Genomic DNA, 179,930 nt, shown 5'->3' with positions numbered 1-179,930 from the left:
GGCGCGAGAGGCCTCGCCGCCGGCTCCGGCGACGTTGTCGAGCTTGTCCTTCAGCTCTCCGACCAGCGCGCGCATCGTCTCGGCATTGCGCGCGAACTCGGCTGAGCCCGGATCGATCTTGGAATGAAGGGACATGGCGTTTCCGGCGGTTGAGGCTCGCCTCTGAAGGGAAGCGTTCCGCGTATGGTGTCATCGCTCCGGCGCGGGAAGCAACCCTAACCTGCCTATATCCGACCAAGGCGTTAGCGGATAAAGGCCAGGAGCGTCGCCGGCTTGCGCGGAGAGGTTGTGGTTGCGATCGGACAGCGTCCGGGCCGCTGCTGAATCCAGCCGATCGGTCGGAATGCGTCCGGTTAGTGGATCCGGGCAGTGCGTCCGGTCAGTGCGTCCAGGGCTCGCCGCGACGGAAGGCGAAATTGTCGGCATAGGCCGCTCGCCGACGCACCGGGGTTTTCGGCTCCAGCACCTGATACGGGATGCCTTCGCGCTCGCAATAGGCGATCGCTTCCTCGCGAGTTTCAAAGCGCAGGCTGACCTGTTGCTGCATGTCGCCGGACGAGGTCCAGCCCATCAGCGGTTCAATCATGCGCGGCTGCTCGGGCTCGTAGTCGAGCTGCCAGTCCCGCGTCTTGGCGATCCCGGATTGCATGGCGTTCTTGGCGGGCTTGAAAATCCGTGCGGTCATCGAAGGTTCGGGCCTGTCAGGTGCGGCATTGCTGCGGTTTGGTGAAAGCGGTGGCCATAGTGTAACGTTTCGAGGCCGGCCGTTTCGAAGCGTCACGTTTCGCTTCGCGAAACTGGGTGATTCGTGATCGTTTCCCGGCCACTTGTGATTCCGTCGCTTGGCGGTTTGGTTTCCTGATTGGGTATATTCGGTCCCCGGCGTCGTGACAATCGAGCAGGCCCGGGGGCGGCAGCGGTTTCCAGAAACGATACGGACGAACGCCTCCATGCAAATTCAGGCCATTCTCCCCGGCAAGGGCCGCGATCTCCGGCTGGACCTGTTCCGCGGCTTGGCTAACTGGGCGATCTACCTCGATCACATCCCCGACAATGTGGTGAACTGGATCACCACCCGAAACTACGGCTTCAGCGACGCCGCCGACCTGTTCGTCTTCATCTCCGGTTACACCGCCTCGTTCGTCTACGCCAAGATGATGCTGGAGCGCGGCTTCATCGTCGGCGGCACAAGGCTGACCAAGCGGGTGTGGCAGCTCTATGTCGCCCACATTGTGCTGTTCGTGATCTACATCGTGGCGATCGGCTATGTCGCGCTGCGTTTCAGCGATCCCGACATCATCAACGAGTTCAACGTCGCCGGTCTCGTCGACAACCCGATCGAAACGTTGCGGCAGGGCCTGCTACTGAAATTCAAGCCGGTGAATCTCGACGTGCTGCCGCTCTACATCGTACTGATGGGCCTGTTTCCGCCGGTGCTGTGGCTGATGCTGCGACGACCCGATATGGTGATGATCGCGTCTTTCGCATTGTATTTCACGGCGCGTTATTTCGACTGGAATCTGCAGTCCTATCCGGCCGGCACCTGGTACTTCAACCCGTTCTGCTGGCAGCTGCTGTTCGTGTTCGGCGCTTGGTGCGCGCTCGGCGGCTCCACGCGCTCGCGCTCCATCATCAACTCGCGCTATATGCTGTGGTTCTGCATCACCTACCTGGTGTTCGCGCTGGTGATGACGATGGCGGGCCGGTTTCCTGGGTTCGGCGAGATGTTCCCGGAATGGCTGTTCGACGCCTTCAATCCCAACGACAAGACCAATCTCGCACCCTACCGCTTCCTGCACTTTGCGGTGCTCGTGGTGCTGGTGATCAGGTTCATTCCGAAGGACTGGAAGGGGCTGGAATCGCCGATCTTCGACCCGCTAATCAAATGCGGCCAGCAATCGCTCGCGGTGTTCTGCGTCGGCGTGTTCCTGTCCTTCGTCGGGCATTTCGCCCTGATGCTGAGCTGGGGCACGCTGCTGGCGCAGATCGTGGTCAGCGTCACGGGCATCGCGCTGATGACGATGGTGGCCTATTACATCACCTGGTCGAAGAAGCAGGACAAGCCGCTGAAGCCGGCGCTCGCGAAAGCCGCGCCCGACCAGCCCGCCGGCATCGCAGCGGCCGCCTCCGTCGCTGCGACCGGCATCGAGCCCGAAGCGCGGACCACGACTCAGGCCGCAGGCGGCCCAGCCGGGCCGGCCCCATCCGGGACGCAGTCGGTGCCCTCGGCGGGTACGGGCCAGAATTAAGACGGGAAAGCTGAAGCCGGATCAAAGCAAGCAGCGAAATCTGCCCGCCGCTTGGGGAATGGTCGGGGCAGCTGGATTCGAACCAACGACCTGCAGTACCCAAAACTGCCGCGCTACCAGGCTGCGCTATACCCCGATGCCGGTTGGTTCGCCGTCGATACACGCTTACGCCGGGACCGGCAAGCGGCCGGTTCAGCGGCCCTTGAACAACGGGTGCCCGACCCGGTCGCCGGCCGCGATGCCGAGCTTTTTCGCGGTGCCGCCGATCACTTCCAGAACGCCGGTCACAGGCCCGCCTGACGAGATGATCCGGGTCGACATCGGCTCGGTGTTCTCGGCGATCCGCAGGATCCGGCCGTCGGCGCGGATGAAAATCATATCGAGCGGGATGTAGGTGTTCTTCATCCACATCGACACCTGCTGCTCCGGCCGGAAGTCGAACAGCATCCCCTGCCCTTCGGGCAGTTGCTTGCGATACATCAGGCCGGTTTCCCGCTCCTGCTCGGAGGTCGCGATCTCGACGCTGAAGACGTGTACGCCGGTCCTGGTCACGATCTCGAGCGTTTCCATCTTCGCCGCCTGCGCGCCGCGTACCGCGAAGGCGCACAGCGTGAGCGCGATGGTGAGCGCCGTCAGCGCCCGCGCGGCGTATCCCATTCGAAAGCTCGTCATCGACGCAACCTGTCCGTCCGCCTCATTCAAAACCGGCGCAACCCTAGCGCATGATCCCGGAACGTGGACACCGGTTTTCGGACGGGATCATGCTCAAACGATGGAAAGCCGGAGTCTGATCCTGCAAAGATGCATCGGATTTCGGCTCGGCCATCTCTCGCGTGGCGATCATGGCCAGTCGCCTGACGAAATGGCGGACCGGCCGGGCACGCGCTCCGAGTGTGATTCACGACCTGGATATCGGATGCCGCGTCGAAGCGACTGAAACGCCGCGACTGGACTCGCCGGCGGCAGGATTCGCCGGCGGCAGTCCTCGCTAGTGCGAGGACAATCCGGGAGCGCCGCTCTCCGGCTGGATTTCGGCAGCCATCATGCCCTTGGAGCCCGGCCCGAACCGCACCAGCACATACTGGCCGGGTCGCAGTTCGGTCATGCCGTAGCGGCGCAGCGTCTCCATGTGCACGAAGATGTCCGGCGTGCCCTCGCCGCAGGTCAGGAAGCCGAAGCCGCGCAGCCGGTTGAACCATTTCACCTGTGCGCGTTCGAGCCCGCTGGTCGGCGTGACGCTGACATGGGTGCGCGGCGGCAGCATCTGCGCCGGATGAATCGCAGTCGACTCGTCCATCGAGACGACGCGGAAGGCCTGGTAGCCCTTGGCGCGTTGCACACATTCGACGACGATGCGGGCGCCTTCGTAAGCCGTCTGGTAGCCGTCCCGACGTAGCACGGTGACGTGCAGCAGAACGTCCGCCGCGCCGTTGTCCGGGACGATGAAGCCATAGCCCTTGGAGGCGTCGAACCATTTGATGACGCCGCCGATCTCGACCAGGTTGGTCGATTCGCCGATCCCGGCGAAGGCGCTGCCGACGCTATCGCGCTGCGCGAAGTCGCGCTGCGCGAACTCCACGGCGACGGACGCCGCAGCGCCGCCTGCTGGCATGCCTGGCTTCTTGGACTCAAAACCGTCCGACCCCATGACCCCGGACCCCGTACGTCAAAAAATGCTGACTGCCCCGCTTCAGCGACGACAGCAATTCGCGAGCCCCAGTTCCATGACTAATCAGGTCGTGACTGATCAGGATTGCGCCGCCGCGAATCTGTTGATTCGAAGATAACACCCCGATGCCCGTCGCAAAGACAAAAAAGCGCGTGATGCGACAGCTATGAACAGCCTTGAATACCTGCGAATCATACGGGGATTCAGTTGCCGACGAACGGTCCGAGCGTTTCGCCGATGTCGTAACGGATCACCAAATCCGCGATCTCGTCCTGGTCGGTCGGCTCGTTGTTGATGATCACAAGCTTCGCGCCGGACTCCTTGGCGAGGATCGGAAATCCCGCCGCGGGCCACACCACCAACGACGATCCGATCGCGAGAAACAGATCGCAATGTTGCGCCAGTTCGCTGGCGCGGCGCATCTCGCCGGTGGGCATCGCCTGGCCGAACGAGATCGTCGCGGTCTTCACCGGCTCGTCGCATGAGGTGCAATGCGGCGCATAGCCGGTCCGTTCGAACCAGTGACGCACCCAATCGAGTTCATGGCGTTTGCCGCAACCGATGCAGCGCGCATAGGTGGTGTTGCCGTGCAGCTCGACCACATCGTTAGCGACGATGCCCGATGTCTGGTGCAGATTGTCGATGTTCTGAGTGATCACCGCGGGGACCTTGCCGGCCTTGTACAACGCGGCGAGCGCGCGATGGCCGCGCCCGGGCCGGGCGGCCGCGAAAGTGTCCTGCATCGCGAAGCGCCGCCGCCAGGCCTCGTCGCGCGCATCCTGTCGCGCGACGAATTCGTCGAACGGAATGGGCCGGTTTCGGGTCCACAGACCGTTGGGGGACCGAAAATCCGGAATGCCGGACTCGGTGGAGATCCCGGCGCCGGTAAACGGCACGATCACCGATGCGTTGGCGATCATGTCGCCGAGCTGTTCCACCCCGCTGCGGAGGTTGGGTGCAATCATGGCTGCAACAATCCGAAAAACGTCCGACGCATCGCAATTTGCCGCTTGCGACGCAAGGCCGCCCCGCGCGCGCCGGATATGCCCTGGACGAACGTCGCGCGCCAAACTGCGCGAGTTCACGATGCAGCGATTCCAACGCACATTTTTTTGAATTGCAACAGGGGCAAGCCGCGTCGATAGTCGAAGCACTCTACGGATGACCTCCCCCCGGAAAGAGCCCCGCGACCTCCAAGGCGGGGCTCTTTTTCGTCAGCGGGTCGCTCCACGAATTTCGTCACGTTCGCCGCTCCCCTGCATGCGATCATCGACAAGCAAGAGGCCCCGGAGCATCGCTCCGGGGCCTCTATGGTTTCATAGCCGATGTTTTGATTGCCTGTGTTTGCGGTCTGTGCCGTTGCGAGGCATGACGCGTTCGACGAGGCTCGCCCGACCTTCGTCAGCGCAATCGCAAGCGCCGGTCGCGCCTGCAAGCGCCGCGCTTTTCAAGCCCGCACTTTCAACGCAAGATCGCCGCCACCCGCCTCACGGAGACTCCAGAATCATGCGTTATCTGCACACCATGCTGCGCGTCCGCAATCTCGACGCCGCGCTGCAATTCTTCAGCGGCGCGCTCGGCCTCAAGGAGGTTCGCCGCATCGACAACGACAAGGGCAAATTCACGCTGTTGTTTCTGTGCGCGCCCGAGGACGAAGATTTGGTCAGGCAGTCGAAGGGACGCGGCGCGCCGCTGGTCGAGCTGACCTACAATTGGGACGAAGAGAGCTACGGCGAGGACCGCTTCTTCGGCCATCTCGCCTATGAGGTCGACGACATCTACGCCACTTGCGAGAAGCTGATGAAGCTCGGCGTCACCATCAATCGCCCGCCGCGCGACGGCCAGATGGCGTTCGTGCGTTCGCCCGATCTGCATTCGGTCGAGCTGTTGCAGAAGGGCGATGCGCTCCCGCCGCAAGAGCCGTGGGCCTCGATGCCGAACACCGGCCATTGGTAGTCGCCGCGCGGCCTTGATAACGAGGTGATCGCGCGAACCACGACCAGCGTTTTGTTCCAGCGAAAACGCCGCTGAAAACTCATCCGCCTCCCGGAACCGGCGCCAATGCGTGGCGTTGTTGGTGCAAATTAACGGAGGCTGAAAATGGGACGAGGACTACTTCTCTGGCTGATCGGCGTGCCGATTCCGGTCATCATCCTGCTTTGGCTGTTCTTCGGCCGATGATCAGGACTTGATTCGAACAGCAACAGGTCTCGCCTTGCGGGGCCTGTTTGCTTTTGATTGCTTTTGAGATCCGCTCGTTCGAGGCGCATACGCCCCGACAGGGTTGCAGGGTTGAAGACACCGATTCGTCGAAGACGGGACCCCGCTTCAACAGACGAATCTGACGCCGACGGTCGCGCCGCGTCGCCAGACCACTTCGCAATTGCGCCCCGTCCGGGCGTCGCGCGAAAAGGCCAGCCGGAGCTTGGGCCCCAGCGAGGCCGCTTCGGCCACGGTCAGCTTCGCGCCCGTGGTCGACAGATCAATGACCTCGCAAGGCCGTGCCGCGAACCCGCCGTCCAGCGTGATCCAGCCGCTCTGCCGCACCGATTTTCGCGGGTTCCGCTTGTCTCGTTCTCTGGCCATGGCTTACTCCGTTCGTCTCGGTCTAGGCCTTCCGGCGTTGAAAAAACGTTGCAAACTTGATCGAAATTTCGAGGTGTTCGCGCTTCTTCGCGAAGCGGACTTGCCGCGCCCGGAAAACGCCACTATACGTTCGCCCGCCGCTGCCGCCCGGGACACTTTGGACCGTTGGCCAGCGGCCTCGCCAATCAACGCAATGTGTTGATCTGGTTAGGGAATACGACGTACGACTGTGCGTTTCCGCAGGCCCGCGCCCCGATCCGGTTCGCGAGCCAGGCGGCTTCGCTCCCTTCGTCTATCGGTTAGGACGCCACCCTTTCACGGTGGAGAGAGCGGTTCGATTCCGCTAGGGAGCGCCATTTCGTCACCATTCAGAACAAAACCGCGAATATTGCACCTGAGCCTTTATCGGCGAACATTTTGGTGCGGTGCGAAAACCAGCTGACCCGTTCGCGAAAACTTCTGCGCCACATGAAGACCGAATGACGTCAGCTCAGAGTGTCAGGTCGCCAACGGGCCAAGGGGCACTGGCAGACGTCCATCCGAGCCCGCAATGGCGGTACCCAGCCTCACTGCGAGACGACGATCATTCGGCGTTTCCGCTAGGCGGATGGCGTCAAGGCGCAGCGCGATGTCTTCGGGCCTGCCAACCTCGATCGATTGCCCGCGTATACACGCGCCCTCTGCCGGACGACTTCAGAGTCGTCCACGCCAATTTTGCGAACAATCTGTCGATCATCGTGCGGTGGGATTTGGAAGCCGTTGTCGAAGCTCCCGAACGAGGCGATCGAGGCCAGCGTCCTGCGAAAAGGCGGCGGCCAAACGCTCGGCGTAGTCGAGCGCTGTGTCGATGTCTCCCGCGTCTCGGCTGAAGGCGATGACCGCCATCATCGTGTCGCGGTCGTGCGGATGCCGGGCGGCGATCTGTTTCAGAATGGAGATGGCGTCGGCCATGCGGCCCGCGGAGTGTAGAGCGACGGCGTAGACATACGCAAACCGTGCCCGGTCGGGCTCAAGCTCGGTAGCTTGGCGCAATTCGGCAATCGCTTCGTCATACCGTTTCAACCGCACCAAGGTCAGCCCGAGAACATGGTGCAATTCGGCGTCCCGCGGTGCGGCTATCAGGGCTGTGCGCAACACACTTTCACCTTCGGGCTCGCGGCCGCCCTGGCGGTACAGATCGGCCAGATTGACCGCGGCAGGAGCATAGGCTGGGCTGAAGCGCAGGGCCGCTTTGTATTCCGTCTCGGCCTCAGTCATCTGCCCGCGGTGCAGCAGGAAGCGTCCCAGCGCCGATCGCGCCTCGGGCCGATCCGCGTTGAGACGCTGCGCAGCGACGAACTCCTCGGCGGCGCTCTGGAACCGCGGGCGGTCAGCAACAGGCTGCTGCGCAGCGGGCACCAAAGCGAGCAGCGAGGCCGCTCGAATGCGAACGCCGCGAATGGGATCAGACAGCAGCGGCGAAGCGATCGCCCACAATTGCAGCGGCGGCCCGCCTTCGAGCAGATCGAGCGCTCCGATCCGCACCATCGGATCGGGGTTCGACAAACCGGCCTTCGCCTGCTCCATCGTTTCCGCGGATACGTACGCATTGAGCTCGGTCAGAACCGTGGCGCGGACGATGTCGGGGGTGGCGTGATCGGCCGCCACCGCAGCCAGCAATTTGGATGAATCGGCGCGGCCTGCCCAGCTCGCGGCCAATGCCGGCGCGAAGGTCTGGAACCCCTTGCGGCTTGGTCCGTGCCAGCTATCGATTGCCGCGGCGGCCCATTGCGGCGTCCGATCGGCGTGGCAATCGTTGCAGGCATTCGGGGTATTCAACTGCGCGGACAGATCGGGACGCGGGACGCGGAAACCGTGATCATGCCGCCGATCGACGCCCATATAGGTCCGGACCGGCATGTGGCAAGACGCGCAGCCGAGCGGCGGATCCACCGCCGCGTGGCGATGGTGCGACGCGATGGCGAATTTGTCCGCTGAATGACATTGCAGGCAGAGATTGTCTCCACTGTGCCGCGGCTTGCCGCTGTGCGGATCGTGGCAGTCGCTGCACGTGACGCCGGCAGCATACATCTTGCTCTGCTTGAACGAGCCGTAGTTGTAGACCTCGTCGCGCATCTGCCCATCGGCGTGATAGAGCCCACGGCCGAGAGGCGAGACGACGTGGCTGTCGGACAGCCAGTGTCCCGGCACCCAATCCTCAAACAACTGGCCGCGCCGAGCGTGACATCGTCCACAAGCCTCGACTTCGGTGCGGAGCATCGCGGGCGGCGCGCTCCGCGCGGAGTTTCCGGTGTTCGGATCGAGCGTCCAGCCGATGTTGCTGCGCTCGGCATAGCGCACCAGCAGGCCCATCGTATCGTCGAGCGACTTTTCCGACGGCCACCCGCTCTGCCGGGCGTGCGCCCATGCGACGTGATTTGAGCCCTGGCCATGACAGGCTTCGCAGCCGACGCTGATCTCGGCCCATTTCGTCGCGAAGCGATCAGCCTTCGCATCGTAGTTCTTCCGAATGCCGGTGGAATGGCACTCGGCGCACATGAAATTCCAGTTCTGGTTCAGCCTGGTCCAGTGCAGCACGTCGTCGTGCCCGATGCGTTCGTCCGGATAGAGATGAAACCAGCGCTGCCCGCCTTTGTCCTTCGGCCGTGCGTCCCAGGCAATCGTCAGCGCCTGCAGGCGACCGTCGGGGAATTCGATCAGATATTGCTGCAGCGGATCGATGCCAAAAGTGTACTTCGCCTCGAACGTCGTCAGCTTGCCGTCCGGCCCGTCCGTTTCCACCATGAACTTGCCATCCCGACGAAAGAACCGCGATGGCACGCCGAAATGCTCGAAACGCGCATCGTTGAAATCACCGAGCACTGTCGTCTCGGTCGCATGCGCCATGGCGTGGCTGTGCTGGGATTTGCGCCAAAGCGCCGCCTGGCCCGGGTGGCAACCGGCGCAGCTTTCGCTGCCGACGAAGTTCGGTGGCGCGGGTCGGGTTACGGGCTCAGCGAAAAGCCGTTCGGAAATTCCGGCCAGCACGATGGCCAGGGCGAGTCCGGCGATCAGCCCGATCGATCGCGATCGTGAATGGCCCGACATGACGCGGCACTATTCCTGTTTCTGTGGCGCCACGGCTTCGAGACTCTCGCCAAACGTCAGGGTCGGCTCTCCCCGATTGACCGCTGCGAACCGATCGAGCGGCAACGAGGTTGTCACCGTCGAAACACGGGCATCGACCACCTTCAGCGTGATCTCGCGCCCAGATTTCATCCGGCGGATGAATGCCGCATCCACGGCATGGGCCGCAACACAGGTGTTGGAGAAGCACCAGGCAAACGGGAGACGAACCGCGGCTTCTCCATCGATCGCAATCCTCACGCCGGCTTCCAGAAACAGCATCGGAGGGAGATATATCTGCAGACGCGCCCCGCCCTGCGGATCGCCCTCGATCAAGTCGATCCGCAACATCTCCTGGCCGGTCTCCGAGACACCTGCGATCGTCGTCCGACAGATCGCCGCCGCCGGAGACGGCCGGAAACAAAGCTTGCGCCAACCGGAATAGGTGAGATGCCTGAGTTGGCGTTCGCCTCGGGCCTCGACGAGGGAAACGGGCGATTCGGTTGCCGCAGGGGTGCTCGGCCGCTTGTCTTCCGCTATTGCCGGGAGAACGAACTCGGCCAGGAAGAACAGCGACAAGGCGATACGCCGCGAGGTGTGATTCCGCATAATGGTCTCCCGCCGGCGGTTAGGGATGCAGATCGAGGAAGCGGCTGACAATCGGCGACCAGATCGGGATCGCATCGGCTGAATGCAGGAAGAAGTGGCCTTCATTGCCGAACGCCGGCAGCAAATGATATTCGGCATCCCCTCCGGCGGCTCGATAGGCATCGAGCATCTGCTTCGAGAGGACCGGCCCAAAGAAGGAATCATTCTGCACGTAGATCGACAGCATCGGAATTTTCGCGGTGCTGCCGAACTGTCCGGTCGCAGCCACCAGGCGATCCGGCGCGCAATTGTTGTTGGGCTTGCCGTCGAGATGCCCGCCGCGGCCGGCCGCGAAGGTGATGATGGCTCGGATGGAGGTCGACTTCAGACTCGACAGCGCCATCGCGCCCCAGCCGCCGCCGGACTGTCCGACCACCACGACACCCTTCGGCAACACCTCCTTCTGGGCAATCATGTGATCGATCACCCACTGGTTGATTGTTGCGATCGCAATGCCGGGATCACGAAAATTGGGGCTCGAGCAATCGCCGACCTCTCCGAAATACAACCCGAACAGACCGCGCTCGGGCAGTTCGATCGCGGTGCGCGAGAACCCAGGCCGGATCGGCACCACGACCATGTTGCCACGCTGTGCGAACCACAGCGCCGCGGCACGAAACTCGACCAGCGGAAAAAAGCTGCGCTCGGTCGCATCGAGCGACTCACCATGATTCATCACCACGAGCGGCAGCGGGCCCGCGATTTGAGGTCGGAAAACGTAGGCAAGCACGGGAAGCGGCGACGATAGCAGGATCAGCTTTTCATCAACCTGAATCCGATCGATGACGTCGGCCGCATTCGCAGCGGCGACGTTGGTGAGGAATATCCCCAAGATCAGCAACAGGATGCGACGAACCATTTTGACTCCAGTTTCATCAGCATCACCACGGAACGGTTTGCGACCGTCAGCCAGGCTGGCGGTCGCTTCAGTCGTGAGGAAATGCTCGTTGCTTTCAGCTTGGGACTGTCGCCGCTCAGCGGCAGTAGTCCCAGTATCCGCCCGTCATCGCGGGGTCGGTCCAATACCAGCACAGCGTCGACGACGGCGCCGCTGGCGGCGTGCCCGCAGCCGCGACATAGATGACCGTTCCTAGGGCAACGCCTGCGACGATCGTCCCATAGTACGGACGAGGCGCCCAGACGCGCACGGGCCGACGCACGTTGACATTGACGTTGGTGTTCTTCCGCACATTGACATTGGCATTGCGGTTCACGTTCCGGTTGATGTTGGTATTTCGGTTGACGTTTCGATTGACGTTGACGTTCCGGTTCTTTCCTCCCGCACGTACGACAATAACGCCATCAGAACGATCCTGGGTCAGAACCGCGCCGTTGGTGACGGCCGGCAACGCAGCGCTTGGATCGGCCGCCCCCGTCAGCAGCGCTGCTCCAAACGCAAATCCGACCAATATCCTATATCGCTTCGGCATCGTTCTTCCTCCACTGTGCAAACGACCAGCTGAACATTTTGCCGGTACGGCTCGAAATGTCTCCGCCCCACCCTTCAAGGTCCGACGGTTCGCTGCTACTTCTTCAAATAGGTGACCTTCGTCGTTCCGATCGTGCCGTTGAAGGCAAACGGTGCCTTGTCGAAATAGTCGAGCGACACCGGCGAATCGAGATCGCTACCGATGTCGAAGGTGGCATTCGACGTGAAGTGAAGTGACATCGCCGCTGGCACTTGGCCCTGCGCTACCGCCTTCCCGTTGACCTTCAGCGTGACGTTCATCGCCCCGCCGATTTTGTCGACGAGTTTCGACTCGACCTCGATCTTCGCCTTGCCGGCGGCCAGCTTTTCCTTCGCCCTGATCTTGGTGCGCGTGATCTCGAACAGGTTGAACTCGTAGCTGAGAATGCCGTCTTTGACGTAGCATGTGACGCCGCCGGAGAATCCGGCCAGCGCATAGAGCACGCCGTTCGGGTTCGCTGGCAGGTCCACCTCCATGCTGACAAGGCTGTCCACCTTGCCGAGTTTGGGCGCGGCGGATTCCGGCATCCGCATCATCGGACCATCGAACGTCCATTCGGTGAGATTTGAGGCCGGAGCATCTTCCGGATGGTACAGCGCCGTGGACCACAGACCGCCACCAATCGGCAGGTTCTTGTTCTTGGTGGATTCGATCAGAAACAACGACTTCATCTCCGCCAGTTTTTGCGGTTCGGCGGCAGCAAGATCGTTGGCCTGGCTCCAGTCTTTGTCGAGATTGTAAAGCTCCCATTTGTCGGTCAGAGGCGACCATTCCCGAATGCCCTTGGGTATCCCGCCTACCCAAGGCTCGCGCGGTCCGGGGGCGCTTGCGAACCAGCCGTCATGATAGATTCCGCGGCTCGCCATGATGTCGAAGAACTGCGTCTTCCGTCGCCCCGGCGCCGTGGCGTCGGCGAGCGTATAGCTCATGCTCACGCCGTGGATCGGATCTTGCTCGAATCCATTGACCACGCGGGGCGGAGTGATCTTGAGCTGATCGTAGATAGTTGGGACGATGTCGATCACATGATGGAATTGGGGTCGAGGGGTCGGGTCCGGCTTGATGCCCTTCGGCCATGCAACCGCCATCGGTTGGCGTGTGCCTCCGAAATGTGCTCCGACGAGTTTGGTCGACTTATAGGGCGTGCTTCCGGCCCAGGCCCACGCCGCGTGGTACATATTGTCGGTCTTTGGACCACCCAGTGCTTCAAGCCCGCCAAGCTCCTTCAACGCCTCGAGGTGTTGCGAAATCTTGGTAGGAATGCCGTTCTGTGCCAGTTGCTCGCTGATGGTGCCGTTGAGACCCTCTGCCGAGGAGCCGTTGTCGCCCCAGATGTAGAAGATCAACGTATTGTCGAGTCTGCCCTGCCGCTGGATCTCATCGATCACACGGCCTGCGTTGTAGTCAGCGTGCTCGGTAAAACCGGCGAAGACTTCCATGAGGCGGCGCTGGAACGGCTTTTCATCCTCGGGGATCGAGTCCCAGGAGGCCATCGATTCCGGGCGCGGCGTCAATTGAGCATTTTGCGGGATCCAGCCCTTCTCCCTGGCGCGCTTGAACACGCGCTCGCGGTAAGCGTCCCAGCCGTCGTCGAACTTGCCTTTATACTTATCGGCCCACTCCTTCATGATCTGATGCGGGCCGTGCGAAGCACCTGGCGCCCAGTACATGAAGAACGGCTTGTCCGGTGCGTAAGCCTTCTGTTCGCGCAGCCATTTGATTGCGTCAGCCGCGATATCGTCAGTCAGGTGGTAGCCTTTTCGCGGCTCTTCGGTGACCTGAGTAGTGTTTCGCACCAAGGTCGGTTCATATTGCGAAGCTTCGCCGGCGAGAAAGCCGTAGAAATATTCGAAGCCATAACCGGTCGGCCAATATTCAAAGGGACCTTTTGAAGTGATCTGCTCCTCGGGAGTGTTGTGCCACTTGCCCCAAGCCCCGGTATTGTAGCCGTAGTTCTTCAGCACCTCTGCAACCGTCGCGGATGATTTTGGGATAGTCCCGCTGAACCCGTCGAAATCATTGGCAATCGCGGCGATCTGGCCATTTCCGACGAAGGTGTGGTTGCGTCCGGTGAGCAGTGACGCACGCGTCGGCGAGCACATCGCCGTGGAGTGGAAGCGGTTGTAAGAAACACCCATGTTGGCGACGCGATCAAGCGTGGGCGTATTGATTTCGCCGCCATAGGTCGACGGCGTCGCCGGGCCGACATCGTCCATCAGGATGATCAGAATGTTCGGTGCACCATCGGCGAGCCGTTTTGGTTCGACGCGTTTGCTGTAAACCGAGTCCTGGATCGTCAGGCCGGCAACGGAGCCCGACGGCGCCGGAGGAAACGGCAGGATTTCCTGGGCATTGACGATCGGCGAGAACATTACCGCCAGCGATAGGCTGACGGCGCCTGCTAGCGTCTTTCGCAAGAACTCCATGTCGCAGCTCCCTCGCTTCATCTTTGATCGCGCTTCTCGACACCTGTCAGTTCACGCGTGCGCGTCAAAAGACACGGGTCGGCCACCGACTAGCTTTAGCAAATTCACTTGCCTGAGATTGTTCACGGGCGGCCTATTGGCCTACCAAGCGATCCAGACCTGGTTGGCCAGACTCTGTCCCGCGACTGGCCGACGCCATATCTAGTCCCGTTGCTTGAGGAGGAGATCGATGGCGTGAATGACTTTTTCGGTGGGATGCTGCTTGCAATACAGGATCACCTGATGCTCGCCAGGCTTCACCCGCTCGATATGGGCGAAATGCTTCTTCGCAAGCCCATTGTACCAACCGCTGTACCAAGCCGCGAGCATGTCGGCGTCTTCTTGAAAAGTCGCGGCAAGCTGCGCACAGGTCAACGCCTGCACGTCGATATATCCTTTGGCGTCCGTATAGGCTGACAGAGGCACTTGAGCCCTAAGTTCGGAAATAGCCGCGAAAAGCGTCGCGGAGCCAAGACCCAGCCCAATTACAAACGTCGTTATCTTCATGCCCGTCCTCCCGAGACCACCGATTACAGGTCGATCTTTGCTATCACAGTGGCTTCCCTCACATTGTTCACCGGCGGACAATTGCGTCTGCAAACGAGTGATAGAAACAGCTTTCGTTTCCACGATGCGGTTCAGATCGCCACAGGCTCGCGACGGCATTTTATTACCGGACCCATCGACACCCGATCATTCAAATCAGCAAAACGAAAGCGATTCTGAGATGACGACTTTCCGGCGCGCAAGCAGACGAAGGCTTTCGACGTTAACGGGTCTCGCCGCGCTCGCCGTTTGTTTGCAGTCGCCAGCGTGCGCTGCGGCAGACGCGCCCAGGGTGATAGGACTGCCGAGTGTTGCAGCCTGGCCCGGCGATTTCGACCAGATGCTGAAGCGGCGCGTGGTCAGGATTCTAGTGCCTTTCAGCAGGACGTCGTTCTTTCTCGACAAGGGCGTGGCGTTGGGTTTCGAAGCCGAACTCGGGCAGGCATTCGAGACCTGGCTGAACAAGCGTTATGGCAAGAAGCCCTATCGCATTCACGTCGCCTTCATACCGACGCCGCGCGAAAAGCTGTTCTCTGAATTGCGCGATGGCAAGGGTGACATTGCCGCCGGCAATCTCACGGTGACCGCGGAACGCGAGACCATCGTTGATTTCGCCGCTCCGTGGGTGACAGGCATCAAGGAAGTGCTGGTGACGGGACCAACCGCACCCGAAATTCATTCGGTCGATGATTTGGGCGGTCAAACCGTTACGGTTCGACGCTCCAGCAGTTACTTCTCACATCTGCAAACGTTGAACGAGGAGCGAAAACAAGCCGGGCGCCCGCTGATCGACCTGGTGCCGGCGGACGAGAATTTGCAGGACGAAGACCTTCTCGAAATGGTTGGCGGCGGCCTGCTGCCTTGGACCATTGTCGATCGATATACCGCCCGCGCCTGGAGCGGACTCCTCAATGGAATCACAATCAGGGACGAAGCCACCGTAGCCGAAGGCGGGCAAATGGCTTGGGCCGTCCGCAAAAACAGCCCTCTGCTGCAAAAGGAACTGGCGGCCTTCGTATCCGAACACAAGATTGGCACGGCGTTCGGAAACGACCTGCGGCTCCGTTACATACGCAGTGCGAAGACCATCAAGAACGCGCTGGCTGACGCAGAGGCCAAGAAATTGAAAGGTCTTCTGCTCGCCTTCCGCGAATTTGGTACGCGATACAACATCGATCCGATGTTACTGGCGGGCCAGGGCTATCAGGAATCCGGGTTCGATCAGAAGATGAGGAACGCATCCGGCGCGGTTGGCGTGATGCAAATCAAGCCCAGCACCGCGCGGGAAAAACAGATCGCCATCACCGACGTCGTCAGTCGCGCGGAAGACAACATCCACGCTGGCTCCAAATACCTGCGGTTTCTTGCTGATACCTACATCAAGGACCCCGGTGTCGCGCCACGCGAGCAGGTGTTGATGGCGCTCGCAGCTTACAATGCCGGCCCCGGAAATCTTCGCAAATTCCGCGACTACGCGACCAAGCACGGCCTCGACCCGAACAGATGGTTTGGGAACGTCGAAACCGGGGCGGCAGCAATCGTCGGCCAAGAGACCGTCGGTTATATCGGGAACATCTATAAGTACTATGTGGTCTATTCGGCCGGCGAGAAGGCCGCAAAAGAATAAATGACGCTTCCGTCAATTCCGAGCGGCCAAAACGTGAAGCCCGCATCGAGCGGGACTGAACAAATCAATTGTCATCGACCCGCGAGCAACACTCCAAAACTCACGGCCGGGTTGACGTGGCAACCTGAAACGGGACCAATTCCGTAAGCCATCGCGACGATGGCGAGCCCGAACGCAAACGCAATTCCCAGCACATCAATAGAAGTTGACCCTGCTCCCATCCCGGCAATGACCGCGGCACCGCATCCGAAGAAGACGAGTGCAAATGTCCCGAAGAATTCGGCAACCGGCTTTTTCACTATCGATCCTTTGCTTTGAGCAGTTCTCTAGTCACAGAACGCAATACCCTTGAGCCGGTGCAGACGCGCCTGCGATCATAGTTTCACACTATGTCTCTCGTCCTTCCACCACGGCTGGGCCGCGGCGTTGCTGATCTCGTCAAGAGGTGAAGTAGAGATAGTTCGTCCAGCTGGTCATTCGCATTAGCGCCATCCGTATGACGCCAGCGATTTGAACGCTGCCGCTGTAGATCGCTGCGTCGCCTTGCATGCCCGCCGGCAATCTCCGACCTTCTGCGTCGTCGAGCCGGATACGGACGGCAAACCGCGTATTGCCAGGGCTGCCGATGCCCGGAAATAGCCCGGTGGCCGTCAATTGTCCTTCGCTGGCGATGTCGATAGTGCTGACCACTTTCCCGGGAAAAACACGGCCGGGATACATCGGAAATATCACCTCGGCATATTCGCCGGGCCTGATCTGAAGGTACGGTCCCTGCATGAAGGATGCGACCACCATGCCCAGATTGGCCTGGTCGCGGTCGCATACGAACGGCAGCACCGACGCGGCGGCGCTGACAATGGCGCCCGGCACAAGCTGCAAATTGACCGCATAGCCGTCGCATGGCGCGCGAACGATCGACTCGTCGAGATTATATGTTGCAGCCGCGAGTTGTTGGCGTGCCTGCGCCACCGCCGTATTGTCGCTGCCGATGTTGGACTGATAGGCGAGCCGGGCCCGATTTTCGGCTGCGCTGGCTTCGGCCACGACCTGTTCTGCAGTTTCGGCATTGCGCTGGGCGCGATCGAGGGCCGCCTGCGCGACCACCTGCTTGCTGAACAAGTCCTGCTGCCGCTGCAGATCCGCCTTCGCCAGATTGTACTGCGCGGTCGCCTTTTCGACTCCCGCGGAGGCCTGATCGAACGAAGATTTAAGTTGCGGGACGTTCTGCTGCGCCGCCGCCAGCGCCGCTTGCAGCCGGTCGATCTCGAATTGAAATGGTTGCGGATCGATTCTGAATATCACGTCTCCCTTCTTCAACGGCGCATTCGGCTGCGCGACGATTTCCGCGACCCGCCCCGGCGTCGTGATGTGCGGGACGATCTGAACAATGCGCTGGAACACCCGGGCGTCGGCTGACGATGGGTGATAGTTGTTCATCGACAGCAGAATGAAGAATGCGAAGGCAGGGCCAACTGCTGCCAGAACGAGTGCGATAGGAAGGCTGAGTCGAATAAGTTTCAGCTTGGCGAATATCAGCCAGATCAGCAGCATGTAGACGCCGAAGATGGCCATCATCATGGCGCAATCCTCCGCGTCTTCCCCATGGCCTCCAGGACATCGATGCGGCTGTTGATTTTGTCCAGCTCGATATCGATGGCGTTTTCAGGAGCCGCAACTTCTGCGGGCGCCGCGTTAAGTTTGCGGTAGAGGTAGATCACGAAGGCGGAGCTTGCGATGGCCCAGAGCACGACTAGCCTCCCCGCGCTGTGGTTGTTCTGGTCAACTCCGCCTCGATCGCCGCAAGCCGCTGCGAGACCTGTTGCAGCTTGCCGACGACGGACCGGGAGCTGTCGGATGATGGGCTGCCTCTTGTCGGTGCTCGATCCAGGTGCGCCCAGACCATCGCAACCGGCCACAGCACCAGCGTGACAAGTCCCATCCAGCCGCAGATATTGATTGCAGCCGCCTCCGGATGCCCCCGCGCCGCAGCGATCGAACCCGGCAGGCCGCCAAGCTTGTACAGCACGACACCAATTGCGACGGGCAACACGCAGAGAATGACGAGCGTGAGCCAGTGAAGGAACGGCCCGAAGCCCTGTAGGGTGAATGACATCGTCGCCTCCGAAGGCTGGCCGTTTGAAGTTTACTGCAAGTTGACCTCGACCTTCTCGATCTTGCCGTCGAAGCGGAACGGCCGCCGGTCGAAATAGTCGGTCGACACCGTCGAGCCGAGATCGACGCCGACATCGAAGGTCTCGCTGGCGGAGAAGGCGGCGGGCACCGTGCGTTTCACCGTGGTGCGCCCCACTTCCTGGCCGTCGACCTTCACAACGACGTCCGCTCCCGAAAGCGGTTTGGCGCTTTCGAGCCTGGTCGTCACCTCGATGCGGTGCTTGCCGGGCGTGATCTTGGTCGCGGAGCGTGCGATGTAGCGCTCGATGATCATCATGTTGTATTCGTAGACCAGATCTCCCTGGTCCATGTAGAGCGTGACTCCGCCGCCCGCGCCACCGAGCGCATAGAGCACGCCCGACGCGTTGTCGCCGATCTCCGCGTCGATGATGACGGTGTTGTTGTCGTGGCCGATGCCGGGCGCGGTGAATTCCGGCATCCGCGTGGTGGTCGCATCGAACCGCCAGCGCGTATACGGCGTCTTGATCCGGTCCTCCGGATGCAGGCGAAGCCAGATGCCGGCGCCGAGCGGATAGACCTTGTTGGCCTTGGCCTGTTGGTCGAATGCCTTCTGCAACTTCGCTAAGCGCTGCGGCTCTCTCGCGGCGAGATCGTTGGCTTCGGAAAAGTCCTTGTCAATTCGGTACAATTCCCACTTGTCCTTGGCGGAGTCCCATCCGGCGAGGCCGGGCGCGCCGGGCAACCACGGCACCAGCGGACCGAAGGTCGCCGCGATCCATCCGTCCTGATACATCGCCCGGCTGCCATTGTTGTCGAAGTACTGCGAGGTCTTGCGCGGCGACGCCTTCGGATCGTTGAATGTATAGGCGAGGCTCACGCCATCGATCGGATCCTGCGCGACGCCATCGACGATTTTCGGCGGCTTGATCCCGACGAGTTCGTAGATCGTCGGCGCGATGTCGTTGACATGGTGGAACTGCGGCCGCGGCGTCTTGTCCGGCTTGATGCCCTTCGGCCAGGAGATCACCATCGGATTTCGCGTACCGCCGAAATGCGAGGCGACCAGCTTGGTGTGCTGGAACGGCGTGTTGCCGGCCCAGGCCCAGCCGGCGTGATACATGCTGTCAGTCTTCGGACCACCGAGCGCTTCGAGCCCGCCCAACCGGTCCAGCGCGGCAAGCTGTTGCTCGACCGTGTTCGGAATGCCGTTCTGCGCCAGCAATTCGCTGATCGTGCCGTTCTGTCCCTCGGCGCTGGCGCCGTTGTCGCCGAATATGTAGATGATGATGGTGTTGTCGCGAATGCCGAGACGCTCCAGCTCGTCCACCACCCTGCCCGCCTGCACGTCGACATGCTCGACGAAACCGGCGAAGATTTCCATCAGCCGCCGCTGGAACGGCCGCTGCGCTTCCGGAATGCTGTCCCAGGACGGCATCGAGGCGGTGCGCGGCGTCAGCTGGGTGTCGGCAGGAATCCAGCCGAGCTGTTTCTGCCGCGCGAACACGCGGTCGCGATAGGCATCCCAGCCGTTGTCGAACTTGCCTTTGTACTTGTCGGCCCATTCCTTGAATATCTGATGCGGCCCGTGGCCGGCGCCGGGCGCCCAATACAGCAGGAACGGCTTGTCGGGAGCGAATGCCTGGTGGCGACGCAGCCAATCGATGCCGCGCTGCGCGAGGTCCTCGCTGAAGTGATACGTCTCACTGTGCGGCGGCTCGATCTGGTTGGTGTTCTCGACCAACCGCGGCTCCCACTGCGAGGTCTCGCCGGCGAGGAAGCCATAGAAGTAGTCGAAGCCGTGTCCGGTCGGCCAGCGATCGAACGGGCCCATCGAGGTGGTCTGGTCGGCGGGAGTGTTGTGCCACTTACCGATCGCCGCCGTCTTGTAACCATAGTGCCGCATCACCTCAGCCATGGTGGCGGAGCTTTTCGGGATCACGCCAGTGTAGCCGTCCCAATCGACCGCGCGCTCGGCGATGGTGCCGTTGCCGACGCGCTGATGGTTGCGGCCGGTCAACAGCGCCGCGCGGGTCGGCGAGCAGATCGCCGTGGTGTGGAAGGCGTTGTAGCTCACGCCCTGCTCGGCGAGCTTGCTCAGCGTCGGCGTGTTGACCTCGCCGCCGAAGGTCGCCGCCTGACCGAAGCCGACGTCATCCAGCAGGATGATCAGGACATTCGGCGCATCCTTGCGCAGATGGCTCGGCTCGACCCGCCGCACGTGTTTGGAATCCTGCAAACGGGGAGCCGCGATGCTGGCCGACGGCGAGCCCGGAAATGGCAACACGGAGCCATCGGCGGCGGCAGCGGTGGTAATGCGTTGCGCGAGGGCCGGCCCCATCAGCGCAAGTAGCGCCACGCTGGCGACGAGGCTGCATGTCGTTTTGCGCCGCTGTCTCATCTTGGCGTTCCGTCCATGTGCTGGCGGTCTTTTCGCCGCTCGGTTTGAGCCCGATCAATCGGCTCGCTGGGAGGATGGAACAAAAATTCGGCTGAGATTGATCACCGGCGACCTTTTGAGGTGAAAAATGCTGGCCCGTGACGCTGCCTATGAGGTCGTCAGCACCCGGGGCTGGCTCAGCCTGACACCGGCCGCGTTTCGAGGCGCGGTGCTCGAGCGCTGCCAGCTGCAGGAATTTGGTGCCGGCGTGCCGGTCTATGTGATCGGCGATGAGGCGGGCGGCCTCTATGGGCTGGTCAAAGGGGCGCTCGGCATCGCAATCGCTCCTCGGGAAAATGGTCCCTACACAGGGCATTTGGCGATGCCCGGCAGCTGGTTTGGCCAGATATCAGCCTTTACCCGTCAGCCCAGGCGGGTCGGCCTCACTACGACCCGGCCGACAGTCCTGCTGCATCTGCCTTTGCATGGGCTGGACGAAATCGTCAGGTGCGATCCCGCCGCTTGGCGGTTATTTGGCCTCATAACCATCGAACATCTCGATCTCTCGATGGGGAGCTCCAACGACCTGATGATCCGCGATCATTTCAAGCGCTTCGTGGCCGTCCTGCTTCGCCTTGGCGACTGTCGCGTCGCCGATCCGCCGAGCGGGCAAGCGATCGAGATCGATATCGTTCATGAAGAGATCGCCTATATGGCCAACGTCGCACGGACCACGGCAGGCGCCATCCTGCGCAAGCTCGAGGCGGAGGGGCACCTGGCGCTGTCCTATCGCCGTGTCAGCATTCTTGCCCCGGCTGCACTGAGAAAGATGTTGCAAAACTAAGCTTGCAAGGGGCTAGCCTGGAAGGACGCCATGCTCACCCTCATCCAGGAGGCGTTGAAGTCCGGTACTGCGCTCGGTTTCCCGCTGACTCGCATGATCGGCCACGCCGAGACGGCGGTCGACGACTGGAAATAGGCTCCGGATGCGCCAACCGACGGGATCTATAACCCCGAACTGGATTCCAAGCTTGGGCACTGCAAGATGGACGGATAATTTATATCGCCATTTCAATGACATATGTGTTCGCAGCTCTATTCTGACCGGCGCGCCATTCTGCCATCATTGCGAGCAAAATTGCGAACCGGGAGCCGGGCGCGCTCAAGCGTGATGACGATTCAACCCAAATATTATCGCGATTTAGGCTTGCGATCCTGAGCGGGCGTCCTCGAACCCCTGGGTCTGAAGATCGAGAACCGGCAGTTCGCGTGACTTGCGATTTCGCCGGGTCGTTCTATGGACATTTGGGCAAGGAGCCGATCTTTACCGGAACACCTAAAGAGTGCCACAAGAGGCGGCCTTCGATTCGATGAAGGCTGGCTAAATTGATCATGGCAGAGCGGCGCCCATCGGTCCTCCTTGTGGAGGATGAACCTTTTGTCCAGACGCTTCTGGCGGCGTATCTGGAGAAGGAGAGCGTCTCGGTGACGGTAGCATCTACTGCGGCCGAAATGCGCGCGGCGTTGCGATTGCCAGGTCAGCCGATCGACGCCATCGCGCTCGATCTTGGTCTTCCCGACGAAGAAGGGCTCGCCCTCCTCCGGCAGTTGCGGACTCGGCTGAATATACCGATCTGCATCACCACGCGGGACAACTCCGCGGCCAGCCGGACCGTCGCGGCTGAGCTGGGGGTCGACGACTATCTTGTGAAGCCGTTCCACCCGCGACAACTCGTTGCCAGCCTGATGCTATTGCTGGGCAGGAAGAGTGAGAAGAGCTCGCCGCTTCGATTTGAAGGATGGTCGTTTGATAACGGTGCTCGCGTCCTGACGAATCCGCAAGGGCAGCCCATTCCTCTGACACCCGCTGAATTCGATGTGCTGGCGGCGCTGCTGATCGCCGAAGGGCGTACGATATCGCGTGCGCATCTGCTGGATGCGATTGGGTCCGACAGCAGCAGTGCGTCGTCGCGCATGGTGGATGTGATTGTCAGCAGCCTGCGGCGCAAGCTAGGCGATCCATCGCGTATGCCCCGTTTGATCGTCACCGTACCCAGCGTCGGCTACCGCTTGTGCGCCAGTCCGGGATGAATGCCCCGGAGATCTGCGGCAGCGCGCTCCGCCAACGCAAGCGTAGTACGGATGTCCGTGTCCTCCACTGTCGACGATTGAGCTAGCCGATTTTCCAGCGCTGCAGCGGCCGCGCTCAAGGGTATCAGTCCGGCAAGCCCCGCCGCGCCGGCCAGCTGATGTGCAGCACGGCGGGCGGCCTGCCGGTCCCCGCGCTGTATGGAAGCCTCGATCGTTGCCGTGCTCCGTTCCACCGCCGCCAGGGCTTGCCCGACGAGTCGATCAACGGTCTCAGCTCCAAGCTCCTGCTGCAAGGATGGAAGGAAATCGTCCCGCTGCATTTGCGAGTCGGACTGAGCGGGCGGTCGTCCTGCACAGACCGCATCGATCGTGCGTTGCAGCTCCTCGGGCATGATCGGCTTGGACAGGTAGCCATCCATCCCCGCCTGTACGCAACGCTCGACCACGCCCGCCGTGACATTGGCGGTAATGGCAACGATTGGAACAGTCGCACCTTTTCCTCCCAGGGCACGAATGTACCGAACCAGTTCTATTCCGCTCAGGCCCGGCATTTCGAGATCGACGAGTACCACGTCCACCGGCTGCTCGATTAGTAGCGCCAGCGCCTGTACACCGTCCGCGGCTTCCCGGACACGATGCCCCTTCACATCGAGCAAGCCGGAGAGAACGAACCGATTGTTCTCGTCGTCGTCGACGACGAGAACGCTGAGGGTTTTGCGTATGGCATCGCCCTGTTGTGCAGCAGCCTGGATGTCGATCTCGGCTGCATCCGTCGGCGGTAATGGCAATCGGACCTGAAACCTGCTGCCCTGCCCCGGTTGGCTATCCGCCGTGATGCAGCCTCCCATGGCTTCGGTCAGCCGCCGGCAGATCGCCAGGCCGAGGCCGGTCCCCCCGAATCGTCGGGCGATCGAGGAATCGGCTTGTACGAAGGGCTCGAACGACCGGTCCAGCCTGTCCCGAGGAATACCGATGCCAGTGTCTTCGACCTCCAGCCGGATCCAGTCGACATGGATCGAATCGGGCGTAGCGGACACGCAGACCTCGCCCGTTTCCGTAAATTTCAGGGCGTTACCAACAAGGTTGAGCAAAATCTGACGGAGGAGATCGGCATCTCCCATCACGGTCGCCGGCAAAACCTGATCGACGACAAGTTTCAGCGATATATTCTTCTGCTCCGCGCGCAGGCTCATGATCGCCACAACATCAGCAAGCAGCGTGTGAAGGTCGAACGCGGCGTAGCTGGGTTCCGGCTTGCTGTCGGAGATTTTCGCGAAGTCGAGAATGCCGCCGATGGTCGCGAGCATTGCGGCGCCGGTGCGTTCGGCGACGTTCACGGCGGTGCGCACCTTGCCTTGCAGCGGCATCGATTTGAGCAGATGGATGGCGCCGAGCATTCCGTTCATCGGCGTGCGGATCTCGTGACTCATCACTGCAAGAAACTCCGACTTGGCGCGATTGGCCTCGCCTGCTGCGACGAGCGCAGTCTGAAGTTCACGGGTACGTTCATCGACCGCGCGCTGCAAACGCTCGCGTTCGTGTTCCTGAAAGGCCACCAGATCCTGCTGTGCCTTGTCTCTGGCGCTCTCGATTTCGCGGAGGCGCCCGATGGCAATGAAAAGGAGCAGAAGCATGATGGACAGATTGTTCCAGGTAATCTCTGATCCCACGGACCAGGAAGCTGGCCAGATGCCTAGAATATGTCCCAGATACAGGAAGAACCTGACGACTGCGGGGCCGCTTGCAAGCAGAACCAGTCGGGAATTGCCGAAGCCGCGGCGCCAGCTGTCCAGCACTGCGATGATCCATAGGGCTTCGTAGACCACTTGTAGCACCGTCGTGATAGAAACTGTGGTTCTGTAGTCGCCAAACGCGGCGAACAAAGAGCCTGCCAGCAGGATGGCACTGAAGGTGCAGAGCGTTCTCCACCAAATGGCGATACGATCGATTCCGATGAACATCGCTGCCATCGTGCACAGAAGCACATGGGCAATCAGGCCGAGGACGCCCGGGGCACGCAAGACAACATCGCCGCCACCGGTCAGGATGAAACGATACAGAAACCCCTGGAAGGCCAAGTCGTAAATGACTTCGGCGATAGCTCCGGCCGCGAGTGCCAGGAACACGCGATCACGCCGGGCCAGGCCCAGCACCAGACTAAAGAGCGCCATGGTGCCCATCGATCCGACGAGCAGCATCTCGATGAGCAGATCGGGTGCGTCTGCCTCCTGAAAGCTGGCGGGGCTCCACAGGCTGGCCTCGATACTGACAGAAGAACGGCTTTGCACACGGAGGGCGACGATCGTCCGCTCGCCTGGCGCGAGCGTGATGGGAAACACGGATCGTGCCGCTTTGACCGGACGGCTGTCGAGAGGCGTTCGATTGCCCGCGAGCAGTGTTTCGGAGGGCTTGTCCTCGCCGGGGGCGAAGCGGAAATAACGCACATCCTCCAGCCGCACGACACCCACGGACAGCCACCGCGTAACCGGTTGATCGCTGCCGTTATAAAATGCGCCGCGCAGCCAGAAGACAGAGCTTGTGAATCCCTGGGTCAGCGTTCGCAGTGACGCTGCAACCCATCCCGAATGCCTGAGCGCTTCTCCGGCGGAGAGATATCCGTCGCGATCTTCGAGAATAGACAGCGACTGTTCCAGCGCCAGATGATCTGTGACGCGCGCCAGATCGACGCCGTCTTCGACAGCGGCTGCGAGACTGCAAGACGACGATCCTGCGATGAGTGTGACGAACACCAGCAAATGAATGGCCGCACTGCGCAGACGCGCGGCGAAAGCAGGTAGCGAGCCAGTCATCATACGCACTTGCCAGGGCGACAGGCGTTCAGGCCGCAGAAAATGCGTCCCCTGTTTGTCTCCTGCGCGAACGTATTCCGAAATGATCGACATCGCATGGAGGTCAGACAGGGCTTTGCCAATAGCGGCCTTTGACATGCGCGCTGTATTCGAGAAGAGGACGCAAGTCGCTGTGAAACACGCAGCCGCCCGCGGCACAAGTGCCGGCATGCAATCGCATTCACAATGATGGGGATGACGGGCAGAGACGAGCGGCGTCTTTACATCCATTTACAACGCGCGACCAGATGGCCGGACAAATCTGACATGACGGGAGGTAAGCAGAGTTCAATCGAGTCGGAATCAAGAATTCGACTCTCAAGGAGACGCTCGCGGATGCGGGGCGCACCAGCGTGATTGGGGTAGAGCATGGGGATTTCCGAACTGCGGGTGATAGCTCTGGACGCTGACAAAGTCATTCATCGGACCCTTCGCATCAGTGGCTTTGCCGCCGCTCTCCTTTTCAGCACGGCGCTCACAGCGCCAGCATTCGCCGGGGGCGGCGCATCGGGACACTATGCCCACTGGGTCGCAAGGGGTGGCGATGATCAGTTGACGGACCCGGGATCGCCCGGCGAGGATGGCTCAGGATGTTGCGGCGGCGGCGGCGGCGGCGCTGGAACGACCGGCGGCCAAGGCGGTACAAGCCTATACGATGCGGGGGGAGCAGGAGGCTCCACTCCCGGCGCTGACGGTGCTGCCGGTTCCATGGACTTTTGGGGGTTTGGAAGCGGTGGCGGCGGTGGTGCCCACGGCTATGTCGGAGCCGCCCTGCCGACATCGGGTGTCAGAGGTGGTGCCGGCGGCAAGGGAGGCTTGGGTGATACAAGTCCAATAGATCACGATGCTGCCGAGGCTGGCGGCGGCGGAGCCGGTGGCTATGGTGCTGTAGTTACGGGATCCGGCCTCCTCGGCACGCTGACCACCTCTGTCTATGGCGGCTCCGGTGGCGCCGGAGGCGACGCTCTCAATGACGCCGCTGCTGGCAGCGGCGGTAGCGGTGGCGTAGGTCTGCGGTTCACGAACACTGCAAACAAGCAGGTGATCATCGGCAACAGCGTCTCCGGCGGCAACGGCGGTGCTACGGGCGCGAATGGCGGCCTCAATGGTCTCCGCACCGCTGGTCTCGGCGGGGTCGGCCTGGAGGGCGCGTCGATGGACGTCACGATGCTCGCCGGCGGCAGCATCGCCGGCGGCATGAGCGGCGATTCCGTGACGCAGGCGAACGCCATCAACTTCACGGATGGCCGGAGTGCTTTGCGCTTTACCGGCCCGACGTCGCAATTGTCCGGCAACATCAACCTCGGATCCAATGCAGCATTGTGGCTGTATGGTGTACCCGGCCTACCGGGCGGTACGGTGATCGACAATGTCATCACCGGCGGCGGAACGATCACAAAGGACTGGTCAGGCACGATCACATTCTCTGCCGCCAATACATATTCCGGCGGCACGGTCATCAACGACGGCACGCTGAAGCTTTCAGGTGCCGGTACGTTGGGAAATGCAACCAGTACGACGACCGTCCATAGCGGCACGCTCGATCTTGGCACCACCACCCAGACGCAATCCAGGGTGAATCTCTACAGCGGCATGCTTCAGAACGGCAATCTGAATGCGTCCGTGTTTTCGAACGGCGGCACCATCAAGGATCTCGGCGGCACCGCCAGCCTGACCACGGAGGACGGCACGACGACGCTGCAGGGCATCAACAGATATAGCGGCGCCACCGTTGTGAATGGCGGCACACTCGATGTGCGGGGCACGATCACGGGGACCTCGTCGGTGGGCGTGTATGATGGCGCCACGCTGACGGGAGCCGGCATCATCGTTGCGCCTTCAGTCACCATTTACAGCGGCGGCACGTTCAAGCCCGGTGATGGCACGCCGGGAAGCTCTACCATCGTCGAGGGCTCGCTCGCCTTCCAGTCCGGCGCCTTCTACAGTGTGACGATCGATCCATTGACGGCATCCTTTTCCAAGGTGGTCACCGGATTGAATTCGCCCGGCATGGTGACGATCGACAGCGGCGCGACGGTGAATGCCGTGTTCGCCAATGGCAGCTATATCAGCAAGACCTACACCATTCTGACCACGACAGACGGCCGGATCGGCACCTTCGACCCGACGGTGAAGACCACCAACCTGCCGACGAACTTCCATACCTCTCTCGGCTACGACGCCAACAACGTGTATCTCAACCTGGCGCTGAACTATACGCCGGAGCCGAAGCCGGAGCCGACAAATCCGACGGCTCCGGTCTTTACGCCGCTGAATCAGAACCAGCGCAATGTCGGCAACGCCGTGATCAATGCCTTCAACGCCGGCGGCGCAATCCCGATCGTGTTCGGCGCGCTGACGCCGGCCGGTCTTTCGCAGGCGTCAGGCGAGACCAGCGTCGGATCGCAGCAGACGACTTTCGATGCGATGAACCTGTTCATGGGCGCGATGATCGATCCGTTCGCGGCAGGCCGAAGCGAGAGCGTCTCGCCGTCGGCGCGCGTCTCATCCTATGTCGAAGAGCATTCGCCGCGCAGCGCCTACGCAATGTTCAGTAAGGCGATGCCGGTGAAAGCCGATCCGTTCGCGCAGCGCTGGAACGTGTGGGCGACCGGCTTCGGCGGTTCGCAGACCACCGATGGCAATACTGCGACGGGATCGAACACCTCCACCAGCCGCATCTATGGCGCGGCGGTCGGCGCTGATTATCGCATCTCACCGAACACGCTGGCGGGCTTCGCCATGTCTGGCGGCGGCACCACCTTCTCGGTCGCCAACAGCGGCAACGGCCGGTCGGATCTGTTCCAGGTCGGTGGCTTCGTGCGCCACACCATCGGGACCAGCTATCTGACCGCTGCGCTGAGCTATGCGTGGCAGGATGTGACGACGGACCGCAACGTCGCCGGCATCGACCAGTTGCAGGCGCGCTTCAACGTCAATGCCTATTCCGGACGGCTGGAGGCGGGTAACCGCTATGTCACGCCATGGATGGAGATCGGCGCGACGCCTTACGCCGCGGTGCAGGCCACCGCGTTCGACCTGCCGGGCTATCGCGAGCAGGTCTTGTCCGGTCCCGGCATCTTCGCGCTGAACTACGACGCGAAGGGTATCACTTCGACACGCAGCGAGCTTGGTGTCCGCACCGACAAGGCCTATGCGCTGACGGATTCCATCCTGACCCTGCGCGGTCGCTTCGCCTGGGCGCATGAGTTCAATCCCGACCGCAGCGTCGCCGCCACGTTCCAGTCCGTGCCCGGCGCGTCGTTCGTCGTCAACGGCGCACGGCAGGCCAGCGACGCCGCATTGACCACGGCCTCCGCCGAGGTGAAGTGGCGCAGCGGCTTCTCGCTCGCGGCGATCTTCGAAGGCGAGTTCTCCGACGTCACCCGCAGCTATGCGGGCAAGGGCGTCGCGCGCTATCAGTGGTAAATAACCAGCGCTACAACTGACTGCTCCAAGACGGACTGCTCCAAGACAAGCCGCTCCGGCCATTGCTGGGTCGGCTAGCAGTGGTGATATCTGGTGCTTTTATGCTGATGGCCGAGAATGGAGCCAGTGCGGCACTGCGCGAACGCACTTCAGCGCCCGAAGCGCTTCTTCGGTGCCGCGTGCAACATCGATCAGGGCGGAAAAGATTTGGGCTGCCCGTTCTCGAGAGAAATTGCGCCGAAGTTATCCAGTGAGGCTCCTGGATCATAGTATCGGGCAATCATACTCCCTCCTGGGGCCCGGGGTAATACGAGTCCCTCCGGCGCCCCGAACCTCCGACAAACGCACGCGACGGAAGAGGATTTTTTTCGCACCGGAGCCTTCGGTGATATCTAGAATTATATTGCAATTATGGCCGCGCGAATGACGCATCTCGTATGGCGGAATAGCTGGTCAACTTCCGCTTCAAACTCCCCGACAGTCCTCGTCCTCGCGCATGGCCCGCGATCCCAACGGGATGGTCGACAAACCGCTCGGCTAGTTGAAGAGAGATCTGGAAGGCTCTGAGGCTGTCCAAGAAGGATGAGCTGATGCCCAAACGGATCGTCAGAACCAAAAAGGTGGCCGGAACCGCGGGGGCTCAGAATCCAGAGCAGGATGACGATTCGAAGAGACGTCATCCTGCTCTAATCGTGACAAGGGAGATCGGCGGTTCGTCCAAGCTCTGCGACGGTTGTCGCGTGCAGGTCCAGCCAACTTTGTCCGATCAGCCATCCGCGATGGGTCAACTTTCCCCAGCGCCGGAGGACCTTGCGTCGCAGCCAACTCAATTTCGGTAGAGCCTCATATGTGCGGAACTGAGCTGCTGCCTGTTCGAAGGTAACCCAACGTCTTCGAGGCAATTCACGCCCAAAGGGACCGCTCATCTTGCCGTGGAACGTGATCGGAACATAACGCCCCTCTCGCGCCGGCTTGGGCGATCGGTAAAGCGAAAGGTGCGCCTGATTTACGATCTGAAATCGATCATACCCAGCGGCTCGAAGCTTTTCCGGAACTTCCAGACTGTCGATTTCCACTGAGACGAAGGGAGGGAGCCGTCCATCCCCGACCAGTTGGGAGGCGAAAATAGTATCCGCGCCCTCAATATCGCACTTGACGTAGTATGGCACCCCGTACGCTTCGAATAACTCCGAGAGGGTCGTCGTCTTCACGCGTACGGTAGTGCTCGACCGACCATCACGCTCGGCGACACCCTGGAACACGCTACTCCAGCCATCGGAGTCGTCACGAACATAAAAAGTGACTTCGCTATTTGCTTCGGAATACAAAGCTCGCTCAACGACAACGCAGTCCTTGTTCGCGAACGATGCCCGTCCCATTTCGCAGAAACGAGGGTTGGCATCCAGGGCGACAACCCGGAACCCCTTATCCAGATAGTACCGAGTGTCGTGTCCTTCGTGAAGCCCAAGGTCGTAGATCAGCCTCCGGTCGACAGATAACGCCATCTCTCATCCGCCCATACGTCCTTACGCCATGCGTGAATGCATACAAGGAACCTGGTCGCGCCTCAATTGCAATCCTTCTTTGAGTCATCATTCGGCTGTCGCAACGTTCCGAATGTCGGCCGAAGGGACGGTAGTCGCGCGTGATTTCGGGGACAATGTTGCTGGTATCAGCGCAATCCGGGACACTGAGAAACGCGCCGACGAGTGCCGCCGATCAGGTTTCGCTCGAAAACAGCCGCACCATCGCGTCTGTGATGGTGTGTTCATCGTAGGGCTTCGAGAAGAATCTGCTTCCGGTCGGCAGGCTGCTCTCCTCGAGGATGGCGTCGCCTGACGCCACGATCAGCTTAACCGGCGGCCACCCACCGATCGCGGATGTAGTGCGACAGCTTGATGCCGTTCATGGTGCCAGGCATCTGAACGTCGGTGAAAACCAGGTCGACGTCGTCGCGCGTTTCAAGCACGCGAATTGCCTCGTCCGCATTGCGCGCTTCCAGCGCTTCGTAGCCGGCAGCCAGCACCAGATCCAGGGCGCCCATTCAAATCATGGCGCCGTCTTCGACCACGAGGACAACTGCCTTGCCATTCTTCATAAGTCCCTCGGATATACGGGCGGCGCGTAGTCGGTGCAGCAGCCTGAAGGACGAACTCGTTACACGCGGCGTCTCGGCAAGGAACCGCCATGCATACGAAGCTGGTTCGCCGCGATCCACGGGAACGACGGGAAATGCGAGGACGTACATGTAGAGCGGTGCTGCTCCATCGGGCCCGGGTTGGACCCTAAGGACTTGGGCGATTTTAGCTTTCCGATACGCTTTACATCACCTGGCGTTTCCACTGCAGCCGGCGTCCAACGCCTCAGACTCCACCGGATTGCTCAGATCGCGCAACAGCACCCAATAGGATCGCGGGTCGGCCTTGACGGCGTAGCGGTCGACCTGGCCGCAGCGCACGCATTCGAAGGTGCGCAGTTCGTGAATGCTCTCGATTGGGGAAATCCGCGCCAGCGCAGTCCGCTCTCCGCATCCCGTGCACGCCGGCCGTCGTTGCTGGCCCATGAAGCCCTCGCCCACTTAAAAAGAAAGCGACCGGCGGCAAGCCGATCGTATGTCGCTCATCATGCCATCGATCGCATCGACGAAGGTTGACACAGAGCAAGCCATCCGCTGCCGAGCCGATCAATCGCGAGGCGTCCGACAGCAACGCGCCCAGCGGCGGCGCTGCGCGTCGTCCTGAACGCGTGGCTCACGCCGAAGCGTCTTCCGGCTTAGGCAAAAACGAACACCGTGATCGCAAAGCCGAGCGCGACCAGCTGCAACAAGGATGGGATCATCGCATCTGCTCCGGTCGGAGAAAAACCAACCTGTCCGCCAACAACTAACTGATTCCCGGGCGTCCATCGACGGGCAGCATGCCCGGTCGAATCACCAGGCCGCGCCAGATGCGCCCTGCCCGCATTGCGCCCCGAGGGTCCGTCAAGGCGTGTCTCGTTTACCCGACAATAACGACAGTGCCAGGTATGGCTGGCGCGGCCTTGGCGGCAGGGCCGACGGGGCAAAATACCGCCGAACATTTTGCGCCGCGATACGTTGCGCAGGGTATGGTTCCGCCGTGTTCACGGCACAGGAGATTCCCATGACGCTCTCAGACGACCCGAACCGGCTGCAGGCCACGGTCGACGCCACCATCCGCAAGCATTGGAAGGCCTATCTGATCGAAGGCATCCTGCTGTTGATCCTCGGATTTGCCGCGATCGTGCTGCCGCTGCTGGCGAGCCTCGCGATCGCCATCGTGCTCGGCTGGATGTTCCTGGTCAGCGGCGTGGCCGGCATCGTCCTCAGCTTCTGGGCGCGGCAGGCGCCGGGTTTCTGGTGGTCGCTGGCTTCCGCCATTCTTGCGGTGATCGCCGGCATCATTCTGATCGCGATGCCGGTGCAAGGCATCGTGACGCTGACCTTCGTCGTTGGGATCTACTTCCTCGCCGAAGGCGTCGCCACCATCATGTACGCGCTGCAGCATCGCGGACGATTGTCCGAGCGCTGGGGCTGGATGCTCGCCGCCGGCGTCATCGACATCCTTGTGGCGTTCATCATTATTTCCGGATGGCCCGGCACCGCAGCCTGGGTGATCGGCCTTCTGGTCGGCATCAATCTGGTGTTCGGCGGATCGTCGCTGATCGCGCTGGCACTCGCCGCCCGCAACAAGACCTGACGACCGAAGCGTCGAGAACGGCCGCGGCTCAGCAGCCGCGGCAGATGCTCTTGATCTTGCGGTCGAGCGCTGCGTCGGCCGGATCGACCTGGCCGATATCGCTGCCTGCGCTACCTGGATCGGAGCGGCGCGGCTGGCGATGACCGATCGGCGCCTGGCCGGTGACGCGCTGGTCGGGCGTCAACGCCGGCGGCACCGTGGGATTGGCTGGACCGCCGAGACCGCCGGCGCCGCCGCTCATCCCGCCCGAACCAGCACCGCCCGTGCCGCCGGACCCGGTCTGCGCAACCGCGAACACGCCGTTGGCCAAGGTGAAAATCGTGGTCGCGATGATGAGTCTTTTCATGGAACGCCTCCTTCAGAGAGAGGCGTCTATCGGCTGCGTTCCGGCAGCGCGATCGCCTCGAAGTTACGGCGGCCCTGCCCGGCACAGTCCTGCACCTTGCGCACCTCCGCCATCGTCGTCAGCAGCCAGGTTCCTGCCGCGACCAGCACGGCGGGAATCCCAGCTACAACGCGTTCTCGACGTTGCAGTTGCCGTCCTCCGCTTGCGGCTCTCGGTCGCTCAAGCCGGCTTGGGCGGATACAGATGGACGTCGCCGCAATAGTCGGAGACACGATAGCGCGAATCCGCTGCCGTTCCATCATCCGCGGCCAAATAGTTGGGGCCAACCGGTGCTTTGCCGTAGCCGCCCGGAATGTCGAGCACGTATTCGGGCTGGCACAGACCGGAGACGCGGCCGCGCAGCGCTCGCATCAGCGCCTGCCCTTCCGCGAGGCTGGTGCGCAGATGCGCGGTGCCCGGCGCGAGATCGCCATGATGCAGGTAATACGGCTTGATCCGGCATTCGACGAAGGTGCGCATCAGCGCTTCCAGCGTGGCTGCGTCGTCATTGACGCCGGCCAGCAACACCGATTGGCTGACCATCGGGATGCCGGCGTCGATGATGCGCGCGCACGCCGCCCGCGCAGCCGCGGTGAGCTCGCGCGGATGATTGGCATGGAGCGCCACCCACACCGTCTTGCCCTCGACCCGCAAGGCCCGCACCAGCTCCGCACTGATCCGCGCCGGCTCGGCCACAGGCAGCCGCGTATGGAAGCGGATGATCCTGACATGATCGATCGTCGCCAGCTCGGCCATGATGTCGGCGAGCCTGCGCGGCGACAGCATCAAGGGATCGCCGCCGGTCAGGATCACTTCCCAGATTTCCGGATGCGCGCGGATGTAGCCGAGCGCCGCTGCGGTCGCGTCGCCCGACAGCGAATTGTCCTTGCCCGGCCCGACCATCTCGCGGCGGAAACAGAACCGGCAATACACCGCGCAGACATGCACCAGCTTGAGCAGCACGCGGTCGCGATGGCGATGCACGATACCTTCAACCGGCGAATGGGCGCCATCGCCGATCGGATCGTCGCGCTCGATCGGAAGCGTCGCCAGCTCCTCGGCGCGCGGGATGTACTGCCGCGCGATCGGATCGTCCGGGTCGTCCGGATCGATCAGCGCTGCGATGTCGGGCGTCACCGCGATCGCGTAGCGCTGCGCGATCTGCTCGAGATCGTCCTGCGCGTCGGCCGGCACCAAGCCCTGCGCGATCAGTTCGGCGGGTTGGCGCAGCGTCGCCGCCGCAGGCGTTTGCAGTCGGGTGACCTTGCTCATGAAGCCTCGCCTGCCGGCGGCGTCCACACCACCTGATCGATACGCATCGCACCCGCGGCCAACATCACCAGCCGGTCGAAGCCGAGCGCGACGCCGCTCGCCTCGGGCATCCGATCGACCGCCGCGAGGAAATCCTCATCGAGCGGATAGCGCTCGCCGTAGCGGCGCTCCTTCTCGTCCATCGACGCCGTGAACCGCAGGCGCTGCTCGGCTGCGTCGGTCAGTTCGCCGAAGCCGTTGGCGAGTTCGACGCCGCAGGCATAGACCTCGAAGCGTTCGGCCACCCGCGGATCGTCCGCCTTGGTGCGCGCCAGCGCCGCCTCCGGCGCGGGATATTCGCATAGCACCGTCAGCCGCCCCTCGCCGAGCCGCGGCTCGATATGGTCGACCAGAACCTTGCTGAAGATGTCCGACCAGTTGTCGTCGTCCGCGACACGCACCTTCGCGGCGGCCGCGCACGCCAGGGCATCGCGATCGCCTTCCCCGCCGATGATGGTCGCCAGCAGATCGATCCCGGCGAAGCGCGCGAACGCGGCGGCGACCGTCAGCATCTCCGGCTCCGCCTGCGGGTCGGCGGTCCGGCCACGGAACGAGAACTGCCCGATGCCGGTGGTCCGCGCCGCCAGCGCGATCAACGCGACGCAATCGGCGATCACCGTCTGATAGCCCGCGCCGGCGCGGTACCATTCCAGCATGGTGAACTCCGGCAGATGCAGCCGGCCGCGCTCGCGGTCGCGAAACACCCGGGCGAACTCGAAGATCCGCTCCTCGCCGGCCGCGAGCAGTTTCTTGCAGGCGAATTCCGGCGAGGTTCGCAGGAAGCGCGTCCGGAGCTCGCCGTCGGGTCCTTTGATCTCGGTGCGGGGCGCGTGCAAATGTGTCTCGTTGCCCGGCGAAAGCTGCAGGATGGCGGTTTCGACCTCGGCAAACTCAGCGGCGGCGAACCAGTCGCGCGCGGCCCGGGTCACCGCGCTGCGCGCGCGCAGAAACGGCTTCCGGTCCAGATACCTGGCCGGGTCCCACCATGGCGACGCGAAAGTACCTCCCTGCATCTCAAGTAGCCCCCGCGTGGAAGCGCAAAACGCTGGCATAAGCGGGCCAAATGGGTATGTTGCGCCCCGAAACCGTTTCGCAGGCCTCGGGATGCCAACGCCCGGATCGGGCCCGGACCTGAACCACAGGAAATATTCCTTTGAGAGTCATCGCCAGTTCTATTCGCAAGGGCAACGTCCTCGAGCAAGATGGGAAGCTGTACGTCGTCCTGTCTGCCGAAAACATCCATCCCGGCAAGGGAACTCCGGTCAGCCAGATCGAAATGCGCCGAATCAGCGACGGCGTGAAGGTCTCGGAGCGCTACAAGACCACCGACCAGGTCGAGAAGGCGACGATCGAAGAACGCAACTACACCTTCCTGTACGAAGACGGCGAAGGTTTCCACTTCATGGAGCCGGAATCCTTCGACCAGGTCCAGGTAACGAAGGATGTGGTCGGCAACTCCGCGCCGTATCTGGCCGAGAACATGGTGGTGAAGCTGTCGATGCACGACACCACCGCGGTCGCGATCACGCTGCCGCAGCGCGCCACCCTCGAAGTGGTCGAGACCGAGCCGGTCACCAAGGGCCAGACCGCCTCCTCCTCCTACAAGCCGGCGATCCTGTCGAACGGCGTCCGCACCGCAGTGCCGCCCCATGTCGGCGTCGGCACCCGGGTCGTGGTGCTGACCGAGGACGGCTCCTACGTCGAGCGCGCCAAGGACTGAGACGCCCGACGATCATCTGAATTCGACAAAAGCCCGCCGCATCCCGGCGGGCTTTTTTCGTGGGTGGACCGCCAGCACAGCCCCCCGTAAGGCCCGGGCTTGGCCCCAAGGCTGAAACACCGATAGATTTGCCTTCGGATCGTGAGGAGGCGCGTCACGTTGAACCAGGGGTGGATCGGCCAGATCATTCTGCGGATGCTGCGCGGACTGCCACTGCTGTTGATGTTCGGATTCGCGGCCGCTGCCCTGCCTGCCGCGGTCGCCGATGAGTTCCGGACCCCGACCGTCACCACCTTGCGGGTCGACTGGCGCGCGGCGCTGAACCAGTTTCGCTCCGAATTGAACGCCTACCCGGTTGTCGCCGCCGAATTCAGCTTCAGCGGCCGCCGCGGATTGTCGCCCTCCGATCCGCGCCAGATCCCGGCGCTGATCCGGCTCAACGCCATCGCCGCCCGGTTCTTCCCCGGCATCGGCCAGAGCGCCGTGCCGGTGCTGCTGCCGTTCGACGCCGCGGCGCTGCTCGACGCCGACCCGAATGCCACGCCGGCGCGCGATCAGCTGGCGCGCGTGCAGTCCGGCTTCCGCCCGGTCGAGATGTTCGACGCCGGTCCCGCCGGCTACGACGCCTTGTTCGCGCTCGAGCCCGGCGCCGGCGACGACCTGCCGCCGCGCGTCTTCGCGAAGCCGGTCGAGGTGCAGATCACCGGCTCGAACCTGATCTACGACATCGCCGATCCGCTCGGCGGCAAAGGCGAACCGGTCAAGGCGCTGGCCGCGCAATATCCCGACCTGCGCCGCTTCATCCGCGAAGGCCATGTGCGCTACGCCTTCACCCGGTTCGGCGTGGCCTATGTGGTGTCGATCCAGTGCCTCGACTCGATAGCGAAGGCGCAGCGCCTCGCTTGCCGCGAAAGCTACCCGGTGGCCGAGCGCTTCCTGAAGGCGCTGCGCATCGCCGGCGGCCGGCCCTATCGCCCGCGCAGCGATATCGACGCGGCGGTGGCCGAACGGCCGAATGCGCTGGCGCCGGATTTCACCTATCGGCCGAGCGGCGACATCATCGCCAATTCGGGCTTCCGCAAGCAGCAGGGCCGGCCCGACCTCACGGTCTATGCGCAGATCAGGTTTCCGATCGAGAAGCAGCCGGCCTATGCGCGCTCGCAATCCTACGTGCCGCATCGCCCTGCTAACGGCGGCAGCGCCTTTGCCTATCCGTGGCGGGACAATTTCTGCGAAAGCCGCAGTTTCGGCGTCGGCCAGTGCGCCACCGGCCTCGGCCATCAGGGCCAGGACATCAGTCCCGGCGCCTGCCTGCCAGGACAATCCGATTGCGATGTGAGGCGGCAGAGCGTGGTCGCGGTGCGCGACGGCGTGCTGATCCGCTCGCCGAAACAGCAGGCGGTGACGCTGCAGGTCAACACCGGCCGCGAGCACATCCGCTTTCGCTACATGCACATGAATCCGTGGGAGCTCGATGCCGACGGCGTTCTCAGCGGCCGCCGTGTCGCCGAAGGCGAGCGCTTCGGCGTCGTCGGCAATTATCTCGACTTCCCGAACGGCACGACGCGGCATCTGCATTTCGACGTCCAGGTGTTCACGCCGGACGGCTGGCTCTGGGTCAATCCCTACACCACGCTGATCGCCGCCTATGAGCGGCTGCTCGGCGGTCGCGGGCGGGAGATCCTGCCGGACGGGCAGCCGGTCGCGATCGAGGTCCACGCCAATCCGGAGGGCGCGGCCCGCGCCGCCGAAGAGCGCGAGGGCGGCGAGCAGTTTGAAGCCCCCTGATCGGCCCGGCGGACCCGCTTCTGGAACTCCCCTCCGCTGGCGGCAATTTCACGGCGGCCTTTGCCCGCCGCCGGTCCCAGGCGCTACACTGCTCGCCATGACCCAGTTCGATTCCCGCTTCACGCCGACCCGCCGCCGCCTGCTGCAGACCGCGCTTGGCGCGGCCGTGATGCTACCTGCGGCGGCGCGCGCAGCCCCGGCCGGCTTCGACGACTGGCGCGACAAGTTCCGCAGCCGCGCCCTCGCCAAGGGCATCTCGCCGCAGACCTGGGATCGCGCGATGGCCCGGCTCGAGCCGGACATGAGCGTCTTCAAGAACTTCCAGAAGCAGCCGGAATTCAACGAGCAGCTCTGGCAATACATCAACCGCCGCGTCTCCGACTGGCGGATCACCAATGGCCGCGAGGCGCTCAAGAAGAACGAGCCGCTGTTCGCGCGGATCGAGCGCGACTTCGGCGTCGAGCGCGGCACGCTGCTGGCGCTGTGGGGCGTCGAGAGCGCCTATGGCGATCCGCTGGTGCAGCAGAACCACATGCGCCCGGTGTTTCCCTCGCTGGCCGCGCTGGCCTGGAACGAGCCGCGCCGCCGCGCCTATTGGGAAACCGAGCTGATCAACGCGCTGAAGATCGTCGACCGCGGCTGGTCGACGCCCGATGAGATGCGCGGCTCCTGGGCCGGCGCGATGGGGCATACCCAATGGATGCCGGAGGTCTGGCTCAATGTCGGGATCGACTACGACCGCGACGGCCGGGTCTCGCCGTTCGGCCGCCCCGACGACGCGCTCGGCTCCAGCGCGAAATTCCTGGTCAATCGCGGCAAGTATCACCGCGGCGAACATTGGGGCTACGAGGTGCGCGGCCCGGGCGGCGCGATCAGCGGCAGCCGCTCTTTTCTGGCCTGGTCGCGCTCCGGCGTCACCCGCGTCGACGGCGAACCGTTTCCCGATCCGCAGGCGAGCGCGCAGATGTGGGCGCCGGTCGAGGGCGGCCCGCAATTCCTGCTGGGACCGAATTTCTACGCGGTGAGAAGTTACAACCCGTCGATGAACTACGCTCTGGCGATCTGCCATCTCGGCGATCGCATTCTCGGCGGCGGCCCGTTCGCCCAGCCGTTCCCGGGCTCGGAGCGCACGATGACGCTGGCCGAGGTGCAGGAGATGCAGACCCGGCTGACCCGCGCCGGCTTCGACACCGGCGGCACCGACGGCCGCGTCGGCAACGATACGATGAAGGCGGTGCGCGACTATCAGACCCGCGCCGGGATGCAACCGGCCGACGGCTATGGCGGGCTCAAGCTGCTGGCGCGGCTGCGGCAGGGTCCGTAGGCCGCCTGCGATGCGGCATCACTGGACCTGGCACAGGGTGAAGGCGCTGGCGCGCGAAGAGTGGCGCGCGCTGGTCACCATCAATCCGAGCGACCGGCCTTGGCAGATGCCGGCCTCCGTCGCGCTGGCCGCGGGCGCGCCGATGCTGATCGGCGCCTATTTCGATCACCTCGACTACGGCCTGATCTCCTCGCTCGGCGGCATGGCGTTTCTGTATCTGCCGCGCACGCCGCTGCATCATCGCATGGTGTGGATGATGGCGGCGTCGTTCGGCTTCCTCGCCTGCTACACGGTCGGCCTGATCGTGCATCTGCTGCCGTGGCTGCTGGTGCCGGCGATCACCCTCACCGCGATCATGGTGACGATGGTGTGCCGGTTCTACCGTGTCGGTCCGCCCGGCAGCCTGTTCTTCGTGATGGCGGCCTCGATCGCCGCCTATACGCCGGGAAACCTGATGCAGGTGCCGCTGAAGGTCGGGCTATTCGGGATGGGCAGCCTGCTCGCGACGCTGATCGCCTTCGTCTACACTCTGTTCGTCTTGCGCATCCGCGAGCCGCTGCCGATCGAGCCGCTGGCGCCGGCGGATTTCGAGATCGTCGTGCTCGACTCGGTGCTGATCGGCTGTGCGGTCGGCGTCTCGCTGGCTCTGGCGCAGGCGCTGCAACTGGAACGCCCCTATTGGGTGCCGGTGAGCTGCCTCGCGGTGATCCAGGGCCTGTCGGTGCGTGCGATCTGGAACAGGCAGCTGCATCGTATCCTCGGCACCGTGCTCGGGCTGGTGCTCGCCGCGGCCTTGCTGGCGCTGCCGCTGGAGAAATGGAGCATCGCGCTGATGGTGCTCGGGCTCAGCTTCGTGATCGAAACCGCGGTGATCCGGCACTACGGCTTCGCGGTGATCTTCATCACGCCGCTGACGATCTTCCTCGCCGATGCCGCCACGCTTGGCCAGGAAGCCCCGAGCGCCATCATCGAGGCGCGGCTGATCGACACCCTGCTCGGCTGTCTGGTCGGCTTCATCGGCGGCATCCTGCTGCACAACGCCGCCTTCCGCCGGCTGGTGCGGCCGGCGATCCGCAAACTGACGCCGCTCCGGCTGGTGCCGGATCGCGCGCCGCGGCAGCCGTGAGCAAATCCACCGAAAGTCCGGGTGCGGATCGCCGCGCGGCGTGGGATAATACCCGCCATCGCCCCCACCTTCGGATGTGTTGCTGGATCGCGCCGTGACAGACGTTCCCCCGCAGGCCGAGACCTTCCAGGCTCCGCTCGATGAGATCGTCTGGAACAGCGCCTTCCGCCGCGGCTTCGCCGAGGCGCGCTCCGGACGGCTGCCGAAATTCGACGACGAAACGATGTTCCAGGACGGCCTCGCCTGGGTCTACGAATGGGGCCGCCAATTCGCCATCCTCGCCCCGCCCGATCTGCCGCTGGTGCTGCCCGACGAAGGCGCACTGAATCCCAAGGCCGTCGAGCTGTTCCGCGAGATGGTGATACAGGGCGAGATCTGTACGTAGCGGAGCAGTCATTCCGGGGCGTGAGCGAAGCTCACGAACCCGGAATCCGAAACGCATTCCACGTCCGCGAGATTCCGGGTCTGCGCGCAGAGCGCGCATCCCGGAATGACTCTGTCACCTGATCATCGTCACCTGATCATCGCAGGTCCGGGATCAGGCACCGCGACGTCGATCACGCGTAGCTGGACGCGCTCGGCGCCCTGCCAGCGGTCGATCGAAAGCGAGCCGGCGACGTGCAGCGACTGGCCGCGATTTTCCGTGAGCGCCTGCCCGAGCTTCTGGCCGACGCTGCGGAACGCGATGCCGTTGACGATGGCGCCGTCGCCGGATTTGAAGCGCAGCCGCAGATGCGCCTGCCCGACCTCGTCCGCATAGATCAGCTGATGCGCCGGGAGCGCGATCACCGGCTCCGGATTGCCGGCGCCGAACGGGCCGGCGCGATTGAGCGTCGCCGCGAACTCCGTCGTCACCCCGCGCGCCGACACCGCGCCGTCGATCAACAGCTCGTTGATATGGCGGGATTTCGCGACGTCGGCGGCGAGCGCGGTTTCGAGCCAGCCGCGGAATTCGGCGAGTCGCTCCTTGCGCAGCGTCACGCCCGCGGCCATCGCGTGGCCGCCGCCTTTCATCAGCAGGCCTTCGCTCACCGCGCGGCGCACCGCACGGCCGAGATCGACGCCACCGATCGATCGGCCCGAACCGGTGCCGATGCCGCCGGGCTCGAGCGCGATCGCGAAGGCCGGCCGGCCGAACTTCTCCTTCAGTCGCGACGCCACCAGCCCGACCACGCCGGGGTGCCAGCCCTCGGACGCGGTGACGATCACCGCGCCCTTGTCTTCCAGCCCGAGCGAGGCCATCGCCTCGGCTTCGGCCTGCGCTTCCGCCATCTGCTCGATCACGCGTCGCTCGGTATTGAGGCGATCGAGTTCGGCGGCGATCCGCGCCGCCTCCGAGACGTCGCCTTCGAGCAATAGCCGCACCCCGAGATCGGCGCGGCCGATCCGCCCGCCGGCATTGATCCGCGGCCCGAGCATGAAGCCGAGATGAAACACGTCCGGCGGCCCGTTGAGCCGCGCCACGTCCATCAGCGCGGTGTGGCCGACATGGTCGCGCCGGCGCAGCGCGATCAGACCCTTGGCGACGAAAGCGCGGTTGAGCCCGATCAGCGGCGCGACGTCGGCGACGGTGCCGAGCGCGACGTGATGCAGCATGTCGAGCAGATTGGGCTCCGGCCGCTCGACGGTCCAGAAGCCGCGATGGCGCAGCTCGCGATTGACCGCCACCAGCGTCATCATCACCAGCCCGACCGCGGCGAGATGGCCGAGGCCGGACAGATCGTCGGGCCGGTTTGGATTGATCAGCGCCTCGACCTCGGGCAGTTCGTCGCCGCATTGGTGATGATCGATCACCACCACCGACATGCCGAGCCTGCGCGCCTCGGCCAAGGGCTCGAGGCTGGTGGTGCCGCAATCGACCGTGATCAGCAGCGTCGCGCCCTTCTCCGAAAGCCCGCGGATGGCGTCGACATTGGGGCCGTAGCCTTCGAAGATGCGGTCGGGAATGTGGATCAGCGGATCGAGCCCGCAATGCCGCAGGTGCCAGGTGAGCAGCGCCGCCGAGGTCGCGCCGTCGACGTCGTAATCGCCGAAGATCGCCACCGTCTCGCGCTTCATCGCGGCGTCGGAGATGCGCTGCGCGCCCGCCTCCATCTGCGTCACCGACGACGGGTCGGGCATCAGCTTGCGAATGGTCGGATCGAGGAAATCCGGGACCGCGTCGATCTCGACGCCGCGGCCGGCGATCACCCGCGCCAGCATCTCCGGCAATTGATAGCGCTGCGCGATCGCCTGCGCCTTCGCCGTGCCGCGCGGATCGAGCCGATCGCGCCACAGCTTGCCGGTGGCGGAACGGGTCACGCCGAGAAACGCCGACACCGGTTCGGGCGGCAATGCGGATGCGGGCAACGTCATGGTCTGAGCAGATAAGCATGAAGTCGGCGCAGGGCAAACCGGCCGCGTCGATCCACACATGGACACATCACGAGCGCCGGCAACCTGCACCAAGTCGTCATCCTGAGGCGCTCGCCCGCAGGGCGAGCCTCGAAGGATGGGGCGACGCGCGCCGTGCCCGCGGTCCATCCTTCGAGGCGCGCAACGGCGCGCACCTTACGATGACGGGGTTCTTCGTGACGAATGAGGGATCAGCACCCCAACCGGTCGGCGATCCCGCCAAAATCCGCAGCGACGATGTCCCAGTCGCCGGTGGCCTCGAGGTCGTGTTTCTGCAGCGGCCCGTATTCGGCGACCCGCGGCACGAAGGCTGTTTTCAGGCCGAGCTTCTGCGCTGCGCCGAGGTCGTTATTGTGTGCGGCGACCATCATCACCTGCTCGGGCGGCAGATTCAGCAGACGCGCGGCGCCCAGATAGGTCTCGGGATCGGGCTTGTAGTGCCCGAACACATCGCCGCCCAGGATCAGATCCCATGGCAGACCGGCGTTCTTGGCCATCCGCGTGAGCAGTCCCACATTGCCGTTCGACAACGGGCTGATGATGTAGTTCGTCTTCAGCCGGGTCAGGCCCGCGACCACGTCCGGCCACGGCTTCAGCCGGTGCCACCCCTCCGTCATGTAGCGGAGATCGTCATCGGTGAGTCCCTCGATGCCGAACTCGGCCACCAGCTTTTCCACCGAGCGCCGGTGAAGATCATCGAGGATGATGAAGCCGCGCGCAGGATTTCGGCGGACCGCGTCCATTGACGGCACATAGGCCTGCCGCCACGCGTCCACCAGCCCGGCCCAGTCGCCTTCGACGCCGCGCGTCGCCGACCAGGTGGTGAAGTCTTCGATCAGGCTGGACCGCCAGTCGACCACGGTGCCGAAGATATCGAAGATCAGGGCTTTGACGGCTGTCGGTGCGGCGCTTTCGGCCATCGTTTTTCTCCCTTGTTGTTGTCGCGGTCGTTTCGGGGCGCGCGTGAAAAGCACGAGCCCGGACTCTCGCGTGCCGGTTTCAGATTCGGGCTCGCCCACAGCGTCGCTGCGCGCGCCCCGGATGACGAGCCTAAAACAGCTTCCGATACTGCATGAAGCCTGAATCGTCGGCGATGCGGTCGTACAGCAGTCGGGCGGTCGCGTTGCTCGTCTGCGTCAGCCAATGCACGCGGCTGCAGCCGTCGGCCTTGGCGCGATCGTATACCGCCTCGATCAACTTCCGCCCGAGCCCGAGCCCGCGCGCGCTGTCGGCGACGAACAGATCCTGCAGATAGCAGTAGTCGCCCGCCGTCCAGCACGATCGGTGATACAGGAACTGCACGATGCCGGTGAGTTTGCCGTCGACATAGCCGCCGAGCAGATACATCGGCTCGGCGGGATCGTGAAACCGTCCCCAGGTCACGTCGCTCGTGCCGGGGGTCAGGGTCGCCTGGTAGAAGTCGAGATAGCCGTTCCACAACGGCTCCCAGGCGTCGCGCTCGTCGGGGCCGACGGGACGGATCTCGACGGCCATCGGGCGTTCTCCTCACAATGCGTTTCGAGCGAAGTGGGCGCCGGTTCGCGTGACGAAACGCGTCAAACAGACAATCGAAAACTCGGGCTCCGATCAAGTCGGAGCCCGGGGTTTCAGTCGAGGTGGAACTTCTCGAACTGGCGATGATCGGCCTTGATGTAGCGGACAGTGCCGGTGACCGAGCGCATCACCACGGTCTCCGTCTGGATCACGTTCTTGCGGAACTTGACGCCGGACAGCAGCGAACCGTCGGTGACGCCGGTGGCGGCGAACAGGCAGTCGCCCTTCACCATGTCCTCGATCTGGTAGACGAAGTTCGGATCCTCGATCCCCATCGACTCGGCGCGATTACGCTTCGAATAGGTGTCGAGCAGCAGCCGGCACTGCATCTGGCCGCCGATGCAGCGCAGCGCCGCCGCGGCCAGCACGCCTTCCGGCGCGCCGCCGGTGCCGATGTAGATGTCGACGCCGGTGTTCTCCGGATCGGCGCAATGGATCACGCCCGCGACGTCGCCGTCGGTGATCAGCTGAACGCCGGCGCCGGTGGCGCGGATCTTGGAAATGAGTTCGGCATGGCGCGGACGGTCGAGCACCAGCGCGGTGATGCCGTGGATCGGCACGTCCTTGGCTTGCGCGAGACGTCGGATGTTCTCCTCCGGAGGCGCGTCGATGTCGATCACGCCCTTGTCGTAGCCCGGGCCGATCGCGATCTTCTGCATGTAGACGTCGGGCGCGTGCAGCAGCGTGCCGCCTTCGGCCATCGCCATGGTGGCGATCGAACCCGGCATGTTCTTGGCGCACAGCGTGGTGCCTTCGAGCGGATCGACCGCGATGTCGACCTTCGGCCCGGCGTCGATGCCGGCGCCGACCTTCTCGCCGATGAACAGCATCGGCGCCTCGTCGCGCTCGCCCTCGCCGATCACCACGGTGCCTTCGATCGGCATCTTGTTGAGCTCGCGCCGCATCGCGTCCACCGCGGCCTGGTCGGCGCCCTTTTCGTCGCCGTGGCCGCGCAGCCTCGCCGCCGACACCGCAGCACGCTCCGTCACGCGCACGATCTCGAGCGTCAGGATGCGCTCCAGCAACAATTGCGGCGGAACGGAAATGGTGGTCGACATCGGCCCTCTCCTCAAACACTCCGCCCGCACCCCATCGGCGCGCGCGCACTTTCGCTGACGCGTTCTAGTTCTTTTCGATCCGGATGACCTGCGGCCGGCCGCTGATCACCTTGTCGCGCTGCACCGCCTGCAGCGCGCGGCGCACCGCGTCCTCGCTGGTCGCATAGGTGATCAGGATCACCGGCACCGGCGCGGATTTGACCGGCTTGCCGTTGCCGTCGGCAGCGCGGTCGGGCTGGCGCTGCACGATCGATTCGATCGAGATGTCCTGCTCGGCGAGCCGCGTCGCGATGGTCGCCGCGGTTCCGGCGTGGTCGCGCGCCATCAGGCGCAGATAATAGCCGCCCTCGTGGCGCTGCATCGGCGCCTTGCTGATCGCGGCGAGCTTCGCCACCGGCCGGCCGAACGGCTCGGCGCGGATGCCGCGCGCGACGTCGGCGATGTCGGCGACCACGGCCGAGGCCGTCGCCGCGGCGCCGGCGCCGGCGCCGACCAGCGTGATCGGCGGAATGCCGTCGCCGTCGATGGTCACAGCATTGGTGACGCCCATCACCTGGGCGATCGACGAGGACCGCGGCACCATGGTCGGATGAACGCGCTGCTCGATGCCCTGGGGCGTGCGCACCGCGACGCCGAGCAACTTGAGGCGATAACCAAGATCGGCGGCGGCGCGCAGGTCCTCCGGCGTGATCGAGGTGATGCCTTCCACATAGACCGCGCTCTGCGCGACCTTGGTGCCGAAGGCGAGGCTGGCGAGAATCGACAATTTTTGTGCGGTGTCGTGGCCATCGACGTCGAACGCCGGATTGGCCTCGGCATAGCCGAGCCGCTGCGCGTCCTTGAGACACTCGTCGAATGACAGCCCCTCCTGCTCCATCCGCGTCAGGATGTAATTGCAGGTGCCGTTGAGGATGCCGTAGATGCGGTCGATATCGGTGCCGGCGAGGCCTTCGCGCAGCGTCTTGATCACCGGGATCGCAGCGCCGACCGCGGCTTCATAATTCAAAGCGACGCCGTGCTTCTCCGCGAGCGCCGCGAGCTTGAGGCCGTGCTTGGCAATCAGCGCCTTGTTGGCGGTGACAACCGATTTGCCGGCGGCGAGCGCCGCCTCGATCGCCGGCCCCGCCGGTTCGTCGACGCCGCCGATCAACTCGACGAAACAGTCGACCTCGGGATCGGTGGCGATCGCCAGCGGGTTCTTCGCCCATTTGATGCCGCGCAGGTCGAGGCCACGCTTCTTGGCCTTCGATCGCGCAGTGACGGCGACGACACGCACGGGCCGGCCGCAGCGCGCCGCCAGCGTCCGCTCCTGCCGTTCGATGACACGGACCACTTCGGCGCCGACGGTGCCGAGACCCGCAATACCCACTCTGAGCGCGTCCATCTGGCGCCGAACCTGCCGAGTCAAAAGCTGATGTGAGATCGGAGGCCGGCGAAAGCGGCCTCCGGGAACCTGGCCCTATCGCCGTGTGGCGAGAGGAACCACGTTGTGCAATGTTTCGACGCCGCTTTCAAGGAAGCGCCGCACGCCGCGCGCCGCCTGACGGATGCGCTGCTCGTTTTCCACCATTGCGATGCGGACATAGCCCTCGCCATGCTCGCCGAAGGCGACGCCGGGCGAGACCACCACGCCGGATTTCTCCACCATCAGGGTCGCGAACTGCATACTGCCGAGTTCGCGGAACGCCGGGGGCAGCGGCGCCCAGGCGAACATCGACGCCGACGGCGGCGGGATCTCCCAGCCGGCGCGGCCGAAACTCTCGACCAGCGCGTCGCGGCGCTTCTTGTAGGTTTCGCGCATCTCGCGGATGCAATCGTCGGGGCCGTTCAGCGCCGCAGTGGCGGCGACCTGCACCGGCGTGAAGGCGCCGTAGTCGAGATAGGATTTCACCCGGGCCAGCGCCGCGATGATCCGCTCATTGCCGACCGCAAAGCCCATCCGCCAGCCGGCCATCGAGAACGTCTTCGACATCGAGGTGAACTCGACGGTGACGTCCATCGCGCCCGGAACCTGCAGCACCGAGGGCGGCGGGTTGGCGTCGTCGAAATAGACTTCGGCGTAAGCGAGGTCGGACAGGATGTAGATCTCGTGCTTCTTCGCGAACGCGACCAGATCCTTGTAGAAATCAAGGCTCGCCACATAGGCGGTCGGATTTGAGGGATAGCAGGCGATCAGGGCGATCGGCTTCGGAATCGAATGGATGATCGCGCGCTCCGCGGCGGCGAAGAAATCCGGGGTCGGCTCGGACGGCACCGAGCGGATCACGCCGCCCGCCATCAGGAAGCCGAAAGCATGGATCGGATAACTCGGATTCGGACACAGCACGACGTCGCCCGGCGAGGTGATCGCCTGGGCCACGTTGGCGAAGCCTTCCTTGGAGCCGAGCGTGGCCACCACCTGGGTGTCGGGGTTCAGCTTGACCCCGAAGCGGCGGTCGTAATAGGCCGCCTGCGCCTTGCGCAGCCCGGTAATGCCGCGCGAGGCGGAATAGCGGTCGGTGCGCGGCTTGCCGAGCGTGTCCTTGAGCTTCTCGAGCACATGCGGCGGCGCCGGCAGGTCGGGATTGCCCATGCCCAGATCGATGATATCGGCGCCGGCGTTCCGCGCGGCCGCCTTGGCCCGGTTGACCTGCTCGAACACGTAAGGCGGCAAACGGCGGATGCGGTAAAATTCTTCCATGGTCCTCGACTCCGGGTAACGACTGGATCGTTACCGCGTTCTTGATCGGAGGGGAATCCGATTCGCGTTTAGAAGCGCTTCCTATCGCACGAATTTACGGCGGATTTCGATAGAACGCGCATTCCGAAGGGCCGCAGCGGCGAGAGGTGGCCCGCCACCGGTTGCAGCGACGGCGAGCCGCGCGGCTATTTCGCGGCTGACGACGGGGTCGCGCCTGGCTTGGCCGCGGCGGAGCCATTGGCGTTCGCCTGACGTTCGCGGGCCGCGATCAATTCCTGCTCGATCTTGTTGCGCTCGGCGGGCGCCAGCACAGCCTCGCCGCGGTTGGCCGGCAGATCGTTGACCGCCGGAAAGGCCTCGGTCTCCTTCGGCTTCTCGACCTTTTCGCTGCTGCCCATCAGCGGCATGTCGGAGAGCGAGATCGAGCAGCCGCCGAGCCCCGGTCCGGCCACAAGCCCGGCGAGCAACGCGATCACGACCCCGCGCGGGCGTCGTCGATCTCGGCTGCTGTTCCGTCCGGGCATCCGCCCCGCCTTCCGCATCACCCGCAAACTGTCATCCTTCACTTGCGACCGCAGTCGCGACCGCATTTACAACCGCGGCCGGGCGCGCCGGCGCACCAAATCGTCGCACCCTCGAACCCGAACGACCGCAAAACCTTGCCTCTTTTGTTCGATCCGCACCGCCCACGGCGAGTCAGTGGGGTGGCAATGTGGCTAAATCAAGCGCGATCTATCGCAGTGCAGCACATCGAGTTCAGCGACATTTACCGAACTATGTCATCATCAGCCCGACAACGACAAAATCGTATAAGATATTCGAACAGGGTAAAACGTCCGCCGATGACCGACATGCTACCAGAAACAGCGTCTGCGAAAAAGTTCGATCCAGAGGCTTTCGCGCGTAATCTGGCGCAGGCGATGGAGGCCGGCGGCCAAGCGCTGGCGACCATGCTGAAGCCGCGCGAAACGATGGACGGCAACAATCAGCCGACCGAACTCACCGAAATCGTGAAGACGCTCACCAGCGTCGCCGACTATTGGATGTCGGATCAGGCCCGGGCCGCCGAGCTGCAAAACCGTCTCGGCAAGTCGTATCTCGACCTGTGGGGCAGCGCCTCGCGCCGACTGTCCGGCGACCAGGTCGAGCCGACGATCGAGCCGCCGCCACGGGACAAGCGCTTCGCCGATCCGGAATGGCGCTCCAACCAGTTCTATGACTTCGTCATGCAGGCCTATCTGCTGACGTCGCAATGGGCCAGCGAACTGGTCGAGAAGGCCGATGGCCTCGACCCGCACACCAAGAAGAAGGCGGCGTTCTACGTCCAGCAGATCACCAACGCGCTGGCGCCCTCCAACTTCGTACCGACCAGCCCGGAGCTGACGCGGAGCACGCTGGAGAGCAGCGGCGACAATCTGGTGCGCGGCATGAAGATGCTGGCCGAGGACATCCAGGCCGGCCGCGGCCATCTCAAGATCCGCCAGTCGGACCCGTCCAATCTCGAGGTCGGCGTCAACATGGCGACGACGCCCGGCAAGGTGATCTTCCAGAACGAGATCATGCAGCTGATCCAGTATCAGCCTGCGACCGAGACGGTGCTGCGCACGCCGCTGCTGATCGTTCCGCCGTGGATCAACAAGTTCTACATCCTCGATCTCAAGCCGGAAAAATCCTTCATCAAATACTGCGTCGACCAGGGCGTTTCGGTGTTCGTGATCTCCTGGGTCAATCCCGACCGCAGCCTCGCCGACAAGAGCTTCGCCGACTACATGAAGCTCGGGCCACTGACCGCGATGGACGTGATCGAGAAGATCACCGGCGAGATGAAGGTGCACACCATCGGCTATTGCGTCGGCGGCACCCTGCTCGCCTCGACGCTGGCGTGGCTGGCCGATCGCCGCCGCCAGCGCGTCACCTCGGCGACCTTCCTGACCACCCAGGTCGATTTCACCCATGCCGGCGACCTGATGGTGTTCGTCGACGAGGGCCAGATCTCGGCGCTGGAGCGCGACATGCGCGCCACCGGCGTGCTCGAAGGCGCGCGGATGGCGATGGCCTTCAACATGCTGCGGTCGAACGATCTGATCTGGTCCTACGTCGTCAGCAACTATCTCAAGGGCAAGCCGCCGTCGGCGTTCGACCTGCTGCACTGGAATTCCGACGCGACGCGGATGCCCGCGGCCAACCACTCTTACTATCTGCGCAACTGCTATCTCGACAACAAGCTGTCGGCGGGCACCATGGTGCTCGACGGAACCGCGCTCGATCTCGCCAAGGTGAAAGTGCCGATCTACAACCTCGCCACCCGCGAGGACCATATCGCACCGGCGGAATCCGTGCTGTACGGCTCGCAGTTCTTCGGTGGCCCGGTGAAATATGTGTTGTCAGGCTCCGGCCATATCGCCGGCGTGATCAATCCGCCGGCGGCGAACAAATATCAGTACTGGACCAACGACAACATCCAGGTCGGTTCGGTCGCCGAATGGCTGAAGGGCGCGCAGGAGCACAAGGGCTCGTGGTGGCCGGATTGGCGGCAATGGGTCGAGCAATTCGACCCCGAGCAGGTCCCTGCCCGCGCCATCGGCAACGACGCCTATCCGCCGATCGAGGACGCGCCTGGGAGCTACGTCCGGGTCCGCTCCTGAGCCGTCCGGCTCAGGTCCCGGAAATCCACGCCAGCACCAGCGCGAAGCCGGCGAGCCCGACGGTGACGTGGGTGCCGAGCAGGACGTTGGCGGCCACCGGCGATTTCCGCGCCAGCGCCGCGATGAAGCCGGAGAACGCCGACACGGCGAACAGACCGGCAGCGATCTTGCCGAACGAGATGTTTCCCGACGCCGCCGCGCCGTCCGGCGTGCCGTGCAGCAGCATCACCAGCGTCTCCAGCCCGCCGAAGCCGAGCAGCAGATGCAGCGCAACCAGCCCCTGTCTGCGCTCGCCGCGCAGATACAACAGACCGAGATACAGGCCGAGCGCCGTCGCGGCGCTCAGGATCACCAGCACAGGGGTCGCCGTCATTCCACCTCCGAACAAACATCTGCTTTCGGCGGCGATCTAAGCACGGCGCAGCGCAGGTGGTAAGAGCCACATGAGACGCAGTCGCGACGGCATCATGGTAGGGGATCACCTGCCCGCATCCGAGGAGCCGCGTATCGCGCACGCGGCAAGCATCTGCGGCTCGCGAGGCACGCCAGCCGACGGAGTTTCGGAAACATCATCGATGCCCAGCCCACCGCCATCGGCGGGCTACGCCACCGACTTCACCGTGGTGAGCTGCTTGATCTTGCGGATGTGTTCGACCGCGTCCTGCGCCGCCTGGCTGTGGGTGAACAGCTCCAGTTCTTCCACGTCATGGGCGTCGACCGGCGTGATCGCGGTGTCGGTGTAGCTCAACCGGTTCGGATCGTCGCGGACCTTTCGGCGTAGGCCGTCGATCCAGAACCAGTGCCGGACGTTCTGCGCCAGCTTGCGCGCGTTCTCGGCCACCAGCCGCGGATAGAACAGCAACGGCGATTCCAACTGCAGCGTCGGGCGGCGGTCGGCGCGATATTTCAGCCGGACGATGCCGCCCTGCAGCGGATGCACCTTCTCGATCTTCACCATCGAGGAGAACAGATAGATCATCGCCGCCAGCCGCGAGACGCCCGAATTGGTGGCGCCGGCGCGGCGGAGCAGCCGCTCGATGTGCTCGGCCGAGTAGTACAGGTCCCAGGCGTTGAAGTAAGCGTCCTGCCATTGCGCGCGGGTCATCTTCGGATGGGCGGTGACGGCGTGCTCGATGTCGAAGCGGTTGAGATCGGAATCCATCGCGACGCCCTCCCGGAACAGCCGCTGATGGTCTTCCGAGCCCGGCAGCGGCGTCAGGCAGAAGAACTCCAGAATGTCGAGCGGCAGCTCCTTCTGGATGATCGCGATGTCCTCGGCGATGCTCTCCGGCGTGTCGTGCGGGAAGCCGAGAATGTAGCCGGCGTAAGTAATCACCCCGGCCCGCTTCCAGGCCTGCAGCATCTGCCGATATTCGGTGATCTTGTTCTGCCGCTTGTTGGCGGCGGCGAGGTTCTGCGGGTTGATGCTTTCGAGTCCGAGGAAGGTGCGCACCACCCCGGCTGCCCGCGCCTTCTCGATGAAGCCGTCGATCTTGTGACACAGCGTGTCGACCTGGATCACCAGCTTGATGTCCTTCTGGCCGGCGGCGGCGAATTCGCGGCGCAGCGCGGCCAGGCGGTCGAGGATCACCTCCCAGTCCTTGTTGCGGGCGAAATTGTCGTCGGTCATGAAGAACCAGTTGACGCCCTGCGCCATGTTGGCGCGCACCAGCCGCTCGATGTCGTCGGCGCTGCGGCCGCGCGACTTGCGGCCCTGGACGTTGATGATGGTGCAGAACGAGCACTGATACGGACAGCCGCGGCCGGCGTCGAACGAGGTCTGCAGGCTGAAGGTGCCCTTCAGATAATGCCGCGGCAGGATCGGCGTCGGCGCGCCTTCGAGCGCCGGCAGTTCGTTCAGATAGTTGTACATCGGCTTCAGCGCGCCGCTGGCGGCGTCGCGCAGCAGGTCGTCGCAGCGACCTTCGAGTTCGCCGGCAAACAGCGTGACGCCGAGGTCGAGCGCCTGCTGCAGGTCCGGCTGGATGCCCGGCAGCATCGCGATGCAGCCCGAGACGTGGAAGCCACCGATCGCCACCGGCACGCCAGCGGCGCGCAGCGGCCGGGCGATGTCGAGCGCGCGCGGAAACTGGTTCGACTGCACGCCGACAATGAACACCAGCCCGAAGAAGTCGTGGGCGCGGAAGCGCTCGATGATCTTGGGAATGCGCGTTCGGGTGTTGATCTCGTCGGCCGCGGTGATGTCGATCTCGATCCCGTCGCCGAGCGCTTTGCGCTGACGGGAGTCTTCGACCAGGCTGTACACTACCGCCAGCGAATTCGACGGAATGAACGAGCGGAACCACTGGATGACGTAGCCGTCATCGTCGTAATGCGACGGCTTGATCAGCGCGATCTGGAAACGCTTTGCGGCACGCGGCTCGCTACGCGCCGGCGTCGCCTGCTGTGAACTGATCATGGCCTTGCCCTCGAACTGCGACGGATCGCGACACGAGGCTCCCCGGCCCCGCTCGCATCGGCGCAGCTTGGCTCAGGCGTCGGGCGAATTGCAAGCTGATCGCCCCCGAACTAAGTGGACGATCTCTGCAAACTAATCGCAGGCTGGCGGAATGCTACCTAAGAGTGCGCTATCTGGACGATCAGCAGACAATTGAGACAGGCTGACTGTCATATCACAGGACTATTTCCGTACCGCAGGGGCAAAATACCGGCGGCCCGTCACTCCGGCTTGCGCGCCGTGACGTGCAGGAAATGCGCCTGCTCCTGGTCGAAGCCCTTGCCCGAGGAGGTATCGACGGCGATCGACGCCCACGGACCGGCCTCGGCGTAGCATTGCCGCAGCCAGGGTTCCGACGGATAGTTGTAGTAGCGCGCCAGCCGGTCGCGGCCCTCGTCTTCGCCGGATTTGAAGCTCGCATAGAACAGCCCGCCCGGCTTCAGCGCGCGCCGGATCCGCGCCAGCACGCCGGCGAGTTCGTCACGCGGCACATGCAGCAAGCAGGCATAGGCCCACACCCCATCATAGGCTTCGACCGCGTCGAGCTGGTGGAACAGCAGGGTGGCGACCGGGCGGCCGAGCCTCCGCGAAGCGGTCGCCGCCATTTCCGCCGAACCGTCGGTCGGATGCACGTCGAAACCGGCGGCGAGCATCGCCTCGGCCTGATAGCCGGCGCCGCAGCCGAGTTCGAGAATCGCCGCGCCGCGCGGCAGCTCGGCGAGGAACCGGGTCAGCGGACCGTCGAGCGGCGGTTTGCGCTCGGCATAGGCGTCGGCATTGCCGCGGTAGAACCGCAGCGTCGCAGCGTCGAAGGCGTCGGTCATGGGGTCACAATCCAGATCGCGCGGGTCCCCGGTCGGCGGACCGGACAACCGCTTCAAGGGGGTTGGCTGCAGCAGTGCTCTGGCGCGAAGCGAGAACCGTCCGAACGCTCTATTCGAGGCCCGGCGCGTCCGGCAAGCCCAGCATCAGTCGCATGTTCTGCACCGCGGCGCCCGACGCGCCCTTGCCGAGATTGTCGAGCCGCGCCACCAGCACCGCCTGGCGATGCGCATCGCTGCCGAACACGCAGAGTTCGAGCTTGTTGGTCTCGTTCAACGCCTCCGGCTCGATCCGGCCGTCGGTGATCGGCGCGCTGCCCTGCGGCAGCACCGACACATAGGCGCTGCCGGCGTAGCGCTGCTCCAGCGCCGCCTGCAGATCGGCGACCGCCGGTCTGCCCGGCAGCGTGTCGAGATGTAGCGGCACCGACACCAGCATTCCCTGCCGGAAATTGCCGACCGAGGGCACGAAGATCGGCCGCCGCGTCAGCCGTGCGTAGAGCTGGGTCTCCGGCAGATGCTTGTGCGCAAAGCCGAGGCCGTAGAGTTCGAACGCAGGCGCGGTGCCGGCCTCATAGGCCGCGATCATCGCCTTGCCGCCGCCGGAATAGCCGCTGACGGCGTTGATCGTCACCGGATAGTCGGCCGGCAGCAGCGCCGCGTCGACCAGCGGCCGCAGCAGCGCGACTCCGCCGGTCGGATAGCAACCGGGATTGGAGACTTTTCGCGCGACGCTGATCTTGTCCGCCTGATCGGGCGCCAGCTCCGGAAAGCCGTAGGTCCAGTCGGGCGCCACCCGGAACGCGGTCGAGGCGTCGAGCACTTTGGGCGCATCGCCGCCCATGACGTCGATCAGCGCCACGGTTTCTTTCGCGGCGTCGTCCGGCAGGCACAGGATCACGAGATCGACCTCGGCCATCAGCGCGCGCTTGGCCGCCACGTCCTTGCGCTTGTCGTCGGCGATGTCCTTCACCACGACCTCGCCGTTGCGGCCGAGCCGCTCGCGAATGCCGAGGCCGGTGGTGCCGGCGGCGCCGTCGATGAACACGACCGGCTTGGCGCGTTGGCTCGCAGCCGCTTGGTTCGTCGTGGTGTCAGTCAGGGTCATCTCGGATTCCTTCACGATGCGGGCTCGAGGACGGCCGCGGCTTCTATGTAGTCCAACTGCGGCCGCAGCGCGATCATCTGCGCGGCGATCGCCTGCGCGGCCGGATCGGCCTGCCGCGCCAGCGCATTGGCCACCGCGACGTGATCGGCGTCGGATTTGTGCTGGTTCAGCTTGAAGCTGCCTTCGACCACGTCCACCCGCATCATCACGCCGACGATCGCCTTCTTCATCGCACTGCGCCGTCCGGCGGTCATCTTCGCCGGCGTCCATGGCAGCTCGCGCGCCAGCGAGCTTTCGAAGACTGCGCTGACCTCGTCAAGATGGCCGTCGAGTTCGCCCTCCGACATCACCGCCGCGGGCCCGGTCAGATGCACGCTCTGATACAGCCAGGTCGGCACCTGATCCGGCGACGCATACCAATCGGCGGAGACATAGGCGCCCGGACCGGTCACTGCCATCAGCCATGGCGTGCGGCTGTCGGCGAGCCCTGCCAGCGGATTGCCGCGCGCGACGTGGAACGACAGCAGCGGTGTGCCGTCGCTCGCGTAGTCGATCGAAAACGGCAGCGGCGACGCCGCCGGCTTGCGGCCGTCATGGGCGCAGACCAGGCCGAAACCGCGCGCCGCCGCGAAAGCGAGGCAGGTGGAGCGATCGGGCTTGAAAGGCGGCGGCACATACATCGGCTGACTCCTGGTTGAAGACGGAGCCGCCGGGATCAGTTCGCTTGGGTGGGGGATCATCAACCTGCCGCGGACCGAAACCGGCGGCAGGGGCAACGCTGTCAGACGCGAACAGCCGCTCCTACCGCGAAAATGCGGCGGCGGGCTTTGGCGTTGGCGGCGGCGTTGATCATGCGGGACTTGATAGTTGCAGAATGAGATACCGTCAAGACGTGATCGTGACGTGGAGCTTCGGTTCTGATTCAATCAGAACCGAAGCGCCAGGACTGCGCTCAGGCTCCAAGGCGGCGCTGCGCACGCCGCCCTGCTCGTTCGCTCGACCCGAGACGTCTCAGATCACCGGACTCCACGGCGCCGGCACCAGCCGATAGCCGTTGCCGTCCTTCTGCACATAGCCGTTGGCCGGGAACGGATAGTGGAAGCCCTGCACCCGCATCCTTTCGGCGACCAGCATGTCATAGACCTTGCGGCGGGTGGCTTCGGCCTGCGCCGGGTCCTGGTCGAACATCAGGTGCCAGCCGGGATTGGCGACGAACAGCGCCGGATGGTTGGTGATGTCGGACTGGATGAACACCTTGTCGGAGCCGGACGACAGCACGAACGAGGTGTGGCCCGGCGTGTGGCCGGCTGCCTCCACCGCCAGCAGGCCCGGCGCGACGTCCTTGCCCCACTCATAGGGCGTCACCTTCTTCTTCAGCCCGGCCTCGAACACCCGGCGGGCATTCTTGAACACGCTTTGCAGCCGCTCGCCGGACGCGCGGCTCATCTCGCCCTCGTCCATGAAGTATTTCCACTCCGCGGCCGGCACCAGCACCTCGGCATTCGGGAACATCGGCTGGTTGTCGGCGGTGAGCAGGCCGTTGATGTGGTCGCCGTGGAAGTGCGAGATCACCACGATGTCGACCGCCTTGGGGTCGAAGCCGGCCGCGGCCATGTTGGCGGCGAACTGACCGACATTGCCCTTGCTGGAGGCGAAGGCGGCCTCGCCGTTGCCGGTGTCGACCACCACCAGCCTGCCCCCGGTGTTGATCACCAGCGGGGTGAAGTTGATGGTCATCTTGTCCTTCGGCATGAAGGCCTGCTCGAGCGCGGCGTTGATCTCGTCCTTCTTGACGTTGACGACGAAGCCGTCGGTCAGCGGAAAGGTGTTGGCGCCGTCGGCGATCGCGTTCACCTGGGCGTCGCCGACCTTGTAGCGATAGAAGCTGGGAGCCTGCTTGTCGGCGACCGGCGCGGCAGCCTCCGCGGGGGCGCTTCGCAGCAGCGGTGCGGCGGCGAGCGCGCCAGCGGCAGCGGTCAGGGCGTGACGTCGGGTCAGGTCCATGGCGTATCCTCGATGGGTTGGTTTTTGAGGCGGGGGGCGAGTTCTAACAACGGTTTGATCGCGCGATCGGGCGCATCGCACGCCCAATTGACGCCAACACCGGGGGCCGCGCCATATTCCGCAGCCGCTGGTGTCAAATCGATCGGAGTATCCAGTTCGCCGCGATCGACAGCCCGTCGCCGAACAGCAGCAGCACCGCCGACCACACCAGCGCCGACAGCACATTGGCGATCTGGAAGCTCCAGAACGGCATCTCGAAAATGCCGGCGGCCAGCGGCACCGAGGCGCGCAGCGGCCCGAAGAAGCGGCCGATGAAGATGCTCGGCACGCCCCATTTCTGCACGAAGGCCTCGCCGCGCAGCAGCAGCCCGGGAAACTTCGACAGCGGCCAGATCTGGGCGACGTTGTCCTTGTAGCGATAGCCGAACCAGTACGACAGCCAGTCGCCCAGCGCCGCGCCGGCCGCACCGGCGAGCCACACCGGCCAGAAACTGATGCCGGAGACGCCAATCAGCGCGCCGATCGCGACCAGCGCGCCCCAGGCTGGAACCACCAGCGAAATGAAAGCGAGCGATTCCCCGAACGCCAGCGCCATCACCACCGGCGCGGCCCAGGCCTGGTGCTCGCGCACGAAATCGATAATGCCGCGAAAAGATTCTTCCATTGTCCCTTCAGACCTGCCGGCGCGCCCGCCGGCGGTTCACACCGCTGTCGCATAGCACGGCCCCCCGCCTGGTCGACAAGCGCTATGCACCGTGACGGATTGCCCGGGCCGGCCGGAAGAGCAGATCGAAATGGCCTGAATGCGGCGGCCTGCGTGAGAACCGGACGGATTCTGCGCCGCTCGCCGGCAAGTTGCACGTCACACAACCGCGACCGCGCGCCACGGCCCGATGTCGGACTGGCAGCTCGGCGTCGCCCTTTCCATCCCACCGGCTCCGCCTTATATGCCCGTTCCGGCGGTGACCTCGCGCAGCGCCCGGGGGGCGGCGCGCCGGGCCGCCGCCGCCAGGAGCCGCAGCCGGCGTCACATCCGCAGCCTTCCATGGCATAGTCAGGCACACCGATTCGCACAGCGCGCCACCCTGGCGCCACCCAGTTAGACCTCAGGACCTAATCCAGGACTCATGGCCAAGGCATTGAAGCCGAGCAGCAAATCGAAATCCGCGGGTGACCTGTTCGGGGCCGCGCCGAAATCCGCCGCGCCGCGCCCGGCCGCCAAGCCGACCGGCGGTGCCGAGGCCGGCTACACCGCCGCCGACATCGAGGTGCTGGAAGGGCTGGAGCCGGTTCGCCGCCGCCCCGGCATGTATATCGGCGGCACCGACGAAAAGGCGCTGCACCACCTGTTCGCCGAAGTGATCGACAACTCGATGGACGAGGCGCTGGCCGGCCACGCCACCTTCATCGAGGTCGAGCTGACAACCGACGGCTTCCTCACTGTCTCTGACAACGGCCGCGGCATTCCCGTTGATCCGCATCCGAAATTTCCGAAAAAATCCGCGCTCGAAGTGATCATGTGCACGCTGCATGCCGGCGGCAAATTCGACAGCAAGGTGTACGAGACCTCGGGCGGTCTGCACGGCGTCGGCGTCAGCGTCGTCAATGCGTTGTCGTCGCTGCTTGAAGTGGAGGTCGCGCGCGGCCAGCAGCTCTACCGCATGGTGTTCGCGCGCGGCATCCCGCAGGGCAAGCTCGAGAGCCTCGGCAAGATCAACAACCGCCGCGGTACCCGCGTCCGCTTCAAGCCCGACGCCGACATTTTCGGCGCCAAGGCGGCGTTCAAGCCGCAGCGTCTGTTCAAGATGGCGCGCTCGAAGGCCTATCTGTTCGGCGGCGTCGAGATCCGCTGGAAGTGCGATCCCGAATTGCTGAAGGGCCTCGAGGACGTCCCCGCCGAGGACACGTTCCACTTCCCCGGCGGCCTCAAGGACTATCTCGGCGCGGCGATCCACGCCGACACGCTGGTGCATCCCGACATCTTCTCCGGCAAGTCCGGCCGCAACGGCGCCCATGGCGCGTGCGAATGGGCCGTCGCCTGGACCGCGGACGCCGACGGCTTCCTGTCGTCCTATTGCAACACCGTGCCGACGCCCGATGGCGGCACCCACGAATCCGGGATGCGCAGCGCCCTGCTCCGCGGCCTGAAGGACCACGCCGAGCGTGTCGGCCAGGGCAAGCGCGCCTCGTCGATCACCTCCGAAGACGTCATGGTCGGCGCCGCGGTGATGCTCTCGGTGTTCGTGCGCGAGCCGGAATTCCAGGGCCAGACCAAGGACCGCCTCGCCACCGCCGAAGCCCAGCGCATCGTCGAACAGGCGATCAAGGACCCGTTCGACCATTGGCTGTCCGGCAATCCGGTGCAGGCCAACAAGCTGCTCGACTTCGTCGTCGAACGCGCCGAGGAGCGGCTGCGCCGCCGCCAGGAAAAGGAAATCTCGCGAAAGACCGCGGTCAAGAAGCTGCGTCTGCCGGGCAAGCTCGCCGACTGCACCAATACCGCCGCCGAAGGCTCCGAACTGTTCATCGTCGAGGGCGACTCGGCCGGCGGCAGCGCCAAGCAGGCGCGCGACCGCAAGACGCAAGCGGTGCTGCCCCTGCGCGGAAAAATCCTCAACGTCGCCTCGGCGACCAAGGACAAGGTGGTGGCGAACGCCCAGCTCTCCGACCTGATGCAGGCGATCGGCTGCGGCACCGGCGTGAACTACCGCGAGGAAGATTTGCGCTACGCGCGCATCATCATCATGACCGACGCCGACGTCGACGGCGCGCATATCGCCTCATTGCTGATCACGTTCTTCTACCGGCAGATGCCGAAGCTGATCGACGAGGGCCACCTCTATCTCGCGGTGCCGCCGCTGTATCGGCTGACCCACGGCGCCAAGACCGTCTACGCCCGCGACGACGCCCACAAGGCGGAGCTGCTGAAGAAGGAATTCAACGCCAACGCCAAGGTCGATGTCGGCCGCTTCAAGGGCCTCGGCGAAATGATGCCGGCGCAGCTCAAGGAAACCACCATGGACCCGGCGAAGCGCACGCTGCTCCGCGTGGTCCTGCTGCCCGACGACCGCGAAGGCACCGCGGATTCCGTCGAGCGCCTGATGGGCACCAAAGCCGAAGCAAGGTTCGCCTTCATCAGCGACAAGGCCGAGTTCGCGAGCGAGGATCTGCTGGACGTGTGAGGAAGCTGTTGAGCAGCCTGCGTTGCCCCCACACACACGAACAGCGGCATTTCGTCTGTCATTGCACCTGGCAGATTGGTCCCTTCAACCACTCGTTGGTGCAAGATCGGAATTCAGCGCGGATTTAGTGCAACCACGGTTGGCGACGCGGCGGCCGGCTGTGGTACGTCGCCATTGACGCGCCGCTTGAATACTTGGAGCAAGGGCGCGTCGAGAGCAGAACCGGCAAGTTTTTCCGTTGTGACCTCGCCGGGAATATCCGCGAAAACGAAGCGATACTTCGGACCACGGCCCCGCCCCTCGAAAAAGTCGAACAGCCGACCGCGGCGTTCCCGGCCAAAATAGACCACGAACTTCCCCTTATAGTTAAGGTCGAGATTTCCCACGCCAGACGACAGCCGCCACCGGGCGGCGGCGTGCAGCTGCCGTCGGTGAGGCCCCCGCCGCCAGCGGGGGCCCTTGGTTGATCGGCCGATCTCAGAATGTCGCCTTCATGGCCACGTAGTAGGTTCGCCCGGCTTCGGGATAGCCCCAGGCGAGCGAGTATTCCTGATCGAAGATGTTTCTCACCCCGCCGGACCAGGTGAGGTTCTCCCGCATCCGGTAATCCGCCGTGAAATTGGCCAGCATATAGGAGCCGGTCTTGACGTAGCTGGAAACCGATTTCTGGGCGATCACTTGGTTCTTCTGCGACCAGCGATCGTCGGCGAACAACAGGTTCGGCGTCAGGGTCACCGATTCGATCGGGCTGTAGCTCGCATAGAGCATTCCCTTGACGGTCGGAATCCCGGTCTGCTGGATCGTCGGATCGGTGGGGTGGGTCAGGACGTTGTGGATGTAGGAGGCGTTTCCGCCCAGAACGAGCGTGGCGCCGACCGCATAGTCGACCGCGAAATCGACGCCATAGCGATAGCCATTGCCGACATTCTGGTTCTGCGTGATCGTGGAAGCCCTCCCGGAAACCGGGTCGACGAAGGTGCGGCCGGTCGCGACCGACTGGATCATGTCCCTGACGTCGGCATAATAGACGAGCACCGACACCTGACTTTTCGGGGCAAAGGCATTGGTCCACCCAAGCTGATAGTTGACCGCGCGTTCGGGAAGCAATTGCGGGTTCGACGCGCCCGTTCCGAAGCGCGAGCTGTAGCGTTCGAACAATGTCGGAAACCGGGTGCGGTCCGAGATGTTCATGAACAGCTTCGCCGTGTCCGAGTAACGCCAGATCGCCGCCGACTGCCAGTTGAAGGCCGAATCGTCGAACAGCTTGTAGTTGATCCAGGACGGCTCGTAATAGGCGCCCTTGCTGTACTGTCCGAGCACGTAGTCGTTGGCCTTGCTGAGATGCCGCCAGTCATAGCTGGCGCCCTGCACCCAGTCGAAGCTCGGCGTAATGTGCACCGTATTTTCCGTCGCCACCGAATAGGTGTCTTCGACGGAGGTCTGGGTCGGCTCGTTGAAGCAGACCCCGCTCGAGGTGACGCTGGTGTTGCAGGAGGAGCTTTTCGGCGTCGTGGTCGCATTCAGGCCGAAGCGGTCGGTGAACAGCTCGTTCCATTCGGAATGGCTGTCACGCCGCACATGCGTGGCCACCTTGAGGGTGTCGAAGCTGCCGAATTCCTTGCCGACCTCGACCGTATTGCCGACCGCCCAATCCTGATAGATCGACCGCGCCGCGCTGGTGGAGTATCGCTGCGTCTGCGCCGCGTTGTCCCACATGTCGATCGCGTTGTCGAAGGTCTCCCAGAACGTCCGCGTCTTGACGTAGGCGTCGTCGCCGATCTCGGTCTTGGTCGCCGCCGACAAGATCTGCACATTCCAAGACGGCCACGACCAGTATCTTGGCGACGCCGTCGGTTCGACATTGTACGGCGCGTTCTTCTTGCCGTTCTGCTTGATAAAATTGATCGAGTACTCATCGGTCGGATTGGGCGTCCAGCCGGCCTTCAGATTGACGCTCCAATCGTTGGAGTCCGAAAAGTTGCGCCGACCGCCGTCCTCGACCGCGGTCGGCGTGAAGCTCGACGGCAGCTCCCAACCCTCGACCTTGCGCCACGTGCCGCTGGCCTGGAAGTAGTATTGGTCCTGCTTGCTGCCGACGCGGCCGTAATTCTTGAATCCGTCGAACACGCCGGTGTTGCCGAATTCGGCCTGGCTGCGCCATTCGCCCTCCAGCGCCTTGACCGGCTTCTTGGAGACCAGATTGATCGCCCCGCCCAGAGCGCCCGGCCCGTCGAGCACGGATGCGTAGCCCTTGGCGATCTGGATCTGCGCGATGTCGTCGGTCAGAAAGCGCGAGAAGTCGAGGCGATTATCGGCCGGAAGGTAGATGCGCACGCCGTCGATCGACAGCGGCACCTGCAGACGGTCGAAGCCGTGGACGTAGATGTTGGTTTCGTTGCGCTGGCTGCCGGTATTGCCGGCATTGACGCCGGGCACGAGGTCGATCGCCTTGTCGAGCGTCGGCTTGTTGTAGGTCTCGGTCTGCGTGTTGGAGATCGTGCTGCCGCCGTAGTCGCCGAACTCGGAACCTTCATCCACCGGCGCAGTCACTTGGATCATTCCGAGCTCATAGGCCCCCTTGCCTTCGTTGCCGGCGTACCCCGCACCGGACGTGACCGTCGCAGCGCTCGCCAGCAGAATGGTAACACCCTTCATCCGTTTCATTTTGCCCCCAGTCCAGGATTGCGCGCGTCGAAAGAAAGCACCGCAGCTCGCGCCGTCGACTGTCAGTGCGAAATCGGAAGGTGGTCAGCGATGTCGGCGCGATCCGCGGGATCCCGCGCGGCTGCGTCCCTCGGACTGCGCCGCGCGATCGGCCGGCCGCCGACATGAAGATGGCCCGACTGGGCCGACGAACCCGGAAAACGAGAGGACGCGCCTCATCACAATTTAGGTAACCGAAATACATATAATGATCTTTGGGGATTGGGGACGACTTGCCAACCGTCCAACAGCGATCAATCCCTCAAAATACACTTTAAACGTGTATTTACGGTGTTTGGATGCGATTTCGCCCCGATTTACCGCTTGAACGAGCCAGTTTTCGGCCAAAATGCGACCAAAAAGACACATAATCGACTCATTCCCGCGATCGGGCAGCGCCCGGCATTCCATTGACCGGGAGTTCCGTTAATGTAGAAAATGTACATATATTGTTTCATGCCGGTCCGGCTGAACGCCCAATGCTCTCGAGCTTGGCTGTGGCCGGCGCCGCGAACGGATTGGACGACGACATGAAAGCGGACAACGAAATCAGAATGGGAGAAGTGGCGACGGACTGGCGGGGCGGCACAGACGCCAGCCTGGTGTTCATCGGCCGAATCCACACGCCCTGGACGGACCTCGGCGCCTGCCCGCGCCGTGGCCGACCGGACGGACCGCTCTGCCGGATCGAACTGTTCGAGACCTGGGTGCCGGCGCTGGCCGGCATCAGCGACGACGCACTGATCGAAGTGTTCTACTGGCTGCATCGCTCGCGGCGCGATCTGCTGCTGCAGTGCCCCCGAGATGACGGCGACGCACGCGGCACGTTTTCGCTCCGCTCACCTATTCGTCCAAACCCGATCGGAACGTCGGTCGTGCGCCTCGAAGGTCGCGACGGCGCCAATCTTCTCGTCCGTGGCCTCGATTGCCTGGACGGCACGCCCCTGGTGGATCTGAAGCCCGATCGATCGACCTTCATCCCACAGGCGCCGGAGAAGCCCGGCGATTTCCACGTGGGAGAGCAGTGACCATGATCGGCGTCGCATGGCGCAAGATCCTGCTGATCGTTCCGGTCCTGTCAGCCCTGAGCCTCGGCGCTGCATCTCACTCCGAAGCCCGCAGCATCGTCGACTCCGCCGGCCGCCGCGTCGAAGTCCCCGACACCATCACACGCGTCTTCGCGTCGGGGCCGCCGGCGGGCGTGCTGCTCTATGTCGTCGCGCCGGACAAGATGATCGGCTGGGGGCGCGCGCCCCGCGACATCGACAAGCCGTTCCTGTTGCCGGCCACGCATGAGCTCCCCGAACTCGGACGGCTCACCGGACGCGGCGACACCATCAGCACCGAGCGCCTGATGGCGAGCCGGCCCGACGTCATCATCGATTTCGGCGCGACAAATGAAACCTACCGATCGATCGCCGAGCGCATCCAGGCGCAGACCGGGATTCCCTATCTGCTGATCGACGGGCGCTTCGAGAACACGCCGGCGGCGCTGCGGCTGCTCGCCGACATTCTGGGCGTGAGCGAACGCGGCGAAGCCCTCGCCCGCGCCAGCGAAACGATCTTCGCCGAGGTCGACCGCGTCGTCGCGACCGTGCCGCCGGCGGCGCGGCCGCGCATCTATCTCGCCCGCGGCCTCGACGGATTCGAAACCGGATCACGTGGATCGATCAACACCGAGATCATCGAGCGGGTCGGCGCCGTCAATGTGGTCGACGGCGTCCGCGAGGCCGGCGGCCTTGCGCGCGTCTCGCCCGAGCAGGTCATCGCATGGGCTCCGGACACGATCGTGACCATCGATCCCGCCGTCCACCGCATGATCCTGGAACGCCCCGAATGGCAGGTCGTCCCGGCGGTGAAGATGAAGCGGGTGTTTCTGCTTCCGAACCAGCCGTTCGGCAGCATCGATCTGCCGCCCTCCGTCAATCGCCTGATCGGCTTGCCGCTCCTCCTCCACACGCTCTATCCCGACCGCACCAAGACGGCGCGGGAGGCCGAACTACGCAGCTTCTATCGGCTGTTCTATCAAGTCGACGTTTCGGATGCGGAGATTGAAAACCTTCTCAAAGGCTCTGGTCACTGACGTGGCAAGCCAGAGGATCACGCCGGTCGTGATCGGTCTCGCCGCTGTTCTGGCTTTCGTCGTGGTGATCGCCGCGGGAACCGGGCCTTACCCGATTGCACCGGGCGAGGTCATCGCCGCGATGCTGGATCGGCTCGCCGGCGGTCGCGACGATGGGCAGGCCGCGATCGTGCTGTTCCAGGTTCGTCTGCCGCGCATCGCCGCCGCGATCTGCGTCGGCGCTGCGCTGGCCGCGGCCGGCGCGGCGTATCAGTGTCTGTTCCGCAATCCGCTGGTGTCGCCCGACATTCTCGGCGTCTCGCACGGCGCCGGGTTCGGCGCGGTGATCGGCATCCTGTTCGGCTTTCCGATCGCGGTGATCGAACTGATGGGCTTCGTCACCGGTTCGTTGACCGTCGTCCTGGTCTCCGCCCTCGCCTGGTCGCTGCGCGAACGCGGCGACATTCTGATGCTGGTCCTCGCCGGCATCGTCGTCGGCGCCATCGCGGCGGCGGCGATCTCCCTGGTCAAGATCGTCGCCGACCCCTACTCGCAACTGCCGATGATCACCTATTGGTTGCTCGGCAGCCTCGCCAGCATCCGTCCCGAAGACCTTGCGGTGGTGATCCCGACCGTGGCGATCGGGCTGGTCCCGTTATTCCTGCTGCGCTGGCGGATCGCCGTGCTGTCGCTCGGCGATGACGACGCCCGCGCGCTCGGCGTCGACGCACGCCGCACCCGGCAGGTGGTGATCGCCGCCGCAACCCTGATCACCGCCAGCGTCGTCGCGGTGTCGGGCGTGATCGGCTGGGTCGGCCTGATGGTGCCGCATCTGGCGCGCCTGCTGGTCGGGCCGCGCTTCGACCGCCTGCTGCCGGTGTCGATCCTGCTCGGCGCGGCGTTCATGGTCGTGGTCGACACCCTGGCGCGAACCGTTGCGCGGATCGAAATTCCGATCGGCGTGTTGACGGCGCTGGTCGGCGGCGGCCTGTTCGTCTGGCTGATCACCCGACATGGTACGCGCGCGCTGTGGAGGCGCGAATGACGGCTTGCCTCTCCCTGCGGAACGTGGCGATCGGTTACGACGGCGTGACGCTGTTCGACGGCATCGACCTCGATCTGACAGGCGGCAGCACCACCTGTCTGATGGGACCCAACGGCGTCGGCAAGACGACGCTGTTCAAGACCATCCTCGGCCTGCTGCCGCCGCTGCGCGGCCAGATCCTGATCGGCGGCCGCGACATCACGACGATGCGCCGCGAGCAGATCGCCCGCCACATCGCGCTGGTGCCGCAGGCCTACCAGGGCGATCCGAGCCACACCGTGATCGACATCGTGGTGATGGGCCGCACCGCTCGGCTCGGCCTGTTCGAGACGCCGGGCCGCAACGATATGGCCGCCGCCCGACGCGCGCTGGACGCGCTCGGCATCGCCGGCCTCGCCGACCGGACCGCCGATCGGATTTCGGGCGGTCAGAGGCAGCTGATGTTGATCGCGCGCGCGCTCGCCCAGGACACCGACATCATCGTGATGGACGAGCCGACCGCCAGCCTTGATATCGGCAATCGCCTCGCTCTGCTCGATCAGGTCCGCGCGCTGGCGGCGCGGGGACTATCCTTGCTGGTGTCGACCCACGAGCCGGAGCAGGCCTTCGCGATCGCCGACCGCGTCGCCGTCCTCGGCCGGATGCAGCGCTTCGAAGTCGGCGCTGTCGACGACATCCTGACCGCCCCTCGTCTGCGCAGCCTCTATGGCGTCGAGCTTTGCCTCGAATCGACCCCCTCAGGGCGTCGTGTAGTGACGCGCTCACCCGCTCCCCCACAGGCCGTTTCCGAGGTGTAAGAGATGTCGTGCAACAAACCAGACCAAAGCCACGATCGCGCCGATGACGCTGACCGCGCCGCGACCAACGCCGACGCATCCGAACGACCCGGCGGGGTGTTTCCTCTCGCCGTCGTGGTCTATCGCGCCGGCGATCCCCTCGAAACAATGCTCGCCGCCGTCCGGGACCGCCTGCTCGCCCGGCCCGGCGCCCGGATCGCCGGCGTCGTCCCCCGCAATGGCGCGCCGCATTCAAACGGCCGCGCCTCGCTGTGGCTCGACGACGTCACGCGCGGCGATTCCATCGCTCTGTCGCAGGATCTCGGCCCGGGATCGACCTCGTGCATCCTCAGCGCCGATGGCCTCGCACAGGCGCGGGTGCGGCTCGCCGCGGCGATCGCCACGCAGCCCGACCTTGTTCTGTTCGGACGCTTCGCCAAGGAAGAACTCGCCGGACGCGGCATTCGCGAGGAAGTCGGTCTCGCCGTCGCCGACCAGACGCCCGCGCTCGTTGCAGTCGAGCAATCGATGCTGCCGGGCTGGATCGCATTCGCGGGCGCGGACTGGACGGAGTTGAGCTGCGATCAGGACGCCATCGTCGCCTGGTTCGACGCCCTCGCCGCGCAACGCCGGGCGAGCAACGGCTGAACCTGTCAGCGGACGGCCAAGTCAGACCGCGCCTCAGCCGATGCGGCATTGCGGAGCCTTCGCTGTTGCTGCATCTCGCTTCCCCCCCGCGCCGGGATCGCCTAGGGTTGCGGCCCTCCGGCATGATCCCGAAACTGCGACCGCTTCCTGCAAAGGATCATGCTCCATCAACAATCTGAATCACGCGACCCGACGCGATGGCGGAAGACAAGATCGACGCATATCTGGTGCTGCGGAGCGGCGGACGTGTTCTGGTCGGCCGTGATCGCATCCGCCTGCTGGAGGCGGTCGCCGAACACGGCAGCATCAGCAAGGCCGCGAAGGCGACGGGGATCAGCTACAAGACCGCGTGGGAGGCCGTCGACGCGATCAACAATCTGTTGCCGACGCCTGCATTCGTGACCCGGACCAGCGGCCGCGTCGGCGGCGCCGCCGAGATCACCGACGAAGGCCGGCGGCTGATTTCCGTGTTCCATCGCCTGGAAGATCAGCTCACGAAGATATCGTCGCTGATCGCCGAAGAAGGCCTCGAAGACATCGGCGACGCGCTGATGTGGGGCACCGGATTCAAAATATCGGCGCGAAACATCTTCCATGCCGAGGTGGTCAACATCCGGCGCTGGCCGGTCGACGTCGAAGTCATCCTCAAAGTCTCGGACGACCACGCGATTCACGCGATCATCACCAATGCCGCGACCGAGCAGCTCGGCCTCGTGCCCGGCCGCAAGGCGCTGGCGATTGTGAAAGCTCCCTTCGTGCGCCTGGTATCTCCGGACGACGCAGCGAAACTGCGGCGCAACCTGTTCCGCGGCTCGGTGATTCAGCGCATCGATGCGGAAGTTCACTCCGAGGTGCATCTCGACCTCGGCAACGGCAAGACGCTCGTCGCAGTGGTCCAGCGTCACCAGATCGAGGATCTCGGTATCGTCGAAGGCTCGGAAGCCGCGGCGACGTTCGATCCGGATCACGTCATCATCGCCGTCGACTGAATTTTGACGCCGCCCGCGCGCGGCGCGCTGATGCTGATCTTGATCTCGCGGAAGGCAAAAACAGCAGGTCGCCGCGAAGCTGCCGGGCGCGGCGCAAGCGCGCCGTCGCCACACCTTCCACTTTCGGCAATCACACAGTTACGCCATTGCGCTGGGCTGTGACGCTGTCGTCGCGGTTACTTCGCCTTGACCAGCGGACACTGGCTTTCGGACAGCGGCCGGAAGGATTCGTCTCCGGACATTTCGGCCAGCACCTTGTAGTAATCGCCGCGATACTTCGATTCGGCGGGCTTCTTGACCTCCATCAGAAAGGTCTTGTGCATGACCCGACCATCGACGCGGATTGCGACATCCTTGTTGTAGAAATCGTTCACCGGCATGTCCCGCATCTTGGCCGCGACCGCCGTGCCCTCGTCCGTCCCCGCAGCCTGCACCGCCTTGAGATAGTGCATCACCGAAGCGTAGGTGCCTGCGGTAATGAAATTGGGAATGAACCCGCCCGACCGCTCCATGTACCGCTTGGCCCATGACCGGGTCTCGTCGTTCATATCCCAATAGAACGAGGTGGTCAGCGTCAGGCCCTGCGCCGTTTTCAGCCCCAGTCCCTCGACATCGTTGATGTAGATCGCGAGGCCGGCGAGGCTCTGGCCGGACTGGACGATCCCGAATTCGCCCGCCTGCTTGATCGCCGAAATGAGGTCGGCGCCGGACATCGCCAGTCCGATCACCTTCGCCTTCGAGGCCTGACCTTGCAGCAGGAACGACGAGAAGTCCGACGACCCGAATGGAAAACGCACCGCGCCGACCACCTTGCCGCCATTCGCCTCGACGAAACGGCTGGCTTCATTCTGCAGCGAATGGCCGAATGCGTAGTCGCTGGTCAGAAAGAACCACGACGCTCCATTGCCCTGCTTGGTCACCTGGGCCGCCGTGCCCTTCGCCAGCGCGTAAGTATCATAGCTCCACTGCGTGGTCGTCGCCGAGCAGGCCTTGCCGGTCAGTTCGGTGGTCGCGGCGCCCGACACCAGGACGATCTTGTTGCGGGACCGGGCGATTTCCTGAGTGGCCAACGCCACTGCGGAGCCGGCCACGTCGGTGATGGCGTCGACGCCTTCCGTCTCGAACCATTTCCGGCTGAGCGCGGAGGCGATGTCCGCCTTGTTCTGATGATCCGCCGTGATCACCGAGATCGGTTTGCCGAGCACCGTGCCGCCGAAATCATCGACCGCCATCTGCGCGGCGTCCACCGAGCGCTTGCCCACGAGGTGGGCGAACCCGCCGGAGTGATCCGTCAGCACGCCGATCCTGACTGCATCATCAGAGACCTGAGCGCGCGCCGCCGTCGTTACAGACATCGTCATTGCAGCAGCGGCAAGCAGCGTTCTGGTCTTCACAATTTCTCTCCCTTTGATTGAATTGGTTCGGCCACAACGATCAGACCCCGATGGCGAGGCCGTCATGTCCCGGATCGGCGCCACCGTCCAGCCTGTCACCGTCGATACGAATGCCATGCACGGCGGCGATGCCGAATGTGTAGGGGCTGCGAATGACCTCGTAGCCGTCGGCTTTGAGCTGACGCGCGACGCCGTGGGTGATCCGGTTCGTGACGTCGATGCTGTTGCTGGTCGCCGAGAAGCGCGGCGCACTCACGGCTTCCGTCATGGTCATGTCGAAATCGATCACGTTGAGGATCGCCTGCAGCACGCCCATCGCGATCTGTGTCGCGCCCGGCGCGCCGATCACCAGATAGGGCTTCGCATCGCGGAAGACGATCGACGGACAAACCGACGTGAACCGCGCCTTGCCGGGCGCGATGCTGCCGGCTCGTCCGGGCCTCGGATCGAACACGGCCATGCAGCCATTGTAGAAGAAGCCGAGCCCCTCGGTGATGACGCCCGACGGCATCCCGAGCGAATGCGTCATCGTCACACAGTTGCCGTCGCGATCGACCACCGACACGTGCGTGGTATCTTTCGACGGAAACCCCGAATTGAACCGGGGAACCTCGATCTTGCCGCCCGCCACGATGTTCCGGGCGACCTCCGCCGCATAGTCCTTCGAAGCCAGTTGCGCGACCGGAACGTCGACAAATGACGGATCGCCGATGGCGTTGTCCTTGTCGACCGTCGCGCGCTTCATCGCTTCGCAGACGATGCGAATGTACTCGGCGCTGTTGTGTCCGATGCCGGCGAGATCGAACTGCTCGAGGATGTTGAGCATCTCGATCAGCATCAGCCCGCCGCCGGGTGGATTGTTTGTGGTGACGTCGTGGCCGCGATAGCTGCCACGCAACGGATCGAACCATTTGGGTTCATACGCCGCAAGATCTTCGGCGGTGATGAGTCCGCCGTTCTGACGCATGTCGCTGACGATGCGACGGCCGAGCTCCCCCTTGTAGAAGACGTCCGAGCCGCCGTCGGCAATCATGCGCAGCGTATTGGCGTAGTCGGGATTGTGAACGAGATCGCCGACGCGCTTCGGCGTGCCGTCGTCGCGGCAGTACAGCCTGCGGCCAGAGGCCGAGAACGTCAGCCGGTCGACGACCGCGGCGCGTCCCATCGTGCCGGGATCGGACCAGAACAGTTCGACGTGTGGACGCACCATCCAGCCACGCTCGGCCCAGTCGATCGCGGGCGCCACGACGTCACGCCACGGCAGCGCGCCGAACCTGACATGCGCCGCGTGGAGCGCTTTCAGCGAGGCCGGGACGCAGACCGACTGATAGCCGATGTCGTTGACCTTGCCCTTGAGGATGAAGCCGTAACCGTCGCGCGCTTCGCCTTCGATCAGATGCTCCCACATCTCCGGGCGCGCGGCCGCGGGCGCAGGCGCATGGAAATCCAGGTATTTGTGAAATTGTTGTCCGGGAAGATAGAAGCTGGCGCTGCCGAAGCCGGCGATGCCGGCCATCAATGGATCGACGACGCCCTGGACCAGGGCGCAGGCGACTGCGGCGTCGACGGCGTTGCCGCCGGCCTGCAGGATCGAGGCCCCCGCTTCGGCGGCTTCCGCCTGCGCCGCGACAATCATCGCCGTTGGTTTTGCCATGCGTTCCTCGTGGTCTGATTGCGGCCGCCACGGCCGATATGCGAGCCGCGCCTCTCGGCGGGCGACCCTGCAGGCCCGCATTTGACAGGCCGCATTAATGTCCGTCCAATACCAATGAGACGCTCTTTGATACCCTATCGGCATCAATCTGACGGGCCTGCGATGATCCACCCCTCCGTTCAATCAAGAATCCCGTACTTCCTGGCGGTCGCCGAGACGCTCAGTTTTCGCAAGGCGGCGCAGGCGCTGCACATTGCGCAACCTGCCCTGAGCCGCAGCATTCGCCAGCTCGAGCAGCAGCTCGGCTTCCAGCTGTTTCAACGGTCGACCCGGCATGTGGCGCTGACCCCGGCCGGCGAGGTGCTTTATCGCGACGGCGCCGATGCGGTGCGGCGTCTGGCTCGGGCCTGCGCCCGCGCCGGCCAGGTGGCGCAGGGTCTCAGCGGGACCGTCGTGGTCGGCTATTCGACATTCGCCGCGATGAGTCCGATGTCGAACATCATCATCGATTTTCGCAGAAAATATCCGGACGCCACCGTCGCGCTCCGCCTTCTGGCATCCTCCGAGCAAGTCACCGGATTGGACCAGGGCGCGATCGACGTCGGCTTCATGATGTCGAACCTGGCGGCCGCGCCGCTGCGCAACGTGGCTGTTTCGAAGGAGCGTCTGATCGCGCTGGTGCCCAGCAATCACGCCTGGGCGGCAGATCATGCGATATCGCTGCAGCGGCTGACGACGGTTCCGATCGTGATCGGAACGGCCAATCGATGGCGCGGTTTCCGCAAGCTCGTCGACGACATGTTCGGGGCGCAAGGTCTGACGCCGAATGTGGTCGAGGAAGCCGACGACGTCCCGGTGCTGCTGCAGCTCGTCAGATCGGGCTTCGGCTGCACCATCCTCGATGCCTCGTTCATCCCGACGCTGCCGCCCGGAATCAGATCACTGGAAATCGAGGACGCCTCGGTGACGCTCGACATCGTGCTGGCGTGGCATGACGACAATCTGTCGCCGCTCGCTGCTCATTTCGTCGATGTCGCAACAGCGTCGATCGCAAGCCAGGAAACGCGGTCCCAACCCTCTCCGCGCGTGTCGAAGAGCCGCGTGGCGCATCAAGCAGCGTCAGCACGACCAAAGACGCGACGACGCTGACACTCGCGCAAGCACGCCCCCGCCTGCCCTGCGGACGAACGACCGATTGACTTCGCCACGCCGAGCGCCATGCTGAAATCCATCCGCGGACCGGAGACACGATCATGCGCACGCTGTTTCTCACCATCGGAATCATCGCCGTCTTGATGGGGCTGGTCTGGACCGGCCAGGGCCTCGGCTACATCAACTGGCCGGAGTCGAGCTTCATGTTGAAGCAGACGCAGTGGGCGTATTACGGCGCCACCACCGCGATCGGCGGGCTGGTGCTGATCTTGATCTCGCGGAAGGCGTGAACCGCCGATCGGGTGCAATGTTTCTCGATGCCGTCGGCCTGCGGGCTGACTGGGGCGTCACCTGGTCGTCTGCGCCGATCAAGGACGCGTCAGTCGGCGGTCGAGAAATTCGAACAGCCGCCGCTCGGAATCGTCGACCACAGTTTGCTGGTACGTGAAAGCGACCTCGTTGCCGCGGACATCGATCTTGCGGAAGCCGTCGAGGTGCTGGCAATCCCAGCAATGCGTCGCATACGGGTAGCTGTGCCACTCGACCGGCGCACCCGCCGCCTTGATCGGATCGAGATTCCTGACGCAGTCGGCGGCCGGTGTTTCGGTATCTGCCTCTCCCATCAACACCAGCAGCGGCTGGGCGATATCGGAATTCACCAATTCGAACGGTTGTCCGTTGGGCGGCGTGATTCGAAAACACCCTGGATAGAAGCTGACGACAGCTGCAAATCCGGGCCCGGATTCCAATGCGCCGACATAATGCCGGCTCGACGCCAGCAGTCCGATCATGCCGCCCCAGGAGAAGCCGACGAGGGCAACGCGCTCGCCATCCACGAATGACTGCTTCCGCAAGAACTGCGCCGCCTGCAGCACGTCCCTGGTGCCCCGGATCAGATTGACGCCGGCTTTCGGGCCATGACAGAGGCTCGTGACGCCGCGTGCGGTAAGGCTGTCGAGCAGCAGCACCGCGTAGTCCCGGCTGATCGCGCGCCGTACCCACGCCAACACCGCTGGGTTGAGCCCGCTACACTGATGGACCAGCACAATGGCGGGGAACGGTCCATCCCCGGCAGGCTTCAGCAACGCCATACGCGGCGGATCGACGTCGGCGGACGTTTCCGGATGATTGGGAAATGTCAGATCGGTCGCATAGGTTGCAGCCCGGCGGACGATCTCGGAGGGCAGTCTATCACGATGCACCGGCTGCTGCTCGGCATTCAGAGCGCCTGTCAGGCCGTACATCGTCAACGCCATCATGATTAGTCGCCATTTCATCACAGCTACCTCCCGGGCTCACTGATAGAATATGCGGGACGGAACCGAAAACGACACTCCAGCGGACATGGTGAGAGATAGCCGCTCCGCGAGAGCACCAGGCTAGAGCTTTTCCGGTTCTGATCGAATCAGAACCGGAGCTCTAGCTGTTTGTTCTGGCGCGTTTTCTCCACGCGAACCGGTACCCACTTCGCTCGAAAACGCTATAACAGGATGGCAGAGCGGACAGCGCTTGGCGCTATCAGGGACACGATATTGAGAGCGCTTGGCGGCCGTCATTGTCCGACGACGCCTTTCAATCCTGCATAGATCGATCCGACTGCCGTTGCGGCAACACCGGCCAGAGGCCCCGCCGTCTGCATCATGTTCTGGATCAGCCGCGCCCGCCGGCGGAGTTGATCCTCGCCGACATGCCGGCCGAGCAGAAGCGCAACCTTGAACGCGGCCGGGTTCGGTCGCCCGCCACCCGCCAGCGTACCCGGCAATATCTTGAAGATCAGTGCGCTCAGGATGTTGCCGGTGACGAACGCCAGACAAACGCTGGCGATGTATTCCGTGACCTCCCGCCACTCCCCGCGCGTCGTCGGGATGATCGGCACAGCATCGTTGACGCCGGTGATGACGAGCATCAGCGCGACCGCGATGGTCGCCGTCGAAAGCCCTATCGCGAAGGCGCCGCGCAAACCGAGCCGGCTGACCACGAAAGCGAGGAAGCCGAAGGGAAACGGAATCAGGACCGAAGCGATGCGCAGATAGAGCGGCGAGATATTGAATGCGATGGTGATCAGGACGTGCGCGATGACGAGCAGCACGACCGGGATCGCAACGTAGAGAACTGCGTAGGATAGAAAGGTGCGCCACGGATGCTTGAGGCGTTCAAGCCGCGCCCGCTCCCGGTCGAGCTCCTGCCTGACCTTGTCGAGTTCGAGCACTGTCTCCTGAATCTCGAGCAGCACCGGGCGAATGACCCGAAGGTCGCGCGAGCAATGCATGCAGGCGAGAGCCTCGTCCTTGATTGTTTCGACGCAGAACGGGCACTCCATCAGCCTTCGCCACCCTCGCCGCGCCGCGTCAGAGCTTTGATCTCTTCCTTTGTCCTCAACAGCTCTTCGCGCGCGCTGGCGAGTTTCCGCACGAGGTCATCGCGTTCCGCGATCACCGACGCCGGCGCGACGATATCACGCGAGCAGGCGCTGCAGACCAGCACCCCCGTTTCGGTTTCGAACGCGCAGAAATAACACTTCAAATTCTGAACCTCGATGCAGATCCGACCGAAATGTCAGGGAGCAACCTTGAGCTTGAAAACCTTGGTGACGGCCCTGCCGTCCGAATCCTTGATAAGGATCTGAATGAAATGCTCGCCGGGCGGCAATTGCGCATCGGGAATATCGATGCCTGTTTGCTGGGCGAACGGCTTCAGCCGCGTCGTCAGATCGACGGCCGGCTCCTTGATGTAAGTCGCCTGAAGGGCGCCGAGATCGATCGCTGAGCCGCCGTAGGTTTTGAATTTCAGCTTCAAATGCAGCGGCGCGCGCAGGACGACCTTGTCGTCGGCGTCGAGCTCGATCTTTGGACCGCGGGTAATACCGCGGTCGGAAGGCGCCGGCATTTCCCTCGGAGGCGGGAGTTTCCCCTCCTCCTCGGTGATAATGACGTTGGCGGCGAAGCCGGGGTCTACCGAACTAACGAGCAGGCAACCGGCAATCGAAGCGGCAAACAACAAGCGAAGCGTCCGACCGTGCATTCCCATGCCCTCATTTTAAATGTGGCAAGAATTGCTATTTATCACGCTGACCAAGGCGATGTCGCGGTATTGACAAACCTTAAAATCGGGCGATCATAGTTGAGATCTCTCGGCTCGCTGGTACATTTATAAAGTTACTTGGCAAGTTTATTTAATGGGAGATTTTATGTGGGCGCGCAGCAATTGCTATAGCAAAGTTCTTTCGCGTTCGATTTCAACTCTCGCAGCAATCGCCTCGGTCCTGCTGCTTGCCAATCCGGCCTTCTCGCAAGGCCAGGCGCTGGAACGCTGTCGCGAAACCGTAGGCAGGCCGATCGTCATGCCTTGCATGAAGGCAGGCGGAACGCTGGAGTCCTGCCGTGCGCTGGCAACGCCGAAGGTCAGGGCCTGCGTCCAGGCCGCCATGGGCGGTGGCCCCGGCGGCGCAGGCAGGCAGGGCCCCGGTGGCTTGAACCAGCCGCGTTCGGTCGCGGGGCCGGCGGTCGGCAAAGCGCGATCGCTGATCGAACAGGGCAAATATGCCGGAGCGATCGTCGAACTCGATCGGGCCGTGAAGCAGGATCCGAAATTTCCCTTTGCCTACGCTTGGCGCGGTGTCGCCAAAATGCGGATTGGAAAATTCGACGAAGCCATGTCTGACTTCAACGAGGCGTTGAAGCTGGATCCGCGCAATGCGTTCGCGCTGGGTCAACGCGGGAACGCGTTCTTTGCGTTGCGTGACAACGGCAAGGGATTGGCGGATGTCAATGCGGCCCTCGAGATCGACAATACCGCAGCCGCCCCCTACGCCTTCAGGGGAATGATCTATTCGGACATGGGCGACCAAGACAAGGCATTGGCCGACCTGACCCGAGCCGTAAAGCTGAATCCGAACCTGCCCCCCGCTCATGGAGGATTAGGATCAGTTTACAGCAAGCTGCAGGAGTTTGAAAAATCGCTGGCGGCTTACAACAGGGCGCTCGAGCTGGCGCCAAACACCGCTGCTTATCTCAGCGGCAGAGGCTATGTCCAGTTTAGTCTCGGCGAGTATGACCGCGCGATCACCGATATTTCGCAGGCCATCGCGATCAACTCCAGATTTGCCCGCCCCTACATCAACCGCGGCCGCGCCTATATCGCGACCAATAATCTGTCGGCGGCAATCAAGGATTTCGACGAGGCACTCAAGATCGAGCCGAAGAACATAACCGCTCTGCTCCAGCGCGCGCAGGCGTTCGAACGGTCGCGCGATTTCGCGAAGGCGCAAGCCGACCTTCAGGACGCGTTGAAACTGGTTCCTTCGCACCCCGTCGCAGCCGCGGGCATCGAGCGGATCGACGCCAAAATGGGCGCCACCCGTCCGGGCACGGAGCGAACCGGTGGGCGTATCGCTCTGGTGATCGGCAATTCGAAATATGAGGCATTCGACACGCTTGCAAATCCCAAACGGGATGCTGCTGCCATTGCCGACGCGCTCGGAAGATCCGGTTTCCAGAACGTCAAGCTGCTGACAGACGTGAACCGGGACTCGCTTTTGGCTGCACTTAAAACCTTCACCGACGAGAGTAAAAACGCCAACTGGTCGGTTGTTTATTTTGCCGGTCACGGCATTGAACTCGACGGCAGCAATTATCTCGTTCCGGTCGACGCGAAATTCGAGAACGATGCCAATATTCCGAACGAAGGCGTTGCCCTCGATCAGGTCCTCAACGCAGTCGGCGCCGCCGACAAGATGCGTCTCGTGATCCTGGACGCCTGCCGCGAGAATCCCTTCGCCGCAGAGAAGAAATCACTCTCGGTCGGCAGAGGCCTCGCGCGTATCGAACCCGAAAGCGGCACGCTGGTGGCGTTTGCCACCAAGCACGGCCACTACGCGACCGACGGCTCCGGCGACAACAGCCCGTTCGCGACGTCGCTGGTCCGGCTCATGGACGCGCCGGGTCTCGAGATCAACCAGCTATTCCGGATGGTGCATGACGACGTCTACGCCAGCACCGCGAAGAAGCAAGAGCCGTTCACCTACGGGCAGTTGTCGGCTCAGGGTTTCTATTTCAAGGCAAGATAGGGTTGAGGTGGTCCCGATCGAGGCGTGAACCGCGGATCGTCGCGCGGCAGGCCGGCTCGCGCGGCGCGCGCCAACCGCTGTGCCGAACTGGCGGCGTGACGATGGCGGGCGCGGCGCCACCGCGCCGTCGCCTCACCTTACGCATGTCACGCTTGCGCACTCACGCAGTGGCGCACGACGCCACCGCGCTCCGCGGTGGCGCCACTCCCGCGGTTACTTCGGCTTGACGCCTTCGACCACGCCGGTCGGCTGCGGGCTGAGGAAGCGATAGATCACGCCGCCGAGCACGCCGCCGATCAGCGGCGCAACCCAGAACAGCCAGAGCTGGCCGATCGCCCAGCCGCCGACGAACAGCGCCGGTCCGGTGCTGCGCGCCGGATTGACCGACGTGTTGGTGACCGGAATGCTGACCAGATGGATCATCACCAGCGCAAGTCCGATCGCCAGCGGCGCGAAGCCGGCCGGCGCCTTGCCATGGGTGGCGCCCATGATGACGATCAGAAACATCATGGTCATCACGACTTCCATCACGAAGCACGCGACGAGATTGTACTGGCCGGGCGAATGCGCGGCGTAGCCGTTGGAGGCGAAGCCCTTGGCGAGGTCGAAGCCGGGCGCGCCGCTGGCGATCAGGTAGAGCAAGGCCGAGGCGGCGATCGCGCCGAGCACCTGCGCGATGATGTAGGGCGCGATCTGCCCGAGCGGGAAACGTCCCCCGGCGGCGAGGCCCAGCGTCACCGCGGGGTTGAGGTGGCAACCCGAGATATGGCCGATCGCATAGGCCATCGTGACGACGCTGAGGCCGAACGCCAGCGACACGCCGACCAGGCCGATCCCGACCTCGGGAAATCCCGCGGCGATCACCGCGCTGCCACAACCGGCAAAGGTCAGCCAGAAGGTGCCGATCAACTCAGCGACGTACTTATTCAGACTCATCTCTATCTCCTCGATGGTCACGACCGAACTGCCGGCGTGAAAGTACGGTCCTGTGTGGACCTAAAGGTGGGGGTAGAAAGCGGCCGCGCGACGGCAGCCAACAGGGTGCGCGTCAACGCCGAAAACTCTTGATCTCCGACACCGAGCCGTCGCGATAGGTCAATTCCACCGACACCGATTTCACGTTCGGCGACAGCTTCAGATACGGCGTCGCCTCGTGCGGGATCGCGACGGGATCGCGTAGGTCGCAGGCCGGCATTTTCAGCACCTTGTCGGGAACCGCGCTGTCGATCCCGATCCGCGCCTCGCGGATCGCGCAACGATAAGACATCAGATGTGTGTAGTAGACCAATAGCCCATTGAACTCGCGGAACGACAGCCAGCTCGTCGCGGTCATGTCAAGTATCTTGCGCTGGTCGCGCAGCAGCGCGGCCTCCGGCTCGAAGCGGATCGGAAACGGCCCCTGCAGCTCGCCCTGCGCATCGACATAGCGCACCTCGAGGGTCGCGGCCGCCGCGTCTGTCGGCAACTGGATCGAAGGGTTCGGCATCCGCTTGCGGGTGCGCGGATCGAGCACGTCCATGAAACCCGTCTCGCGGAATTCTCCGCTGTCGCCGAGCCGCCAGGAGATCCCGAGAGTCGGATCGGCGATCGAGAACGACACCGTCCAGCCGCCATTGTGGCGCGAGAAGCTGGCGATCGGCGCGTTGAGGCTCTCCGAGGTCGGCGGCTTCAACGGCGCCACCGGCGGCAGCGCCGCGACCTTCTGCGGCGGCTCGGCCGGCGCGGCCGCGCCCGGCTTCGGCGCGCCGCTCAGAAACACGTCGTCGACCATCTGGTCGAAATACACCGGCACCTGCTTGTGACCGACAGTCTCGGCCATTTCGCTCACCGTGCGCCGCGTCCGCTGCGCCACCTGCACGAGATTGTCGCCGGGATCGAGCAACTGCTTGGCGAACACCCGCGTGAACACCGAGTTCGGATTGGCGTCGGTGTCCGACAGCCGATCCAATGCAGTCTGCCGCGGCCCCGCCGAGAAGATCGAGAACACGCCCTCGGGCAGCGTCGTCATCGGCGCGAGCCCACCGCGGCCGGCGAGCGCGCGGGTGCCGCGGCGCTCGAACGGGTTGTTGCGGCAGGCGTCGAGCACCAGGATCGCGGTGCGCGCGCCGCGGTTCTGCAGCCGCTCGACGATGCGGTCGGCGAGGATCGAGGCGTCGCGCAACAGTTCTTCCTGGCCTTCGGTCGCCGCCGGCACGTCGGTCGGCAGCAGGAAGTTCTGGCCGGAAATCTCGAAGCCATGCCCGGCATAGAAGAAGAACGCGGTGTCGCCGGGCTCGATCGCGTTGTCGAACGCCAGCAGGCTCTGGCTGAAGCCGATACGGCTCTGGTTCTCCGCGGCCATCACCTGGAAACCGAGCGTGCGGAGCGCGTCGCCCATGGTGCGGGCGTCGTTCACCGCCTTCTGCAGCTTCGGCACGTTGCGATAATCGTTGTTGCCGATCACCAGCGCGACGCGCTTGGCCGCCGCGGCGGGCGCCGCAAGCGCCAGCACAATGGCGCCGGCGCCGATCGCCGACAGCGCCCGGAGCCAGTTCGATCGCATCAATCAGTCCCTCGACACCCTGCGGCCGGATCCGACCGCCTGGGCGATAGTCGGCCAGAACCTGTGCATGGTTCAATCAAATATGCATCGAGGGGTCGGCGGCGATCCGGCCGGGGTGCTGACAACCCGGCGGGTCCGTGCACGGGGCGGGAGACGGTGATGCAGAGTCCGGCGTGAGACCGGACTCTGCTATCGCGGGGATTGCGCGTAGTCCGGGAGCACCGCTCGCGGAATACGCTTTGTCACGCTCTACGCGGCGCGGACGGTCTCGAGGAACTTGCCGACTTCGAGCTTGAGACGGTTGCTGTCATTGGCCAAAGACTGCGCCGCCGACAGCACCTGGCTCGACGCCGAGCCGGTCTCGCTGGCGCCGCGCTGAACGTCGATCACGCTGGACGACACCTGCTGCGTGCCCTGCGCAGCCTGCTGGACGTTACGCGAGATCTCCTGCGTGGCGGCGCCCTGCTCTTCCACCGCGGAGGCGATCGTCGAGGCGATTTCCGACATCTTCGAAATCGTCGCGCCGATCTCCCGGATCGCCGACACCGACTGATCGGTCGCGGCCTGGATGCCGCTGATCTGCTGGCTGATCTCGCCGGTGGCCTTGGCGGTCTGCTCGGCCAGCGCCTTCACTTCGCTGGCGACCACCGCGAATCCGCGTCCGGCATCGCCCGCGCGCGCCGCCTCGATGGTGGCGTTGAGCGCCAGCAGGTTGGTCTGGCCGGCGATGGTGTTGATCAGGTCGACCACATCGCCGATCCGCGCCGCCGCAGCCGACAATTCGCCGACTCGCTCGTTGGTCGTCTGCGCCTGCCCCACGGCTTCTTGGGCGATGCGCGCGGACTCCTGCACCTGCCGGCTGATCTCCGTGACCGAGGACGCCATTTCCTCAGTGGCCGACGCCACTGACTGCACGTTGGCCGATGCCTGCTCTGAGGCCGCGGCGACCGACGTCGTCACTTCCTGCGCGTGCTGTGCGTTCGAGGTCAGCGTCGTCGCCGACGCTTCGAGTTCGGTCGAGGCCGACGACACCGCCTGGATCACCTCGCCGACCGCGGCTTCGAAATCGTGCGCGAGCTTCGCCAAGTCCTGCTTGCGCTGCGCCGCGAGCCGGCGATCCTGCTCGGCCTTCTCCCCGGCTTCCAGTCTCGCCTTGTCGTCGAGCATCAGCTTGATTCCTTCGACCGCATTGGCGGTCTGTCCGATCTCGTCGCCGCGCTCGGTGCCGGACACCTCGACGCTCTCGCCGCGCGCCATCTTCTGCAGATCGCCGACCAATCGCCCGATCGGACGCGCAATGCCGAACTGCACGATCGCGAAGGCGATCGCCAGGACCGCCACGAAGGCGCCGCCGATCGTCAGCACAGTGAGGCGGACGGTGTTCGAGACGTCTGCGGAAATGGCTTCCCTGCGCTCGGCGAGGTCCTTGTCGACTCGGGTCGTGATCGCGCTCTGCGCCTCACGCAATGCCTGATTGTCTTCGCCCATGCTCTTCGCCAGTCGGACGGCCTCGTCCTTCTGGTTGGCAATCGCAGCCTTTTCGACGAGCGCGTATTTCCTCGTCACGACGTCCTCGAACTGTCGGACAATCCGGTCGAAATCATCTGCGTAGGCCGGAAGCCCCTTCTTGGCCTGCGCGATGTATTCAATGAATTCCTTGCGGTTCGCCGCTGCCTCTTGGCGGACGTTCTGAAACTCGGCCTGATCGGTCTCGGCGATGACACGCCATGACAGACGGCCTATATTGTAGAGGCGCGTATTGGCACGGATGTTAGCCTTCATGCCCTGCAAGTCGTTGTCGAGCATGTCGGAATACAGTCGGTCGATTTCGCTCATCTTCGCAGCGGCGTGCCAGATACCAACTCCGACCACGACGCTGAGCAGCAGGAAGCACGCGGCGATTTTGTAGATTATCTTCATGTTGGAGATATTCATTCCATTACCTCGATAGCCGTGCCTACATGTCGCACTCCGCAAGGCGCATGCTTGCGTGTATTGTTCGCACCGGAAAACCGTCCCGCAGCAGGACTCCGCGCGCGGCGAACGCCGCCTGTTCGGGGCGCCGAGCTCGGACCCGACGTCCCGAGCCGCAGTCATTTTGCAGATCAGCTCACCGCTACATGCACAACACGTCGTTATCTATCTTAAGACTGCTAAACGGCGGTAAGTACAAATTCAGTCATTCAGGACAGAACGAAAAAGAACCTGTCGCATTCGGTCCACGAGTAGGCATGCGCGCAGGTTCGGCGTAGTTGGTCACGCATGAACGTCGAGTTGTTGGATGACGAGCCGGAGCTGCTGCAGGATTTTTCAATTCTGCGAAGCCATGACCCAATCGAAGCGCGTGACGTGATGCGGCGTCACGGCGTCGAAGTGATCGCCGGCACCGGCGAAGGCTTCTTCATGCGGACAAATCTCGTCGAGCTCCCGCATGTGGGGCTGTATTTCACCGGCAACGCGGCACCTACTAAAGTCTTGATTCCCGAACGCGCGATCGCGCTGGTGCACGTCTGTCTGCACGGCCACGCGCGCCTGACCAGTGGTGCGCATCGCATCGAATTCACGAAAGGCACCGCCTTCGTGTGCCCGCCGCGTCGCCGCGTGCAACTCGATCTGGGACAGGACTTCCGACAGCTCGTTCTCCGGGTTCCCGAGCAGGTCCTCGAACGCACGTTGACGTCGCTGATCGGCTTTTCACCGCAGCAACAGATTGCCTTCGATCCCCCGATCGCGAACAACACTCCCCGCTATCTGGGCTTTCGGGATCTGCTGAGACTGCTCGCCAACCGGCTCGATCCTGCTTTTTCGGCTTGGCCCTCGAAAGTCCTGGTGCAGCTCGAGCAGGCCTGCATCACCTCGCTGCTGTGCTGCAGCCGACACAATCTCGGTCACTTGCTGGACGCCACCACTCGCCAGTCGGCGCCGTCCTATGTCCTGCAGGCAGAGCACTACGCCGAGTCCCGCTGCGAGGCCGACCTCACCGCCGAGAACCTCGCGCGCGCCGCGGGGGTCAGCGTCTCGACGTTGACGCGCGCCTTCATCAAACATCGTGGCTGCTCGCCGGCCGCGCTGATCAAGCGCGTGCGCCTGTCCCGCGCGAAGGATCTGCTGGAGAGCGGATCGGCCACCACGCTGGTCGGCGTCGCCCTGCGCTGCGGCTTTGCCAATCCGAGCCGCTTTGCCAAGGACTATCGCGAGGCGTTCGGCGAGCCGCCCACCGAGACGCTGCGGCGGCAGCGCCCGAAAGCCTGACGGCGAGTTTCAGGACCGCGGTCGCCCCGGTTTCGCCCAACCTCCCCGCGCGGCCAGGCCGGGTTGCCCAAAAAGCCGCCAAGACCGCTGATTCATTATGTTTTGAGCGGTTTCATGCGCTGCCGCATTGACTTTGGCCGATTCAGGCCTATGTTCCGCGCTTGAAGCGGCCCGGTATCGAAGCGCGATGCCCGTTGTGCCGTCTGTCTGCGATCAGACTTCCCCGTGCAACTATGCATGCCGCTCCGGGGTTGGGCGCGACAGCCTGTTTCCAGATTCCAGGCGGCGGTTTCGACCAATGGCGTGATCCCGAACTCCGATATTTCGATCCGGGTCAGGTTGCGCCCATAACAGAGGCTCAATGTCCTTTTCCAATCTCGGCCTTTCAGACAAGGTCCTCGCCGCTGTCGCGGCCAGCGGTTACACGACCCCCACCCCGATTCAGGAACAGGCGATCCCTCACGTGCTCGCCCGGCGAGACGTGCTCGGCATCGCCCAGACCGGCACCGGCAAGACGGCTGCGTTCGTGCTGCCGATGCTGACGATGCTGGAAAAGGGCCGCGCCCGGGCGCGGATGCCGCGAACCCTGATCCTGGAGCCGACGCGCGAGCTCGCCGCCCAGGTCAAGGAGCAGTTCGACAAATACGGCGCCGGCCAGAAGCTCACCGTGGCGCTGCTGATCGGCGGCGTCTCGTTCGGCGACCAGGACGTCAAGCTGACCCGCGGCGTCGATGTGCTGATCGCCACGCCGGGCCGTCTGCTCGACCACACCGAACGCGGCGGCCTGCTGCTCACCGGCGTCGAGCTGCTGGTGATCGACGAAGCCGACCGGATGCTCGACATGGGCTTCATCCCGGACATCGAGCGGGTCTGCAAGCTGGTGCCGTTCACCCGCCAGACGCTGTTCTTCACCGCGACGATGCCGCCGGAAATCCGCCGCATCACCGAGACCTTCCTGCACAATCCCGAAAAGATCGAAGTCTCCAAGCCGGCCTCCACCGCCGTCACCGTGACGCAATCGCAGGTGCCCTGCGGGCGCGAGCCGCACGAGAAGCGCGAGACGCTGCGCCGCCTGATCCGCGCCGCCACCGATCTCAAGAACGCGATCATCTTCTGCAACCGCAAGCGCGAAGTCGCGCTGCTGGCGAAGTCGCTGCAGAAGCACGGCTTCAGCGTCGGCGCGCTGCACGGCGACATGGACCAGTCGGCCCGCACCGCGGCGCTTGATCAATTCCGTAAAGGCGAGCTGCCGATCCTGGTCGCCTCCGACGTCGCGGCCCGCGGCCTCGACATTCCGGAAGTCAGCCACGTCTTCAATTTCGATGTCCCGCATCACCCCGATGACTACGTCCACCGCGTCGGCCGCACCGGCCGCGCCGGTCGTCTCGGAACCGCGATCTCGATCGTCGCCCCCTCCGACCAGAAGTCGATCGCTGCGATCGAGAAGCTGATCGGCAAGGAAATTCCTCACGCGGACGCCGGCCCGGCCGGCGACGCCGAGGAAGAGACCGAGCGGCCCGCACGTTCGTCGCGGCGCCCGTCCGAGTCGCGCAGTCGCGCGCCGCGGGGCGAAGATGGCCCGCGCGAAGCACGCGAACCGCGACGCCCGCGACGCGGCGAGCCGCGCAAAGCCCCCGAGCCGAGCGAAGCCCGCGAGACTGTCGAGGTCCAGGAGCCGCGGCGTGAACCGCGCGAGCCCCGCAAGCCGCGGCGCGAGCCGCGCCCGGCGTCGGTTCCCGCCCCGGCCGCCCACGCCTCGTTCGGATCGGCGCCGCCGTCGCGTGAACGCGAATCGGCCTCGGAGCCCGCAGATCACTCACATCTGCCCGCCTTCCTGCTGCGTCCGGTGCGTGCTCGCGGCTGACGCCAGGTTCCATTTCCCCTCGGCTATTTACCGGGGATTCACTGTCACCCCGTAGCCTTGCGACCTTCGATGGAGGGTTGGGGGCTGGTCCCCCGGGGGGACACGGTGGGTTCTATTCAAGAAGAACACGAGCGCACCATGGCGTTTGCCGAGGTTGCGCTGAACCAGATTCGTGCGTTGCGGCAAGGTGCGATGCCGCGCAATTACGAGATCTGGTACGTTTACGCCACCGGCTATAATGCCGACCTCAACAAGGCGATCAACCAGGCGCTGGCGCTCCACGGAACGCTGACGGACGCCGACCTCGAGCAGTTGCACGACTGCTATCTCTCCCACGGCCGCACTCACGAACGCATCGACCGGATCGGCGCGCGCGTCGTCAGCGAGATCGACGACATGATGTCGCTGCTCGCCGATGCGCTCGGGACCACCGCGAGCTTCGGCGACAATCTGAAGGGCGCCAGTCATAAGCTGTCGCTCACCACCGACCGCGAACAGATCACCGCGATCGTCGAGCGGCTGGTCGCATCGACCCGCGAGATGCAGGATGCCAACAACGCGCTCGAACAGCGGCTGTCGACCTCCAAGCAGGAAATCACCAATCTGCAGGCCAATCTCGAGGAGATCCGCGCCGAGAGCCTGACCGATCCGCTGACCGGTCTCGGCAACCGCAAGCATTTCGACCGCGTCGTCACCGAGGCGGTGCGCAGCGCCGCCGCGACCCGGCTGCCGCTGTCGCTGCTGATGATGGACATCGATCACTTCAAGTCGTTCAACGACAATTACGGCCACCTCACCGGCGATCAGGTGCTGCGGCTGGTCGGGATGACCCTGAAGCAGACCATCAAGAACAAGGACATTCCCTCGCGCTACGGCGGCGAGGAATTCGCCGTGGTGCTGCCGAACACCCCGCTGCGACAGGCGCTGGTGATCGCCGACGATATCCGCCGCACGGTGATGTCGAAGGAATTGAAGAAGAAGTCGACCGGCGAGATCCTCGGCCGGGTGACGCTGTCGGCCGGCGTGTCGACGCTGAAGCCCGACGACGACGCCGACGCGCTGATCGAACGCGCCGACGCCTGCCTGTATTCCGCAAAGCGCAATGGCCGCAACCGGGTGATCTGCGAAACCGACCCGGAATATCGCGGCGTGGAGCCAGCCAAGGTCGCGTAACGCCGTGCTACGCGCGGCGCGTCCGAAACGTCAGCCGTCGATCTTCGCCGGCACCAGTTCGACCGACTCGCCGCAGCCGCAGGCCGAGATCTGGTTCGGATTGTTGAACACGAACTGCGCCTGCATCTTCTCGGACTTGTAGTCCATTTCAGTTCCCAGCAGGAACATCACGGCCTTGGGGTCGATCAGGATCTTGACGCCCTTGTCCTCGATCGTCTCGTCGTTCGACTTGATGTCGTGGGCGTATTCCACCGTGTAGGACTGACCGGCGCAGCCGCCGTTCTTGATGCCGACGCGCAGGCCGACGATCTCGCTGTCGGCGCGCGACATCAGATCCTTGACGCGCGTCGCGGCGGCCTCGGTCAGCCGCATTACTTGCGGGCGCGGCCGGCGCGCGGGCTTGTCGGGCGTGGAAAGCGGTGTCGTCTCCGTCATCGGTTCACATCCTCGTGGCGGTTCAAGGCCGCCCGTTTGTGACTTATTCGTTCTACGCAGGCCCCGTCATTTCGTCACGCTGCTGCTCGCAATGACGGACTCACCACATATTCAGGACGAGGCGCGCCTCGTCGCTCATCCGCTCCGGCGTCCACGCCGGCTCCCAGACGATGCTGACATTGACCACGCCGACGCCGGGCACGGTGGCGACCGCATTCTCGACCATGGTCGGCAGTTCGCCCGCCGCCGGGCAGTTTGGCGTCGTCAGCGTCATCTCGACGTCGACGGTGCGATCGTCCTTGATCTCGACCTTGTAGATCAGGCCGAGCTCGTAGATGTCGGCCGGAATTTCCGGGTCGAACACCGTCTTCAGCGCCGAGACGATCTCGGTGCCGAGCCGCTCGGTCTCCTCGGGCGGCAGCGCCGAGACGGTCTGCATATTGGCCTTGGCTTCGATCGTGTCGGTCATGCGAACAGATCCCGCGCCTTGATCAGCGCCTGTGCGAGTAGGTCGACTTCCTCACGGGTATTATACATGCCGAACGAGGCGCGGCACGTCGCCGTGACCTGGAACCGCTCCAGCAACGGCATCACGCAATGGGTTCCGGCGCGCACCGCAATCCCCTGGCGGTCGATCACGGTGGCGATGTCGTGCGGGTGAGCGCCCTTCATTTCGAAGGAAATCACCGGTCCCTTGCCCTTGGCGGTGCCGATCAGCCGCAGCGAATTGATCTCGCGCAGCCGATCCTGGGCGTAGGTCAAAAGATCGTGTTCGTGCGCCGCGATCCGCTCCTTGCCGATCGAATTGACGTAGTCGATCGCAGCACCCAGCCCGACCGCCTCGACGATCGCCGGCGTGCCGGCCTCGAACCGGTGCGGCGGGTCGCCATAGGTCACCCAGTCCTGCGCGACTTCGCGGATCATCTCGCCGCCGCCGTTGAACGGCCGCATCTTGGCGAGGACATCGTACTTGCCGTACAGCACGCCGATTCCGGTCGGGCCGTACAGCTTGTGCCCGGTCATGATGTAGAAGTCGCAATCGATGTCCTGGACGTCGATCGTGAGATGCACCGCGCCCTGGCTGCCGTCGACCAGCACCGGAATGCCGCGGTCGTGCGCGAGCTTCACCACGTCCTTGACCGGCACGATGGTGCCGAGCGCATTCGACATCTGGGTGATCGCGACCAGCTTGGTCTTCGACGACAGCAGCTTCTCGAATTCGTCGATCAGGAAATTGCCGTCGTCGTCGATCGGCGCCCATTTGATCACCGCGCCCTGCCGCTCACGCAGGAAGTGCCATGGCACGATGTTGGAATGGTGCTCCATGATCGACAGCACGATCTCGTCGCCCTCGCCGATATTCGGCGCGCCGAACGACGACGCGACCAGATTGATCGCCTCGGTGGCGTTGCGGGTGAAGATGATCTCTTCCGGCCGCTTGGCGTTGAGAAACTTCTGCACCCGGTGGCGGCCGCCCTCATAGGCTTCGGTCGCGGCGTTGGCGAGATAATGCAGCCCGCGATGCACGTTGGCGTATTCGCTCTCATACGCCTTGGTCATCCGCTCCAGCACGGCGCGCGGCTTCTGCGCCGAGGCGGCGTTATCGAGATAGACCAGATCCTTGCCGTAGACCTTGAGCGCCAGCGCGGGGAAATCCTCGCGCACCCGCGCGACATCGTAGCTGCCGTTGCTGACCGCCGGGTGCGTCGTCATCGCCGCGCCTCCAGCCAGCGCGTCGCGGCGGCGATCGCCAGTTCACGCAGATTGTCGTCGGCGATCGCCTCGATCGCCTCGCCGACGAACGCCTGGATCAGCAGCGCCTCGGCTTCCTTCTCGGCCAGGCCGCGGGCGCGCAGATAGAACAGCAGCTGATCGTCGAGCGCGCCGATCGCGGCGCCGTGGCCGCAAGTGACGTCGTCCGCGAAGATCTCCAGCTCCGGCTTGTTGTCGGCCTCGGCCTCGTCGGACAGCAGCAGCGCCCGGGTCATCATCTTGGCGTCGGTCTGCTGCGCCGGCTGGCGCACATTGATGCGGCCCTGAAACACCGAATGGCCGCGATCGTCGACCACGGCGCGAAAGCCCTCGCGGCTGACGCAATGCGGCACGTCGTGATTCATCACCAGCGTGGTGTCGGCGTGCTGCTTGCCGTTGAGCAGATTGACGCCGTTGGTCTCGACCCGCGCATATTCGCCGGCGATGTTGACGACCAGCTGATAACGGCTGACCAATGCGCCGGTGGTGACGCCGGCGACGCTGTAATGCGCATGCGCGCCGACGCGCACCTCGGCCGAGGCGATGTTGAACGCGTCGCGCGAATCCTCGATCAGCCGGACGTGGTCGAGCCGCGCGCGGTCGCCGACCGTCATCACGGCCGTGTCGTGGACTTGATAGACGCCGGCGCCCTCGCCTGCGACGAAGCTCTCGACCACTGTCGCGGCCGACTCCTTGCCGAGGCTGACCAGCGAGCGGGTGAACATCGCCGATGGCGCGCCGCCGGAAGCGATGTGAACGATGTACAGCGGCTTCGCCAGTTTGGCGCCGTCCGCGACGTCGATCACCACGCCATCGGTCATCAGCGCGGTGTTCAGCGCCGTCATCGGATTGCCGGTGTCGAGCGACAACAGCCGGTCGTCGCCGGCGTCGAGCGCCTCGCGCAGGCTGCGGATCGACAGCCCGGCCTCCGGCGCCGACAGATCGGACAGCGCCACAGCCAGCGCGCCGTCGACCAGCACGAGCCGGCGGACGCCTTCGATCGCATGCAGTTTCAGCGCCGCCTCGGCGCGCGCCAGCGCCGCCGCGTCGGGCGTCGGCGCGACCGGCAGCACCTCGCGCATCAGCGCGCGCAGATCGGTGTACTTCCAATCCTCGATCCGACGATGCGGCAGACCGATGCGCTGAAATTCGTCGAACGCCTCACGGCGGGCGTCCGCAACCTTGCCCGCGCCCGGCTGGCGCGCGACGATGCTGGCGAAATTCGCGCCCGCCACGTCCGCCTTCTCTGTCTTCGCCACTGCGATACTCATCATGACCCGTCCGATCGGCTCTAAGCCGCCGCTTCCTGATATTGCGCGTAGCCGTTGGCCTCGAGCTCGAGCGCGAGCTCCTTGCCGCCGCTCTTCACCACCTTGCCCTTCGACATCACGTGGACGTGGTCGGGGACGATGTAGTCGAGCAGTCGCTGATAGTGGGTGATCACCACCATCGCCCGATCCGGCGTACGCAGCGCGTTGACGCCTTCGGACGCGACCCGCAGCGCGTCGATGTCGAGGCCGGAATCCATTTCGTCGAGGATGCACAGGCTCGGCTGGAACAGCGCCATCTGCAGCACTTCGTTGCGCTTCTTCTCGCCGCCCGAGAAGCCGACATTGACGCCGCGCTTCAGCATTTCCTGCGGAATGTTCAGCGAGGCCGCGACCTCGCGCACCCGCTTGAGGAAATCCGGAGTCGAGAATTCGGCTTCGCCGCGCGCCTTGCGCTGGGCGTTCAGCGCGGTGCGCAGGAAGGTCATGGTGGCGACGCCGGGAATTTCCACCGGATACTGGAACGCCAGAAACACGCCCTTGGCGGCGCGCACATCCGGCGCCATCTCCAGCAGGTCCTCGCCCTTGAACAGGATCTGCCCGCCGGTGACGTCATAACCCGGCTTGCCGGCGATGACGTGGCTGAGCGTCGACTTGCCGGAGCCGTTCGGCCCCATGATCGCGTGCACCTCGCCGGGATTCACGCTGAGCGTCAGCCCGTGAAGGATCTCACGATCGCCGACGCTGACTTGCAGATTCTTGACTTCGAGCAGTGCGGACATTGCCAGCCTTCCTGTGTCGTCGTCCTGAGGAAGCGCGCGTTGCGCGCGTCTCGAAGGACGAGCTGGTTCACTTTGTCATCTCCGTCCTCGAGACCGCGGTTTCGCGGCCTCCTCAGGACGAGGGCTTTGGTGTTAGCCGACCGAGCCTTCGAGCGAGATCGAGATCAGCTTCTGCGCTTCCACCGCGAATTCCATCGGCAGTTGCTGCAGCACGTCCTTGACGAAGCCGTTGACCACGAGGCCGACCGCCTCTTCCTGGCTGAGGCCTCGCTGGACGCAATAGAACAGCACGTCCTCGGAGATCTTCGACGTGGTGGCTTCGTGCTCGAACAGCGCCGACGTGTTCTTCGCCTCGATATAGGGCACGGTATGCGCGCCGCACTGGTCGCCGATCAGCAGCGAGTCGCAGGCGGTGAAGTTGCGCGCGCCCTTGGCCTTGCGGTGCGCGGTGACGAGACCGCGATAGGTGTTCTGCGATCGGCCGGCCGCGATGCCCTTGGAGATGATCCGGCTGGTGGTGTTGTTGCCGAGATGGATCATCTTGGTGCCGCTATCGACCTGCTGATAGCCGTTCGAGATCGCGATCGAGTAGAATTCTCCGCGGGAGTTATCGCCGCGCAAAATGCAGCTCGGATATTTCCAGGTGATCGCCGAACCGGTCTCGACCTGAGTCCAGGAAATCTTCGAGTTGGCGCCGCGGCAGTCGCCGCGCTTGGTGACGAAATTGTAGATGCCGCCCTTGCCCTCGGAGTTTCCGGGGTACCAGTTCTGCACCGTCGAATATTTGATTTCGGCGTCGTCATGCGTGACCAGCTCGACGACCGCGGCGTGAAGCTGATTCTCGTCGCGCTGCGGAGCGGTGCAGCCTTCGAGATAGCTGACGTAGGAGCCCTTGTCGGCGATGATCAGCGTGCGCTCGAACTGGCCGGTGTTGCGCTCGTTGATGCGGAAATAAGTCGACAGCTCCATCGGGCAGCGCACGCCCGGCGGCACATAGACGAACGAACCGTCGGAGAACACCGCGGAGTTCAGCGTCGCATAGTAATTGTCAGTCGTCGGCACCACGGTGCCGAGATATTTCTGCACCAGTTCGGGGTGCTGCTTGATCGCTTCCGAGATCGGCATGAAGATCACGCCGGCCTTCTTCAGCTCGGCCTGGAAGGTGGTGGCCACCGACACCGAGTCGAACACCGCATCGACCGCGATGCGCCGCTCGCCCTCGGGACGAACCACGCCTTCGAGCACCTCGACTTCACGCAGCGGAATGCCGAGCTTCTTGTAGGTCTCGAGAATCTCCGGATCGATCTCGTCCAGCGAACCGATGGTCTTCTTCGGCTTGGGGGCCGAATAATAATACAGGTCCTGGAAGTCGATCTTGGGGTAGTTGACCCGCGCCCAAGTGGGCTCCGTCATGGTCAGCCAGCGGCGATAGGCTTCAAGCCGCCACTGCAGCATCCAGTCCGGTTCGTTCTTTTTTGCGGAGATAAATCGGACGATGTCTTCCGACAGCCCCTTGGGAGCCTTGTCGGATTCGATCAGCGTCTCGAATCCATAGCGATATTGATCGACGTCGATCTGGCGAACCCGATCGACGGTTTCTTGTACGGCAGCCATTTAAACCTCCGCTCGCGGTTTCAAGGACCGCGGTGGATCTACTAAAACATGCTTACACGATCCGGCGCGGGATGAAACCCTCTTAGAACCGTTCAAGCTCTGTTTCATGATCCCTCTTAGTTAGGTTGCCCGCAAGCTTTCTCCAAGCCTGAAGGCAGCGATCAATGTCGGTTTCGCTACTCGACCAGCCGAGACTGATCCGTATCGCCGACTGTGCAAGTTCCGGACCGAACCCCATCGCCTCGAGCACATGCGACGACCGGACCTTGCCCGACGAGCAGGCCGACCCGGACGACACCGCGATTCCGGCGAGGTCGAATCCGATCACCGCGGTCTCGGCGCGCAATCCCGGCACCGCGAACAGCGTCGTGTTCGCCAGCCGCGGCGCGGATTCGGCGATCACAATTCCGCCTTCGCTGCCTTGGGTTTGCCTCAGGCCTGTTTCGAGCCGATTTCGCAGTTTTTCGATCCGGCTCATGTCCGCAGCCATGGCGGGAATCGCCGCCGCAACCGCCGCGCCAAAGCCAGCGATCCCGGCGACGTTCTCCGTCCCGGCCCGCCGGCCCAGCTCCTGACCGCCACCGCGCAGCAACGGCGCGAGGCCGGCCAGATTGGACCCGAGAACCAGCGCACCGACGCCCTTAGGACCACCGATCTTGTGCGCAGAAAGCGATACAAGATCGGCGCCCAGATCATTGATATTGAATGTTATTTTTCCGAACGCCTGCACTGCGTCGACGTGCAGGACGCCGCCAGCTGCATGGACGATACCGCCGATATCGGTCACCGGCTGGAGGGCGCCGGTCTCATTATTGGCGAGCATCACCGACACCAGCGCCGGTGGCCGGCCCGCCAGCAGGCTGCGCAGATGATCCAGATCGACGACGCCATCTCGCGTCACCCGAACGGTATCGATATGCTCTGGCGCAAACCGCCCGCCGGCCAGCACCGAGGCGTGCTCGATCGCCGAATTGACAAGCTGTTCAGACGGTTGGGAACCGATCCGGAGTCCGGGCATGAGCGCCAGCGTGTTGGCTTCGGTGCCTCCCGATGTGAACACGACGCTCCGCGCCTCGGCCCCGATCGCCGCGGCCACCGCCGCGCGGGCCTGTTCGACCATCCCGCGCGCCGCCCGGCCCTCGGCATGGATCGAGGATGGATTGCCGACCAGATCCAGCGCCGCCGCGATCGCCGCCCGCGCTTCCGCCCGCAACGGCGTTGTCGCATTCCAATCAAGATAGACCCGGTCAGCCATAACGAACTCACACCCTCCGCAACTGACTGGAACAGTTCCATTGCCGGAACCAGCGGCGCAGTCTCGGTTCTGAAACGCAATGGCGCTCAATATGCTTGCAATTGGCCCTGCGCTCCATGCTAGAACGCAGCTCCCCGTTCATCCCGCCGTCTTGCCTGATCTGCGGACGGCGACCGACGGCCGTGATTGGCAGAGCCCGCGCGCGCCCGGCCAAATCCAAATCTACCAAGGATCGCTGATGCCTGAAGTCATTTTCACCGGTCCCGCAGGCCGCCTCGAAGGCCGCTACCATCCCGCGAAACAGAAGAACGCGCCGATCGCGATGGTGTTGCACCCGCATCCGCAGTTCCGCGGCAGCATGAACCACCCGATCGTCTATCAGGTTTATTACGCCTTCGTGGCGCGTGGTTTTTCGGTGCTGCGCTTCAATTTCCGCGGCGTCGGCCGCAGCCAGGGTTCGTTCGATCACGGCACCGGCGAATTGTCCGACGCGGCGTCGGCGCTCGACTGGGCGCAGACCATCAACCCCGAAGCGCGCGCCTGCTGGGTCGCCGGTTTCTCGTTCGGGGCCTGGATCGGCATGCAGCTCTTGATGCGACGGCCCGAGGTCGAGGGCTTCATCTCGATCGCGCCGGAGCCGAACCGCTATGACTTCTCGTTCCTCGCGCCCTGCCCGTCGTCCGGCCTGATCGTGCACGGCGAAAAGGACATCGTCGCGCCCGCCAAGGACGTCAACACTCTGGTCGAAAAGCTGAAGACCCAGAAGGGCATCATCATCGACCAGCAGACCATCCCCGGCGCCAACCATTTCTTCGAAGACAAGATGGAGCCGTTGATGGAGACGGTGACGTCCTATCTCGACATGCGGCTGGCCAACGTCCGCTGATCTGATCGGTCCTCGCGAGCCCAGCGAAGCAATCCAGCGCGCGAGCGCCTGATTCTGGATTGCTTCGTCGCTTCGCTCCTCGCCACGAAAACCCCAATCAATCAGGGCCTTGCGATCAGCCCGCCGGTCATCGGAAACGCCACGCCGGTGGTCGCGGGATAGCTGAGCGGCAGGCCCTTCAGCCCCCGCGCGGCGAGGAAGCCGAACGCCTGGGCTTCCATCGCATCCGCCGACCAGCCGAGCGCATCGGCGCTCTCGACCTGCGCCGGCGCCAGTTGTTCGCGCAGCATCCGCATCATCGTCAGATTGCGAGCGCCGCCGCCGGTGACCACGACGCTGTGCGCAGGATTCGGCAATAACGGCACGATCTTCGCAATCGACCTTGCGGTGAATGCCGTCAGCGTCGCAGCACCATCGGCCGGCGACCAGTCGCCCAGCGCCAGTGCCGCGAAATCGTTGCGGTCGAGCGATTTCGGCGGCGGCTTGGCGAAAAACGGATGCTGAAGCGCATCCGCCAACCAGCCCTCATCCGGAACGCCCTGCGCCGCCAGTCGCCCCTCGCAATCGAACGGCTTGCCGATGGTGCGAAACATGAAGTCATCGAGCAACGCGTTGCCGGGACCGGTGTCGCAGGCGATCAGCGTTTCGTTGCCGTCGATGAAGGTGATGTTCGAGACGCCGCCGATATTGACCACCACGATCGGACCGTCGCGGCCGAGCGATTGCGCCAACGCACGGTGATAGACCGGGACGAACGGCGCGCCCTGCCCGCCGGCGGCGACGTCGGCGGCGCGGAAATCATACACGACAGGGATGTGGATCGCCTTCGCCAGCGCCTGCGCATCCCCGATCTGCACCGTCAACTTCGCGGCCGGACGGTGCAGCACGGTCTGTCCGTGAAATCCGACGATGTCGACGGCGTCCGCGGAAATCCGGTTCTGCGCAGTGAAGGCCGCCACCGCCTCCGCATGGGCGATCGTCACCGCGCGTTCGGCCTCGGCGAGGATGCCCGGCCGTGCGTCGCGCCGGTCGAGGCCGGCTGCCTCCGCCAGCGCCTGCCGCAGCAGGTCGCGTTCGCTCTCGGTATAGGGCCGGTAGCCCGAAGGCCCGAGCGCCGCCACCCGCCGACCGTCGGTCTTGATCAAGGCGACGTCGACCCCGTCGAGCGAGGTCCCGCTCATCAGTCCGATCGCCGTCAGCATCATTGAAGGCCGTCTTTCTCGTGCGGAACGTCAAACTTGTGTCAAACGCCCAGTTCTTATAATGCCACACGGCAACGCAATCGAAAGCCCTCTTGGGCTTACCGCGCAGCCGATTTGCGCGGAGCGTGAAATAACAGTGATAAGAGATCCACAAAGATGACCGCTTTTAAGTCTGATTTTATGAATGTGCTCCAGCAGCGGGGCTTCATCCATCAGATTTCCGACCCCGAGTCGCTGGACGCGCTGGCGTCGCGCCGCGAGGTCGTGGCCTATGTCGGTTACGACTGCACCGCGTCGTCGCTGCATGTCGGTCATCTGCTGTCGATCATGATGCTGCACTGGCTGCAGGCGACCGGCAACAAGCCGGTCGCGCTGATGGGCGGCGGCACCACCCGGGTCGGCGACCCTTCCGGCCGCGACGAGACCCGCAAGATCCTCAGCCTGGAGCAGATCGAAGCCAACAAGGTCTCGATCAAGCGGGTGTTCGCCAATTTCATCACCTTCGGCGACGACGGCAACAAGGCGCTGATGGTCGACAACGCCGATTGGCTGACCAAGCTCAACTACATCGAGATGCTGCGCGACCTCGGCCGCCACTTCTCGGTCAACCGCATGTTGACGATGGACTCGGTGAGGATGCGGCTCGAGCGCGAGCAGGAGCTGTCGTTCATCGAATTCAACTACATGATCCTGCAGTCCTACGATTACGTCGAACTGTCGCGGCGCCACGGCTGCAATCTGCAGATGGGCGGCTCCGATCAGTGGGGCAACATCGTCACCGGCGTCGACCTCGGTCGCCGCATGGGCACGCCGCAGCTCCACGCCCTCACCTGTCCGCTGCTGACGACTTCTTCCGGCGCCAAGATGGGCAAGACCGCGGCCGGCGCGGTCTGGCTGAACGGCGACATGCTGCCGGCCTATGACTACTGGCAGTACTGGCGCAACACCGAGGACGCCGACGTCGGCCGTTTCCTCAAGCTGTTCACGCTGCTTCCGATCGACGAAATCGAGCGGTTGTCCAAGCTGCAGGGCGCCGAGATCAACGAGGCGAAGAAGATCCTGGCCACCGAAGCGACCGCGCTGGTGCACGGCCGCGACGCCGCCGACAAGGCCGAGGCGACCGCACGAACCACCTTCGAACAGGGCGGCACTGCGCAGGATCTGCCGAGCGTCGACGTCGCGCGGGCGGAGCTCGATGCCGGCCTCAGCGTGCTGGCGGCGTTCGCGGAGAAATCCGGGCTCGTCGCCTCGAACGGCGAAGCGCGGCGGCAGATCAAGGCCGGCGGGCTGAAGGTCAACGACGTTCCGGTCACCGACGAGAAGATGGCGCTGACCGCGGCGGATCTGACCGCCGACGGCGTAATCAAGCTGTCGATGGGCAAGAAGAAGCACGTGCTACTGCGGCCTGCATAGCCCCATTCGTCGCAGGCGCTGTTCTTTCCCGCGGAAACGCGCTCCATGGAGCCAACGTCTCCCGGGAAGGATCGCCCCTTGGATCAGCGCATTTCGCAGCGGACCGGCCTCGTCGTGCTCGGCCTGTGCTTTGTGCTGGCGATGCTCGGACGCGGTCTCGGCGAGAGCTTCACTGTCTTTCTGCTGCCGATCTCGCAATCCTTCGGCTGGGACCGCGCCGAGGTCGTGTCGATCTATTCGCTGTCTGCACTGTGCAGCGGCCTCGCCTCGCCGCTGGTCGGCCGGCTGTTCGACCGCTCCGGGCCACGCGCGGTCTACACCCTCGGCATGGTTCTGCTCGGCGGCGCCTTTCTGGCGGCGGCGTTCGCGCAGCAGCTCTGGCAATTGCAGATCGCGATCGGCCTGTGCGTCGGGCTCGGCATCACCTTCACCGGCAATGTGCCGAATTCCATTCTGCTCGGGCGCTGGTTCGGTCCACGGCTGCCCACCGCGATGGCCGTGGTGTATTCGGCGACCGGCGCAGGCGTACTGGTGATGTTGCCGATCGCGCAGCTTCTGATCGACCAGATCGGCTGGCGCGGCGCCTATCAAAGCTTCGGCGCCGCGATGCTGGTCCTGCTGCTGCCGCTGCTGGTGCTGCCGTGGCGCCGCTATGCCGGCGGCTCGGAGGTGCTGGCGCAGTCGGCGCTGGCCGATCCTGCGGACGACGGCTGGACGCTGCGCAATGCGATTCGTCACCACGCGTTCTGGGCGCTGTTCGCGACGTTTTTCTTCACCGCGATCGGAATGTACGCGATCGCACCGCAGGTCGTCGCCTATCTGGTCGACGCCGGCTTTCCGCCGCTGCAGGCGGCCACCGCCTGGGGCTTCTCCGGCGTCGTGCTGGTGGTCGGCATGCTCGGCGTGAGCTGGCTCGACGGCGTGATCGGGCGCCGGCCGTCGATCCTGTTCAGCTACGCAATCTCGATCACCGGAATCGTGATGCTGTGGCTGGTGAAGTGGTACCCCAATTACTTCCTGCTGACGGGTTTTGTGCTGTGCTTCGGCAGCATGATCGGCTCGCGCGGTCCGCTGATCACCGCGACCGCAATGAAGGTGTTTCGCGGCAAGCAGGTCGGCCTGATTTACGGCACCATCGCAATCGGCAGCGGGCTCGGATCGGCGTTCGGCTCATGGTGCGGCGGCCTGATCCACGATCTCAGCAACAGCTATGACCCGGTGATCGGCTTCGCGCTGGTCAGCGTGCTGATCGGCATGATTCCCTTTCTGGTGGTGCCGGCGCTGCGCGAACGCCATTGAGCGCCTGCCGTTGCCGCCCCTGTTGCTACTCGCTTGCAAATTCCCGTCATGAATTCGCAATCGCTGCGTGGCATAGACCTCGCGCTGGCGGCACGCACGCTCCTGCGATCAGCAAAATGTGTTCGGCGGATTTGCGCTCGATCACATCGCCCAGGCCACGAAGCCGGGCACCATCGCCCGGCGAGCTGCTCACCCTAGGCTGCTCGCGCCGCGCTTTCGTTTCGGAGACATCATGACCACGACAACCCTCGATTCTGCCGACAAAAGTCCCAGTGAATACGGCGCCCTCGCCGTCACCATTCACTGGGTGATCTTCTTCGCCGTGATCGCGCTATTCGCCTCAATGAACTACGCGCAAGAACTGGACAAGGCCGACCCGCTCCGTCGCACGTTTTACGACTGGCACAAGGCGATCGGTACTTTGGTACTGGGTTTGGCGGTGCTGCGCGTTCTGTGGATCAAGATCCACGGTGCACCGGATTTGGTTCCGTCGCCGCGCTTCAGCAAGGTGATCGCCCGGATCAGCCACGGCCTGTTATATCTGCTGCTGCTCGCCCTGCCGGCGACCGGTCTGGGAATGACGCTGTTTTCCGGTCGCGGAGTCGATCTGCTCGGCATCCCGCCACTGCTCGAAGCAGACAAGGCAGTGGCCTGCGCGCTGCACGCGGCACATGGACCGCTGTTCCTGGCGACGGTCATCGTGGTCTTCATCCACGTCGTCGGGGCGCTGTGGCATCAGTACGTTCGGCACGACTCCACGCTCGGCCGCATGGTGCCGTGGCTGCGCGCCAAGGACTAAGCGCTACGGCGCGAAATTCGAAATCAGTTCGGCGGCGTCGGGAAATCGACGCCGTTGTTCTGTCGGCCGGTGTTGAACTCGAAGATCTTGCGCAGCACGCCCGGCGCCATCGCGGAGATCGGGTTGACGCGCAACACCGGTTGGCCGGGGGTTCCGACCACCTCATAGGTCACGCCGATCAGACCCTCGTTGCTGCCGCCGCCGAGGAACAGGCCGACGATCGGGATCTGCCCGAACATGTTGTTCAACCCGTACATCGGCACGAAGGTGCCGCTCATCCGGACCTGATTGGCGGGATAGTCGATCGAGCCCTCGATCGTCGCGCCGATGGTCGGCCCCTTCACGACGCCGTCGCGGACGGTAAGCTGGCCGTTTTGCCGAGTGAATTCGGCGCGCAGCCGCGAGAATGCAAGTCCCGCCGATGTGCCTCCGGGAGCGCCGGCGGCAGCGCGCTCGAGCGCCGCCTCGCCCTTCACCGTGAAGTCCCGAACATTGATCAGCCCTTCCTTCTCGCGGGGCTCGACGGTCGGCGGCTCGACCGCCAGCGCGAGCTGGCCGCCGTATATCTTGGAATAGGTGTCGGAAAAGCGGAAGAAAGAGCCGGCGTCGTTGGTCTCGAGATAGATCACTTCGCGGCCGCGGTTCTTGCCTCGCAGCTCGGCGGTGATCGGGGTGTCGCGGCCGAGCTTGCCGGCGAGGTTGAAGGTGCGGAACGCACCGTTCCTGCGGACCAGCTTGACGTCGACACTGCGTAGCGCCTCGCCGTAAAAACCGGCGACCGCGCCGAGCTTGAGGTCGAGGTCGAAATCGATGCCCTTGGTCTTGCTCTTCGGATCCGACTGCGTTCCCGACAATGCCGACTTGATGACGCCGCGGCCGTCGAACACGTCGCCGCGCATCACCACCTTGAGCACGCCGTCCTGGCCGCGATCGGCCTTCAGCGTGGTCTTGTCACCCTCCGACGGCGAATACACCGGGAAGGTGGCGTTGATCAGGTCGCCGTCCTGATCGACTTCGAGCGCGCCCTTGATCAAGGTCCCGCTGCCTTCGACCTGGATGTCCTCGAACCGCGTCGATTGGCCTTTCTGCAGCACGTTGAAGGAGGCGCGGGCCGCCTTTCCGGGCGGCTTGGTCCAGCCGGGAAGCACATTGTCGAGTTTGACCGCCGTGAGATCGGCGTCGATGCCGAGCTTGGTCTCCTGATCGCCATCGCCGATCTTGCCGGCCAGCTTGACCGGCACCGGGCCGGTGACGGCGCTCCCGAGATCAAGCCCGAGCTTGGCGCGGCTTGCATCATCGAGCGTCGATTGCAGCCGGACGTCGGCTTCGCCCTCCGCCGGCTTGCGATAGTCGAGCGTCGCCGGCTGGCCGTTGATTTTGACGTCGCCTTTGACCTGATAGCCCTGGTTGTTGGCGATCACCTTCAGCGTGTTCGCTTCGAGCTTCTGGCCCATCACGAGCTTGTCGGCGGAGAAGCCGTTCACGTCGGCGTTGATCGAATAGACGGTGTCGGCCTTGGTCAGCTGGCGCTGGATTGGCATTCCCAGCATGATCTGGGCGCTGACCGCCCCCTTGCTCGAATTCGGGTCCATCGGCACGTTGCTGACATCGCTGAGGCGGCCCGAAGACAGCACTTCAGCGACGGCCTGAACCGGCCCGTCGAGTTTGAACTTGATCCGCGACGGCGACGGCTTCGGCGCCATGTCCGGCACTTCGAACAGAATGTCCGACAATGCGATCTTGCGTCCACTCGGGCTCTCGGCATTGGCCTGCGCCACCGCGACCGTTGCGGTGCGGCCGGTGACACGAACCCGCATGTCGGCGTCGCGCACCGACGGCATACCGTCGACCGGATGGATCGTCGCGCCGCTGCCGATGATGTTGACGAGCAGCCCTTCGTCAGGGATCGGTGGGCCACGGCGCGACAGGTTCTTGACCGGCGAGTTCACCGCAATGTCGATGCTCTGGATCGAGCCCTTGTCGATCCGCTCATTGACCCATTCCCGCACTTCCGGGACAATCAGGACCGGCCACATCCGCTTCAGTGCGGAAATCGACATCGGCGTGCCGGCAAAGCCGAGCTTGAGCCGCGGCTCAGCGCCGTAGTCGATGCTGCCGGAGCCTGCGACGCCGATCTCGCCGTTGCTGATATCGGCCTGTGTCAGGAGCACCCGACGATTGTCGGTGTCGAAGCGAACCCGGACGGCGATGCGATTGAAGATCAGCGGCGCCTCGTCCGCTGCGCCTGGCAGCACGATGGTCCCGCCGGACAGGTTGAGTCGCCAATCAGCCGCGTTGCCGTTCGGCGGCTCGACCGACGCAAGCAGCGTGACGCGGTTGGCGCCGGCGATCACCTTCAACGGCGCCACCAGCACGCGGCGGTTGGCGTCCCACTCGAAATTGAACTCCGCCTGATCGATCGCCATCGGATAGTCGGGCGTGTCGTAGTCGATCACGGTGCCCGCGCCGGCGACCAGCTTGCCGCGGAAATAGGTCGGCAGGCCGTCGCGGCCGAGTTCGCCCTTGAGATCGCCGGTCAGCGGGAAATCCGCGCCATAGGTCAAATTCTTCACCCGCAACGCCAGCAGAATGTTGCGGGTCGGCACCTGATTGGCATGCAGCTCCACCGAGCGCACGCCGTCCTGCGCCGGGCCGACCAGGACTCGCAGCGACCAGGCCTTGGCGCCCTCCTCGCCGACGCTGAGCGCGACGCCGCCGCGGGTCGGCCTTCGCAGGCTGAGGCTGATATTCTCGAAATTCCAGCGATTGCCGCGCTGCTGGTCGTCGACGACCAGGTTGCCGTTCTTCAGGCCGATCTCGTTGAGGTTCTGGCCGTCGAGTCCGGTGAGGCTCAGGCTGTCGAGCCAGTCGAGCCCGGCGAGCAAGCTCTTCATGCCGTCGTCGCCATCGGTGGTCGCCGGTTTGCCGAGCGGCGCTGGCAATGCCGCGTCACCTTGGCCTGAAGGCGCCGCGGCGGTCGGCGCCTGGCCCGGCAGTGTAAATTCCGGCGGCCTGCGGGCCGATGCGACGCCGGTGGCGAGCGGCCGCGCGGTGTCGCCGGTCGACACCGTGACCTGACCGTCGGGAGTGATCCGGATCGCCAGTTCGGCATCGACCAGCCGCAGGCTTTCGGCCCGCAGCTTGCCCATCAGCAGCGCCCAGCCGGACAACCGAACTTCCGCCTTCGGCGCAGTCGCGACGATGACGTGGTCGCGATCGCGCACCACGATGTCGCGGATCCGCACTGCGATGCGAATTCGGCCCTCCCGTTCGATCTGAGTGCCGCCGACCTCGACGGTGTTGCCGTGGCCAATATTCTCCTCGATGGCGTTGGCCAGCCATGGAGTCGCCATATCGAGATTGATCGGCCCGGCGCCGAGCCGCAGCCATAGGCCGCCGAAGCCTGCCGTCAGCACCAAGACGACGACGACGGCGGCGATCGCAACCCTCTTCAGCCACGGCTCATCGGTCAGCCAATGGCGCCAGCGGCGCATCGATTCATCGACACGATGAAACCCGAGATTGCTGCGCGACAGCAGTTTGCGGGCACGGTGGCGGCCGGCTTCCTCGGGCTCGGGGTCCCAGCCGCCGTCCTGCCAATTCCTGGCTACATGTTCATCTGATTGCGAATCTTGCCCGGAATCGCGGGGCGACGGGTAGCTGGCCATAGCCTCTCGATGTACGTGCTCGGTCGCAGCTTGATCGCCGAGGGAGGATTGCGCGCCGACGCGCAGGATACGCTCCTGTGGCGGCATTTCTGCCTATCCTCGGTTGAACTGTTGACTCGCCGCCGGGCTGGCCGGCCTTCTCACAATCGAGTGGCCCGGGCACCGAATCCTTGCAACCATATCCCGAGGCCGGCGGATTTGCCCAGCAGCAGCGGTGCCGCAGCAATTTCCGCGAACCCTTGTTTGACCCGCCGAAAGCGACGAAAGGAAGGCGTATGTCCAAGCAATCGCGCGACAAATCCCCGAAATCGGCGACCGCGAAAAAGCCGGCGGCGAAATCTCCGGCCCCGGCCAAGAAGTCCGCCGCGACATCCGCGAGCAAGACTGCCGCTGCAAAGGCGAAGCCATTGGCTGCGGCCAAGGCCAAAGCCCCCGGCAAAGCGACTGCGGCGAAGCTCGCAACCCCGACCGTCGCCGGTCTCGCCGAGGGCGCCAAGGCGCCGGCCTTCACCCTGCCCCGCGACGGCGGCGATTCCGTAACGCTCTCAAGCTTCTCCGGCAGAAAGCTCGTGATCTTCTTCTACCCGCGCGCGAACACGCCGGGCTGCACCAAGGAGGCGATCGACTTCACCCGCCTCAAGCAGTCGTTCGAGGCCTGCGGGACCGCAGTGGTCGGCGTGTCCGCGGATTCGGTGAAGGCGCAGGATTCGTTTCGCGACAAGCACGACCTTGCGACGCCGCTGCTCTCCGACCCCACCCATGAGATGCTCCAAGCGTATGGCGCCTGGGGCGAGAAATCGTTGTATGGCCGCAAGTTCGAAGGGGTTATTCGCAGCACGGTTCTGATCGGCGGCGACGGAAAGGTCGCCCGTGTATGGCGAAATGTGAAGGTCGACGGCCATGCCGACCAGGTCCTCGCAGCAGCGCAATTGTTGTGAATCCATTCTCCGAAAATTAACCATGAGGGGGTCAAATCTGCCCGCGCGTTGAGCCGACTGACTGTTTCCGTCAGGCGCGGGAGTATCGATGTCCTACCGTTCCGGTCACCCTTCCGAACACCATCCCAACCACGCCCCGAACTACGGCCGGCCGCAGCCGCACCGGGCGCAGCGCCCGCATCCGGGGCAAAGGCCTTCTCCTGAAGTCCCCGCCGAGGCCTCCAGCTACACCATCGCCCATGCCGGCAAGCAGGTCCGGATCGGGCCGGTGGTGTTCTGGATCGTGGTCGGCACCATCGTTGCGCTGGGCTGCTGGTCGGCGGCCACCGCCACTTACTTCGCATTCCGCGACGATGTGCTGACGAGGCTGATCGCCCGCCAGGCGGAGATGCAATACGCCTATGAGGATCGCATCGCCGAGCTGCGCGCCAAGGTCGATCGCACTACCAGCCGGCAGCTGCTCGATCAGGAGCAATTCGACCAGAAGCTCGATCAGGTGATGCGACGCCAGACCATGCTGGAGTCGCGCGCCAGTGCGCTGAACACCCTGCCCGACGTCGTGGTCACCGGCAGCATCAAGAGCTCGCGGACGCCGTCGACCGACACTGCGCCGGCCGGGCCGCTGAAGCCTTCGCCGATCAACGACACCGTGATCTTCGTCGCGCCGCCGGACCGCGAGGCGCGGCTGGAGTCGCGTTCTCCCGCAGCCGCGCCGGCGCTGCCGACCACGCAATACGCCAAGGCGCAGGGCCTCGACACCGCGCTCTCCAAGCTCGAGCAGTCGCTCGATCAGGTCGAGAAGCGGCAGATCGCGGCGCTCGGCTCCGTCGAAGAATCCTACGAAACCCGCGCCCGCCGGATGCGCGGCGTCTTCACCGATCTCGGCCTCGACACCCGCGGGCTGGAAGCCGCTGCACCGCGCGCCGGCATCGGCGGTCCGTTCGTGCCGTTGAAGGCGCCGTCGACCAATGCCAGCTCGTTCGACCGCCAGCTCTATCGGATCAACCTCGGCCGCGCCCAGCTCGACCGCCTCAACCGGGCCCTGTCGCTGGTGCCGTATCGCAAGCCGGTGATCGGCAACGTCGAATTCTCGTCCGGCTTCGGCGTCCGCAGCGATCCGTTTCTCGGCCGCCCGGCGATGCACACCGGCCTCGATTTCCGCGCCTCATCCGGCGACCCGGTCCGCGCCACCGCGATCGGCAAGGTAGTGAATGCCGGCTGGCAGGGCGGCTACGGCCAGATGGTCGAGATCGACCACGGCAACGGCCTGTCGACCCGCTACGGCCACCTGTCGAAGATCATCGCCAAGGTCGGCCAGAGCATCCAGATCGGCCAGGTGATCGGCGAAGTCGGCTCCACCGGCCGGTCCACCGGCCCGCATTTGCACTACGAAACCCGCATCGACGGCGAAGCCGTCGACCCGCAGAAGTTTTTGCGCGCGGGGGTGAGGCTGGCTGGGGCGGGTTAGTAGCAATGGAATTGACTGAGAGGCACTTTTGGAAAATGGTGGGTTAGTTGACAACCAACCAAGTGCAGAAGCATGGATATTGACAGCGTCCTACCTGATTTCAGAAACTCGAATTCATTCGACGAAATCCGCGATCGTTTCTACAGCGCGGCACAAACGCTCATTCTTGACTATCAAATCGAGCGGGGCACAAGGCAGTGGCCGATCGAAGCGATTGAGCTGTATTTGTACCATCCCACCCTTTGGCGTGACTGCACTACTCACGGCGTTCGATATTGGGCCGAGCAGCAGCTCGAACGTGGGACGTGGTATGTCCACAGGAAGGGAAAGCCCTCGCCAAATCGATCCGGCATTGACATCACGTCGGGATCAAAAGCCGACGGCATATTCTGCGGACTACTGATCGCCGGAATTGGAGAAAAGAAAGGCTCATCGACCGCGCTGAAAACCATTGTCAGACCCATGGATGAAACTTTCGATGCGCCCAGGTGGTCAGACGATGAGAAAATTCTAATGAATCAAATCGATGGGACGCGAATTGAGGGAGGTGAGCTGAGACTAACCAAGTCACCCTTCCCCCGATCCATTCCATTGTACGTTGATACCAGACGTCTGGCTGGCGACCACATTCCAGCTAGATTTAAGGATGCGCTCCTTCGAATTGCAGCGCAGCGATGGCGTTGCGGTCCAAACGCCCAACCGCTGAACTAATAGTCGCAGAGGCCGTTACTCCACATCCTCGACACTGCCCGGCCCGGTCCCGAATGCGCGCTGCGCCAGGGTCGCGGCCATGAATTCGTCGAGGTCGCCGTCGAGCACGCCGGCGGTGTCGGAGGTCTGCACGCCGGTGCGCAGGTCCTTGACCATCTGATAGGGCTGCAGCACGTAGGACCGGATCTGGTGGCCCCAGCCGATCTCGGTCTTGGCGGCCTGATCGGCGGCGGCCTGCTCCTCGCGCTTCTTCAGTTCGATCTCGTACAATCGCGCGCGCAGCATGTCCCACGCCTGGGCGCGGTTCTTGTGCTGCGAGCGGCCGGCCTGACAGACCACCGCGACGCCGGTGGGAATATGCGTCAACCGCACCGCGGATTCGGTCTTGTTGACGTGCTGGCCGCCTGCGCCGCCGGAGCGCATCGTATCGACGCGGACGTCGGATTCCGCGATGTCGATCTTGATCGAATTGTCGATCACCGGGAAGATCTGCACCGACGAGAACGAGGTGTGCCGCCGGGCATTGGAATCGAACGGCGAGATGCGAACCAAGCGATGCACGCCGGCCTCGGTTTTCAGCCAGCCATAGGCGTTGTGGCCCGAGATCTGAATCGTCGCCGATTTGATGCCGGCCTCTTCGCCCTCGGACTCTTCGAGATATTCAATCTTGAAGCCGTGCTTCTCTGCCCAGCGCGTGTACATCCGCAACAGCATCGAGGCCCAGTCCTGGCTCTCGGTGCCGCCGGCGCCAGCGTGGACTTCGAGATAGCTGTCGAAGCGGTCGGCCTCGCCCGACAGCAGCGCCTCGAGCTCGCGCCGCGCCACTTCCTTCTTCAGCGCCTTGAGCGCCGCCTCGGCCTCGCTGACGACGCCGTCGTCGCCCTCGGCCTCGCCGAGTTCGATCATCTCGACATTGTCGGTGAGATCACGCTCGACCTTGCCGATGCCGGTCAGCGCATCCTCCAGCGAGGTGCGCTCCTGCATCAGCTTCTGGGCCTTCTGCGGATCGTTCCAGAGGTCGGGATCCTCGGCGAGCTTGTTCAGCTCCGCGAGGCGGACGGTCGACTGGTCGACGTCAAAGATGCCTCCTCAGCAGCCCGACTGACTGCTTGATCTCTTCAACGAGGCGTTCGATTTCTGCGCGCATGGAATCTCTGATGGGCAGCGCGACCGCAAGGGTGGCCGCAAAGGTGTGAGACGCGATTTAGCGGGCGGCGCGGCAAAGCGCAATCGCCCCGATCAAGCGGCCCGTCAGTAGAGGCCGCCTGTCCCCGGTCGCATGAAGCCGCGATCGTCGGGCGGCGCCATCTGCTGCTGGCGGCCATCTGCGTCGGCGACGCCGATCACCGAATAATTGTCCGGCGGCGCGGTGCCCGGCTTGAACGCCTCGAGGATGGTGCGGCCGCCGTCGCCCGGGCCGGCGCGCATTCCGCTCTTGGCGTCGACGCGGATCAGCTTGATGCCGGCCGGCACGCGGAACGGCACCGCCGGCTTGTCGGCCAGCGCGAGCTTGAAGAAGTCCTTGGCGACTGGAGCCGCGAGATGGCCGCCGGTGGCGCCGCGGCCGAGATTGCGCGGCTTGTCGTAGCCGAAATAGATGCCGACCACGAGATCCGGCGAGAAGCCGATGAACCAGGCGTCCTTCTCGTCATTGGTGGTGCCGGTCTTGCCTGCGATCGGCTTGCCGACCTCACGCAGGACCGTCGCGGTGCCAGCCTGCACCACGCCCTCCATCATCGACGTGATCTGGTAGGCCGTCATCGGATCGAGCACCTGTTCGCGGCGATCGATGAGCTGTGGCTCGGCCTGGTTCTTCCACCCTTCCGGCGCGTCGCAGCCGCGGCATTCGCGGGCGTCGTGCTTGAAGATGGTGCGGCCGTAGCGGTCCTGGATACGGTCGATCAGCGTCGCCTTCACCCGCCGCCCGCCATTGGCGAACATCGAATAGGCGGTGACCATCCGCATCACCGTGGTCTCACCGGCGCCGAGCGCATAGGATAGATAGTTCGGCAGTTCGTCATAGACGCCGAACCGCTTGGCGTATTCGCCGATCAGCGGCATTCCGACATCCTGGGCCAATCGAACCGTCACGGTGTTGAGCGACTTCTGCAGCGCGTTGCGCAGGGTCTGCGGGCCGTAATACTTGCCGGTCGAATAGTTCTCCGGTCGCCACACGGCGGCGCCCTGGCCCTGATCGATCTCGATCGGGGCGTCCACCACCACGGTCGACGGCGTATAGCCATTGTCCATCGCCGCCGAATACACCAGCGGCTTGAACGACGAGCCGGGCTGCCGATAAGCCTGGGTGGCGCGATTGAACTGGCTCTGGTCGAACGAGAAGCCGCCGACCATCGCCACCACGCGGCCGGTCCACGGGTCCATCGCCACCATCGCGCCCGAGACTTCGGGGATCTGGCGCAGCCGGTATTGTCCTTCGACCGGCTTGCCTTCCTTGTCGAGCAGCGGATCGGCATAGATGATGTCGCCGGCCGCCAGCACCTGCGAGACCGATCCGGGGGTCCGGCCGCGCTGCGGGCCGGCCGCCGGTTTCGCCCATTTCACGCCGTCGAGCGTGATCAGCCCGGTCTCGCGCTGCTTCGATACGGCGCCGCCGAGTTCACGGCCCGGCTGGAAGCCGATCCGCGCCGACTGATCGGAGGTGTCCAGCACCACGGCCATCCGCCAGGGCGAGATGTCGGACAGTGATTTGACGTCGGCGAGTTTCACGCCCCAGTCGCCGCTGATGTCGAGCTTCGACGCCGACCCGCGCCAGCCCTGCGCCTCGTCGAATTTGACGAGGCCGGCGGTCATGGTCTTGCGCGCCTCGACCTGCAGCTTGGGATCGAGCGTGGTGCGCACCGACAGCCCGCCTTCATAAAGCTTCTTCTCGCCGTAGCGTTCGAAGATGTCGCGGCGAACCTCCTCGGCGAAGTATTCGCCGGCGAAGGTGTGCGCGCCGGTGCTGCGGCTGGTGACGGTCAGCGGCTCCTTGCGCGCCTTGTCGGCGTCGGCCTGCTTGACCCAGCCGTTCTCGAGCAAGCGGTCGATCACGTAGTTGCGACGCTCGACCGCGCGGTCGTGGTTGCGGATCGGGTGCAGCACCGCGGGCGCCTTCGGCAGAGCGGCCAGATAGGCCGCCTCCGACACCGTCAGTTCGTTCACCGACTTGTCGAAATACACCAGCGAGGCGGCGGCGATTCCGTAGGCACCGAGACCGAGATAGATCTCGTTGAGATACAGTTCGAGGATGCGGTCCTTCGAATAGGCGCGCTCGATCCGCATCGCCAGCAAGGCTTCCTTGATCTTACGGGTAAAGGACACCTCGTTGGTGAGCAGGAAGTTCTTGGCGACCTGCTGAGTGATCGTCGAAGCGCCCTGCGGACGGCGGTTGGAGCCGATGTTCTGGGCGTACAGGATCGCGGCGCGCGCCATGCCCGAATAGTCGATGCCGCCGTGCTCGTAGAAGTTCTTGTCTTCGGCGGCGAGGAAGGCGTTGATCACCGGCTTCGGCACGGCCTGAATCGGCAGATACAGCCGCCGCTCCTTGGAGTATTCGCCGAGCAGCGATCCGTCCGACGCGTGGACGCGTGTCATCACCGGCGGCTCATAATCCTGGAGCTGAGAGTAGTCGGGCAAGTCCTTGGAGAAGTGCCAGATCATCCCGGCCGCGCCGGCGACGCCGACCAGAAACACGATCGTCCCGGCTGCGAACAGAAAGCCGAAAAACCGCAGCAGCAATCGCATCAGTTGTGTTCCGTTTCACCGAGGACCGCGTGACGCGGCGAAATGTCCCTTGAACGAGATTGGCTCCGTCCGCAACCCGGCGATCATCGCCGCCGGGCCGGCCTCAATTCCAACCGAAATCGCGAACTGCAGAGCGGGTCTTATAGTGCTTCCGCTGTGGCCAAACTAGGGCTTGGGCCGATATCCGACGCTGTTTGAACCCGGAAAGCTTCAGTCCGGCTTACCTGCCGAGACCAGCCGCTTGGCGAAAAACGAATCGATCGCCAGGGCGACCGCGCCCACGGTCTTGGTCCGCCACTGCTCCGAAACCAGCTGTTTGAGATCGCCCTTGTTCGAGACATAGCCGAGCTCGAGCAGCACCGACGGCACGTCTGGGGCCTTCAGCACCCGGAACCCGGCGGATTTCAGCGGCTGCTTATGCAGCCGGGTCGCACTCCTCATCTCACGCATCAAGGTCTGGGCGAACCGATTCGAGAACGTCTTGGTTTCCCGCTGCGCCAGGTCGATCAGGATGTCGGCGACCTCGGTCGGCTCCTCGGTCAGGTTGACGCCGCCGATCGCGTCGGCCTTGTTTTCCGCATCGGCCAGGCGCTGCGCCTCGGCGTCGGACGCCTTGTCGGACAGCGTGTAGATCGTCGCGCCCTGGGCGTCGCCCTCGCCGCGCGGCAACGCGTCGGCATGAATCGAAACGAACAGCGCTGCGGAATGCGCGCGCGCGATCTTCACCCGGTCGTTGAGCGGAATGAACGTATCATCCGTGCGGGTGAGCACCACGCGGTACTTGCCGCCCTTCTCCATCTGGTCGCGCAGCGCCAGCGCGAACTCGAGCACCAGCGCCTTCTCGGAGACGCCACTCTGCGATTGGGTGCCGTTGTCGATCCCGCCATGGCCCGGATCGAGCACGATCACCGGACGCAAATCGTCCTTTGCCGCATCCAGCTTCGGCGATTCGATGCGATGAGGCACCGAGGACGTCGCGTCGGCCGCGCCGATCGCCGGCCTCAGCTCCGGCCCTTTCTCGACGCCCAACGACTCGACGAAGGCCGTGCGGTCGACCGAACCAAGTTCGATCACCATCCGCGCCGGCTGACCGTTGGCGGCCTCGAGCATGTCGGCCTTGGTGATCTTGGCAGGACCGGACAATTCCAGCACGACGCGCGAGCCGCCCGGCATCACCAGCCCGTAGCGATAAGCCTTGATCAGGCCCCTGCCGGTGCCGCCGGACGCCGCCGGCAACCGGAAATTGACCTGCGGCAGATCGATCACCACGCGATACGGATCCGCCAGCGCGAAAGCCCGCATCGGAACCGTCCGATCGAGATCGATAACGAAACGGGTCTGTGTATCGTCGCCCGCCAATCGAACTTCAGCGGCGATCGGAAAGCTGGTGGGCGCCGGAGCGGACGTTGCCACAGCCTCCCCCGCCACGCCTGCGGTCGGCGCCGCGCACAGCAATGCTGCAGCGCACGCTAGGATTGCGCGGAACAAAACAAAATGATTTGCGCGCACTGACAACGAATCCCGACCCCTCTTCATAGTTGCTTTACCGCAATAGAACTGCGTGGTTAATCGCGCCTTAAGGGGCGCGATTCGAATAAATTCCGGTGTTGCCGGACAGCGACGCTCTCCTTGCAAGCGCGACCCAATCCACGTATGTATCGAGTGCTGACGGTCTAATCTTCCGGTTGTGTCGCGTTCAGCCATTCGGCGCAGCGCCAAATCCCTCAACACCTGAGCAGCGGGATTTTGCGTTTTTCCGTCCCCTCCGAGCCAGCGCAGTGCGCGGCCAGGCAGGAGCGTCGGTTCAGCCCGAGCGGCGTCCCCGGGCCTTCTTGTACCAGGGACGGTTCAGACTCTTCATGACCGACCAATTCGGCCTCCAGGTCGGATGATTATTGCCGGTGAGCGCTTCGGCGCGGCGCCGGTCCTTCAGCAAGATGACAAGGCGGACACTTTGCCGCCACTCGTTCAGACGGGCCGACGCTTGATGCGCCATATTGCGATGCCGAACCGGACCCACGCAAAGGCCGCGCCGCCGCGAAGCGACAGCTTCGCCACGCGCACCGCCTCGGGTTCGAAACCGGCACGCCGCGGTGAAGTGCGTTTCGGCCTTCCCCTCACCCCCGAATCAGGTGGACCGTCGCGTACCCCGACCGCGCCCCTAGCGCCGGCCGTCACGCGCGTATTCCGCCGCCAAGAGTTGAAAAATGCCCAACAAGATGCTGATCGACGCCACCCACCCGGAAGAGACCCGGGTGGTCGTGGTCCGCGGCAACCGCGTCGAAGAGTTTGATTTCGAGACTGCCCAGCGCAAACAACTGCGCGGCAACATCTACCTCGCCAAAGTCACCCGGGTCGAGCCGTCGCTGCAGGCCGCCTTCATCGAGTACGGCGGCAATCGTCACGGCTTCCTCGCCTTCAGCGAAATCCATCCCGATTACTATCAGATCCCGGTTGCAGACCGTCAGGCTCTGATCGAGGCGGACGAGCGCGCCCATCGCGAGGCCGAGGAAGAGAGCGAGCAGCGCTCCACCCGACGCCGTTCAAGGCATCGCAGCCACCGCCGCCGCGGCAATGGCGAGCGGGTGCAGAGCGAGATCGTCGACGCGTCGGCCGATCAGCCGCACGTCGATTCCGCTGACCATCACCACGACGGACAAGCGCATCCCGACCACGAACGGCCGATGCACGAGCTGGTGGAGCACGAGTCCGGCTACGCGCCTCAGGCCTCGTCGTCCGACGCAGAGGGCGATCACGCCCACGGCGGTCCCGACCACCAGGAAAACCATGCCGACGCGGGCGATCACGGGCACGATGAGCCGGCGGCTGCGCCGAGCATCGTCGCCGAGGCCGCGCCCGACGCTCCGCCGCTGACCTCCTCCGCTCCGATCGCGCCGGAAACCGATTCCGATGAGCGCGGCTCCGAAGACCAGGGCGGCTACGCCGAGGATGCGCCGTTCCCGATCGCGGAGACCGTCAGCGCCGAGCATCACGACGACGAGCACGACCATGACGCCGGTGACGATCTGATCGACAGCGACGCCGACTCCGAAGGCGACGACGAAGCGGACGACGAGGACGACGACGAGGCCGAAGAAGACATCGTCGAATCCGTTGGTGGCGACGACGTGCTGGAAGAAGTTCCGGAGCGCGCTTTCCGGCCCCGCCGCCAGTACAAAATTCAGGAAGTCATCAAGCGCCGCCAGGTGATGCTGGTGCAGGTGGTCAAGGAAGAGCGCGGCAACAAGGGCGCGGCGCTGACCACCTATCTGTCGCTGGCCGGACGCTACGCCGTGCTGATGCCGAACACCGCGCGCGGCGGCGGCATCAGCCGCAAGATCACCTCGGCGCAGGATCGCTCGCGCCTGAAGGAAGTGGTGCAGGACCTCGACGTGCCGGAAGGCATGGGCATCATCCTGCGCACCGCTGGCGCCGCGCGCACCAAGCCGGAGATCAAGCGCGACTTCGAATATCTGATCCGGATGTGGGAGACGGTCCGCGACGTCACCCTGAAATCGCAGGCGCCGACGCTGGTCTACGAGGAAGGCTCGTTGATCAAGCGCTCGCTGCGCGACCTCTACAACAAGGAAATCGACGAAATCCAGGTGGCGGGCGAGCCCGGCTATCAGGAAGCGCGCGACTTCATGCACATGCTGATGCCCTCCAACGTCCGCGCGGTGAAGCTGTATCGCGACGGCCAGCCGCTGTTCTCGCGGATGGGGGTGGAGAGTCAGCTCGACGCGATGTTCTCGCCGACCGTGCAACTGCGCTCCGGCGGCTACATTGTCCTCAACCAGACCGAAGCGCTGGTCTCGATCGACGTCAATTCCGGCCGCTCGACCCGCGAGCACCATATCGAGGATACCGCGCTCAAGACCAACATGGAGGCCGCCGAAGAAGTCGCGCGGCAGCTCCGGTTGCGTGACCTCGCCGGCCTGATCGTCATCGACTTCATCGACATGGACGAGAAGCGCAACAACCGCGCAGTCGAGCGCAAGCTCAGCGACTGCCTGCGGCAGGATCGCGCCCGCATCCAGGTCGGACGCATCTCGCATTTCGGCCTGCTCGAAATGTCGCGCCAGCGGATTCGCGCAAGCGTGCTCGAGAGTTCAACCGAGCCCTGCGCGCATTGCGGCGGAAGCGGCCACGTTCGCTCAGTCTCCTCGGTGGCGCTGCAATTGCTGCGCGGCCTTGAAGAGATCCTGATGAAGGGCGCGACCCACAATCTGATCGTGCGCACCCGCAACGACGTCGCGCTCTACGTCCTCAACCAGAAGCGCGGCCACCTTCGCGACCTCGAGACCGGCTTCAAGGTGACGCTGTCGGTGATGGCTGACTCCACCGTGACCGGACAGCAGTCGTTCGTGATCGATCGCGGCGAGCAGGTCCACACGCTGGAAGCCGCCAAGGCGCTGCTCGCGGCGCAGGTTGCGGCTGCTCCGGCGCAGCCTGAAGAATTGCCGTATGAGGACGACGAGAGCTACGAGTTCGAAGCCGAGATCGAGACCGACGAAACCGTCGGCCTGACCGGCGAGTCGGCCGGCGACAGCATCGAAGCCGAAGGCGAAGGCGACGCCCGCAAGCGCAAGCGCCGCCGCCGCCGCCGGCCGCGCACCGGCGAGGCCCGTGACGCGGGCGCGCCGCGCGAGGATGGCGAAGCTGCGCTCGTTGCCGAGGGCGCGGAAGCCGCTGCCGAGGACGATAGCGAAGACGGCGAAGACAGCGCCGAGGGCGAAGGCGAAGCACGCGCCGATCAGGCCGGCGAACGTCGTCCGCGTCGCCGTGGCCGCCGCGGCGGTCGCCGCCGGCGCGGCGCTGCGGAAGGCGGCCTCGAGGACGGCGCATCCGGCTCGATTTCCGACGAACTCGGCGAGTTGGAGACCTCGGAGGCTGCCGACGCCGTCGCCGATATGGACGGCGCATCGTCAGGCGAGCAGTTGCTGGGCAAGCGGCACGAGCCTGATGCAGACGATGATGATGATCATTCGGTTGCCGAGTCGGTCGCAGCTGCGCCCGTCACCGTGAGCGAACCGGAAAAGGCCGAGCCTGCGGCTCCGCAGAGTGCGGCTCCGCAGAGCGAGCCGGTTTCGTCCGCTCAGGCCCAGGACGATGCTGCGGCCGAAAGGGCCGCACGTCGCCGCTCCACCGTCCGCGAGAAGGTGAATTTCGGTTCGACCGAGCCGAAGCCGGAAGTCTCGATGCCGCCGGCGGCCGAATCGGCCCCGCAGCCCGAGCCTGCGGCCCCTGCCCCGGTGCCACAGGCGGCGGACGAGTCCACGCAGGAAGCGCCGCGCCGCGCTGGCTGGTGGTCCCGCCGCTTCGGTGGCGGAAGCTAACCGCTCCAATCACCCCCAAAAAAAAGAACCGCCCGGCCATCAAGCCGGGCGGTTTCTTTTTGGTCGGTCGGCAGTTCAGCCGGTGGTGATTGCGGTCTCGACGTCGGACGGATCGATCGTCCGGTTGAGATTGGCCTGCAGCCGGTCGTGGTCGAGTTCACCCTCCCACCACGACACGAACACCGTGGCGACGCCGTTGCCGGTGATGTTGGTGAGCGCGCGCACCTCGCTCATGAACTTGTCGATCGAAAACACGATTGCCATCCCCGGCACCAGCGCCGGGTTCACCGCCGCGAGCGTTCCGGCGAGGGTGACGAAGCCCGCCCCGGTGACGCCGCTCGCACCCTTCGAAGTCAGCATCGCCACCAGCAGGATGGTGACCTGTTCGGTGAAGGTGAGCTCGATCCCGAGCGCCTGGGCGATGAACAAGGTCGCCAGCGTCATGTAGATGTTGGTGCCGTCGAGGTTGAACGAATAGCCGGTCGGCACCACCAGACCGACCACCGATTTCGAGCAGCCGAGCCGTTCGAGCTTTTCCATCAGTTGCGGCAGCGCGCTTTCGGACGACGAGGTGCCGAGCACGATCAGCAGCTCGTCCTTGATGTAGCCGACGAACCTGAAAATGTTGAAGCCGACGAATTTCGCGATCAGCCCCAGCACCACGAACACGAACAGCGCCGCGGTCGCGTAGAACAACGCGACCAGGCCGATCAGATTGCCCAGCGCGGCGGGGCCGTATTTGCCGATGGTGAAGGCCATCGCGCCGAATGCACCGACCGGGGCGGCCTTCATCACGATCGCGATCACGCCGAACACCGCGTGGGCGGTGTCGTCGATCACGTCGCGCAGTCGGTGGCCGCGCTCGCCGAGCGCCATCAGTGCGAAGCCGAACAGGATCGCGAACAGCAGCACCTGCAGGATGTCGCCTTTCGCGAACGCGCCGACGACACTCTCCGGAATGATGTTCAGGAAGAAATCGACCGAGCTCATGTGGCTGGCCTGGTCGACGTATTTCGCCACCGCGCCGGCGTCCGGCTTGGCCGCAAGCCCGTGCCCGACCGGCACCAGATTGCCGACGATGAGGCCGAGGATCAGCGCGAAGGACGACACCACTTCGAAATACAGCAGCGCCTTGACGCCGACCCGCCCGACCTTTCGCGCGTCCTGGATATGCGCGATGCCGGAGACGACGGTGCAGAAGATGATCGGCGCGATCACCATCTTGATCAGCTTGACGAAACCATCGCCGAGCGCCTTGATCCACGGGTTGGTCGCCAAATGCGGCGACACCCAGCCGAGCAGCACGCCGAGCACGATCGCGATCAGAACCTGGACATAGAGCACCTTGTACCAGGGCTTGGATCTGGTGCGATGCAACGCTACGGAAGCACCGATATCGGTCATCGTCGACATGACCATCACTCCACTGATCTTGATGTGCCTGTCGTTGTTGATGACGTCAGGACGACCACAGGCAGACCGGTCGGCCAAGTCGATCCAGATCTGGACGCAGCGCCTGCGCTTACCCTCGCCGGCCGTCTTGCACGCGTCGAACCGTCGGCAGCATCATCGCGCCGAGCGCGATCTTGATCAGCGATCCGGCAGGACCGACGCCACACCAGCCGACCGCGCTTTCACAACGCCGGGTTGCATGACAAAGGCGAGCCTGACGACGATGAAGGCGACGACGACGAGGCCGGCATGTTAACCGGCAGCCGGCCCCGCAGCGGCGCGAGCCGCCCACCGGGCCGGCGAATACAAGGCAGGCCGACAGCGCCCGCGACGAGATCAGCGAGCAACGTCGCACTGCCTCATTTCACGCCATCAACGAACCGATCGGCAGCGAAATTCTTCCGGAAGGAATTCTTCGCAGGTGCCTATAGCGACGAAATGCCGCTGAGATCAAGCTTCGATTCGGAAAGTCCGTCATCTCACCGCGATATTTGGCCCAGCCAGGCCGTGATGCGGCGCACCGCCTCGCGCATGTCGTCGGCCGAGCGGGCGTAGGAGAACCGGACAAAGTGCTTGCCGCGCGCGGGGTCAAAATCGGTTCCCGGAGTCGCGGCGACATGGGCTTCTGCCAGCATCCGCTTGGTGAAGTCGAAGCTGTCCGCGGTGAATTTCGAGACGTCGGCGTAGAGATAGAACGCGCCGTCGGCCGGCAGGAAATCGACCAGCCCGGCCCGCGGCAGGCCCTCGATCAGGATCCTGCGGTTCTCCTCGTAACCTCGCTTCACCGCCTCCATCTCGTCGCGGCCGTCAAATGCCGCCTCGGCCGCGATCTGAGACAGCGTCGGCACCGAGATCGCGAGGTTCTGCTGCAGCCGTTCGACCGGCCGCACCAGCGGCTCGGGCAACACCATCCAGCCGACCCGCCAGCCGGTCATGCAGAAGTACTTCGAAAACGAGTTGATGACGACGGCGTTCGGCGACAGCTCGGCCGCGGTCACCGCAGGAAACGCGTAGTCGAGGCCGTGATAGATCTCGTCCGAAATGAATCGGATGCCTTCGCTCTCGGCGACCGCAATCAGTTCGGTCAACGCCTCGCGGGTCATCATCGTGCCGGTCGGATTCGCCGGACTGCCGACCAGCACACCCTTCAACGGCGCCTTGCGATGCGCGGCCAGCAAAGCCTCGCCGGTCAATGCGTGCCGCGTCTCGCTATGGGTCTCGATCAACACGGGTTCGCAACCCAGCGCATTGAGGATGTGGCGATACGGCGGATAGCCGGGCACCGTCACCGCGACGCGATCGCCCGGTTCGAACAAGGCCAGGAACGACAGAATGAACGCACCGGACGAGCCGGTGGTGACGACAATGCGATCCGGATCGACCTCGCAGCGATAGGTCTCGCGATAATGCCGGGCGATCCGCGCGCGCAGCGACGGAATGCCGAGCGCCGAGGTGTAATCGATGCGGCCCTGCTCCAGCGCGGCGTGTGCGGCGGCGAGCGCCGTGCGCGGCGCCGATGCGGCCGGCTGACCTACCTCCATATGGATGACGTGACCGCCGGCGGCTTCGATCCGCTCGGCTGCCGCCATCACATCCATCACCATGAAAGGCGGTACGTCGCTCCGGGTGGAGGCGGTCAACAATTTGCGCGCCGCCGCTGTCTTGGTCGCATCGAGCATCGAAATCTGTTATCTCCCGCGCGATTCCGGCGAAGCCCGGCAGGCGTCGCGCTGCTGCCGCAATGCTGGGCTGATCAGGGGAATATCCGGTATTCGAACCTCGGCCAATGCCCAAAGTGATGGTTGAAGACCTGCCCGGCCGCTTGCGCCGGATCGCCCGCGTGATGGTGATGCGGCTGGTGGCGATCGTGAGCGCCGCAGCGCTGGCGCTCGCCCCGGTCCCGAGCCTGGCGCAGGCGCCGCAGCAGAAGGGCCCGCCGCTGCTGCGTGACACCGAGATCGAGAATCTGCTGCGCGACTATACCCGGCCGATCCTGCGCGCCGCGGGCCTCGAAAAGCAGAATATCCAGATCGCCATCATCAACGATCCGAATTTCAACGCCTTTGTCGCCGATGGCCGCCGCATCTTCGTCAATTACGGCGCGCTGATGCAGTCGCAGACGCCGAACCAGCTGATCGGCGTGCTGGCGCACGAGACCGGCCACCTCGCCGGCGGCCATTTGTCCAAACTCCGGACCCAGCTTGCGCAGGCGCAGACGCAGATGATCGTCGCGATGCTGCTCGGCGTCGGCGCGATGGTCGCGGGCTCCCAGGCCGGTCCGAACAGCGGCGCCGCCAATATCGGCGCAGCCGCGATCTCGGCTCCGCAAGAGCTGATCCGGCGCAATCTGCTGTCCTATCAGCGTCAGCAGGAAGAGAACGCCGACCGCGCCGCGGTGAAATTCCTCGACGCCACCGGCCAATCGGCGAAGGGCATGTACGAGACCTTCCGGCGCTTCACCGACGAGAGCCTGTTCGCTGCGCGAGGTGCCGACCCTTACGCGCAGTCGCATCCGATGCCGGCCGAACGCGTCCGCGCACTCGAGGAGCTGGCCCGTTCAAGTCCGAATTGGGACAAGAAGGACGACGCCGCGCTGCAGCTTCGCCACGACATGATGCGGGCGAAGACCTCCGGCTTCATGGAGCGGCCCGACACCGTGTACCGGCGCTATCCGCTGTCCAACACCAGCCTGCCCGCGCGCTACGCCCGCGCGATCTCCACCTATCTTCGCGGCGATCCGCGATCGGCGTTGGCGCAGATCGATGGCCTGATCCAGGCCGAGCCGAACAATCCCTATTTTTACGAATTGCGCGGCCAGGCGCTGCTGGAAGGCGGCCGGCCGCAGGAAGCCATCGCGCCGCTGCGCAAGGCGTTGTCGCTGACGCGCGGCGCGCCGCTGATCGAGATGCTGCTCGGCCAAGCGCTGGTGGCCAGCAACAACAACGCCACTACCGAAGAAGCGATCCGGATTCTGCGCGCCGCGTTGTCGCGCGAGGGCGAGGCGCCGCTCGGCTACAGCCAGCTCGCGATGGCCTATGGCCGCAAGGGCGACTACGCAGAAGCCGATCTCGCCTCGGCGCAGGCGGCCTTCCTGCGCGGCGACAACAAGACCGCGCGCGAACTCGCATCACGCGCCAAAACCCGTTTTCCGGTCGGCTCGCCGGGCTGGGTGAAGGCCGACGACATCGTCGCAGCGAAGCCGCCGGCCAAATAACGTACGCCGGAATCGCAGGTTCGGCGCCGGATTCGCCCCACGTCGGCATCGTTTGACGCAGGTCAAATCCGCTATGGCCGCGCGGGGTGTCCCATGATTGCCTCGCCGTGCCCATGCACCTAGAGTCGCGCGGCGACAGGCGACAGGAGAACATCCATGATGAAATCCAGACTGCAAGGCAGCGGCACTGCGCGCAAGATGATCACCCGTGCATTGGCGAGCGGCGTGTTGCTGGCGATGTACGGCCTCGGCATGATCACAACGACCGGATTGGCGATGACGGCGAGCGTTACGCCCGCTCACGCCCAGCGTGGACGCGGGCGTGGCCGTGGTTGGGGCGGCGGCGATGCCGGCGCCGCAATCGGACTGGGCATCGGCGCCGCGATCATCGGCGGGGCGATCGCCGCGAGCGCCGCGGAAGATGCACGCCGCCGTGATGCGGTCGGCTATTGCGCGCAGCGCTATCGCTCTTTCAATCCGGAGACGATGACCTATATCGGCAAGGACGGTCGGGCGCGTTCGTGCCCGTAAGCGATCCGTCACAACTTGAACGATCAAGTTCGAACTAGACTGAACTGAACCGGAGCGTTGTGCGATCGATCATCTCGACAACCGGCGATCGCACACCGCTCTCGCCTTCTCTGCCTTGACACGGCTCAAGCCGCTGTCGATACGCTCCCCCTACAGAGAGCCTCTCCCGCCGCCCGGCGAGTCCTTGCCGCGGCGAGCATTCTCTATTTCACAGCACAACAGGAGTACGAATGTCCCTTCATATCGGCGATACCGCCCCCGATTTCACCGTCGACACGACCAACGGCGCGATCTCGCTGCATGAGTGGGCCGGTGCGTCGTGGGTCTTCTTCTTCAGCCATCCCGCCGATTTCACGCCGGTCTGCACCACCGAAATGGGCAGAACCTCGAAGCTCGCGGAGCAGTTCGCCGCGCGCAATGTCAAGCCGCTCGGGCTGTCGACCGATACTGTCGCCGAGCATCTGAAGTGGATCGCCGACGTCAACGACACCCAGAATACTGATCTGCAGTTTCCGATCGTTGCCGACCCCTCGCTGACGGTGGCGCGGATGTACGACATGATCCATCCCAACCAGAGCAGCACGGCCGCGGTACGTTCGATCTTCATCATCGACCCGAACAAGAAGATCCGCCTGACCATGACCTACCCGATGAATGTGGGTCGGAACTTCGACGAGATCCTGCGGGTGATCGACGCCCTGCAACTCGCAGACAAGTACAGCGTCGCGACCCCCGCGGACTGGCGCGCCGGCGACAAGGTGATCATCCCGCTGTCGATCACCGGCGACGCTGCCGTCAAGGCGTTCCCGCAGGGGTGGGACGCGCCGCGTCCCTATCTCCGCCTGACCACCGTCAAGTAGTGCGCTGCGGCGTCACGCCGCGCTGCAAGACAAAGTGCCGGCGCTCCATGCGAGCGTCGGCACAACAAGCTTCGACACAGGCTGCCCTCCTCGCACCGCGCCCGACTGCGCGGCTGACCGAAACGTGTTCACAAATTGCGCGTAATTGGGCTGGAAAAGCGCTATGAAGCCTGCGAATCCGCGCGCCATCGACCGTTTGTCTGCTTGAAGGGATTGCCCATGCCGTCGTTCCGTCCGTTTGCTGCCGCCCTCCTCGCGCTCACTTTGATCAGCGCGCCGGGAGCCGCGTCGGCGCAGAAGTTCTCCGACGAACAGCGCGGCGAGATCGAACGCATCATCAAGGAGTATCTGGTCTCCCACCCCGAAGTGCTGGAAGAGGCGTCCGACGAGCTGAGCAAGCGGCAGGCGAAAACCACCGCGGAGAAACATCAGGCCGCGATCAGCGACAACGCCGAGGCGATCTTCAATTCGCCGCGGGGTGTGGCGATCGGCAACAAGAACGGCGACGTCACCCTCGTCGAGTTCTTCGATTACAATTGCGGCTACTGCAAGCGCGCGATGACCGACATGCTCGAGTTGCTCAAGGAGGACTCGAAGCTGAAGGTCGTGCTGAAGGAATTCCCGGTTCTTGGGCCGCCTTCGGTCGAGGCCGCGCAGGTCGCGATCGCCGTGCGGATGCAGGATCCGGGCAGCAAGAAATATCTCGACTTCCACCAGAAGCTGATGGGCGGCCGCGGCCAGGCCGACAAGGCGCGTGCGATCGCCGCCGCCAAGGACGCCGGCTTCGACATGGCGCGGCTCGAGAAGGATATGGCGAGCCCGGAAGTGCGCGCCACCATCGAGGAAAGCTTCAAGCTCGCGGAATCGATGGGCATGAACGGCACGCCGAGCTACGTGATCGGCAAGCAGGTGGTGGTCGGCGCGGTCGGCCTCGACATCTTGCGCCAGAAAGTGGCGATCGCCCGCTGCGGCAAGGAGAAGTGCTGAGCACTGCCGCTCCTCCCGAACCGTTTATCGGGAGAAGCTCACTCCTGCGATCGCCGAAGCGGCGATCGCACTGCATGCTCGAAAGCGCTTTCGAGGGAAGTGGGCACTGACCCAATCGGAACCGCAGCTCTAGGACCGACAATCGGTCTCGGCGACGTGGACGCGGTCGGCGTGCAGCGACCATTCCTTCAATCGTTCTTTCTCGCAGAACTTCTGCTTGGCGAGTTCCGTCGCGTCGCGGCTGTTCGCCGCCTCGACTTCCAGCGCGCTCTGGCAGACCTCGGCCTGCCGACCATTGTCGCCGAGGATGTCCTTCATAAATCGCACGATGTATCGAGCCATAGCACCCCCCGGTTGAGCGATTTCGCGATGCAAGCGGCATGCCTGCCCAAGCGGCACGCCTGACAAAGGGCGCGTCGGACGCAGATCCTGGTCGGGCAGACCTAAGCTTAAGCGCCGCGCCGCATCATTGGTTCCAAGGATCGCTGCGGATCGAGCACCTCCGAGTCGCCAAAACAAAACCGCGGGAACTCCATCACCGGCGGAACGGCGCTGTGCGGGTCTTGTTGTCGCCCCGGGCAGAGTTAACGGGAGGAAACACCAATGACCAATCGCTTGTTCGTTTCTGTGGCCACAGCCGCCCTGATTGCCAGTGGCGTTGTGGCGAATGCGCAGGGAACCGGCGGCGCAACCGGTGGTTCTGGCGGCGCCTCGCCATCGGCGGGCTCATCCGCTCCTGCCGAGCGCGGCTCCGCACCGCAGATGGATCGCTCTGAAGGCCAGGGCTCCGGCATGAACCAGGGCTCTGGCATGAAATCGGGCCAGAGCGACGACAAAATGGCTCCGGGCGGGGCCAGGGACCAGCGCGCGCAGGACGGCACGCCGAAGGGCGGCGCGAGTTCCGACAGCGGCAAGGCCGGCAAGGACGACGATCGCAATATCGATCGCAAGGCCGGCAACGATCGCGATCAGATGAACCGCAATGCGGACAAGGATCGCGATCCGGCGAACCGCAACGCGGGGAACGACCGCGACCGCGCCACCACCGGTCAGGCCGGCGCTGGCGGCAAACTCTCCACCGAGCAGCGAACCAAGATCACCACCGTGATCAAGAACCAGCGCATCGAGCCGCAGACCAACATCAACTTCTCAATCTCTGTCGGCACCCGGGTTCCGCGCGACGTCCGGTTCCATCCGCTGCCGACTGAGATCGTGACGATCTATCCGGATTGGCGAGGCTACGAGTTCTTCCTGGTCCGGGACGAGATCATCGTGGTCAACCCGCGCACGCTCGAGATCGTCGCGGTTCTCGACGCCTAGGTCCGGCGCGCAGCGACACAAGAAGGGCGGCCTTCGCGACGGGCCGCCCTTTCTTTTTCGTGCGGTGAACGGCGCGACATGGCCGGACGGGCGCCCAATGCGAACGGATCGCAAACCATTGCGGAGTTTTGCTCCGGGATGCTCGCCCAAAGCAGCAGCCGATTCATGCGGTATTGGAACGTGTTCAGGCTTCCCCTCAGCCGCGAGGTTACCTATAACGCGCGCAATCAAGTGAATTTCGCCCGAAACGCCGGCTTTCTGCAGAGCTGGATTTTTGGCCCGGACGGCGCGTCCGCCGGAGACCTTCGCTGACATTGCCGGAATTTCGGATGCCTCAAACGATTTACGTGCTCAATGGTCCGAACCTGAATCTGCTCGGGACCCGGGAGCCGGAAATTTATGGCCACGCCACATTGGCTGATGTCGAACGGCTGTGCGCCGAGACCGCGGCGAGCCTCGGCCTCACCGCGGTTTGCCGGCAGTCCAACCACGAGGGCGAGCTGATCGACTGGATCCACCAGGCCCGCGCCGAACAGGCGGTTGGGATTGTGCTCAATGCCGGCGGCTACACTCATACGTCAGTCGCGCTGCACGACGCCCTGGTCGGGGTGCAGATCCCGACGGTTGAAGTTCACGTTTCGAATATCTTCGCGCGCGACAGCTTCCGCCATCATTCCTTCATCGCGAAGGCATCTTTTGCCAGCCTGTGCGGCTTCGGCATCGACGGTTATCGGCTGGCCATCACCGGCCTGGCCGCAAGACTCAGCGCCGGCGCCAAGGCCTGACCAGCGCCCCGTTCACTCAAGACATCTGGATCGACACATGGCCCGCCAGCCTGACAACAAGACCGCCGCCAAGCCGAAGGACGCCGAGACGACTGACAATAAGGCAACCGGCGACAGCGCGCTGATCCGCGAACTCGCGCTGCTGCTCGACGAGACCAATCTTACCGAGATCGAGATCGAGCGCGCCGGCCTCCGCGTGCGGGTCGCCCGCAATGTCAGCATCGCCGCCTCGATTCCGGCCGGCTATGCAGCAGCCCCGGTTGGCGCCGCGATTGCGGCGCCGGCCGATAGTGCGGCGATCGACGTCGCCAAGCACCCCGGCGTCGTGCCCTCTCCGATGGTCGGTACGGTTTATTTGGCGTCGGAGCCCGGCGCCAAGCCGTTCATTGAGGTCGGCTCGCGGGTGTCAGCCGGCGAGACGCTCTTCATCATCGAGGCGATGAAGACGATGAACCAGATCCCGTCGCCGCGCGCAGGCACCGTCACGCAGATCCTCGTCGAAGACGGCCAGCCGGTCGAGTTCGGCGAGCCGATGGTGGTGATCGAGTAAGAGCGATGAGAGAGTAGCGAGTAGGAAAACGCGGCGATTGCGGCCTTCCTCCATTCGCCATTTGCTATTCGCCATTCGCCCCCTTGGCCCTCACAATTCGGTAGCCCGATGTTCGACAAGATCCTGATAGCCAATCGCGGCGAGATCGCCTTGCGGGTGCTGCGCGCGTGCAAGGAACTCGGCATCGCCACCGTTGCCGTGCATTCCACCGCCGACGCTGACGCGATGCATGTCCGCCTCGCCGACGAAAGCGTCTGCATCGGCCCGCCGCCGTCGAAGGACAGCTATCTCAATATCCCCTCTCTGCTCGCGGCCTGCGAGATCACCGGCGCCGACGCGGTGCATCCCGGCTACGGTTTCCTGTCGGAGAACGCGCGTTTCGCCGAGATTCTTGCCGATCACAATCTGCAATTCATCGGCCCCAAGGCCGAGCACATCCGCCTGATGGGCGACAAGATCGAGGCCAAGAAGACCGCCAAGCGGCTCGGCATTCCCGTGGTGCCGGGCTCCGACGGCGCGGTCGGCCCGGACGACGACGCGATGTCGATCGCGAAGGAAATAGGCTTCCCGGTGCTGGTCAAGGCGGCGGCCGGCGGCGGTGGCCGCGGCATGAAGGTCGCGCACACCGCCGAAGATCTGTCGATGGCGATCTCCACCGCCGGCAACGAGGCCAAGGCTGCATTCGGCGACGCCTCGGTCTATCTGGAGAAGTATCTGCAGAAGCCGCGCCACATCGAAATCCAGATACTGGGTGACGGCCGCGGTGGCGCAATCCATCTCGGCGAACGCGACTGCTCGCTGCAGCGCCGGCATCAGAAGGTGTGGGAGGAAAGCCCCTCCCCGGTGATCAGCGCGGAAGCCCGCGCCCGAATCGGCGGCATCTGCGCCAAGGCGATGCAGGACATGAACTATGTCGGCGTCGGCACGATCGAATTCCTCTACGAGGACGGCGAGTTCTATTTCATCGAGATGAACACCCGCATTCAGGTCGAGCATCCGGTCACCGAGATGATCACCGGCATCGATCTCGTGCTGGAGCAGATCCGGATCGCGGCTGGCGGCGACCTGCCGGTCTCGCAAGACGAAATCGTGCTCAACGGCCACGCCATCGAGTGCCGCATTAACGCCGAGAACCCGGTCAACTTCCGACCGTCGCCCGGCAAAATCGCCCGCTACCACCCACCCGGCGGGCTCGGCATCCGGATCGATTCCGCCGTGTTCCAAGGCTACACCATCCCACCCTATTACGACTCTCTGGTCGGCAAGCTGATCGTCCACGGCAAGACCCGCGGCGAATGCCTGATGCGGCTGCGTCGGGCGCTGGACGAGATGGTGGTCGATGGCATCGAGACCACCTTGCCGCTGTTCCGCGCGCTGGTGCGGGAACCGGCGATCATCGACGGGGACTATCACATCCATTGGCTGGAGCAGTATCTGGCCGGCGGAGCGCTGGACGCCCGCTAAAAGAGTTCTGGCCGGACGGAACCGGTTCCATGCTCGCGCGTTCAGTCGGTTCACATTCGAACGTCTTGCGGGGGATGTTCTTGTTTCGTTCAGATCTGTCCGAGGGCGCGCGGTGACGCCGGAATCGACGCGCCGACGCGCATTCATCCAGATCACTCTGCTCTCACTCTCTTTCGTCGTCCTGGTCGTGATCAGCTTGGCGTCGGTGTTCTTGTTGCAGAAGGCGCGCGACGACAGCGCCTGGGTTGCGCATACGCTGGAAGTCGAGAACCAGATTTCGCTCTCACAACTGCAAATGCGCCGCTCGGAAAGCGCCGAGCGAGGCTTTCTGTTGACCGGTCAGCCGGAATTCGTGTCGGAATTCCAGAACTCCTCGGCGCAGGTGCCTCTGATGCTGGGGCGGTTGCAGCAACTCGTCGCCGACAACCCGGTGCAGCGCCCGCTGGTCGATAAGGCGATCGTGATCGCCGATGCCCGAATTGCAAGATTCAGAGAGCTGATCGCGTTGGCGCAGTCCAACCGCGCCGAAGAAGCCCGGCGGATCGTCCGCGATGAGACCGACCGCGAGTCGATGAACCAGTTCGCCAGCCATATGGCGGCGATGCGAGCTGAGGAAAACAAACTGTTCGCAATGCGCACGGCTGCCGCCGATCGTAGCCAGTCGCTGGCGTCAATCGTCACGACGACCGGCACGGGCCTGGTGTTGGTGCTTGCCGGCTTGTCGATCTTCCTGGTGCGACGTTCGGCGCGCGCCCGCGATGAAGCCGAAGCGCTGCTGCGCGACAACAACGTCAATCTCGAAACCACGGTTTCGGAACGGACGGCGGATCTGCGCGAGGCCAACGAGGAAATCCAGCGTTTCGCCTATATCGTCAGTCACGACCTGCGCTCGCCGCTGGTCAACATCATGGGTTTCACCAGCGAGCTCGAGGAATTGCGCGGCGACATCTTCCGTCGCATTGCAACGCTCAGCCGCGAGGTCGCCGACAAACAGATGCCGGAGAAGGCCGACAGCGACGGCGAACCGGAGCTGGAGGCTCCCGACAAGCAACTCTCGGAGGACTTCACCGAAGCGCTCGGCTTCATCAAGTCATCGATCGGAAAGATGGACCGGCTGATCAGCGCGATCCTCAACCTCACCCGTGAGGGACGCCGCCAATTCCAGCCGGTGCCGATCGACACGAGGGAATTGATCGAGAACATCGTTTCCACCGTGGCGCATCAGGCTGCCGAGGCCAACGCCGAAATCCGGATCGAGCCGCTGCCGGAGATCGTCAGCGACCGCCTTGCACTCGAACAGATCTTTTCCAACCTGATCGACAATGCTCTGAAATATCTCCGGAGCGGAGTTCCGGGCGACATCCGCATCCGTGCCCGGCAGAAACTTGGCTTCGTGATCTTCGAGATCGCCGACAATGGCCGGGGGATCGACCCGAAGGACCATCAGAGAATCTTTGATCTTTTCCGCCGGGCCGGTACACAGGACAGGCCCGGTCAAGGCATCGGGCTCGCCCATGTCCGTGCGCTCGTCAGGCGGCTGGGCGGAACCATGTCGGTGTCCTCGGCGCTCGGCGAGGGGTCGACCTTCACTATCACGTTGCCAGCGAAATGGACCGCAGCGACAAATCGGGAACCGCGCTCATGAGCAATCCAGTCACCATCATCATGATCGAGGACGATGAGGGCCACGCGCGCCTGATCGAACGCAACATTCGCCGGTCCGGCGTCAACAACGAGATCATCCCGTTCACCTCCGGTACAACGGCGCTGAACTACCTGTTCGGGCCTGACGGCTCCGGTGTCGAACACCAGAACCGCGCGCTGCTGGTGCTGCTCGACCTCAACCTGCCCGACGCCAGCGGCATCGATATTCTCCGCCGTATCAAGGAGAATGATCATCTCAAATGTACGCCCGTCGTGGTGCTGACCACCACCGACGACGCACAGGAAATCAAGCGTTGCTATGAACTCGGGTGCAACGTCTACATCACCAAGCCGGTGAACTACGAAAGCTTCGCGAACGCGATCCGCCAGCTCGGCTTGTTCTTCTCCGTGATCCAGGTTCCTCAAACCGAGGCGACATGACCGCTGCGACGCCGACCCTCTTGTACATCGACGACGACGAGGCGCTCGGGCGCCTGGTCTCGCGCGGCTTGAAGCGGCAGGGGTTCTGCGTCGAACATGTGCTGAGCGGCGAAGTCGGACTGGAACGCTTGCGCAAGGGCGGCATCGACGTCGTTGCGCTCGATCAGTACATGCCGGGTCTCGACGGGCTCGAGACGTTGGAGCAGATCCAGAATATCCCCGATGCTCCGCCCGTGGTTTTCGTCACCGCCTCGCAGGATTCCAGCATTGCGGTGACCGCGCTCAAGGCCGGCGCCGCGGACTACTTGGTCAAAGACACCCAGGGCGACTTCGTCCTTCTTCTGCAGGTCGCGGCCGATCAGGCGCTGCGTCAGGCAGTCATCCGCAAGGCGCGCGACGACGCCGAGGCCGAAGTCCGAGCCTCGCGCGACCGCTATGCCGCGCTCGCCGCCGAGCGCGAGATGCTGCTGCGCGAGGTCAACCACCGCGTCGGCAATTCCTTGCAGATCATCGCCTCCTTGCTGCATCTGCAGGCCTCCTCCAGCAAGGAGAGCGAGGTCAAGGCAGCACTCACCAATGCGATGGGCCGCGTCGCCGCGGTCGCGCAAGTCCACCGCCGGCTGTACACCTCGCACGACCTCAAGAGCGTGATGCTGAACCAGTATCTGGAAGCACTGCTCGAGGATCTGCGGCGATCGGCCGAGGGCAACCGGATGTCGCGACTGACGCTCAGCTCGGAGGCCGTCGAAATCGATCCGGATCGCGCGGTGGCGATCGGAATCGTCGTCAACGAGCTGGTGATGAACGCGGTGAAATACGCCTATCCGGAAGGCCAGGGTCCGATCCATGTCGTGCTCAAGGCCAAGGGGGACGATCTCGAGCTGGCGATCTCCGACGATGGCGTGGGCCTCGCGGTGAAGGCCAACCCGCAATCGACCGGGATGGGCCAGCGGATCGTCAATGCGATGGCGACCAAGCTCGACGCCAGCGTCGAGCGCGACCCAACGCATTCGGGGACCCGTATGATCCTGCGCTTCCGCCGCACCAACGCGCCCGCGCCGACCCCGGCGGCGGCCTGAGAGTCATCCGCCATGCTCCCCTGGACCAAGCTGGCCACCGCGCCGATCCCCGGCGGCGACGAATTGCGGCTGATGCGGCGCGGCGACGAGTTCTCGATCAGGCTCGGCGCCAACGAGCTGATGAACAGCCGGCTCGGCGGCTCCGAGGAGGCGCTGGCCACCCTCGCCTGCAAGAAGCTCGACGGACGCAGCCGGCCGCGCGTGCTGATCGGCGGGCTTGGCATGGGCTTCACGCTGCGCGCCGCGCTCGCTGTGTTCGGCGCCGACGCCGCCATCGAGGTGGCGGAGCTGGTCCCCGAAGTGATCGACTGGGGCCGGGGTGAAATGGCCGGCCTGTTCGGCGACAGTCTCAGCGATCCGCGCGTCAGCCTCGTCGCACGCGACGTCGGCGAACTGATCCGGGACGGAGCTGGACGCTACGACGCCATTCTGCTCGACGTCGACAACGGCCCTGAGGGACTTTCCCGAAAAGCCAACGACCGCTTGTACGATGTCGCCGGCCTCGCCGCGACCCGCGCCTCGTTGCGCGACGGCGGCGTTCTGGCGCTGTGGTCTTCGGGGCCGGACGACGACTTCACCCGGCGATTGCGGCGGAGCGGCTTCGCCGTCAACGAAGTGCCGGTGCGCGCCGTCGGCAAGCGCGGCGGGTCCCGGCACTGGATCTGGCTCGCCGTGCGGAGCTGACCGCCGAAAGACTTATCGCCCCGCGCCTGCCCCGACCTTGCCATTTTGTCGCAGGTCGGGCAGCTTCCGCGCGCACTGATCGGCGCCTCAGGGGGAGCGCGGCGGTCGCTTTCAATTGCATCGGGGATCATCGCCTTGGGGATCGGCATGAGCGGCGCTGCCGCGTCGCCGCCGGGCCTGAGCTGAACAGCTCTCCGGTCGCGTGCTCGCGCGAAGGGGCTAAGGGCTCGTGAATACTCCTGTGGTGGTTCTGGGAATTCCGCTCGATTTCGTCCTGTTCGCGCTAACACTACTCGGGGTGGCGATCTTCCATCGCCAAACGCTGGGGATCGCGCTCGCCGGCCTCGCCTCCATCACTCTGTACAAGCTGATCTTCGCGGGCTTCAAAACCGGCCCCGGCCTGCTCGGGCTGACGCTGCATCTCGAGCACGAATGGGTGACGCTGGCGAACCTGTTCCTGCTGCTGATGGGTTTTGCGCTGCTCTCGGCGCATTTCGAAAAGAGCGGCATTCCCGACGAGATGCCAGCGCTGCTGCCCGACGACTGGAAGGGCCCGGTGGTGTTGCTGGTCCTCGTCTTTGCGCTGTCGAGCTTTCTCGACAACATTGCCGCCGCGCTGATCGGCGGCATGGTGGCGCGGCATGTGTTTCGCGGCAAGGTTCACATCGGCTATCTCGCGGCGATCGTCGCGGCCTCGAATGCCGGAGGCTCCGGGAGCGTGGTCGGCGACACCACAACCACGATGATGTGGATCGCCGGCGTCGGTCCGCTCAGCGTTGTAGAGGCCTATGTCGCGGCCGGCACCGCATTGCTGCTGTTCGCCGTTCCGGCGTCGATCCAGCAGCAGAACTTCTCGCCGATCATGAAGGACCCGCCGCGTGGTCTGAAGATCGAATGGGTCCGCGTCGGCATCGTCGCCGCGATCCTGATCGCGGCGCTGGCCGCCAACATCACGGCCAACACCAACTATCCCGCCTTGCTCGACAAACTGCCGCTGCTCGGCCTCACCGTCTGGGCGGTGCTGCTGCTGACCGCGCCGATCCGCCAGCCGGATTGGGGGCTGATGCCCTCGACCCTCAAGGGCACCGTCTTCCTGCTGGCGCTGGTCACCGCCGCCTCGATGATGCCGGTCGAGCAACTGCCCGCGGCGAGCTGGCAGACCGCGCTCGGCCTCGGCTTCGTCTCTGCGGGATTTGACAACATTCCGCTGACCGCGCTGGCGCTGAAACAAGGCGGCTACGATTGGGGCTTTCTCGCTTATGCGGTCGGCTTCGGTGGCTCGATGATGTGGTTCGGCTCGTCCGCCGGCGTCGCCCTCACCAACATGTTTCCCGAGGGCAAATCGGTCTATTTGTGGTTGCGCTTCGGCTGGCACGTCGGCATCGCCTACTTCCTCGGATTCTTCGTGATGCTGGCGCTGATCGGCTGGCATCCCGATCCGATCCGCTGAAGCTGCGCACCGCGGCGATCGGGCGGCCGAACGTCGCTTCGCAGGTCGCGAGCAGCACCGCGGCCTGCTATGCTCGGGCATGGCTTCCCGCGACTCCGCCAATGCCGACATCACGCCCGAAGTGCTGCTGCGTGCTTACGCGTGCGGCATCTTTCCGATGGCCGAGAGCATCGACGACCCGACGCTGTTCTGGGTCGAGCCGGAGCTGCGCGGCATCATCCCGCTCGGCGGCTTCCGCGTCGCCTCACGTCTCGCCCGCACCGTGCGCTCGGACGTCTTCACCGTCACCGTCAACCGCGACTTCAGGGGCGTGATCGACGGCTGCGCCTCGCCGCAGCCTGGCCGCGACGACACCTGGATCAACCGCCGCATCCGCGAGCTCTATATCGGCCTGCACGGCATCGGGCATTGTCATAGCGTCGAGGTCTGGCAGGACGACGACCTCGTCGGCGGCCTGTACGGCGTCAGCCTCGGCCGCGCCTTCTTCGGCGAGAGCATGTTTCACCGCGCCCGCGACGCCTCGAAGGTGGCGCTGGTGCATCTCGTCGCCCGCCTGCTCGCGGGCGGCTACGAGCTGCTCGACACCCAGTTCGTGACGGAGCATCTGCGCAGCTTCGGTGCAATCGAAGTGCCGCGGCAACGCTATCGCGCGCTGCTCGACGACGCCCTCCACGGCGTCGCCGACTTCGGCGCGCTGCCAGTGGATCAGCCGGTCTCGGGCGCGCAAGCACTGGAGATCATCGCGAAGAACTAGCTGCACATCCAGGCTCCCACAGCCTCTGACGACGACAACGCGCAGCACTCGCATTACGGTCATTACTTGACCGGCGCAACTTCGTTTTCTACTAATCGAGGCAGGGCATCTGGGGGCATTCATGCTGAATTTCAAACTCGATCGAAAGTCGTTGCGCTTCTCACCAGCCTTGTTGGCTGCGGCGTTCGCTATCTCGCTGATCTCCTTCCCGACTCGTTCCGTTGCACGGGATGGTGCTGCCGTATTCGGTGCGATTGCCGGCGTCGCCGCCGCCGCGATCATCGCGAACGGCATCGCGCAACAGCAGCAGCCGCGAGCCTATCGGAGCGCGCGTCCTCGGCGGCACGTTTCGCATCGCTCGCGCCCGGCCGCCTCGCAGGCGTCGATGGCGGATCCCTTCGCTGGCGTCGCCGCCTCGAAGACCCGCCCGGCGAGGGATTGATCGTCGCGCGGTCGAGCAGCCAAGCCGAACGCGCCAGCAGCACGCAATTTGCCTATCGAGACCGATGATGCAGAAGCCGTTTGCGTCCCGATTTGTCTGCCGACTCTCCGCAGCAGTCCGGCGGACCGCAGGGCGGTCGTGGTCGATGGGAGCTCTGATCGCCGTCCTCTCACTTGCATTGATGCCGGCGGCTCGCTCCGAAGACGGTCTGAACATCGACAAATCATTCGGATCGGTCTCGGGTTGGGACGTGGGGTTCAGCAAGAACGTCGGCGGCTGTCTGGCCGCAGCGACCTATCGCGACCGGACGACGGTGTGGTTCGGCTTTGCCGGAGACAAGCCGAGCGCCTACATCGCCTTCACCAACCCGCGCTGGGCGTCCGTCGAGGTCGATGGCCAGTACGATCTGCAACTGGTCATGCGCCGCACGCGGTGGAACGGTCAGTTCGTCGGCTTCACGCGCGGTAACGAGAGGGGCGTTTTCTCTGCCGGTCTCAAGACCGAGTTCATGGTCGAGCTGGCCGAGTCCGGCGGTGTCGGTGTGTTCCTGAATCGAAATCGCATCGCGGCGCTTTCCCTCGACGGCTCCCGCCGCGCCCTCGAAGCCGTGCTGTCTTGCCAGAAGGCATTCATGACGGCCCAGAGCGACACACGCGACGAAGGTTCGACCGGGGCCAAGCCAAAGCGCAACGCCAGGAGTTCAGGCACGGGATTCTACGTCTCCGGGAACGGGCACATCGTGACCAACAACCACGTCATCGCCGAATGCTCGGCGATCAATGTGATTCCCCCCGGCGGGGCGCCGTTGCGCGCGACTCTCGTGGCGAAGGACAAGACCAACGATCTCGCGATTCTGAAGACGTCGTCGTCGCCGCCGGCGGTTCCTGGACTCAGAACCCAGATGCGGTTGGGCGAAGCCGTGTACGTGTTCGGCTTTCCCCTGGCTGGCATCCTGTCGACATCAGGAAACTTCACGGCCGGCGCGATCACCGCGACCACCGGCATGGAAGACGACACCCGCCTCGCCCAGATCTCCGCTCCGGTTCAACCGGGCAACAGCGGCGGTCCGTTGCTCGACAAATACGGCAACGTTGTCGGCGTGATCGTATCGAAGCTCAACGCCTTGAACATCGCCGCCGCGACCAAAGACATTCCGCAGAACGTCAATTTCGCGATCAAATCCGGCATCGCGACGAACTTCCTCGACAGCAGCGGCGTGCTGCCCAGCGGCACGGTGAGCACGCGCGAACTCCCGCCGGAAGCGATTGCCGATCTGGCCAAATCCTTCACGGTCCAGGTGCTCTGTAATTAGCTCGCCGACTTGATCGCCGCAGCGGACGGCCCCCGTCGCAGCTATGGGAGCCGGACCACGGCTTCCTCAGCCATGCTCACGGAACGGCGAGCGAGCACAGCACGCTCAGACTCGGGACCCGCTACCTGAACTGCGGAAACTGCGGTGGAGGCGGCGCCGGGGCTGGCTGGCGCGGCTGTGGCGGCGGCTGCCGGCGACGCTGCGGCGGCGCGGCGGCCGGCTTCGGCGCTTCGGGCTGGGCGTTGACCACAGTCGTTTCGGGGTTCTTACAGTCGGTCAGCCAGATATCGTAGATCGGGTGCTCGACCGCGTGCAGACCCGGGCTCGCGGCGAACATCCAGCCTGAATAGATCCGCTTCACTTCGCCCTGCAGCGTGATCTCGTCGACCTCGACGAAGGCGTCGGTGTTGGCGGCCTCGGTCGAGGGGCGCGTATAGCAGGCGTCGGTCTTCACCCGCAGCGCGCCGAATTGCACGGTTTCGCCGATATCGGCATCGAAGCTGATGGTGCGGCCGGTGATCTTGTCGAGGCCGGTGAAGCTGGCCTTCTTGTTGACGATCTTCTGCGCCGGCGGCTCGGTGACGATTTCGTCGCCGGGCTGCAGCGTCGCGGGCGCGGGCGGCGCGCCGCGGGGCTGACGCTGGCCGGGAGCCAGTCCCGGCAGCGGATTGCCGCCCGGTGGCGCGGCGGCGACGCCGTTGTTGGGCTGGGCCGGCGCACCCGGCTGCGGAGCGGCGGCCGGCGGCATATTGGCGGTCGCTGGCGGGTTCTGCGGAATGATGGTGGTGCCCGGCGGCGGCGGCAATGGCTGCGATTGGACCGGACCGGGCAACGCCGAGCCTTGCGGCGGGCGAGTCGGCGCGGGAAGCACGCGGCCCTGCGGCGGCAGGTCCGGCACCTCTTCCTCATCTTCCATCGGCAGCCCGCCACGCGGGATCGCTCCGGGCGGACGCGGCGCCGGGTCGGAAAAAATATTGCCGATCTGCGCCTGCGCGGGCAGCGCGAGCGTGATCAACGGAGCGGCGATCAGCGCCGCAAGACCGACAAAACAGAGGCTTCGGGACATTCCGCGCGGCTTCAATGACGAATCAGGCTTGCGACATTCTACAGCTTCGGGCCGCTTGCATTGGGTCCCGGTTAACACGCCGAATACGGCGGGGGAAGGGCGACCACCCCGGCCCTGCCCGCTGGCCATCCGCCGTCACACCTGAAATAATCGGCGAAGGCGCAAGCGCGGGACGAACCCGACGCCGCCGTACCATTCCGGATTGAACCGGAAGGAACCGGGGAAACGACAGGCATGACCGACCGAATTCGGCTGGACGGCAGGGTGGCGCTCGTCACCGGCGCCGCGGGCGTCATCGGCGCCGCGACCATCCAACTCCTCGCCGAACGCGGCGCCCGCATCGTCGCGATCGACCGCGATCGGCGAGCGCTCGATCAGGTGGTTGCAGCCCTGCCCGCCTCGACGCAGCCGCTGGCGCTGACCGCCGACGTCACCCAGGAAGATCAGGTCGCAGGCTATGTCCGGACCGCGGTCGAACGTTGTGGCCGAATCGACGTGTTCTACAACAATGCCGGAATCGAGGGCGACATCACCCCGATCGTCAGCACCTCGCTCGACGGCTTCCGCCGCGTGCTCGACGTCAACGTCATCGGCGTGTTTCTTGGAATGAAGCATGTGTTGCCGGTGATGCACCAGCAGAACTCCGGCAGCATCATCAACACCGCATCGATCGCCGGACTGATCGGCTCCAACGACATCATCGCCTACACCGCCAGCAAGCACGCGGTGATCGGCATGACAAAGACCGCGGCGCTGGAATGCAGCGGCACCAAGGTGCGCGTCAACTGCGTCTGCCCGGGGATGATCGACAGCCGGATGCTCAGTGCGATCGTCGAAGGCCGCAATCCCGGCCCCACACCGGTGCCGACCGAAAGGATCGTCGAGCGGATACCAGTACGCCGGCTCGGCCATGCCGCCGAGGTGGCGTCGGTTGTGGCGTTCCTCGCTTCCGACGAAGCGAGCTACGTGTCCGGCTCAGCCTACACCGTCGACGGTGGACGCACTGCAAGCTGATTACTCTTCCGATCAAAGGCCGATCGGCCAATTCAACAGGTTCAGTCAACCATGCCAGCACAACTCGATCCAGATGCCGCAGCCGTCTACAAGGCGTTTCAGGACGCCGGTCGCCCCGCCTATGAAGACCTCTCGGCGGACGAAGCGCGCGCGTACTACCTCGCCGCCCGCGTCGTCAGCAATCCGGATCCGCGCGAACTCGCCTCGGTGCAGTCGATCGCGATCCCGGGGCCCGCGGGCGATATCCCTGCCCGCGTCTACACGCCGAAGACGCTGCGACAGGACGACGGGCTGTCGCCGGCGCTGGTGTTCTTTCATGGCGGCGGTTGGGTGATCGGCAATCTCGACACCCACGACGTGGTGTGCCGCGCGATCGCCGACGAAGGCCAGCTCATCGTCGTTTCGGTCGACTATCGTCTGGCGCCCGAGCACAAATTTCCCGCCGCAGTGGAGGATGCGATCGCCGCGACCCAATGGATCGCCGACAACGCCCGCACGCTCGGGATCGATGCCGAACAGCTCAGCGTCGGCGGCGACAGCGCCGGCGGCAATCTGTCGGCGGTGGTGACGATCCATGCCCGCGACCATGGCGGTCCGATGCTGGCGGGCCAGGTGCTGATCTATCCCGCGACCGACTTCGCGATGAACCATCCGTCGCATCACGAGCCGGAGACCAGCGTGTTGCTGACGCATTCGGTCATCCGCTGGTTTCGCGACCACTATCTCACCGGCGCACATGACGAAAAGGATTGGCGCGCCTCGCCGGCCCGGGTCGAAACGCTCGCAGGCCTGCCGCCGGCCTTCGTCATGACCGCCGGCGCGGATCCGCTGCGCGACGAAGGCGATGAATACGCGCGACGCCTGGCGGATGCCGGCGTGCCGGTGACGCATCGCACCTATCCCGGCCAATTTCATGGTTTCTTCACCATGGGCAAAGTGCTGCAGCAGGCGAACGTCGCAGTCGCCGAGATCGGCGGCTGGCTGAAGGCGCTGTAGCCGCCGAGCATTGACCGGCGTCAACGTGATCGCGCGACGAAACGGCGAGGCTTCTCTTCCGCAATGAGAGGAGCGCGCCGGGGCGCGACGACGTTCGATGACCGAGATTTCAAGAACCCGCTGGGGCGGCCTCGCCGATCGCAAGGCCAAAGCCACCGGCTTCTTCCGCGTCGAACCGATCGACGGCGTGTGGTGGTTCGTCGATCCCGACGGCGGTCGCTTTCTGTCGAAGGGCGTCACCGCAGTCAACTTCGATCACGACAACATCAAGGACACCGAGCGGCATCCCTATCGCGAAGCCTGCCTGCGCAAATACGGCAGCCGCGACGCATGGCGCGGCGCGGCCGCCCGGCGCCTTGCGTCGTGGGGCTTCAACACGCTCGGCGCATGGTCGGAGCCCGAGATCGCGCATGCCGGCCCGACGCCGCTCGCGTCTGCCGCCGGCGTGGTCTATCTCGCCACCGCCTACAGCGACGGCCGCGGCTGGCCTCAATCCGATCTGTTCGATTCCGCCTTCGAGACCTTTGCGCAGCAACGCGCCCGCGAGATCTGCGCGCCGCGGCGCGACGACCCGACCGTGCTCGGCTGGTTCATCGACAACGAGCTGCAATGGGGACCGGACTGGCGCGGCGAGAACGAACTGCTGCCGGTGATCCTGCGCGACGGCGCGGCGCCCTGTTCGCGCAGGGTGGCGGTCGAGCTGCTGCGTGGTCGCTACAGCAGCGTCGATGAATTCAATGCGGTGTGGGGAAACACCGCATCGTCATGGGACGCGCTGGAGACCGAGCCCGTCACCCCGCCGCCCTTCACCCGCAATTTCTTCACGAACGATCGCGCCCAGGAACGCCACCCGCTACGCGCCCGTTACTTCGCCGATTGCGACGCCTTCGCCGGGCTGCTCGCCGAGCGCTACATGGCGGTGAGCGCCGCGGCGATCCGCGCCGCCGCGCCGTATCATCTCGTGCTCGGTAGCCGCTTCGCCTACGTGCCGCAACCGGACGTGGTCGCCGCGACCGCCCGCCACGTCGACGTCATCAGCATCAATTGCTACGACGCCCTGCCCGATGCGGTGATCGACGCCTACGCCGCTGCCGGCCGGCCGTGCCTGATCGGCGAATTCTCGTTCCGCAGCGACGATGCCGGAATGCCGAATACGCAAGGCGCTGGTCCGCGCGTGGCCACACAAGCCGAGCGCGCCGCGGGCTTCTCGCGCTACGCGACCGCGGCGCTGCGCTGTCCGAACCTGATCGGCTATCACTGGTTTCTGCACGCCGACCAGCCCGCCGAAGGCCGCTGGGACGGCGAGAACTCGAATTACGGCGTCGTCACCATCGCTGACGAGGTCTATGCCGAACTGACGCAGGCGATGACGGCGCTCAACGCCGACGCCGAGCGTCTGCACGACAACGCCACGATGGTTGCAAGGATCGAACGCCACGCCGTCGGGTAGATCGACAACCCTAACGAGCCAGTCAGAGCGTTTTCGAGCGAAGTGGAAACCGGTTCGCGTGAAGAAAACGCGTCAGACTAAAAAGTTAGAGCTCCGGTTCTGATTCTATCACAACCGGAAAAGCTCTATTTGCCGCTGCGCCGCTTTTCCGGTCGTCTCAGCTTCCTGGAGTCCAGGGCTGATAGTCGCCGGTCGCCTTGGGCCTGCGGCCGACCGACAGAGTCGAGCCCGCCGGACGATACGCCAGAGGCGTGCCCGTCAAATTCGGTTGATGCGGCTTTTGCCATTCGCGCGGCTGATAGTTTTCCTCGGTCGGCGGCACGTCGACGATGTGGTGCAGCCAGCCGTGCCAGTCGGGCGGAACTCGCGTCGCTTCGGCATAGCCGTTGTAGAGCACCCAGCGCCGCTCGAAGCCGAGCGTCGGATCAATCTTGCCGCCCTTGGTCCGGAAATAGCGGTTTCCGGTCTCGTCGGTGCCGACAAGCTCGCCGAACCGCCATGTCCAAAATTGGGTGCCGAACGTGTAACCCGACCACCAGGTGAAAATCCGTAGCAGAAACAGTTTCATGGGCGCATCCATCGGCGACGACAGCGTTCCGTGATGCCACCCGCGGGCCCGAATGTCCAGCCGTTGCGAATGGTTTCGAACATCGACGCAAGCCGGTTCCGCAAATTGGACGCAATTCATTCAGGCCAGATACACTGGCGGCTTGCCAAACTTCCGGCGGTTGGGTGGAACAAATCGGAACGACCATCCGTCGAGCGGGTTGGGGTAGCGGAACGGTTTCAAACAATTTCCCTTTGATGGAGTTCATGATGTTGAATCTCAAAACGTTGACCGCCGTGGCTGCGCTGGCGATAGCGCTGCCGCTGGCCACCACCAGCTTAAGCTTCGCACAAGGCAGCATCGGTGGCGGTGGCGGTGGAGCCGCTGGTGGGGGTGGCGGTGGCGGTGGCGGTGGTGGCGGTGGTGGCGGTGGCAGCATCGGTGGCGGTAGCATCGGCCGTGGCGGTGGCGGTGGCCCTGCAATGGGCGGCGGCGGCGGTGGTGGCATCATCAGCGGCGGTAGCATCGGCCGGGGCGGCGGTGGCGCCGTGATCGGCGGCGGCGGTCCGCGCATGGGTGGTGGCGGCATGATCGGAGCCGGCCCCCGTAATCCGGGATATGCTGGCGGCGGCTACCGCGGCCCGGGCTATGCGAGCGGCGGTTACCATCGCGGTCACCGTGGCGGATGGCATGGTGGCGGTCGGCAATGGCGCGGCGGCGGCTACTGGCCGGGCGCGTATGCGGGAGCAGTGGTTGGCGGAGCGCTGGCGTCGCAATACTACTATAATGACCCCTATTACTATGGCAACTACGACGAGCCGATGATTGCAGTCGTGCCGGGCGGCGGTCGCGATGATGCTTACTGCGCACGGCGCTTCAAGTCGTACGACCCGGGTTCAGGAACGTATCTTGGCTATGACGGCCGCCGTCATGCCTGCCCGTAAGGCATCAAGCTAGCTCTGAAAACGAACGGCGCCCGCGTGGCGCCGTTTTGCTGTTGGCATTCAGGACCGCAATGCCAATGCCACGCTCGCCAGCGTCACCGTCAGCGCGATCACTTCGGTCAGCCCTAACGGTTCCTGTAACATCGCTGCCGAGGCCAGCACGCCGACCACCGGCACCAGCAGCGTGCCGATCGACGCTGTCGCGGCGGGCAAGCGCTCGAGTGCGGCGAACCAGCAGACGTAGCAGACGCAGAACTGCACCAGCGTCATATAGATCATCGACGCCCAACCGATCGCCGACAAAGCTGCGACATGCGGATCCTCGAACGCCAGTCCCGCCACCGCAACCGGAATGCAGCCGAGTCCGATCTGCCACGTGGCAAGCGACAGCGGCGGCAACGCCAGCGGAAAGTGCTTGGTCAACACCGTGCCGAACGCGACGCAGACCGCGCCCGCCAAGGCGCAGAGAATGCCCGGCAACTTGTCGAGGCTGGCGTCGAAGCCGCTGCCGCCGATCAGCACAGCGATCCCGGCGAGCGCGATCAGCAGCGCGATCGCGCGCACCGGCGACACCCGCTCGCCCAGCACAGGCCACGCCACCAATGCCACCCAGAGCGGGATGGAAATGCCGAGCACGGCCGCGTCACTCGCACGCAGCCACAACAACGCCAGCCCCATGAAAGCCACCCAGCCGCCGATCGTCAGCATCGACACCAGGATCAGTCGCGACCACATCGCGCGCGGCACCCTGAGTGTCTCTCCGCGCGATGTCGCGATCAGCGCCAGTGCCAGCGCGCCGATGATCCCGGACAACCCGCGCGCCGACAGCGGCGGCCATTCGGTCATCAGGTTCTTCATGATCGGGAAGTTCAGGCCCCAGCCGATCGACGCGACGCCGAGAAAAAACAGCCCGAGCGGCGAAATCCGGCCGCGCGCAGCCGCATCGTGAAACGTCGTCATTCTGGCGTTGCCCCCGGGCATTCTCGTTGAATCCAGGATGACGGAAATTCAACACCGCGGCCATCCGGAAACTGTTCGCCAACGACCGGGCGATTTCGTCGCAGCGCAGCAGAGTCGCGCCGACTTGCCTGAATTGCGGGTTTTTAGCCGCATTTTGCTGCAAGATGCCCGCGGCGTACGTTCCGTGACGCCCCGACGTCTTCACTTACGCTACCGTTGCTGACAGAATCGGCCGAATCATCCGCTCACCGGGGACCTCCGCGATTGCGTGACATCCGACCCATTACCCCCGTGACCGCCTTCGCATCGGTGCTGCGCGCCTCGACGGCGACGCTGGCGCTGAGCATCGGACTCAGCGGGTTCGCAATCGAGGCCATGGCGGCGCCGAAGAACGTTCCACTGCCGAAACCTCGACCGATCTCGCGCAGCATCGTGCCGAAGACGACACCGGCCGTGACCGCGTCGATTCCCAAACCATCCGCCCAACTCGCCACCGCGGCGCCGACCGCGCCCGTCATCGAACCCACGCGTCCGCATTCGGCGCCGGCGATGGTCACGCGCAAGCAGGCCACGCGCTCGGCTGTCGCAACCACGACGCAGACATCGCAGGCCGACGCCGAGGCGCTGGAGGGCGTCATCGAGCAGGTTCGCAAGCGCAAGGCAGCCGACGCGATCCAGATCGCGGATACGATTTCAGATCCGCTGGCGCGAAAGCTCGCCGAATGGATCATTTTGCGTGGTGAGAACAACGGCGTCAGCGTCGAACGCTACCGCGCTTTCGTCCGCGCCAATCCGAGTTGGCCGTCGCAGACCTTTCTCCGACGCAGGGCCGAAGCGGCGCTGTGGGACGACAATCGCGACGATTCCGCCGTCCTCGCTTATTTCAACAGTGAGACGCCGCTGTCGGCGAAGGGCAAGCTGGCGCTGGCGCGCGCGACCTTGGCGCGTGGCGACCGACGAACCGCAGAGCAGCTCGTCCGCGACGCCTGGCGCAGCGATACGATGTCGGCGGCGACCGAGACGACCGCGATCGAGATGTTCGGCGCGCTGATCGCCCCCGGTGATCACAAGGCGCGGATGGACGCGTTTCTTTACGGCAACGACAACGAGCCCGGGCTTCGCGCCGCAAGGCGGCTCGGCGCTGCGCAGCTTGCGCTGGCGAAAGCCCGGCTCGCGGTGGACAACAAATCCGCGCAGGGCAAATCGCTGCTCGATGACGTGCCGGACGAGCTGCAAAGCGACCCCGGCTACATGTTCAGCAAGATCCAGTTGCTGCGCCGTGAAGAGAAGATCGCCGAGGCCGGGCGGCTGATGCTGACGGTGCCGCGCGATCCGAACCGGCTCTACAATCTCGACGAATGGTGGATCGAGCGGCGGCTGCTCGCGCGCAAGCTGATCGATATCGGCGACTATCGCCTCGCCTATCTGGTCGCACGCAACGCTGCGACGCCGACCCGCGAGGTCTACAAGACCGAGCAGGAATTCACCGCCGGCTGGATCGCGCTTCGCTTCTTGAAGGACCCGGCGACCGCCGCGCAACACTTCGCGCGGATTGGCAACGACACGACCAACCCGACGGCGCGTGCGCGCGGCGGTTACTGGCAGGGCCGCGCCGCAGAAGCGGTCGGCCGCACGCAGGACGCCCGCGCCGCCTATTCGGCCGCCGCCGCGCAATCGACCAGCTATTATGGTCAGTTGGCGCGCGCCAAACTCGGCCTGCCGCAGCTCGATCTGAACGGTGCGCCATCGAGCCAGGGCCGCGGCGTCGAGCGGCTCGAAGTCGTGCGCGCGGTGCAGTTGCTTTACGCCATCGGAGAGGGCGAAGTCGCGATCCCGATGTTCGCCGATGTCGGCGAAAACGGCGATGTCGACGCCCTGCTCGGCCTGTCCGAACTCGCCGCCCGCAACAATGATGCACGTGCCATGCTGCTGGTCGGCAAGGCGGCGCTCAATCGCGGCCTGCCGTTCGATCACTACGCGTATCCCATCGTGGGCATTCCGCAGTTCAAGCAGATCGGCCCGGAAGTCGAGCGCAGCATCGTTTATGCGATCGCCCGGCAGGAGAGCGGATTCAATCCCGCGGTGGTGTCGCCGGCGCAGGCTTACGGATTGATGCAGGTGACGCCCGATGCAGCGAAGTATGTCTGTCGCCGGCACGGCTGCACTTACGACGTCCAGCGGCTGAAAAACGATTCGGTCTACAACGCAACGCTCGGCGCCGCCGAGCTCGGCGGGCTGATCGAGGACTACCGCGGTTCTTATATTATGACCTTCGCCGGTTACAACGCCGGTCGCGGCAGCGTGCGCAAGTGGGTCGAGCGCTACGGCGACCCGCGCGATCCGAAGGTCGATGCGGTGGATTGGGTCGAACTCATCCCGTTCTCCGAGACCCGAAATTACGTGCAGCGGATCATCGAGAATCTGCAGGTCTATCGCGCGCGATTCGGCGGCGGCACCCGGCTGCAGATCGACGCCGACCTGCGCCGCGGCGCGGCGACCGAGTAGTCGACCAGTCCAAAAGCAACTTCGATCCCGATCGAATCAGACTGGACCGAAGAGTGTCGTGGCGGCGGGTTTTGTTTTCACGCAGACCGAAACCTTATCGCTCGAAGACGCTTCGGATCATCCCTGCGCGCCTCGCTTGCCGAAGCACGCACAGTTACTCATCTGACGCCCCCGAATCGGCAGCGTACGCCGATCGCCCGCTGCAGCACGTGCATACGGACCATCCACAATGAAAAACCCCGGCGATTGCCCGCCGGGGTTTCCGAGACCGCTCCTTGCGGAACGATCAGGATCAGAAGGTGCGCTGAACGCGGAGGCTGCCGCTCCAGACGCCCTGGTCCTTGAGTTCGTAGACCGCCGCCGGCTTGGCAACTGCGGTGACCGCCGGAAGGGAAATGTTGCCGGCGTGGCTCTGGTCGAGATAGGTGTACATCACTTCGCCCGAGAAGGTCAGGTTCTTGACCGGAGTCCAGCGGGTGACGGTGCCGATCTGAGCGATGCGGAAGTCCGGATTACAAGTGAATCCGACAGCCGTTGCGCAGATCTGGGCAGTGGCAGTGCCCTTGTAGTCGAGCGCGGTGTACGAACCGAACAGCGAGGTCGACCAGAAGGGGTTCCAATTGTGGTTGAACGCGCCACGGACGCCCCAGGCAGTGGTCTTCGTGATGCCGCTGCCGTTGATGTTGTTGGTGCCGGCGAAGACGCCGTCAGCCGAACCGGCCAGAGCAAGGCTCTGATAGGCGCCGCCCGAGTTGCCGTAGATCGCGAACGAGTTGCCCGTCACGCCGCCCAGCACGTAACGGGTCGCACCGTCCGAGTAGGTCGCCGTGATGTTGAAGCTGTCGCCGGGGCCGGTCGGCAGGTTCTTAAGCGACAAGGCGCCCTGCACCGCATAGCCCCAAGTATCGCTCGGATGACCCGAGGTCTCGAGAGCGGTGTTGTAGTAGCTGGCGCGCACCTGGTGAGCGGCGGCCGACAACTGGAACAGGCCCCAGGCCTGGTCGACGCGCAACTGACCGACGATGTCCGGAATCTGGGTGCCGGCATAGGAGTTCGTGCCGTAGACGCCCGTAGCGAAGCCCGCGTCGGTCAGGTTCGACGTGTTGTACAGAGCCGACTGCAGATAGGACGACTGGTCTTCGAGCGAGATCGCCGCCGACACGCCGTTGCCGAACTGCGCGGTGTAAGCCACCTGGTTGATGCCGGTGACGTTGTCGTAGCCGCCGATCAGGAACGAGGTGTTGTTGCCCGGATAGCCGGTCCAGGGAGTGTCGAATTGCGACACGGCCTTACCGAAGGTGAACCCGGCGAACTGGATGAAGGCATAGTAGACGCCGAGCGTGCCGCCGGCGATAGCGTCGCCCGAGGTCCAGCTGAAGGTCGCATCGAAGTAGGTGCGGACAACGCCGTATTCGGTGGCGGTGCGGGTGTCGATGTTGATGTCCTGACGCGAACGGAAGATGGTGTTGTTCGCGAGGCGGCTCTTGGCGCCAGCAGCGCCGTTCCAGGCCGGCGCGTTATAGGCGCCAGCACCGAACATCGTCACGTCGGCGCGCAGGTAGCCGCCGAGCTTGATGCAGGTGTCCGTACCCGGGATGTAATAGAAGCCGGCGCCGTAGATCGAGCAGACCTTCACGTATTCGACCGCTTTGGCCTTCAACGGGAGATCAGCCGCCTGGGCTCCGCTCATGGCGACGAGAGCCGCCGCCGAGCCTAGGAAAAGGCTCTTAACCATGTTCATGTAAACCTCCAAGTTTGCTCTCTAGGGAAGGTTCCGGACCGCAGGATGCACATGGCACCAGCAGGGTGGTTCCTTAGTCCCATTCAAACCCGCCTAGCCGCTTCGCGCCTTCGGACACACCCGCTGAACGCGAGGGACTTAAGCGAACCACCTATAACGGGACGACCTCGGGATGCCCCCCTCCGTCGCAGTCACGAGAATTACCTAAGCGTGATGCACACGCAACAAAGGAACGCCTCAGAAGCGCTTGAGTCTCGCCGTTTTCGGGGTGGTGTTGCAGAAATGGCACTCGAAGGTCACCGAGGGAACACTCACAACTCTCTGAAATATAAGATTTTTTTTCAAACGCGCACGCGCGCTTGTGTCGCAATGCACAATGTCGGTGCAATGGCGCGAGATGGGAGTTCCACGCAGGTTTTCCGCCGAGATCCCCGCATTCAGCCGAGATTCGAATCTCTGCCCGGGCGAATCCGAGGACGAACCGGCAGGCGTCGGCTCAGAGCATGATCCCGAAAAGTGCGCGTCGGTGTCAGATAAAGATACGGAGTCGGAGCGGAATGACGATCCGAAGATAGGTCATTCCGCTCCGGCTGAACGCCCTATCCGCGTCGCTCCCCTGCGACTATTGCGAGCGGTCGGCGCCCAGGCCGGAAGTCGCGGTCGTCATGCATGCAATCGTGCTTGCAGCTTGCTGCCGCGTCGGGCATATCGGGCGTAGCCGGAGACGTGGCCGAGTGGCTGAAGGCGGCGGTTTGCTAAACCGTTATAGGGTTGTAAAGCCCTATCGAGGGTTCGAATCCCTCCGTCTCCGCCAGGCCCACCTCTGTCCTGCCCGAAGACATCTGTCCTGCCCAAAGATTGGGGGGGCGGTTCGCACCTAAGACATGATCGCATGTAAGACATGGGTGACAATCTCGTGCCGAACGGATTGTCGATGGTCTGCAAGCTTCTCCCCTCCAGCATCTGAACCGCAGCCTTGCGGTACGGGATTCACCGGTTGGGGCGCCGCCTGTCAGAAGGCCCCGGCCAGCGTCAGCCGCAGGGCCAAGGGTTCGGCGGGATGGACGTGACGATCGCCGACGCCGCCGAGCGGTTCGCCTGGTAGCCGGGACAGATAATAATACTCGATCTGGTTGGTTTTGGCATTGAACAGGTTCAGCGCGTCGAGCTGGAGGCGTAGGCCGTTGTCAAAACGATAGCCGGCGCGGGCATTGAAGATCAGCGACGCCAGCGAGCGCTCGCTGCCGTCCTCGACCAGTGGTCGCACGCCGAAATAACGACCCTTGAGTGCGCCAAACCAGCCGGTCTCGCGCCCGAATGTGAGACCGGCGCTAGCAACCCATGCCGGCGCGCCGGGGATCATGTTGCCGGCCGGATCGACATCGGTGAAGCGCGCACGCGTGTACGCAAGGTCGAGATCGACGCCCAGCCACGGAAGCGGCCTGTACTGATTAGTCCACTCGACACCGACGCGCCGGCTCGGGCGGCTCGGCTCGGTGGTGCCGGCGTCACCGACGAACAGCAACTCGGAATCGAAGTCGAGTACGAACACCGCGAGCGCGGTGGTGAGCCCGGTGATCGACCGGTTGCGCACGCCGAGTTCGGCCCCCTTCGACCGCACCAGCAGCGGCACCCGGTCCAGCGGCGTGGTCTTGTCGGTCGGATCGACGGTGATGGTGGCGCCGCGGATATCGTTGCTGTGCAGGCCGGTGCCGGCATTGCCGTAGAACTCGGTCGAGACCCACGGGCCGAGTACGATTCCGACTTTGGGGCTGGTCATCGACGCGGAGGCCGAGCCTGAATTCGCCGGCGTATCGCTGCTGACGCGACCGTTGAAGAAATCTTCGCGCACGCCGGCGCTGGTGCGCAGCCAGTCGGTCCAGCGCACCGTCGTGTCGGTCCATAATCCCAGCGACTGTTCCTGCACGTCGTCGGCGCGCACCGTCGACAGCCAGTCGCGCTGCAACGTCTTGGTAAGTCCGAGACTGATGGCGTCGGCGCGGCTCTGCAGGCCGACGCGGGTTTCCACCGGCAACCCGGCAAAGCGATAGTCGAAGCGCTGGGCGCCGGACAGCCCGACCACCGTTCGACGGTCGTACTGATTGAACTGATCGCCATTGATCGGATCATCGAGAAAGTAGGTGAAATTGTTGTAGAGCTGCAGCGACGAGCGGATCACATAGGCATTGATGTCGGTCTGGCCGATGTCGCTCGAGCGCGCGAACCGGCCGGACAGGCTGAAGCGGTTGGCAATGCCGCCATCGGTCGGATCGAGCGAGCCGTAGCGACCGATGATGCCTTGATCAAGCGCGCGCTGCGCCACCTGGTCGGTCGAGGTCCAACGGTTTGCATAGGCCATACCGGTCAGCGAGAAGCCATCCGTCGGCGTGCCCTGGCTGTAGCGCAGCACGCCGTTGAGCTTGCGGATTTTGTCCGGCACATCCCATGGCCCGTTGTAGCTGTTCGCCTCAAAGGCAGCGAGCAACGTCCCCTCGCCTGCTTTGGTCGAGCCCGCGCCGAGCAGCCGGCGATAGCCGAAACTGCCGAGCGTGACCTCGGCGAGAGTCTTCGGCATCGCACGTAAGTAATCGATGCTGACCGCCCCGGCCGAGCCGAAGTCACCGATATCGGCGAAATATGGCCCCTTGCGCAGCGTCATCGCGCTGATCAGCTCGGGGATCATGAAATTGATGTCGGCGTAGCCCTGGCCATGGCCGTGCGTCGGCATGTTGACCGGCATCCCGTCGACAGTAATCGCCAGATCCGTGCCGTGATCGAGATTGAAGCCGCGCAGGAAATACTGGTTGGCCTTACCCTCTCCCGAGTGCTGGGTGACGACCAGCCCGGGCACGGCTTCCAACACCTCGCCGACGCGCGAGAACGGCACCGCGTTCAGCTCAGCGCCACTGATGATGCGCGCACTTGCTGCCTGATCTTGAGGCGCGCTCATCGGCGTCGACGCTGCGCCGGCGGAAGTCGACGCCGCAGCAGCGGTGGGAGCCGACGCCGGCAAGCGCGCCTGTTGCGAGGCGGTCCGCCGAGATGAGTGACTCACGCCGCCACGCGTCCCGCGGGACGGTGCATCAATCGCGATTTCCGGCAGCGACTGCACCTGCGTCTGCTGCGTCGGCGCCTGCGCCGCTGCCGACATGGCACCGAGGCCGAACATCACACAGCCGGCTGCGCCGCATCTTACTACCACTCGCCGAGATACGTGACTTACCACATCGCCACCACCGCGCCTCGCTTTGCAAGACGCGCCCGCCCTGATCTGCTATCGCTGGCGGTCCCGGCAGAACGCCCCTACGCTTAGCGTGCCACGCGTAGTATGACGATGTCAACAAAACTGCATACCACCAAGAGGCCAAGCGATGCACCGCGTGACGATCACTTTGGACGACGACCTGATGGAGAGACTCGACGCCATCATCGCGGTGCGTGGCTACCAGAATCGTTCCGAGGCCATCCGGGATCTGGCGCGGATTGGGATCCAGCAGACGTCCGCGCACGACAGCGGCGAACGTTGCGTCGGTGCGATGGTCTACACCTACGATCATTCCAAGCGCGATTTGCCGCGCAAGCTGACGCAGAGCTTCCACAATCATCACGACCTGTCGCGCGCGACCATGCATGTGCATCTCGACCACGATCAGTGTCTCGAGGTCACAATCCTCGACGGCAAGGCTAGCGAGCTGCAGCACTTTGCCGACCATATCTTTTCCGAACGCGGCGTGCGCTATGGCCGGCTGGTGACCATCCCCACCATGGATGACGAGCAGCACACCCACGACTGACGCGTCAGCGCGCGACGGCTGCACCGCAGCGTCGGCCTGCGGTGTCATCACTTCGCCGGAGTCCGGGCAGGCAAATTCCCGGATGTTATCGCCCGCGACGACTGGCCGCCACGGACGATGATTCTCGCGCTCAGCAGCCGAACGGAGGAGTTGGCTCCACCGTCGCGGCATCAAGGAGCCCTCGCCCGCCGCCTGTAAGCCCTGCCGAGGCCGTTTTCAGCTCCGGTCACAATCGATTGGCCCCGGCGCGAAGCCCCACTTCGCTGCGTCGGCGAAAGTGTTTCTTTCGGCTTAATCGCGCCCACATCCGACCGGTTCAGCAATTAGCAAAGATGTAAACTGAAGGTGGTAGACCGCCGGGATTGAACGTATTTGAGGACGATATGACAGATAATCTTCAAGGATTTTATCGAGCCGAGTTTGAGACCGCGCGCAAGAAGGCCCACGGTGTCGTTGTGCTGCATGACGGACAGATCCGCGGCGGCGATTCCGCCTTCGCCTATTTCGGCTCCTACACCCAGAACGGCTTCGCCGTGTCGGGCACCCTGCGCGGCGTCCGCCACGCCAACGCCGATGATCCCGATCACTCCTCGGTGTTCGGTATCGACCCGACCGAGGTCAGCTTCGACGGCTTCGCCAAGAACGGCTATGTCTCGATCGAAGGCGCCGCACGGGAGACGCCAAGCTTGGCGCTTCGCGCCATTCTGACACGGATCGGGGATTGAGCCGCCCTTCGACCGCTCCAAGCGGCCACGTCGGCCGCCCGATCGAATGCAGATCAGCAATGGGATCAGCATGGCCATTCCGGAAAAGCGCAAATTCCCGCGGGTCGGTTTCGAACGCGGCGTCGATGCTTGGATCATGTCAATCGACGGCACCTGGCGCCTCAGATGCAAGATGCGCGACGCATCCGCGCAAGGCGCGCGGCTAAAGCCCGCGTCAATGGAGAAGCTCAAAGAGAAGGAGTTCTTCCTCCTACTCTCCTCGACCGGGCTTGCCTATCGGCGCTGCGAGCTGGCGTGGATCAATGGCGACGAGATCGGCGTCAAATTTCTTCAAATGAAACGCTGAGCAGCGCGCGTTCTTCTCCAAGTGTTATAGCAACCAATCTAGCGCGCAGGCATCGTCCACGCGATCGCGGACCTGATCGTTCAGCTCGGCGGCTTCAGTTCCGGCGACGACAACCATCCTTCGATGTTCGCCGCAGTGTCGAGCTGACGCGCAAGCTTGATCAGCCGTTCACGCTCGGCATCCGGCGCGGCTTCGGCCCGATCACGAAATACGCCCGCTTCTTCGGTCAGACGTTGATTGAGAGGCTTCGGACTACAAGGCGGACGGGGGCGCATGAACTCCTCCGTATCATTCGAGTTGGCGGAGCGCGGTGAGCGTTCGCAGCCCGTGAATGCCGGGACGGCGCGAAGACGCATCCAGTATGGCAAAGCCAGCACAAAATGCCAATGACAATAATGTGCAGAACGCTTCATCAATCCGCGTGATCGATGTTTCACAAACATCATCTGCCGCGTAGCAGTGCATTGAACGCAACTGAACCGCGCAAACGCGATCGGACGCAGCGAACGTTGTAATTATCTACGCCACCGTAACGACTGAACGCATCTCCTTCAGCCTCCACTAACGATGTCGTAAGCGAAGCCACTGGCCAAGCCGATCTCCAACTACTTTTTAAGGCTCCTGGGCGAGGCTGCAGTCAGCGAGGGCGAACAACGTCCCTTGCGGATAGATTCAACAGGCAGGAAGGCAGTCATGGCATCGCTCGCACACGTGTCGGCTGAACTCGACAATCACAGCGCCCTTTATCGCGGCATGTACAATTTCCTCGTGCAGTTCATCGAACTGCTCGAGATCGATCGCCGCTAAAGCAGGATGAATTACCGTCAAGTCATTCCGCTTAAGCTTGCTGTTTGAGCACGATCCTCTCCAAGAGCCGGCATCCCCTTTTTGGGATCATGCTCTGAACAGTATAAGCGGTCGATCGAGCAGCCGTTCGATCAAATGAGACGGACAGTGAAGGCCTCGCGCGATGCGAGGCCTTTGCTGTTTCAGGCGCTGCGGCCAAGCGTCGACAATGCGAGCAGACGCGGCGCCTGCTCGCGCACCGCAGCGGCGATGCTGCGGTCGAGGCGGTCGAGCCAACGCTTCGGGATTGCCGCAAGGCCATAGGTCGCACCCGCGAGCATCGCCGCAAGCGCGCCGGTGGTGTCGGCGTCGCCACCGTGGTTGACGGTAGCGATCACGCAGTCGGCGAACGATTCCGTTCTGAAGTAATGATACAGAACGGTCTGCATGGTATCGACCACATAGGCCGACGATTGCCCGCGATACGGCGCAAACTTGAAGCTGCGGTGGGTCTCGACCAACTCGTCCGCGACCGCGCGGGCGGCATCACGCCCCTCGCCGGCGAGCAGCGCCTGCAGCATCCGCACCAGCGCCAATGCTGCGGCGTCCGACAACGGATGATGATGCGTGATGTGGCCTTGCGCCACCGTCCAGGCCTCGGCTTCCGCCGGCCGGCCGAACGTCGCGAGCGCCAGCGGCAGGATCCGCATCGCGGCGCCGTTGCCGGCGTCGCCTTCGAAATACGGCCCTTCGATACTGCCATTGGTGATGTAACGGCGGATGCCGCGCCGGCAGGTGCTGCCGACATCGACCGGGCCGGTCTTCAGCCAGGCGGCGAACTCCTCGCAGACATCGCGCACATCCATGCCACCGCAGCGGATCAGCGAGCGGCCGAGCGCCAGCGCCATGTCGGTATCGTCGGTCACCTGCCCCGGCTTCAGCCGCAGCCAGCCGCCGCCGATGATGTCCTTGTGGACCCCGTGACGCTCGATGATCTCCGACGGCGTCATGAATTCGACGGTGGCGCCGAGCGCGTCCCCGATGGCGAAGCCGAGATAGGCCGCCAGCGCCCGATCCTCGATGTGGGGTATCGTCATCGCGCCCTCAAAAATAGCTCGCGGTGACGCGATAGGCGCCGCCGATCACCAGATACTCGCCCTCGCCCTTCAACGGATGCGCTGAGAGCAGCCGGTTGAAGAACAGGATCTTCGGCACCGGGACCCGCACTGTCAGAATGGTGTCGCCGAAACAGTCGGCGATGCTGCGGTCCGACGAAAACGAAGTCAGATTGTTGAGCCGCATCACGACGTGCCGCCTGTCGAACCGCTGCACGATCTGGTGTTCGTCGAACGCGTTGACGCCGCGATACAGAGTGACATGGGTGCTGCCGGCCGCGGCGAAATGCGCCAGCGCCCATTGGCAGAACTCGAACAGCAGATCGAGCTGCACGTAGATCGCGTTGTTGTGGAAGCGGCTGGACATCTTCTCTTCGACATAGGTCGTCCACGCCGGGCTCGCGATCCGCCGGATCGCCTCCTTGTGAAAGGTCGGGAAGATCCCGAACCGGCTTTCGACCCAGCCCTTCAGAACGGCGCCTTCTGCGCCGTTGCTGTCGAAGCCCCAGCCCTTGATCAGATCGAGAAACGACGAACGGAAGCGGCCGCGGCCGTTGACGTTGCGCAGGCGCTGTTCCGGATCGATGCCGAACAACGCAGCCATGTAGCAGGAGAACGCTTCGCCTGCGTCGGCGAGGTCGCGGGCCTGGTCCAGCATCTCGAACAGGCTCGGATTCATCTCGCGCACCCCGGCGATGTGCAGCGGCACCGGCTGGTCGTTGAACGCGACGTCGGTGAGAAACTCCATCGGCACGCCGAGGAGATTCGTGGAATGACCGATGCCCCCTGCTGAGGTCAATTGCGCCGGCCCTGCCGCTTGCGCCCGCAGGCGCTTCAACGAAGTCACGGCCCCTCGTCTAGCGGAGGCCGCCGCGACTGCCTATGCTCAACTCGGCTAACCGGCGCGCGGAACTGCGGCCGCGGCGGAGCGGTCAGCGCGCCCGCGCCAGCGTCTCAGACGGCAACTCGCCGTGCTTCTGGCGATAATCATGGGCGAAATGGCCGAGATTGCTGAAACCGCATGCGAAAGCCACTGAGGTCACCGAGCGCGACGGGTCGCCTTGCATCAGCATCTCGCGAGCCTTGTTTAGCCGCACCGCCTTGGCGAACGCCATCGGCGAGTAGCCGCGATGTTTCTGAAACGCCTTGAACAGGCTGCGCACGCCGACATTGGTCACGGCGGCGAGGTCGGTGATCGTGATCGACCTGTTCCAGCTCGCCGCGACGTATTCCTCGGCGACACGAACATAGTCCGGCGCGGTGTCCGGCGCATCGCGATCGAGTTGATTGCTGAAATTGTGCCGCACCACACTCAAGAACGACACCATCAGCGCATGCTCCAACTCACGCAGCATCAACGGCGGCAGCGGCGCCTGCTCCTGATCGACGTTCTGGGCGAGGAACATACCGAAATCGCGCAGCGCGCGCGCGCCATGATGGTCGAGCCGCGTCGACGGCACAAACACCAGCGTGCCCCGCGGCCTGACGCCCAGCATCGCTTCGAGCGTGGCCATCAGCTTCGCGTTGGAAAAACGGATCACCATCTGCTCGTAGCCGGCGCCGAACTCGAGCCGCGACGGCATCCCGGCCGTCGAAACGCCCATGCAGTCCTGGTCGACGTCGACGGCTGAAGCGCCGGACGATGTCCGCGCCGATCCGCCGAGCGCGATCTGCAGCCGCGCGAAATCCGTCTCGGGAAAGCTCGCGACGGCGGGAGCCGCATAGCGGCAGAAACCGAATCCCGTCGCATCGAGATTCACGAAGCTGCCGAACCCCTCGAATCCCTCGGCCGCGGCGGAAAACGCCTGCGCACCGTAGAAATTGATCATCGCGTGGCGCATCTCTTCGGTGTTCCGGGTGTGGACAACCGGTGACCGGTTGAGCGGGTAGCTCAACTCAATGGCGCTCGAGGAGACATCTGACATGCAGTGAAAACTCCGTCGTGATGGCCAGCCCGCCAGGAGCTCCGTCGGGAACCTAGTATTTAGACGCAGTTTCGACCGCTCAATTCCGGACACAGTCGCCCAAAGACTGCTCTTCTGAGGAATTTACGGAAAACTGATGCAAAAATGCCGCAATTGCGAAGCGGAGCGGTGCTGCTCGAGCAACTCGCGCGGACCGTCCCCGGGCGCACGGATCAAGCGGGGAATCTCAGAATGGCGGTTCGGAGACCAGCCTCGTCGCGGGTAAACCACCATGGCCCTTTCCCCGATGGTTGGGCTTTGCTAAGCCGCTGTCATTCCAACGCGGAAGGGTGGCCGAGTGGTTTAAGGCACCGGTCTTGAAATTCGCTAACGGCCGTCCGTTCCCGTCTCGTTCTTTCCCATAAAGTCCCAATTCATAAGGGAAAACGCATAGGGCGGGACCTGTTGATCCCGCCCTATGTCGTCGTCTGTTACGGAGTTGGGTTGCAGAATGGTAGCAATCTGTTCGCCGGCTGTTCTCTCAGTCGCACCTTGCCGCCGCGGCCTTGGCCTCCACGATCGCCGTTGCTCGGATTGCCGGGTCAGGCGAACATGCCCGCCTCAAGAGGTCGAGCACCTGCGCTTGCGTCTGCGGATCAGCTTCGCGCCATGCGGTGATGATTTCTCTGGCAAGATCGTCATTCATGCCGCGCGCCCCTCATACACCAGCCCGCGCTGCAGGCACTCCACCTTGGTCCGCGCCAGCGCCGTGGATGCCTTCACCCACCGCCAGCGCGCCGCTAGTACCCGCTCTCGTTCTGCGTTGGTCTGGCGCCGCTCAGGGTACTGCTCGTAATAAATCGTCCTGCCGTCGCGCTGGATCACATACGGCTGGTGGCCCGCGGCGATCAGCGCGTCGAGATATTCGCCCGGGTCGAAGGCGGCGTTACCCGCTTCCTCGTTCTCCCAGCCAGCCGCGGGCGCCAGGAGGTCGCCAAGCGCGGTCGCGGCATAACCGACCACTCGCCCGAGCAATCTGGATTGGAGCCCCTGCGCCTCAAAGGGGCCGTCTGACAAGCCGCTGTAAACGGGAATCCCGCCTGAGCCGCCAGCGATCTGGCGCCAACCCCGGAGTTCTCCGGTCCACCAGACCAGTTGCTCCGGCCCGGTCTCGGTGATCTGGCAATGGCCGCTCCGGACCTGGACGATTTCCCGTCGACGGTTGCCGGTTTCGTGCTGGACCACGAACAATTCGCCGTGCTGAACGTCGCAGTCGGTCGTGTCCACCACCGCGAACTCGCGCTCGTTCAGATGTGGCGCCGACGAATCATCGGGGACGCGCAGGGTCTTGTGACCGGGTGGTAATTTTGAAAATTGTGTCAGGGCGCGGAATGACGCCTCGGCGTTCTTTCGTGCTGGGGTTTTCATGGTGATGGTCCAGGGTTTGGCTTCTGACAGCCGTTACCGCCATCGGGGCGGCAGCCGGGGGGTCAGAACCAGCCTGGACGACTGGTCGGCAGCGCTTTTAAGCCGCTAAGCTCTGGACATAGCGCACCGCCCCCGGCATATTAGCCGAGTTGGTGCGCCGCCAAGCGCTACCGATGAGCGCCTGAGGAAACCCGCCAAGGTCTCCTACGCGCATTCGGGCAGGCCCCGCCAAGGGCCGCCTTAGTCCAAGTCCGGGTTCTGACACCCACGGACACGATAAGCCGATTTGCTAAACGAAATCCACCCCTTCTCGGGGCGCTTCGGCGCGTCTTATGGCTGCCTCTTTCCAAGGTTCAGATCCCTGCGCGGTGTTAAATTTGAAGCCGCGCAACGGCATTCTCACACAAGGAATAGGCTTATGACTTTTCTGGAACTTCCCGAACTGATCCGCGACCGAACTCGTACGCACTTCGATTCGAACGACCACTTCATTCGCGGCGAGATGCAAGCATATCGCGACGCTCGTCATGTTGTGGCGCTGCTGGATGAGCGCGTTCGCGAATTTTGCGTAGCCCACCGCGCCGGACGTGTGACGAGCTGACGAAACGTTACGTCCACCGTTACGGTGACCGTTACGGTGACCGTTACGGTCGGATGCGCTTTTTCAATCGTCGCAACCTGCGAAGAATGAAAGCCGATCCGACCTTAACCCGAGGGTTAACCTCACCAATTGGTTTCCGCACAAGTTGTGCAGAAACCCGTGACGGCAGCGAGGCCGGAATCCCGACCACGCAAAGGTGTTGCAACTTGCAACACCTTGCCCTTGCCGCCAGAAACGTGGGCAAGTTGCCCACCTTTCGCGACAACTTGTCGCGAAACCTCGCGGCGGCAAGGTGTTCCAGACTCGAACACCCTTTGCTGCGGAAAGTGGGGCAAGTTGCCCCAGTTTCGCACCACCTACCCGATTTGGTCGAAGCTCAGCAGCACCACCGCCGCGGCGCACTGGTAATGCACCGCCTCGGATTCCATGCCTGGCGGCACCATGTCGGCCCCGCGGCCGATTGGGATGACGTTGGCCGCGTGGCAGGACACGCCGGCACCACCGCGCCGAAAGTCGATTGCCGCGCCCCTTGCGCGCCCGCTCTGGTTGCGGAAACTATGCCGTGCCATTGGGGGACATCGGATGTCCGAAGTTACGGACTTCATCGCGCTGGACGTCGAGACGGCGAATGCCGACTTCGGCAGCATATGCTCTATCGGACTCGTGCATTTCCGAGCCGGAGAGGTCTTCAAATCGCTTACGATCCTGGTCGACCCGGAAGACGATTTCGATCCGGTCAATATCGGCATCCATGGAATCCGCCCTGAAGACGTCGCGGGAAAGCCGACGATGGCGCGGGTTTTTCCCGTCATTAGCACCGCGCTCCAGGACACGGCCATTGTCCATCACAGCCCGTTCGATCGGACTGCACTTGCCCGCGCAGCTGGCAAATACGGCACGGGCGGTTTGCCATGTACGTGGCTCGACAGCCTACAGGTTGCTCGCCGAACGTGGACCGGGCTTCGAGACGACGGCGGCTATGGGTTAGCCAATCTGGCCCGCGCATTCGGCATCCACTTCAAACACCACGACGCCGCGGAGGATGCCCGGGCCGCAGGCCTGGTGTTGCTTAGGGCGATTAGCGAGGGTGGTGTCACACTGCAGCAATGGGTTGATGAGCTCGGCTATGAATCGACCGCAACCAGCAAACCGTTGCGACGGACGAGGCCGAGCTATGCGACGAAGTGCGCTCAATCAGGCGCGGCTACCGGACCGCTGGCGGGCGAAACCATACTTTTCACGGGCGCGCTGCAGATTCCCCGGGCTGAGGCCGCCCGCGCTGCCGCTGGGGCCGGTTGCGACGTGGTGGACAGCATATCGAGAAAGGTCACGATTCTCGTCGTCGGCGATCAGGATCTCCGCTTCACCCGCGGGCAAGAGAAAAGCTCGAAGCACCGTAAGGCGGAGGAGATGATCACCAGGGGACATGCAATGAAGATCGTCGGAGAAACCGACTTCATGGCGATGGTCAGTGGTTAGCAGTATCCAAACCCATATATAGTAATTCATCCTCAAGGATAAGTGAGTCCCGACATGGTTGGCATCGACCGTAACACCGGAAAAGTCATAGATCGCACCCAGCACATTATCCAATCGATCGAGGTTCTTTTGACAACGCCGCTGGGAACAAGAGTTATGCGGAGAGACGTCGGATTTGAGATCTTGGACGAATCCGGAAAACCTCGTCACGGCTATGATTCCGACGCCATCGAGGCCGCCGCAAAAAAGGCGCTCTCGATCTATGAGCCACGCATTGACGTTGATTCAATACAGTCGGTGTTTTCCGATGGCCTCTTATCAGCAATCACGGTCAATTACCGCGACCGTGAAGATGGCAAATCTGGAATTGTTACGGTCCGCTACTGACCGCCGACAACAGGCGGCGGCCTTTGGCGCTCTTTCGCGAGCACTCGAAAGGCAACTGGAACAAATGACCGACGAAGAGGAGAAGGTGTTCCTCGCGGAAACTGCGCTCGACGCTCACGAATGGCGTGGTGTAGGCCAACTCGCCAATGCAATCGATATCTTTGAACCCCTGGCGAAACGCGGCAACCTTGGCGAGGTTGTGGCCGATAGACTCGTGTCACTTGGGTTGGCCGAAAAGGGTCGGTCTTCTGATCGGTACTTCGCCATCGGCATGAAAGTCGGTTATCGCCTGAGCCCGCTTGGATGGAAGATTTTGGATCGGGGCCGATTTCCGCGACGTCGGCGCTCCACATAGGGAGTCGTGTAGGATGGCAATCACCTTCTGGGATTTGACAGTGCCGGAGCGTCGCTGCCTCGATAGACTTTCCATGGACGAACCACTCAGCAATATGCCCGGGGTCGGACAACCGTCCGTCGATAGACTGATACAGTTTGGCCTTGTCGAAAAGTCACCGAACACTCCTTTCGTAGCCGACATGCACTATCGCAGAACAGTGGAAGGCGATCAGGTTTACGAGAAGATGTGGCGGGCAAACCGCATTCCGCGATAGCCCGATCTCCGTTACAGCGAATCGCGCACTTGGCAGGGGTGCTGCCATCTCGTTTCTATTCAAAAGCTCGCCATATCCTCGGTGAAGGCATCGGAATCATAGAACGACCGCGTCTCCGAAGCCGCAGCGCGCGACACCGCCATCCACGTCGCCACCGCGCCATCCACTCTATCCCGCGACTTGCCCTTGTGCATGGTGCGGTTGCCGGCGCTGTCGGTGTGGATGGCGACGTTGTCGAAGCACCACCGTAAGACCGGGTGACCACCGTGCAGCAGCTTTCCGGCCAGGATGACGCGCTCCAGTTCGTTGAGCGCCGGCGACTGCGTCACCCAGCCTTGACGAATCGTCGCGGTCGGCAGCCCGTCATCGGTCAGCGGCCCCATCACCGCCTGCGCATACGCCGGATCGAAACCGATCTCCCGCACGTCGAACCGCTCATTGAGACCACGAATGCAGGCCTCAACGGCGCTGTAATCGATCACGTTGCCCGGCGTGGGAGCCAGGTGGCCGGCCGCAGCCCAAGCGGGGTACGGGACACCGTCGCGATCGGCGCGCGCGCGCAAATTGTCGCCGGGGCAGAAGAAATGCGGCAACACCACAAAATCGTCGTCCTTGCGGATGCAGGCCACCACCGCGGTCAGGTCGGTCGTGGTCGACATATCCACCCCGATCCAACACGGCAGACCGTCTAGGCCGTCCGGCAACGCGCCGCCGCCCCGGTCATAAATCTGCATGTCCACAAACGGGTCGGTCGAGTGATCGAGCCAAACATTCAAATTGTATTGGCGAAACGTCTCGCGAGCCGTGATGCTGGTTTCGCCCTCACGCGCAAGCTGGCGCAGGCCTTCGATATCCTGGTATCCGAGAGCCAAACCGGGATTTGCGGCGTACCACAGCGCCTCATCCTTCCAGTCGGCATCCGCCGCCGTCTCGAACAGGATCGGCAGCATGGTTGGGTCAATAATCTCGCCGCTTGCGACTTTGCGCGCGCGATCGACGATCTCGAAGGCGATATTCTCTTGGCCGCGGCCACTGGTCGTCGCCACCACCAACAGCGAACCCTGCGACTTCACCATCGCCGACTTCAATGCTTTCCAGAGTTCGGCGTTTCTCCAGATGTGCAATTCGTCGGCAAACACGAAGGCTGGGGTCCGGCCGTGCTGCGTCCCGGCGTCGCCGCTGATCGCCTCGAGGAAAGACCCGTCCCGAATGAAGTGGATGGTTTTCACCGAATTGTGCGCGTCGTAAATCCGCGTCGCCGCGACCAGGCGCTTGTCTTCCCGCACGATGCCGGCGGCCTCGCGGAAGCCATAGCCGGCCTGTTTGCGATCGGATGCCGCGAGGATGTTTTCGCCGCCCGGCACCCGCTCCGGGCCGATGGTGTGCAGCAGCGACAGCGCGCCGGCCAATGACGTCTTGCGATTACCGCGAGCAATTACCAATACAACTGTCTTGACGACACGGGTGCCGTCCTCATTGCGGGGTCCATAAATGCGGCGGATGATGCGCTCCTGCCATTCATCCAGCCGAAAGGCTCGCTTTGGCAACGTACTCTTGGGATGACGTAGCGCGCGCAAGAACTGCACGGCTCTTTCACCGTGGCCTAGCGGATCAGCGATTTCGCTGCCGTCAAAAATCCAGTGGGGATACGTCTTCGTCATCATCATCTTTCCGCACTGCCGGCCGCGATCGGCTTACAGGTGTGAGACCGAGCTCCGAGGCAAGGCGCAGCGCGCGCGTCATAGCATCTGATTGGATGGCAACAGCCGGGTGCCGCTTCGGACCGGAGTCGCCGGAGAACACGTGGCCTTCGGCTTGCAGCGTCCGTTCCATTTCCCGCACGGTGCCGAGCGCGATGCAGTAATTTTCCAGTGAGCCCAGATCGGCCGTGGTTAGGATGCGCCGCTTGCGGACGATCGGGAATACGCGCCGCCATTCGGCCTTGGCGTCCTTCGACATCCACGACGGCGCCTTGATGTCCCGCAGCACCGTGCCGTTGTCGACCACCAGCGTCGGTTTCGTGCCGCGCATCAGGCCACCTGCCCTTGCGAAATCGTCCTGATCTCCAGGCCTCGCGCGCGGCCGATCTCCTTGGTCTCCTTGATGTCGTAGACGACGCCGTCATAGACCACGCGATCGATGTTGGTGACGCCCTCCAGGTAGCGCGTGCGAAACACGATAACGGTGTCCTGGCTGGTGGCGTAGTTGCGGATGAACTCCTCGGTCCCGGCCTGAATCAGTTGAGCGCGAAGCGTGGCGAGCGGCGCCCATTCCTGGATTTCATTTCCCATGCCGTCATCACCCGTGACGGTGAAACGCTGGATCTCAATCAGACTGTCGAGGTTGCCGGAACGCATGGCTCAGCCCGCCCAGCTCCAGTTCCGAAATTCGTTCACGATGTCGGCCACACCGATCGGCAGCGACTGCGCATTGACACCCACCAGCACCGCCTCGCGGTTTTCGTACCAATGCGCTGCCAGCTGGCAGACGCATTCCTTCAACGGCGCCGGAATCTTGGTCGGCGTGTACTGATCGGAGATCTTGAAGCCGAGCAGCTGTTCGATATGGCACTGCGCGGCACAGATCTTGCGCTCGATCAGTTCGTCGTCGACGTCCAGCGTCTGATTCAGCTGGGCCTTGACCTCTTCCAACGTGACGATCGCCATCTAAAAAACCTCAATTCGGGGATCTCTTGCGGGACTGAGAACCACTGGTCCCCACGCGATTTCGTGAAGACGTCGACTACCCCCGGGTAGCCTTACCGAAGCCGCCCTCACAGCGAATGTTCTGACGCAGGTTGCAGGGCGTGCAGGATGGCTTCCAATTGCTCCGATCCAGCCTGCGGCCTGGTGCCTGTCTGATGCTGACGATGTGACCGACAAGCGTGGCTGGCGCTCCACATGCACAGAGTTGGTGACCAGGCTCTGCGAGATAGGCCTTGCGCAGGGTCCGCCATTCGGCGTCATAGCCACGCCGTGAGGCCGATGGCCGCCCAGCATCATAAGCCTTGTCGGCTTCCCGCTTCCTGGCCTGCTGGCACGGGCACATGACCTCCTTGGGCAGCCGACGCCCGCAGCAACCACGGATGGATGGTGCGCGCATCGGCATGGCCGTTCCTCGATCAGGCCACCGGGCGGTTGCGGGCGTTGCCCAGCACGAACACCGCGCCGAGCGCGACGGACGTTCCGCTGTTCTTGGTCACCACCACCCGGACATAGCGCTTATGTCCGATGTAGCTTTGCTTGACCGTGGCATCGGCCGCCAGCGCCGCCGGCAACACACCGACCAACAGATCGGCCGGAACGTCGGTGAAGTCGCCGTCCGCGGTAGTCTCGGCCTCCTGCAGTTTGGCGGCAAAGCTTCCGGCTCCGACGACGGCACCGCTGTTGAGGATCAGGGCCGCGCCTTCATAGTCCTGCAGATCGACCGCGTTGCCCTTGATGGTCGCGGCCTGCACCGCGGGAGACAGCGCCAGGACGACGCCGATGTTTGAAGCAAGATCGCGCATGGTGCTGTTCCTTCTTAGCTGACGGCGCAGGTGATCTTCTTGAGCGCCGCGGGCCGAATGACCGCGCCGCCGACGCGCCGGGTGGCGTGAATACGGGTGATGCCGTTGGTGGCGAGCAGGTAGGGGTTGACCAAGATGCTGAGCGCCAGTCGGTCGATGATCCGATACGCGGTCGCGATGTCACCGAAGGCGATCGGCGTTGCCCCGGCGCCGATGGCGTCCATGTCGGGTACTTCGACCACCGGGCGGCCCAAGATGCTTTCCGGTTGCCCAAGCTGCAGCGAGGGCTGCCACAGGAAATTGCCCTGGCCATCCTTCAGCTTGCGGATCGCGGCGAGCGTCGATCCCGCCATCAACCAGGTGCCGCGCTGCCGATATGCCGCCTGCAGCGAGTAGAACACGCTGATCAGCAGGTCGGCGGGCGCGGTGCCGAGCGTCGCCGCGTTGCCTGTCGGGACCGAGACGACGTCGCCGTTGGTCAGCAGGCCCTCGGGCATCAGCGGTCCGGAGCCCTTGACGAAGGCGGCGCCTTCCTTCTGTCCGAAGTCTTCGGCGAGCGCCATGCGAACTTCGGCCTCGGCAACGCCCGCGCTGTCGGCGAGCAGCTGGTTCGAGATGTCGACGAAGGTGTTGATCTCGCGAACCGGGATCTCGACCTGGCCGAAGCTCGGCTCCGAACCTTCCTGCGCCTGGAGCTCGCCCTTCCACTTGCCGTTCGTGGTGCCGATGCGCTTCGGATACGCCACAGCCGGCGACGTGGTGCTGCGCACCGTGGCGAGGCCGCGGATCGGCGAATATTCGACCAGGTCGCGGATGAACTCGGTCGACAATTCGGTCGGCGCCAGATAGCCGCCCTGCGGATCGCTGGAGACGATCAGGGTCTTGAGTTCGACCGGGTCGGCCCGATCGCCCTGGCGCAAATACGAATGGAAGGCCTTCTTTTCGGATTCGGCCTGTTCGTCCTTGGTCTTGTCCGTGGCGCCGGGGCGGTTGACCTTGGCCTCGATCTTGTCCAGCCGCTCGGTCAGCTTCGGATCGGTGGCCGGCGCCTTGGCCTCCAACGCCTTGAACCGATCGTCGAACTTCCTTTCGAACTCGGTCGAAAAGTCGCCGAGCGCCTTGGTGATGATCGAGGCCGGATCGGATTCATCACCTTCCTTGATGGTGAGATCGAGAGCAACGCTGCCAAGCAGCGCGTTCTTAGCAACGTTCTTCATTTCGATGTTCCTGCCGTGAGCGCCGCCGTGGCGCGGTTGATGGCCTGGGCGATTGCCAGCGCCTCGATGACCGACTTTGCGCTGGTAAGGCGCGCGCCGGGATGCATTCCCACCGGGACCATGCTGCACTCGATCAGCTCGGCTTCGCTGATGGTACGGCCACCGCCCTTGCGGGGTTTCGCTTTCTTGGTGATGAAGCCGACGGAGACGGCGCGGATGCCACCGGACATGACCAGCTCATGGCATTCGGTTGCCATGGCGACCTTTCCAACGAGGATCTTGCCGGAGAGATGCAGGCCGTCCGCCTTGTCGATCGCCTGGCTCCACGCGCCGATCGGGCTTTTCATGTCGTGGAAGGCCAGCATGGGCAGCGGCAGATCGATGTCTCCGAACGCGCCCTTCTCGATCACGTCGCCGACACGGTCAGGCTTGCCGTAGGGCCACGCAAGACAGGAGACCACGCCGGCATCGTCGGCAATGATCTTGGTCGTGAAATAAGCCCGATCCAGAGCGTTGCTCATGCTGCCGCCTGCAGTTTCTGTTTCGGCGGGGTGCTGCCCGCGCGCGGGTTCGAACCGTCCGCCGCCGGGGTGTCGGTGCTGATGTTCGTATTTTCGTAAACGTCACCGCCTTCATAGGGCTGCAGCCCGATCCATGACCGGCCCTCGTTGGCGTTGAGCACCTTCGACGCCCGCAAGCTGTTGATCGCCGCGGCGCGCTCGGTCAGGCTGGCGCGGGTCAGGTCGTCGCGATCGAAGACGACGCGATAGGATGCCCGTTCGTCGGTGGAGAACAGCGCCCGGCGGAAACAGTTTTCCAGCGCGTGCAGCCACGGCTCGAGGCTGTAGCTCAGGAACTCTTGGCCCTGCTGTTCGCCGTTGTTGTAGGTGACGCGGTCCAGCTCATAGGCCATGCCCGGCGGGATGCGGAAAGCCCGGCAGATCTCCAGGATTTGGAATTTCCTGTTCTCCAAAAATTGGCTGTCGGTGCTGTTGAGCGTGAGTTGTTGAAAATCGGCGTCGTCCCACAGAACGGCCGTCTCGCCGGAATTGTCCGAACCGGAGAACGCCGCGCGCCAGCCGGCCTTCATCTTCTTCAGCCCCTCGTCGCCAAGGGTTTTCTTGAACTTGATCACACCGCCCGGCCGGGCGCCCTTCTTGAACAGGTTGAGCGCGTGATTCTCCAAATGCCACGCCACCGAGATTGCGCGCATCGCCATCGTCAGCGGGCAGCGGCTGAACGGCGACCGCAAATGGATCACGTCGGCAGCGTCCAGCAGACGGCTATCGATGCGATAGCTCGGCTCGCCAGTGTCGGCATAGGAAACAGAAATCTTGCCCGGCTGGTAGATGATGATTTCGTGCGGCCTGCCGTCGACGCGGTTGATCCAAGCAATGCCGCCCGCGTCGCAGGTCAGCGCCTGCACCACCAGGTCGCGGACCAGTTCGAAGGCGCTGGTCCAGTCGTTGACCTGATCCTGCAGCAACTTGGCGACGGGATGCTTGGCGTCGTCGGTTTCGGTGCCGTCATCGTTGATGCGGACAACCTTGATACTGAGCGTCGCCGCGGCTTCGCTGAGCGTTCGGATCGCGGTGCTGACCACCGGAACGTCAAGGGCCTGAGCGCGCGTAATCGCGCCCGGCAAACCTGCCCCGAAGATGCTGAGCAACTCGGGATCCGGATTTGCCAGCGACGCCTTGATCTCGACTGCTCGCCTTGGCCATAGCCGCATCATCAGTCTATGCGGCCGAACCACCGGCACGGTCTACCCCGCATGATCGTGAGTTATCTGGCACATTCTCGCAAGACCTTGCAGCCTTGCTCAACATCCACCGCGACAAGGCCGTGCGGAGCGCGAAGTAACGCCCGCCTGGCTTGCTGACCGGACAGTCCGGCAACTGCTCCCAGCGATACACAGTATCAACGCTGACCTCGGCAAAATCTGCAATGGCTTTGGCCCCCCAAAGCTTCTGATCGCGCCACGATTTGTCGGTGACCATAACCGTTGGGTTAACCCATCCGTTTTCCCCGTTCATGCCGACACCTTGCGCTTGAGCTTGTTCGACTTCTTCGCTTTCTTTGCAACCTCGCGCTGCGCCTTCTTCTGCGCCGCGGCCACCCGCTCCTCTTTCTCGATTTCGATCAGGTCGATCTGCGTCATGTCGGGCCAAAGGCTCTTTGGCCCGAGCGACATCCAGAACGGCGTGAGGTGGTCGACCTCATGGAAGCGCCGCCGGATTACGCCGTTGCCATCGATCCAGACGCATTCGGCAATGTCGTTCGAAATATCAACGACCTTCATCGGGGCGCTGCCGCCTGCCCGCACCATCTGGCCAACGTAGCTCATATCGCGTCCTCAAAAGACCAGTGGTCGGCCTTCACCATGTCCAGCACCGTTGTCGAGCTTCCGCCGTCTCTGGCGATCGGCCGGTCAAGGGAATCGGTACCTTTGTTGAACCGGCTGACGCGCGCCCAGCCGAGCTTGACGCCTTTGGTACTGATCTCTTCTCGTTTCAATTCGCCCTGCAGAACCGCCAGCACCACCTCGGAAATCATGTCGTCACGATCCGGTAGACCACGGTGAAACAACGTGCTCGCCTCCCTGTACAGGTCATCGAGCAACAACCCGGAGCGCAGAACGCCGTCCTGGTAGACAGGCTTGTTCGCCTTGTCGGTTCTGGCATGGGCCTTCGCGGCGCGGCGCTTCAGTCTGGCGTCACCGAAAATCGCGGCAACGGCGGGATCGGTCTTGGCGCGCGAAACGATTGCGTTGAAGCTGGGAAGCCTTCCCTTCGCGCGTTTGATGATGAGGCGCGCTTTCGCCGGGTCCGATCGCAATATAGCCAGCGCCTCGTCGTAGGCCTCCTCGCTGAAATGGAAAATGCCACGCGTCGCGGTGATGCTCTCCGCGTACTGTTTCGCCAGATCTGCGTCGCGATAGCGCCGGACATAGATCGTTCCCAGCGCCGGCAAGTTCTCGCGCCGCAAGTCGGCGTCGATTTCTGTCATGTTCCGCGACCGGTCAGCTTTGAGTTTTTCAATTGCCGCCGAATAGTCCGCCGGGCTGAACCGCGCCTTTCGCAGTCCTAGCGCTTGGCGCCGTTCAAACGCCGCCTTCAGCCGCGCAGCGAAGCCGGGATCGCGGTCGGCGCGCCGACGAAGATCGTCAATATGGGGCTGGCCTGGAACGCGCAGCGATGTCAGCGCCCCCTCATAGGTCGCGACGGCCTGCAGTCCCGCCTCCCATGCTTCCGGTGGAATCCTTGACGGCGCCCGCGTGGTGCCGCCTGCAGCCATCCGCGCCGCCCTCAATTGCTCGGCTGCATCCGCGTTGTTGCGCACCCACCGCCGAACCGCGTTGAGGTTTGGCCCGTGCGGCACCGCCCCGCACGCCGCGGCCAATGTTGACCCCGCCTCGCACAAGGCAACGATCGTGGCGAAGTGGTCAGCCACCGGTGGCTGACGAACCTTCGGACGCTGCGGCGTTCCTTTGCGCGGCGGCATCAGCGCGGCCTCCCACCGGCCCTTTTGAATTTTCCGTCCCTGGACCGCGCCTTGCTGCTATTCGCCCGCCGGATCTGGCCTGCGATGTCCCAGAGCGCCGCGTGCGAGTTGTGGAAAATCGAACGCGGAACGGCGACGCACACCTTCTGCTCGATCGGGTGCTCGGCACCGGCCAGGAAAACCAGCCGGCGGAAAACGGTTTGGTAGTGGTCAACGCGCCCGCTGGCGTATTGCCAGGGGAATGCCCGCACCCAATCATTGCTGGTGGGATACAAGTTCGCGAGCTGGTCCGGAAGCTGGCGGGTGCTGCTCATTGCGTAGCGTCTCCGGCAGTGCGGTCGATGATCGGAAGGTTGCCCCAGTCTCGACTGATCTCACGCGCCGCGACCACCGCCTCCGTATGAGTCGCTCCATTCCAGAGAATGGCGTCACCACCGTCTGGGCCTTCCTCGATCAGGTCGACGAAATAGCGGAACGGCCATTGCTCGAATGGCAGGTGTCTTTCGACGATGTGCCCCGCGGTGATCACCACGCGATCGACGGGACCGAGGCAAATTTCGATGAGGCTGGTCTCGATTTCGCTAGTCATGCTTCACCTTTCGCGCTGGGATCATTCGGAAGTGGCGGCGCCATCCGCCAGGTGCCGGCGGTCATGCCGCTGGCGTTGCAACGGCGATCGCCGGTTGCCCTGATCTCTCCGAGCCGGCGCAATTCTGAAACGCGAGGGCGGACCGTCAGCACGGACAGGCCCAGAGCCGCGGCGATCTCATCGGCGGTGACGCCGGCCGGATGCTTGGCGATCTCGTCGAGAACCGTGTTGCGAATCCGCGGCGCGCGCGGTGCCATCTTCGCGGCTGCATCTTCCGATGGGCCGTGCGCCTTGAATCCCGGGCTGTCCGGGTAGGTTATGCCGTCAGTCATGCGCTTCTGCTCCCTCGCGTGCTGCCGCAGTGATGGCGGCGCACAACGCCGCGCAATTCTTGGGGTCGACCATGATGCGGATGAACGTCTCGCCATCGGGCTGAGTGATCTCCTGCAACAAGACCACGTCGCCATTGCCGCCGATGAATGCCTCGACAGGCATGTGAATGGTTGGTTGCCCCTTCATCGGACACCCCCGGTGACGACGTTGACGCGGACGATGTTGGGGTCCACCGCCTGCCAGACCGATTGCAGCAACTGGTCATGGTCGCTGATGATCCGGTCTCGTATGAAGCTGGTCGGCGCCGACAGGGTGACGATGCCGTCTACCACCGAGACGAGGCTGACCTTGCCGAACCACGATCGGAATACGTCGTCGCCCAGGCGCTGCCGCAGAAGCGCGCCTGCGAGGCCAAGCCCGTCAGGGCTGCTTGGCCCGCGCGCGCGCGAAGGGATTTCAAGGGAATTAAAGGGTAAGATTGGTGCGAATGGCGCTTCGCCTTTTTCATCGTTTTGCTTCGCCTTTTTTGGCGATCTCGTTCGCCTTTTTTCGGCACAAGGCGAAGCTGGGTTCGCCTTTGTGTTTTCGGAAGGCGAAACCTCGTTCGCCTTTACGAGGACCATCTGATAGCCTTTGGTGTAGCTGCCGCCGTCCTTCGTGATGATGGTGATGTACTGAAACTCGCTCAGGCGTTCGGCGCTTATCTGCACCGCGCGGGGCGTCACGCCGAGCGCGTCGGCAATGATCCGTTGTTTTCTCCGCGCGACCTGGGTGAGCCGGTCGGCGGCGCTGGCCAGATAGTAGTAGTGCCGGAAATCAAGGTGCGTTAGCCGCGGGTCGATGGCAGCCTGATCAAGCGCGGCCAACTTCAGCGCGGTGAAGTCCCTCGCGAGATCGCGCTTGCGGCGCGCATCATCCATGTCGACGACGGGGGCCATGGCTCTAGGGCGTCACCGTCACTGCGCGCCAACGTCGATGCCGAGCATTTTTCGGAGCGGGGCCGTCGGAACGACGATCCGGCCTCCAATGCGGACCGAGGGAATTTGAAGATTGGCGCACGCTGCGTAAGCCGCGTTTCTACCGATCCCGAACGCCTTGCCCGCAGTTTCCACCGACACCGTGAGGTCTTTAATCAGCGCATCCCGCACCGCCGAATCCATGCCGCTCTCCATTTCCGTTATTGAAACGTAACGAGAACCTAGATATGGCGGTTTATACCTCTTGTAAAGAATTTTTGTTATGATAAAGTAACACAAATTACCACCGATTGGGATAACGATGGAAAACAAACCTGCGCCGAAGAAAAAAGCTGGACGACCGAGCAGCGGGTTGAAGCGGCCTGTGCTTGCGCTGCGGATCCACGATCACCTTTACGAAAAGCTGCAGGCGTCGGCCGCTGAGAAAAGACTTACACTGTCGGAGGATGCAGCCGAGCGCTTGGCGGGGTCGTTCCGGCGAGAAAGCGACAAACTTATCAGCGCGCTCGTCATGCACACGATCGGCAAGGAGCCCCGCTACGAGCCGCCCGAACATGGTAGGTACTTCGCGATCTCACCATCGGTGAAGGCGCAGATGATCTCACGTCTCACGGCCTTCATCGATTCGATCCCGACCGCGGAGGAGTCGACGCTGACGGATGAAGAATTTAACGAGCTCTCCGAGATGGTCGATCGGGCCAACCGAGAGATCGCGCAGCAGAGGAAGGGCAAGTAATGGCCACTATCCACACGCGCACCCTGCCATCGGGTCTTGCTACCCCATGCCAGTTCTAGATTGGGGAGGACAACATGAAAGGCTCGATTCGCGAGCGCTCGCCCGGCCATTGGGCCATCATTCTTGACACACCGGATCCAGCGTCTGGTAAGCGTCGCCGCAAATGGCATAGCTTCACCGGCACCAAACGGCAGGCACAAGTCGAGTGCGCGCGCCTGATCTCGGCGATGAAGGGCGGCACCTACCTAGAGCCGGACAAGACGACGCTTGCGGCGTTCCTGGATCGCTGGATCCACCACATCAAGGCGCACGTCTCTCCCCGGTCCCATGAACGCTACGCCGACCTGGCACGCAAGAACATCGCGCCGCTGCTCGGTGGTATCGTCTTGAGCAAACTGCGGCCTGCGCAGATCGCAGCATCCTACACAACCGCCCTCGCCAGCGGGCGCCGGGACGGCAAGGGCGGTCTTTCGCCTCGCACCGTGCATCACATGCACCGGGTTCTTAAACAGGCTCTTGGGCAGGCTGTGAAATGGGAACTGCTCAATCGGAATCCCTGCGATGCCGTCGACCCTCCCAAGGTCGAGCGGGTCTCGATGCATACGTTTGATTTGCCGCAGACGGCAGAGCTCATAGACGCCCTGCGCAACACGCGGATGTTGGTGCCCGCCCTGCTGGCGGTGCTATGCGGACTGCGCCGCGGCGAAATAGCCGCCCTGCGTTGGCGCAACGTCGATGTCACAGCCGGTCAGATCGCGGTTGTCGAGAGTGCCGAGGAAACCAAAGACGGCGTCCGCTACAAGGAACCCAAGAGCGGCAGGGCGCGCACCGTGGCGCTGTCGTCAACAATGATCGATGAATTGAAGGCGCACCGTGCACGGCAGGCGCAAGAGCTTTTAAGGCTCGGCGTCCGCCTATCCGATGATTCCTTTGTGGTTGCACAAGCGGACGCCCACCCATTGAAGCCGACGAGCATCACCCATGAATGGGTACGCCTGCTCGGCCAAACTGCCCTGCCCCGCATCAGATTCCACGACCTGCGGCACGCTCACGCCACCCATATGCTGGCAAGCGGCGTTCATCCGAAGATCGCCAGCGAGCGCCTGGGTCACTCCAAGGTGGGAATCACGCTGGACCTGTATTCCCATGTTCTGCCCGGAATGCAGGCCGACGCTGTGGTGCGGGTTGACGATGCGCTGCGTGACGCCATAAACAAGCGCACCAAAAGCATTGGGTAGCAAAGCGGTAGCAAACGGCCATTTTTGCCATTCTGCTCCGCAACAATAGCTAAACAATTTCAATTGGATGGAAGGGTGGCCGAGTGGTTTAAGGCACCGGTCTTGAAAACCGGCGTGGGTGCAAGCCCACCGTGGGTTCGAATCCCACCCCTTCCGCCATAAACCGTTGATTGTATTTTACAAAATATGTTGACGGGCGACGTGGGTTTTACAACCTTACGGCGGAAGTGATGTCAGCTATTTGCCAAGCTCGATGCCGCCCACTGATCGGGAGCGGTCGGATCGACCACGACCTTCACCGCCCTCCTAAAGCACGAAAGCACGTTGCGCACGGCTCCGGATTTCGAAGCCGCCACCATCGTAGCCGCCTATGTCGATGGCTTGATAAGGGCCCCGTCCGGACAACGCCGAAGGATCTCGTGCTTTCCATCGGCGCGGGCCATGGCGCAGCTTCGATGCCGTCGAGTCGCCACCCTGGAATGGGACGACTGGTTCAACAACCGACGGCTCCTGGAGCCGATCGGCAACATCCCCCGGCCGAAGCCGAGCGACGCTACTGCGCCATGCTGGAACAGCAAGCCATGGCCGCGTAACTTAAACCAAACAGCCTCCGGCAGCCCCGGGGCGGTTCAAGAGGCCTGCCACCAGTGCCATTTTTTTCAACAGCATGCTAGCCAAAAACGGTCCAGTTTTTGCGGTCTCAGGTCAGCGGGTCAAAGACAACACGGTTTCTCAATCAGAGATGATTTGATCGAGTGTCGAGGAGTGGTGCAAGTACTACTCGCCTACAGTGGAACACGTGCGAACAGCGCTGTTCCTTTCTCGGGATGAGACTCCAATTCCACCGAGCCGTTGACGAGAGCCATGCGCTCGCGCATGCCGAGCAGGCCGAGACGACGGGAGGCATTTTCCGTGGACCCGGCTTTTGTCTCCGGCACGCCGCAACCGTCGTCTTCGACGATACATATCAGATCGCTGCCCCTCTTCTCCAGGATCACCCCTACGCGCGTCGCGTTGGCGTGCCGCACCACGTTGGTGATGCCTTCTTGAATGATGCGATACAAAGCGCTTTCGACATCCGGCGGCAGCCGAAGGTCGCCGATGCCGAGATGAAGGTCGAAAGTCAGGCTGCAATGCGGCTCCCAGTCCGCGACGAGCTGACCGACCGCATCCTCCAGACCGAGCGCATCCAGCGCCGTCGGACGAACCTCCCAGGCGATGCGGTGCAGGCTCTTGCTCATGTCGTGCGTAATGCGCTTCAACGACGTAGCTTTGTCGGCGATGTCACTTTGGGCGGGCGCATTGCGTGCGATTGAGTCGAGCCCGAGCTGCACCAGCGTCACCGACTGGCCGAGATTGTCGTGCATCTCCCGCGCGATGCGCTGGCGCTCGGCTTCCTGATCCACCATCGTCTGCCGGAGAACCTGGAGAACGTCGGCCTCCGCGGCCGCGCGGCGTTTGGTCTGTGCGCTGAGCTCACGCGCATTCGCCTTGCTTTCGGCAAGGCGGCGATCCAGTTCGGCGAGCGCCTCGGCATTGCGAGCGGCGTAGCGCATCGAGCGCTCCAGCAAAACGGCGTCGAATTCGCCTTTGACCAGATAGTCGTTGGCGCCGACCTCGGTCGCCGCCTGATCGACCGCCGCATTGCCGTGACCGGTCAGGACGATGATCGGCTTCGTCATGCCGCGGGACCTTGCGTGGCGCACGAGGTCGAGACCGTTGTCCGGACCGAGCCGGAAATCGACGAAATACAGGTCGTGCTGGTCTTGCTCGAGGGCCGCGCGCGCGTCCGAATAGGTCGAGATCCAGTCGAGCGTCGGCCGATAGTCGGGAATTTTATGCAGGATCCGCTCGAAGGCGAGAAATTCGATCCGCGCATCATCGATAAGCAGAATCCGTGTCGCCAGCCTGCTCATGACCGAATGCTCTCGGTCATCGGGAGAGACGCGGTCTTCATCCAGAACTGCCAGAGCGATTCAATCGCGGACACATAGTCGGGAATGCTGGCCGGCTTGACGAGATAGGCGTTGATCCCGATCGAATAGGCCTCAGTGATATGCTTCGGGCTTTCCGACGTCGACAGCGCGATCACCGGAAGGTGCCGGATCGCCTCGTCGGCGCGCAGGATGCGGATCACCTTACGGCCGTCCAGCCGGGGCATGTTGAGGTCGAGAAGAATCAGAGCCGGCGTCGGCGCCGAGCCGTCGTCGGCATAGCGATGGCGGCGCTTGAGGTAGTCGAGCATCTGCTCGCCATCGCCGACAAATCGAATATCAGCCTCGATCCGGGCGCGCGCGAAGACCTCCGTCAGAATCAGCTTGTCGTAGTCGTGATCCTCGGCCACCAAAATGGTCGGTGGCGCCTGATCGCGGTTCATGACGTCTGCTCCACATCGTCGGCGCCGCGCAGTGAAAGGGTGAAGCTGAAGGCCGATCCGCTTCCGGGCTTGCTCGTCGCAGTGATCGAGCCGCCGTGGCGGCTCACGATCTTGCGGCAGATCGCCAGCCCGATGCCGGTGCCTTCGTATTCATCCGGGCCGTGCAGCCTCTGAAAGGGCTCGAAGATCTGCTCGGCATATTTTGGGTCGAAGCCGATTCCATTATCCGAGATCGTGACTCTCACGCGTGGATGACGATCGTGACTATCCTTGGTCTCAGTATCCACCGCAGAACTGATCTCGATCTGCGGCGGACGAAACGCATCGCGATATTTGAGCGCGTTGGAAATCAGGTTCTGCAACAATTGCCTGATCTGGCTGGCATCACACAGCACCACTGGGAGATCGTCCGCCGACACCGCCGCGCGGGTATCCTGCAAATTCGGCTTCAAGTCCGCGAGGACTTCGGACAAAACCTCGTTCAACGATATCGGAGCGAGCGGCCGCGCCTGTCGTCCGACGCGCGAATACTCCGCGAGATCGTTGATCAGGGCGCGCAGGCGCCGGGACGACGCTTCAATTCCGTTGACCATGACATTCAGCCGGGTCTTGGCCTCGGGCGCGAGGAGATCGCTCAGCAGGCCGGCGAATGCTTCGATGTGGCGGAGCGGCTCCTTGAGGTCATGAGCGGCGACGTAGGCGAAAGATTCCAGCTCGTCGTTGCTCCGGGATAGTTCGCGGTTCGCCCTCTCCAATTGCTCCGCCTTGCCGAGAATGACGTCCACGACCAAATCGCGAATCTCGATGGCAGCGGCGATCTCGTGGCTGCGCCATGGAATCGCGCGGCCACGCACCTCTTCGCGCCACGCATCGAACGACGCGCGGGTTTGCAGACGTCGGCCGCGCGGACCGATCTGCACCGGCTTGTGCGGATCGCCGCCCCAGGTGACGGTCTGGGCGACCTCGGGTCGAAACCACAACAACAGACTCGTCGATGCCCGGCCCAGCGGGATCGCAAGCACGCCGCTGGCGATCTCCCGATAGCTTGAGGCATCGGCGTAGAGCGTCGAGAGCCGGTCCGTCTCGAACGCTCCGCTCGGCTGATTCCGGGCGATCCAGTTCGCGAGGTCCTGCAACTGGGCCGGCGACGGCGTTCGTCCGAAAGACGTGATGCCGTCGAATCCGCAAAGAGCGAATCCGAACGCGCTCATCAGCGCGAGCATCTCATCGCCGATGCGGGTCAGCCCTTCATGCAGGTTCTGCTCGTCGCCGAATTGGTGCAGCAGCTTGTTCTGGATGGCGCGCACCTGCACGCTGTGCTGAACGATCTCGGCTTCTTCCAGCACGCTGATCTGCCAGGTCAGGACCTGGGCGATCAGTTCGCAAGCCTGCCGGATTTCGAAGGGGACGAACCGGGGCAAGGTATTGTGGCACGAGATCATTCCCCAAAGGCGGCCCTCACGGACGATCGACACCGACATCGCGCCGTACACCGCCATGTTGACCATGTACTCGACATGGACCGGCGAGACGCTGCGCAGCACCGCGTAGCTCAGATCGATCGGCCCGCCCGTCACCGGATTGCGATCCGGGAGCAGCGGAGACGGGCGATAGGCGACGTCGGGGATGATCCGGATGGTGTTGCTGGTGTAGAGCGCGCGCGACTGCGCCGGGATATCAGAGGCGGGGAAGTGGAAATCCAGCAGCGACGGGATACTGTCGACGCGGTCCTCGGCGATGACCTGGCCGCTCCAGTCCGCTGCAAATCGATAGATCTTGATGCGGTCGAACCCGGTGATCCGCCGCACCTCGCGCGCTGCGATGTCGCAGGCCATCAGGACGCTGGACGCCTTCTGCAACCGTCGGATCGCCGCGCGAACGCTGCGGAAGAACTCGCTCGAGGATTCGGTCGCGCCTCGCGGCTCTAGTTCCAGAATGCAGAGGCCATCATGTCGATGGAGAATGCCGTTGAAAGCGATCGGGGCAGATTTCGTCAAAAACTCCAGGCGGATCGGGTTGGTCGAGGCGACGTCGTCGTCGGACAGCGCGGCGCGTAGCAGCGCGAAACTCTCCGCGGTCATATAGGCGGACAACGGCTCTGCCAGCGCGGTCTCCGGGGGAATTCCGATCATCGCCTGAATGTTGGCGCTCACCGAGACGGGACGTAACTCGGGTTCGGCAAGCGCGATCAGCATGCCATGAGGCTGGATCGAGCCCGGGATGTGAATCGGCTCGCGATCACATTCGGTGAGGTCGGCCGCCAGAACGTCGTCGCCCGGGATAAAGGCGGTGGGATCGGACGCCGCTGGCGTTCTCCGCTCGTTCATCACGATCCCCTGTTCGGTTCGGCGGATGGATCGGCCGCGATCGGCAGGGTGAACCAGAACGTCGACCCCGAGCCCGGAATGGTGTCGACGCCCACCCGGCCACCGTGCCGCTGCACGATCTTGCGGCAGATCGCGAGCCCGATGCCGCTGCCTTCATATTCGTCGGGGCCGTGCAGCCGCTGAAACGGTTCGAAGATCTGCTCGGCATATTTGGGATCGAAGCCGATGCCGTTGTCGCTGACACAGACTCGGGTACTGATCGTTGAATCCCCCACCTCCCCTCGCGGCCTCGGCTCGGTCCGCGATTCTGCGAACACGCGGATTCGGCAAGGGCGACCGGGTCGTCGGTACTTCAAGGCGTTCGACACAAGGTTCTGCAGCACCTGGCGCATCTGGTTGCGATCGCAACGCGCGACTGGCAGATCACCGATCTCGACGATCGCTGATGCCTCGTCGATCCGCTGATGAAGATCGGTCACGACTTCCTGCGCGACTTCCAAGAGCGAGGTTTGCGTGAGCGGTTTGGAGCGGCGCCCGAGCTGTGAGAATTCGGCGAGATCGTTGATCAGAATTCGCAGCCGCTGAGATGATTTCTCGATTCCGCTGACCATCAGGCCGAGCCGTTCGTCGCCCATCTCGCGGATCGACTCGCCGAGCAGGCCGGCGAAGGCTTCGATATGGCGCAACGGCTCCTTGATGTCGTGCGAGGCGACATTGGCGAAGGCCTCGAGTTCCTCATTACTGCGCGCGAGCTTGGTATTCACACGTTCGAGCTTCTCGGTGTTGCGCAGGATGACGTCGATGACGAGGTCCCTTATTTCAACGGCCGCGGCGATCTCGTGCGGCTGCCAAGGGAGTGCGCGGCCACTGGTTTCCTCGGTCCACGCGGCGAACGACGTGCGTGGCCGCAGCCGGCCAGCCTCGGTTGTGACCGATTTGTCGGGGTTGCCGGCCCAATGCACCGTCTGCGCGACTTCTGGCCGAAACCACAACATCACGCGACGCGGCGTCGTCCGCGACAGCGGCACCGCCAGCACCCCGCTCGCGACGTCGGCGAAAGCTTTGGCCTCCGGAAACAGGGTCGACAGTTGATCGGTTTCGAACAACTCGGTGCTGTCGTTGCGCCCGACCAGGCCGGCAACCTTCTCGATCGCCGATTCAGGCGGGGTGCTGCCGATCGCGGTGATGCCTTCGCGCCCGAACAGACACAGGCCCGACGCGCCCATCATGTCGAGCAGTGCCTCGCTGTTCCGGATCAGGCCGGCACGATGGTCGTGCAATTGCTCGATGTCGCTGATCAGGCTGCGTTGGATCGCCTTGCCCTTCAAGGTTTGGCGAGTCGCCGCCTGCTCCTCCATCACGCCGACCTGCCAGGCCAGCACCTGCGCCACCATCTCACAGGCCTGCCGGGCGTCGTGCCCAACATATCTCGGCTGCCGGTTGTGACAGGCGATCAGTCCCCACAGCCTGTCGCCGCGGAGGATCGAGACCGACATCGTGCCCCGCATTCCAATATTGCGCATGTATTCGAGATGAACCGGCGACACGCTGCGCAGAACCGAAAAGGTCAGATCGATGGCCTGCCCGGTCGACGGATCGGTGCCGGGCACGATCGGCACCGGGATGTAGTCGATATCGGGAATGATACGAATCGGATTGATCGTGTAGAGCCGGCGCGCCTGCACTGGAATATCCGACGGCGGAAAACGCAGACCGAGGAACGACTCGACCCCTTCGGTGCGGTCCTCCGCGATGACCTCGCCGCTGTAGTCGGAAGCGAAGCGATAAATTTTGACGCGATCGAATTCGGTGATCTCCCGCACTTCGCGAGCCGCCGCGGCGCAGGCGCCCTGCAGGGTCTGCGCCGCCTGCAGTCGCTTGATTGCGCCGCTGGTCCGGCAGAAGAACGCGTGCGACTCGGCCGCCTCGTGCAGCGGGACTTCGAGTTCCAGGAAAGCTAGTCCCCCGTGGCGGTGCCAAAGGCCGGTGAATTCTGCGTCGTGACCATGCAGGCGGATGGCGATCGGTGATCCGCTCGCATCAACGGGCTCTCGCATCGCTTTGCGCAAGCGCATATGGCTGTCGGAGTCGAGCGCCTTGTCGAGCGATTGGCCCAGCAACTCGTCTGGTTCGAGGTCGACGAAGTTTCCAATGTTCGAACTGACGGCGACAACCTTCAATTCGTCGTTGAACGCGATCAGCAATCCGTGAGGCTGGATGCAGCCCGGAATGTGGATCGGCTCCCGGTCGCAGTTCGTCAGATCGACGTCACCGGCAGCCGCATGCATCGCCACCTTACGCACCTCATGAAAGTGTTATTGTTGGATGCCGCCGGCCTTGAAGATCAGCGATCCACCAGCCGCACAGCGATATTGCCCCAGTGCCGTCGATACGACTGAAGAGAACCTTGCGCTGACCGCCGCAACCGATGTTGCGATAGATCAAATCGGCCGTATCGAAGTAACGAGCAAGGTTTGTCAACGAGGCTTCTGATCGAACAATAACGGGTCGAGGCCGGTCACGGCTCGGCGCTTTCCAGCCAGCCCATGCTCAGAGCGAAGCGGATCAACTCGACTCGGTTGGTGAAGCCGAGCTTGTCCATGGCACGGGCTTTGTAGGTTTCGACGCTTTTGGACCCGACCTGCAGCTTGGCCGAGATCACCTTGTTGCTGTGGCCGACCGAAGCCAGGCGCAGGACTTCGAGCTCCCGTGTGCTGAGCTCGGAGATCGGACTCGTTTCGCTGTCGATGGAGACCTTCTGCACGCCGCGGCCGATCGCGCGACCCGCGATCGCGGGATCGAGATACAAGCCGCCGCTTGCAACGGCGTGGATACCCCGGATCAATTCGTCAGTTGCAGAACGCTTGAGGATATAACCGCCGACGCCGAGTTTGAGGAGCCGCCGCAAATAGGCGCCATCCTCATGCACCGATAAGACCAGAACGCGCGCCTTCGGAATTGCATCGAGGTATTTCTCGGTGACGTCAATTCCGTTCATGCCCGGCATCGACAAATCGAACACCGCAACGTCGGGCCTGAGTTCGATGGCGCGCCGCAGCGCCTTCGGTCCGTCATTAGCCTCGCCGACCAATTCGAGTTCTGGAGCCTCGGCGACCAGCATTTTCATCCCGCTCAACACGATCGGATGATCGTCCGCGAGGAAAACGCGCAGACGCGGTCCGAGTGGATGTTTAGTCAGCACCTGATCCATGCGTCACCTGCATTCGAGGTCGACATCGCGACGAGCGTCCCGGTCGATAGCGCGTGTTGCGCCAAGAGGCGGCGAGCCGTGATGTGTGTCGACATCAGGATTCAATAATCCATCGGCCCAACGTGAGACTTGGCTCAAATCAATTATTTCCGTCAGGATTTCCTGACCAGAAAACATCCATCTCCAGCGTTACACGGACGCTCCACTTCTGTCAGCCCAAATTGACATAAACGTGTGTCAGCCTAGGTTGACGATCACTCGTTCGTGAAGACGCCCCGTAAGGGACCAACGCGCGATCGGGTGAGAACTTCGCATCTGGCGCGCTCCACCCATTGTTGGTGGTCCGATCATCCAGGCGAAGTAATCACAACGGCAAAAGCTGAGATCTGGCGAACGACTGTTCGGCGTCCCAGCGAGACTACCTGCGTGCAGGTTCAGCACGACAATATCGAAAGTCTCTTAGGAGGTTTTTACTATGGCAGACGATCCCAACAAGGTCTGGCCGACTGGCCTGACGATCGCGGAGTCGGAAGAACTCCACAAGCACGTCATCGACGGTACGCGCATTTTCGGCGCGATCGCGATCGTTGCGCACTTCCTGGCGTATGTTTACTCGCCCTGGCTGCACTAAGGAGTATCGAAGATGAATCAAGGTCGCATTTGGACTGTCGTGAAGCCCACCGTTGGTCTCCCGCTGCTGCTCGGCAGCGTCGCCGTGATGGTCGTTCTCGTTCACTTCGCCGTTCTCACCCACACCACCTGGGTCGCGAAGTTCATGAACGGCAAGACCGCGGCGATCGAGAGCTCGGTCAAGCTCGGCTAATTCAGCTTCGTTGAAGCTGTCGCGGTTGGAGCGGGATCCAAGGGTCCCGACCCAGTTGCTTGGCGGACCGAAGGGAGCGGGAGATCATCCGAGTACGAATTCCCGTCGTTTGTCTCTCTTCGGCCGCTAGGTGACAATTTCAATCTGAACTCTACTCATCCGTTCGCTCGTCGTCATTGGGCCGCCACGATGAACACAGTCAGTCAGAAAGTGATGAAGGCCTGGGCCTCGCTCGGGTCTCGCTTTCTGCCTTTCGCGGATGCGGCGACGCCGGATCTGCCTCTGTCCCGGTTGCTGCGCCTGTCGCTGTTTCAAG

The 179,930-nt window shown here is 63.8% G+C and carries 163 protein-coding genes, 4 tRNA genes and 2 pseudogenes; 72 read left to right on the top strand and 97 right to left on the bottom strand.

The features are described 5' to 3' along the window. Positions 1 to 379: 379 nt before the first annotated feature. Entirely contained in the window at positions 380 to 685 is a 306-nt protein-coding gene (locus BMY71_RS18980) for an ETC complex I subunit (RefSeq protein ID WP_092685761.1), read from the bottom strand. A 265-nt stretch (positions 686 to 950) separates the two neighbouring features. Between BMY71_RS18980 and BMY71_RS18975 the strand changes: the two genes are divergently transcribed. Next, positions 951 to 2,249, top strand: coding sequence for an OpgC domain-containing protein (locus BMY71_RS18975; RefSeq protein ID WP_092685760.1), 1,299 nt, complete (start codon positions 951 to 953; stop codon positions 2,247 to 2,249). A 59-nt stretch (positions 2,250 to 2,308) separates the two neighbouring features. Here the strand turns inward: BMY71_RS18975 and BMY71_RS18970 are convergent. The 4 genes from BMY71_RS18970 to BMY71_RS18955 all read right to left on the bottom strand — a co-directional run bounded on the left by BMY71_RS18970 (position 2,309) and on the right by BMY71_RS18955 (position 4,883). Further along, positions 2,309 to 2,385: transfer RNA gene (locus tag BMY71_RS18970), tRNA-Pro, on the bottom strand. A 56-nt stretch (positions 2,386 to 2,441) separates the two neighbouring features. Next, the gene (locus BMY71_RS18965; protein ID WP_092685777.1) at positions 2,442 to 2,921 is read right to left on the bottom strand and encodes a DUF192 domain-containing protein; all 480 of its coding nucleotides are present in this window, start codon (positions 2,919 to 2,921) and stop codon (positions 2,442 to 2,444) included. 316 nt (positions 2,922 to 3,237) lie between these two features. Continuing rightward, positions 3,238 to 3,897: a cold-shock protein gene (locus BMY71_RS18960; protein WP_092685759.1), complete on the bottom strand. Its 660-nt coding sequence runs from the start codon at positions 3,895 to 3,897 to the stop codon at positions 3,238 to 3,240. Between the two features lie 224 nt (positions 3,898 to 4,121). Beyond that, on the bottom strand, positions 4,122 to 4,883 hold the full coding sequence (locus BMY71_RS18955; RefSeq protein ID WP_092685758.1) for an SIR2 family NAD-dependent protein deacylase: 762 nt from the start codon (positions 4,881 to 4,883) through the stop codon (positions 4,122 to 4,124). Positions 4,884 to 5,424: 541 nt separating this feature from the next. On the opposite strand from BMY71_RS18955, the gene BMY71_RS18950 reads away from it, so the two are divergent. Next, on the top strand, positions 5,425 to 5,874 hold the full coding sequence (locus BMY71_RS18950) for a VOC family protein (protein WP_011502938.1): 450 nt from the start codon (positions 5,425 to 5,427) through the stop codon (positions 5,872 to 5,874). Between the two features lie 372 nt (positions 5,875 to 6,246). Here the strand turns inward: BMY71_RS18950 and BMY71_RS18945 are convergent, their stop codons facing one another. Continuing rightward, complete coding sequence (locus BMY71_RS18945; protein ID WP_011502937.1) at positions 6,247 to 6,504, bottom strand: PilZ domain-containing protein; 258 nt, start codon at positions 6,502 to 6,504, stop codon at positions 6,247 to 6,249. 281 nt (positions 6,505 to 6,785) lie between these two features. Here BMY71_RS18945 and BMY71_RS18940 point away from each other — a divergent pair. Next, positions 6,786 to 6,860: transfer RNA gene (locus BMY71_RS18940), tRNA-Glu, on the top strand. Positions 6,861 to 7,236: 376 nt separating this feature from the next. Here the strand turns inward: BMY71_RS18940 and BMY71_RS18935 are convergent. From BMY71_RS18935 to BMY71_RS18910, 6 genes are all read right to left on the bottom strand, one after another. Then, complete coding sequence (locus BMY71_RS18935; RefSeq protein WP_092685757.1) at positions 7,237 to 9,591, bottom strand: tetratricopeptide repeat protein; 2,355 nt, start codon at positions 9,589 to 9,591, stop codon at positions 7,237 to 7,239. 9 nt (positions 9,592 to 9,600) lie between these two features. Continuing rightward, complete coding sequence (locus tag BMY71_RS18930) at positions 9,601 to 10,188, bottom strand: invasion associated locus B family protein (RefSeq protein WP_175557719.1); 588 nt, start codon at positions 10,186 to 10,188, stop codon at positions 9,601 to 9,603. 49 nt (positions 10,189 to 10,237) lie between these two features. Then, positions 10,238 to 11,116: an alpha/beta hydrolase family protein gene (locus tag BMY71_RS18925; RefSeq protein WP_092685755.1), complete on the bottom strand. Its 879-nt coding sequence runs from the start codon at positions 11,114 to 11,116 to the stop codon at positions 10,238 to 10,240. Between the two features lie 115 nt (positions 11,117 to 11,231). Continuing rightward, positions 11,232 to 11,687: a hypothetical protein gene (locus BMY71_RS18920; RefSeq protein WP_011502933.1), complete on the bottom strand. Its 456-nt coding sequence runs from the start codon at positions 11,685 to 11,687 to the stop codon at positions 11,232 to 11,234. Positions 11,688 to 11,782: 95 nt separating this feature from the next. Continuing rightward, the gene (locus BMY71_RS18915; protein WP_092685753.1) at positions 11,783 to 14,152 is read right to left on the bottom strand and encodes an arylsulfatase; all 2,370 of its coding nucleotides are present in this window, start codon (positions 14,150 to 14,152) and stop codon (positions 11,783 to 11,785) included. Positions 14,153 to 14,353: 201 nt separating this feature from the next. Beyond that, positions 14,354 to 14,698, bottom strand: coding sequence for an HdeA/HdeB family chaperone (locus tag BMY71_RS18910; protein ID WP_011502931.1), 345 nt, complete (start codon positions 14,696 to 14,698; stop codon positions 14,354 to 14,356). A gap of 220 nt (positions 14,699 to 14,918) precedes the next feature. Here BMY71_RS18910 and BMY71_RS18905 point away from each other — a divergent pair, with 220 nt between their 5' ends. Next, the gene (locus BMY71_RS18905; RefSeq protein WP_092685752.1) at positions 14,919 to 16,364 is read left to right on the top strand and encodes an MltF family protein; all 1,446 of its coding nucleotides are present in this window, start codon (positions 14,919 to 14,921) and stop codon (positions 16,362 to 16,364) included. 71 nt (positions 16,365 to 16,435) lie between these two features. Here the strand turns inward: BMY71_RS18905 and BMY71_RS18900 are convergent, their stop codons facing one another. The 5 genes from BMY71_RS18900 to BMY71_RS18885 all read right to left on the bottom strand — a co-directional run bounded on the left by BMY71_RS18900 (position 16,436) and on the right by BMY71_RS18885 (position 20,895). Continuing rightward, on the bottom strand, positions 16,436 to 16,663 hold the full coding sequence (locus BMY71_RS18900; protein WP_210185066.1) for an aquaporin: 228 nt from the start codon (positions 16,661 to 16,663) through the stop codon (positions 16,436 to 16,438). A gap of 139 nt (positions 16,664 to 16,802) precedes the next feature. After that, entirely contained in the window at positions 16,803 to 17,942 is a 1,140-nt protein-coding gene (locus BMY71_RS18895) for an HlyD family secretion protein (RefSeq protein ID WP_092685751.1), read from the bottom strand. Continuing rightward, complete coding sequence (locus tag BMY71_RS25000; RefSeq protein ID WP_175557718.1) at positions 17,939 to 18,112, bottom strand: hypothetical protein; 174 nt, start codon at positions 18,110 to 18,112, stop codon at positions 17,939 to 17,941. Before BMY71_RS25000 ends, BMY71_RS18895 begins: the two co-directional genes overlap by 4 nt. A 2-nt stretch (positions 18,113 to 18,114) precedes the next feature. Next, the gene (locus BMY71_RS18890) at positions 18,115 to 18,477 is read right to left on the bottom strand and encodes a DUF3302 domain-containing protein (RefSeq protein ID WP_092685750.1); all 363 of its coding nucleotides are present in this window, start codon (positions 18,475 to 18,477) and stop codon (positions 18,115 to 18,117) included. A gap of 30 nt (positions 18,478 to 18,507) precedes the next feature. Continuing rightward, the gene (locus tag BMY71_RS18885) at positions 18,508 to 20,895 is read right to left on the bottom strand and encodes an arylsulfatase (protein ID WP_092685749.1); all 2,388 of its coding nucleotides are present in this window, start codon (positions 20,893 to 20,895) and stop codon (positions 18,508 to 18,510) included. 127 nt (positions 20,896 to 21,022) lie between these two features. Between BMY71_RS18885 and BMY71_RS18880 the strand changes: the two genes are divergently transcribed. Beyond that, on the top strand, positions 21,023 to 21,718 hold the full coding sequence (locus BMY71_RS18880; protein WP_011502925.1) for a Crp/Fnr family transcriptional regulator: 696 nt from the start codon (positions 21,023 to 21,025) through the stop codon (positions 21,716 to 21,718). A 548-nt stretch (positions 21,719 to 22,266) separates the two neighbouring features. Further along, on the top strand, positions 22,267 to 22,965 hold the full coding sequence (locus BMY71_RS18875) for a response regulator transcription factor (protein ID WP_092685748.1): 699 nt from the start codon (positions 22,267 to 22,269) through the stop codon (positions 22,963 to 22,965). Here BMY71_RS18875 and BMY71_RS18870 read toward each other — a convergent pair. Next, positions 22,938 to 25,913: a hybrid sensor histidine kinase/response regulator gene (locus BMY71_RS18870; protein WP_175557717.1), complete on the bottom strand. Its 2,976-nt coding sequence runs from the start codon at positions 25,911 to 25,913 to the stop codon at positions 22,938 to 22,940. The two genes, BMY71_RS18875 and BMY71_RS18870, sit on opposite strands and share 28 nt — an antisense overlap. A 270-nt stretch (positions 25,914 to 26,183) precedes the next feature. On the opposite strand from BMY71_RS18870, the gene BMY71_RS18860 reads away from it, so the two are divergent. Next, on the top strand, positions 26,184 to 29,243 hold the full coding sequence (locus BMY71_RS18860; RefSeq protein WP_139202683.1) for an autotransporter domain-containing protein: 3,060 nt from the start codon (positions 26,184 to 26,186) through the stop codon (positions 29,241 to 29,243). A 686-nt stretch (positions 29,244 to 29,929) separates the two neighbouring features. Here BMY71_RS18860 and BMY71_RS18855 read toward each other — a convergent pair. The 3 genes and pseudogenes from BMY71_RS18855 to BMY71_RS18845 all read right to left on the bottom strand — a co-directional run bounded on the left by BMY71_RS18855 (position 29,930) and on the right by BMY71_RS18845 (position 31,806). Then, complete coding sequence (locus tag BMY71_RS18855; RefSeq protein WP_092685744.1) at positions 29,930 to 30,748, bottom strand: FkbM family methyltransferase; 819 nt, start codon at positions 30,746 to 30,748, stop codon at positions 29,930 to 29,932. A 214-nt stretch (positions 30,749 to 30,962) separates the two neighbouring features. Beyond that, positions 30,963 to 31,287: pseudogene (locus tag BMY71_RS18850) on the bottom strand (response regulator). Between the two features lie 282 nt (positions 31,288 to 31,569). Continuing rightward, entirely contained in the window at positions 31,570 to 31,806 is a 237-nt protein-coding gene (locus BMY71_RS18845; RefSeq protein WP_092685776.1) for a hypothetical protein, read from the bottom strand. A gap of 86 nt (positions 31,807 to 31,892) precedes the next feature. Here BMY71_RS18845 and BMY71_RS18840 point away from each other — a divergent pair, with 86 nt between their 5' ends. After that, positions 31,893 to 32,129 carry a hypothetical protein gene (locus tag BMY71_RS18840; protein WP_092685743.1) on the top strand — a complete coding sequence of 79 codons (237 nt, stop codon included), beginning with the start codon at positions 31,893 to 31,895 and terminating at the stop codon, positions 32,127 to 32,129. A gap of 254 nt (positions 32,130 to 32,383) precedes the next feature. After that, positions 32,384 to 32,959 carry an HdeD family acid-resistance protein gene (locus BMY71_RS18835; protein WP_011502918.1) on the top strand — a complete coding sequence of 192 codons (576 nt, stop codon included), beginning with the start codon at positions 32,384 to 32,386 and terminating at the stop codon, positions 32,957 to 32,959. A gap of 28 nt (positions 32,960 to 32,987) precedes the next feature. On the opposite strand, the gene BMY71_RS18830 is transcribed toward BMY71_RS18835, so the two are convergent. The 4 genes from BMY71_RS18830 to epmA form a co-directional block, all read right to left on the bottom strand. Beyond that, a complete protein-coding gene (locus BMY71_RS18830; protein ID WP_092685742.1) occupies positions 32,988 to 33,305 on the bottom strand; it encodes a hypothetical protein in 318 nt (105 codons plus the stop codon). Positions 33,306 to 33,331: 26 nt separating this feature from the next. Further along, positions 33,332 to 33,454: a hypothetical protein gene (locus BMY71_RS25475; RefSeq protein ID WP_283804821.1), complete on the bottom strand. Its 123-nt coding sequence runs from the start codon at positions 33,452 to 33,454 to the stop codon at positions 33,332 to 33,334. Between the two features lie 70 nt (positions 33,455 to 33,524). Continuing rightward, on the bottom strand, positions 33,525 to 34,616 hold the full coding sequence (locus tag BMY71_RS18825) for a lysine-2,3-aminomutase-like protein (RefSeq protein ID WP_092685741.1): 1,092 nt from the start codon (positions 34,614 to 34,616) through the stop codon (positions 33,525 to 33,527). Further along, positions 34,613 to 35,668, bottom strand: coding sequence for an EF-P lysine aminoacylase EpmA (gene epmA / locus BMY71_RS18820; RefSeq protein WP_092685740.1), 1,056 nt, complete (start codon positions 35,666 to 35,668; stop codon positions 34,613 to 34,615). The genes BMY71_RS18825 and epmA overlap by 4 nt, the downstream gene beginning before the upstream one ends. A gap of 140 nt (positions 35,669 to 35,808) precedes the next feature. Here epmA and efp point away from each other — a divergent pair, with 140 nt between their 5' ends. The 5 genes from efp to BMY71_RS18795 all read left to right on the top strand — a co-directional run bounded on the left by efp (position 35,809) and on the right by BMY71_RS18795 (position 40,998). Further along, positions 35,809 to 36,375: an elongation factor P gene (gene efp / locus BMY71_RS18815; protein WP_011502914.1), complete on the top strand. Its 567-nt coding sequence runs from the start codon at positions 35,809 to 35,811 to the stop codon at positions 36,373 to 36,375. A 195-nt stretch (positions 36,376 to 36,570) separates the two neighbouring features. After that, complete coding sequence (locus tag BMY71_RS18810; protein WP_244526112.1) at positions 36,571 to 38,163, top strand: M23 family metallopeptidase; 1,593 nt, start codon at positions 36,571 to 36,573, stop codon at positions 38,161 to 38,163. A gap of 97 nt (positions 38,164 to 38,260) precedes the next feature. Continuing rightward, positions 38,261 to 39,487 carry a lytic murein transglycosylase gene (locus tag BMY71_RS18805; protein WP_092685738.1) on the top strand — a complete coding sequence of 409 codons (1,227 nt, stop codon included), beginning with the start codon at positions 38,261 to 38,263 and terminating at the stop codon, positions 39,485 to 39,487. 10 nt (positions 39,488 to 39,497) lie between these two features. Continuing rightward, entirely contained in the window at positions 39,498 to 40,613 is a 1,116-nt protein-coding gene (locus BMY71_RS18800; RefSeq protein ID WP_092685737.1) for an FUSC family protein, read from the top strand. A 94-nt stretch (positions 40,614 to 40,707) separates the two neighbouring features. Then, on the top strand, positions 40,708 to 40,998 hold the full coding sequence (locus BMY71_RS18795) for a hypothetical protein (RefSeq protein WP_092685775.1): 291 nt from the start codon (positions 40,708 to 40,710) through the stop codon (positions 40,996 to 40,998). 128 nt (positions 40,999 to 41,126) lie between these two features. On the opposite strand, the gene recJ is transcribed toward BMY71_RS18795, so the two are convergent. The 7 genes from recJ to BMY71_RS18760 form a co-directional block, all read right to left on the bottom strand. Further along, the gene (recJ, locus tag BMY71_RS18790) at positions 41,127 to 42,968 is read right to left on the bottom strand and encodes a single-stranded-DNA-specific exonuclease RecJ (RefSeq protein WP_092685736.1); all 1,842 of its coding nucleotides are present in this window, start codon (positions 42,966 to 42,968) and stop codon (positions 41,127 to 41,129) included. 230 nt (positions 42,969 to 43,198) lie between these two features. Beyond that, positions 43,199 to 43,927, bottom strand: coding sequence for a haloacid dehalogenase type II (locus BMY71_RS18785; RefSeq protein WP_092685735.1), 729 nt, complete (start codon positions 43,925 to 43,927; stop codon positions 43,199 to 43,201). Positions 43,928 to 44,057: 130 nt separating this feature from the next. Further along, entirely contained in the window at positions 44,058 to 44,501 is a 444-nt protein-coding gene (locus BMY71_RS18780) for a GNAT family N-acetyltransferase (protein WP_092685734.1), read from the bottom strand. A gap of 113 nt (positions 44,502 to 44,614) precedes the next feature. Then, entirely contained in the window at positions 44,615 to 45,619 is a 1,005-nt protein-coding gene (gene glpX, locus BMY71_RS18775; RefSeq protein ID WP_011502906.1) for a class II fructose-bisphosphatase, read from the bottom strand. Positions 45,620 to 45,683: 64 nt separating this feature from the next. Next, entirely contained in the window at positions 45,684 to 47,003 is a 1,320-nt protein-coding gene (locus tag BMY71_RS18770; RefSeq protein WP_011502905.1) for a homoserine dehydrogenase, read from the bottom strand. A 75-nt stretch (positions 47,004 to 47,078) separates the two neighbouring features. Then, a complete protein-coding gene (locus BMY71_RS18765; RefSeq protein WP_011502904.1) occupies positions 47,079 to 48,299 on the bottom strand; it encodes an LL-diaminopimelate aminotransferase in 1,221 nt (406 codons plus the stop codon). A 185-nt stretch (positions 48,300 to 48,484) separates the two neighbouring features. Next, positions 48,485 to 48,775 (bottom strand): hypothetical protein, encoded by a 291-nt coding sequence (locus tag BMY71_RS18760; protein WP_041805307.1) that lies wholly within the window; start codon positions 48,773 to 48,775, stop codon positions 48,485 to 48,487. 366 nt (positions 48,776 to 49,141) lie between these two features. Between BMY71_RS18760 and phaC the strand changes: the two genes are divergently transcribed. Next, entirely contained in the window at positions 49,142 to 50,944 is a 1,803-nt protein-coding gene (gene phaC / locus BMY71_RS18755; RefSeq protein ID WP_092685733.1) for a class I poly(R)-hydroxyalkanoic acid synthase, read from the top strand. Between the two features lie 10 nt (positions 50,945 to 50,954). On the opposite strand, the gene BMY71_RS18750 is transcribed toward phaC, so the two are convergent. The 7 genes from BMY71_RS18750 to BMY71_RS18720 all read right to left on the bottom strand — a co-directional run bounded on the left by BMY71_RS18750 (position 50,955) and on the right by BMY71_RS18720 (position 57,999). Continuing rightward, complete coding sequence (locus BMY71_RS18750) at positions 50,955 to 51,317, bottom strand: hypothetical protein (RefSeq protein ID WP_092685732.1); 363 nt, start codon at positions 51,315 to 51,317, stop codon at positions 50,955 to 50,957. 228 nt (positions 51,318 to 51,545) lie between these two features. Continuing rightward, positions 51,546 to 53,363: a B12-binding domain-containing radical SAM protein gene (locus tag BMY71_RS18745; protein ID WP_092685731.1), complete on the bottom strand. Its 1,818-nt coding sequence runs from the start codon at positions 53,361 to 53,363 to the stop codon at positions 51,546 to 51,548. Between the two features lie 260 nt (positions 53,364 to 53,623). Then, a complete protein-coding gene (locus tag BMY71_RS18740; protein WP_092685730.1) occupies positions 53,624 to 54,226 on the bottom strand; it encodes a class I SAM-dependent methyltransferase in 603 nt (200 codons plus the stop codon). Positions 54,227 to 54,335: 109 nt separating this feature from the next. Then, positions 54,336 to 55,331, bottom strand: a complete 996-nt coding sequence (argC, locus tag BMY71_RS18735; protein WP_092685729.1) for an N-acetyl-gamma-glutamyl-phosphate reductase — start codon at positions 55,329 to 55,331, stop codon at positions 54,336 to 54,338. Positions 55,332 to 55,342: 11 nt separating this feature from the next. Beyond that, positions 55,343 to 56,011 (bottom strand): FMN-binding negative transcriptional regulator, encoded by a 669-nt coding sequence (locus tag BMY71_RS18730; RefSeq protein ID WP_092685728.1) that lies wholly within the window; start codon positions 56,009 to 56,011, stop codon positions 55,343 to 55,345. A 331-nt stretch (positions 56,012 to 56,342) separates the two neighbouring features. Next, complete coding sequence (locus BMY71_RS18725; protein WP_092685727.1) at positions 56,343 to 57,335, bottom strand: MBL fold metallo-hydrolase; 993 nt, start codon at positions 57,333 to 57,335, stop codon at positions 56,343 to 56,345. Between the two features lie 133 nt (positions 57,336 to 57,468). After that, positions 57,469 to 57,999: a DedA family protein gene (locus BMY71_RS18720; RefSeq protein WP_092685726.1), complete on the bottom strand. Its 531-nt coding sequence runs from the start codon at positions 57,997 to 57,999 to the stop codon at positions 57,469 to 57,471. A 463-nt stretch (positions 58,000 to 58,462) separates the two neighbouring features. On the opposite strand from BMY71_RS18720, the gene parE reads away from it, so the two are divergent. Further along, entirely contained in the window at positions 58,463 to 60,517 is a 2,055-nt protein-coding gene (gene parE, locus BMY71_RS18715) for a DNA topoisomerase IV subunit B (RefSeq protein WP_011502894.1), read from the top strand. Positions 60,518 to 60,630: 113 nt separating this feature from the next. On the opposite strand, the gene BMY71_RS24505 is transcribed toward parE, so the two are convergent. Then, positions 60,631 to 60,903, bottom strand: a complete 273-nt coding sequence (locus BMY71_RS24505; protein WP_011502893.1) for a hypothetical protein — start codon at positions 60,901 to 60,903, stop codon at positions 60,631 to 60,633. A gap of 91 nt (positions 60,904 to 60,994) precedes the next feature. Continuing rightward, positions 60,995 to 63,181 (bottom strand): TonB-dependent receptor plug domain-containing protein, encoded by a 2,187-nt coding sequence (locus BMY71_RS18710; RefSeq protein WP_092685725.1) that lies wholly within the window; start codon positions 63,179 to 63,181, stop codon positions 60,995 to 60,997. Positions 63,182 to 63,750: 569 nt separating this feature from the next. Here BMY71_RS18710 and BMY71_RS18705 point away from each other — a divergent pair. The 6 genes from BMY71_RS18705 to BMY71_RS18680 all read left to right on the top strand — a co-directional run bounded on the left by BMY71_RS18705 (position 63,751) and on the right by BMY71_RS18680 (position 68,740). Next, entirely contained in the window at positions 63,751 to 64,248 is a 498-nt protein-coding gene (locus BMY71_RS18705) for an SAM-dependent methyltransferase (RefSeq protein WP_092685773.1), read from the top strand. 2 nt (positions 64,249 to 64,250) lie between these two features. Further along, positions 64,251 to 65,303 (top strand): iron ABC transporter substrate-binding protein, encoded by a 1,053-nt coding sequence (locus BMY71_RS18700; protein ID WP_092685724.1) that lies wholly within the window; start codon positions 64,251 to 64,253, stop codon positions 65,301 to 65,303. A gap of 1 nt (position 65,304) precedes the next feature. Beyond that, entirely contained in the window at positions 65,305 to 66,327 is a 1,023-nt protein-coding gene (locus BMY71_RS18695; protein ID WP_092685723.1) for a FecCD family ABC transporter permease, read from the top strand. After that, positions 66,324 to 67,124: an ABC transporter ATP-binding protein gene (locus BMY71_RS18690; RefSeq protein ID WP_092685722.1), complete on the top strand. Its 801-nt coding sequence runs from the start codon at positions 66,324 to 66,326 to the stop codon at positions 67,122 to 67,124. The genes BMY71_RS18695 and BMY71_RS18690 overlap by 4 nt, the downstream gene beginning before the upstream one ends. A 3-nt stretch (positions 67,125 to 67,127) precedes the next feature. Further along, on the top strand, positions 67,128 to 67,751 hold the full coding sequence (locus tag BMY71_RS18685) for a DUF2478 domain-containing protein (protein ID WP_092685721.1): 624 nt from the start codon (positions 67,128 to 67,130) through the stop codon (positions 67,749 to 67,751). 197 nt (positions 67,752 to 67,948) lie between these two features. Further along, entirely contained in the window at positions 67,949 to 68,740 is a 792-nt protein-coding gene (locus BMY71_RS18680) for a TOBE domain-containing protein (RefSeq protein ID WP_092685720.1), read from the top strand. Between the two features lie 176 nt (positions 68,741 to 68,916). On the opposite strand, the gene BMY71_RS18675 is transcribed toward BMY71_RS18680, so the two are convergent. Continuing rightward, complete coding sequence (locus tag BMY71_RS18675) at positions 68,917 to 70,095, bottom strand: ABC transporter substrate-binding protein (RefSeq protein ID WP_210185067.1); 1,179 nt, start codon at positions 70,093 to 70,095, stop codon at positions 68,917 to 68,919. A gap of 79 nt (positions 70,096 to 70,174) precedes the next feature. Next, positions 70,175 to 71,788: a gamma-glutamyltransferase gene (ggt, locus tag BMY71_RS18670; protein WP_092685718.1), complete on the bottom strand. Its 1,614-nt coding sequence runs from the start codon at positions 71,786 to 71,788 to the stop codon at positions 70,175 to 70,177. Positions 71,789 to 71,950: 162 nt separating this feature from the next. On the opposite strand from ggt, the gene BMY71_RS18665 reads away from it, so the two are divergent. Together BMY71_RS18665 and BMY71_RS18660 are read left to right on the top strand one after the other, a co-directional pair. After that, positions 71,951 to 72,937, top strand: a complete 987-nt coding sequence (locus tag BMY71_RS18665) for a LysR family transcriptional regulator (protein WP_244526110.1) — start codon at positions 71,951 to 71,953, stop codon at positions 72,935 to 72,937. A gap of 104 nt (positions 72,938 to 73,041) precedes the next feature. After that, positions 73,042 to 73,230 carry a hypothetical protein gene (locus tag BMY71_RS18660; protein WP_011502882.1) on the top strand — a complete coding sequence of 63 codons (189 nt, stop codon included), beginning with the start codon at positions 73,042 to 73,044 and terminating at the stop codon, positions 73,228 to 73,230. Positions 73,231 to 73,308: 78 nt separating this feature from the next. Here the strand turns inward: BMY71_RS18660 and BMY71_RS18655 are convergent, their stop codons facing one another. The 3 genes from BMY71_RS18655 to BMY71_RS18640 all read right to left on the bottom strand — a co-directional run bounded on the left by BMY71_RS18655 (position 73,309) and on the right by BMY71_RS18640 (position 75,940). Continuing rightward, positions 73,309 to 74,031 (bottom strand): dienelactone hydrolase family protein, encoded by a 723-nt coding sequence (locus tag BMY71_RS18655; protein WP_244526109.1) that lies wholly within the window; start codon positions 74,029 to 74,031, stop codon positions 73,309 to 73,311. Positions 74,032 to 74,492: 461 nt separating this feature from the next. Beyond that, complete coding sequence (locus BMY71_RS18650; protein ID WP_092685715.1) at positions 74,493 to 75,260, bottom strand: hypothetical protein; 768 nt, start codon at positions 75,258 to 75,260, stop codon at positions 74,493 to 74,495. Positions 75,261 to 75,496: 236 nt separating this feature from the next. Beyond that, positions 75,497 to 75,940, bottom strand: a complete 444-nt coding sequence (locus tag BMY71_RS18640) for a hypothetical protein (RefSeq protein ID WP_244526108.1) — start codon at positions 75,938 to 75,940, stop codon at positions 75,497 to 75,499. Positions 75,941 to 76,127: 187 nt separating this feature from the next. Here BMY71_RS18640 and BMY71_RS18635 point away from each other — a divergent pair, with 187 nt between their 5' ends. After that, positions 76,128 to 78,005: a tetratricopeptide repeat protein gene (locus BMY71_RS18635; protein WP_175557716.1), complete on the top strand. Its 1,878-nt coding sequence runs from the start codon at positions 76,128 to 76,130 to the stop codon at positions 78,003 to 78,005. Positions 78,006 to 78,218: 213 nt separating this feature from the next. Here BMY71_RS18635 and aqpZ read toward each other — a convergent pair whose 3' ends face one another. The 3 genes from aqpZ to BMY71_RS18620 form a co-directional block, all read right to left on the bottom strand. Continuing rightward, entirely contained in the window at positions 78,219 to 78,941 is a 723-nt protein-coding gene (gene aqpZ, locus BMY71_RS18630) for an aquaporin Z (protein WP_092685711.1), read from the bottom strand. Between the two features lie 112 nt (positions 78,942 to 79,053). Beyond that, positions 79,054 to 80,547, bottom strand: coding sequence for a caspase family protein (locus BMY71_RS18625; protein ID WP_092685710.1), 1,494 nt, complete (start codon positions 80,545 to 80,547; stop codon positions 79,054 to 79,056). A 249-nt stretch (positions 80,548 to 80,796) separates the two neighbouring features. Next, a complete protein-coding gene (locus BMY71_RS18620) occupies positions 80,797 to 82,482 on the bottom strand; it encodes a methyl-accepting chemotaxis protein (protein WP_092685709.1) in 1,686 nt (561 codons plus the stop codon). A 327-nt stretch (positions 82,483 to 82,809) separates the two neighbouring features. On the opposite strand from BMY71_RS18620, the gene BMY71_RS18615 reads away from it, so the two are divergent. The 3 genes from BMY71_RS18615 to BMY71_RS18605 all read left to right on the top strand — a co-directional run bounded on the left by BMY71_RS18615 (position 82,810) and on the right by BMY71_RS18605 (position 86,836). Then, entirely contained in the window at positions 82,810 to 83,799 is a 990-nt protein-coding gene (locus tag BMY71_RS18615) for an AraC family transcriptional regulator (protein ID WP_011502874.1), read from the top strand. Positions 83,800 to 84,160: 361 nt separating this feature from the next. Then, positions 84,161 to 85,663 carry a DEAD/DEAH box helicase gene (locus BMY71_RS18610; protein WP_092685708.1) on the top strand — a complete coding sequence of 501 codons (1,503 nt, stop codon included), beginning with the start codon at positions 84,161 to 84,163 and terminating at the stop codon, positions 85,661 to 85,663. Positions 85,664 to 85,768: 105 nt separating this feature from the next. Continuing rightward, positions 85,769 to 86,836, top strand: coding sequence for a GGDEF domain-containing protein (locus BMY71_RS18605; RefSeq protein ID WP_092685707.1), 1,068 nt, complete (start codon positions 85,769 to 85,771; stop codon positions 86,834 to 86,836). A gap of 30 nt (positions 86,837 to 86,866) precedes the next feature. On the opposite strand, the gene sufA is transcribed toward BMY71_RS18605, so the two are convergent. From sufA to BMY71_RS18570, 7 genes are all read right to left on the bottom strand, one after another. Next, positions 86,867 to 87,271: a Fe-S cluster assembly scaffold SufA gene (sufA, locus tag BMY71_RS18600; protein WP_092685706.1), complete on the bottom strand. Its 405-nt coding sequence runs from the start codon at positions 87,269 to 87,271 to the stop codon at positions 86,867 to 86,869. A 100-nt stretch (positions 87,272 to 87,371) separates the two neighbouring features. Next, positions 87,372 to 87,740, bottom strand: coding sequence for an SUF system Fe-S cluster assembly protein (locus BMY71_RS18595; RefSeq protein WP_011502870.1), 369 nt, complete (start codon positions 87,738 to 87,740; stop codon positions 87,372 to 87,374). After that, positions 87,737 to 88,984, bottom strand: coding sequence for a cysteine desulfurase (locus tag BMY71_RS18590; RefSeq protein WP_092685705.1), 1,248 nt, complete (start codon positions 88,982 to 88,984; stop codon positions 87,737 to 87,739). The genes BMY71_RS18595 and BMY71_RS18590 overlap by 4 nt, the downstream gene beginning before the upstream one ends. Next, on the bottom strand, positions 88,981 to 90,294 hold the full coding sequence (gene sufD, locus BMY71_RS18585) for a Fe-S cluster assembly protein SufD (RefSeq protein ID WP_092685772.1): 1,314 nt from the start codon (positions 90,292 to 90,294) through the stop codon (positions 88,981 to 88,983). The genes BMY71_RS18590 and sufD overlap by 4 nt, the downstream gene beginning before the upstream one ends. Positions 90,295 to 90,314: 20 nt before the next feature. Further along, the gene (gene sufC / locus BMY71_RS18580) at positions 90,315 to 91,073 is read right to left on the bottom strand and encodes a Fe-S cluster assembly ATPase SufC (protein ID WP_011502867.1); all 759 of its coding nucleotides are present in this window, start codon (positions 91,071 to 91,073) and stop codon (positions 90,315 to 90,317) included. 132 nt (positions 91,074 to 91,205) lie between these two features. Then, on the bottom strand, positions 91,206 to 92,687 hold the full coding sequence (gene sufB, locus BMY71_RS18575) for a Fe-S cluster assembly protein SufB (RefSeq protein WP_011502866.1): 1,482 nt from the start codon (positions 92,685 to 92,687) through the stop codon (positions 91,206 to 91,208). An 82-nt stretch (positions 92,688 to 92,769) separates the two neighbouring features. Next, the gene (locus tag BMY71_RS18570; protein ID WP_092685704.1) at positions 92,770 to 93,942 is read right to left on the bottom strand and encodes a cysteine desulfurase family protein; all 1,173 of its coding nucleotides are present in this window, start codon (positions 93,940 to 93,942) and stop codon (positions 92,770 to 92,772) included. A 238-nt stretch (positions 93,943 to 94,180) separates the two neighbouring features. Between BMY71_RS18570 and BMY71_RS18565 the strand changes: the two genes are divergently transcribed. Then, positions 94,181 to 94,828 carry an alpha/beta hydrolase gene (locus BMY71_RS18565; protein ID WP_011441882.1) on the top strand — a complete coding sequence of 216 codons (648 nt, stop codon included), beginning with the start codon at positions 94,181 to 94,183 and terminating at the stop codon, positions 94,826 to 94,828. 101 nt (positions 94,829 to 94,929) lie between these two features. Here BMY71_RS18565 and BMY71_RS18560 read toward each other — a convergent pair whose 3' ends face one another. Further along, a complete protein-coding gene (locus BMY71_RS18560; RefSeq protein WP_092685703.1) occupies positions 94,930 to 96,033 on the bottom strand; it encodes an anhydro-N-acetylmuramic acid kinase in 1,104 nt (367 codons plus the stop codon). Between the two features lie 153 nt (positions 96,034 to 96,186). Between BMY71_RS18560 and tyrS the strand changes: the two genes are divergently transcribed. The 3 genes from tyrS to BMY71_RS18545 all read left to right on the top strand — a co-directional run bounded on the left by tyrS (position 96,187) and on the right by BMY71_RS18545 (position 99,541). After that, entirely contained in the window at positions 96,187 to 97,443 is a 1,257-nt protein-coding gene (tyrS, locus tag BMY71_RS18555; protein WP_092685702.1) for a tyrosine--tRNA ligase, read from the top strand. A 78-nt stretch (positions 97,444 to 97,521) separates the two neighbouring features. Beyond that, the gene (locus tag BMY71_RS18550; protein WP_092685701.1) at positions 97,522 to 98,742 is read left to right on the top strand and encodes an MFS transporter; all 1,221 of its coding nucleotides are present in this window, start codon (positions 97,522 to 97,524) and stop codon (positions 98,740 to 98,742) included. A 232-nt stretch (positions 98,743 to 98,974) separates the two neighbouring features. Beyond that, positions 98,975 to 99,541, top strand: a complete 567-nt coding sequence (locus tag BMY71_RS18545) for a cytochrome b (RefSeq protein WP_092685771.1) — start codon at positions 98,975 to 98,977, stop codon at positions 99,539 to 99,541. Between the two features lie 23 nt (positions 99,542 to 99,564). On the opposite strand, the gene BMY71_RS18540 is transcribed toward BMY71_RS18545, so the two are convergent. Further along, a complete protein-coding gene (locus BMY71_RS18540; RefSeq protein ID WP_092685700.1) occupies positions 99,565 to 103,296 on the bottom strand; it encodes a YhdP family protein in 3,732 nt (1,243 codons plus the stop codon). A gap of 188 nt (positions 103,297 to 103,484) precedes the next feature. Here BMY71_RS18540 and BMY71_RS18535 point away from each other — a divergent pair, with 188 nt between their 5' ends. The 3 genes from BMY71_RS18535 to BMY71_RS24500 all read left to right on the top strand — a co-directional run bounded on the left by BMY71_RS18535 (position 103,485) and on the right by BMY71_RS24500 (position 106,326). Beyond that, positions 103,485 to 104,147: a peroxiredoxin gene (locus tag BMY71_RS18535; RefSeq protein WP_092685699.1), complete on the top strand. Its 663-nt coding sequence runs from the start codon at positions 103,485 to 103,487 to the stop codon at positions 104,145 to 104,147. 88 nt (positions 104,148 to 104,235) lie between these two features. Beyond that, entirely contained in the window at positions 104,236 to 105,615 is a 1,380-nt protein-coding gene (locus tag BMY71_RS18530; protein WP_092685698.1) for a M23 family metallopeptidase, read from the top strand. 72 nt (positions 105,616 to 105,687) lie between these two features. Further along, positions 105,688 to 106,326 carry a hypothetical protein gene (locus BMY71_RS24500; RefSeq protein WP_139202680.1) on the top strand — a complete coding sequence of 213 codons (639 nt, stop codon included), beginning with the start codon at positions 105,688 to 105,690 and terminating at the stop codon, positions 106,324 to 106,326. A gap of 15 nt (positions 106,327 to 106,341) precedes the next feature. On the opposite strand, the gene prfB is transcribed toward BMY71_RS24500, so the two are convergent. The 3 genes from prfB to BMY71_RS18515 form a co-directional block, all read right to left on the bottom strand. Further along, a protein-coding gene (prfB, locus tag BMY71_RS18525; RefSeq protein WP_139202679.1) for a peptide chain release factor 2 occupies positions 106,342 to 107,473 on the bottom strand; the annotation gives its coding sequence in 2 pieces (ribosomal slippage) (positions 106,342 to 107,403 and positions 107,405 to 107,473; 1,131 coding nt in all). A gap of 104 nt (positions 107,474 to 107,577) precedes the next feature. Beyond that, positions 107,578 to 110,070 (bottom strand): penicillin-binding protein 1A, encoded by a 2,493-nt coding sequence (locus BMY71_RS18520; RefSeq protein ID WP_092685696.1) that lies wholly within the window; start codon positions 110,068 to 110,070, stop codon positions 107,578 to 107,580. 210 nt (positions 110,071 to 110,280) lie between these two features. Then, positions 110,281 to 111,585 carry an N-acetylmuramoyl-L-alanine amidase gene (locus tag BMY71_RS18515; RefSeq protein WP_175557721.1) on the bottom strand — a complete coding sequence of 435 codons (1,305 nt, stop codon included), beginning with the start codon at positions 111,583 to 111,585 and terminating at the stop codon, positions 110,281 to 110,283. 692 nt (positions 111,586 to 112,277) lie between these two features. Here BMY71_RS18515 and BMY71_RS18505 point away from each other — a divergent pair. Further along, a complete protein-coding gene (locus BMY71_RS18505) occupies positions 112,278 to 115,406 on the top strand; it encodes an Rne/Rng family ribonuclease (protein ID WP_092685694.1) in 3,129 nt (1,042 codons plus the stop codon). 75 nt (positions 115,407 to 115,481) lie between these two features. Here the strand turns inward: BMY71_RS18505 and BMY71_RS18500 are convergent, their stop codons facing one another. Next, positions 115,482 to 116,819 carry a dicarboxylate/amino acid:cation symporter gene (locus BMY71_RS18500; protein ID WP_092685770.1) on the bottom strand — a complete coding sequence of 446 codons (1,338 nt, stop codon included), beginning with the start codon at positions 116,817 to 116,819 and terminating at the stop codon, positions 115,482 to 115,484. Here BMY71_RS18500 and BMY71_RS18495 point away from each other — a divergent pair. Continuing rightward, complete coding sequence (locus BMY71_RS18495; protein ID WP_092685692.1) at positions 116,818 to 117,114, top strand: hypothetical protein; 297 nt, start codon at positions 116,818 to 116,820, stop codon at positions 117,112 to 117,114. The two genes, BMY71_RS18500 and BMY71_RS18495, sit on opposite strands and share 2 nt — an antisense overlap. Before the next feature lie 223 nt (positions 117,115 to 117,337). On the opposite strand, the gene BMY71_RS18490 is transcribed toward BMY71_RS18495, so the two are convergent. Next, positions 117,338 to 118,537 carry a pyridoxal phosphate-dependent aminotransferase gene (locus tag BMY71_RS18490; RefSeq protein ID WP_092685690.1) on the bottom strand — a complete coding sequence of 400 codons (1,200 nt, stop codon included), beginning with the start codon at positions 118,535 to 118,537 and terminating at the stop codon, positions 117,338 to 117,340. Between the two features lie 164 nt (positions 118,538 to 118,701). On the opposite strand from BMY71_RS18490, the gene BMY71_RS18485 reads away from it, so the two are divergent. From BMY71_RS18485 to BMY71_RS18470, 4 genes are all read left to right on the top strand, one after another. Next, on the top strand, positions 118,702 to 120,072 hold the full coding sequence (locus tag BMY71_RS18485; protein ID WP_430715344.1) for a M48 family metalloprotease: 1,371 nt from the start codon (positions 118,702 to 118,704) through the stop codon (positions 120,070 to 120,072). 156 nt (positions 120,073 to 120,228) lie between these two features. Continuing rightward, positions 120,229 to 120,603 carry a BA14K family protein gene (locus BMY71_RS18480; protein WP_011502849.1) on the top strand — a complete coding sequence of 125 codons (375 nt, stop codon included), beginning with the start codon at positions 120,229 to 120,231 and terminating at the stop codon, positions 120,601 to 120,603. Between the two features lie 230 nt (positions 120,604 to 120,833). Next, positions 120,834 to 121,463 (top strand): peroxiredoxin, encoded by a 630-nt coding sequence (locus BMY71_RS18475; protein ID WP_092685688.1) that lies wholly within the window; start codon positions 120,834 to 120,836, stop codon positions 121,461 to 121,463. 219 nt (positions 121,464 to 121,682) lie between these two features. Further along, complete coding sequence (locus BMY71_RS18470; RefSeq protein WP_092685686.1) at positions 121,683 to 122,450, top strand: DsbA family protein; 768 nt, start codon at positions 121,683 to 121,685, stop codon at positions 122,448 to 122,450. 129 nt (positions 122,451 to 122,579) lie between these two features. Here the strand turns inward: BMY71_RS18470 and BMY71_RS18465 are convergent, their stop codons facing one another. Then, positions 122,580 to 122,792, bottom strand: coding sequence for a hypothetical protein (locus tag BMY71_RS18465; protein WP_011502846.1), 213 nt, complete (start codon positions 122,790 to 122,792; stop codon positions 122,580 to 122,582). 261 nt (positions 122,793 to 123,053) lie between these two features. Between BMY71_RS18465 and BMY71_RS18460 the strand changes: the two genes are divergently transcribed. From BMY71_RS18460 to BMY71_RS18405, 12 genes are all read left to right on the top strand, one after another. Further along, complete coding sequence (locus tag BMY71_RS18460) at positions 123,054 to 123,770, top strand: DUF1236 domain-containing protein (protein ID WP_092685684.1); 717 nt, start codon at positions 123,054 to 123,056, stop codon at positions 123,768 to 123,770. 329 nt (positions 123,771 to 124,099) lie between these two features. After that, entirely contained in the window at positions 124,100 to 124,555 is a 456-nt protein-coding gene (gene aroQ, locus BMY71_RS18455) for a type II 3-dehydroquinate dehydratase (RefSeq protein WP_092685682.1), read from the top strand. A 37-nt stretch (positions 124,556 to 124,592) separates the two neighbouring features. Further along, a complete protein-coding gene (gene accB, locus BMY71_RS18450) occupies positions 124,593 to 125,105 on the top strand; it encodes an acetyl-CoA carboxylase biotin carboxyl carrier protein (RefSeq protein WP_011502843.1) in 513 nt (170 codons plus the stop codon). A gap of 108 nt (positions 125,106 to 125,213) precedes the next feature. Further along, positions 125,214 to 126,569 carry an acetyl-CoA carboxylase biotin carboxylase subunit gene (accC, locus tag BMY71_RS18445; RefSeq protein ID WP_092685680.1) on the top strand — a complete coding sequence of 452 codons (1,356 nt, stop codon included), beginning with the start codon at positions 125,214 to 125,216 and terminating at the stop codon, positions 126,567 to 126,569. Positions 126,570 to 126,681: 112 nt separating this feature from the next. Next, entirely contained in the window at positions 126,682 to 128,214 is a 1,533-nt protein-coding gene (locus BMY71_RS18440) for a sensor histidine kinase (protein ID WP_011502841.1), read from the top strand. Further along, entirely contained in the window at positions 128,211 to 128,654 is a 444-nt protein-coding gene (locus BMY71_RS18435) for a response regulator (RefSeq protein ID WP_011502840.1), read from the top strand. The genes BMY71_RS18440 and BMY71_RS18435 overlap by 4 nt, the downstream gene beginning before the upstream one ends. Then, the gene (locus tag BMY71_RS18430) at positions 128,651 to 129,733 is read left to right on the top strand and encodes a histidine kinase dimerization/phosphoacceptor domain -containing protein (RefSeq protein WP_092685678.1); all 1,083 of its coding nucleotides are present in this window, start codon (positions 128,651 to 128,653) and stop codon (positions 129,731 to 129,733) included. Before BMY71_RS18435 ends, BMY71_RS18430 begins: the two co-directional genes overlap by 4 nt. A 12-nt stretch (positions 129,734 to 129,745) precedes the next feature. Continuing rightward, positions 129,746 to 130,417, top strand: a complete 672-nt coding sequence (locus tag BMY71_RS18425; RefSeq protein ID WP_011502838.1) for a spermidine synthase — start codon at positions 129,746 to 129,748, stop codon at positions 130,415 to 130,417. Between the two features lie 229 nt (positions 130,418 to 130,646). Continuing rightward, positions 130,647 to 131,867 (top strand): citrate transporter, encoded by a 1,221-nt coding sequence (locus tag BMY71_RS18420; RefSeq protein WP_011502837.1) that lies wholly within the window; start codon positions 130,647 to 130,649, stop codon positions 131,865 to 131,867. Between the two features lie 79 nt (positions 131,868 to 131,946). Beyond that, the gene (gene aat / locus BMY71_RS18415; RefSeq protein WP_011502836.1) at positions 131,947 to 132,621 is read left to right on the top strand and encodes a leucyl/phenylalanyl-tRNA--protein transferase; all 675 of its coding nucleotides are present in this window, start codon (positions 131,947 to 131,949) and stop codon (positions 132,619 to 132,621) included. A 121-nt stretch (positions 132,622 to 132,742) separates the two neighbouring features. Further along, positions 132,743 to 133,063: a hypothetical protein gene (locus BMY71_RS18410; RefSeq protein WP_092685676.1), complete on the top strand. Its 321-nt coding sequence runs from the start codon at positions 132,743 to 132,745 to the stop codon at positions 133,061 to 133,063. A gap of 145 nt (positions 133,064 to 133,208) precedes the next feature. Continuing rightward, positions 133,209 to 134,375 carry a S1C family serine protease gene (locus BMY71_RS18405; protein WP_092685674.1) on the top strand — a complete coding sequence of 389 codons (1,167 nt, stop codon included), beginning with the start codon at positions 133,209 to 133,211 and terminating at the stop codon, positions 134,373 to 134,375. 121 nt (positions 134,376 to 134,496) lie between these two features. Here the strand turns inward: BMY71_RS18405 and BMY71_RS18400 are convergent, their stop codons facing one another. Continuing rightward, the gene (locus BMY71_RS18400; RefSeq protein ID WP_092685672.1) at positions 134,497 to 135,441 is read right to left on the bottom strand and encodes a DUF2155 domain-containing protein; all 945 of its coding nucleotides are present in this window, start codon (positions 135,439 to 135,441) and stop codon (positions 134,497 to 134,499) included. Between the two features lie 234 nt (positions 135,442 to 135,675). Between BMY71_RS18400 and BMY71_RS18395 the strand changes: the two genes are divergently transcribed. The 3 genes from BMY71_RS18395 to BMY71_RS18385 all read left to right on the top strand — a co-directional run bounded on the left by BMY71_RS18395 (position 135,676) and on the right by BMY71_RS18385 (position 138,901). Continuing rightward, positions 135,676 to 136,455: an SDR family NAD(P)-dependent oxidoreductase gene (locus BMY71_RS18395; protein ID WP_092685670.1), complete on the top strand. Its 780-nt coding sequence runs from the start codon at positions 135,676 to 135,678 to the stop codon at positions 136,453 to 136,455. A 51-nt stretch (positions 136,456 to 136,506) separates the two neighbouring features. Next, positions 136,507 to 137,451 (top strand): alpha/beta hydrolase, encoded by a 945-nt coding sequence (locus tag BMY71_RS18390; RefSeq protein ID WP_092685668.1) that lies wholly within the window; start codon positions 136,507 to 136,509, stop codon positions 137,449 to 137,451. 97 nt (positions 137,452 to 137,548) lie between these two features. Beyond that, positions 137,549 to 138,901, top strand: coding sequence for an agarase (locus BMY71_RS18385; RefSeq protein WP_092685666.1), 1,353 nt, complete (start codon positions 137,549 to 137,551; stop codon positions 138,899 to 138,901). A 157-nt stretch (positions 138,902 to 139,058) separates the two neighbouring features. Here the strand turns inward: BMY71_RS18385 and BMY71_RS18380 are convergent, their stop codons facing one another. After that, positions 139,059 to 139,469, bottom strand: coding sequence for an NADH:ubiquinone oxidoreductase subunit NDUFA12 (locus tag BMY71_RS18380; RefSeq protein ID WP_092685768.1), 411 nt, complete (start codon positions 139,467 to 139,469; stop codon positions 139,059 to 139,061). A 248-nt stretch (positions 139,470 to 139,717) separates the two neighbouring features. Here BMY71_RS18380 and BMY71_RS18375 point away from each other — a divergent pair, with 248 nt between their 5' ends. Next, complete coding sequence (locus BMY71_RS18375) at positions 139,718 to 140,392, top strand: BA14K family protein (protein ID WP_092685767.1); 675 nt, start codon at positions 139,718 to 139,720, stop codon at positions 140,390 to 140,392. Between the two features lie 60 nt (positions 140,393 to 140,452). On the opposite strand, the gene BMY71_RS18370 is transcribed toward BMY71_RS18375, so the two are convergent. Then, complete coding sequence (locus BMY71_RS18370) at positions 140,453 to 141,352, bottom strand: DMT family transporter (RefSeq protein WP_011502827.1); 900 nt, start codon at positions 141,350 to 141,352, stop codon at positions 140,453 to 140,455. A gap of 291 nt (positions 141,353 to 141,643) precedes the next feature. On the opposite strand from BMY71_RS18370, the gene BMY71_RS18365 reads away from it, so the two are divergent. Continuing rightward, positions 141,644 to 143,857: a lytic transglycosylase domain-containing protein gene (locus BMY71_RS18365; protein WP_244526106.1), complete on the top strand. Its 2,214-nt coding sequence runs from the start codon at positions 141,644 to 141,646 to the stop codon at positions 143,855 to 143,857. A 292-nt stretch (positions 143,858 to 144,149) separates the two neighbouring features. On the opposite strand, the gene BMY71_RS18360 is transcribed toward BMY71_RS18365, so the two are convergent. Continuing rightward, positions 144,150 to 145,598, bottom strand: coding sequence for a porin (locus tag BMY71_RS18360; RefSeq protein ID WP_092685662.1), 1,449 nt, complete (start codon positions 145,596 to 145,598; stop codon positions 144,150 to 144,152). A 720-nt stretch (positions 145,599 to 146,318) separates the two neighbouring features. Between BMY71_RS18360 and BMY71_RS18355 the strand changes: the two genes are divergently transcribed. Then, positions 146,319 to 146,412 (top strand) — tRNA-Ser (locus tag BMY71_RS18355). Between the two features lie 198 nt (positions 146,413 to 146,610). Here the strand turns inward: BMY71_RS18355 and BMY71_RS18350 are convergent. Next, positions 146,611 to 148,767, bottom strand: a complete 2,157-nt coding sequence (locus tag BMY71_RS18350) for a TonB-dependent receptor (protein WP_092685660.1) — start codon at positions 148,765 to 148,767, stop codon at positions 146,611 to 146,613. 202 nt (positions 148,768 to 148,969) lie between these two features. Here BMY71_RS18350 and nikR point away from each other — a divergent pair, with 202 nt between their 5' ends. The 3 genes from nikR (at position 148,970) to BMY71_RS18335 (ending at position 150,463) form a co-directional block, all read left to right on the top strand. Next, the gene (gene nikR / locus BMY71_RS18345; RefSeq protein ID WP_011502823.1) at positions 148,970 to 149,392 is read left to right on the top strand and encodes a nickel-responsive transcriptional regulator NikR; all 423 of its coding nucleotides are present in this window, start codon (positions 148,970 to 148,972) and stop codon (positions 149,390 to 149,392) included. A 383-nt stretch (positions 149,393 to 149,775) separates the two neighbouring features. After that, the gene (locus tag BMY71_RS18340; RefSeq protein ID WP_011502822.1) at positions 149,776 to 150,117 is read left to right on the top strand and encodes a GrlR family regulatory protein; all 342 of its coding nucleotides are present in this window, start codon (positions 149,776 to 149,778) and stop codon (positions 150,115 to 150,117) included. A 46-nt stretch (positions 150,118 to 150,163) separates the two neighbouring features. Next, positions 150,164 to 150,463 carry a PilZ domain-containing protein gene (locus BMY71_RS18335; RefSeq protein ID WP_244526105.1) on the top strand — a complete coding sequence of 100 codons (300 nt, stop codon included), beginning with the start codon at positions 150,164 to 150,166 and terminating at the stop codon, positions 150,461 to 150,463. Between the two features lie 80 nt (positions 150,464 to 150,543). On the opposite strand, the gene BMY71_RS18330 is transcribed toward BMY71_RS18335, so the two are convergent. From BMY71_RS18330 to BMY71_RS18310, 6 genes are all read right to left on the bottom strand, one after another. Further along, positions 150,544 to 150,876, bottom strand: a complete 333-nt coding sequence (locus BMY71_RS18330; protein WP_139202678.1) for a hypothetical protein — start codon at positions 150,874 to 150,876, stop codon at positions 150,544 to 150,546. Between the two features lie 576 nt (positions 150,877 to 151,452). Continuing rightward, positions 151,453 to 152,346 carry an ADP-ribosyl-[dinitrogen reductase] hydrolase gene (gene draG, locus BMY71_RS18325; RefSeq protein WP_092685658.1) on the bottom strand — a complete coding sequence of 298 codons (894 nt, stop codon included), beginning with the start codon at positions 152,344 to 152,346 and terminating at the stop codon, positions 151,453 to 151,455. A 7-nt stretch (positions 152,347 to 152,353) separates the two neighbouring features. Beyond that, a complete protein-coding gene (locus BMY71_RS18320) occupies positions 152,354 to 153,202 on the bottom strand; it encodes an NAD(+)--dinitrogen-reductase ADP-D-ribosyltransferase (RefSeq protein WP_092685656.1) in 849 nt (282 codons plus the stop codon). A gap of 94 nt (positions 153,203 to 153,296) precedes the next feature. Then, the gene (locus BMY71_RS18315; protein WP_011502817.1) at positions 153,297 to 154,289 is read right to left on the bottom strand and encodes an AraC family transcriptional regulator; all 993 of its coding nucleotides are present in this window, start codon (positions 154,287 to 154,289) and stop codon (positions 153,297 to 153,299) included. A 520-nt stretch (positions 154,290 to 154,809) separates the two neighbouring features. Then, the gene (locus BMY71_RS24995; RefSeq protein ID WP_175557715.1) at positions 154,810 to 154,974 is read right to left on the bottom strand and encodes a hypothetical protein; all 165 of its coding nucleotides are present in this window, start codon (positions 154,972 to 154,974) and stop codon (positions 154,810 to 154,812) included. Continuing rightward, positions 154,971 to 155,696, bottom strand: coding sequence for a C2 domain-containing protein (locus BMY71_RS18310; RefSeq protein ID WP_139202677.1), 726 nt, complete (start codon positions 155,694 to 155,696; stop codon positions 154,971 to 154,973). Before BMY71_RS18310 ends, BMY71_RS24995 begins: the two co-directional genes overlap by 4 nt. A gap of 418 nt (positions 155,697 to 156,114) precedes the next feature. On the opposite strand from BMY71_RS18310, the gene BMY71_RS24495 reads away from it, so the two are divergent. Beyond that, a complete protein-coding gene (locus BMY71_RS24495) occupies positions 156,115 to 156,297 on the top strand; it encodes a hypothetical protein (RefSeq protein WP_139202676.1) in 183 nt (60 codons plus the stop codon). Positions 156,298 to 156,653: 356 nt separating this feature from the next. On the opposite strand, the gene BMY71_RS25470 is transcribed toward BMY71_RS24495, so the two are convergent. Beyond that, complete coding sequence (locus BMY71_RS25470; protein ID WP_283804820.1) at positions 156,654 to 156,788, bottom strand: hypothetical protein; 135 nt, start codon at positions 156,786 to 156,788, stop codon at positions 156,654 to 156,656. Between the two features lie 91 nt (positions 156,789 to 156,879). Between BMY71_RS25470 and BMY71_RS18305 the strand changes: the two genes are divergently transcribed. Genes BMY71_RS18305 through BMY71_RS24490 form a run of 3 tightly spaced genes read left to right on the top strand, consistent with a single transcriptional unit; the run spans position 156,880 to position 158,518 of the window. Next, positions 156,880 to 157,776 carry an exonuclease domain-containing protein gene (locus BMY71_RS18305; protein WP_175557714.1) on the top strand — a complete coding sequence of 299 codons (897 nt, stop codon included), beginning with the start codon at positions 156,880 to 156,882 and terminating at the stop codon, positions 157,774 to 157,776. 54 nt (positions 157,777 to 157,830) lie between these two features. After that, positions 157,831 to 158,163, top strand: coding sequence for a GPW/gp25 family protein (locus BMY71_RS18300; protein ID WP_092685650.1), 333 nt, complete (start codon positions 157,831 to 157,833; stop codon positions 158,161 to 158,163). Then, on the top strand, positions 158,129 to 158,518 hold the full coding sequence (locus tag BMY71_RS24490) for a hypothetical protein (RefSeq protein ID WP_175557713.1): 390 nt from the start codon (positions 158,129 to 158,131) through the stop codon (positions 158,516 to 158,518). The genes BMY71_RS18300 and BMY71_RS24490 overlap by 35 nt, the downstream gene beginning before the upstream one ends. A 315-nt stretch (positions 158,519 to 158,833) precedes the next feature. Here BMY71_RS24490 and BMY71_RS18295 read toward each other — a convergent pair whose 3' ends face one another. The 16 genes from BMY71_RS18295 to BMY71_RS18210 all read right to left on the bottom strand — a co-directional run bounded on the left by BMY71_RS18295 (position 158,834) and on the right by BMY71_RS18210 (position 169,085). After that, positions 158,834 to 160,438, bottom strand: coding sequence for a terminase large subunit (locus BMY71_RS18295; protein ID WP_092685766.1), 1,605 nt, complete (start codon positions 160,436 to 160,438; stop codon positions 158,834 to 158,836). Beyond that, positions 160,404 to 160,805: a phage terminase small subunit P27 family gene (locus BMY71_RS18290; RefSeq protein ID WP_092685648.1), complete on the bottom strand. Its 402-nt coding sequence runs from the start codon at positions 160,803 to 160,805 to the stop codon at positions 160,404 to 160,406. Before BMY71_RS18290 ends, BMY71_RS18295 begins: the two co-directional genes overlap by 35 nt. Next, the gene (locus BMY71_RS18285; RefSeq protein ID WP_092685646.1) at positions 160,805 to 161,131 is read right to left on the bottom strand and encodes a phage head closure protein; all 327 of its coding nucleotides are present in this window, start codon (positions 161,129 to 161,131) and stop codon (positions 160,805 to 160,807) included. Before BMY71_RS18285 ends, BMY71_RS18290 begins: the two co-directional genes overlap by 1 nt. A 3-nt stretch (positions 161,132 to 161,134) precedes the next feature. Continuing rightward, a complete protein-coding gene (locus BMY71_RS18280; protein ID WP_092685644.1) occupies positions 161,135 to 161,440 on the bottom strand; it encodes a head-tail connector protein in 306 nt (101 codons plus the stop codon). Positions 161,441 to 161,895: 455 nt separating this feature from the next. After that, positions 161,896 to 162,282, bottom strand: a complete 387-nt coding sequence (locus BMY71_RS18270; RefSeq protein WP_092685640.1) for a hypothetical protein — start codon at positions 162,280 to 162,282, stop codon at positions 161,896 to 161,898. A gap of 14 nt (positions 162,283 to 162,296) precedes the next feature. Then, positions 162,297 to 163,499, bottom strand: a complete 1,203-nt coding sequence (locus BMY71_RS18265) for a phage major capsid protein (protein WP_092685638.1) — start codon at positions 163,497 to 163,499, stop codon at positions 162,297 to 162,299. Continuing rightward, positions 163,496 to 164,020, bottom strand: coding sequence for an HK97 family phage prohead protease (locus BMY71_RS18260; protein WP_210185065.1), 525 nt, complete (start codon positions 164,018 to 164,020; stop codon positions 163,496 to 163,498). The genes BMY71_RS18265 and BMY71_RS18260 overlap by 4 nt, the downstream gene beginning before the upstream one ends. Continuing rightward, positions 164,017 to 165,231: a phage portal protein gene (locus tag BMY71_RS18255; protein WP_092685764.1), complete on the bottom strand. Its 1,215-nt coding sequence runs from the start codon at positions 165,229 to 165,231 to the stop codon at positions 164,017 to 164,019. Before BMY71_RS18255 ends, BMY71_RS18260 begins: the two co-directional genes overlap by 4 nt. A gap of 300 nt (positions 165,232 to 165,531) precedes the next feature. Further along, a complete protein-coding gene (locus BMY71_RS18245) occupies positions 165,532 to 165,846 on the bottom strand; it encodes a hypothetical protein (protein ID WP_092685636.1) in 315 nt (104 codons plus the stop codon). Continuing rightward, the gene (locus tag BMY71_RS18240) at positions 165,843 to 167,003 is read right to left on the bottom strand and encodes a hypothetical protein (RefSeq protein ID WP_139202674.1); all 1,161 of its coding nucleotides are present in this window, start codon (positions 167,001 to 167,003) and stop codon (positions 165,843 to 165,845) included. Before BMY71_RS18240 ends, BMY71_RS18245 begins: the two co-directional genes overlap by 4 nt. Then, positions 167,003 to 167,317 carry a hypothetical protein gene (locus tag BMY71_RS18235; RefSeq protein WP_092685632.1) on the bottom strand — a complete coding sequence of 105 codons (315 nt, stop codon included), beginning with the start codon at positions 167,315 to 167,317 and terminating at the stop codon, positions 167,003 to 167,005. The genes BMY71_RS18240 and BMY71_RS18235 overlap by 1 nt, the downstream gene beginning before the upstream one ends. Next, positions 167,314 to 167,592 (bottom strand): hypothetical protein, encoded by a 279-nt coding sequence (locus BMY71_RS18230; protein ID WP_092685630.1) that lies wholly within the window; start codon positions 167,590 to 167,592, stop codon positions 167,314 to 167,316. Before BMY71_RS18230 ends, BMY71_RS18235 begins: the two co-directional genes overlap by 4 nt. Beyond that, positions 167,589 to 167,924 (bottom strand): HTH domain-containing protein, encoded by a 336-nt coding sequence (locus BMY71_RS18225; RefSeq protein WP_092685628.1) that lies wholly within the window; start codon positions 167,922 to 167,924, stop codon positions 167,589 to 167,591. Before BMY71_RS18225 ends, BMY71_RS18230 begins: the two co-directional genes overlap by 4 nt. Then, on the bottom strand, positions 167,917 to 168,111 hold the full coding sequence (locus tag BMY71_RS24990) for a hypothetical protein (RefSeq protein WP_092685626.1): 195 nt from the start codon (positions 168,109 to 168,111) through the stop codon (positions 167,917 to 167,919). The genes BMY71_RS18225 and BMY71_RS24990 overlap by 8 nt, the downstream gene beginning before the upstream one ends. Next, positions 168,108 to 168,863 carry a DnaA N-terminal domain-containing protein gene (locus BMY71_RS18215; RefSeq protein ID WP_092685624.1) on the bottom strand — a complete coding sequence of 252 codons (756 nt, stop codon included), beginning with the start codon at positions 168,861 to 168,863 and terminating at the stop codon, positions 168,108 to 168,110. Before BMY71_RS18215 ends, BMY71_RS24990 begins: the two co-directional genes overlap by 4 nt. 18 nt (positions 168,864 to 168,881) lie before the next feature. Next, positions 168,882 to 169,085, bottom strand: a complete 204-nt coding sequence (locus BMY71_RS18210; RefSeq protein ID WP_092685763.1) for a DNA-binding protein — start codon at positions 169,083 to 169,085, stop codon at positions 168,882 to 168,884. 118 nt (positions 169,086 to 169,203) lie between these two features. Here BMY71_RS18210 and BMY71_RS18205 point away from each other — a divergent pair, with 118 nt between their 5' ends. The 4 genes and pseudogenes from BMY71_RS18205 to BMY71_RS24485 all read left to right on the top strand — a co-directional run. Then, a complete protein-coding gene (locus BMY71_RS18205) occupies positions 169,204 to 169,638 on the top strand; it encodes a hypothetical protein (RefSeq protein WP_092685622.1) in 435 nt (144 codons plus the stop codon). Between the two features lie 74 nt (positions 169,639 to 169,712). Beyond that, on the top strand, positions 169,713 to 170,876 hold the full coding sequence (locus tag BMY71_RS18200; protein WP_092685620.1) for a site-specific integrase: 1,164 nt from the start codon (positions 169,713 to 169,715) through the stop codon (positions 170,874 to 170,876). 69 nt (positions 170,877 to 170,945) lie between these two features. After that, positions 170,946 to 171,035, top strand: a tRNA-Ser gene (locus BMY71_RS18195). 256 nt (positions 171,036 to 171,291) lie between these two features. Then, positions 171,292 to 171,469 (top strand): annotated as a pseudogene (locus BMY71_RS24485) (IS3 family transposase); the annotation flags it as partial. Positions 171,470 to 171,661: 192 nt separating this feature from the next. Here the strand turns inward: BMY71_RS24485 and BMY71_RS18190 are convergent. The 5 genes from BMY71_RS18190 to BMY71_RS18170 form a co-directional block, all read right to left on the bottom strand. After that, positions 171,662 to 172,792 (bottom strand): hybrid sensor histidine kinase/response regulator, encoded by a 1,131-nt coding sequence (locus tag BMY71_RS18190; RefSeq protein ID WP_011502816.1) that lies wholly within the window; start codon positions 172,790 to 172,792, stop codon positions 171,662 to 171,664. Beyond that, a complete protein-coding gene (locus BMY71_RS18185; protein WP_011502815.1) occupies positions 172,789 to 173,253 on the bottom strand; it encodes a response regulator in 465 nt (154 codons plus the stop codon). The genes BMY71_RS18190 and BMY71_RS18185 overlap by 4 nt, the downstream gene beginning before the upstream one ends. Further along, entirely contained in the window at positions 173,250 to 175,580 is a 2,331-nt protein-coding gene (locus BMY71_RS18180; protein WP_175557711.1) for an ATP-binding protein, read from the bottom strand. The genes BMY71_RS18185 and BMY71_RS18180 overlap by 4 nt, the downstream gene beginning before the upstream one ends. After that, the gene (locus tag BMY71_RS18175) at positions 175,580 to 177,868 is read right to left on the bottom strand and encodes an ATP-binding protein (protein WP_092685618.1); all 2,289 of its coding nucleotides are present in this window, start codon (positions 177,866 to 177,868) and stop codon (positions 175,580 to 175,582) included. Before BMY71_RS18175 ends, BMY71_RS18180 begins: the two co-directional genes overlap by 1 nt. 230 nt (positions 177,869 to 178,098) lie before the next feature. After that, positions 178,099 to 178,791, bottom strand: a complete 693-nt coding sequence (locus BMY71_RS18170; protein ID WP_011502812.1) for a response regulator — start codon at positions 178,789 to 178,791, stop codon at positions 178,099 to 178,101. A gap of 475 nt (positions 178,792 to 179,266) precedes the next feature. On the opposite strand from BMY71_RS18170, the gene pufB reads away from it, so the two are divergent. Then, the gene (gene pufB / locus BMY71_RS18165; protein WP_011157052.1) at positions 179,267 to 179,422 is read left to right on the top strand and encodes a light-harvesting antenna LH1, beta subunit; all 156 of its coding nucleotides are present in this window, start codon (positions 179,267 to 179,269) and stop codon (positions 179,420 to 179,422) included. A gap of 12 nt (positions 179,423 to 179,434) precedes the next feature. After that, a complete protein-coding gene (locus BMY71_RS18160) occupies positions 179,435 to 179,614 on the top strand; it encodes a light-harvesting protein (protein ID WP_011502811.1) in 180 nt (59 codons plus the stop codon). Positions 179,615 to 179,930 lie beyond the last annotated feature (316 nt).

The organism is Rhodopseudomonas pseudopalustris, from assembly GCF_900110435.1.
Taxonomy (GTDB): domain Bacteria; phylum Pseudomonadota; class Alphaproteobacteria; order Rhizobiales; family Xanthobacteraceae; genus Rhodopseudomonas; species Rhodopseudomonas pseudopalustris.
Note: the sequence above shows the minus strand (reverse complement) of the source record. Positions and strands in the feature narration are given on the sequence as shown.

Bases quoted from the DNA above. Each gene is read 5' to 3' on its own strand.
- BMY71_RS18370 (WP_011502827.1), bottom strand. From the start codon at position 141,352: ATGACGACGTTTCACGATGCGGCTGCGCGCGGCCGGATTTCGCCGCTC.
- ggt (WP_092685718.1), bottom strand. From the start codon at position 71,788: ATGGCAAAACCAACGGCGATGATTGTCGCGGCGCAGGCGGAAGCCGCC.
- BMY71_RS24495 (WP_139202676.1), top strand. From the start codon at position 156,115: ATGACTTTTCTGGAACTTCCCGAACTGATCCGCGACCGAACTCGTACG.
- BMY71_RS18290 (WP_092685648.1), bottom strand. From the start codon at position 160,805: ATGCGCGGCACGAAACCGACGCTGGTGGTCGACAACGGCACGGTGCTG.
- BMY71_RS18780 (WP_092685734.1), bottom strand. From the start codon at position 44,501: ATGGCCGTCGAGATCCGTCCCGTCGGCCCCGACGAGCGCGACGCCTGG.
- pufB (WP_011157052.1), top strand. From the start codon at position 179,267: ATGGCAGACGATCCCAACAAGGTCTGGCCGACTGGCCTGACGATCGCG.
- BMY71_RS18685 (WP_092685721.1), top strand. From the start codon at position 67,128: ATGTCGTGCAACAAACCAGACCAAAGCCACGATCGCGCCGATGACGCT.
- BMY71_RS18700 (WP_092685724.1), top strand. From the start codon at position 64,251: ATGATCGGCGTCGCATGGCGCAAGATCCTGCTGATCGTTCCGGTCCTG.
- BMY71_RS18895 (WP_092685751.1), bottom strand. From the start codon at position 17,942: ATGATGATGGCCATCTTCGGCGTCTACATGCTGCTGATCTGGCTGATA.
- BMY71_RS18305 (WP_175557714.1), top strand. From the start codon at position 156,880: ATGTCCGAAGTTACGGACTTCATCGCGCTGGACGTCGAGACGGCGAAT.
- BMY71_RS18945 (WP_011502937.1), bottom strand. From the start codon at position 6,504: ATGGCCAGAGAACGAGACAAGCGGAACCCGCGAAAATCGGTGCGGCAG.
- BMY71_RS18885 (WP_092685749.1), bottom strand. From the start codon at position 20,895: ATGAGACAGCGGCGCAAAACGACATGCAGCCTCGTCGCCAGCGTGGCG.
- BMY71_RS18180 (WP_175557711.1), bottom strand. From the start codon at position 175,580: ATGAACGAGCGGAGAACGCCAGCGGCGTCCGATCCCACCGCCTTTATC.
- BMY71_RS18745 (WP_092685731.1), bottom strand. From the start codon at position 53,363: ATGATCAGTTCACAGCAGGCGACGCCGGCGCGTAGCGAGCCGCGTGCC.
- BMY71_RS18965 (WP_092685777.1), bottom strand. From the start codon at position 2,921: ATGACGAGCTTTCGAATGGGATACGCCGCGCGGGCGCTGACGGCGCTC.
- BMY71_RS18560 (WP_092685703.1), bottom strand. From the start codon at position 96,033: ATGATGCTGACGGCGATCGGACTGATGAGCGGGACCTCGCTCGACGGG.
- BMY71_RS24990 (WP_092685626.1), bottom strand. From the start codon at position 168,111: ATGAAGGGGCAACCAACCATTCACATGCCTGTCGAGGCATTCATCGGC.
- BMY71_RS18635 (WP_175557716.1), top strand. From the start codon at position 76,128: ATGTGGGCGCGCAGCAATTGCTATAGCAAAGTTCTTTCGCGTTCGATT.
- BMY71_RS18720 (WP_092685726.1), bottom strand. From the start codon at position 57,999: ATGGAAGAATCTTTTCGCGGCATTATCGATTTCGTGCGCGAGCACCAG.
- BMY71_RS18595 (WP_011502870.1), bottom strand. From the start codon at position 87,740: ATGACCGACACGATCGAAGCCAAGGCCAATATGCAGACCGTCTCGGCG.
- BMY71_RS18545 (WP_092685771.1), top strand. From the start codon at position 98,975: ATGACCACGACAACCCTCGATTCTGCCGACAAAAGTCCCAGTGAATAC.
- BMY71_RS18200 (WP_092685620.1), top strand. From the start codon at position 169,713: ATGAAAGGCTCGATTCGCGAGCGCTCGCCCGGCCATTGGGCCATCATT.
- BMY71_RS18410 (WP_092685676.1), top strand. From the start codon at position 132,743: ATGCTGAATTTCAAACTCGATCGAAAGTCGTTGCGCTTCTCACCAGCC.
- BMY71_RS18855 (WP_092685744.1), bottom strand. From the start codon at position 30,748: ATGGCGTTATCTGTCGACCGGAGGCTGATCTACGACCTTGGGCTTCAC.
- phaC (WP_092685733.1), top strand. From the start codon at position 49,142: ATGACCGACATGCTACCAGAAACAGCGTCTGCGAAAAAGTTCGATCCA.
- BMY71_RS24500 (WP_139202680.1), top strand. From the start codon at position 105,688: ATGGATATTGACAGCGTCCTACCTGATTTCAGAAACTCGAATTCATTC.
- BMY71_RS18785 (WP_092685735.1), bottom strand. From the start codon at position 43,927: ATGGCCGAAAGCGCCGCACCGACAGCCGTCAAAGCCCTGATCTTCGAT.
- BMY71_RS18360 (WP_092685662.1), bottom strand. From the start codon at position 145,598: ATGAACATGGTTAAGAGCCTTTTCCTAGGCTCGGCGGCGGCTCTCGTC.
- BMY71_RS18375 (WP_092685767.1), top strand. From the start codon at position 139,718: ATGTTGAATCTCAAAACGTTGACCGCCGTGGCTGCGCTGGCGATAGCG.
- BMY71_RS18385 (WP_092685666.1), top strand. From the start codon at position 137,549: ATGACCGAGATTTCAAGAACCCGCTGGGGCGGCCTCGCCGATCGCAAG.
- BMY71_RS18255 (WP_092685764.1), bottom strand. From the start codon at position 165,231: ATGCGGCTATGGCCAAGGCGAGCAGTCGAGATCAAGGCGTCGCTGGCA.
- BMY71_RS18750 (WP_092685732.1), bottom strand. From the start codon at position 51,317: ATGACGGCGACCCCTGTGCTGGTGATCCTGAGCGCCGCGACGGCGCTC.
- BMY71_RS18480 (WP_011502849.1), top strand. From the start codon at position 120,229: ATGATGAAATCCAGACTGCAAGGCAGCGGCACTGCGCGCAAGATGATC.
- BMY71_RS18335 (WP_244526105.1), top strand. From the start codon at position 150,164: ATGCAGATCAGCAATGGGATCAGCATGGCCATTCCGGAAAAGCGCAAA.
- BMY71_RS18285 (WP_092685646.1), bottom strand. From the start codon at position 161,131: ATGCGTTCCGGCAACCTCGACAGTCTGATTGAGATCCAGCGTTTCACC.
- BMY71_RS18710 (WP_092685725.1), bottom strand. From the start codon at position 63,181: ATGAAACGGATGAAGGGTGTTACCATTCTGCTGGCGAGCGCTGCGACG.
- BMY71_RS24490 (WP_175557713.1), top strand. From the start codon at position 158,129: ATGGCAAATCTGGAATTGTTACGGTCCGCTACTGACCGCCGACAACAG.
- BMY71_RS18690 (WP_092685722.1), top strand. From the start codon at position 66,324: ATGACGGCTTGCCTCTCCCTGCGGAACGTGGCGATCGGTTACGACGGC.
- BMY71_RS18235 (WP_092685632.1), bottom strand. From the start codon at position 167,317: ATGAGCAGCACCCGCCAGCTTCCGGACCAGCTCGCGAACTTGTATCCC.
- BMY71_RS18160 (WP_011502811.1), top strand. From the start codon at position 179,435: ATGAATCAAGGTCGCATTTGGACTGTCGTGAAGCCCACCGTTGGTCTC.
- BMY71_RS18955 (WP_092685758.1), bottom strand. From the start codon at position 4,883: ATGATTGCACCCAACCTCCGCAGCGGGGTGGAACAGCTCGGCGACATG.
- BMY71_RS18265 (WP_092685638.1), bottom strand. From the start codon at position 163,499: ATGAAGAACGTTGCTAAGAACGCGCTGCTTGGCAGCGTTGCTCTCGAT.
- recJ (WP_092685736.1), bottom strand. From the start codon at position 42,968: ATGACGTTGCCCGCATCCGCATTGCCGCCCGAACCGGTGTCGGCGTTT.
- BMY71_RS18805 (WP_092685738.1), top strand. From the start codon at position 38,261: ATGACCCAGTTCGATTCCCGCTTCACGCCGACCCGCCGCCGCCTGCTG.
- BMY71_RS18860 (WP_139202683.1), top strand. From the start codon at position 26,184: ATGGGGATTTCCGAACTGCGGGTGATAGCTCTGGACGCTGACAAAGTC.
- BMY71_RS18570 (WP_092685704.1), bottom strand. From the start codon at position 93,942: ATGGCTGACCGGGTCTATCTTGATTGGAATGCGACAACGCCGTTGCGG.
- BMY71_RS18725 (WP_092685727.1), bottom strand. From the start codon at position 57,335: ATGGACCTGACCCGACGTCACGCCCTGACCGCTGCCGCTGGCGCGCTC.
- BMY71_RS18665 (WP_244526110.1), top strand. From the start codon at position 71,951: ATGATCCACCCCTCCGTTCAATCAAGAATCCCGTACTTCCTGGCGGTC.
- BMY71_RS18920 (WP_011502933.1), bottom strand. From the start codon at position 11,687: ATGCCGAAGCGATATAGGATATTGGTCGGATTTGCGTTTGGAGCAGCG.
- BMY71_RS18530 (WP_092685698.1), top strand. From the start codon at position 104,236: ATGTCCTACCGTTCCGGTCACCCTTCCGAACACCATCCCAACCACGCC.
- BMY71_RS18185 (WP_011502815.1), bottom strand. From the start codon at position 173,253: ATGAACCGCGATCAGGCGCCACCGACCATTTTGGTGGCCGAGGATCAC.
- BMY71_RS18505 (WP_092685694.1), top strand. From the start codon at position 112,278: ATGCCCAACAAGATGCTGATCGACGCCACCCACCCGGAAGAGACCCGG.
- BMY71_RS18980 (WP_092685761.1), bottom strand. From the start codon at position 685: ATGACCGCACGGATTTTCAAGCCCGCCAAGAACGCCATGCAATCCGGG.
- BMY71_RS18485 (WP_430715344.1), top strand. From the start codon at position 118,702: ATGGTGATGCGGCTGGTGGCGATCGTGAGCGCCGCAGCGCTGGCGCTC.
- epmA (WP_092685740.1), bottom strand. From the start codon at position 35,668: ATGCAGGGAGGTACTTTCGCGTCGCCATGGTGGGACCCGGCCAGGTAT.
- BMY71_RS18270 (WP_092685640.1), bottom strand. From the start codon at position 162,282: ATGCGCGATCTTGCTTCAAACATCGGCGTCGTCCTGGCGCTGTCTCCC.
- aqpZ (WP_092685711.1), bottom strand. From the start codon at position 78,941: ATGAGTCTGAATAAGTACGTCGCTGAGTTGATCGGCACCTTCTGGCTG.
- BMY71_RS18475 (WP_092685688.1), top strand. From the start codon at position 120,834: ATGTCCCTTCATATCGGCGATACCGCCCCCGATTTCACCGTCGACACG.
- BMY71_RS18300 (WP_092685650.1), top strand. From the start codon at position 157,831: ATGGTTGGCATCGACCGTAACACCGGAAAAGTCATAGATCGCACCCAG.
- BMY71_RS18230 (WP_092685630.1), bottom strand. From the start codon at position 167,592: ATGACTAGCGAAATCGAGACCAGCCTCATCGAAATTTGCCTCGGTCCC.
- BMY71_RS18240 (WP_139202674.1), bottom strand. From the start codon at position 167,003: ATGCCGCCGCGCAAAGGAACGCCGCAGCGTCCGAAGGTTCGTCAGCCA.
- BMY71_RS18770 (WP_011502905.1), bottom strand. From the start codon at position 47,003: ATGGACGCGCTCAGAGTGGGTATTGCGGGTCTCGGCACCGTCGGCGCC.
- BMY71_RS18380 (WP_092685768.1), bottom strand. From the start codon at position 139,469: ATGAAACTGTTTCTGCTACGGATTTTCACCTGGTGGTCGGGTTACACG.
- BMY71_RS18430 (WP_092685678.1), top strand. From the start codon at position 128,651: ATGACCGCTGCGACGCCGACCCTCTTGTACATCGACGACGACGAGGCG.
- argC (WP_092685729.1), bottom strand. From the start codon at position 55,331: ATGACCCTGACTGACACCACGACGAACCAAGCGGCTGCGAGCCAACGC.
- BMY71_RS18905 (WP_092685752.1), top strand. From the start codon at position 14,919: ATGACGACTTTCCGGCGCGCAAGCAGACGAAGGCTTTCGACGTTAACG.
- BMY71_RS18680 (WP_092685720.1), top strand. From the start codon at position 67,949: ATGGCGGAAGACAAGATCGACGCATATCTGGTGCTGCGGAGCGGCGGA.
- aat (WP_011502836.1), top strand. From the start codon at position 131,947: ATGGCTTCCCGCGACTCCGCCAATGCCGACATCACGCCCGAAGTGCTG.
- BMY71_RS18615 (WP_011502874.1), top strand. From the start codon at position 82,810: ATGAACGTCGAGTTGTTGGATGACGAGCCGGAGCTGCTGCAGGATTTT.
- BMY71_RS18535 (WP_092685699.1), top strand. From the start codon at position 103,485: ATGTCCAAGCAATCGCGCGACAAATCCCCGAAATCGGCGACCGCGAAA.
- sufC (WP_011502867.1), bottom strand. From the start codon at position 91,073: ATGTCCGCACTGCTCGAAGTCAAGAATCTGCAAGTCAGCGTCGGCGAT.
- BMY71_RS18280 (WP_092685644.1), bottom strand. From the start codon at position 161,440: ATGGCGATCGTCACGTTGGAAGAGGTCAAGGCCCAGCTGAATCAGACG.
- BMY71_RS18495 (WP_092685692.1), top strand. From the start codon at position 116,818: ATGACCATCACTCCACTGATCTTGATGTGCCTGTCGTTGTTGATGACG.
- sufD (WP_092685772.1), bottom strand. From the start codon at position 90,294: ATGAGTATCGCAGTGGCGAAGACAGAGAAGGCGGACGTGGCGGGCGCG.
- nikR (WP_011502823.1), top strand. From the start codon at position 148,970: ATGCACCGCGTGACGATCACTTTGGACGACGACCTGATGGAGAGACTC.
- aroQ (WP_092685682.1), top strand. From the start codon at position 124,100: ATGCCTCAAACGATTTACGTGCTCAATGGTCCGAACCTGAATCTGCTC.
- BMY71_RS18765 (WP_011502904.1), bottom strand. From the start codon at position 48,299: ATGGAAGAATTTTACCGCATCCGCCGTTTGCCGCCTTACGTGTTCGAG.
- BMY71_RS18935 (WP_092685757.1), bottom strand. From the start codon at position 9,591: ATGTCGGGCCATTCACGATCGCGATCGATCGGGCTGATCGCCGGACTC.
- BMY71_RS18295 (WP_092685766.1), bottom strand. From the start codon at position 160,438: ATGATGACGAAGACGTATCCCCACTGGATTTTTGACGGCAGCGAAATC.
- BMY71_RS18225 (WP_092685628.1), bottom strand. From the start codon at position 167,924: ATGACTGACGGCATAACCTACCCGGACAGCCCGGGATTCAAGGCGCAC.
- BMY71_RS18260 (WP_210185065.1), bottom strand. From the start codon at position 164,020: ATGAGCAACGCTCTGGATCGGGCTTATTTCACGACCAAGATCATTGCC.
- BMY71_RS18800 (WP_092685737.1), top strand. From the start codon at position 39,498: ATGCGGCATCACTGGACCTGGCACAGGGTGAAGGCGCTGGCGCGCGAA.
- BMY71_RS18870 (WP_175557717.1), bottom strand. From the start codon at position 25,913: ATGTCAAAGGCCGCTATTGGCAAAGCCCTGTCTGACCTCCATGCGATG.
- BMY71_RS18465 (WP_011502846.1), bottom strand. From the start codon at position 122,792: ATGGCTCGATACATCGTGCGATTTATGAAGGACATCCTCGGCGACAAT.
- BMY71_RS18620 (WP_092685709.1), bottom strand. From the start codon at position 82,482: ATGAATATCTCCAACATGAAGATAATCTACAAAATCGCCGCGTGCTTC.
- BMY71_RS18655 (WP_244526109.1), bottom strand. From the start codon at position 74,031: ATGGCGTTGCTGAAGCCTGCCGGGGATGGACCGTTCCCCGCCATTGTG.
- BMY71_RS18880 (WP_011502925.1), top strand. From the start codon at position 21,023: ATGCTGGCCCGTGACGCTGCCTATGAGGTCGTCAGCACCCGGGGCTGG.
- BMY71_RS18705 (WP_092685773.1), top strand. From the start codon at position 63,751: ATGAAAGCGGACAACGAAATCAGAATGGGAGAAGTGGCGACGGACTGG.
- BMY71_RS18740 (WP_092685730.1), bottom strand. From the start codon at position 54,226: ATGACCGACGCCTTCGACGCTGCGACGCTGCGGTTCTACCGCGGCAAT.
- BMY71_RS18925 (WP_092685755.1), bottom strand. From the start codon at position 11,116: ATGGTTCGTCGCATCCTGTTGCTGATCTTGGGGATATTCCTCACCAAC.
- BMY71_RS18390 (WP_092685668.1), top strand. From the start codon at position 136,507: ATGCCAGCACAACTCGATCCAGATGCCGCAGCCGTCTACAAGGCGTTT.
- BMY71_RS18915 (WP_092685753.1), bottom strand. From the start codon at position 14,152: ATGGAGTTCTTGCGAAAGACGCTAGCAGGCGCCGTCAGCCTATCGCTG.
- BMY71_RS18960 (WP_092685759.1), bottom strand. From the start codon at position 3,897: ATGGGGTCGGACGGTTTTGAGTCCAAGAAGCCAGGCATGCCAGCAGGC.
- BMY71_RS18830 (WP_092685742.1), bottom strand. From the start codon at position 33,305: ATGAAAAGACTCATCATCGCGACCACGATTTTCACCTTGGCCAACGGC.
- BMY71_RS18650 (WP_092685715.1), bottom strand. From the start codon at position 75,260: ATGGAGTGCCCGTTCTGCGTCGAAACAATCAAGGACGAGGCTCTCGCC.
- BMY71_RS18835 (WP_011502918.1), top strand. From the start codon at position 32,384: ATGACGCTCTCAGACGACCCGAACCGGCTGCAGGCCACGGTCGACGCC.
- BMY71_RS18470 (WP_092685686.1), top strand. From the start codon at position 121,683: ATGCCGTCGTTCCGTCCGTTTGCTGCCGCCCTCCTCGCGCTCACTTTG.
- BMY71_RS18340 (WP_011502822.1), top strand. From the start codon at position 149,776: ATGACAGATAATCTTCAAGGATTTTATCGAGCCGAGTTTGAGACCGCG.
- BMY71_RS18845 (WP_092685776.1), bottom strand. From the start codon at position 31,806: ATGGGCCAGCAACGACGGCCGGCGTGCACGGGATGCGGAGAGCGGACT.
- BMY71_RS18170 (WP_011502812.1), bottom strand. From the start codon at position 178,791: ATGGATCAGGTGCTGACTAAACATCCACTCGGACCGCGTCTGCGCGTT.
- BMY71_RS18540 (WP_092685700.1), bottom strand. From the start codon at position 103,296: ATGCCGCCACAGGAGCGTATCCTGCGCGTCGGCGCGCAATCCTCCCTC.
- BMY71_RS18490 (WP_092685690.1), bottom strand. From the start codon at position 118,537: ATGCTCGATGCGACCAAGACAGCGGCGGCGCGCAAATTGTTGACCGCC.
- BMY71_RS18810 (WP_244526112.1), top strand. From the start codon at position 36,571: ATGCTGCGCGGACTGCCACTGCTGTTGATGTTCGGATTCGCGGCCGCT.
- BMY71_RS18910 (WP_011502931.1), bottom strand. From the start codon at position 14,698: ATGAAGATAACGACGTTTGTAATTGGGCTGGGTCTTGGCTCCGCGACG.
- BMY71_RS18210 (WP_092685763.1), bottom strand. From the start codon at position 169,085: ATGGATTCGGCGGTGCGGGATGCGCTGATTAAAGACCTCACGGTGTCG.
- BMY71_RS18565 (WP_011441882.1), top strand. From the start codon at position 94,181: ATGCCTGAAGTCATTTTCACCGGTCCCGCAGGCCGCCTCGAAGGCCGC.
- BMY71_RS18435 (WP_011502840.1), top strand. From the start codon at position 128,211: ATGAGCAATCCAGTCACCATCATCATGATCGAGGACGATGAGGGCCAC.
- BMY71_RS18675 (WP_210185067.1), bottom strand. From the start codon at position 70,095: ATGTCTGTAACGACGGCGGCGCGCGCTCAGGTCTCTGATGATGCAGTC.
- BMY71_RS18350 (WP_092685660.1), bottom strand. From the start codon at position 148,767: ATGTTCGGCCTCGGTGCCATGTCGGCAGCGGCGCAGGCGCCGACGCAG.
- BMY71_RS18315 (WP_011502817.1), bottom strand. From the start codon at position 154,289: ATGTCAGATGTCTCCTCGAGCGCCATTGAGTTGAGCTACCCGCTCAAC.
- BMY71_RS18405 (WP_092685674.1), top strand. From the start codon at position 133,209: ATGGGAGCTCTGATCGCCGTCCTCTCACTTGCATTGATGCCGGCGGCT.
- BMY71_RS18205 (WP_092685622.1), top strand. From the start codon at position 169,204: ATGGAAAACAAACCTGCGCCGAAGAAAAAAGCTGGACGACCGAGCAGC.
- BMY71_RS18400 (WP_092685672.1), bottom strand. From the start codon at position 135,441: ATGTCCCGAAGCCTCTGTTTTGTCGGTCTTGCGGCGCTGATCGCCGCT.
- parE (WP_011502894.1), top strand. From the start codon at position 58,463: ATGGCCAAGGCATTGAAGCCGAGCAGCAAATCGAAATCCGCGGGTGAC.
- tyrS (WP_092685702.1), top strand. From the start codon at position 96,187: ATGACCGCTTTTAAGTCTGATTTTATGAATGTGCTCCAGCAGCGGGGC.
- BMY71_RS18500 (WP_092685770.1), bottom strand. From the start codon at position 116,819: ATGTCGACGATGACCGATATCGGTGCTTCCGTAGCGTTGCATCGCACC.
- BMY71_RS18950 (WP_011502938.1), top strand. From the start codon at position 5,425: ATGCGTTATCTGCACACCATGCTGCGCGTCCGCAATCTCGACGCCGCG.
- BMY71_RS18245 (WP_092685636.1), bottom strand. From the start codon at position 165,846: ATGAGCTACGTTGGCCAGATGGTGCGGGCAGGCGGCAGCGCCCCGATG.
- BMY71_RS18175 (WP_092685618.1), bottom strand. From the start codon at position 177,868: ATGCATGCGGCTGCCGGTGACGTCGATCTGACGAACTGCGACCGGGAG.
- BMY71_RS18610 (WP_092685708.1), top strand. From the start codon at position 84,161: ATGTCCTTTTCCAATCTCGGCCTTTCAGACAAGGTCCTCGCCGCTGTC.
- BMY71_RS18215 (WP_092685624.1), bottom strand. From the start codon at position 168,863: ATGGCCCCCGTCGTCGACATGGATGATGCGCGCCGCAAGCGCGATCTC.
- accC (WP_092685680.1), top strand. From the start codon at position 125,214: ATGTTCGACAAGATCCTGATAGCCAATCGCGGCGAGATCGCCTTGCGG.
- accB (WP_011502843.1), top strand. From the start codon at position 124,593: ATGGCCCGCCAGCCTGACAACAAGACCGCCGCCAAGCCGAAGGACGCC.
- sufB (WP_011502866.1), bottom strand. From the start codon at position 92,687: ATGGCTGCCGTACAAGAAACCGTCGATCGGGTTCGCCAGATCGACGTC.
- BMY71_RS18975 (WP_092685760.1), top strand. From the start codon at position 951: ATGCAAATTCAGGCCATTCTCCCCGGCAAGGGCCGCGATCTCCGGCTG.
- BMY71_RS18460 (WP_092685684.1), top strand. From the start codon at position 123,054: ATGACCAATCGCTTGTTCGTTTCTGTGGCCACAGCCGCCCTGATTGCC.
- sufA (WP_092685706.1), bottom strand. From the start codon at position 87,271: ATGACGGAGACGACACCGCTTTCCACGCCCGACAAGCCCGCGCGCCGG.
- BMY71_RS18520 (WP_092685696.1), bottom strand. From the start codon at position 110,070: ATGCGATTGCTGCTGCGGTTTTTCGGCTTTCTGTTCGCAGCCGGGACG.
- BMY71_RS18825 (WP_092685741.1), bottom strand. From the start codon at position 34,616: ATGAGCAAGGTCACCCGACTGCAAACGCCTGCGGCGGCGACGCTGCGC.
- BMY71_RS18660 (WP_011502882.1), top strand. From the start codon at position 73,042: ATGCGCACGCTGTTTCTCACCATCGGAATCATCGCCGTCTTGATGGGG.
- BMY71_RS18875 (WP_092685748.1), top strand. From the start codon at position 22,267: ATGGCAGAGCGGCGCCCATCGGTCCTCCTTGTGGAGGATGAACCTTTT.
- BMY71_RS18425 (WP_011502838.1), top strand. From the start codon at position 129,746: ATGCTCCCCTGGACCAAGCTGGCCACCGCGCCGATCCCCGGCGGCGAC.
- BMY71_RS18625 (WP_092685710.1), bottom strand. From the start codon at position 80,547: ATGCGATCGAACTGGCTCCGGGCGCTGTCGGCGATCGGCGCCGGCGCC.
- BMY71_RS18395 (WP_092685670.1), top strand. From the start codon at position 135,676: ATGACCGACCGAATTCGGCTGGACGGCAGGGTGGCGCTCGTCACCGGC.
- BMY71_RS18590 (WP_092685705.1), bottom strand. From the start codon at position 88,984: ATGACGACGCACCCGGCGGTCAGCAACGGCAGCTACGATGTCGCGCGG.
- BMY71_RS18890 (WP_092685750.1), bottom strand. From the start codon at position 18,477: ATGTCATTCACCCTACAGGGCTTCGGGCCGTTCCTTCACTGGCTCACG.
- BMY71_RS18730 (WP_092685728.1), bottom strand. From the start codon at position 56,011: ATGTATGTGCCGCCGCCTTTCAAGCCCGATCGCTCCACCTGCCTCGCT.
- BMY71_RS18330 (WP_139202678.1), bottom strand. From the start codon at position 150,876: ATGAAGCGTTCTGCACATTATTGTCATTGGCATTTTGTGCTGGCTTTG.
- BMY71_RS24995 (WP_175557715.1), bottom strand. From the start codon at position 154,974: ATGAATGACGATCTTGCCAGAGAAATCATCACCGCATGGCGCGAAGCT.
- BMY71_RS18190 (WP_011502816.1), bottom strand. From the start codon at position 172,792: ATGAGCAGGCTGGCGACACGGATTCTGCTTATCGATGATGCGCGGATC.
- BMY71_RS18310 (WP_139202677.1), bottom strand. From the start codon at position 155,696: ATGAAAACCCCAGCACGAAAGAACGCCGAGGCGTCATTCCGCGCCCTG.
- glpX (WP_011502906.1), bottom strand. From the start codon at position 45,619: ATGTCGACCACCATTTCCGTTCCGCCGCAATTGTTGCTGGAGCGCATC.
- draG (WP_092685658.1), bottom strand. From the start codon at position 152,346: ATGACGATACCCCACATCGAGGATCGGGCGCTGGCGGCCTATCTCGGC.